Annotated in this window: 197 protein-coding genes, 4 tRNA genes and 8 pseudogenes (1 of these 209 cut by a window edge); 117 read left to right on the top strand and 92 right to left on the bottom strand. The window is 59.9% G+C overall.

Annotation, left to right across the window (positions count from 1 at the left end):
- Positions 1 to 133 precede the first annotated feature (133 nt).
- Positions 134 to 2,026 carry a penicillin-binding protein 2 gene (gene mrdA / locus ACZZZ4_RS26915; protein WP_415761928.1) on the top strand — a complete coding sequence of 631 codons (1,893 nt, stop codon included), beginning with the start codon at positions 134 to 136 and terminating at the stop codon, positions 2,024 to 2,026.
- Between the two features lie 46 nt (positions 2,027 to 2,072).
- Here the strand turns inward: mrdA and ACZZZ4_RS26910 are convergent, their stop codons facing one another.
- Together ACZZZ4_RS26910 and ACZZZ4_RS26905 are read right to left on the bottom strand one after the other, a co-directional pair.
- Entirely contained in the window at positions 2,073 to 2,477 is a 405-nt protein-coding gene (locus tag ACZZZ4_RS26910) for a lysozyme inhibitor LprI family protein (protein WP_129999696.1), read from the bottom strand.
- Positions 2,478 to 2,525: 48 nt separating this feature from the next.
- Positions 2,526 to 3,440, bottom strand: coding sequence for an ADP-ribosylglycohydrolase family protein (locus ACZZZ4_RS26905; protein ID WP_129999695.1), 915 nt, complete (start codon positions 3,438 to 3,440; stop codon positions 2,526 to 2,528).
- Positions 3,441 to 3,615: 175 nt separating this feature from the next.
- On the opposite strand from ACZZZ4_RS26905, the gene ACZZZ4_RS26900 reads away from it, so the two are divergent.
- Positions 3,616 to 4,104: an SRPBCC family protein gene (locus ACZZZ4_RS26900; protein WP_253503866.1), complete on the top strand. Its 489-nt coding sequence runs from the start codon at positions 3,616 to 3,618 to the stop codon at positions 4,102 to 4,104.
- Between the two features lie 314 nt (positions 4,105 to 4,418).
- On the opposite strand, the gene acnA is transcribed toward ACZZZ4_RS26900, so the two are convergent.
- Positions 4,419 to 7,160 (bottom strand): aconitate hydratase AcnA, encoded by a 2,742-nt coding sequence (acnA, locus tag ACZZZ4_RS26895; protein WP_463549233.1) that lies wholly within the window; start codon positions 7,158 to 7,160, stop codon positions 4,419 to 4,421.
- Positions 7,161 to 7,382: 222 nt separating this feature from the next.
- On the opposite strand from acnA, the gene rlmM reads away from it, so the two are divergent.
- Positions 7,383 to 8,456, top strand: a complete 1,074-nt coding sequence (gene rlmM / locus ACZZZ4_RS26890) for a 23S rRNA (cytidine(2498)-2'-O)-methyltransferase RlmM (RefSeq protein WP_129999692.1) — start codon at positions 7,383 to 7,385, stop codon at positions 8,454 to 8,456.
- Between the two features lie 164 nt (positions 8,457 to 8,620).
- Positions 8,621 to 8,869, top strand: coding sequence for a sulfurtransferase TusA (gene tusA, locus ACZZZ4_RS26885; RefSeq protein WP_415761933.1), 249 nt, complete (start codon positions 8,621 to 8,623; stop codon positions 8,867 to 8,869).
- Between the two features lie 45 nt (positions 8,870 to 8,914).
- Here tusA and ACZZZ4_RS26880 read toward each other — a convergent pair whose 3' ends face one another.
- Positions 8,915 to 10,324, bottom strand: a complete 1,410-nt coding sequence (locus tag ACZZZ4_RS26880) for an MATE family efflux transporter (RefSeq protein WP_463549232.1) — start codon at positions 10,322 to 10,324, stop codon at positions 8,915 to 8,917.
- Between the two features lie 160 nt (positions 10,325 to 10,484).
- On the opposite strand from ACZZZ4_RS26880, the gene pdxB reads away from it, so the two are divergent.
- On the top strand, positions 10,485 to 11,630 hold the full coding sequence (pdxB, locus tag ACZZZ4_RS26875) for a 4-phosphoerythronate dehydrogenase PdxB (RefSeq protein WP_463549231.1): 1,146 nt from the start codon (positions 10,485 to 10,487) through the stop codon (positions 11,628 to 11,630).
- Positions 11,631 to 11,784: 154 nt separating this feature from the next.
- Here the strand turns inward: pdxB and ACZZZ4_RS26870 are convergent, their stop codons facing one another.
- The gene (locus ACZZZ4_RS26870; RefSeq protein WP_129999689.1) at positions 11,785 to 11,964 is read right to left on the bottom strand and encodes a PA1571 family protein; all 180 of its coding nucleotides are present in this window, start codon (positions 11,962 to 11,964) and stop codon (positions 11,785 to 11,787) included.
- 258 nt (positions 11,965 to 12,222) lie between these two features.
- On the opposite strand from ACZZZ4_RS26870, the gene ACZZZ4_RS26865 reads away from it, so the two are divergent.
- Positions 12,223 to 13,995, top strand: a complete 1,773-nt coding sequence (locus ACZZZ4_RS26865; RefSeq protein WP_463549230.1) for an ABC transporter transmembrane domain-containing protein — start codon at positions 12,223 to 12,225, stop codon at positions 13,993 to 13,995.
- Positions 13,996 to 14,086: 91 nt separating this feature from the next.
- On the opposite strand, the gene ACZZZ4_RS26860 is transcribed toward ACZZZ4_RS26865, so the two are convergent.
- Positions 14,087 to 16,015 (bottom strand): transglycosylase SLT domain-containing protein, encoded by a 1,929-nt coding sequence (locus tag ACZZZ4_RS26860; RefSeq protein WP_039760801.1) that lies wholly within the window; start codon positions 16,013 to 16,015, stop codon positions 14,087 to 14,089.
- Between the two features lie 214 nt (positions 16,016 to 16,229).
- On the opposite strand from ACZZZ4_RS26860, the gene ACZZZ4_RS26855 reads away from it, so the two are divergent.
- On the top strand, positions 16,230 to 18,152 hold the full coding sequence (locus tag ACZZZ4_RS26855; RefSeq protein ID WP_463549229.1) for an ATP-binding cassette domain-containing protein: 1,923 nt from the start codon (positions 16,230 to 16,232) through the stop codon (positions 18,150 to 18,152).
- Positions 18,153 to 18,344: 192 nt separating this feature from the next.
- Here the strand turns inward: ACZZZ4_RS26855 and ACZZZ4_RS26850 are convergent, their stop codons facing one another.
- On the bottom strand, positions 18,345 to 18,782 hold the full coding sequence (locus tag ACZZZ4_RS26850) for a universal stress protein (protein ID WP_463549228.1): 438 nt from the start codon (positions 18,780 to 18,782) through the stop codon (positions 18,345 to 18,347).
- A gap of 103 nt (positions 18,783 to 18,885) precedes the next feature.
- Here ACZZZ4_RS26850 and ACZZZ4_RS26845 point away from each other — a divergent pair, with 103 nt between their 5' ends.
- The 7 genes from ACZZZ4_RS26845 to ACZZZ4_RS26815 all read left to right on the top strand — a co-directional run bounded on the left by ACZZZ4_RS26845 (position 18,886) and on the right by ACZZZ4_RS26815 (position 27,288).
- Entirely contained in the window at positions 18,886 to 19,323 is a 438-nt protein-coding gene (locus ACZZZ4_RS26845) for a hypothetical protein (protein ID WP_463549227.1), read from the top strand.
- Between the two features lie 525 nt (positions 19,324 to 19,848).
- A complete protein-coding gene (gene fadB / locus ACZZZ4_RS26840) occupies positions 19,849 to 21,996 on the top strand; it encodes a fatty acid oxidation complex subunit alpha FadB (RefSeq protein ID WP_463549226.1) in 2,148 nt (715 codons plus the stop codon).
- Between the two features lie 29 nt (positions 21,997 to 22,025).
- Complete coding sequence (fadA, locus tag ACZZZ4_RS26835) at positions 22,026 to 23,201, top strand: acetyl-CoA C-acyltransferase FadA (protein ID WP_016775495.1); 1,176 nt, start codon at positions 22,026 to 22,028, stop codon at positions 23,199 to 23,201.
- Between the two features lie 93 nt (positions 23,202 to 23,294).
- Positions 23,295 to 23,531: a DUF1653 domain-containing protein gene (locus tag ACZZZ4_RS26830; RefSeq protein WP_129999685.1), complete on the top strand. Its 237-nt coding sequence runs from the start codon at positions 23,295 to 23,297 to the stop codon at positions 23,529 to 23,531.
- A gap of 114 nt (positions 23,532 to 23,645) precedes the next feature.
- Positions 23,646 to 26,279, top strand: a complete 2,634-nt coding sequence (topA, locus tag ACZZZ4_RS26825) for a type I DNA topoisomerase (protein WP_129999684.1) — start codon at positions 23,646 to 23,648, stop codon at positions 26,277 to 26,279.
- Positions 26,280 to 26,423: 144 nt separating this feature from the next.
- The gene (locus ACZZZ4_RS26820) at positions 26,424 to 26,948 is read left to right on the top strand and encodes a DUF6586 family protein (RefSeq protein WP_129999683.1); all 525 of its coding nucleotides are present in this window, start codon (positions 26,424 to 26,426) and stop codon (positions 26,946 to 26,948) included.
- Between the two features lie 106 nt (positions 26,949 to 27,054).
- Positions 27,055 to 27,288 (top strand): hypothetical protein, encoded by a 234-nt coding sequence (locus ACZZZ4_RS26815; protein WP_007953047.1) that lies wholly within the window; start codon positions 27,055 to 27,057, stop codon positions 27,286 to 27,288.
- Positions 27,289 to 27,385: 97 nt separating this feature from the next.
- Here the strand turns inward: ACZZZ4_RS26815 and sulA are convergent, their stop codons facing one another.
- Positions 27,386 to 27,859 carry an SOS-induced cell division inhibitor SulA gene (sulA, locus tag ACZZZ4_RS26810; RefSeq protein WP_463549225.1) on the bottom strand — a complete coding sequence of 158 codons (474 nt, stop codon included), beginning with the start codon at positions 27,857 to 27,859 and terminating at the stop codon, positions 27,386 to 27,388.
- Positions 27,860 to 27,869: 10 nt separating this feature from the next.
- Positions 27,870 to 28,478, bottom strand: a complete 609-nt coding sequence (lexA, locus tag ACZZZ4_RS26805) for a transcriptional repressor LexA (protein WP_016775490.1) — start codon at positions 28,476 to 28,478, stop codon at positions 27,870 to 27,872.
- 229 nt (positions 28,479 to 28,707) lie between these two features.
- Between lexA and ACZZZ4_RS26800 the strand changes: the two genes are divergently transcribed.
- From ACZZZ4_RS26800 to ACZZZ4_RS26785, 4 genes are all read left to right on the top strand, one after another.
- Positions 28,708 to 29,415, top strand: a complete 708-nt coding sequence (locus tag ACZZZ4_RS26800; protein ID WP_039760784.1) for a TetR/AcrR family transcriptional regulator — start codon at positions 28,708 to 28,710, stop codon at positions 29,413 to 29,415.
- 158 nt (positions 29,416 to 29,573) lie between these two features.
- Positions 29,574 to 30,584, top strand: coding sequence for a beta-N-acetylhexosaminidase (nagZ, locus tag ACZZZ4_RS26795; RefSeq protein WP_129999682.1), 1,011 nt, complete (start codon positions 29,574 to 29,576; stop codon positions 30,582 to 30,584).
- Between the two features lie 12 nt (positions 30,585 to 30,596).
- Positions 30,597 to 31,334 carry an S-methyl-5'-thioinosine phosphorylase gene (locus ACZZZ4_RS26790; protein WP_071173058.1) on the top strand — a complete coding sequence of 246 codons (738 nt, stop codon included), beginning with the start codon at positions 30,597 to 30,599 and terminating at the stop codon, positions 31,332 to 31,334.
- Positions 31,335 to 31,343: 9 nt separating this feature from the next.
- Positions 31,344 to 34,637 (top strand): DEAD/DEAH box helicase, encoded by a 3,294-nt coding sequence (locus tag ACZZZ4_RS26785; protein ID WP_463549224.1) that lies wholly within the window; start codon positions 31,344 to 31,346, stop codon positions 34,635 to 34,637.
- Between the two features lie 122 nt (positions 34,638 to 34,759).
- On the opposite strand, the gene ACZZZ4_RS26780 is transcribed toward ACZZZ4_RS26785, so the two are convergent.
- The 3 genes from ACZZZ4_RS26780 to mfd are packed head-to-tail and all read right to left on the bottom strand — an operon-like array spanning position 34,760 to position 41,488.
- Positions 34,760 to 37,450, bottom strand: coding sequence for an SNF2-related protein (locus tag ACZZZ4_RS26780; RefSeq protein ID WP_463549223.1), 2,691 nt, complete (start codon positions 37,448 to 37,450; stop codon positions 34,760 to 34,762).
- A gap of 11 nt (positions 37,451 to 37,461) precedes the next feature.
- Positions 37,462 to 38,028: a CsiV family protein gene (locus ACZZZ4_RS26775; protein ID WP_039760776.1), complete on the bottom strand. Its 567-nt coding sequence runs from the start codon at positions 38,026 to 38,028 to the stop codon at positions 37,462 to 37,464.
- Between the two features lie 10 nt (positions 38,029 to 38,038).
- Positions 38,039 to 41,488: a transcription-repair coupling factor gene (gene mfd / locus ACZZZ4_RS26770; RefSeq protein WP_463549222.1), complete on the bottom strand. Its 3,450-nt coding sequence runs from the start codon at positions 41,486 to 41,488 to the stop codon at positions 38,039 to 38,041.
- 354 nt (positions 41,489 to 41,842) lie between these two features.
- Here mfd and ACZZZ4_RS26765 point away from each other — a divergent pair, with 354 nt between their 5' ends.
- Complete coding sequence (locus tag ACZZZ4_RS26765) at positions 41,843 to 43,306, top strand: glyceraldehyde-3-phosphate dehydrogenase (RefSeq protein ID WP_016775482.1); 1,464 nt, start codon at positions 41,843 to 41,845, stop codon at positions 43,304 to 43,306.
- A gap of 186 nt (positions 43,307 to 43,492) precedes the next feature.
- On the opposite strand, the gene tcuC is transcribed toward ACZZZ4_RS26765, so the two are convergent.
- A complete protein-coding gene (tcuC, locus tag ACZZZ4_RS26760) occupies positions 43,493 to 44,794 on the bottom strand; it encodes a tricarballylate/proton symporter TcuC (protein ID WP_463549221.1) in 1,302 nt (433 codons plus the stop codon).
- A 75-nt stretch (positions 44,795 to 44,869) separates the two neighbouring features.
- Between tcuC and ACZZZ4_RS26755 the strand changes: the two genes are divergently transcribed.
- Together ACZZZ4_RS26755 and sthA are read left to right on the top strand one after the other, a co-directional pair.
- Positions 44,870 to 46,009 (top strand): FAD:protein FMN transferase, encoded by a 1,140-nt coding sequence (locus ACZZZ4_RS26755; RefSeq protein ID WP_463549220.1) that lies wholly within the window; start codon positions 44,870 to 44,872, stop codon positions 46,007 to 46,009.
- Between the two features lie 107 nt (positions 46,010 to 46,116).
- Positions 46,117 to 47,532: a Si-specific NAD(P)(+) transhydrogenase gene (gene sthA / locus ACZZZ4_RS26750; protein ID WP_463549219.1), complete on the top strand. Its 1,416-nt coding sequence runs from the start codon at positions 46,117 to 46,119 to the stop codon at positions 47,530 to 47,532.
- A 20-nt stretch (positions 47,533 to 47,552) separates the two neighbouring features.
- Here sthA and ACZZZ4_RS26745 read toward each other — a convergent pair whose 3' ends face one another.
- Entirely contained in the window at positions 47,553 to 48,275 is a 723-nt protein-coding gene (locus ACZZZ4_RS26745) for a glycerophosphodiester phosphodiesterase (RefSeq protein ID WP_007910500.1), read from the bottom strand.
- A 14-nt stretch (positions 48,276 to 48,289) separates the two neighbouring features.
- Positions 48,290 to 48,871, bottom strand: coding sequence for a PilZ domain-containing protein (locus tag ACZZZ4_RS26740; protein WP_350570859.1), 582 nt, complete (start codon positions 48,869 to 48,871; stop codon positions 48,290 to 48,292).
- Positions 48,872 to 48,965: 94 nt separating this feature from the next.
- Between ACZZZ4_RS26740 and ACZZZ4_RS26735 the strand changes: the two genes are divergently transcribed.
- From ACZZZ4_RS26735 to ACZZZ4_RS26725, 3 genes are all read left to right on the top strand, one after another.
- Positions 48,966 to 50,216 carry a lipoprotein-releasing ABC transporter permease subunit gene (locus ACZZZ4_RS26735; protein ID WP_463549218.1) on the top strand — a complete coding sequence of 417 codons (1,251 nt, stop codon included), beginning with the start codon at positions 48,966 to 48,968 and terminating at the stop codon, positions 50,214 to 50,216.
- A complete protein-coding gene (lolD, locus tag ACZZZ4_RS26730) occupies positions 50,209 to 50,907 on the top strand; it encodes a lipoprotein-releasing ABC transporter ATP-binding protein LolD (protein WP_024013628.1) in 699 nt (232 codons plus the stop codon). The genes ACZZZ4_RS26735 and lolD overlap by 8 nt, the downstream gene beginning before the upstream one ends.
- A 63-nt stretch (positions 50,908 to 50,970) precedes the next feature.
- On the top strand, positions 50,971 to 52,215 hold the full coding sequence (locus ACZZZ4_RS26725; RefSeq protein WP_024013627.1) for a lipoprotein-releasing ABC transporter permease subunit: 1,245 nt from the start codon (positions 50,971 to 50,973) through the stop codon (positions 52,213 to 52,215).
- 119 nt (positions 52,216 to 52,334) lie between these two features.
- On the opposite strand, the gene ACZZZ4_RS26720 is transcribed toward ACZZZ4_RS26725, so the two are convergent.
- Positions 52,335 to 53,681, bottom strand: a complete 1,347-nt coding sequence (locus ACZZZ4_RS26720) for a heavy metal sensor histidine kinase (protein WP_463549217.1) — start codon at positions 53,679 to 53,681, stop codon at positions 52,335 to 52,337.
- Positions 53,681 to 54,361 (bottom strand): heavy metal response regulator transcription factor, encoded by a 681-nt coding sequence (locus ACZZZ4_RS26715; protein ID WP_039760759.1) that lies wholly within the window; start codon positions 54,359 to 54,361, stop codon positions 53,681 to 53,683. Before ACZZZ4_RS26715 ends, ACZZZ4_RS26720 begins: the two co-directional genes overlap by 1 nt.
- A 166-nt stretch (positions 54,362 to 54,527) precedes the next feature.
- On the opposite strand from ACZZZ4_RS26715, the gene copI reads away from it, so the two are divergent.
- Positions 54,528 to 55,061: a copper-resistant cuproprotein CopI gene (copI, locus tag ACZZZ4_RS26710; RefSeq protein WP_463549216.1), complete on the top strand. Its 534-nt coding sequence runs from the start codon at positions 54,528 to 54,530 to the stop codon at positions 55,059 to 55,061.
- 61 nt (positions 55,062 to 55,122) lie between these two features.
- Positions 55,123 to 55,953 (top strand): NADPH-dependent 7-cyano-7-deazaguanine reductase QueF, encoded by an 831-nt coding sequence (queF, locus tag ACZZZ4_RS26705; RefSeq protein ID WP_463549215.1) that lies wholly within the window; start codon positions 55,123 to 55,125, stop codon positions 55,951 to 55,953.
- A gap of 185 nt (positions 55,954 to 56,138) precedes the next feature.
- Here queF and ACZZZ4_RS26700 read toward each other — a convergent pair whose 3' ends face one another.
- Together ACZZZ4_RS26700 and ACZZZ4_RS26695 are read right to left on the bottom strand one after the other, a co-directional pair.
- Complete coding sequence (locus ACZZZ4_RS26700) at positions 56,139 to 56,402, bottom strand: DUF4404 family protein (protein WP_016775472.1); 264 nt, start codon at positions 56,400 to 56,402, stop codon at positions 56,139 to 56,141.
- Positions 56,403 to 56,510: 108 nt separating this feature from the next.
- Positions 56,511 to 57,130: pseudogene (locus tag ACZZZ4_RS26695) on the bottom strand (HAD family phosphatase).
- Positions 57,131 to 57,328: 198 nt separating this feature from the next.
- Here ACZZZ4_RS26695 and ACZZZ4_RS26690 point away from each other — a divergent pair.
- From ACZZZ4_RS26690 to rssC, 3 genes are all read left to right on the top strand, one after another.
- A complete protein-coding gene (locus ACZZZ4_RS26690) occupies positions 57,329 to 58,018 on the top strand; it encodes an MlaA family lipoprotein (protein ID WP_039760748.1) in 690 nt (229 codons plus the stop codon).
- 345 nt (positions 58,019 to 58,363) lie between these two features.
- Entirely contained in the window at positions 58,364 to 59,548 is a 1,185-nt protein-coding gene (gene rssB / locus ACZZZ4_RS26685; RefSeq protein ID WP_039760746.1) for a two-component system response regulator RssB, read from the top strand.
- Positions 59,545 to 60,027, top strand: coding sequence for an anti-sigma factor antagonist RssC (gene rssC, locus ACZZZ4_RS26680; RefSeq protein WP_003226553.1), 483 nt, complete (start codon positions 59,545 to 59,547; stop codon positions 60,025 to 60,027). Before rssB ends, rssC begins: the two co-directional genes overlap by 4 nt.
- Before the next feature lie 129 nt (positions 60,028 to 60,156).
- Here the strand turns inward: rssC and tal are convergent, their stop codons facing one another.
- Positions 60,157 to 61,083 (bottom strand): transaldolase, encoded by a 927-nt coding sequence (gene tal, locus ACZZZ4_RS26675; protein WP_415761953.1) that lies wholly within the window; start codon positions 61,081 to 61,083, stop codon positions 60,157 to 60,159.
- 202 nt (positions 61,084 to 61,285) lie between these two features.
- A complete protein-coding gene (locus ACZZZ4_RS26670) occupies positions 61,286 to 62,242 on the bottom strand; it encodes a glycosyl hydrolase family 5 (RefSeq protein WP_463549214.1) in 957 nt (318 codons plus the stop codon).
- Between the two features lie 289 nt (positions 62,243 to 62,531).
- On the opposite strand from ACZZZ4_RS26670, the gene ACZZZ4_RS26665 reads away from it, so the two are divergent.
- The 8 genes and pseudogenes from ACZZZ4_RS26665 (at position 62,532) to ACZZZ4_RS26630 (ending at position 72,219) form a co-directional block, all read left to right on the top strand.
- Positions 62,532 to 62,972, top strand: coding sequence for a low molecular weight protein-tyrosine-phosphatase (locus tag ACZZZ4_RS26665; protein ID WP_039760729.1), 441 nt, complete (start codon positions 62,532 to 62,534; stop codon positions 62,970 to 62,972).
- A 39-nt stretch (positions 62,973 to 63,011) separates the two neighbouring features.
- Positions 63,012 to 65,234: a polysaccharide biosynthesis tyrosine autokinase gene (locus ACZZZ4_RS26660; RefSeq protein WP_463549213.1), complete on the top strand. Its 2,223-nt coding sequence runs from the start codon at positions 63,012 to 63,014 to the stop codon at positions 65,232 to 65,234.
- Positions 65,235 to 65,274: 40 nt separating this feature from the next.
- Positions 65,275 to 66,356: pseudogene (locus ACZZZ4_RS26655) on the top strand (glycosyltransferase).
- Between the two features lie 15 nt (positions 66,357 to 66,371).
- Complete coding sequence (locus ACZZZ4_RS26650; RefSeq protein ID WP_463549212.1) at positions 66,372 to 67,484, top strand: polysaccharide pyruvyl transferase family protein; 1,113 nt, start codon at positions 66,372 to 66,374, stop codon at positions 67,482 to 67,484.
- Entirely contained in the window at positions 67,481 to 68,713 is a 1,233-nt protein-coding gene (locus tag ACZZZ4_RS26645; protein ID WP_463549211.1) for an MATE family efflux transporter, read from the top strand. The genes ACZZZ4_RS26650 and ACZZZ4_RS26645 overlap by 4 nt, the downstream gene beginning before the upstream one ends.
- Positions 68,704 to 69,807, top strand: coding sequence for a hypothetical protein (locus ACZZZ4_RS26640; protein WP_039760718.1), 1,104 nt, complete (start codon positions 68,704 to 68,706; stop codon positions 69,805 to 69,807). Before ACZZZ4_RS26645 ends, ACZZZ4_RS26640 begins: the two co-directional genes overlap by 10 nt.
- A gap of 12 nt (positions 69,808 to 69,819) precedes the next feature.
- Positions 69,820 to 70,865: pseudogene (locus tag ACZZZ4_RS26635) on the top strand (acyltransferase family protein).
- 223 nt (positions 70,866 to 71,088) lie between these two features.
- Positions 71,089 to 72,219: an SGNH/GDSL hydrolase family protein gene (locus ACZZZ4_RS26630; protein WP_463549210.1), complete on the top strand. Its 1,131-nt coding sequence runs from the start codon at positions 71,089 to 71,091 to the stop codon at positions 72,217 to 72,219.
- Between the two features lie 178 nt (positions 72,220 to 72,397).
- Here ACZZZ4_RS26630 and ACZZZ4_RS26625 read toward each other — a convergent pair whose 3' ends face one another.
- Entirely contained in the window at positions 72,398 to 72,811 is a 414-nt protein-coding gene (locus ACZZZ4_RS26625; RefSeq protein ID WP_463549209.1) for a mannose-1-phosphate guanylyltransferase, read from the bottom strand.
- Between the two features lie 31 nt (positions 72,812 to 72,842).
- Entirely contained in the window at positions 72,843 to 73,676 is an 834-nt protein-coding gene (gene galU / locus ACZZZ4_RS26620; RefSeq protein ID WP_024013613.1) for a UTP--glucose-1-phosphate uridylyltransferase GalU, read from the bottom strand.
- A 387-nt stretch (positions 73,677 to 74,063) separates the two neighbouring features.
- Here galU and galE point away from each other — a divergent pair, with 387 nt between their 5' ends.
- From galE to ACZZZ4_RS26590, 6 genes are all read left to right on the top strand, one after another.
- A complete protein-coding gene (gene galE / locus ACZZZ4_RS26615; protein ID WP_463549208.1) occupies positions 74,064 to 75,080 on the top strand; it encodes a UDP-glucose 4-epimerase GalE in 1,017 nt (338 codons plus the stop codon).
- Between the two features lie 230 nt (positions 75,081 to 75,310).
- Positions 75,311 to 75,547, top strand: coding sequence for a hypothetical protein (locus ACZZZ4_RS26610; protein ID WP_016775457.1), 237 nt, complete (start codon positions 75,311 to 75,313; stop codon positions 75,545 to 75,547).
- A 90-nt stretch (positions 75,548 to 75,637) separates the two neighbouring features.
- Positions 75,638 to 76,753 carry a polysaccharide biosynthesis/export family protein gene (locus tag ACZZZ4_RS26605; RefSeq protein WP_172667912.1) on the top strand — a complete coding sequence of 372 codons (1,116 nt, stop codon included), beginning with the start codon at positions 75,638 to 75,640 and terminating at the stop codon, positions 76,751 to 76,753.
- A gap of 12 nt (positions 76,754 to 76,765) precedes the next feature.
- A complete protein-coding gene (locus ACZZZ4_RS26600) occupies positions 76,766 to 77,431 on the top strand; it encodes a YjbF family lipoprotein (protein WP_463549207.1) in 666 nt (221 codons plus the stop codon).
- A complete protein-coding gene (locus ACZZZ4_RS26595; RefSeq protein WP_129999665.1) occupies positions 77,428 to 78,189 on the top strand; it encodes a capsule biosynthesis GfcC family protein in 762 nt (253 codons plus the stop codon). The genes ACZZZ4_RS26600 and ACZZZ4_RS26595 overlap by 4 nt, the downstream gene beginning before the upstream one ends.
- Positions 78,186 to 80,264 carry a YjbH domain-containing protein gene (locus tag ACZZZ4_RS26590; RefSeq protein ID WP_039760701.1) on the top strand — a complete coding sequence of 693 codons (2,079 nt, stop codon included), beginning with the start codon at positions 78,186 to 78,188 and terminating at the stop codon, positions 80,262 to 80,264. The genes ACZZZ4_RS26595 and ACZZZ4_RS26590 overlap by 4 nt, the downstream gene beginning before the upstream one ends.
- Before the next feature lie 1,066 nt (positions 80,265 to 81,330).
- Here ACZZZ4_RS26590 and ACZZZ4_RS26585 read toward each other — a convergent pair.
- The 3 genes from ACZZZ4_RS26585 to ACZZZ4_RS26575 form a co-directional block, all read right to left on the bottom strand.
- Positions 81,331 to 82,725 carry an undecaprenyl-phosphate glucose phosphotransferase gene (locus tag ACZZZ4_RS26585; protein ID WP_463538502.1) on the bottom strand — a complete coding sequence of 465 codons (1,395 nt, stop codon included), beginning with the start codon at positions 82,723 to 82,725 and terminating at the stop codon, positions 81,331 to 81,333.
- Positions 82,726 to 83,114: 389 nt separating this feature from the next.
- Positions 83,115 to 83,774 carry a winged helix-turn-helix domain-containing protein gene (locus tag ACZZZ4_RS26580; RefSeq protein WP_039760697.1) on the bottom strand — a complete coding sequence of 220 codons (660 nt, stop codon included), beginning with the start codon at positions 83,772 to 83,774 and terminating at the stop codon, positions 83,115 to 83,117.
- Between the two features lie 277 nt (positions 83,775 to 84,051).
- Positions 84,052 to 84,792 carry a winged helix-turn-helix domain-containing protein gene (locus ACZZZ4_RS26575; RefSeq protein WP_463549206.1) on the bottom strand — a complete coding sequence of 247 codons (741 nt, stop codon included), beginning with the start codon at positions 84,790 to 84,792 and terminating at the stop codon, positions 84,052 to 84,054.
- A 490-nt stretch (positions 84,793 to 85,282) separates the two neighbouring features.
- Here ACZZZ4_RS26575 and ACZZZ4_RS26570 point away from each other — a divergent pair, with 490 nt between their 5' ends.
- On the top strand, positions 85,283 to 86,116 hold the full coding sequence (locus tag ACZZZ4_RS26570; RefSeq protein WP_463549205.1) for an undecaprenyl-diphosphate phosphatase: 834 nt from the start codon (positions 85,283 to 85,285) through the stop codon (positions 86,114 to 86,116).
- A 49-nt stretch (positions 86,117 to 86,165) separates the two neighbouring features.
- On the opposite strand, the gene dusA is transcribed toward ACZZZ4_RS26570, so the two are convergent.
- Positions 86,166 to 87,152, bottom strand: a complete 987-nt coding sequence (gene dusA, locus ACZZZ4_RS26565) for a tRNA dihydrouridine(20/20a) synthase DusA (RefSeq protein WP_463549204.1) — start codon at positions 87,150 to 87,152, stop codon at positions 86,166 to 86,168.
- Between the two features lie 219 nt (positions 87,153 to 87,371).
- Here dusA and lepB point away from each other — a divergent pair, with 219 nt between their 5' ends.
- Complete coding sequence (lepB, locus tag ACZZZ4_RS26560) at positions 87,372 to 88,166, top strand: signal peptidase I (protein ID WP_463549203.1); 795 nt, start codon at positions 87,372 to 87,374, stop codon at positions 88,164 to 88,166.
- A 141-nt stretch (positions 88,167 to 88,307) separates the two neighbouring features.
- Here lepB and ACZZZ4_RS26555 read toward each other — a convergent pair whose 3' ends face one another.
- Entirely contained in the window at positions 88,308 to 89,096 is a 789-nt protein-coding gene (locus ACZZZ4_RS26555) for a transporter substrate-binding domain-containing protein (protein ID WP_463549202.1), read from the bottom strand.
- A gap of 100 nt (positions 89,097 to 89,196) precedes the next feature.
- A complete protein-coding gene (locus tag ACZZZ4_RS26550) occupies positions 89,197 to 89,679 on the bottom strand; it encodes a hypothetical protein (RefSeq protein ID WP_415761975.1) in 483 nt (160 codons plus the stop codon).
- Between the two features lie 164 nt (positions 89,680 to 89,843).
- On the opposite strand from ACZZZ4_RS26550, the gene ACZZZ4_RS26545 reads away from it, so the two are divergent.
- Together ACZZZ4_RS26545 and ACZZZ4_RS26540 are read left to right on the top strand one after the other, a co-directional pair.
- The gene (locus ACZZZ4_RS26545) at positions 89,844 to 90,533 is read left to right on the top strand and encodes a ribonuclease T2 (RefSeq protein ID WP_463549201.1); all 690 of its coding nucleotides are present in this window, start codon (positions 89,844 to 89,846) and stop codon (positions 90,531 to 90,533) included.
- A gap of 21 nt (positions 90,534 to 90,554) precedes the next feature.
- Entirely contained in the window at positions 90,555 to 91,814 is a 1,260-nt protein-coding gene (locus ACZZZ4_RS26540; protein WP_110603837.1) for an IS256-like element ISPsy17 family transposase, read from the top strand.
- Positions 91,815 to 91,990: 176 nt separating this feature from the next.
- On the opposite strand, the gene ACZZZ4_RS26535 is transcribed toward ACZZZ4_RS26540, so the two are convergent.
- Positions 91,991 to 92,923 carry a LysR family transcriptional regulator gene (locus tag ACZZZ4_RS26535; protein ID WP_463549200.1) on the bottom strand — a complete coding sequence of 311 codons (933 nt, stop codon included), beginning with the start codon at positions 92,921 to 92,923 and terminating at the stop codon, positions 91,991 to 91,993.
- A 108-nt stretch (positions 92,924 to 93,031) separates the two neighbouring features.
- Here ACZZZ4_RS26535 and ACZZZ4_RS26530 point away from each other — a divergent pair, with 108 nt between their 5' ends.
- The 3 genes from ACZZZ4_RS26530 to ACZZZ4_RS26520 all read left to right on the top strand — a co-directional run bounded on the left by ACZZZ4_RS26530 (position 93,032) and on the right by ACZZZ4_RS26520 (position 96,267).
- Positions 93,032 to 93,739: a haloacid dehalogenase type II gene (locus ACZZZ4_RS26530; protein WP_463549199.1), complete on the top strand. Its 708-nt coding sequence runs from the start codon at positions 93,032 to 93,034 to the stop codon at positions 93,737 to 93,739.
- Between the two features lie 11 nt (positions 93,740 to 93,750).
- Entirely contained in the window at positions 93,751 to 94,524 is a 774-nt protein-coding gene (locus tag ACZZZ4_RS26525; RefSeq protein ID WP_463549198.1) for an aldolase, read from the top strand.
- Positions 94,525 to 94,698: 174 nt separating this feature from the next.
- On the top strand, positions 94,699 to 96,267 hold the full coding sequence (locus ACZZZ4_RS26520; protein ID WP_463549197.1) for a sensor domain-containing diguanylate cyclase: 1,569 nt from the start codon (positions 94,699 to 94,701) through the stop codon (positions 96,265 to 96,267).
- Between the two features lie 153 nt (positions 96,268 to 96,420).
- On the opposite strand, the gene ACZZZ4_RS26515 is transcribed toward ACZZZ4_RS26520, so the two are convergent.
- The gene (locus ACZZZ4_RS26515) at positions 96,421 to 96,768 is read right to left on the bottom strand and encodes a hypothetical protein (protein WP_463549196.1); all 348 of its coding nucleotides are present in this window, start codon (positions 96,766 to 96,768) and stop codon (positions 96,421 to 96,423) included.
- A 189-nt stretch (positions 96,769 to 96,957) separates the two neighbouring features.
- Here ACZZZ4_RS26515 and ACZZZ4_RS26510 point away from each other — a divergent pair, with 189 nt between their 5' ends.
- A complete protein-coding gene (locus ACZZZ4_RS26510; RefSeq protein WP_310406561.1) occupies positions 96,958 to 97,398 on the top strand; it encodes a carboxymuconolactone decarboxylase family protein in 441 nt (146 codons plus the stop codon).
- A gap of 115 nt (positions 97,399 to 97,513) precedes the next feature.
- Here ACZZZ4_RS26510 and ACZZZ4_RS26505 read toward each other — a convergent pair.
- Positions 97,514 to 97,678, bottom strand: a pseudogene (locus ACZZZ4_RS26505) (DHA2 family efflux MFS transporter permease subunit); the annotation flags it as partial.
- A gap of 170 nt (positions 97,679 to 97,848) precedes the next feature.
- Here ACZZZ4_RS26505 and ACZZZ4_RS26500 point away from each other — a divergent pair.
- The 4 genes from ACZZZ4_RS26500 to ACZZZ4_RS26485 all read left to right on the top strand — a co-directional run bounded on the left by ACZZZ4_RS26500 (position 97,849) and on the right by ACZZZ4_RS26485 (position 102,828).
- Positions 97,849 to 98,637, top strand: a complete 789-nt coding sequence (locus ACZZZ4_RS26500; protein WP_463549195.1) for a hypothetical protein — start codon at positions 97,849 to 97,851, stop codon at positions 98,635 to 98,637.
- Between the two features lie 150 nt (positions 98,638 to 98,787).
- A complete protein-coding gene (locus tag ACZZZ4_RS26495; protein ID WP_463549317.1) occupies positions 98,788 to 99,279 on the top strand; it encodes a sigma-70 family RNA polymerase sigma factor in 492 nt (163 codons plus the stop codon).
- A 40-nt stretch (positions 99,280 to 99,319) separates the two neighbouring features.
- The gene (locus ACZZZ4_RS26490; RefSeq protein WP_463549194.1) at positions 99,320 to 100,303 is read left to right on the top strand and encodes a FecR family protein; all 984 of its coding nucleotides are present in this window, start codon (positions 99,320 to 99,322) and stop codon (positions 100,301 to 100,303) included.
- 98 nt (positions 100,304 to 100,401) lie between these two features.
- Complete coding sequence (locus tag ACZZZ4_RS26485; protein WP_463549193.1) at positions 100,402 to 102,828, top strand: TonB-dependent siderophore receptor; 2,427 nt, start codon at positions 100,402 to 100,404, stop codon at positions 102,826 to 102,828.
- 313 nt (positions 102,829 to 103,141) lie between these two features.
- Here ACZZZ4_RS26485 and ACZZZ4_RS26480 read toward each other — a convergent pair whose 3' ends face one another.
- Together ACZZZ4_RS26480 and ACZZZ4_RS26475 are read right to left on the bottom strand one after the other, a co-directional pair.
- Complete coding sequence (locus ACZZZ4_RS26480; protein ID WP_463549192.1) at positions 103,142 to 104,434, bottom strand: trypsin-like serine peptidase; 1,293 nt, start codon at positions 104,432 to 104,434, stop codon at positions 103,142 to 103,144.
- Positions 104,435 to 104,483: 49 nt separating this feature from the next.
- Positions 104,484 to 105,635 carry an MFS transporter gene (locus tag ACZZZ4_RS26475; protein ID WP_016775418.1) on the bottom strand — a complete coding sequence of 384 codons (1,152 nt, stop codon included), beginning with the start codon at positions 105,633 to 105,635 and terminating at the stop codon, positions 104,484 to 104,486.
- A 246-nt stretch (positions 105,636 to 105,881) separates the two neighbouring features.
- Between ACZZZ4_RS26475 and ACZZZ4_RS26470 the strand changes: the two genes are divergently transcribed.
- Positions 105,882 to 106,856, top strand: a complete 975-nt coding sequence (locus ACZZZ4_RS26470; RefSeq protein ID WP_463549191.1) for a diaminopimelate epimerase — start codon at positions 105,882 to 105,884, stop codon at positions 106,854 to 106,856.
- A gap of 128 nt (positions 106,857 to 106,984) precedes the next feature.
- Here ACZZZ4_RS26470 and codA read toward each other — a convergent pair whose 3' ends face one another.
- The 5 genes from codA to ACZZZ4_RS26445 form a co-directional block, all read right to left on the bottom strand.
- The gene (gene codA / locus ACZZZ4_RS26465; RefSeq protein ID WP_150634868.1) at positions 106,985 to 108,220 is read right to left on the bottom strand and encodes a cytosine deaminase; all 1,236 of its coding nucleotides are present in this window, start codon (positions 108,218 to 108,220) and stop codon (positions 106,985 to 106,987) included.
- Positions 108,221 to 108,234: 14 nt separating this feature from the next.
- Positions 108,235 to 109,506, bottom strand: a complete 1,272-nt coding sequence (gene codB, locus ACZZZ4_RS26460; RefSeq protein WP_129999636.1) for a cytosine permease — start codon at positions 109,504 to 109,506, stop codon at positions 108,235 to 108,237.
- Between the two features lie 303 nt (positions 109,507 to 109,809).
- Entirely contained in the window at positions 109,810 to 110,622 is an 813-nt protein-coding gene (locus tag ACZZZ4_RS26455; protein WP_463549190.1) for an alpha/beta fold hydrolase, read from the bottom strand.
- Between the two features lie 198 nt (positions 110,623 to 110,820).
- Positions 110,821 to 111,177, bottom strand: coding sequence for a 6-carboxytetrahydropterin synthase QueD (queD, locus tag ACZZZ4_RS26450; RefSeq protein ID WP_007915588.1), 357 nt, complete (start codon positions 111,175 to 111,177; stop codon positions 110,821 to 110,823).
- Positions 111,178 to 111,262: 85 nt separating this feature from the next.
- Positions 111,263 to 112,342, bottom strand: a complete 1,080-nt coding sequence (locus tag ACZZZ4_RS26445) for a patatin-like phospholipase family protein (RefSeq protein WP_463549189.1) — start codon at positions 112,340 to 112,342, stop codon at positions 111,263 to 111,265.
- Between the two features lie 259 nt (positions 112,343 to 112,601).
- Between ACZZZ4_RS26445 and ACZZZ4_RS26440 the strand changes: the two genes are divergently transcribed.
- The 4 genes from ACZZZ4_RS26440 to ACZZZ4_RS26425 are packed head-to-tail and all read left to right on the top strand — an operon-like array spanning position 112,602 to position 115,203.
- A complete protein-coding gene (locus tag ACZZZ4_RS26440; protein ID WP_016775414.1) occupies positions 112,602 to 112,910 on the top strand; it encodes a PepSY domain-containing protein in 309 nt (102 codons plus the stop codon).
- A complete protein-coding gene (locus ACZZZ4_RS26435) occupies positions 112,910 to 113,221 on the top strand; it encodes a PepSY domain-containing protein (RefSeq protein WP_129999634.1) in 312 nt (103 codons plus the stop codon). The genes ACZZZ4_RS26440 and ACZZZ4_RS26435 overlap by 1 nt, the downstream gene beginning before the upstream one ends.
- Before the next feature lie 3 nt (positions 113,222 to 113,224).
- Entirely contained in the window at positions 113,225 to 113,893 is a 669-nt protein-coding gene (locus ACZZZ4_RS26430) for a response regulator transcription factor (RefSeq protein ID WP_463549188.1), read from the top strand.
- Positions 113,890 to 115,203 (top strand): sensor histidine kinase, encoded by a 1,314-nt coding sequence (locus tag ACZZZ4_RS26425; RefSeq protein ID WP_415761998.1) that lies wholly within the window; start codon positions 113,890 to 113,892, stop codon positions 115,201 to 115,203. The genes ACZZZ4_RS26430 and ACZZZ4_RS26425 overlap by 4 nt, the downstream gene beginning before the upstream one ends.
- Before the next feature lie 131 nt (positions 115,204 to 115,334).
- Here ACZZZ4_RS26425 and ACZZZ4_RS26420 read toward each other — a convergent pair whose 3' ends face one another.
- Both ACZZZ4_RS26420 and ACZZZ4_RS26415 read right to left on the bottom strand, forming a co-directional pair.
- Positions 115,335 to 116,090, bottom strand: coding sequence for a methyl-accepting chemotaxis protein (locus tag ACZZZ4_RS26420; protein WP_371699990.1), 756 nt, complete (start codon positions 116,088 to 116,090; stop codon positions 115,335 to 115,337).
- Positions 116,091 to 116,192: 102 nt separating this feature from the next.
- A pseudogene (locus ACZZZ4_RS26415) lies at positions 116,193 to 116,339 on the bottom strand (HAMP domain-containing protein); the annotation flags it as partial.
- A 1,486-nt stretch (positions 116,340 to 117,825) separates the two neighbouring features.
- Here ACZZZ4_RS26415 and ACZZZ4_RS26410 point away from each other — a divergent pair.
- From ACZZZ4_RS26410 to ACZZZ4_RS26400, 3 genes and pseudogenes are all read left to right on the top strand, one after another.
- Positions 117,826 to 119,142, top strand: coding sequence for a Na+/H+ antiporter family protein (locus ACZZZ4_RS26410; RefSeq protein ID WP_024013513.1), 1,317 nt, complete (start codon positions 117,826 to 117,828; stop codon positions 119,140 to 119,142).
- A 196-nt stretch (positions 119,143 to 119,338) separates the two neighbouring features.
- Positions 119,339 to 120,163 (top strand): annotated as a pseudogene (locus tag ACZZZ4_RS26405) (cache domain-containing protein); the annotation flags it as partial.
- Positions 120,164 to 120,199: 36 nt separating this feature from the next.
- Positions 120,200 to 121,021, top strand: coding sequence for a methyl-accepting chemotaxis protein (locus tag ACZZZ4_RS26400; protein ID WP_370695145.1), 822 nt, complete (start codon positions 120,200 to 120,202; stop codon positions 121,019 to 121,021).
- A 126-nt stretch (positions 121,022 to 121,147) separates the two neighbouring features.
- Here ACZZZ4_RS26400 and ACZZZ4_RS26395 read toward each other — a convergent pair whose 3' ends face one another.
- Positions 121,148 to 122,083: a LysR family transcriptional regulator gene (locus ACZZZ4_RS26395; RefSeq protein WP_463549187.1), complete on the bottom strand. Its 936-nt coding sequence runs from the start codon at positions 122,081 to 122,083 to the stop codon at positions 121,148 to 121,150.
- A 113-nt stretch (positions 122,084 to 122,196) separates the two neighbouring features.
- Between ACZZZ4_RS26395 and ACZZZ4_RS26390 the strand changes: the two genes are divergently transcribed.
- The 3 genes from ACZZZ4_RS26390 (at position 122,197) to ACZZZ4_RS26380 (ending at position 123,567) form a co-directional block, all read left to right on the top strand.
- Positions 122,197 to 122,682: a DMT family transporter gene (locus ACZZZ4_RS26390; protein WP_129999629.1), complete on the top strand. Its 486-nt coding sequence runs from the start codon at positions 122,197 to 122,199 to the stop codon at positions 122,680 to 122,682.
- A 3-nt stretch (positions 122,683 to 122,685) separates the two neighbouring features.
- Positions 122,686 to 123,138, top strand: coding sequence for a DMT family transporter (locus ACZZZ4_RS26385; RefSeq protein ID WP_310406540.1), 453 nt, complete (start codon positions 122,686 to 122,688; stop codon positions 123,136 to 123,138).
- 261 nt (positions 123,139 to 123,399) lie between these two features.
- On the top strand, positions 123,400 to 123,567 hold the full coding sequence (locus ACZZZ4_RS26380) for a metallothionein (RefSeq protein WP_129999627.1): 168 nt from the start codon (positions 123,400 to 123,402) through the stop codon (positions 123,565 to 123,567).
- Between the two features lie 21 nt (positions 123,568 to 123,588).
- Here the strand turns inward: ACZZZ4_RS26380 and ACZZZ4_RS26375 are convergent, their stop codons facing one another.
- Entirely contained in the window at positions 123,589 to 123,861 is a 273-nt protein-coding gene (locus ACZZZ4_RS26375) for a hypothetical protein (protein WP_129999626.1), read from the bottom strand.
- A 49-nt stretch (positions 123,862 to 123,910) separates the two neighbouring features.
- Positions 123,911 to 124,138: a DUF6555 family protein gene (locus tag ACZZZ4_RS26370; protein WP_016775403.1), complete on the bottom strand. Its 228-nt coding sequence runs from the start codon at positions 124,136 to 124,138 to the stop codon at positions 123,911 to 123,913.
- A 146-nt stretch (positions 124,139 to 124,284) separates the two neighbouring features.
- On the opposite strand from ACZZZ4_RS26370, the gene ACZZZ4_RS26365 reads away from it, so the two are divergent.
- From ACZZZ4_RS26365 to mnmH, 6 genes and pseudogenes are all read left to right on the top strand, one after another.
- The gene (locus tag ACZZZ4_RS26365; RefSeq protein WP_463549186.1) at positions 124,285 to 125,049 is read left to right on the top strand and encodes an AraC family transcriptional regulator; all 765 of its coding nucleotides are present in this window, start codon (positions 124,285 to 124,287) and stop codon (positions 125,047 to 125,049) included.
- A 226-nt stretch (positions 125,050 to 125,275) separates the two neighbouring features.
- Positions 125,276 to 125,449, top strand: a complete 174-nt coding sequence (locus ACZZZ4_RS26360; protein ID WP_073471384.1) for a DUF1427 family protein — start codon at positions 125,276 to 125,278, stop codon at positions 125,447 to 125,449.
- A 31-nt stretch (positions 125,450 to 125,480) separates the two neighbouring features.
- Positions 125,481 to 126,437 carry a quinone oxidoreductase family protein gene (locus ACZZZ4_RS26355; protein ID WP_463549185.1) on the top strand — a complete coding sequence of 319 codons (957 nt, stop codon included), beginning with the start codon at positions 125,481 to 125,483 and terminating at the stop codon, positions 126,435 to 126,437.
- Between the two features lie 644 nt (positions 126,438 to 127,081).
- The gene (locus ACZZZ4_RS26350; RefSeq protein WP_463549184.1) at positions 127,082 to 127,711 is read left to right on the top strand and encodes a hypothetical protein; all 630 of its coding nucleotides are present in this window, start codon (positions 127,082 to 127,084) and stop codon (positions 127,709 to 127,711) included.
- Between the two features lie 173 nt (positions 127,712 to 127,884).
- Positions 127,885 to 128,918 (top strand): annotated as a pseudogene (gene selD, locus ACZZZ4_RS26345) (selenide, water dikinase SelD).
- Entirely contained in the window at positions 128,918 to 130,021 is a 1,104-nt protein-coding gene (gene mnmH, locus ACZZZ4_RS26340; RefSeq protein WP_415762007.1) for a tRNA 2-selenouridine(34) synthase MnmH, read from the top strand. The pseudogene selD and the gene mnmH overlap by 1 nt, the downstream one beginning before the upstream one ends.
- Positions 130,022 to 130,155: 134 nt before the next feature.
- Here mnmH and ACZZZ4_RS26335 read toward each other — a convergent pair whose 3' ends face one another.
- On the bottom strand, positions 130,156 to 130,830 hold the full coding sequence (locus tag ACZZZ4_RS26335) for a hypothetical protein (protein WP_039763430.1): 675 nt from the start codon (positions 130,828 to 130,830) through the stop codon (positions 130,156 to 130,158).
- 283 nt (positions 130,831 to 131,113) lie between these two features.
- Here ACZZZ4_RS26335 and ACZZZ4_RS26330 point away from each other — a divergent pair, with 283 nt between their 5' ends.
- Positions 131,114 to 131,812: a glutathione binding-like protein gene (locus ACZZZ4_RS26330; protein WP_463549183.1), complete on the top strand. Its 699-nt coding sequence runs from the start codon at positions 131,114 to 131,116 to the stop codon at positions 131,810 to 131,812.
- Positions 131,813 to 132,058: 246 nt separating this feature from the next.
- Positions 132,059 to 133,033, top strand: coding sequence for a porphobilinogen synthase (gene hemB, locus ACZZZ4_RS26325; RefSeq protein ID WP_463549182.1), 975 nt, complete (start codon positions 132,059 to 132,061; stop codon positions 133,031 to 133,033).
- Between the two features lie 124 nt (positions 133,034 to 133,157).
- On the opposite strand, the gene ACZZZ4_RS26320 is transcribed toward hemB, so the two are convergent.
- Together ACZZZ4_RS26320 and ACZZZ4_RS26315 are read right to left on the bottom strand one after the other, a co-directional pair.
- Positions 133,158 to 134,687 carry an FAD-dependent oxidoreductase gene (locus tag ACZZZ4_RS26320; protein WP_463549181.1) on the bottom strand — a complete coding sequence of 510 codons (1,530 nt, stop codon included), beginning with the start codon at positions 134,685 to 134,687 and terminating at the stop codon, positions 133,158 to 133,160.
- 201 nt (positions 134,688 to 134,888) lie between these two features.
- Positions 134,889 to 137,093, bottom strand: coding sequence for a TonB-dependent receptor (locus ACZZZ4_RS26315; RefSeq protein WP_463549180.1), 2,205 nt, complete (start codon positions 137,091 to 137,093; stop codon positions 134,889 to 134,891).
- Positions 137,094 to 137,361: 268 nt separating this feature from the next.
- On the opposite strand from ACZZZ4_RS26315, the gene ACZZZ4_RS26310 reads away from it, so the two are divergent.
- Entirely contained in the window at positions 137,362 to 138,444 is a 1,083-nt protein-coding gene (locus ACZZZ4_RS26310; protein WP_463549179.1) for a DUF1615 domain-containing protein, read from the top strand.
- A gap of 70 nt (positions 138,445 to 138,514) precedes the next feature.
- Here ACZZZ4_RS26310 and ACZZZ4_RS26305 read toward each other — a convergent pair whose 3' ends face one another.
- The 4 genes from ACZZZ4_RS26305 to ACZZZ4_RS26290 all read right to left on the bottom strand — a co-directional run bounded on the left by ACZZZ4_RS26305 (position 138,515) and on the right by ACZZZ4_RS26290 (position 140,909).
- Positions 138,515 to 138,877 carry a hypothetical protein gene (locus tag ACZZZ4_RS26305; RefSeq protein ID WP_463549178.1) on the bottom strand — a complete coding sequence of 121 codons (363 nt, stop codon included), beginning with the start codon at positions 138,875 to 138,877 and terminating at the stop codon, positions 138,515 to 138,517.
- Between the two features lie 132 nt (positions 138,878 to 139,009).
- Positions 139,010 to 139,702, bottom strand: a complete 693-nt coding sequence (locus ACZZZ4_RS26300) for an anti-sigma factor (RefSeq protein WP_415762013.1) — start codon at positions 139,700 to 139,702, stop codon at positions 139,010 to 139,012.
- Positions 139,699 to 140,226 carry a sigma-70 family RNA polymerase sigma factor gene (locus ACZZZ4_RS26295; protein ID WP_463549177.1) on the bottom strand — a complete coding sequence of 176 codons (528 nt, stop codon included), beginning with the start codon at positions 140,224 to 140,226 and terminating at the stop codon, positions 139,699 to 139,701. The genes ACZZZ4_RS26300 and ACZZZ4_RS26295 overlap by 4 nt, the downstream gene beginning before the upstream one ends.
- 161 nt (positions 140,227 to 140,387) lie before the next feature.
- Positions 140,388 to 140,909 carry a DUF3455 domain-containing protein gene (locus ACZZZ4_RS26290; RefSeq protein WP_016775383.1) on the bottom strand — a complete coding sequence of 174 codons (522 nt, stop codon included), beginning with the start codon at positions 140,907 to 140,909 and terminating at the stop codon, positions 140,388 to 140,390.
- A 313-nt stretch (positions 140,910 to 141,222) separates the two neighbouring features.
- On the opposite strand from ACZZZ4_RS26290, the gene ACZZZ4_RS26285 reads away from it, so the two are divergent.
- On the top strand, positions 141,223 to 141,852 hold the full coding sequence (locus ACZZZ4_RS26285; RefSeq protein WP_463549176.1) for a glutathione S-transferase N-terminal domain-containing protein: 630 nt from the start codon (positions 141,223 to 141,225) through the stop codon (positions 141,850 to 141,852).
- 129 nt (positions 141,853 to 141,981) lie between these two features.
- Here the strand turns inward: ACZZZ4_RS26285 and ACZZZ4_RS26280 are convergent, their stop codons facing one another.
- Positions 141,982 to 142,422: a CBS domain-containing protein gene (locus tag ACZZZ4_RS26280; protein ID WP_039763416.1), complete on the bottom strand. Its 441-nt coding sequence runs from the start codon at positions 142,420 to 142,422 to the stop codon at positions 141,982 to 141,984.
- Between the two features lie 301 nt (positions 142,423 to 142,723).
- Between ACZZZ4_RS26280 and ACZZZ4_RS26275 the strand changes: the two genes are divergently transcribed.
- Entirely contained in the window at positions 142,724 to 145,084 is a 2,361-nt protein-coding gene (locus ACZZZ4_RS26275) for a DNA polymerase II (RefSeq protein ID WP_463549175.1), read from the top strand.
- Here the strand turns inward: ACZZZ4_RS26275 and ACZZZ4_RS26270 are convergent.
- The 3 genes from ACZZZ4_RS26270 to ACZZZ4_RS26260 all read right to left on the bottom strand — a co-directional run bounded on the left by ACZZZ4_RS26270 (position 145,049) and on the right by ACZZZ4_RS26260 (position 147,777).
- On the bottom strand, positions 145,049 to 145,519 hold the full coding sequence (locus ACZZZ4_RS26270) for a DUF1810 domain-containing protein (RefSeq protein ID WP_463549174.1): 471 nt from the start codon (positions 145,517 to 145,519) through the stop codon (positions 145,049 to 145,051). The two genes, ACZZZ4_RS26275 and ACZZZ4_RS26270, sit on opposite strands and share 36 nt — an antisense overlap.
- Before the next feature lie 24 nt (positions 145,520 to 145,543).
- Complete coding sequence (locus tag ACZZZ4_RS26265) at positions 145,544 to 146,365, bottom strand: aldo/keto reductase (protein ID WP_463549173.1); 822 nt, start codon at positions 146,363 to 146,365, stop codon at positions 145,544 to 145,546.
- Between the two features lie 263 nt (positions 146,366 to 146,628).
- The gene (locus ACZZZ4_RS26260; RefSeq protein WP_463549172.1) at positions 146,629 to 147,777 is read right to left on the bottom strand and encodes an aldose epimerase family protein; all 1,149 of its coding nucleotides are present in this window, start codon (positions 147,775 to 147,777) and stop codon (positions 146,629 to 146,631) included.
- Between the two features lie 276 nt (positions 147,778 to 148,053).
- Here ACZZZ4_RS26260 and ACZZZ4_RS26255 point away from each other — a divergent pair, with 276 nt between their 5' ends.
- The 3 genes from ACZZZ4_RS26255 to ACZZZ4_RS26245 all read left to right on the top strand — a co-directional run bounded on the left by ACZZZ4_RS26255 (position 148,054) and on the right by ACZZZ4_RS26245 (position 150,482).
- Complete coding sequence (locus tag ACZZZ4_RS26255) at positions 148,054 to 148,803, top strand: hypothetical protein (protein ID WP_463549171.1); 750 nt, start codon at positions 148,054 to 148,056, stop codon at positions 148,801 to 148,803.
- A gap of 137 nt (positions 148,804 to 148,940) precedes the next feature.
- Complete coding sequence (locus ACZZZ4_RS26250; RefSeq protein WP_463549170.1) at positions 148,941 to 149,726, top strand: sulfite exporter TauE/SafE family protein; 786 nt, start codon at positions 148,941 to 148,943, stop codon at positions 149,724 to 149,726.
- Between the two features lie 186 nt (positions 149,727 to 149,912).
- Positions 149,913 to 150,482, top strand: a complete 570-nt coding sequence (locus tag ACZZZ4_RS26245; protein WP_415762020.1) for a DUF4174 domain-containing protein — start codon at positions 149,913 to 149,915, stop codon at positions 150,480 to 150,482.
- Between the two features lie 233 nt (positions 150,483 to 150,715).
- Here ACZZZ4_RS26245 and ACZZZ4_RS26240 read toward each other — a convergent pair whose 3' ends face one another.
- Complete coding sequence (locus tag ACZZZ4_RS26240; protein WP_463549169.1) at positions 150,716 to 151,837, bottom strand: AAA family ATPase; 1,122 nt, start codon at positions 151,835 to 151,837, stop codon at positions 150,716 to 150,718.
- Between the two features lie 486 nt (positions 151,838 to 152,323).
- Here ACZZZ4_RS26240 and ACZZZ4_RS26235 point away from each other — a divergent pair, with 486 nt between their 5' ends.
- Positions 152,324 to 152,617 (top strand): DUF6124 family protein, encoded by a 294-nt coding sequence (locus tag ACZZZ4_RS26235; RefSeq protein WP_336353623.1) that lies wholly within the window; start codon positions 152,324 to 152,326, stop codon positions 152,615 to 152,617.
- A gap of 16 nt (positions 152,618 to 152,633) precedes the next feature.
- Positions 152,634 to 152,900, top strand: a complete 267-nt coding sequence (locus ACZZZ4_RS26230; RefSeq protein ID WP_463549168.1) for a hypothetical protein — start codon at positions 152,634 to 152,636, stop codon at positions 152,898 to 152,900.
- Positions 152,901 to 152,999: 99 nt separating this feature from the next.
- Here ACZZZ4_RS26230 and ampC read toward each other — a convergent pair whose 3' ends face one another.
- Complete coding sequence (gene ampC, locus ACZZZ4_RS26225) at positions 153,000 to 154,166, bottom strand: class C beta-lactamase (protein WP_463549167.1); 1,167 nt, start codon at positions 154,164 to 154,166, stop codon at positions 153,000 to 153,002.
- 159 nt (positions 154,167 to 154,325) lie between these two features.
- Here ampC and ACZZZ4_RS26220 point away from each other — a divergent pair, with 159 nt between their 5' ends.
- The gene (locus tag ACZZZ4_RS26220; RefSeq protein WP_463549166.1) at positions 154,326 to 155,198 is read left to right on the top strand and encodes a LysR family transcriptional regulator; all 873 of its coding nucleotides are present in this window, start codon (positions 154,326 to 154,328) and stop codon (positions 155,196 to 155,198) included.
- 126 nt (positions 155,199 to 155,324) lie between these two features.
- Here ACZZZ4_RS26220 and gudD read toward each other — a convergent pair whose 3' ends face one another.
- A complete protein-coding gene (gene gudD, locus ACZZZ4_RS26215; protein ID WP_310406501.1) occupies positions 155,325 to 156,668 on the bottom strand; it encodes a glucarate dehydratase in 1,344 nt (447 codons plus the stop codon).
- A 25-nt stretch (positions 156,669 to 156,693) separates the two neighbouring features.
- The gene (locus tag ACZZZ4_RS26210; protein ID WP_463549165.1) at positions 156,694 to 158,040 is read right to left on the bottom strand and encodes an MFS transporter; all 1,347 of its coding nucleotides are present in this window, start codon (positions 158,038 to 158,040) and stop codon (positions 156,694 to 156,696) included.
- Positions 158,041 to 158,397: 357 nt separating this feature from the next.
- Here ACZZZ4_RS26210 and ACZZZ4_RS26205 point away from each other — a divergent pair, with 357 nt between their 5' ends.
- Together ACZZZ4_RS26205 and ACZZZ4_RS26200 are read left to right on the top strand one after the other, a co-directional pair.
- Entirely contained in the window at positions 158,398 to 159,111 is a 714-nt protein-coding gene (locus ACZZZ4_RS26205) for a FadR/GntR family transcriptional regulator (RefSeq protein WP_463549164.1), read from the top strand.
- Between the two features lie 91 nt (positions 159,112 to 159,202).
- Complete coding sequence (locus ACZZZ4_RS26200) at positions 159,203 to 159,433, top strand: hypothetical protein (protein ID WP_129999607.1); 231 nt, start codon at positions 159,203 to 159,205, stop codon at positions 159,431 to 159,433.
- Positions 159,434 to 159,531: 98 nt separating this feature from the next.
- Here ACZZZ4_RS26200 and ACZZZ4_RS26195 read toward each other — a convergent pair whose 3' ends face one another.
- Positions 159,532 to 160,434 (bottom strand): DMT family transporter, encoded by a 903-nt coding sequence (locus tag ACZZZ4_RS26195; RefSeq protein WP_463549163.1) that lies wholly within the window; start codon positions 160,432 to 160,434, stop codon positions 159,532 to 159,534.
- 101 nt (positions 160,435 to 160,535) lie between these two features.
- On the opposite strand from ACZZZ4_RS26195, the gene ACZZZ4_RS26190 reads away from it, so the two are divergent.
- Complete coding sequence (locus ACZZZ4_RS26190) at positions 160,536 to 161,417, top strand: LysR family transcriptional regulator (protein WP_463549162.1); 882 nt, start codon at positions 160,536 to 160,538, stop codon at positions 161,415 to 161,417.
- A 185-nt stretch (positions 161,418 to 161,602) separates the two neighbouring features.
- Here the strand turns inward: ACZZZ4_RS26190 and trhP are convergent, their stop codons facing one another.
- On the bottom strand, positions 161,603 to 162,931 hold the full coding sequence (gene trhP / locus ACZZZ4_RS26185) for a prephenate-dependent tRNA uridine(34) hydroxylase TrhP (protein WP_463549161.1): 1,329 nt from the start codon (positions 162,929 to 162,931) through the stop codon (positions 161,603 to 161,605).
- A 156-nt stretch (positions 162,932 to 163,087) separates the two neighbouring features.
- Here trhP and ACZZZ4_RS26180 point away from each other — a divergent pair, with 156 nt between their 5' ends.
- Positions 163,088 to 164,149: an AI-2E family transporter gene (locus tag ACZZZ4_RS26180; protein ID WP_039763392.1), complete on the top strand. Its 1,062-nt coding sequence runs from the start codon at positions 163,088 to 163,090 to the stop codon at positions 164,147 to 164,149.
- Here the strand turns inward: ACZZZ4_RS26180 and ACZZZ4_RS26175 are convergent.
- The 3 genes from ACZZZ4_RS26175 to ACZZZ4_RS26165 all read right to left on the bottom strand — a co-directional run bounded on the left by ACZZZ4_RS26175 (position 164,146) and on the right by ACZZZ4_RS26165 (position 165,238).
- Positions 164,146 to 164,328 (bottom strand): hypothetical protein, encoded by a 183-nt coding sequence (locus ACZZZ4_RS26175; RefSeq protein WP_016770690.1) that lies wholly within the window; start codon positions 164,326 to 164,328, stop codon positions 164,146 to 164,148. The two genes, ACZZZ4_RS26180 and ACZZZ4_RS26175, sit on opposite strands and share 4 nt — an antisense overlap.
- A gap of 104 nt (positions 164,329 to 164,432) precedes the next feature.
- Positions 164,433 to 164,627, bottom strand: a complete 195-nt coding sequence (locus ACZZZ4_RS26170) for a hypothetical protein (protein WP_016770691.1) — start codon at positions 164,625 to 164,627, stop codon at positions 164,433 to 164,435.
- A 230-nt stretch (positions 164,628 to 164,857) separates the two neighbouring features.
- Positions 164,858 to 165,238 carry a hypothetical protein gene (locus ACZZZ4_RS26165; RefSeq protein WP_024013471.1) on the bottom strand — a complete coding sequence of 127 codons (381 nt, stop codon included), beginning with the start codon at positions 165,236 to 165,238 and terminating at the stop codon, positions 164,858 to 164,860.
- Positions 165,239 to 165,481: 243 nt separating this feature from the next.
- Between ACZZZ4_RS26165 and ACZZZ4_RS26160 the strand changes: the two genes are divergently transcribed.
- Positions 165,482 to 166,300, top strand: a complete 819-nt coding sequence (locus ACZZZ4_RS26160; protein WP_039763390.1) for a shikimate 5-dehydrogenase — start codon at positions 165,482 to 165,484, stop codon at positions 166,298 to 166,300.
- Between the two features lie 187 nt (positions 166,301 to 166,487).
- Complete coding sequence (locus ACZZZ4_RS26155) at positions 166,488 to 167,006, top strand: cupin domain-containing protein (RefSeq protein WP_415762025.1); 519 nt, start codon at positions 166,488 to 166,490, stop codon at positions 167,004 to 167,006.
- 133 nt (positions 167,007 to 167,139) lie between these two features.
- Here the strand turns inward: ACZZZ4_RS26155 and ACZZZ4_RS26150 are convergent, their stop codons facing one another.
- A complete protein-coding gene (locus tag ACZZZ4_RS26150) occupies positions 167,140 to 167,784 on the bottom strand; it encodes a YceH family protein (protein WP_039763387.1) in 645 nt (214 codons plus the stop codon).
- A 125-nt stretch (positions 167,785 to 167,909) separates the two neighbouring features.
- Here ACZZZ4_RS26150 and ACZZZ4_RS26145 point away from each other — a divergent pair, with 125 nt between their 5' ends.
- Positions 167,910 to 168,419, top strand: a complete 510-nt coding sequence (locus ACZZZ4_RS26145; protein ID WP_463549160.1) for a DUF1993 domain-containing protein — start codon at positions 167,910 to 167,912, stop codon at positions 168,417 to 168,419.
- A gap of 158 nt (positions 168,420 to 168,577) precedes the next feature.
- Here ACZZZ4_RS26145 and sstT read toward each other — a convergent pair whose 3' ends face one another.
- A complete protein-coding gene (gene sstT, locus ACZZZ4_RS26140; RefSeq protein ID WP_463549159.1) occupies positions 168,578 to 169,810 on the bottom strand; it encodes a serine/threonine transporter SstT in 1,233 nt (410 codons plus the stop codon).
- Positions 169,811 to 170,117: 307 nt separating this feature from the next.
- Between sstT and ACZZZ4_RS26135 the strand changes: the two genes are divergently transcribed.
- Positions 170,118 to 171,275 (top strand): MFS transporter, encoded by a 1,158-nt coding sequence (locus tag ACZZZ4_RS26135; RefSeq protein ID WP_310406487.1) that lies wholly within the window; start codon positions 170,118 to 170,120, stop codon positions 171,273 to 171,275.
- Here the strand turns inward: ACZZZ4_RS26135 and nhaR are convergent.
- A complete protein-coding gene (gene nhaR / locus ACZZZ4_RS26130) occupies positions 171,270 to 172,169 on the bottom strand; it encodes a transcriptional activator NhaR (protein ID WP_039763383.1) in 900 nt (299 codons plus the stop codon). The genes ACZZZ4_RS26135 and nhaR overlap by 6 nt on opposite strands.
- Positions 172,170 to 172,302: 133 nt before the next feature.
- Between nhaR and ACZZZ4_RS26125 the strand changes: the two genes are divergently transcribed.
- Both ACZZZ4_RS26125 and ACZZZ4_RS26120 read left to right on the top strand, forming a co-directional pair.
- A complete protein-coding gene (locus ACZZZ4_RS26125) occupies positions 172,303 to 172,545 on the top strand; it encodes a hypothetical protein (protein ID WP_065615992.1) in 243 nt (80 codons plus the stop codon).
- A 29-nt stretch (positions 172,546 to 172,574) separates the two neighbouring features.
- Positions 172,575 to 173,324 (top strand): TerC family protein, encoded by a 750-nt coding sequence (locus tag ACZZZ4_RS26120; protein ID WP_039763382.1) that lies wholly within the window; start codon positions 172,575 to 172,577, stop codon positions 173,322 to 173,324.
- Positions 173,325 to 173,571: 247 nt separating this feature from the next.
- On the opposite strand, the gene ACZZZ4_RS26115 is transcribed toward ACZZZ4_RS26120, so the two are convergent.
- Positions 173,572 to 173,739: a hypothetical protein gene (locus tag ACZZZ4_RS26115; protein ID WP_310406486.1), complete on the bottom strand. Its 168-nt coding sequence runs from the start codon at positions 173,737 to 173,739 to the stop codon at positions 173,572 to 173,574.
- 234 nt (positions 173,740 to 173,973) lie between these two features.
- On the opposite strand from ACZZZ4_RS26115, the gene ACZZZ4_RS26110 reads away from it, so the two are divergent.
- The 3 genes from ACZZZ4_RS26110 to ACZZZ4_RS26100 all read left to right on the top strand — a co-directional run bounded on the left by ACZZZ4_RS26110 (position 173,974) and on the right by ACZZZ4_RS26100 (position 175,161).
- A complete protein-coding gene (locus ACZZZ4_RS26110; RefSeq protein ID WP_039763381.1) occupies positions 173,974 to 174,645 on the top strand; it encodes a peptidase C39 family protein in 672 nt (223 codons plus the stop codon).
- Positions 174,646 to 174,735: 90 nt separating this feature from the next.
- A complete protein-coding gene (locus ACZZZ4_RS26105) occupies positions 174,736 to 174,942 on the top strand; it encodes a DUF6021 family protein (protein WP_463549158.1) in 207 nt (68 codons plus the stop codon).
- A 12-nt stretch (positions 174,943 to 174,954) separates the two neighbouring features.
- A complete protein-coding gene (locus tag ACZZZ4_RS26100; protein WP_039763377.1) occupies positions 174,955 to 175,161 on the top strand; it encodes a hypothetical protein in 207 nt (68 codons plus the stop codon).
- Positions 175,162 to 175,215: 54 nt separating this feature from the next.
- Here the strand turns inward: ACZZZ4_RS26100 and pbpG are convergent, their stop codons facing one another.
- On the bottom strand, positions 175,216 to 176,154 hold the full coding sequence (gene pbpG / locus ACZZZ4_RS26095; RefSeq protein WP_039763376.1) for a D-alanyl-D-alanine endopeptidase: 939 nt from the start codon (positions 176,152 to 176,154) through the stop codon (positions 175,216 to 175,218).
- A 230-nt stretch (positions 176,155 to 176,384) separates the two neighbouring features.
- On the bottom strand, positions 176,385 to 177,239 hold the full coding sequence (gene folD / locus ACZZZ4_RS26090) for a bifunctional methylenetetrahydrofolate dehydrogenase/methenyltetrahydrofolate cyclohydrolase FolD (protein WP_463549157.1): 855 nt from the start codon (positions 177,237 to 177,239) through the stop codon (positions 176,385 to 176,387).
- 274 nt (positions 177,240 to 177,513) lie between these two features.
- Between folD and ACZZZ4_RS26085 the strand changes: the two genes are divergently transcribed.
- The 10 genes from ACZZZ4_RS26085 (at position 177,514) to ACZZZ4_RS26040 (ending at position 186,907) form a co-directional block, all read left to right on the top strand.
- A tRNA-Arg gene (locus tag ACZZZ4_RS26085) sits at positions 177,514 to 177,590 on the top strand.
- A 32-nt stretch (positions 177,591 to 177,622) separates the two neighbouring features.
- A tRNA-His gene (locus ACZZZ4_RS26080) sits at positions 177,623 to 177,698 on the top strand.
- A gap of 57 nt (positions 177,699 to 177,755) precedes the next feature.
- Positions 177,756 to 177,840, top strand: a tRNA-Leu gene (locus ACZZZ4_RS26075).
- A 77-nt stretch (positions 177,841 to 177,917) separates the two neighbouring features.
- A tRNA-His gene (locus ACZZZ4_RS26070) sits at positions 177,918 to 177,993 on the top strand.
- Positions 177,994 to 178,393: 400 nt separating this feature from the next.
- Positions 178,394 to 179,704 (top strand): trigger factor, encoded by a 1,311-nt coding sequence (tig, locus tag ACZZZ4_RS26065; protein WP_016775337.1) that lies wholly within the window; start codon positions 178,394 to 178,396, stop codon positions 179,702 to 179,704.
- A 92-nt stretch (positions 179,705 to 179,796) separates the two neighbouring features.
- A complete protein-coding gene (clpP, locus tag ACZZZ4_RS26060; RefSeq protein WP_016775336.1) occupies positions 179,797 to 180,432 on the top strand; it encodes an ATP-dependent Clp endopeptidase proteolytic subunit ClpP in 636 nt (211 codons plus the stop codon).
- 112 nt (positions 180,433 to 180,544) lie between these two features.
- Positions 180,545 to 181,828, top strand: coding sequence for an ATP-dependent Clp protease ATP-binding subunit ClpX (gene clpX / locus ACZZZ4_RS26055; RefSeq protein ID WP_016775335.1), 1,284 nt, complete (start codon positions 180,545 to 180,547; stop codon positions 181,826 to 181,828).
- Positions 181,829 to 181,989: 161 nt separating this feature from the next.
- On the top strand, positions 181,990 to 184,386 hold the full coding sequence (gene lon, locus ACZZZ4_RS26050; protein WP_039763374.1) for an endopeptidase La: 2,397 nt from the start codon (positions 181,990 to 181,992) through the stop codon (positions 184,384 to 184,386).
- A 149-nt stretch (positions 184,387 to 184,535) separates the two neighbouring features.
- Positions 184,536 to 184,808, top strand: coding sequence for an HU family DNA-binding protein (locus ACZZZ4_RS26045; RefSeq protein ID WP_003183171.1), 273 nt, complete (start codon positions 184,536 to 184,538; stop codon positions 184,806 to 184,808).
- Between the two features lie 227 nt (positions 184,809 to 185,035).
- Positions 185,036 to 186,907 (top strand): SurA N-terminal domain-containing protein, encoded by a 1,872-nt coding sequence (locus ACZZZ4_RS26040; protein WP_463549156.1) that lies wholly within the window; start codon positions 185,036 to 185,038, stop codon positions 186,905 to 186,907.
- Positions 186,908 to 187,126: 219 nt separating this feature from the next.
- On the opposite strand, the gene ACZZZ4_RS26035 is transcribed toward ACZZZ4_RS26040, so the two are convergent.
- Positions 187,127 to 188,646, bottom strand: a protein-coding gene (locus ACZZZ4_RS26035) for an IS3 family transposase (protein WP_374046330.1) whose coding sequence is annotated in 2 segments (ribosomal slippage) — positions 187,127 to 188,181 and positions 188,181 to 188,646 — 1,521 coding nt in all. Because the reading frame shifts where the segments join, the coding sequence is not laid out codon by codon here.
- Between the two features lie 642 nt (positions 188,647 to 189,288).
- On the opposite strand from ACZZZ4_RS26035, the gene ACZZZ4_RS26030 reads away from it, so the two are divergent.
- Positions 189,289 to 190,149 carry a DUF2242 domain-containing protein gene (locus tag ACZZZ4_RS26030; protein WP_415762033.1) on the top strand — a complete coding sequence of 287 codons (861 nt, stop codon included), beginning with the start codon at positions 189,289 to 189,291 and terminating at the stop codon, positions 190,147 to 190,149.
- 389 nt (positions 190,150 to 190,538) lie between these two features.
- On the opposite strand, the gene ACZZZ4_RS26025 is transcribed toward ACZZZ4_RS26030, so the two are convergent.
- On the bottom strand, positions 190,539 to 191,579 hold the full coding sequence (locus ACZZZ4_RS26025; RefSeq protein WP_463549155.1) for an AraC family transcriptional regulator: 1,041 nt from the start codon (positions 191,577 to 191,579) through the stop codon (positions 190,539 to 190,541).
- A gap of 3 nt (positions 191,580 to 191,582) precedes the next feature.
- The gene (locus ACZZZ4_RS26020) at positions 191,583 to 192,713 is read right to left on the bottom strand and encodes a carbon-nitrogen hydrolase family protein (RefSeq protein ID WP_129999597.1); all 1,131 of its coding nucleotides are present in this window, start codon (positions 192,711 to 192,713) and stop codon (positions 191,583 to 191,585) included.
- 207 nt (positions 192,714 to 192,920) lie between these two features.
- Here ACZZZ4_RS26020 and ACZZZ4_RS26015 point away from each other — a divergent pair, with 207 nt between their 5' ends.
- Positions 192,921 to 194,960 (top strand): 2,4-dienoyl-CoA reductase FMN-binding domain-containing protein, encoded by a 2,040-nt coding sequence (locus ACZZZ4_RS26015; RefSeq protein ID WP_463549154.1) that lies wholly within the window; start codon positions 192,921 to 192,923, stop codon positions 194,958 to 194,960.
- A gap of 125 nt (positions 194,961 to 195,085) precedes the next feature.
- Positions 195,086 to 196,011: pseudogene (locus tag ACZZZ4_RS26010) on the top strand (1-aminocyclopropane-1-carboxylate deaminase/D-cysteine desulfhydrase).
- Between the two features lie 3 nt (positions 196,012 to 196,014).
- Here ACZZZ4_RS26010 and ACZZZ4_RS26005 read toward each other — a convergent pair.
- Together ACZZZ4_RS26005 and ACZZZ4_RS26000 are read right to left on the bottom strand one after the other, a co-directional pair.
- A complete protein-coding gene (locus ACZZZ4_RS26005; protein ID WP_129999594.1) occupies positions 196,015 to 196,563 on the bottom strand; it encodes a cytochrome b in 549 nt (182 codons plus the stop codon).
- A 345-nt stretch (positions 196,564 to 196,908) separates the two neighbouring features.
- Positions 196,909 to 197,241, bottom strand: a complete 333-nt coding sequence (locus ACZZZ4_RS26000; RefSeq protein ID WP_463549153.1) for a hypothetical protein — start codon at positions 197,239 to 197,241, stop codon at positions 196,909 to 196,911.
- On the opposite strand from ACZZZ4_RS26000, the gene ACZZZ4_RS25995 reads away from it, so the two are divergent.
- A complete protein-coding gene (locus ACZZZ4_RS25995) occupies positions 197,235 to 197,531 on the top strand; it encodes a hypothetical protein (protein ID WP_165368426.1) in 297 nt (98 codons plus the stop codon). The genes ACZZZ4_RS26000 and ACZZZ4_RS25995 overlap by 7 nt on opposite strands.
- Positions 197,532 to 197,613: 82 nt before the next feature.
- On the opposite strand, the gene phnX is transcribed toward ACZZZ4_RS25995, so the two are convergent.
- The gene (phnX, locus tag ACZZZ4_RS25990) at positions 197,614 to 198,441 is read right to left on the bottom strand and encodes a phosphonoacetaldehyde hydrolase (RefSeq protein WP_463549152.1); all 828 of its coding nucleotides are present in this window, start codon (positions 198,439 to 198,441) and stop codon (positions 197,614 to 197,616) included.
- 150 nt (positions 198,442 to 198,591) lie between these two features.
- Entirely contained in the window at positions 198,592 to 199,701 is a 1,110-nt protein-coding gene (locus ACZZZ4_RS25985; protein ID WP_463549151.1) for a 2-aminoethylphosphonate--pyruvate transaminase, read from the bottom strand.
- A gap of 113 nt (positions 199,702 to 199,814) precedes the next feature.
- Here ACZZZ4_RS25985 and ACZZZ4_RS25980 point away from each other — a divergent pair, with 113 nt between their 5' ends.
- Entirely contained in the window at positions 199,815 to 200,675 is an 861-nt protein-coding gene (locus tag ACZZZ4_RS25980; RefSeq protein WP_463549150.1) for a LysR substrate-binding domain-containing protein, read from the top strand.
- Positions 200,676 to 200,779: 104 nt separating this feature from the next.
- Here the strand turns inward: ACZZZ4_RS25980 and ACZZZ4_RS25975 are convergent, their stop codons facing one another.
- Positions 200,780 to 202,174 carry a type VI secretion system Vgr family protein gene (locus ACZZZ4_RS25975; RefSeq protein WP_039763363.1) on the bottom strand — a complete coding sequence of 465 codons (1,395 nt, stop codon included), beginning with the start codon at positions 202,172 to 202,174 and terminating at the stop codon, positions 200,780 to 200,782.
- A gap of 220 nt (positions 202,175 to 202,394) precedes the next feature.
- Here ACZZZ4_RS25975 and ACZZZ4_RS25970 point away from each other — a divergent pair, with 220 nt between their 5' ends.
- Entirely contained in the window at positions 202,395 to 203,099 is a 705-nt protein-coding gene (locus tag ACZZZ4_RS25970; RefSeq protein ID WP_039763362.1) for a YebC/PmpR family DNA-binding transcriptional regulator, read from the top strand.
- A 96-nt stretch (positions 203,100 to 203,195) separates the two neighbouring features.
- On the opposite strand, the gene ACZZZ4_RS25965 is transcribed toward ACZZZ4_RS25970, so the two are convergent.
- The 4 genes from ACZZZ4_RS25965 to ACZZZ4_RS25950 all read right to left on the bottom strand — a co-directional run bounded on the left by ACZZZ4_RS25965 (position 203,196) and on the right by ACZZZ4_RS25950 (position 207,248).
- The gene (locus ACZZZ4_RS25965; RefSeq protein ID WP_463549149.1) at positions 203,196 to 204,509 is read right to left on the bottom strand and encodes a leucine-rich repeat-containing protein kinase family protein; all 1,314 of its coding nucleotides are present in this window, start codon (positions 204,507 to 204,509) and stop codon (positions 203,196 to 203,198) included.
- Positions 204,510 to 204,648: 139 nt separating this feature from the next.
- Positions 204,649 to 205,779 carry a cell division protein ZapE gene (gene zapE, locus ACZZZ4_RS25960; protein WP_463549148.1) on the bottom strand — a complete coding sequence of 377 codons (1,131 nt, stop codon included), beginning with the start codon at positions 205,777 to 205,779 and terminating at the stop codon, positions 204,649 to 204,651.
- A gap of 210 nt (positions 205,780 to 205,989) precedes the next feature.
- Positions 205,990 to 206,745, bottom strand: coding sequence for an anti-sigma factor family protein (locus ACZZZ4_RS25955; protein WP_133336860.1), 756 nt, complete (start codon positions 206,743 to 206,745; stop codon positions 205,990 to 205,992).
- Positions 206,742 to 207,248 (bottom strand): sigma-70 family RNA polymerase sigma factor, encoded by a 507-nt coding sequence (locus tag ACZZZ4_RS25950; protein WP_463549147.1) that lies wholly within the window; start codon positions 207,246 to 207,248, stop codon positions 206,742 to 206,744. Before ACZZZ4_RS25950 ends, ACZZZ4_RS25955 begins: the two co-directional genes overlap by 4 nt.
- Positions 207,249 to 207,404: 156 nt before the next feature.
- Here ACZZZ4_RS25950 and ACZZZ4_RS25945 point away from each other — a divergent pair, with 156 nt between their 5' ends.
- Entirely contained in the window at positions 207,405 to 208,511 is a 1,107-nt protein-coding gene (locus tag ACZZZ4_RS25945) for a catalase family peroxidase (protein WP_463549146.1), read from the top strand.
- Positions 208,508 to 209,053, top strand: coding sequence for a cytochrome b (locus tag ACZZZ4_RS25940; protein ID WP_039763357.1), 546 nt, complete (start codon positions 208,508 to 208,510; stop codon positions 209,051 to 209,053). The genes ACZZZ4_RS25945 and ACZZZ4_RS25940 overlap by 4 nt, the downstream gene beginning before the upstream one ends.
- Before the next feature lie 58 nt (positions 209,054 to 209,111).
- Here the strand turns inward: ACZZZ4_RS25940 and ACZZZ4_RS25935 are convergent, their stop codons facing one another.
- Together ACZZZ4_RS25935 and ACZZZ4_RS25930 are read right to left on the bottom strand one after the other, a co-directional pair.
- Positions 209,112 to 210,263, bottom strand: a complete 1,152-nt coding sequence (locus ACZZZ4_RS25935) for a M14 family metallopeptidase (RefSeq protein WP_463549145.1) — start codon at positions 210,261 to 210,263, stop codon at positions 209,112 to 209,114.
- Between the two features lie 418 nt (positions 210,264 to 210,681).
- A complete protein-coding gene (locus tag ACZZZ4_RS25930) occupies positions 210,682 to 211,080 on the bottom strand; it encodes a DUF6124 family protein (protein WP_129999697.1) in 399 nt (132 codons plus the stop codon).
- 130 nt (positions 211,081 to 211,210) lie between these two features.
- Between ACZZZ4_RS25930 and ACZZZ4_RS25925 the strand changes: the two genes are divergently transcribed.
- On the top strand, positions 211,211 to 211,870 hold the full coding sequence (locus ACZZZ4_RS25925; RefSeq protein WP_463549144.1) for a LexA family protein: 660 nt from the start codon (positions 211,211 to 211,213) through the stop codon (positions 211,868 to 211,870).
- Positions 211,871 to 211,912: 42 nt separating this feature from the next.
- On the opposite strand, the gene ACZZZ4_RS25920 is transcribed toward ACZZZ4_RS25925, so the two are convergent.
- The 4 genes from ACZZZ4_RS25920 to ACZZZ4_RS25905 all read right to left on the bottom strand — a co-directional run bounded on the left by ACZZZ4_RS25920 (position 211,913) and on the right by ACZZZ4_RS25905 (position 217,556).
- Entirely contained in the window at positions 211,913 to 213,862 is a 1,950-nt protein-coding gene (locus ACZZZ4_RS25920) for an acetyl/propionyl/methylcrotonyl-CoA carboxylase subunit alpha (protein WP_463549143.1), read from the bottom strand.
- Complete coding sequence (locus ACZZZ4_RS25915; protein WP_415762049.1) at positions 213,862 to 214,674, bottom strand: gamma-carboxygeranoyl-CoA hydratase; 813 nt, start codon at positions 214,672 to 214,674, stop codon at positions 213,862 to 213,864. The genes ACZZZ4_RS25920 and ACZZZ4_RS25915 overlap by 1 nt, the downstream gene beginning before the upstream one ends.
- A gap of 13 nt (positions 214,675 to 214,687) precedes the next feature.
- On the bottom strand, positions 214,688 to 216,292 hold the full coding sequence (locus tag ACZZZ4_RS25910) for a carboxyl transferase domain-containing protein (protein ID WP_415762050.1): 1,605 nt from the start codon (positions 216,290 to 216,292) through the stop codon (positions 214,688 to 214,690).
- Between the two features lie 100 nt (positions 216,293 to 216,392).
- On the bottom strand, positions 216,393 to 217,556 hold the full coding sequence (locus tag ACZZZ4_RS25905; protein WP_463549142.1) for an isovaleryl-CoA dehydrogenase: 1,164 nt from the start codon (positions 217,554 to 217,556) through the stop codon (positions 216,393 to 216,395).
- A 300-nt stretch (positions 217,557 to 217,856) separates the two neighbouring features.
- On the opposite strand from ACZZZ4_RS25905, the gene ACZZZ4_RS25900 reads away from it, so the two are divergent.
- Positions 217,857 to 219,554 (top strand): AMP-binding protein, encoded by a 1,698-nt coding sequence (locus tag ACZZZ4_RS25900; RefSeq protein ID WP_463549141.1) that lies wholly within the window; start codon positions 217,857 to 217,859, stop codon positions 219,552 to 219,554.
- Positions 219,555 to 220,206: 652 nt separating this feature from the next.
- On the opposite strand, the gene ACZZZ4_RS25895 is transcribed toward ACZZZ4_RS25900, so the two are convergent.
- The 3 genes from ACZZZ4_RS25895 to ACZZZ4_RS25885 form a co-directional block, all read right to left on the bottom strand.
- The gene (locus tag ACZZZ4_RS25895) at positions 220,207 to 221,106 is read right to left on the bottom strand and encodes a hydroxymethylglutaryl-CoA lyase (RefSeq protein ID WP_463549140.1); all 900 of its coding nucleotides are present in this window, start codon (positions 221,104 to 221,106) and stop codon (positions 220,207 to 220,209) included.
- A 146-nt stretch (positions 221,107 to 221,252) separates the two neighbouring features.
- On the bottom strand, positions 221,253 to 221,651 hold the full coding sequence (locus tag ACZZZ4_RS25890) for a MerR family transcriptional regulator (RefSeq protein ID WP_039763349.1): 399 nt from the start codon (positions 221,649 to 221,651) through the stop codon (positions 221,253 to 221,255).
- Positions 221,652 to 221,857: 206 nt separating this feature from the next.
- Positions 221,858 to 222,787, bottom strand: a complete 930-nt coding sequence (locus tag ACZZZ4_RS25885) for a LysR family transcriptional regulator (RefSeq protein ID WP_133336840.1) — start codon at positions 222,785 to 222,787, stop codon at positions 221,858 to 221,860.
- Positions 222,788 to 222,958: 171 nt separating this feature from the next.
- On the opposite strand from ACZZZ4_RS25885, the gene ACZZZ4_RS25880 reads away from it, so the two are divergent.
- Positions 222,959 to 224,188, top strand: a complete 1,230-nt coding sequence (locus ACZZZ4_RS25880; RefSeq protein WP_463549139.1) for an acyl-CoA dehydrogenase — start codon at positions 222,959 to 222,961, stop codon at positions 224,186 to 224,188.
- A 128-nt stretch (positions 224,189 to 224,316) separates the two neighbouring features.
- Here ACZZZ4_RS25880 and ACZZZ4_RS25875 read toward each other — a convergent pair whose 3' ends face one another.
- A protein-coding gene (locus tag ACZZZ4_RS25875; protein ID WP_463549138.1) for a substrate-binding domain-containing protein crosses the window boundary here: on the bottom strand, positions 224,317 to 224,626 show its end. The gene runs 1,025 nt beyond the window's last position; 310 of the gene's 1,335 nt are visible here — the last part of the coding sequence; its start codon lies off the right edge, out of view; it ends in the stop codon at positions 224,317 to 224,319.

Here is a 224,626-nt window from a genome sequence, read left to right as displayed (position 1 = left end):
GTTTTTCAGGCTGCCATCGGGTAAATTCATCCTGAAGTGGACGGCCGGTTTTGGTATGGTGCAGCTCGTTTTTTAACGGACTGAAGTTTGGCCACGGATCGGCACTCATTTATGCCAAAGAGTTGCTGTAGAAATGCCTGAACCAATCCCGATCAAGGATCATGAAAAAGAAACGCGCCTGGTCAATAAACGATTGATTGCCTGTGCTCTGTTCGTCTTCGCCATCAGCTGTGCTCTGGTGGTGCGCCTGTACATCCTTCAGGTCGTAGAGTTCGACTACCACTCGACCATCTCCGAAAACAACCGTGTCCATGTCCTGCCGATCCCGCCAACGCGCGGATTGATCTATGACCGCAACGGTGTGTTGCTCGCCGACAATCGCCCCAGCTACAACCTGACCATCACCCGTGAGCGCGCAACTGACGTCAATCAGGAGCTGGACGAAGTCATCAACTTGCTGCACCTGCCTGCCGAAGACCGCACGGTATTCGACAAGGCGATGAAGCAATCCCGGCATCCGTTCACACCGGTCACCTTATTTTATGAGCTGACGGAAGAGCAGATTGCCGTCCTGGCGGTTAACGAATTTCGCTTACCGGGACTTGATGTCGAACCGCAGTTTGTCCGGCACTATCCCCTCGGCGCACATTTCGCCCATTCGATCGGTTATGTCGGTCGGATCAATGAAAAAGAATCAAAAACTCTCGACTCCGTTGAATACCGTGGTACGCAGTCCATCGGTAAAACTGGTATCGAGCGCTTCTATGAAGCGCAGCTGCATGGCCATGTTGGTTACGAGGAGGTCGAAACCAATGCTCAAGGCCGAGTGCTGCGGGTGCTCAAGCACACCGATCCGGTGCCCGGCAAAAACATCGTTCTGAGCCTCGACGTGAAATTGCAGGAAGCCGCCGAAGCCGCGTTGGGTGATCGCCGTGGATCCGTGGTTGCTCTTGATCCATCCACCGGAGAAGTGCTGGCCATGGTCAGCAATCCCAGCTTCGATCCGAATCTGTTCGTCACGGGTATCAGCTCAAAGGAATACTCGGCGCTGCGGGATTCCATTGACCGGCCGCTGTTCAACCGAGTATTGCGCGGCCTGTACGCCCCAGGCTCGACGATCAAACCAGAAGTCGCTATCGCAGGCCTGGACGCCGGCGTCGTGACCCCACAAACCCGCGTCTTCGATCCCGGCTACTACCAACTGCCGGACTTCGACCACAAGTACCGCAACTGGAACCACAGCGGTGACGGCTGGGTGGACATGGACGCGGCGATCATGCGCTCCAACGACACTTACTTCTACGACTTGGCGCACAAGCTCGGCATCGATCGTCTGCATGATTACATGGCGATGTTTGGCCTCGGTGAAAAAGTCTCGCTGGACATGTTTGAAGAGTCTCCCGGTCTGATGCCGTCGCAAGCCTGGAAACGCGCAACGCGGCGACAGGCCTGGTATCCCGGTGAAACCGTTATTCTTGGCATCGGCCAAGGCTACATGCAGGTCACGCCGCTGCAATTGGCCCAAGCTACTGCACTGATTGCCAACAAAGGAATATGGAACCGGCCGCACCTGGCCAAATCGGTCGACGGCGTAGCGCCGGTCGACGAGCACCCGATGCCGAACATCCTGCTCAAGGACCCGCGCGATTGGGAGCAGGTCAACCACGGTATGCAGATGGTCATGCACGATGCTCGAGGCATTGCCCGTGCGGCCGCTGCGGGGGCGCAATACCGCATCGCCGGCAAGAGTGGTACGGCGCAAGTGGTGGCGATCAAGCAGGGGGAACGCTACAACCGCGAAAAAACCCTCGAGCGTCACCGTGACAACGCTTTGTTTGTTGGATTCGCACCGGCAGAGCATCCAAAGATCGCCATCTCGGTAATGATCGAGAATGGCGAGGCAGGGGGCCGAGTGGCAGGGCCAGTGGTCCGGCAGATCATGGATGCCTGGTTACTCGATCAGGATGGCCACCTGAAGCCCCAATATGCTGCGCCGAGTAAAGCACCGGGTGATCCGCACGTCTGACGCATGGTGGCTCCGCAGCGCAGGCTCACGCTAGCTGAGCCTGCGCTTACGCCCCAGGAACCGGGCAACTCATGTCACCTTCCTCACATTTTAAATATTGCTTGAGCGCCTCGACACGCGTCTTGGTCATGCTGGTCAGGCAATCGCTGTAAATCAATGGATAAACACTCCCGCCCGCCACTCCTGATGCCGAAAATTTACATTCCGAGTCCCGAAATCCAATCCATGCCCGCTGTGCGCCCACCAACAGCTTCTTGCCGTCTGGATTGTCTTTCAAGCGTCCGGTGATCTGCTGGTAAACCGCGTTCAATTCCTTGTCTGCCGCTTTGAACGCTTGCCCCGCGCATTGATTCATCGTCGCCTGATCGCTGGCGTTGGCACAATCATCGGCGGCATGGGCGAAAGGGAAAAACAAAAAGGGCGCGAAGGCCAGAAGCAGAGGCTTTGACATGAGGTTCTCGCTGTATCAAGGGAAAAGAGCAAATTAGTGTAGCGATGATCAGGTACGTGACCTGGAAGCTTCCAGCAAGCGATCCGCCATGGCTGCGATTTCCTCGCCTTCATGCAGCTGCTCCAGCCAGTGCTCAGGAATCGCGCGAACGCCATAGTAAGCGCCGGCCAACTGACCCACGATAGCCGCTGTAGTATCCGCATCATCTCCGAGATTGGCTGCTTTCAATACCGCGTCAGCGTAGGTCTGCGTTCGATGGAAACACCACAAGGCAGCTTCCAGTGATTGCACGCTATAGCCGCTGCCTTTGATTTCGTTTTCCGTTTTATCGAGGTAATCGCCCTGCGCGATAGCAACCACCTTTGGCTGGGAAAGCTCTAACAATGGCGACCGGCGAAGCTGTGTTTTCTCCGCACCCTCAAGCGCTCTAGTGATCAGATCAGCCAGCAATTGGCAGCACTCGATTGCCTCCGGCGCGGCATGTGTTGTGCGCGAGCAATCGGCAGCGGAGGTCTGGATCTGTCGGAAATCAGGAAAATAGAACAGCACGACGGGCGCCAATCGCATCAGCGATCCGTTGCCGGCAGTTAACGGGTCAGTCGAGCCTGCGAAAGGCTCCCCGGTTCGCTGATACTGTTCCAGCGCTTGGCTGACGGTCATGCCGATGTCGAAACATTCACCGGTGGAACTCAGGTATCCCCATTTCCACCAATTGAGGTAGCGGCCCATTTGATCGGCCGCGTCAAAACCGTTTTTGCGCAGCAGGCTCTCGGCTAGACAAAGTGCCATTGAAGTGTCATCGGTCCACTGCCCTGGCTTAAGCTGGAACGGGCCGCCGCCGACCATGTCGCTCAGCGGCTGGAATGATCCTCGCGGCTGGAACTCAACTGTTGTGCCGACCGCATCGCCGCAAGCCAGGCCGAGGAGGGCGCCGCGGTATCGATCGGCAAGTGAGGGCTGCATGATTCGTCCTTGTTTCTGCGGATTCGCTGGAAAGATAACAGGTCAGCTGGCGCCGATCACAGAGCGGAAACTGCCGCAGGATGTGTCCGCTCGAATCAATGTCTGCAGCGCTGGATACAACTTCGCATTGGACATGTGGTCATACAAGCCTAGTGTTCAGAACAGGAGGTGACGTATGAAACCAGTACCTAACAGTTTCGAACGCAAGATCACGCTCAAGGCGTCGCGTTCCCACGTCTGGCGCGCATTGGTCGATGCGGAGGCGTTTGGCCAGTGGTTTGGCGTGGCGCTCGAGGGCCGGCGTTTCATTGCCGGCGAGTGGACGCAGGGCCAGGTCACTTACCCCGGTTATGAACACGTATTGTGGAATGTGCTGATCGAGCGGGTCGAGCCGCAGCAGTTGTTTTCTTTTCGCTGGCACCCGTATGCGGTCAACCCGAAGATCGACTATTCACAAGAGCCGACCACACTGGTCAAGTTCGAATTGCAGGACTTCGAAGACGGCACTCTACTCAAGGTCTCGGAATCCGGCTTCGCGCACATCCCTGATATCCGTCAGAAAGAGGCGTATTACATGGACAGTCGCGGCTGGGAGGAGCAGCTGAGCAGGCTTGAACAGTTTCTCGCCGAAAGCGCCAAGGCCCGTGAAAGCGGAAGTGCCTGACCCATCTAAGGGTTTTCGGAAGTGTTTGTATGGCGAATGTCTTACACGAGTTGGTAGCTTTTACGACTATTGCTGATTGGATCCACTGGGTAATCTACACACATCAACTGGGACACAGGGAGTGTTTCAGGATCATGGACGATCGACCATTGCAGGGATCGCTGCCGACAGGGAGTCGATAATGGTCTTGGGAAAAACCCGCTTCGGCGGGTTTTTTTCGCCTGTAGGTAGGGGCTGCCGAAGGCTGCGATCTTTTGATCTTGCTCTTATAAACCCAAGTCAAAGAGATCGCAGCCTGCGCGAGTGTCACCCCGTTACGAAGCAATCAACTGCCGCAACACATAATGCAGGATCCCGCCGGATTTGAAGTACTCGACCTCATTCAGCGTATCAATGCGGCACAGAACTTCGATCTTTTCCTGACGCCCATCCTCGTGAGTAATCACCAACGGCAGGTTCATTCGCGGCGTCAGCTCAACGCCGGTCAATCCCAAAATCTCGAACGTCTCTTTGCCGGTCAGGTTGAGACTCTTGCGATTCTGATCAAGCTTGAACTGCAACGGCAGGACGCCCATCCCGACCAGATTGGAGCGGTGAATACGCTCGAAGCTTTCTGCGATCACCGCTTTGACGCCGAGCAGATTGGTACCCTTGGCCGCCCAGTCACGGCTTGATCCGGTGCCATATTCCTGGCCGGCAATCACCACCAGAGGCGTGCCCGACGCTTGATATTTCATGGCTGCATCGTAAATCGCCATTTTTTCCCCGGTGGGGATGTAAATTGTGTTGCCACCTTCCTCGCCCCCGAGCATTTCATTGCGAATTCGGATGTTGGCAAACGTTCCGCGCATCATCACTTCATGGTTGCCACGACGTGAACCGTAGGAGTTGAAGTCGCGCGGCTCGACACCTTTCTCCTGCAGATAACGCCCAGCGGGGCTGTCGACCTTGATATTGCCGGCGGGGGAGATGTGGTCTGTGGTTACCGAATCACCGAGCAAAGCCAATACCCGTGCGCCTTTGACGTCGTTCACCTCCGGCAGAGGACCGGAGATATTGTGGAAGAAAGGTGGATGCTGGATGTAGGTCGAATCGTCCTGCCACACGTAAGTCGCCGCTTGCGGCACCTCGATGGCTTGCCATTGCTCGTCGCCGGCAAACACTTCGGCGTATTCCTTGTGGAACATTGCTGTGTTGACCTGATTAACCGCTTCGGCGATCTCCCGGCTGCTCGGCCAGATATCGCGCAGATACACCGGATTGCCCTGTTGATCCTCGCCCAGCGGTTCGCTGCTGATATCGGTACGCACACTGCCGGCCAATGCGTAAGCGACAACCAGCGGTGGCGAGGCCAACCAGTTGGTTTTCACCAGCGGGTGCACGCGACCTTCGAAGTTGCGGTTGCCGGACAGTACCGATGCGACGGTCAGATCGGCTTTCTGAATGGCTTTCTCGATCGGCTCCGGCAGTGGCCCGGAGTTGCCGATGCAGGTGGTGCAGCCATAGCCGACCAGCGAAAAACCGAGTTGATCGAGGTACTGCGTCAGTCCGGCAGCCTTGTAGTAGTCGGTGACGACTTTCGAACCCGGCGCCAATGAACTCTTCACCCAAGGCTTGCGCGTCAGACCTTTCTCCACGGCTTTCTTCGCCAGCAACCCGGCCGCCATCATCACGCTCGGGTTGGAAGTGTTGGTGCAGGAAGTGATCGCGGCGATGACCACAGCACCGTTTTTCAGGCGATAGGTCTTGCCCTCGTATTCGTAGTCCGCTTCGCCGACCAGATCGGCGTTGCCCACGGCGACGCCGCCACCGCCCTCGCTTTCCAGGCGTCCTTCTTCCTTGCTGGTGGGTTTGAATTGCAGGTCGATGAAATCACTGAAGGCTTGCGCGACGTTCGGCAGCGAGACGCGATCCTGCGGACGTTTCGGCCCGGCCAGACTGGCTTCGACGCTGCCCATGTCCAGCGCCAGGCTGTCGGTGAACACTGGCTCCTGACCCGGCAGACGCCACAGGCCTTGAGCCTTGGTGTACGCCTCGACCAATTTCACTACTTCCGGCGGCCGGCCAGACAAGCGGAGGTATTCCAGCGTGACATCATCGACCGGGAAGAAACCGCATGTCGCTCCGTACTCTGGAGCCATGTTGGCGATGGTCGCGCGGTCGGCCAATGGCAGGTCGGCGAGACCGTCGCCATAGAATTCGACGAATTTGCCGACCACGCCTTTCTTGCGCAGCATCTGCGTCACGGTCAGCACCAGATCGGTAGCGGTGATGCCTTCCTTGAGCTTGCCAGTGAGTTTGAAGCCGATCACTTCGGGAATCAGCATCGACACCGGTTGCCCGAGCATCGCCGCTTCCGCTTCGATCCCGCCAACGCCCCAGCCGAGCACGCCGAGACCGTTGATCATGGTGGTGTGGGAGTCGGTGCCGACCAGCGTGTCGGGGAATGCGTAGGTGCGGCCATCCTCGTCTTTGGTCCACACGGTGCGGCCGAGGTATTCGAGATTGACCTGGTGGCAGATGCCGGTGCCCGGCGGTACCACGCTGAAGTTATCGAACGCACTCTGGCCCCAGCGCAGGAAGGCATAGCGCTCGCCGTTGCGTTGCATTTCGATGTCGACGTTCTGTTCAAACGCACTGGCGCTGCCAAACCTGTCGACCATTACCGAGTGGTCGATCACCAGATCCACCGGCGACAACGGGTTGATCCGCTGCGGATCGCCGCCGGCCTTGGCCATTGCCGCACGCATGGCGGCGAGATCGACCACGGCGGGAACGCCGGTAAAATCCTGCATCAACACACGGGCAGGGCGGTACTGGATTTCTCGATCGGAGCGGCGCTCCTTGAGCCAGGCGGCGATGGCTTTGAGGTCGGCGCCGGTGACGGTTTTTTCGTCTTCCCAGCGCAGCAGGTTTTCCAACAGCACCTTCAACGACATCGGCAGCTTGTCGAGGTCGCCCAGGCTCTTGGCGGCTTCCGGCAGGCTGAAATAGTGGTAGGTCGTGGCGTCGATTTGTAGGGTTTTCAGTGATTTCAGACTATCGAGGGACGGCATTACGATCACTCCTTTGAGTCCGCACGGCTACGGACTGAGGGGACGGGCAGAGCATTAAACCTAGCCCTGTTTTGAGTAGCTGGCTAATAACTGGACTCTATGGACGGAACCAAGGTTCCGACTTCGGCTATCATGCGCCGGTTTTCGTGACAGGCATTGCGGCAACGCAAGGCTTGAGCATCGCGCAGCGGTCGAATGATCGACCGCTGCCCAGGAGTAAGAATGAACACCCTATTCATGCATTGCCGGCCCGGCTTCGAAGGCGAAGTCTGTTCGGAGATTTCCGACCTTGCCGCCCGTCTCAATGTCGCCGGTTACGCCAAAGCCAAAACGGCTGCGGCCTGCGCCGAGTTTGTCTGCACCGAAGCAGACGGTGCCGAACGCCTGATGCGCGGGCAGCGTTTCGCCGAACTGATCTTCCCGCGGCAGTGGGCGCGCGGCTTTTTCATCGATCTGCCGGAAAACGACCGGATCAGCGTGATTCTCGCGCACATGGCCGATTTCCCGGTGTGCGGCAGTCTGTGGCTGGAAGTGGTCGATACCAATGACGGCAAGGAGCTGTCGAACTTCTGCAAGAAGTTCGAAGGCCCGCTGCGCAAGGCACTGATCGCCGCTGGCAAACTGGTGGAGGACGCCAGCAAGCCGCGTTTGTTGCTGACTTTCAAAAGCGGCCGCGAAGTTTTTCTCGGCCTGGCCGATGCCGGCAATTCGGCGATGTGGCCGATGGGCATTCCACGCCTGAAATTTCCCCGCGAAGCGCCAAGCCGTTCGACCCTGAAGCTGGAAGAGGCGTGGCACCACTTCATTCCGCGTGATCAGTGGGAAGATCGCCTGCACAGCGATATGACCGGTGTCGACCTCGGCGCCGCGCCGGGGGGCTGGACTTGGCAACTGGTCAACCGTGGCATGCTGGTGACGGCAATCGACAACGGCCCGATGGCTGAAAGCCTGATGGAAACCGGGCTGGTCCAGCATCTGATGGCGGACGGATTTACCTTCAAGCCCAAGCAGCCGGTGGACTGGATGGTTTGCGACATCGTCGAGAAACCGGCGCGCAACGCCGCGATGCTGGAAGAGTGGATTGGCGAGGGACATTGCCGCGAGGCGGTGGTCAACCTGAAGTTGCCGATGAAGCAGCGTTATGCCGAAGTGAAGCGGCTGCTCGAGCGCATTGCCGATGGATTCAAGGCACGGGGGATCAAGGTTGATATCGGCTGCAAGCAGCTGTATCACGATCGTGAGGAGGTGACTTGCCATCTGCGCCGGCACGACAGCAAAAAGCCCAAGTCCCGCTGAAGCAGAGCGAACTCTTGTGGGAGCGAGCCTGCTCGCGAAAGCGTCTTGTCAGCCGACATCAATGTTGGATGAAGCACCGCATTCGCGAGCAGGCTCGCTGCCACATGGGTTGGACGATATCCCAAGCAATGCGCGACAATGCCGGCCAGTTTCTGGAGTAAGCCATGAGTGAAATGATCAACACCCCGGTCGACGGCACCCTCGACGCCACCGGTCTCAATTGCCCGGAGCCGGTGATGATGTTGCACCAGCACATCCGCGATCTGGCGCCCGGCGGCCTGCTCAAGGTGATCGCCACGGATCCCTCGACCAAGCGCGATATCCCCAAGTTCTGCGTGTTTCTTGACCATGAACTGGTCAGCCAGCATGAAGAGGCCGGTACCTATCTTTACTGGATTCGCAAGAAGTCCTGAATCTGGGCAAAAAAGACCTGCAAATGCAGGTTTTTTTATGGGTGATCAACCCGCCGAACGACTGATCCGGATTCGCTTGCGCGCACTGCGTGTCAGCCGGATTGACAGCATCAGCGCCGCGCAGCTCAAACCGACAATCAGACCCTGCCACAACCCGCTCGGGCCCCGTGGCTCGCCGAGCCAATCGGTCAGGCCCAGCGCGTAACCGACCGGCAAACCAATGCCCCAGTAGGCGAACAGAGTCAGGATCATCGTCACCCGCGTGTCCTGATAACCACGCAGCGCGCCGGCTGCAGTCACCTGAATCGCATCGGAAAACTGGAACAGCGCCGAATAGACGATCAGCATGGCCGCAATGTGAATCACCGTCGGATCAGCGGTATAGATCGCCGCAATCGGCTCGCGCAGAGCCAGCATCAGGCTCGCCGACAGGCAGGCGTAGGCCAGTGCGGTGCCCATGCCGACACCTGCAGCGAAACGCGCCTCACGGGGTTTCTCGCGGCCCAGCGCCTGGCCGACGCGCACGGTGACCGCCATGCCCAGCGAATAGGGAATCATGAACACCAGCGAGCTGACGTTCAGCGCGATCTGATGCCCGGCCACCACCGTCGCCCCGAGGCTGCCGATCAGCAGTGCAATCACGGCGAAAATGCTCGACTCGGCAAACACCGCGATGCCGATCGGTAAACCAATCGACAGCAGACGCTTGATCACCGCCCACTGCGGCCAGTCGAAGCGGCTGAACAGTTCGCTTGAGCGATAGGCTGGCGCCCAGCGTTCGTAACCGGCCAGGCCCAGCGCCATCACCCACATCACGATCGCCGTGGCCCAGCCGCAGCCGACGCCGCCCATGGCGGGCACGCCGAAGTGGCCATAGATGAAGATGTAGTTCAGGGGAATGTTCAGCGCCAGACCGCACAGGCCCAGCACCATGGCCGGGCGGGTGCGGCCGATGCCGTCGCTGGTGCAGCGCAGCACGTGATAAAAGGCCACCGCCGGCAAGCCGCTGGCGATGCCGTGCAGGTATTGCATGCACGGGCCGATCAATTCGGGATCGACCTTCATCAGGTGCAGCACCGGCTCGGCGGCGACCAGCATCGAGGTAGCGATCAAGCCGACGACCAATGCCAGCCACAGCGCCTGCCGCACGATCGGGCCGATTTCGCTGTGCTTGCCAGCGCCGAAACGTTGAGCGACTTTTGGCGTGGTGGCCAATAGTGTGCCGGTCATCAATAGAAACACCGGGACCCAGATCGAGTTGCCCAGTGCCACTGCCGCCAGATCCTTGGGCCCGACGCGCCCGGCCATCACCGCATCGACGAAGCCCATGGCGGTGGTCGCCAGTTGCGCGATGATGATCGGCAACGCCAGGGCGAGCAGATTTTTCAGCTCCAGACGAATCCGCGCTGGGCGGGTCAGGGAGACGGCGACAGGTTGGTCAGTTACAGGGTTCACAGGCAAAGCGTCCGGATAGTGTTGATACGCAAAGCGACGCATTCTACGCCGCTGACGCCTCGGTCAGGAAAAATCCTCTGTTGCGTATTTGTAAGCGCAAACCCTGCTGGCCGATCGACGCGTCTGCACCTAAACTGCCGATCCGCCCAAGGAGCCCGCCATGCTGATTGTTGCCGACGAAAATATCCCGCTGCTCGATGCTTTTTTTGCCGGTTTCGGCGACATCCGCCGAGTCCCGGGTCGCTCCATCGACCGCACGACGGTCGAGCAGGCCGATGTGTTGCTGGTGCGCTCGGTGACCAACGTCAATCGTGCGCTGCTCGAGGGCAGCAAGGTGCGCTTTGTCGGCACCTGCACCATTGGCACCGATCATCTGGATCTGGATTACTTCAACGAGGCCGGGATCTGCTGGTCGAGCGCGCCGGGGTGCAATGCCCGGGGCGTGGTCGATTACGTACTGGGCAGTCTGATGACACTGGCCGAAATCGAAGGGGCTGATCTGAGTCAGCGCACTTACGGCGTTGTCGGCGCCGGTGAAGTGGGGAGGCGCTTGATCAAGGTCCTGAAGGGCTTGGGCTGGAACGTCAGGGTTTGCGATCCGCCGCGTCAGGCTGCCGAGGGCGGCGATTATGTCAGTCTCGAGCAGATCATCGAGCAGTGCGACGTGATCAGTCTGCATACGCCATTGACCCGCAGCGGCGACTCTGCAACCTGGCACCTGTTCGATCAACAGCGTCTGCAGCAACTCAAGCAGGGTGCATGGCTGATCAATGCGGCGCGCGGCCCTGTGGTGGATAACGTTGCGCTGCGTGAGGTGCTGCTGGAGCGCGAGGACCTGCAAGCGGTGCTCGACGTCTGGGAAAAAGAGCCGGAAGTTGACCCTGCGCTGGCGGAGCTCTGCGTATTGGCCACGCCACACATCGCCGGTTACAGCCTCGATGGCAAGCAACGCGGCACCGCGCAAATCTATCAGGCCTACTGCGCTTTCAGCGGTCAACCTGCGGCGATTCAGCTCAGCGATCTGCTGCCAGCAACCTGGTTGTCGGAAGTTTCCTTGCACGGTGACAGCGATCCTGCGTGGGCGCTGGCGATGTTGTGCCGGGGCGTGTACGACCCGCGCCGCGATGATGCGGATTTTCGCCGCAGCCTGGTGGGAAATGTCGCTGAACAGCGTGCGGCGTTTGACGTGCTGCGCAAGCAGTACCCGGTGCGACGCGAGATCGAAGGCCTGAAGGTGCGGATTGAAGGTGATGCGCCGGTGTTGCGGCAGATGGTTGAGGCGCTGGGGGCAACCCGTGTCCTGTAGGAGCTGTCGAGTGAAACGAGGCTGCGATCTCTTGATCTTGCTTTTTGAAGATCAAAAGATCGCAGCCTTCGGCAGCTCCGACACGATACACAGCTAAATTACAGATACAAAAAACCCGGCCACTCAGGACCGGGTCAGGAAGACGGTGGCTATATCACTCTTGTTCGGCAGGCTTGACCAATCGCTTTTCCAGTTCGCGGCAGGCGTTCTGGATCATGTCTTCAGTGATCGGTACCTCGCGGCCCTGCTCATCGATAATCGAGCAACCCAGAGACTGGTCGGGTTGGGTGCGGATCACTTCAATCTTGTCTTCGCTGCTGTGTTGCAAGGACATGGCCTGTCTCCTCATCAGGTTGTGTGCCTAAGGTAAAACCGCCACGTGACCAGGCTGTGACAACTCCCTGCGGTCTGTCGGCGGGCGGCATCTCTACTCAAACAGAAATGACGATTCGTCTCAACCGCAACCTTAGACCAATCGTTTCTAGCATCCGGACATCCCGGGCATATTTAACCTGACTCATTGTGATTTACAGAGTTCCACCCCATCTGAGTCTGTAGGCTGGCCCGATTCATCTGCGCAGACGTGAATTCCATGATCTCCATGCTTTCTTCCCGACACCGGCGCGCCCTGCGCCTGACCAGTCATTTTCTCCTGCCGTACCGCTGGCATGCTTTCGGCGCGCTGCTCGCGTTGATCGTCACAGCGGGCATTACGTTGTCGATGGGGCAGGGCATCAAGTTGCTGGTCGATCAGGGTTTCATGACCCGCTCGCCACATCTGCTCAATCAGTCCATCGGTATTTTCATGCTGCTGGTGCTCGGGTTGGCGCTGGGCACTTTTGCACGGTTCTATCTTGTTTCATGGATTGGCGAGCGCGTGGTCGCCGACATTCGCCGGCAAGTGTTCAATCACTTGGTGTATCTGCATCCGGGCTTCTATGAGGACAACCGCAGCTCGGAAATCCAGTCGCGCCTGACCGCCGACACCACGCTGCTGCAGTCGGTGATCGGCTCGTCGCTTTCGCTGTTCCTGCGCAATCTGCTGATGGTCATCGGCGGTGTGGTGTTGCTGTTCATCACCAATCCCAAACTCACCAGCATTGTTGTGATTGCGTTACCGCTGGTGATCGCGCCGATCCTGATCTTCGGCCGCCGCGTGCGCAATCTGTCGCGCCAGAGCCAGGACCGCATCGCCGATATCGGCAGCTACGTATCGGAAACCCTTGGTCAGATCAAAACCGTGCAGGCCTACAACCATCAGGTGCAGGACGAGCAGCGTTTCGCCTCGACCGTCGAGCAGGCGTTCGAAACTGCGCGTAAAAGGATCTTCCAGAGGGCGTGGTTGATCACTCTAGTGATCGTGCTCGTGCTGGGCGCGGTGGCGGTGATGTTGTGGGTCGGCGGCATGGATGTAATGGCGGGGCGGATATCGGCTGGGGAGCTGGCGGCATTCGTTTTCTATAGCCTGATTGTCGGCAGCGCGTTCGGCACGCTGAGCGAAGTGATCGGCGAACTGCAACGTGCTGCGGGCGCCGCCGAACGCATTGCAGAATTACTGCGCTCGGAAAATATCATCCAGCCCCCGGCGACCGGGCTGGTGACGTTGCCGGTGCGGGTCAAAGGTGAGCTTGAACTGCGTGACGTGCGCTTTTCCTACCCCTCGCGTCCGGAAAGCTACGCAGTCGATGGCTTGAATCTGGCGGTTAGAGCAGGCGAAACCCTGGCATTGGTGGGGCCGTCAGGCGCGGGCAAATCTACGGTCTACGACCTGTTGCTGCGCTTCTACGATCCGCGTGAGGGGCAGATTCTCCTCGATGGCGTGCCACTGACCAGTCTTGACCCGCTGGACCTGCGCCGCTGTTTCGCGCTGGTCTCGCAAACTCCTGCGTTGTTTTTCGGCAGTGTGGAAGAGAACATTCGCTACGGCTGCCCGACGGCCACGCTTGCGCAGGTCAAGGAAGCTGCGCGCATTGCCCACGCCCACGACTTCATCGAACAAATGCCGGACGGCTATCAGACTCATCTCGGCGACGGCGGCCTAGGATTGTCCGGCGGTCAGCGCCAACGTCTGGCCATCGCCCGCGCCTTGCTGGTGGACGCGCCGATCCTGCTGCTGGACGAAGCCACCAGTGCCCTCGACGCCCAGAGCGAGCATCTGATCCAGCAGGCCCTGCCAACGCTGATGGAAAACCGCACGACACTGGTGATTGCCCACAGGCTGGCCACGGTGAAGAACGCTGATCGAATTGCGGTGATGGATCAAGGCAAGCTGGTAGCGGTGGGGACACATCAGCAATTGATCGCCAGCAATCCGCTGTACGCGCGGCTGGCGGCGTTGCAGTTCAATGATGGTCAGCCTGATTAACCGATCCAGTAACCGACTGGTAATGATCCATAAAAAAATGCCCGTATCTCACGATGCGGGCATTTTTCATTCTCATGCGGTCACTGCCTGCTCATTGATCATCAAAATATCGCTCATGCCAATCCACCAGCGGTTGCGGCGAGTTGAGCTTCTGGCCGTAGATCACCGAGTACGACAACACGTTCTGCACATACTGGCGGGTTTCGTCGAACGGGATGCTTTCCACCCAGACGTCGAAACTGAGGTGATCGGCACCGCGCAGCCACTGACGCACGCGGCCGGGGCCGGCGTTGTAGGCGGCGGAGGCGAGGACGCGGTTACCGTTGAACTGGCTGTGCACCTGGCTGAGATAAGCGGCGCCGAGCTGGATGTTCTTGTCCGGATCGAGCACTTGCTGGGGTGAGGCCAGTGGAATGCTGAACTTGCGCGCGGTTTCCTTGGCGGTGCCGGGCATCAACTGCATCAGACCGCTGGCGCCGACGCCGGAGCGCGCGTCGTCCATGAAGGCACTTTCCTGCCGAGTGATGGCGAACACCCAGCTCGAATGCAGGCCGCGGACCTTGGCTTCACGCACGAGGGTATCGCGGTGCGCCATCGGGAAGCGGATATCCAGGTCGTCCCAGTATTGCGCCTGACTGATGGTGCGGATCGCCGGGAAGTACCATTTCAGGTCGTAGGCCAGTTTGGCCTGGGCGACCATTTCATCGCGGTTGAAATGACGGCTGACGTGATACCACTCGCGACGCCCGTCGACGATCTGCCCGCGTGCATGAAACTCCAGCGCGCGGCGCACGCCGGGGGTGTTACGGACCTTGTTGATCAGCGCCTGGCTGAGCACCAGCGGCTTGTTGTTCAGCGAGTAAGGCGATTGTGAACGGTCTGCGGCGAGGAAGCCGTAGAAGTCTCGTTCCCGCGCCAGATTCTTGTACAGGGTCAGCGCTTGCGGGTTTTGTGGCTGGGCCAGTTCCAGGCTGCGCGCCTGCCAGTAGCGCCAACGGTTGGTGGTGGCGAGGTCTTGCGGCAGGCGTTTGGTCAGCTCGTAGGCATCATTCCAGCGTGCCAGACGCAGCAGCAGGCGCAGGCGCCATTCCGAGACGGTGTTGTCGCGCAGTTCCGGATCGTATTTGGTCATTACGTCGAGCGCGCGGCTGTCGAAACGCCGGGCGAGGGTCAAGCCGATCTCGCGGGCGATCGCGACTTTTTCATCGCGAGAGAAATGCATGCTGCTGGCGTAACCGTCGAGCAGGGCCATGGCCTTGTCCGGGTCCTGCCGAGCGAGGCGGCGCAGGCCGAGGCTGACCACGTCGGACATCGGCTCGTCGGCCGGGGTGAAGCGCGACGGCTGGTTGAGCAGTTCGGGTTTCTGCGCCACGTCGACCAGCAAGCGACCGCGCGGGGCCAGGGTGGTCAGGCCGTTGATCAGGCTGTTGGCCAGCGGATAGTTGCGTGCCTGCGCGGCAAGTTTGGTGCGCTCCCAGCGTTTCTGCTCGGTCAGTTGGCCGTCGGCAGCCCAGATGCCGAACAGGGCGTCACACGCAGCCGGTTGCGATTTGCCGGTCAGCCAGAGTTTTTCCGCACTGGCATAGCCTTCAGCCTTCTTGTCGTGGCTGATCTGATACTGCGCGTTGAGGCAATCGAGCTCAGTGAAATTCAGTTTCGGGTCGTAATACTTGACGAAGGTCGCCCAGTCGCCACGGTCGGCGAGCCAGCGTAACCAGCGCAGTTTCATCCAGTTGGCTTGCGGCAGGTCACCGTGTTCGGCGAGGAATTTCTCGATTTCCGCGTTGCTCGCGGTCTTCAGGCGCGCGGTCAGTTCGTCGTAAGCCAGATAGGGTTCCAGCGGATAATCGGCAAGCGCCTGGCTGTAGCGCAAATATGGGCCGGTATCACCTTTGGCCAAGGCGCGCTTGGCTTCATCGTAATACTGGCGTTGGGTGGAAAGGTCCACCGCCTGGACGGATTGAGCGGCAGTGGCGGTAAGAAACAAGCAGGACAAAACACTGAAAAGGCGACTGCGCATGAGACATCCGGGCAGAGAAATCATGACAAGTGCCGATCGGGATCCGCACTGAATTGCCTGTAGCTTAGCCTTTTGCCAGCAAGCGGCGAAAGCTTTGCGCGCCTCGCTGCACAAGTTCGCAACAAATGTTGTGCAGAGTGCTTCGACAGACAAATTGCCGGCCTGCTGAAGCCTCAAGTCAGGTAGAATGCGCGCCCGGTTTTTGGAGAAGCTCATGACCCTGCTCAAATTCAGCGATGTGTCCCTTGCGTTCGGCGCTATGCCGTTGTTGGACAAGGTGTCCTGGCAGATCGCCCGTGGTGAGCGGGTGTGCATCATCGGCCGCAACGGCACTGGCAAGTCCAGCATGATGAAACTGGTCAAGGGCGACCAGAAGCCCGATGACGGTTCGGTGTGGCGTGCCCCCGGTCTGAAAATCGGCGAATTGCCGCAAGAATTGCCAGTGGCCGACGACCGGACGGTGTTCGACGTGGTGGCTGAGGGCCTCGACGGTGTTGGCGCCTTGCTCGCCGAATACCATCACCTGAGCCAGAACATCGTCACCGACGCTGATCTGGACAAGTTGATGCACGTTCAGCACGACCTCGAAGCCCGTGACGGCTGGCGCTTGCAGACGTTGGTCGACAGCACCCTGAGCCGCCTGCAATTGCCGGCCGACAAGACCCTCGCCGAGTTGTCCGGCGGCTGGCGTCGTCGCGTGCTGCTGGCGCAGGCGCTGGTGTCCGAACCGGATCTGCTGCTGCTCGACGAACCGACCAACCACCTGGACATCGGCGCGATTGCCTGGCTCGAAGAAGCGCTGAAGGATTTCCAGGGGGCCGTGTTGTTCATCACGCACGACCGTTCCTTCCTGCAAAACCTCGCCACGCGCATCCTCGAACTGGATCGCGGCGGCCTGATCGACTGGAACGGCGATTACGCCAGTTTCCTCGTGCACAAAGAAGCTGCGCTGGCCGCTGAAGAAACCGCCAACGCGCTGTTCGACAAGCGTCTTGCTCAGGAAGAAGTGTGGATCCGTCAGGGCATCAAGGCACGGCGCACCCGTAACGAAGGTCGCGTGCGCGCCCTGAAAGCCCTGCGCGTTGAGCGCAGTGAGCGTCGCGAGCGTACCGGCAAAGCGAACATCCAGCTGGAAACCGCGGACAAGTCCGGCAAACAGGTGATGGTGCTGGAGAACGTCAGCTTCGCGCATCCGGGCGGGCCTTTCCTGATCAAGGATTTCTCCATGGTCCTGCAGCGCGGCGACCGTATCGGCCTACTCGGCGCCAACGGTACCGGCAAGACCACACTGTTGAAGCTAATGCTCAGCGGTCTGCAACCGACCAGCGGCAAAGTGGAAGAGGGCACGCGCATCGACGTCGCCTACTTCGACCAATTGCGCCATCAGCTGGATCTGGAAAAAACCGTGATCGACAACGTCGCCGAAGGTCGCGATTTTATCGATATCGACGGTCAGAGCCGCCATGTGCTGAGTTATCTCGGTGACTTCCTGTTCAGCCCGCAGCGTGCGCGTACGCCGGTCAAGGCATTGTCCGGTGGTGAGCGTGCGCGTCTGTTGCTGGCGAAGCTGTTCAGCAAACCGGCGAACCTGCTGGTACTCGACGAACCGACCAACGACCTCGACGTGGAAACCCTGGAGCTGCTCGAAGAGGTGCTGCTGACCTTCAACGGCACCGTGCTGATGGTCAGCCACGACCGGGCATTCCTCGATAACGTTGTGACCAGCACCCTGGTCTTCGAAGGTGAAGGCAAGGTTCGTGAATACGTCGGCGGTTATCAGGACTGGATCCGTCAGGGCGGCTCGCCGCGTCTGTTGGGCGTGACTGAAAGCAAGTCGGGCAAGGCTGATCTGAATTCAGCGGTGGTTACCGCGGAGCCGGCTCCAGTGGCTGCGCCTGCCGCTGCCGCACCGGCTGCAAAGAAGAAGCTGAGCTACAAGCTGCAGCGCGAACTGGAAGCTTTGCCGGGCGACATCGACGCCAAGGAACAGCAGATCGCCGCGGTTGAAGCGGAAATGGCTGAGGCCGGCTTCTATCAGCGTCCGCCGGCGGAAACGGCCAAAGTGATTGCTTCGCTGGAGCAATTGCAGGCCGAGCTGGATGCGTTGGTGGAGCGTTGGGCCGAGCTGGATGCCTGATTGCTGCTGAGGTGAAAAAGCCCGGCGCTCAGTAATGAGCGCCGGGCTTTTCATATGTAATGCGATCTACAGGCGGGAGCACGTCACCTGTGGGAGCAAGCCTGCTCGCGAAAGCGGTGTGTCAGGCAGCACTCATATTGAATGTGCCGACGTATTCGCGAGCAGGCTCGCTTCCACAAAGTGCAAGACAGATCAGCGTTTGACCAGGTGCACCGCCAGTACATCGCAAGGCGCGCCGTGCAGCACGTCATTTGCAGTCGAGCCGAGGAGCAATGCCAGGCCATGACGGCCATGGCTACCGACGACGATCAGATCGCATTGCTGTTCCTTGGCGAAATGATGGATTTCCTGGCGGGGCTGGCCGTAGGTCAGATGGCAATCGGCGTCTTTGAGCTCGGGGTATTTCAATTTGAGTTTTTCAAGGCGTTCCTTGGCCTGATCGAACTGCTGTTGTTGCAGTTGTGACAGGTCCATTGGCACGTCGCCACCGAAGGCCATGGCCATTGGTTCAACGATATGCACCAGCGACAACTTGGCAGCGTTGCTCACCGACAGCTCACGCGCGCGGTGGATCACAGGGTCGCACTCTTCGGTCAGATCTACGGCGACCAGTATGTGGTGGTAGGGCATGAGGTGCTCCTCCTGAGGGTTCGATATTGGTAAGTATGGCTGGTTTCAAGCGCATTGGTTCGCTAGTGAGACAATGGGCTCATCAAAAATCGGGAGTACAGATATGACGGTCTGGCTGGTGGTGTCAATCCTGCTGGTAGTTTTAAGTCCACTGGCATGGTTGCGCCCATCGCGCACGCAGAGCGGACGCATGGCCTTGCGCATGGAGGCGCGACGCATCGGCCTGGCGATGCAGCTGGCGCCGCAGGAGTGGCCACACTGGCTGCTGCCGGAGCCGCCGAATCCCTGCGCCCAGTACCACCGACCCCGGCGTGGCAGTCAACCGGCGTGCTGGACCTATTGGCAGAAAACCCCGGGCGTGTGGGTCAATCAATGGCAAGAAGTCTGCGATGACCGGGCGCTCCTTGATTATTTCGAAAAATTGCCGGGCAATGTTTTCAAGATCGAAGCGGAGAAGCAGATGATCGCGTTGTACTGGGGCGAGAAGGGCGAGGCGACGGTTCTGCAGGATATCGACGCGACGCTGAAAGCGCTGGCGTGAGACGGCGATTTTTCTCACTGCAACGGTGTAGAACGTCCGGCAGACGCCCAATAAAAAGCCCGACATGATTCGTCGGGCGGGTTGGCCAGGCAGGCCGGTAATCTTTTTTGCGGCAGGCGCTTTGATCGCCCCGGCAAATTTCCTCGCAGTCCACCCAGCGTAGCCTTCTGAACAGGGCTCGGCGGAAATTAGGGCGACTTTTCTAACTATTGATTCTATGAATGGCTCAACATCGAGACGGGTGTTGCTGCTCATCCTGGTGCAGAAATGACTGCAAAGTCGCATTTCAGCCCGAATTTAGGGCGATTGACAATTGTCAGAAATTCCGTGAAGGTGACGTACCCGAATCAAACGGGCGTATGAATTGAGCGTTTGTCTTACAGACTGCTCCTACAGAATCCCGACTATCGCGTTGGCGGGTGTGCCAGGCGGACGGTGTCAGCATCGACGAACAAAGCGTCCTTCTGAGCCATATGCCTGCGTCCGACGTGTACTGTTCAGCTTCCATATCGTGGAGATCAGTTGATGATTTACGAAGGTAAAGCCATCACGGTTAAAGCTCTTGAAAGTGGCATCGTCGAATTGAAATTCGACCTCAAGGGTGAGTCCGTCAACAAGTTCAACCGTCTAACCCTGAACGAATTGCGTCAGGCCGTAGACACCATCAAGGCAGATGCTTCGATCAAGGGCGTGATCGTCAGCAGCGGCAAGGACGTATTCATCGTCGGCGCCGACATCACCGAATTTGTCGACAACTTCAAGCTGCCGGATGCCGAGCTGGTTGCTGGCAATCTCGAAGCCAACAAGATCTTCAGCGATTTCGAAGACCTCAACGTGCCAACCGTCGCGGCCATCAACGGCATCGCCCTCGGTGGCGGTCTGGAAATGTGCCTGGCGGCCGACTATCGCGTCATGTCCACTAAGGCCAAGATCGGTCTGCCGGAAGTCAAACTGGGCATCTACCCAGGCTTCGGCGGCACCGTACGTCTGCCACGCTTGATCGGTGTTGATAATGCCATCGAGTGGATTGCCGCCGGTAAGGAAAACCGCCCTGAAGACGCGCTGAAAGTCAGCGCCGTCGACGCAGTGGTTGCTCCCGAGAAACTGCAGGAAGCTGCCCTCGAGTTGATCAAGCGCGCCATCTCCGGCGAGTTCGATTACAAGGCCAAGCGTCAGCCGAAACTTGAAAAACTCAAGTTGAACGCCATTGAGCAGATGATGGCTTTCGAAACTGCCAAGGGTTTCGTAGCCGGCCAGGCTGGGCCGAACTACCCGGCGCCGGTTGAAGCGATCAAGACCATCCAGAAAGCCGCGAACTTCGGTCGCGACAAAGCTCTGGAAGTGGAAGCTGCAGGCTTCGTCAAACTGGCCAAGACCTCTGCTGCGCAGAGCCTGATCGGCCTGTTCCTGAACGATCAGGAACTGAAGAAAAAGGCCAAGGCCTACGACGAAATCGCCAAAGACGTGAAGCAGGCTGCCGTACTGGGCGCCGGCATCATGGGCGGCGGTATCGCCTATCAGTCGGCTTCCAAAGGTACGCCGATCCTGATGAAGGACATCAACGAACACGGTATCGAGCAGGGTCTGGCCGAAGCCGCCAAGCTGCTGGTTGGCCGCGTTGATAAAGGCCGCATGACCGCAGCGAAAATGGCGGAAGTGCTCAACGGCATTCGTCCGACCCTGTCCTACGGCGACTTCGGTCACGTCGATCTGGTGGTCGAAGCTGTCGTCGAGAACCCGAAGGTCAAGCAAGGCGTACTGGCTGAAGTTGAAGGCCAGGTCAAAGAGGACACTATCCTCGCGTCCAACACCTCGACTATTTCCATCAGCCTGCTGGCCAAGGCCCTCAAGCGTCCGGAGAACTTTGTCGGCATGCACTTCTTCAACCCGGTGCACATGATGCCGCTGGTGGAAGTGATCCGTGGCGAGAAGTCCAGTGAACTGGCCATCGCCACCACCGTTGCCTACGCGAAGAAAATGGGCAAGAACCCGATTGTCGTCAATGACTGCCCGGGCTTCCTGGTCAACCGCGTGCTGTTCCCGTACTTCGGCGGTTTCGCCAAACTGGTCAGCGCCGGTGTCGACTTCGTCCGCATCGACAAAGTCATGGAAAAATTCGGCTGGCCGATGGGGCCTGCGTACCTGATGGACGTGGTCGGCATCGACACCGGTCACCACGGTCGTGACGTGATGGCTGAAGGTTTCCCGGACCGCATGAAGGATGATCGTCGCTCGGCCATCGACGTGCTGTACGAAGCCAAGCGCCTGGGCCAGAAGAACGGCAAAGGCTTCTACGCCTACGAGGCCGACAAGAAAGGCAAGCAGAAGAAAGTCGCCGATCCGTCGGTGCTGGAAGTGCTCAAACCGATCGTTTACGAGCAGCGCGAAGTCACCGACGAAGACATCATCAACTGGATGATGATCCCGCTGTGCCTGGAAACCGTGCGTTGCCTGGAAGACGGCATCGTTGAAACCGCCGCCGAAGCTGACATGGGTCTGGTTTACGGTATCGGTTTCCCTCCATTCCGTGGCGGTGCGCTGCGCTACATCGATTCCATCGGTGTCGCCGAGTTCGTTGCCCTGGCTGACCAGTACGCTGATTTGGGCGCGCTGTACCACCCGACCGCGAAGCTGCGCGAAATGGCCAAAAACGGCCAGAGCTTCTTCGGTTAAGCGCCCCCAACTAGAGTGAGAGTGAACTTATGAGCTTGAATCCTAGAGACGTCGTGATTGTCGACTTCGGTCGTACTCCGATGGGCCGCTCCAAGGGCGGCATGCACCGCAACACCCGCGCTGAAGACATGTCGGCGCACCTGATAAGCAAACTGCTGGAACGCAACAGCAAGGTCGACCCGGCGGAAGTCGAGGACGTGATCTGGGGCTGCGTCAACCAGACCCTGGAGCAGGGCTGGAACATCGCGCGCATGGCGTCGCTGATGACCCAGATCCCGCACACTTCTGCTGGCCAGACCGTCAGCCGCCTGTGTGGCTCGTCGATGAGCGCGCTGCACACCGCTGCGCAAGCAATCATGACCGGCAACGGTGACGTGTTCGTGGTCGGCGGCGTCGAGCACATGGGCCACGTGAGCATGATGCACGGTGTCGATCCGAACCCGCACATGTCGCTGTACGCGGCGAAAGCCTCGGGCATGATGGGCCTGACCGCTGAAATGCTCGGCAAGATGCACGGCATCACCCGCGAGCAACAGGATGCCTTTGGCGTGCGTTCCCACCAGTTGGCTCACAAGGCAACCGTGGAAGGCAAGTTCAAAGACGAAATCATCCCGATGCAGGGTTACGACGAGAACGGTTTCCTGAAACTGTACGACTACGACGAAACCATTCGTCCGGAAACCACCCTGGAAAGTCTGGCGGCGCTCAAGCCGGCATTCAATCCGAAGGGCGGTACCGTGACTGCCGGTACTTCGTCGCAGATCACTGACGGTGCTTCGTGCATGATCGTGATGTCGGCGCAGCGTGCACAGGACCTGGGTATCCAGCCTATGGCAGTGATCCGTTCGATGGCAGTGGCGGGTGTGGACCCGGCGATCATGGGCTATGGTCCAGTGCCGGCGACACAAAAAGCCCTGAAGCGTGCGGGCCTTGGCATCAACGATATCGACTTCTTCGAGCTCAACGAAGCTTTCGCCGCACAGGCCTTGCCAGTGCTGAAAGATCTGAAAGTGCTCGACAAGATGAACGAGAAGGTTAACCTGCACGGCGGTGCGATCGCCCTGGGTCACCCGTTCGGTTGCTCCGGTGCACGTATTTCCGGCACCCTGTTGAACGTGATGAAGCAGAATAGCGGCACCTTCGGGGTGGCCACTATGTGCATTGGTCTCGGCCAAGGCATCTCCACCGTCTTCGAACGCGTTTAAGCGTCTCGTCGATGGAAGCCGGGGCCCAGTGCCCCGGTTTTTGTTTTTGGGTTTTTTATTTATTTTTGAAAAGATTTCAGTGAGGGCCGAAGCATGCCGATACAACCTGGGCTCTACCAACATTACAAAGGTCCGCAATACCGTGTATTCAGTGTTGCGCGGCATTCCGAAACCGAAGAAGAAGTGGTCTTTTACCAAGCCCTGTATGGCGATTACGGCTTTTGGGTGCGCCCGTTGAGCATGTTCGTCGAGTCGGTTGAGGTTGACGGCGAGCAGGTGCCGCGCTTTGCTTTGGTGCAAGCCGAACCGAGCCTTTTTGCCAAGGTTTGAGGCAACTGCGCAAAGAACCCTGCGCTTGACCTCACCTTGTATCAACTATATATAGCGGTGCCGCGTCAGGCGCCAACCGCCTTTCACTTCTAGAATTCAGGAATTTTCTGATCCATGGGCAAATCGCTGGTCATTGTGGAATCCCCGGCTAAGGCCAAGACCATCAACAAGTATCTGGGTAACCAATACGTGGTGAAGTCGAGTATCGGCCATATCCGAGACCTGCCCACCAGCGGTTCGGCTAGCGCCAGCAAAGAGCCAGCCGCCAAGCGCGGCAAGGCAGCTGCGGGCGAAGGTCCGGTGCTCTCGCCGAAAGACAAAGCGCGCAAGCAGCTGGTCTCGCGTATGGGCGTCGATCCCGAACACGGCTGGAAGGCCAAGTACGAGATTCTTCCCGGCAAAGAGAAAGTCATTGAAGAGCTACGCCGGCTCGCCAAGGATGCTGACACCATCTATCTCGCAACCGACTTGGATCGCGAGGGGGAAGCCATTGCCTGGCACCTGCGCGAAGCCATCGGTGGTGACGACAGCCGCTACAAGCGCGTGGTGTTCAACGAAATCACCAAGAAGGCGATTCAGGAAGCCTTCTCCGAGCCGGGCGAGCTGGACATTGATCGTGTCAACGCCCAGCAGGCGCGTCGCTTCCTCGATCGCGTGGTTGGCTACATGGTGTCGCCGTTGCTGTGGGCCAAAATCGCCCGCGGCCTGTCTGCCGGTCGCGTGCAATCGGTTGCCGTGAAGCTGGTGGTCGAGCGTGAGCGAGAAATCCGTGCGTTCATTCCGGAAGAATACTGGGAAGTGCACGCTGATCTCGGCACTGCCAAAGGCTCGACCGTGCGTTTCGAAGTGGCTCGCGAAAAAGGCGAAGCCTTCAAACCGCTGAACGAAGCCCAGGCCATGGCCGCGCTGGAGAAGCTCAAGTCTTCCAGCTACAGCATCGTCAAGCGCGAAGACAAGCCGACCAGCAGCAAGCCGTCGGCGCCGTTCATTACGTCGACCTTGCAGCAGGCTGCGAGCAACCGCCTCGGTTTCGGCGTGAAGAAAACCATGATGATGGCCCAGCGTCTGTACGAAGCCGGCTACATCACTTACATGCGTACCGACTCGACCAATCTCTCGGCCGACGCCGTGGCGATGGCGCGCACTTACATAGAAGACGAATTCGGCAAGAAGTACCTGCCGGAAACGCCGAACGTCTACAGCAGCAAGGAAGGCGCGCAAGAGGCTCACGAAGCGATTCGTCCGTCCGACGCCAATACCACGCCGAGCAAGCTGGCGGGCATGGAGCGTGATGCCGAGCGTCTGTACGAGCTGATCTGGCGCCAGTTCCTCGCCTGCCAGATGCTGCCGGCGCAATACCTGTCGACCACCGTCAGCGTCGGCGCTGGCGACTTCGAGCTGCGCGCCAAGGGCCGTATCCTCAAGTTCGACGGTTACACCCGCGTGATGCCGCAGATTGCCAAGCCTGGCGACGATGACGTGCTGCCGGACATGGCCCAGGGCGACGTGATGAAGCTGATCAAGCTCGATCCGTCGCAACACTTCACCAAGCCACCGGCGCGTTACTCCGAGGCCAGCCTGGTCAAGGAAATGGAAAAACGTGGCATCGGTCGTCCCTCGACTTACGCAGCGATCATTTCGACCATTCAGGATCGCGGTTATGTGACCCTGCACAACCGTCGTTTCTACTCGGAAAAGATGGGCGACATCGTCACCGAGCGTTTGTCCGAGAGCTTCTCCAATCTCATGGACTACGGTTTCACCGCCGGCATGGAAGAGAACCTCGATGACGTGGCGCAGGGCGAGCGCGACTGGAAAAACGTGCTGGACGAATTCTACGGCGACTTCAAGAAGAAGCTCGAAGTAGCGGAAAACCCGGACAGCGGCATGCGCGCCAACCAGCCGGTCATGACCGACATTCCGTGCACCACCTGCGGTCGTCCGATGCAGATTCGTACCGCCTCGACTGGCGTGTTCCTCGGCTGCTCGGGCTACAGCCTGCCGCCGAAAGAGCGCTGCAAGGCTACCGTCAACCTGGTGCCGGGCGATGAAATCGCAGCGGACGACGAGGGCGAATCGGAATCGTTGGTACTGCGTGGCAAGCATCGCTGCCCGATCTGCAGCACGGCGATGGACGCCTACCTGCTGGACGAAAAGCGCAAGTTGCACATCTGCGGCAACAACCCGGACTGTGCCGGCTACGAAATTGAAGAGGGCAGCTATCGCATCAAGGGCTATGAAGGTCCGAGTCTGGAATGCGACAAGTGCGGCAGCGAAATGCAGCTCAAGACCGGCCGTTTCGGCAAGTTCTTCGGTTGCACCAACCCGGAGTGCAAAAACACCCGTAAGCTGCTGAAGAGCGGTGACGCGGCGCCGCCGAAGATGGACCCGGTGAAGATGCCCGAGCTGAAATGCGAAAAGGTCAACGACACCTACATCCTGCGTGACGGTGCCTCCGGTCTGTTTCTCGCGGCCAGCCAATTCCCGAAAAACCGCGAGACCCGTGCCCCGCTGGTGATCGAGATTCTGCCGCACAAGGACGAGATCGATCCGAAGTACCACTTCTTGTGCGAGGCTCCGCAGAAGGATCCCGACGGTCTGCCAGCGGTTATCCGCTACAGCCGCAAGACCAAGGAGCAATACGTGCAGACCGAAGTCGACGGCAAGCCTACGGGTTGGAAGGCGTATTACGACGGTGGCAAGTGGACAGTTGAAGACAAGCGCAGCGCAAAGGCCAAGGCTGAGTAAGCGTTAGTCTGAACAGCGAAAAGGCCGCATGAAACCTTCGGGATTTCATGCGGCCTTTTTGTTTTGTGCTTGCGCTGGCATCGGCTGATCCATGACACTGCCGGGCCTGTGTGAAGCAATTATTTCGTTGTGGAGGCTGCCGTCATGGCCCACGAACTCTATACCCGCACCAACCAGAAGATCTATTTCGCCGGTCTGTCACTCGAAGCTCTGGCGCGTGCTGAAGAAGGGCGGGCGATGAATTCTCTGGCGCTGATCCAGGCCGGGCGTGAATCGGCGTTGTTCCACCTCTACGGCGCACTGCTGGGTTTGTGCCATGAGATTGCTGGCTTCTATCGTCTACCGCAGGCCAATTCGCCGCGGGCAGAGGAGTTGTTGAATCGAGAAGTGCTGGAATCGATAGCGATCCCGGAGCTGGCCGAAATGGTCGAGCTCGCCGGTAATCCGGAAACCTGGCTGGCGAAACTGCTGGCGGCGCACGCAGCACTGTTTCAGCCGCCGAGGGTGCCACACAAGCCGAAAGGCGACGTGACACAACCGCTGATTCAAGCGGTTAACCTTGATGAAGAACAAGCGCCAGAAGAATTGAATCGAGAAGAGCTGGAGAGCTGGCGGCAGAACCTCAAGGGCTTGGCCATCCGTTTCCGAGAAGGCTTGAACGAGTGCTGAGGCAGTTTGGCGCAGTGGCAATCTGAAACATGCTGCTGGTCAAGATCCTGAGCGAAGCTCGAATGATGTCTATATAATCGCTGCCTTTCGTGGAGAACAGACCTTTATGCCAACGTCCTTTCTAGAAATTGTCGAGTTACCAGACGGCCGAATCGAACTGCGCAGGGCTGAGGACGAAGGTTCTCTGGTGACGCTGGATTTCTCCGAGGATGCCAAAGCGTTCCTGCAAGGCCAGCACGTTGAAATCGCCAAAGCAATGTTGAGCGTCGGCGTGCAGATGGCAGGTCGTATGGTTGAAGGTGAGTTTGATAAGGATGAGGGGCCGCGGGTTCTTCATTAATCCTTGCCTTGACCTTTTCTCGGTCGCTTGCACTACAGATCGGCTTCTCTGTCCTTGGAGAAGCCCTGCGCTTCGCACAGCGCGCATTATCCAGCAATCAACCCAAACGAATATTCAGACTCTGAGCTTCGCCCGTACGCGCGGCGCTGATCAGTTGTTGCCGAGAATTTGCATTCAGCGGAATGAGCCAGGTCACCACGGTGTGGCTGCGACCCAGGCGCAACGCTTCACACGCGAGCTGCTGGGCACTTTGAGCGCCGCGCGGTTGCAGTAGCAGAATGCGCTCGCGGTTCAGGCCAGCATCGCGTAGCCATGATTGCGTCAGGCTGGCGGGCGGTGCGATCAGCGTCAGCCAGCGAGCATCCTGATCCTCGCTGAGTTCACGCAGGATCGGCGCGAGCAGGTTCAGGCAGTTCCCGGCTGCACCGCGCAGTGACAGCTCACTGAAAGCGTCAGGTTTGGCATTCCAGTCACGCTCGACCACGTCTTTGAGGATCGGCGCTATCGGCTGCGCCAGAAACGCTTCAAACAAAGGCAGTTGTGTTTGCTGAGGTGTGTGTGGGAACTGCATGGAGCCTCCTTTAGCGGCGAATGACGCCGACACTCAAGCCTTCGATCACCAGTTCCTGATCTTTCAGGTCGACTTCGATAGGGGCGAACTCGGGGTTTTCGGCGATGAGCCAGACTTTGCTGCCTTCACGCTTGAAGCGTTTGACCGTCACCTCGTCGCCGATACGTGCAACCACAACCTGGCCGTTACGGGCTTCGCGAGTAGTGTGAACTGCCAGCAAGTCGCCGTCGAAGATGCCAATGTCCTTCATGCTCATGCCGTGCACACGCAACAGATAGTCGGCGCGGGGATGGAAGAAGGTCGGGTTGATGTTGCAGGATTCTTCGATGTGCTGCTGGGCAAGGATTGGCGCGCCGGCAGCCACTCGGCCAATGATCGGCAGTGTTGAATCGTCGGCCTTGGCTTCGAAGCCGGGAATACGGATGCCGCGGGAAGCGCCGGGCGTCATCTCGATCGCGCCTTTGCGGGCCAGGGCCTTGAGGTGTTCTTCCGCCGCGTTGGGCGACTTGAAACCCAGTTCCTGAGCGATTTCCGCACGGGTGGGCGGATAGCCGTTGTCTTCGAGGCAACGTTTGATAAAGGCCAGAATCTCGGCTTGGCGTGGCGTCAGCTTTAGCATATTGATCGCTCTGTCTTTTTATACAGTGACTGGGATTATATACAGTGAAGCGATCTTGGCAATGGACGTTTTTTTGCTGCCCGCCGAGCGGTCGCGAAGGGTGTTTATTAATGCTGGCGCCTTATGTGGTTAAATATCTGACCGACCATTCCCAAAACGAACCGGCAGGCTTGACAAGGCACAGGGTGAAACGTATGTTTCAAACAAGTGTTTGTCAGGCGGAGTAGCCATGGCCCAGTCGGAAACCGTTGAACGCATTCTTGATGCTGCCGAGCAGTTGTTCGCGGAGAAAGGATTCGCTGAAACCTCATTGCGTTTGATCACCAGCAAGGCTGGCGTCAATCTGGCTGCAGTGAATTATCACTTCGGCTCGAAGAAGGCGCTGATCCAGGCGGTGTTTTCGCGTTTCCTCGGACCGTTCTGCGCCAGCCTCGACAAGGAGCTGGAGCGCCGTCAGGCCAAGCCGGAAAACAAGCCGACCCTCGAAGAGCTGCTGGAAATCCTCGTTGAGCAAGCGCTCGTCGTGCAGCCTCGCAGCGGTAACGATTTGTCGATCTTCATGCGCTTGCTCGGCCTCGCGTTCAGCCAGAGCCAAGGCCACTTGCGGCGTTATCTGGAAGACATGTACGGCAAGGTCTTCCGCCGCTACATGCTGCTGGTCAATGAAGCGGCTCCACGCATTCCGCCGATCGAGTTGTTCTGGCGCGTGCACTTCATGCTTGGCGCCGCTGCGTTCAGCATGTCCGGGATCAAGGCCTTGCGTGCGATTGCCGAGACCGATTTCGGCGTCAATACCTCCATCGAACAAGTGATGCGCCTGATGGTGCCGTTCCTCGCTGCCGGCATGCGCGCCGAAACCGGCGTCACCGATACAGCCATGGCCAGTGCGCAATTGCGTCCGCGCAGCAAATCCATGCCGGTCGCCGCCAAGGTTTGACCGCGCACGGGTGGGCGCGGCAGCTGGTATCCGCTAAGCTAGCCGGCCATGCCGACTCTCGTACTGAACCCGATCTGCATGAATTCTGCTGACCGTCCGGGCATTGCCCACGGTAGCGAATGCAAGCAGATCGGGTTTTTCGTTTTCAAGGAATCTCTATGACTGCTGGCCTGCAAGGCTCGTTGATGGTGGACGTCGCCGGTACCTGGCTGACGGCCGAAGATCGCCAATTGTTGCGTCAGCCCGAAGTGGGCGGCCTGATCATTTTCGCCCGCAATATCGAGCATCCACGCCAGGTGCGCGAACTCAGCGCCGCGATCCGCGCGATTCGCCCGGATCTTTTGCTGGCGGTAGATCAGGAGGGCGGGCGCGTGCAGCGCTTGCGTCAGGGTTTCGTCCGTCTGCCGGCCATGCGCGCCATCGCCGATAACCCGAATGCAGAGTATCTCGCCGAGCAATGCGGCTGGATCATGGCCACCGAAGTGCTGGCAGTCGGGCTCGACCTGAGTTTCGCCCCGGTGCTGGACCTGGACTATCAGCGCAGCGCTGTGGTCGGTACCCGTTCATTCGAAGGCGATCCCGAACGCGCAGCCTTGCTCGCCGGTGCATTCATTCGCGGCATGAACAGCGCCGGCATGGCCGCCACCGGCAAACATTTCCCAGGCCACGGCTGGGCGGAAGCCGACTCCCACGTGGCGATCCCGAACGACGAGCGCAGTCTCGACGAGATCCGCGCCAACGACCTGGTGCCCTTCGCCAAACTCAGCAAACAACTGGCCGCCGTCATGCCGGCCCACGTCATCTATCCGCAAGTCGACTCGCAGCCCGCCGGTTTCTCCCGACGCTGGCTGCAAGACATCCTGCGCGGCGAATTGCAGTTTGAGGGCGTGATCTTCAGCGATGATCTGTCGATGGCCGGCGCCCACGTGGTCGGCGACGCCGCCAGCCGCATCGAAGCCGCGCTGAGTGCCGGTTGCGACATGGGTCTGGTGTGCAACGACCGCGCGGCAGCCGAGCTGGCGTTGAGTGCCGCCCAGCGTATGAAGATCAAGCCTTCCGCGCGCATCGCGAAGATGCGCGGTCAGGCCTTCGCCAGCACCGACTATCGTCAGGACCCGCGTTGGCTCACCGCCCTCGGCGCGCTCAAAGACGCTCAACTGATCGATTAAGGATTTTTCGTTATGACCGTTTACGCAATCATCGGTGGCACTGGCCTGACTCAGCTCGAAGGCCTGAGCATTCGCCAGTCGCTGGCAGTCGACACTCCTTACGGCGCGCCCTCGGCCGAGGTGCAGATTGGTGAGTACGCCGGCAAGGAAGTGCTGTTCCTCGCCCGTCACGGTCACCCGCATCGGTTCCCGCCGCACAAGGTCAACTACCGCGCCAACCTGTGGGCGCTGAAGCAGGCCGGTGCCGAAGCGATCATCGCCGTGAATGCGGTGGGCGGGATTCATCCAGCCATGGGCACCGGGCATTTCTGCGTGCCGCACCAGATCGTCGACTACACCAGCGGGCGCGAGCACACCTACTTTGCCGATGATCTGGAACACGTCACTCATATCGATTTCAGCTTTCCCTACAGCGAGCCGTTGCGTCAGCAACTGATTGCCGCAGTGGCCGCCGAAGGCTGCGAATTCAGCGATCAAGGCGTCTACGCCTGCACCCAGGGGCCGCGGCTGGAAACGGTGGCCGAGATCGTGCGACTGGAACGTGACGGCTGCGACATCGTCGGCATGACCGGCATGCCGGAAGCCGCGCTGGCCCGTGAGCTGGATCTGGATTACGCCTGTCTCGCCTTGGTAGTCAATCCTGCAGCAGGCAAGACCACAGAAGTCATCACCATGGCCGAAATCGAGCAGGCCCTGCACGACGGCATGGGCAAGGTGAAATCAACGTTGGCCCGGGTGCTGGCCAGCTAAGGACTGTCCATGAGCATTTTCATCGAGCGGCTCAAAGGGCTGACATGGACCCACGCATTCAGTAGCAAGGCGTTGGTCAAGGCCCGGGCTTATGCCGCCGATGATCGGGTCGAGATCCTCGAGATCGATGACAGGAAGATCGAGGCATTCTGCGTCGGTTCGCAACTTCAGGCGTATGAGCAAAGCATTTATCTGTCCGAAGATCGGCTGGGATCGATAAACCTGCGTTGCCTGTGCAGCTGTCCTGTTGCAATCGACTGCAAGCACAGCGCAGCGGTGCTCTATCACCTGCTGGGCACTGGCGAGGATGCGTCTGGAAGTGACGCACAGACCCCGTTGGGACGAGCGCTCGAGCATTGGCTTTCGACAATTCCCGTGCCGGCCAAGCCCGCTGAAGAAAGTGCGCAAACCGCAGGCACGCGTCTTTTTTACAAGCTCAAACCGACGTCTGCGAACGGCAAGTGGCTGCTGGATATTTTCAAGGTCTACCAGCTCAAGAGCGGCGAGTTACGCGAAGTCAAACCGATGTACTCGCTCGCGGAAATGCTCATGCGCCAGCCCGGCTACCTGTCCGAGCTGGATCTGCGCATCGCCCGGCTGTTGGTCGCCATGCATTCCCATCACGCCTATTACAGCGGCTATCCGCTGGAAGGCAGCAGTGGCGCCGAATTGCTGGACATGCTCCTGCGCACCTCGCGGCTGTTCCTCGACTTCGAAGACCTGCGAGCGCTGACACCGGGGGCGAAACGCGTGGGTCAGTTCTCTTGGGCCGAGCAGGCTGACGGCGGATTCCGCGCGCAATGGAGCAGTGCCGAAGCCGCGCAGGAAACCGTGCTGGCGCTGGAGCCGCTTTATTATCTTGATCGCCAGCAGCGCCAGGTTGGCCCGCTGTTCACTGAGCTGGAAGAAAAGCTCGCCTGCCATTTGACCCTGGCGCCAGACATTCCGGCGCGTCAGGCTATGCAGTTCAGCCATCGCATGAGCGCGGCTACCAATATTGCGCCACCACACAAGCTCACCGAACGGATCATCGATGACGTGCTGCCGCAGCCGCAACTGACCCTGGTCAGTGGTCGAGAGCGCTCACGCTGGGAATACGTGCTGGAGCACCGTGCCGCTCTGCTGTTTACCTACAACGGTCATCCGGTGGTGGATCGCAACCCGGAAGTGATGATCCTCAACGGCAGCGAAACCCAGCGCATTCAGCGTCAACCGGCGCTGGAAAAGAAGCTGCGCCAGAACCTGCAAAAACATGGCTTCAAGAAAGCCACGCGCAAGAGTGCAATGGATCGTCCCGGCGAGATGTTTACCTTGCCGGATGATTCCGCCTGGCTCGGGTTCATGCACGAAGGGCTGGCCACGCTGCGCGCCGCAGATTGGAAAATCGAGATCAGTCCCGGTTTCCATTTCGATGTACAACCGGTTGAGCAGTGGTACGCCGAGGTTGAGGAAGAGGCCACGCATCAGTGGTTTGATCTGCAGTTGGGCATCGTCGTCAATGGCGAGCGCTACAGCTTGCTGCCGATCCTTCTGCACCTGTTGCGCACTCAGTCGCGCTTGCTCGACCCGGTCAATCTGGCGCAGCGCAGCGATGACGAAAAGCTCCTGATCGAGCTCAAGCCCAGCGGTTTTGGCGAACCGGCGGGCGCCAAAGTCGCGTTGCCGCTCAGTCGGGTCAAACCGTTGATGGCGACGCTGGGTGAGTTGTATCTCGGCGGTCATCAGGGCGATGCGCTGCGCTTGACCGCTCCCGATGCCGCGCGTCTGAGCATGCTCGATGGTGTGCCGCTGGATTGGCAGGGCGGCGAACGCCTGCGCACTTTTGCCAAGCGTCTGCAGAATTCCAGTCACGCCCAGGTTGCTGCGCCGGCCGGCCTCAATGCGCAGCTGCGCCCGTATCAGCTCGAAGGCCTGAACTGGATGCAGACGCTGCGCGAGCTGGAGGTCGGCGGCATTCTGGGCGATGACATGGGCCTGGGTAAAACCCTGCAGACCCTGGCGCATCTGCTCACGGAAAAACACGCCGGGCGTCTGGACTGTCCGGCACTGGCGGTGATGCCGACCAGCCTGATTCCCAACTGGCTCGACGAGGCCGAGCGCTTCACGCCGCAGTTGAAAGTCCTGGCGCTGCACGGCACCGGGCGGCAAAAAGACTTCGCCAATCTCGCCGAATACGACCTGGTGCTGACCACTTACGCATTGCTGCCCAGGGACCTGGAGACGTTGCAGCCGCAGTCGTGGAGCGTGCTGATTCTCGACGAAGCGCAGAACATCAAGAACCCGCTGAGCAAAGCCGCCCAAGCCGCCCGTGACTTGCAGGCCCGTCAGCGCTTGTGTCTGAGCGGTACGCCGCTGGAAAACCACCTCGGTGAGCTGTGGTCGCAGTTCCATTTCCTCATGCCCGGCTGGCTCGGCGACAGCAAATCCTTTAACCGCGATTACCGCACGCCGATCGAGAAGCACGGCAATGTCCAGCGCATGCAGCACCTGACTGCGCGGATCAAGCCGTTTTTGCTGCGGCGCAAGAAGGATCAGGTCGCCACCGAGTTGCCGCCGAAAACCGAAATCATCCACTGGGTCGAACTCAGCGATGGTCAGCGCGACGTCTATGAGACGGTGCGTGTGGCGATGGACAAAAAGGTCCGCGACGAAATCGCCCGCAGTGGCGTGGCGCGCAGTCAGATCATCATCCTCGATGCGCTGCTCAAGCTACGTCAGGTCTGCTGCGATCTGCGCCTGGTCAACATGCCGCTCACGGCGAAGGCGTTGCGCTCGGGCAGCGGCAAGCTGATCAGCCTGATGGAGATGCTCGAAGAACTGCTCGGCGAAGGTCGGCGCATTCTGCTGTTTTCCCAGTTCACCTCGATGCTGGCGCTGATCGAGCAGGAGTTGCAGCAACGCGGGCTTGGCTACTCGTTGCTGACCGGCGACACCACCGATCGGCGCACGCCGGTGAAGGATTTCCAGGGCGGCAAGGTGCCGTTGTTCCTGATCAGCCTCAAGGCCGGCGGTACCGGTCTGAACCTGACGGCGGCGGACACGGTGATTCACTTCGACCCTTGGTGGAACCCGGCAGTGGAGAATCAGGCGACCGATCGGGCGTATCGCATCGGGCAGAACAATCCGGTGTTCGTCTACAAGTTGATTGCCAAAGGCACCGTGGAGGAAAAGATCCAGGCGTTGCAGCAGGAGAAAGCGGCGCTGGCCGGGGCGGTGCTTGAGGGTGGCACGACGGGCGGATTCAAACTGGAACAGAGTGATATCGAGGCGCTGTTTGCGCCGTTGCCGGTTTCCAGAGGTTGAAGGGTTTGAATCGCGGTGTGGCCATTCGCGAGCAGGCTCGCTCCCACATTTGATCTTCAGTGAATCTGGATCGTGTGGGAGCGAGCCTGCTCGCGATAGCTACCTAACCAGCGACGCCGATTTCAGCGCTTGTCGATCTTGTCCGGCAACGGCGCAAACAGCGCTTCAATATCATCGCTCTGTAACTTCCAGTCCCCGGCCTTGCGGCCATCCAGCACGCCCGCTGCCAGGTCAGACTTTTCCTTTTGCAGGTGCTGAATTTTCTCTTCCACCGTGCCCCGGGCAATCATTTTGTAGACGAACACCGGTTTTTCCTGACCGATGCGATAGGCGCGGTCGGTGGCCTGATTCTCGGTTGCCGGGTTCCACCACGGGTCGTAGTGAATCACCGTATCGGCTTCGGTCAGGTTCAAACCGACACCGCCGGCCTTCAGGCTGATCAGGAAAATCTGACGCGTACCGCTCTGGAATTCCTTCACCGGTGTGCGCCGGTCACGGGTCTGGCCAGTGAGGAGGGCGTAAGCGATCTTGCGTTTTTTCAATTCCTCTTCGATCAATGTCAGCATCGAGGTGAACTGCGAAAACAGCAGAATCCGCCGGCCTTCCTCGAACAGTTCCTCAAGCATTTCCATCAGGCTGTCGAGCTTGCCCGATGTGCTGCCGCGCGCAGGCAGGGTGGCGTCGTTGACCAAGCGCAGGTCGCAGCAGACCTGGCGCAGCTTGAGCAACGCTTCGAGAATAATGATCTGGCTGCGTGCCACGCCTTTGCGAGTGATCTCATCACGGACTTTCTTGTCCATCGCCAGACGCATGGTCTCGTACACGTCGCGCTGCGCTTCGTTGAGTTCGACCCAATGGATGATTTCGGTTTTCGGCGGCAGCTCCGTGGCGACCTGCTCTTTGGTGCGGCGCAGCAGAAACGGTTTTATCCGACCGTTGAGGTGCTGCAGTCTGACTTCGCTACCGCGCTTTTCGATCGGCACGCGGTAATCGGCATTGAAACTTTTCACGTCGCCGAGCCAGCCCGGCAACAGGAAGTGGAACAGCGACCATAGCTCGCCCAAGTGGTTTTCCAGCGGCGTGCCGCTGAGGCACAGGCGCTGGCGCGCATTCAGCTCGCGCGCGGCCTGGGCGGCTTTGCTGTTGGGATTCTTGATGTACTGCGCTTCGTCGAGCACTAAAACGTGCAGCGGCTGTTTGGCCAAGCGTTCGACGTCTTTTGGCAGCAGGGCGTAGGTGGTGAGGATCAGGTCGAAATCGGCCAGATTGTCGAAGTGTTTCTTGCGCGCGGCGCCATATAGCGCGAGCACTTTCAACTGCGGGGTGAAGTGCGCCGCCTCGTCGAGCCAGTTCGGAATCAGGCTGGTCGGCATCACTACCATGCACGGACGATCGAGGCGTCCGGCGTTCTTCTCGCTGAGAATATGCGCCAGGGTCTGTAGGGTTTTACCCAGGCCCATGTCGTCCGCGAGAATGCCGCCGACCTCCAGTTGCCGCAGCGATTGCATCCAGCTCAAGCCTTCAAGCTGATACGGGCGCAGCGTCGCGTTCAAGCCTTGCGGCGCTTCGGCGCTGAAATCGCGGATGTCGCGCAGGCGCTGGGCGAAGGTGCGCATCTGCTCGCCGCCTTCCCACAACAGCGGCAGGCCTTCCAGCGAATTGAGCCGGGTGGCGTCAGCCTTGCTCAGACGCAAGGTGGTTTCGCCCGGCTCCTGCAAATAGAACTCGCCCAGCGTCATCAATACCAGCTTCAAGCGACCGAGCGGCAAAGCAACCTGCAACGGCCCGTGCTCACTGGTGCGTTGCGGAATGTTGACCAGAATCAGCTCGTCATCGCGACGGCGGGCGAGGCGCTCCGGGTTGAGAATCTCGGTGTGCGAGCGCATCAGATTGAGCAGGATCGGCAGCAGGCTCAGGCGCTCGCCGTTGACGATGATGCCCAGTTCCAGATCGAACCAGTCGCGCTCCGGCGCCTGCTCGACCGTGGCGTACCAGTCATCGACGGCAGTCAGGTCGAAGCCGAATTCTTCATCGATCTGTAACTCCCAGCCCTGGCTGCGCAACTTCGGCAAGTCATTCAGAGTGAAGGTCAGCCAGGCGCTATCGTTGACCATCTCGTACAGTTCGCCGGCGCTTTCCGGCAGGGCTTTGCTCTGCCGCGTGGCGATGCGGAAACCGAGGATTCTTAACTGTTCGCGGTAGGACTGTTCGACATCCGGATGCCGTTTTATGCGTAGGGTCTGGGCTTCCTGACGGATCAGGATGTCGCTGTGCTTTTGCCCGCTGACGTATTCGTCCAGATAGCTGAACGACAGCGCAGCGCGGTGTTGAATGTAGCGTTGCATCTTGCCGTTGCGCGGCTCGAAGGCGCTGAACTCGACGCTCGCCAGCCATAGGCGCGGCACCGGCTGCACATTGTCCACCAGCACTTGCGGTGGCGCTTTCGGGCTGCGGTTTTCCAGCACGGCCTGGAGTTTTTCCAGCAGCTCGGCATCTTTCGCGGCGGCGGGGTAGTCGAGGGTTTCCTGGATTTTCAGCAGCACCGCCGCGCAGTGTTTGCAGTTGCTGCGCACCGGGCAGGTACAGGTGGCGTCGACCAGCAGCAGGGTGGCTTTGGCTGATTCGCGCAAATGGATGGTTTGCCGGTAAACGCTACCGCCAGAGCCTTCGCAACTGGCGGTGATGGTCGCATCGCCGACCTGGGCGATGCGCACCCGATTCTCCAGAGCGTAGCGGCGGCCGCGCTCCAGACTCTGTTCTTTGAATCGGCTGACCCACGACGGGGCCAGCGGTTTGCTCAGGGGCGGCGGCATAAGGACTTCGATCAGTCCGGCACGACTTCAGGCGCTTCACGCGGCGCTGGTGCGGTGAGGGAAGTGATCTTGATCAGCAGCGCCAGGTGGCCGTTGTCGAGGTAGTTGAGCTGGCCGTTCTTGGTGTGGCTGTCCTGGCGCAGGCGCTCACTGGCGGTGACCAGGCCATTGGCGTCGATCTGATTGACCCAGAAATCGGCAGTCACGTCGGTGAAGCGGCCGAGTTTCATTTCCAGCGTGCCCTCGATAGGGAACTGGCCGAACTGCTCCTGACCCTCACTGACCGCGACTTTCGCCGGCGCTTCGCCGAGGCTCTGCTGCCAGGCTTTGTGCATCAGCACGGTGTACTCGCCGCTGGCGGTGAGTTTGCTCACTACATCATTCAGCGCAGGCGTGCGCTGGCTGTCGTCGCCCAAACGCTGGGCACCAGCGGCCCAGTCTTCCGGGGCGGCGCGGCTGGCGATGGCCGGGACGGCATTCTGGCGCACCAGAATCATTTCGACCTGATAGGTGTCATCGGCAAACGCCGTCGGTGCCGCAAGTGCGAGCAACAAAGTCAGGGAGCGGAACAGGCGCATCGGGCGTCCTTCAAGCGGATTTCGGGATGAGGCGCTCAAACAGCGCCTCGACAGTATTGAAACGTTCTTCCGGGCGCTCCATCGGCACCTGGAATTTGAACATCGTCGCGCCTTCGAACTTGTAGCGCTTGGGCTGCGTCTGGATCAGCTTGATCAGGGTCATCGGGTCAACCGGTGTCTGCGCTTCGAACTCGATACGCCCGCCTTGCGGCCCGCCGTCGACTTTCTTGATGCCAAGCTTTTCCGCCTGCAGTTTCAACGCGGTGATCCGCACCAGGTTTTTGGTCGGTTCCGGCAACAGACCGAAACGGTCGATCATCTCGACCTGCAGATCCTTGAGGCCTTCCTCGTCGGTGGCCGAGGCGATGCGTTTATACAGAATCAGCCGTGCATGCACATCCGGCAGATAATCTTCCGGAATCAGCGCCGGCACCCGCAGGTTGACCTCCGGGCCGCCGCCAAGCGGTTGATCGAGGTTCGGCTGCTCGCCCTTGCGGATCGACTTCACCGCGCGCTCGAGCATTTCCATGTACAGGGTGAAACCGACAGCCTGAATCTGCCCGCTCTGACCATCGCCCAGCAGTTCGCCGGCGCCACGGATTTCCAGGTCGTTGGTGGCCAGCACGAAACCGGCGCCGAGGTCCTGGGTATTGGCGATCGCTTCCAGACGCTTTTCCGCGTCCGAGGTGATCTGCTGGCGCGGCGGCGTCAGCAGGTAGGCGTAAGCCTGGTGGTGACTGCGGCCGACACGACCGCGCAACTGGTGCAGTTGGGCCAGGCCGAACTTGTCGGCGCGCTCGATGATGATGGTGTTGGCGCTCGGCACGTCGATGCCGGTCTCGATGATGGTCGAGGCGATCAGCACGTTGAAGCGCTTGTGGTAGAAGTCGCTCATCACCTGTTCGAGTTCGCGTTCGCGCATCTGCCCGTGGCCGATACCGATGCGCGCTTCCGGCACCAGTTCGGCAAGGTCGGCGGCGCATTTTTCGATGGTCTTCACATCGTTGTGCAGGTAGTAAACCTGACCACCACGCAGCAGTTCACGCAGCAGGGCTTCCTTGACCGTGCTCTTGTTCTGCTCCATGACGAAAGTGCGCACCGACAGGCGTCGCGCTGGCGGCGTGGCGATGATCGACAGATCGCGCATGCCCGACACCGCCATGTTCAGCGTGCGCGGAATCGGCGTCGCGGTCAGGGTCAGAATGTCGACTTCGCTGCGCAAGGCCTTGAGCTGCTCTTTCTGGCGTACGCCAAAGCGGTGTTCTTCATCGATGATCACCAGCCCGAGGTTTTTGATCTTCACGTCGTCGGACAGCAGCTTGTGCGTGCCGATGACGATGTCGATCTTGCCTTCCGCCAGATCGGCGATCGCCGCGTTGACTTCCTTGGCCGACTTGAAGCGACTCATCACTTCGACGGTGACTGGCCAGTCGGCGAAGCGGTCGCGGAAACTGTTGTAGTGCTGCTGGGCGAGCAGGGTGGTCGGCACCAGAATCGCCACCTGACGACCGCCGTGCACCGCGATGAACGCCGCGCGCATGGCCACTTCGGTCTTGCCGAAGCCAACGTCGCCGCAGACCAGACGATCCATCGGTTTCGGCGCAAGCATGTCTTCGCGCACGGCCTCGATGGTCGCTTGCTGATCGGGTGTTTCTTCGAACGGGAAACCGGCGCTGAAGGTGGCGTAATCGGCCTTCGGATCGGCGAAGGCATAACCTTCGCGGGCGGCGCGACGGGCATAAATGTCGAGCAATTCGGCGGCGACGTCACGCACCTGTTCGGCGGCTTTGCGCTTGGCTTTCTGCCAGGTTTCCGAACCGAGGCGATGCAGCGGCGCGAGCGAATCGTCGCTGCCGGTGTAACGTGCGATCAGGTGCAGGTTGGCGACCGGCACGTAGAGCTTGGCGTTCTCGGCGTATTCGAGGGTGAGGAATTCGGCGGCCTGATTATCGATTTCCAGAATCGTCAGGCCCAGATAGCGGCCGACACCGTGGTCGATATGCACCACCGGCGCGCCTTCGCGCAGCTCGGTGAGGTTCTTGATCACCGCATCGTTGCTGACGTCGCTGCGCTTCTCGCGGCGGCGACGTTGCATCACTCGTTGGCCGAACAGCGGACTTTCCGCCACCAGCGCCAGCGCCGGATCGTCGAGTACCAGACCCTCGTCGAGCGGGGCGATGGTGATCGCCAGACGATCCTTGCTGGCAACGAAGTCCGGCCAGCTGTCGACGGTTTTTGGCCGCAGCTTCAGGCGTTCCAGAAGTTCCAGCAGGACTTCGCGACGACCCGCCGATTCAGCGGTGAACAGCACGCGACCGGGGAATTCTTCGAGGAAGCCGGCCAGCGCCGCCAGCGGTTGCGTGGCCTTGGCCTCGATGGCCAGATCCGGCAGCGCATGGGCCGGGAAGCGCTCGCGGCCGACGCCACTTTCAACGTCCTGTTGACTGGCAACAACCCGTGGCCAGTTCTTCAGGCGCGCAAAGCAGTCTTCCACCGGCAGGAACAGTTCCGCCGGTGGCAATAAAGGACGCGAAGGATCGACGCGGCGTTCTTCGTAACGATTGCGCACGTCGTTCCAGAAGTTTTCCGCCGCCTGCTCGATGCCCGGCAGCGAGAACACCTGAGTGTCCTGGGGCAGGTAATCGAACAGGGTCGAAGTTTCGTCGAAGAACAGCGGCAGGTAATACTCGATACCGGCCGGGGTGATACCACTGCTCAGGTCCTGAAAGATCGGGCAGCGGCGGAAGTCGACGTCGAAGCGCTCACGGAAACGCGCCTTGAACCGGGTCACCGCGTCTTTCTGTAACGGAAACTCGCGCGCCGGCAGCAGCTTGACCGACTCGACCTTGTCAATCGAACGCTGGGTTTCCGGATCGAAGGTGCGCAGGGTTTCGATTTCGTCATCGAACAGGTCGATGCGATAGGGCAGCTTGCTGCCCATCGGGAACAGGTCGATCAGCGCGCCGCGCACAGTGAACTCACCGTGTTCATACACCGTGTCGACATAGCGATAGCCGCTGGCTTCGAGCCGTGCGCGCATCAGTTCAACGTCGAGCTTCTGGCCGATATCCAGCACCAGGCTGCTGCCGAGGAGGAATTTGGTCGGCGCCAGGCGATGCAGGGCGGTGGTGATCGGTACCACCAGCACGCCGTGGGCCAGTTCCGGCAGGCGATACAGGCTGGCGATGCGCTGGGAGATGATGTCCTGGTGCGGCGAGAACAGGTCGTAGGGCAGGGTTTCCCAGTCGGGGAAATGCAGTACGGGCAAATCCGGGGCGAAGAAACCCAGCTCCTGTTCCAGCCGTTCGGCACTTTGGCTGTCGGCGGTCAGCAGCAGGGTAAAGCGCTTGGCAGCGCTGGCAGCCTCGGCAATCGCCAGGCTGAGGGCGGCACCGGGCAGATTGCCCCAGTGCTGTTTACCTGCTTCGGCAGGGAGTAGCGGTAGACGCAGAACAGGCACGGAAGGTTGAGCTCCAGGCGTTGCGACAAAGTCGGTAATTGTAGCGGCCTCCGGTGCCGCCTGTCAGTTGCAGACTGCGTCTATCTTCAGGGTTTGGACGAAATGTAGTGGTAACCATAAAAACGAGCACTTTTTTCGTGGTTATGTAGTGCCGAAACCGGGCGGTGTTACGGAGGGTTACAGACATCGTCTAACACTCGTCGAAAAATTGACTGCGCTGAAAGCCCCGGTTTTACTGGGCTGGAGAAGGGCGTAAATTTTTTGAACGGGATTTTGTTACCGATTGCGCGACAAGCGCGCATTGCTGAAAGGGCTTGTCGGCGGCATAATGTAGCCCCTTTTTTCTGCCCCTACATGTGGAAGGTTACCGTGACTCAGAAGCCCGACCAGTGTCTTGGTGAATGGATCGACCGTGAAGCACTCGCAGAAGCGATGATCCCGCTTATCGGTCAGCTCTACCGCAATAACAACGTGGTTAGCTCGATCTATGGCCGCAGCCTGATCAACCAGTCTGTCATCGCGATTCTCAAAGCTCACCGCTTTGCTCGCCACCGTTCTTCCGACGACAGCGAACTCTCCGTCCACGAAACATTCCCACTGCTCAAGGCCATGAGCGAGCTCAAGCTCGGCGCGGCGTCGGTGGATCTGGGCAAGCTGGCGTTCAAATTCCGCAATGAAGGCAACGGCCGCAGCGCCGAGCAGTTCGTGCGTGAAGAGATGGCTGACGTGGTTGGCCAGCAGAACGCCTCGGCCCGCAAAGGCACTGACGTTGTTCTGTACGGCTTCGGTCGTATCGGCCGTCTGCTGGCGCGCATCCTGATCGAGAAAACCGGTGGTGGCGACGGCCTGCGTCTGCGTGCCATCGTCGTGCGCAAAGGCGCCGAGAACGACCTGACCAAGCGCGCCAGCCTGCTGCGTCGCGATTCGGTACACGGTTCGTTCAACGGCACCATTACCATCGACGAAGAAAACAACACCATCACCGCCAACGGTAACCTGATCCAGGTGATCTACGCGAAGAACCCGACCGAGGTGGATTACACCCAGTACGGCATCAAAGACGCGCTGCTGGTGGACAACACCGGTGTATGGCGTGACGCCGATGGCCTCGGTCAGCACCTGGCCTGCCCGGGCATCGACCGCGTTGTTCTGACCGCGCCTGGCAAGGGCAAGCTGAAGAACATCGTTCACGGCATCAACCACGGTGAAATCACCGCTGACGACAAGATCGTCTCGGCAGCTTCCTGCACCACCAACGCCATCGTGCCGGTGCTCAAAGCGGTCAACGACAAGTTCGGCATCATCAACGGTCACGTTGAAACCGTTCACTCGTACACCAACGACCAGAACCTGATCGACAACTTCCACAAGGGCGATCGCCGTGGCCGCAGCGCCGCGCTGAACATGGTGATCACCGAGACCGGCGCCGCCACCGCTGCTGCAAAGGCTCTGCCTGAGCTGGCCGGCAAGCTGACCGGTAACGCGATCCGCGTTCCGACGCCAAACGTGTCGATGGCCATTCTCAACCTCAACCTTGAGAAAGCCGCCACCCGCGAAGAGATGAACGAGTACCTGCGCTACATGGCGCTGCACTCCGAACTGCACAAGCAGATCGACTTCGTCAATTCGCAGGAAGTGGTGTCGACCGACTTCGTTGGCTCGCGTCACGCCGGTGTGGTCGATGCTGAAGCGACCATCGTGCAGGACAACCGCGTCGTTCTGTACGTCTGGTACGACAACGAGTTCGGCTACAGCTGCCAGGTGGTTCGCGTGATGGAAGACATGGCTGATGTGAATCCGCCAGCGTTCCCGCGCTAAGCACTCGTTGCAAATGAAAACGCCCCGACTTAGGTCGGGGCGTTTTTGTTTGTGTGGCTGGATCAATCTCTATTGCCTGTGCCGGCCTCATCGCTGGCAAGCCAGCTCCCACAGATTTTTGGGAGGTTGCATAATTGTGTTCACACCCGAAGTCCCTGTGGGAGCTGGCTTGCCAGCGATAGCGTCTTATCTGGCGCCGCCGATGATCGAGGCCTGCGCAGTACGCAGCTCATGCCGATTGCCACGGAACAACACCAGTGTCGCAATCAACCCCAGTACCGCCGCGCCACTGAGCCAGATCCCCGGCGCTGCCTTGTTGTCCAGCACATGAATCAGATAGGTACACGCCGCCGGCGTAAAGCCGCCGAACGTCGCCGTCGCCAGGCTGTAGGCCAGCGAGAAACCGGTCGTGCGCACTTCCACCGGCATGATCTCGGTCAGCGCCACCACCATCGCGCCGTTGTACGAGCCATAGAGGAACGACAGCCACAATTCGACAATCAGCAAATGGCTGAAGCTCGGATTCGCCACCAGCCACGACAGTGCCGGATACGCCGTGAGGATCGCCAGAATCGTCGCTGCCAGCAGCAGGGGTTTTCGGCCGATCTTGTCGGAAACAGCGCCCATCACCGGCAGCCAGAAGAAGTTCGACAAGCCGATGCATACGGTCACCAGCAGCGCATCGAGGTCAGACAGGTGCAGCTCGGCCTTGCCGAACGTCGGTGTGTAGGCGGTGATCAGGTAGAACGACACCGTGGTCATCACCACCAGCGCCATGCCGGCAATGACGATGCCGAAATTCTGGCCGATCGAGCGGACGATTTCGCCGAGGGTAGGGCGGTGGGTGCGCGCCTGGAATTCCGGAGTTTCTTCCAGCGAGCGACGGATGAAGAAAATCACCGGCACGATCATGCAGCCGATCAGGAATGGCACGCGCCAGCCCCATTCGCCCATCTGCTCCGGACTCAGCCAGTGGTTGAGGCCAACGCCGAGCAGACCGGCGAACACCACGGCTGCCTGTTGGCTGGCGGACTGCCAACTGACGAAGAAGCCTTTACGCCCCGGCGTTGAAATTTCCGCCAAATACACCGACACACCGCCCAATTCCACGCCAGCTGAGAAGCCTTGCAACAAACGGCCGAACAACACCAGTAGCGGCGCGGCGACACCGAGCGTCGCGTAGCCGGGCACGCAGGCAATCAGCACCGTACCGGCGGCCATCATCGCCAACGTGATGATCAGGCCTTTACGCCGTCCGTGACGGTCGATATAGGCACCGAGGAAAATCGCCCCTAGCGGGCGCATCAGGAAACCGGCGCCGAAGGTCGCCAGCGACAGCATCAGCGAAGCAAACGCGCTGTCGGTGGGAAAGAAGGTTTTGGCGATGGCCGTGGCATAGAAGCCGTAGACCATGAAGTCGAACATTTCGAGGAAGTTGCCGCTGACAACGCGAAAGATCGCTTTGCCTTTGCCCGTGGTGGAGGACATGGGAGGTACTCACTGTTCAATTTTGTATAAAGGCGTTGCAGCCATGGGGAAGCGAGCGGGCGCTTGTAGTTCATAATGGCCGCCGTGGTTTTGCGGGGAGATGAAGAATTGTTAACTGGACGCTGGTGGGGGCTTGTGGTTTTTGCGGTGGCCATCGGCGGCTGCGGCAACGGCGATTCTCTTGAACAGGTCGGCGGCTCGACCATGGGCAGCACCTGGTCGGTCAAGTACGTGCGCCACGCCGATGTTGCCGATCCTGCGCAAGTGCGCGGTGAAGTGGAGCGCATCCTCGGCGACGTCGATCAACAGATGTCGACTTACCGCAGTGACTCCGCCATCCAGCGTTTCAACGCCTTGCCCGCCGATAGCTGCCAAGCCATGCCGGCAGCGGTGCTCGAATTGGTCCGCATCGGCGAACAGCTTTCAACGCAAAGCGAAGGCTCCTACGACCTGACCGTGGAACCACTGCTGGACCTCTGGGGATTCGGCCCGCAAGGACGCGAAGAAAAGATCCCCGGTGCGGCCGCTGTGGCCGAGGTCATGCAGCGGGTCGGCCATCAGCACCTGCGCATCGATGGCGAGCGGTTGTGCAAGGACGCCGCCGTCGAAGTCGACTTCAACAGCATTGCCGCCGGCTACGCCGTGGATGCCATCGCCGCCAGATTGCAGGGCATGGGCATCGACAATTATCTGGTTGAAGCCACGGGCGAACTCAAAGCCCGTGGCAAAAAGCCGGATGGCTCAGCGTGGCGCATCGCTCTCGAAGAGCCTCGCGATGACCAGCAAGTGGCCGAGCGCGTCATTGCTGTCGATGGCTACGGCGTATCCACCTCCGGTGACTATCGCCACTATTTTCTGCAGAACGGGCGGCGTTATTCCCACACTTTCGATGCACGCAGCGGGCGACCTGTCCCACACGACCTGGCGTCAGTCACAGTGATTCATCCTTCAGCGTTGATGGCCGATGGACTATCGACGCTGTTGCTGATTCTTGGGCCGGAAAGGGCGCGGGACTATGCTCAAGAGCATGACATTGCTGCATTCTTTGTCTTGCGTGCCGATACAGGTTTCGTCACCCGCAGCAGTCAGGCATTTACGCAGCTTGTCGGTGAAAAAACTGACCGAAGACAAGACGAAAGCTGGCGTTGTAGTGCAGGCAAAAGTAGCCTACGACGCGACCAAGGGTTAATGTGCGCGGCGTTGACGCTTCTATAGACTGTGTCCGGGTTCTCTACTGGCCCCCAATTGTTCCTTCGCGCCGCCGTTCGGCGTGATTTAGCCGCCGGTGCTGCTGGCACCGCGGCCTGTTCTGAGGAGTACGCATGGCTGTCTACAACTACGACGTGGTGGTACTGGGTTCCGGCCCGGCGGGAGAAGGCGCGGCAATGAACGCCGCCAAAGCGGGGCGCAAGGTCGCGATGGTCGACAGCCGTCGTCAGGTCGGCGGCAACTGCACCCACCTCGGCACCATCCCGTCCAAGGCACTGCGTCACTCGGTGCGGCAGATCATGCAGTTCAACACCAACCCGATGTTCCGCGCGATCGGCGAGCCACGCTGGTTCTCCTTTCCGGACGTGTTGAAAAGCGCCGAAAAAGTCATTTCCAAACAAGTCGCATCGCGCACCGGCTACTACGCCCGTAACCGCGTCGACGTGTTCTTCGGCACCGGCAGCTTCGCCGACGAGCAAACCATCGAAGTGGTCTGCGGCAACGGTGTGGTCGAGAAGCTGGTGGCCAAGCACATCATCATCGCCACCGGTTCGCGTCCGTATCGCCCGGCGGACATCGATTTCCACCACCCGCGTATCTACGATAGCGACACCATCCTCAGCCTCGGCCACACCCCGCGCAAACTGATCGTTTACGGCGCCGGCGTGATCGGTTGCGAATACGCATCGATCTTCAGTGGTCTGGGTGTGCTGGTCGAACTGGTCGACAACCGTGGCCAGTTGCTGAGCTTCCTCGACTCGGAAATTTCCCAGGCGTTGAGCTACCACTTCAGCAACAACAACATCACCGTGCGTCATAACGAAGAGTACGACCGCGTCGAAGGCGTGGACAACGGCGTGATCCTGCACCTGAAATCCGGCAAGAAGATCAAGGCCGACGCCTTGCTCTGGTGCAACGGCCGTACCGGCAACACCGACACGCTGGGTCTGGAAAACATTGGGGTCAAGGTCAACAGCCGCGGCCAGATCGAAGTCGACCAGAACTACCGCACCTGCATAGAGAACATCTACGGCGCCGGTGACGTGATCGGCTGGCCAAGCCTGGCCAGTGCCGCTCACGACCAGGGTCGTTCCGCCGCCGGCAGTATCGTCGACAATGGCAGTTGGCGCTTCGTCAATGACGTGCCGACCGGCATCTACACCATTCCGGAGATCAGCTCGATCGGCAAGAACGAGCAGGAGTTGACTCAGGCCAAGGTGCCGTACGAAGTCGGCAAGGCATTCTTCAAGAGCATGGCGCGGGCGCAGATTGCCGGTGAGCCGCAGGGCATGCTGAAGATTCTCTTCCACCGCGAAACGCTGGAAGTGCTCGGCGTGCACTGCTTCGGTTATCAGGCGTCGGAGATCGTTCACATCGGTCAGGCGATCATGAACCAGCCGGGCGAGCTGAACACCCTGAAGTATTTCGTCAACACGACGTTCAACTACCCGACCATGGCCGAAGCCTATCGGGTAGCGGCGTACGACGGCCTCAACCGGCTTTTTGACGGGCTCCGGCCGGTGGCCTGAGCCGGCCGGGGAGACCGATTTCAGCAATTCTCAAGGGTGGCAGTGGCCAAACCGGGAAAGTCTGTAATCAGGCTGTCAACGCCGAAGTCGGCGAGTCTGCGCATCAGTGCAGGCTCGTTGACGGTCCACACCGACACATGCAGGCCCTGCCGCTGCGCCTTCTGCAGGCGTTCCGGCGTACACAGCGTCCAGTTCAACGCGAGAATCTCGCAACCGTAACTGGCTGCAACCTTTAATGGGTCGAGCCAGGCATATTCGGCCACCAGTCCACGCGACACGTCCGGCACCAGGTCCAGCGCTGCCTTCAAGACTTCCCGCGAACTCGAAGTGATCGTCACCTTGTCGAGCAGGCCGTGGCGCTGAGCCATTTCGCGAATCGCCAGCACGGTAGTCGCCGCGCGGGTGCGTGAAGCGCTTTTGACTTCCAGTTGCCAATGCTCGAAATCACATTTCTCGAACAACTCTTCCAGCGTCGGAATCGGGCACGGCTTGATCCAGCCCGGGCCACCCTTGCGCGCGTCGTAGGTGACCAGTTCGGCGGCGGTGTGCTCGACGACTTTGCCGCGACGCTCGGTGGTGCGCTTGAGCGTCGGGTCATGAATGACCATCAGCTCGCCGTCCTTGGACAGGTGCAGATCCAGTTCGCAGCGGCGCACGCCGTGCTTGAGGCATTCCTGAAAGCTGCTCAGGGTGTTTTCCGGTGCTTCGCCCTTGGCGCCGCGGTGGCCGTAGATGAGGGTCACGGTGCTTCCTTAAGTTAAATGCCAGATTCGTTCTGTTCGCGGGCCAGACGGCGTTCCTGAGCCTGCTTCTGCAAGATGTAGCGCGCGAGCAATTGGCGCTGGGCATCGGTCGGGCGCTCGAACTCGGTGCCGACGTCATAGCCATCGCCCTTGGGATCGCAATGGGTGACCCGGGCACGCAGCAGCAGGCCAAGCGCCTGCGGCATCAGTACCAGTTTCACCGACAGGTGTGCGCCGGTGGCAATCGGGGTCGGGTACTGAAAGTCGATCCCGCCCTCGGAGATGATCACCGGCTGCGGCTCGCCGATTTGGCCGAGCACGGTCAGGGCGATCACCTGGCTGAGCAGGTCGATGCGTTTGTTCTGCGATTTGAGGAACGCCGCGATCGCGCGGTCGCGCTCGCTGATCTGCCGCAACAGGTGCTGCGACTCGAATTCGCTCAGGTGCAGTTCGCTGAGCAGGTTGAAGAGTGGGGAAGCATCCTGCAACACTTCCTGGCCTGCGGCTTCGGGAGCGGACAGGGGCCGAATTTCCAGTGCGATCGTGTCCTCGATACGGTAGTATTCGCGGCGATCTTCTTCATCTAATGTCGACATGGCGAACCCATGGTAGCGGCGGTGGTCTGAGTGTAAAGCTGGTTTTCGACCCCCGCCACAAGGACGTTCCTTTTCCCTCCGAACAAGCCCCGACATGTTCAGACCTCTCTTCGTATTTATCGGCACGCGTTATACCCGTGCAAAGCGTCGCAATCATTTTGTGTCATTCATTTCCCTGACTTCGATGATCGGGCTCGCCCTTGGCGTGGTCGTGATGATCGTCGTGCTGTCGGTGATGAACGGCTTCGATCATGAGATGCGCACCCGCGTGCTGGGCATGGTGCCCCACGCTACTCTCGAGACCGGCGAGCCGATCAATGACTGGCAGAGCCTGGCCGACAGGGTCAAGCAGAACCGGCAGGTGACGGCGGTGGCGCCGTTCACCCAGATGCAGGGCCTGCTGACCAACAACGGTCAGGTTTCCAAGGTGTTGCTCAATGCCATTGATCCTGCGCTCGAGCGCAATGTGTCGATCATCGACAACTTCATGAAGCAGGGCAAACTCGACGACCTGACACCGGGCAGCTTCGGCATCGTCATCGGCGATAAGGCGGCGACCAAGCTCGGCGTCGGCATCGGTGACAAGGTCACCTTCGTCGCGCCGGAGGTCAGCGTGACCCCGGCCGGGATGTTCCCGCGCATGAAGCGCTTCACCGTGGTCGGGATTTTCCATGTCGGCGCCGGTGAGCTCGACGGCTACCTCGGCGTGACCAATCTGCAGGATCTGGCGAAAATGCACCGCTGGAAAGCCGATCAGGTGCAGGGCCTGCGGCTGAAGTTCGACGATCTATTCCAAGCCCCGCGCGAGGCGTGGAACATTGCCAAGCAGCTCGGCGAAGATCATTACTACGCCCGCGACTGGACCCGCACCCACGGCAACCTGTATCAGGCGATCCGCATGGAAAAAGCCATGATCGGGCTGCTGTTGCTGCTGATCGTCGCCGTCGCCGCGTTCAACATCATTTCCACGCTGGTGATGGTGGTGAACGACAAGAAGGGCGACATCGCCATTCTGCGTACTCTTGGCGCCACTCCGGGCACGATCATGCGCACGTTCATGGTGCAGGGCACGGTGATCGGGGTGGTAGGCACGGCCATTGGCGCGGTAGTCGGGATTCTCGCGGCGCTGAATGTCAGTGCGGCCATTTCGGCGCTTGAAGGGCTGATCGGCCACAAGTTCCTTAATGCTGACGTGTATTTCATTGATTATCTTCCTTCGCAGGTACAGAGCCAGGACGTCGTCATGGTCTGCACCGCTGCGTTGGTCCTGAGTTTCCTCGCCACCCTGTATCCCGCCTGGCGTGCCGCGCGCACCCAGCCGGCGGAGGCGTTACGTTATGAGTGAGTCGGGCATGAGTGAACAAGCAATTCTGAGCTGCCGTAACCTGGGCAAATCCTACGAGGAAGGTCCTGAGTCGGTACAAGTGCTGGCCGGCCTGCAACTGGAGTTGCACCCGGGCGAGCGTGTGGCGATCGTGGGTAAATCCGGTTCCGGCAAAAGTACCTTGCTCAACCTGCTCGGCGGTCTCGATACGCCGAGCAAGGGCAGCGTCTGGCTCGACGGTGAAGAACTGTCGGCATTGAGCGAGAAGAAGCGTGGCCTGCTGCGCAACCGCGCCCTCGGTTTCGTGTACCAGTTTCACCACTTGCTGCCGGAATTCACCGCACTGGAAAACGTCTGCATGCCGTTGTTGATCGGCAAGACCGCCATCCCGGAGGCGCGTCAGCGAGCCACGGCATTGCTGGAGCGTGTCGGGCTGGGTCATCGTCTGGAACACAAACCGGCCGAGCTGTCCGGTGGTGAACGTCAGCGCGTGGCCATCGCCCGTGCCCTGGTCAACAACCCGGGGCTGGTGATGCTCGATGAGCCGACCGGCAACCTCGACCTGCACACCGCCGAAGGCATTCAGGACCTGATGCTGGAGCTGAGCACTTCGATGCGCACGGCGTTCCTGGTGGTGACGCACGACATGAACCTGGCTCGCCAGATGGACCGCGTCCTGCAATTGCAGGAAGGTTGCCTCACTCCCATCTGACTGGCTGAAACCCGGCGCCCGTAACGGTGCCGGGTCTTTTATTTCTATACGGTGCCCCAGCGAATGTTCAGACCGTTATCGATCTTTATCGGCACGCGCTATACCCGCGCCAAGCGCCGCAATCGCTTTGTTTCGTTCATTTCGATGACCTCGATGATCGGCCTCGCCCTCGGCGTGCTGGCGATGATCGTGGTGCTGTCGGTGATGAACGGCTTTCAGCGCGAAATGAGCTCGCGCATCCTCGGCATGGTGCCCCATGCGACCATCGTTGGCGTCAAGCCGATCGACGACTGGCAGCCGGTGGCCGCTGCCGCGATGAAAAATCCCGAAGTGACCGCCGCCGTGCCGTTCACCGAGATGGAAGGCATGCTGTCCTACAAGGGTTCGATGCAGCCGATCCAGATCAGCGGCGTTGATCCGGCGCAGGAAGGCAAGGTGTCGATCGTTGCCCAGCATATCGTCCAGGGTCGTCTCGATGCCTTGAAGCCGGGCGAATTCGGTGTGGTGATCGGTGAGATCACCGCACGGCGTTTCCGCCTCAATGTCGGCGACAAGATCACCCTGATCGTCCCGGAAGTCAGCACCGCGCCGGGCGGTATCACCCCGCGCATGCAGCGCCTGAATGTGGTGGGCGTGTTCAAGGTCGGCGCCGAGCTGGACGGCTCGATGGGCCTGATCCACGTCGCCGACGCCGCGACCATGCAGCACTGGCAGCCGAATCAGGTGCAGAGCGTGCGCCTGGCGGTCAAGGATCTGTATGCGGCGCCAAAGGTGTCCGCAGACATTGCCGGTGGCCTCGGTGCCGACTTCAAGGCTGACGACTGGACCCACACCCAAGGCAGCCTGTTCAGCGCGATGAAGATGGAAAAAACCATGATCGGCCTGCTGTTGCTGATGATCGTCGCGGTGGCGGCGTTCAACATCATCGCGACGCTGATCATGGTGGTGAACGATAAGGGCGCCGACATCGCGATCCTGCGCACGATCGGCGCCACGCCACGCCAGATCATGGCGATCTTCATGGTGCAGGGCACGGTGATCGGTATTGTCGGCACCATCATTGGCGGCGTGCTGGGCGTGATTGCCGCGCTGAATGTCAGCGAACTGGTCGGCTGGGTCGAGCGCGTGACCGGCCAGCATATCTTCAGTTCGGACGTGTATTTCGTCAGCAATCTGCCCTCGGAACTGCAGGGTGGGGATGTGCTGTTGATCTGCTCGGCGGGGTTCATTCTGAGCTTTCTGGCGACGGTGTATCCGGCGTGGCGGGCGGCGAAGATCGAACCGGCGCATGCGTTGAGATATTCGTAAGCGACTCCATGCTCGTTCCCACGCTCTGCGTGGGAATGCCTCAACGGACGCTCTGCGTTCGGCTCTTGAAGGGACGCGGAGCGTCCCGGGCTGCATTCCCACGCAGAGCGTGGGAACGATCAGGTCCGAGGCAACTCGATTACAAACCGCGTCCAACCCGCCTCAGATTCGCAATGAATCGTCCCGCCATGTGCCCGCACGATCGACTGAGTAATCGCCAGCCCTAACCCCGCATGCTCACTGCTGCCTTCCTGCCGCGCCGGATCCGCCCGATAGAAGCGGTCGAACAAACGTGGCAGCACCTGCGCTGAAATCCCCTCACCACTGTTCTCGACGCAGACGCGTACGGTTTCCCCCTCGTCGACGATGCTCAAGCGAACGTATCCCTCAGCCGGGGCGAACCGCAGCGCGTTATCCAGCAGATTCGACAAGGCCCGGCGCAACATGCCGCGATCACCTTCGATACGCGCTGCCCCCTCACGGCTAAGGCTAACGCCAGCGTCTTCCGCCAATGGCGCAAAAAACTCCAGCAGCATGTCGGCCTCATCCGCCAGCTCCAGTGGTTCGCGCTTGGGCATCAGCAAGCCGTGGTCAGCCTTGGCCAGGTAGAGCATGTCGTTGACCAGTTGCGCCATCCATTGCAGTTCTTCGAGGTTGCTGTGCAGCGCTTCGCGGTAGTCCTCCAGTGCCCGTGGGCGGGTGAGGGTGACCTGGGTGTGGGTCAGCAGATTCGACAACGGTGTGCGCAGCTCATGGGCAATGTCGGCGGAGAACGCCGAGAGGCGCTGAAACGAGTCGTCGAGGCGTGCGAGCATGGCGTTGAAGCTGTAGGCCATTTCGGCAAGTTCTGGCGGCATCTTCTCTTCAGGCAGTCGGGCATTCAGCGATTGCGCGGAAATCCCACGAGCCACGGCGCTCATTCGGCGCAACGGGCGCAGACCACTGCGCGCGGCCCAGGCACCGAGCAGGGCGGTAGCCAGCGCTGACAGGCCGACGGTCAGCCAGATCAGATGCTGCATGCGCGCAAGGAAATGCTGGTGATGGGTGATGTCCAGCAGCAGCGTCAGTTGCGGCGAATCCGCTGTGTCCGGATAGAGTGGGGCGCGCAGTACGCGGTAATCGGTGCCGTCATGGCTGATCGTCGACAGGCCGGTTTGCAGCGGCAGATTCTTCGGAATCTGCACCGAGCTGTCATACCAGTGCTGACCATCGCCACTGGTGATGCGCAACGACAGATCGGCCTGACGGCTGAGTTCATCGGCCAGCCGCGCCTCGCGCTGGGCAGGTTGGAGATCCTGTAAGGCGCGGCGCAGGCCGATCAGTTTCGTCTCCAGTTGTTGCTGATCAAGCTCGATGAAGTGCGCCTCGCTGGCGCGGTCGAACAGCACCCCGGCGAACAGCGAGACCACCGCAGTGCAGGCGGCAAACAACAGGGCCAGGCGCGTGCTCAAGGACAAACCACGCATCACAGCGAACGCTCTTCGAGCACGTAGCCCATGCCGCGCACGGTGTGGATCAACTTGTTGGGAAAGTCATCGTCGATCTTCAGGCGCAAGCGGCGGATCGCCACTTCGATGACATTGGTGTCGCTGTCAAAATTCATGTCCCAAACCTGCGAGGCGATCAGCGATTTGGGCAGAACCTCACCCTGACGGCGCAGGAGCATTTCCAGCAGGGCGAATTCCTTGGCGGTCAGGTCGATGCGCTGGCCGTTGCGTTCGACGCGGCGGCGGATCAGGTCCAGGCGCAGATCGGCCAGTTGCAGGCTGGTTTCCTGGGCGACTGCGCTGCCGCGCCGCAACAGGCTGCGCACCCGCGCGAGCAATTCGGAGAAGGCGAATGGCTTGACCAGATAATCGTCGGCGCCCAATTCGAGGCCGTGAACCCTGTCCTCCACGGCGTCTTTGGCAGTAAGAAAAAGTACCGGCGTGGCGAGGCCGGCGCTGCGCACCGCTTGCAGAATCTGCCAGCCACTGCGCCCGGGCAGCATCACATCGAGGATCAACAGCGCGTACTCGCCGCTCAACGCCAATTGCTGGCCACTGATGCCGTCAGCCACCAGCTCGGTATTGAACCCGGCCTCGGTCAAACCCTGGCGCAGGTATTGGCCGGTTTTCGCTTGGTCTTCGACGATCAACAGTTTCATGGGCGACTCGGGCGGGGATGGTATGTAGAAGGGCGAGGGCGTTATACCGTGAGATCCGGCGATAAGCACCAAGCTGACAAAGTTGTAATCTGCCTGTCAGGTCGATGCCAGCGCGGGGTGGTTAGAGTTTCCCACAGGCTGAACCTTCTCTTGTTGGAGCGTGACCATGTTTTTTCGTACATCCCTGACGTTAGCTGCCTGTCTGCTGGCATTGAGTTCGCCTGTTTCGGCGACCCCGGCGCACGCCTTCGCGTTCGGCAAGCCGGCAGCCGCGAGCCTAGCCACGCGGACTATCGAAATCGTCATGGGCGACATGAACTTCGACCCGAAAGCCATACAGGTCAAGGCCGGTGAGACCATTCGCTTTGTGCTGGTGAATAAAGGCCAGTTGCTGCACGAATTCAACCTCGGTGATGCGGCGATGCATGCCAGCCACCAGCAGGAAATGTTGCAGATGCAGCAGAGCGGCATGCTCACGCCTACCGGCATGAAAGAAATGTCCCACGACATGGCGGGCAGGGATCACGCAGCGATGGGCCATGGGATGAAGCACGACGATCCCAACAGCGTGCTGGTCGAGCCGGGCAAAACCGCCGAGTTGACCTGGACCTTCAGCAACGCCACGGTGCTTGAGTTTGCCTGCAATATCCCCGGGCATTATCAGGCCGGCATGGTCGGCAAACTGACTGTCAGTCAGTAAGCACTCAAAGGCGCAGGCAAAGGCTGGTAGAATCCGCTGATTCTTCAGTCAGGTTTCCGCCATGCATCCCGCAGCCGAACATTCGCCGCTGGGCAAATCCAGCGAATACATCGCCACTTACACGCCGTCCCTGCTGTTCCCGATTCCGCGCACCGCGAAATGGGCCGAGCTGGGCCTGACCGCCGACACCCTGCCGTACAAAGGCGTGGATTTCTGGAACTGCTTCGAGCTGTCGTGGCTGCTGCCCTCGGGCAAGCCGGTGGTGGCGATCGCTGAATTCAGCATTCCGGCGGATTCGCCGAACATCATCGAATCGAAGTCGTTCAAGCTCTACCTCAACTCGCTGAACCAGACGCCGTTTACCGACGTCAGCACACTGGAAGCGACGCTGGTCAAGGATCTGTCCGCCGCTGCCGGCAAACCGGTGGGCGTGCGGGTGCGCAGTTTGAAAGACGTGGAAGCTGAAGGCGTTGTGGCGTTGCCGGGCGTGTGCATCGATGATCTGGATATCAGCGTCAGCAATTACGAACACCCGCGCCCGGAGCTGCTGCGTTGCGACGATTCGCGAATCGTTGAGGAGAGCGTGCACAGTCATCTGCTCAAATCCAACTGCCCGGTGACCAGCCAGCCGGACTGGGGCAGCGTCGTGGTGGAATACCGCGGCGCGGCACTGGATCACGCCAGCCTGCTGGAATACATCGTCAGCTTCCGCCAGCACTCGGATTTCCACGAGCAATGCGTTGAGCGGATTTTTCTTGATCTTCAGCGGTTGCTGAAGCCGGAGAAACTGACAGTATTTGCGCGCTATGTGCGACGGGGAGGGCTGGATATCAACCCGTATCGCAGTACCGAAAGCGTACAGCTGCCGAATCATCGCCTCGTACGTCAATAAGATCCGGAATGTGCGATATCCAATGTGGGAGCAAGCCTGCTCGCGAATGCGGTGTGTCATTCAACGATGATGTCGACTGACACGACGCCTTCGCGAGCAGGCTCGCTCCCACAAGGGCTTGCATGCACATTTTGCAAATGAAAAAGCCCTGCCATCGCTGGCAGGGCTTTTTTGTGCGGCGGGCGTCAGATGCCCATGCTGCCCAGCGTATTCATGATGTTGCGCAGGGTGCCGGCGATTGCCGGGTGTTCGACTTCGAAGCGCTCGACCGCCAGGTTCACGCCGTCGGCGATGCTCGCGTCCTGCGTGGCAGTTTCCAGCTGGATTTCCGATTCGATCTGCGCCATCAGCGCATGCAGATCCTCACGCTCGGCTTCCGACAGCGGTGGATTGTGTTCCAGCTGCTCGCGCAGGGTATCGAGCTGTTTTTGCAGTTCTTGGGCGGGCATGGTGGTTTCCTTTTATCAATAGGCACTGGCATTGACCGCAGCCGCGCGCCAAAGGTCTATGGCTGACCTTTAGATTAATCCACTCTGGGTAAACCTGCATGACGTCGATCAGGGCTTTTCGCCTTTGGCGCGGCGCAGGCTGATATCGGCGAGACAGGCGTCGAGTTCACCGAGATGATCGATCACCGAATGCACGCCCAGGCTGAACAGCTGCACGGTTGCCTTGCCGCGCAACTGTTCGCGCTCCTTTTGCGACAGAGCCTGCCACTCGCTCGGGCTCAGGCCGCACAGCGAGCCACAGGATGCCAGCCCAATCGTCCACAACCCGGCATTCAGGCCAGCCTGCAACAGGCGCGGCTCACCGCTGACCAGCACGCAGCCATCGAGTCGGTCGATGTTCAGATCCATCAAGGCTTGCCAGCACGCATTGGGCGCCGGCCACGGATTCATTGTTGCTGAATGTTGCGTCGGCTTGATCCAGTCCGGCAGCGAGGCGGCCAGTGACTGAGCGAGGGCAGGGGGTAACTCATCCAGCCATGCGCAGGGAATCTGCTGACGCTGCAAGCTTTTCAGGCTATCGAGTGCGCCAGGGTGGCTTCGGTGTGTTGCGTCTGGGCGAGGGTCTGCTGCGCGGCCCGTGCACCGAAATCCACCAGGCAGCCGCTGAGGCCGAACAGTACGGCCGTCAGGCGGGGCGCGGCGACGGGCAAGGTTTCGGCGTGTGTCATGGCAACGTCCCTGAAATAACGCTCAAGGCTAGGGCGCGCGGGTGACAGTTGCATGACAGCCCTGTGAAAGTCGGCGTAGGAAACTTCCTGCATATCCTTGCTGCGGCGCACTGCCCAAATCGCCGTTTACGCTTATACTAGCGGCCTCAACGCACGGGCCGAGCGTCCGCGCCAGTATCAAATCCAAGGAGTTTTTCTATGCGCTGGAGCCCTTCGCTCACTCAGCTAAGTGTTTGTGCCAGCCTGTTGCTGGCGCCGTTCGCCACCCAGGCGGCCACCGAAGAAGACCCTTGGGAAAGCGTCAACCGGCCGATTTTCCAGTTCAACGACTTCGTTGACACCTACGCGCTGAAGCCATTGGCGCAGGGTTATGAGTTCATCACTCCGCAATTCGTTGAAGACGGCATCCACAATATGTTCCGCAACGTCGGCGACGTCACCAACCTGGCGAACAACGTTCTCCAGGCCAAACCCGCTGCCGCTGGCGTTGATACCGCCCGACTGATTTTCAACACCACCTTTGGTCTGCTCGGCTTCTTCGACGTCGGCACCAAGATGGGCTTGAACCGCAGCGACGAAGACTTCGGTCAGACGTTGGGCTACTGGGGCGTAGGCAGCGGCCCATACGTGATGCTGCCGCTGATGGGGCCGAGCACCCTGCGTGATGCACCGTCGAAATACGTCGACAGCTTCACCGGCGCGTACCGCTACATCGATCACGTGCCGACGCGTAACTCGATCTTCGGCCTGAACATCGTCGACACCCGCGCCAGCCTGCTGTCGAGCGAGAAGCTGATCAGTGGCGACAAATACACCTTCATCCGCAATGCTTACCTGCAGAACCGCGAGTTCAAGGTGAAGGACGGTCAGGTCGAAGACGACTTCTGATTTCGACCGGTGACAGAAAGGCGACCCCTCGGGTCGCCTTTTTTGTGCGCGGCAGGGCATCGCCAGTGACCGTCGCTACCTTCCATCGGGTTACGCTTGGAGCGGTTCTTATAACTCCCGGTGATTTGACAAACAAAGTCGTCAAGCGACAATCGGCGCATGCTTGAAACGCTCTGCGGATGGGAGTACCGTCTGCGCCTTAGAAGGGCACCTCTGTTTAAAACCGCGCGCCAGGCGAATGCTTGAAAGTGCTGCAGCAGAGAGGCTAGAAAGCGAATCCAGTAGTCTGCGCAGGGCCGTTGCCCCGCTCACTACGCCAACCTAATTCTGGCGCCGTTTGCCCACATGCCAAAAACCAGTGCCACGCTGCTGATAATCGATGATGACGAGGTAGTGCGCGCGAGCCTCGCGGCCTATCTGGAAGACAGTGGTTTCAGCGTCCTGCAGGCCGGCAACGGTCAACAGGGTCTTCAGGTATTCGAGCAAGACGAGCCCGATCTGGTCATCTGCGATCTGCGCATGCCGCAGATGGGCGGTCTCGAACTGATCCGTCAGGTCACCGAGCGCTCGCCAGAGACGCCAGTTATCGTCGTCTCGGGTGCCGGGGTGATGAACGACGCGGTCGAGGCCCTGCGCCTAGGCGCGGCGGATTACCTGATCAAGCCTCTCGAAGATCTGGCTGTGCTCGAGCATTCTGTGCGTCGGGCCCTGGATCGAGCGCGGCTGCTGCTGGAAAACCAGCGTTACCGCGAGAAGCTGGAGAAGGCCAATCGCGAGCTCGAAGCCAGCCTGAACCTGCTCCAGGAGGACCAGAACGCCGGTCGCCAGGTGCAGATGAACATGCTGCCGGAAAGCCCGTGGAGCATCGACGAATTCCACTTTGCCCACCAGATCATCCCGTCGTTGTACCTGTCGGGTGATTTTGTCGACTATTTCCGCGTCGACGAGCGCCGGGTCGCGTTTTACCTGGCGGATGTTTCCGGGCATGGCGCGTCATCAGCGTTCGTCACCGTGCTGTTGAAGTTCATGACCACGCGTTTGCTCTTCGAATCGAAACGCAGCGGTACCTTGCCGGAGTTCAAGCCTTCGGAAGTGCTCGGTCATATCAACCGGGGGCTGATCAGTTGTAAGCTGGGTAAACACGTCACAATGGTCGGTGGAGTCATTGACGAGGAGACCGGTTTGTTGACCTATAGCATTGGCGGCCATCTGCCTTTGCCTGTGTTGTACACGCCTGACAGTGTTCGTTATCTCGAAGGTCGTGGCCTGCCGGTGGGGCTGTTCAATGAAGCCACTTACGAAGACCACGTGCTTGAGCTGCCGCCGACGTTCAGCCTGACGCTGATGTCTGATGGCATTCTGGACCTTTTGCCAGAAGCAACGCTCAAAGAAAAAGAGGCTGCTTTGCCTGAACGGGTGAAGTCAGCGGGCGGCAGCCTGGATGGTCTGCGGCAAGTGTTTGGTTTGGCCACGCTAGGGGAGATGCCGGATGATATCGCCCTGTTGGTGTTGAGCAGGAATCTTCAATGAGTACCGGTAGAATCCAGTTCGCCGAGCAGGACGGCACCTTTGTCCTGAAGTTCGTCGGTGAAGTTCGCCTGACCCTGTGTTCGGCGTTGGATGCGACTATTGAGAAAATCTTCACCGCGTTGAATTTCAACGCGATCGTGATCGATTTGACCGAAACCCGCAGCATCGACAGCACGACGTTGGGCCTGTTGGCCAAACTGTCGATCCTGTCGCGGCAGAAGGTCGGCCTGTTGCCGACGGTTGTCACCACCCACGAAGACATCACCCGTCTGCTGCAATCGATGGGCTTTGAGCAGGTGTTCAACATCGTCAATCATCCGGTGCCGTGCCCGGAGTGCCTGGACGATCTGCCGGATCAGGATCAGTCGGAAGAAGTAGTGCGAATCAAGGTGCTGGAAGCGCACAAGATTCTCATGGGCCTGAACGATTCCAATCGGGAAGCGTTTCATGATCTGGTGAATGCGCTGGAGCGGCATTGATCCAGTGAGTTGAGGAAGCACGGGCCGGCCTCTTCGCGAGCAGGCTCGCTCCCACATTTTGATCAGCACTTACCATAAAAAAGGGCGAACCCTCACAGGTTCGCCCTTTTTGCGTTCTACAAACTCAAATCACAGCTTGGCCTGCAGCAACGCCTCCAGTTTCTCCTGGTCGCGGGCGAACTGACGGATGCCTTCAGCCAGTTTCTCGGTGGCCATCGCGTCTTCGTTGGACAACCAGCGGAATTGCGCTTCGTTGAGACTCAGACGCGCTTCACCGGCATTGCCCGGCGCCAGTTTGCGTTCCAGCTTGCCGGTGTCGGCGGCCAGCTTCTCCAGCAGTTCCGGACTGATGGTCAGGCGATCGCAGCCGGCCAGTTGTTCGATCTGGTTGATGTTGCGGAAGCTCGCGCCCATGACCACGGTCTTGTAGTCATTGGCCTTGTAGTAGTTGTAGATGCGCGTCACCGACTGCACGCCAGGATCATCGGCGCCGGTGTAGTCGTTGCCGTTGGCCTTCTTGTACCAGTCGTAGATGCGGCCCACGAACGGCGAGATCAGGAACACCCCGGCATCGGCGCAGGCGGCGGCCTGAGCGAAAGAGAACAGCAGGGTCAGGTTGGTCTGGATGCCTTCCTTCTCGAGGATCTCGGCAGCGCGAATGCCTTCCCAGGTCGAGGCGATCTTGATCAACACGCGGTCGCGGCTGACGCCAGCCTTGTCGTACAGCTCGATCAGACGATGCGCACGCTTGAGGATCGCATCCTGGTCGAAGGACAGACGCGCATCCACTTCGGTGGAGATGCGGCCCGGAACCACGTTGAGGATCTCTTTACCCACTGCGACGCCGAAACGGTCGCTGGCCAGGCCGACATCGCCCTTGCAGTCGCGAACGCAATCGTTCAGCAGTTCGGCGTAGCCGTGAATGGCCGAAGCCTTGAGCAGCAGGGAAGGGTTGGTGGTGGCATCGGTCGGTTTGACTCGGGCGATCGCTTCGAAGTCGCCGGTGTCGGCAACCACGGTGGTGAACTGTTTGAGTTGTTCCAGCTTGGAAGTCATGGGCGTGCTCTATCCTATGGGTCTGAAGACATTACCCGAGCGCTGACGGGCACTCAAGGGTGCATTCGTGGATCGATGGCCCCTGCGGCAACAACCTGAAAACGATTGTTTGAAAGGTGGGGCGCGGTGTCGCTGAATACGATGCCAAAACAGCCCACAGGTTCAAAGCAACCGACCTGTGAACAGACCGGTTGCCCACGACCTACTCGGCGTTCAACAAACCTTCCACGGACAAGCGTGCCGGTTTTGGCTGGCCGTCGGAGGTGAGAAAGCCGAAGTTCTTCTCACGATCATTGCTGCCGGTATCACTGTTCCTCCATTCATAGATAGAAGTCAGCGGGATATTCAGACGTTTAACGTCAGCGATAAACGCGTTGATCTTGGTCGCTTGTCCCTCAGGCCCGCCGTTTGAGGCGAGGGCCGAAATCCCCCATTCACTGATGACCCCCGGCAGATTGAAGTTCTGCTGGATGAACGTCTGCGCGTTGCTGATCTGCGTGGCGGTCATGCCATAAGGATGATAGGAAACGGCGTTCAGGCATTTGGGGTAATCGCTGACGATACTTTTCATCGCCACCGTCGAAGCCGAGCCTGCGCTTGGCGGCCGAGCGAAGCCGAAGCCGACCCGTGGTGTCGTCTGCGGCTGGCCTTCGAAGGCCTTGCACATGCCAGCCATGAACGGCACGAAAGTGGTGTCGAAATTGCGCGTCGGCCAATAGGTTTCCAGGTCGGGTTCGTTCCAGATTTCGATCGCCACCAATTGCGAACTCCAGGATTTTTCCAGCCCGGTCACGGCGTTGGCGAACTTACCGCCGGCGGCGTTCAGCTCCTCGGGCGACGTGGCCGGCAGTGCCTTGATTGCGCGCACTGTCAGCAGCACCGGAAGCCCGGCGGAAGCGGCGGCGGCGAAGGCGTCGCTGACCTGTTTTTGATAAGTCTTGGCGGTGAGGCTGTCGCTCCACACTCCGAAGCGCACAAAGCTGAAGCCTGCTGCCTTGATTTGCGCGGCATCGGCAGCGGTGAAGCTCTGGATCTTCACCTGAACGCCGATGGTTTTCGCTGGAAGGTTGGGGAACAGCTCGCTGGCGTGAACCTGGCTGGTAGCACCGAGCGCCATCAGGGCGAGGGCGGCGAGTTTATTGCGCTGTGCTGTTTTCATGTCTGCTCTCCTGAAGAGAATGACAACTACGAATAGGTATCCCGTTACTCAATTTCCGATAACGGTGATGGCACTAAGTGCGTGAATGTTATTTTTTGTCAGGAAAACAGCAACTGAAAATCACAGTTATTTTTAGTCCGCTAATTGTGGTTGGGGCGGCTTAAAACGCTGTGGTACTTAATGTTCCTGTACTAACAGGGCGAAGCTATTTCTGAGTGCAGGAAAGTCGTGAGGGTTCATTAACTTTCACGGCATGTTGGCTGTTTGATATTACACAGGAATGCAAGACTTGTTCAAAAAGATCCTCGTTGTCTGCGTGGGCAATATATGCCGAAGTCCGACGGCTGAACTGCTGCTGCGCAACGCGCTGGCCCCTGCCGCCATCACCGTGTCCTCCGCTGGCCTGTCCGCGCGCGTGGGCGAGGGGGTCGAGGCCTCAGCGCGGCAGGTTCTCGAAGAACACGGGCATTGTGCCGAGGCCTTCAAGGCGCGGCAGTTGACGTCGGATATCGTCAATGACTCGGACCTGATCCTCGTCATGGAAAAGGCCCACATTAATCAAGTGCTGAAGATTGCCTCACACGCCAGAGGCAAAGTGTTTCTGCTCGGTAAATGGCAGAGCGAGCGCGAAATACATGATCCGTATCGTCAAGGCAAAGCCGCGTTTATTCATGCCCACGCATTGATTGAAGATGCGGTTAGTTCATGGGCGAAGCGTCTCGGGCATTGATGAATCTTCTTCAGAACAGTAAATGGTAAGAACAGACTTATGCAGTTACCGTCCGTAATCGGCACCCGCGACAATGATCAAGACAGTATTGATCTGCTCGGCATCTTCGGCAGCCTGATCGACCAGAAGTGGCTGATCGGTGCGCTGACCGGTGCCTTCATGGTCACCGGCGTCGCCTATGCGGTGCTGGCAACGCCGGTGTACCTGGCGAACGCGCTGGTGCAGGTCGAACCGAAAAAGAACGACATGCTCGGTTTCTCCGACCTCAACAGCATGCTCGGCGGGCAATCGCCGTCGGTGACCGAAATCGGCATCATCAAATCCCGCGCAGTGATCGGCAAAACCGTTGACGACCTGCGCCTGGATATCGACGTCACCCCCAACACTTTCCCAGTGATCGGCGGCTTCCTTTCGCGGCGCTATCGCGGTGACAGCGAGACCAGCGTCGCGCCGCCGCGTTTCGGTTTTAACAGTTATGCCTGGGGCGGTGAGCGCTTGGAGTTCTCTCGGCTGGAGTTGCCGAAAGATCTGCTCGGCAAGAAACTCACGCTGATTGCCGGCGAGCAGCAGCGCTTTGAGCTGTTTGATGAAAACGACAATCTGCTCGCCGAAGGTGTGGCTGGCGAAGCGTTTGCCAACGACGGCGTAGAAGGGCAGATCGCGCAACTGGCAGCCAACCCCGGCACGCGTTTTCAAGTGGTGCGCAATCCACGCATCGTGACCATTCAGGGCTATCAGGACGCGCTGGATATCTCCGAACAGGGCAAGGAGTCGGGGATCATTCGTCTGGCGCTGGCCAGCTCCGACGCGGCCGAGGCGGTGAAGATCCTCAACAAGATCGCCTCGCTCTACGTCGAACAAAACGTACGCCGCACTTCGGCGGAAGCCGCGCAGAGCCTGGCCTTCCTGCAAAGCCAGTTGCCGCAGGTCAAGCGTGATCTGGCCAAGGCCAGCGACGCTCTGAATGCCTACCAGACCCACGGCAAGACCGTGAATATCTCGCTGGAAACCCAGTCGGTGCTGGGCCAGTCGGTAGCGCTGGAAACGCGCATCTCCGAACTGAAAATGCAGCAGGCCGAGCTTGATCGCAAGTTCACCAAACAGCACCCGGCCTATCGCGCCTTGATGACGCAGATCGGCGAGCTGACCCAACAGCAGAAATCCCTCGAAGGCAAGGTTCAGGACTTGCCGGCTACTCAGCAGGAACTGCTCAACCTGACCCGCGACGTCGAGGTGGCTTCGCAGATCTACACGCAGTTGCTGAACAAATCCCAGGAACTCGACATCGTCCGCGCCGGGGCCGTTGGCAATGTGCGTTTGATCGATACCGCTGATGTCGACCTGACCAGCCCGATCAAACCGAAGAAAGCGCTGATTGTGCTGATCGCGACATTACTCGGCGCGTTTGTCGGCGTGGCGCTGGTGCTGCTGCGCAAATCCCTCAGCCGAGGCCTTGAAGGTCCAGAAGGCATCGAGCAGTTGGGTCTGCCGGTGTATGCGTCGATTCCCTACAGCGCCTTGCAGGAGGAAGAGGACAACAAAAAGGGCCGCGCCCGCGATGGCGTCGACAAACCAGCGTATCTGTTGGCGCTGCGCAACCCGACCGATCTGTCGATCGAATCGATCCGCAGCCTGCGCACCTGCCTGCACTTTGCCGGGCTCGACTCGACCAACAACCGCATCATGATTTCCGGCCCGAGCCCGCAGGTCGGCAAGACCTTCGTTTCGTCCAACCTTGCGGCGGTCATGGCCCTGAGCGGCCAGCGCGTGGTGCTGATCGATGCCGACATGCGCAAAGGGCATCTGCACAAAACCCTCAACACGCCGATCAGCAATGGTTTGTCCGACCTGCTGGTCAAGCGCTGCACCCTTGAGCAGGCGATCAACAAAGTCGAAGTCGACAACCTGCATTTCATCAGCCGGGGGCAAGTGCCGCCCAATCCTTCCGAATTGCTGATGCACGCCAACTTCCGTGAGCTGCTTGCGCAACTCAGCGAGCGCTACGACCTGGTGATCATCGACACGCCGCCGCTGCTGGCGGTGACCGATGCCGCCATCGTCGGTCGCGAGGCTGGGATCAGCCTGATTGTCACCCGCTTCGGGGTGAACCCGGCCAAAGAGATCGAACTGACCATTCGCCGCTTCGCCCAGAACGGCATCGAGTTGAAAGGCGCGGTGTTCAACGGCGTCGAGAAGCGTGCGGCCAGCTATTACGGCGGCACTGGCTATTACAACTACGAATACGCGTCCGACAAATCCTGATGGTTGCCGATTGTTCTTTCCTGTTTGAAGTGGGTGAGTTGTGAAAAAAATACTGCACGTGGCAGAGACGATCAAAGGTGGCGTGGCGACGGTGATCCGCACGATCTCGGCATCCCCGAAGATGACGCGGCGAATTATCAACTGGTCTATCTGGTGCCCGAGGATCAGGCCAAAGAGCTGCACGGTATCGCCCCCCAACAGGTGCGCACCTTCCCGCGCAGCGGCCGCAACGTGCCGTCGCTGCTGCGTTTCGCCTGGCGTCTGAGCCAGGTGCTGCTCAAGGAAAAACCCGACGTCGTGCATTTGCACAGCACCTTTTCCGGCGTGATCGGCCGTGTTGTGTGCGTGCTGTTGCGACCATGGCGCAAGCCGAAAATCGTCTACTGCCCCCATGCGTTTTCATTCCTGATGGAAAGCTCGCCGACCAAGCAGAAGGTCTATGCGTGGATCGAGCGGGTGCTGCAGAAAGTCACCGACGTGATCATCTGCGTCAGCCAGTACGAGCTGGATAAAGCCGCGCGTTTCGGTATCGAGCGCAAGCGCATGAAGCTGATCTACAACGGCATTCATCACAAGGATGACGCGCCGAAAAGCGCTGGCGCCGAGCCGATTCATCTGCTGTTCGTCGGGCGTCTGGATTACCAGAAAGGCTTCGACGTGCTGCTCAAGGCCTACGCCAAGGTCAATCGCAACGACCTCAAACTGACGGTGGTTGGCAGTGCGGTCAACGAAGACTCTGTCGAGTGCCCGCCGATGGATTCGGTCGAGTACCTGCCCTGGGTGACCCCGAGTGAAGTGCAGGCGCTGTATCAGAAAGCCGATGCGCTGATCGTACCGAGTCGCTGGGAAGGCTTTGCCATGGTGCCGCTGGAAGGCATGGCCATGGGGCTGCCGGTGATTGCCAGCAACTGCACCTCGCTGCCGGAACTGGTCACCAACGAAGTGTCTGGCTACGTATTTCCGTCCGGCGATCACCAGGCGCTGGCCGACGTCTTGACGATCATCCAGAAGCCGCGCCTGCTCGACCTTGGCAATGAAGGCCGGAGCATTGTCCGCGAACGCTTCAGCGCCGCGTTGATGATCCGCCAGACCTACGACCTGTATCACGCTCCCACTTATTAAGTAGAACTCAAGCTTATGAACGTAACGATTTTGCATGGCTACAGTGCGTCCAACTCCGGTGACGGTCTGCTCGTCGATCTGGCCATTGCTCTGGTGCAGCGTAACTTCGGTGAGGACACCGCGATCAGTGTCGTGGCGTCCGACCCTGAGTCGTTCAACTATCTGCCGCACCCGCGTTTCGATGCGCCGGTGATGGCGGCTAAGGGTCTGGGGCGGGTCAAGCAAGCGGTGTTTCTCAATCAGTCCTACGCCGGGCTCGCCGATCTGCTGAAGAAAACCGATCTGATCGTCGGTGTCGGCGGCGGTTACATGCGCTCGAAAAGCGCCTTCGAGCACATCAAGCTTAAGCTTGGCCACGCCAAGCAACTGGAAACCGCGATCCTCAGCCAAGTGCCGTCGGTGTACCTGCCGCAGAGCATCGGCCCGTTCCACGGCGAGAGCAGCAAGATTGTCGAGCACTACGCCAGCGCCGATGCGGTGTTCGTGCGTGACAACCGTTCCTCGGCCATTTTTGATGCTTGCGAAAACGTCTACCGCGCGCCGGATCTGGCCGTGCAGTCGCTGGCGAGCAAGATTCTGCAGCAACCGAAATTCACCCGCTGCGCCGCCTCGCCGGCGACGGTCTGCGTGGTGCTGCGCAAGCCGCCGGAGTGGAGCAAAGAGAAGAAGGTCGCTTACGTGGCCAATCTGAAACTGCTGCTGCAGCGTCTGAAGAACAAAAGTAAAGTGGTCTGCGCCGTGCAAAGCGCCGTACGTGGCAACGATGACGGCGCGTTCTACCGCGAGCTGGGCATCAACGACGACCTGCTGTCGCTGAAGGCAACCATTGCCAAGTACCAACCGGACCTGGTGATCTCGGTGCGTCTGCACGGCGCCATCGAATCGCTGCTCTCCGGCGTGCCGGCGTATCACATCAGCTACGAGCGCAAAGGCTTTGGCGCCTATCAGGACATGGGCGTCGAGGACTGGGTGATCAACGGCGGCGACATCGATGTCGACACCATCATCAACACCGTTTACGCACCCAATGCGCTGACGGACTTCGGCAAGCGCCTGACCGACACCTGCCGCGAGATCGAGGCGAAAACCGTGGCCATGGACGAAATCATCAAGGGTGTCGTTCGATGATATTTCGGCTGTTGCTTCGCGGCGGAGCTTTGGGCGCGAAGTTCTTGCTGGTGTTGGCCATCACCCATTACCTCGGTTACGAGGCGCTGGGCTTTTATGGTGTGGTGGTCGCGGCGTCGTTGATCGCGTCGAAGTTCTACAGCGTCGGCTTCAGTTCCGAAATCAACCGACTGATCAGCGTCGGCGGCAGTTCGCGGCGGGTGGTCGACAAGGTTCTGCTGCTGTATCTGGCGGTGGGGCTGTTGCTGTCGGTACTGACGGTGCTGGTCTATTCGCTGTTCCAATCGGTGGAAGCGACCGTCACGCTGATCCTTTGCGTGACCCTGGTGCTGCTCACCGAGCACCTGTCGTTCGAAATCAATTCCTTCGTGTTTTCCGCGCAGAAAGCCACCGCCGGTGCTCTGCTGTTCTTCATCAAGACCGGCCTGTGGGCGGTGTTGGCGGTGGGCGGCATGGTGCTCGGCTGGGTCGCGGGCATCGCCAGCGTGTTGTGGCTGTGGGTCGCCGCCAACGTGCTGGTGATCATCGCCGGTTATTTGATCGTGGTGAACGTGCACAAGGGCCGCGAAGCCGCGCCGCTGGACACCGCGACGGTGTGGAAGGCCGGCTTGCCGTTCTATCTCGGCACCGGTCTGATCGCGCTGAGTCAGTACGCCGAGCGCTTTCTGATCATCGACCTCGAGCCTTACGCCAGCCTCGGCAAATACGTGTACGCGTGGTCGGCGGCCAACACTTTGCAGGCGTTGTCCTATGCGGTGGTGGCAGTGGTCGGCATTCCGGTGCTGGCCAAGCGTTTCCAGGCCGATCAACAGGCGTTCACGGTCAGGCAACTGTTCGTCAACAAATGGGTGATGCGCTCGCTGGTGGTTTCCGCCGTTGTGGCCGTGGCGATCTATGTGTTTTTCAATGTGCTGCTCGATTACGTCGCCGCCAGCGTGCCGCGTCCGGATAACGCGCTCCTCGCGGTGCTGATTTTTTCCTTCGCCTTGCGGGCGATCGGCGACATCGTCTGGGGCGGTTTGATTGCTTCGAAAAACAGCCGGGTGTCGCTGGCCAGCGCGGCGCTCTGCCTGCTGATTTCAGTGCCGGTCAGCTATGTGCTGATCAAGCATTACTCGATCTATGGCGCGGCGTGGGGCAACGTCTTCGCCATTGTCGTGCAGCTTGGCGTGATCGCGTTGTTGACCCGTGTCAGCGGCGCGAAAAAGGCTGCGCTGTCATGGGCCTGAAACTGCCGCGCATCGAGTTTCGTGGGCGCAAATTCGATTCGTCGATTTCCTTCCTGATCCTGTTCACCGGGCTGTTTCTGTCAGTGGCGATGCCGTTGCTGGTGCCGCGTGATCCGGGTCCGGATGCGATGACCTTGTGGTCGTCGTATGCGCGCGCCGACAACTGCAATTTCTGGAACCCGTTCTCGCCGGATCGCTCGTCCTACGAATGTTCGGCGTTCCTGCTGCGGCCCACCGGGATCAACCTGACCAATGCCTGGGCCTACGGCATGTTCTGCAATTTCTTTCTCACGGCGATTCCGGTGGTGGTGTTTCGGCGCATGCCGCTGACCATCTTCGGCACCCTGTGCCTGTGGGGCATCGTGCGCTCGTTCTTCCTCGAGAACCTGACCAAGGAAATCATCGTGTCGGTGGCGGTGTTGAGCATTCTGCTCAGCTCGTTGACGCGCAAATATCGCGGCGGCTTTTTTCTTTCGGCGGTGATTTACGGCGTACTGATCCGGCCGTACTGGATTCTGTTTTCGCTGTCGTGGGTCGGCGTCTGCGTGATGAAAAAGTACGTCTCGCGCTTCACCTTCTTTCTGATGCTGTTCCTGTTCTATCTGGCGGTGGCCATGGCCATTCAGCTGGCGCTGGGCTTTCCGGTGTCGTCAATCCGGGCGAGCAACAACGAGCTGCGCACGGCGGGCGAGGAGGGCTCGAAATCGCTGATCGTCTCCTGGCTCAGCGGCAGTGACTTCGTCTCCCAGGCACTGGATTCGATGATCATTTTCTTCCGCCTGTCGTTCCCGGTTGAGCTGATTCTGCTGTCCGGGCCGGGACAGGTGATCTTCGTTGCGCTGATGATCATGACTGCACTGCTGCTGTTCAAAGTCATCACTTCGACCGACTACAAGGGCGCGCCGATCCAGACCAAACCCAAGGAACTGATCGCGATTCCGCTGGCGTTTCTGTTGGTGCAAGGCTTGTTCGAGCCGGACTTCGGCTCCTTCGCCCGGCACTTCTCGATGGTGGTGCCGGTGTTGTTCGTCGGCTTGGGCTTGATGCTTCGCGCGAACAAACCGGTGCAGGTCGAATCAAGAATTCTCACTTAAGGCAGGTGCTCTATGTCGAGCAAGAACAAATCCTGGAAATCGAAACCCTGCGCGGCCTGGCGTGCCTGCTGCTGGTGCTCTATCACGTCATCGGCCCGCTGGGCGGCGGCTTGAAGATCGACATCGGCTCGCCGTTCCGGGTCATCGCCGACTCGATGGTGTATGTGCGCATGCCGCTGTTCACGTTCATCTCCGGCTACATCTATTCGATCTACAAGATTCGCGGCAATGACTTTTCCGCCTTCTTCGCCGGCAAGGTGCGCCGGTTGCTCGTGCCACTGTTCTGCGTCGGCGTGCCGTTTTCAGTGTTGCAAGCGGTAGGGCCGGGAGTGAACAAGGACGTCGGCGTGATCGATGCGTTGTTGTCGTTCTGGGTGCCGATCAACCACTTTTGGTTTCTGCAGGCGGTGTTCAGCATTTTCATCTTCGTCGGCCTGCTGGAATGGCGCGGCCTGCTGCGTTCGGCGACGCGGCTGTATGGCTTGTTTGCGTTTGCCGCGGTGTTGTTCCTGCTGCCGCCGTTGCCGCTGGATGCGTTCGGTATCAACGGCGCGATCTACCTGCTGCCGTTTTTCGTCGCGGGGATGATCGGTCAGGAAAATGTCGATGTTTTGAAGCAGCGTTTCAAAGTGATCGGGCCACTGTTGTTTGTGTTGATCTCGCTGACGCTGTTGTACGTCGCTGCGATTGATCGTGAGCTGATTGTCGATCGCCGCAGCCTGATTGGTTTGGCCGTGGGGTGCGTGTCTTGCATCGCGTTGCTTTCGAGTGACATGCGCTCGAAAGCGCTGACCTGGCTGGGCGGATATTCCTATGCGATTTTTCTGTTTCATGTGCTGTTCGCAGCGACCTCGCGCTTTGTCCTTGGGCGCCTCGGCGTGAAGGATGAGAGCTTGCTGGTGCTTGGTGGTCTGAGTTGTGGATTGCTCGGGCCGGTGCTGTTGGCGATGGTGTTCAGCCGGTTCGATTTCACCTCGGTGCTGTTCCTGGGCGAGCGCGCGGCGAAGAAGAAAGCGCCGGTGATTGTGGCTCCGGTGGTGCAGACGCAGAACAGCTGAAAGCTTCGCGAGCAGGCTCGCTGCAAAATCACACAATCCCTGTGGGAGCTGGCTTGCCAGCGATTGGGGCAGGTCAGACGCAGTCATATTGACTGACCCACAGCCATCGCTGGCAAGCCAGCTCCCACAGGTGTTTCGATGTGCAGAGATTTGGCGGAGGACCATAAACCCCGTGGGACCGAGCCTGCTCGGGAAGGGTTATTACAGATGAAGGAAATTTTGCATGCTGGCAGTGGATGACGCTCAACCCGTAGCAGCGTCGGTGGTTCAGGTAGACGATGCCCGCCAGCGCTTTGCGCAGTGGCGCGAGGGCAAGGCCGGCAAGGTGCTGGCGGTTTCGGTGATTGGCGACAGCTACACCGCCGGGCAGGATTTCTACCTGAACAAACTGGTGCAGCGAGTGGCCGCCGAGGTGGGTTTCGCCGGCCCCGGTTACGTTGGTTTCAACCACGGCGCGGCGCTGGGCGGCACGCATTTCAAATACACCCGCAGCAGCGACAAATACTTCGGCGGCGGCTGGAAGGTTTCCGAGCTGGGCCAGGCCAGCCCGGACAGTCGTACGATCAGCGGCAAACCGGGCGCGTGGTTGCAAGTGGATGCCAGTCCTTCGCCGCGCATCGATACCACGGTCACTCAGGCGAAACTGTTGTATCTGGGCAATGGCGAATCCGATGAGTTGCGCTATCGCTGGTCGCCCGCGCAAGCCTGGCAACCGTTGAAACTCGCAGGCTCAGGCGTTCAGGAAGTCGCGCTACCCAGCGCTCCATCAGCCGCAGACTGGTCATTCAAACTAGAGGTGGTGAAGGGCGCGCCGACACTGTTCGGCCTGTGGCTGGGCAACGCTCAGCAAGGCGTGCGAGTGTCGAAACTGGCGGCTTCCGGCGCGGCATCGGCGGATTTCTATCACGCCGATCGACAGTGGCAGACGCAATGGAAAACCGTGGTGTCGAAGATTCCGGCCGACGTTTACCTGATCATGCTCGGCGGCAACGATCAGGGCTTCGGCGTCAAACCTGCGCAGTACCTGCAAAACGTTCAGGGCCTGGTGAGCATGCTGCGCGAGATCCAGCCAGCGGCGAGCATCAACCTGATCATGCGTCAGGACACCACGCGTTCCAGCGCTTATCCGATGTCGGCCTACGCGCAGGTGCTCGAACCGTGGGCGCGTGAACAGCAGCTCGGTTTCGCCAACCTGCAATGCGCATTCGGCCCCGACGTCAAACGCTACGCCAGCGCGATGATCGGCCCGGACAAGATTCATCCGTTACCGGCCACGGGCGGGAAGGTGATTGCCGATTATTTTTATGGCTGGATAACGGGTACGAGTACCGGTTGCGACGACTCGCCACCATGATCGTTCCCACGCTCCGCGTGGGAATGCCGCCCGGGACGCTCCGCGTCCCTCCGCAGCGTGACGCAGAGCGTCACTGGATGCATTCCCACGCGGAGCGTGGGAACGATCAATGCTGACTGTGCCGCCGCTTCCGCGAGCAGGCTCGCTCCCACAATGGATTGGCGTGAAGTTCGGGTGATCAGACGTCGTGCTTGAAGGCGTCGATGAGCCCCAGCAGTTCGTCAAGCTTGCGCGGCATCAACCGCGCATCACAGCGCGTCTCGACGTTGATGATGATCGCCGGGTCGTTGCAGCAGATGCGCACGCGAAAACGCCAGTCGCTGAAGATCACCTTCAGGCCATCGCGGTCATCCATTTCCAGCGCCTGTTCGCCATACAACGCTTTCAGGTGCGCGAGCAGCGGATAGGGATCGCGCAGCGGCCGGCGAATATCGCCGGACGCAGGGAACACGCCGATCCGCTCCACCAGCAGAATCGTGCCCAGCCAGGTCTCGTTGGCGCTGGGCAGCGGTTGATGGCGCGACAACCAGCTCATCACCCCGAGGTTGCCCACCTCACGTTCAATCTCTGTCGAATGTTGTGCAATGTTCATGGTTGCCTGCCTCTGGTGGTGGGGAGTCGTCTCAGCGGCCCTTGAGGTACACGTTGTCGTAGCAGAAATTCGTCGCTTGCAAGTAACCCTCGGCATCGCCGCAATCAAAGCGCAGGCCTTTGAATTTGTAGGCCAGCACGCAGCCGTTCTGCGCTTGTTTCATCAGTGCGTCGGTGATCTGGATTTCGCCGCCCTTGCCCGGTTCGGTGTCGGCGATCAGGTCGAAGATGTCCGGGGTGAGGATGTAGCGCCCGATGATCGCCAGGTTCGACGGCGCGTCCTGCGGCGCCGGTTTCTCCACCATGTTGTTGACCCGGTAGATGCCCTCGGAAATCAGCTCACCGGCAATCACCCCGTACTTGTGAGTCTGGTCCGCGGGGACTTCCTGGATAGCGACGATCGAGCAGCGAAACTTCTTGTACAGCTGGATCATCTGCGACAGCACACCGTCGCCTTCGAGGTTCAGACACAGGTCGTCGGCCAGCACCACGGCAAACGGCTCATCGCCGATCAACGGGCGGCCACTGAGAATGGCGTGGCCCAGACCTTTCATTTCCACCTGACGGGTGTAGGAAAAAGTGCAGGTGTCGATCAGCTCGCGGGTGCCGGCGAGGAATTTCTCTTTCTCGGTGCCACGGATCTGGTGCTCGAGTTCGTAGCTGATGTCGAAGTGGTCTTCCAGCGCGCGCTTGCCCCGGCCGGTGACGATGGCCATGTGTTGCAGGCCGGCGTCCCGGGCTTCTTCAACGGCGTATTCGATCAACGGCTTGTTGACGATCGGCAGCATCTCTTTCGGCATGGCTTTGGTGGCCGGCAAGAAACGCGTGCCGTAGCCGGCAGCAGGGAACAAACATTTACGAATCATAAAAGTATCCTGGACAGTCATGGAACACAGGCGACGGTTGCGCACCACAAAGTGGCGGCAAGTTTCAATGATTATTGAAGGCTTACTTTAATACCCGAGTCAGGTTGTTGCTGGCAATTAGTTGTGCTGTTAAAAAGCACTAATGTTATGAGATGTCGACTACTTGGTTAGAAGTTATTTTTAGTCGGTATCTGTCGATAGTGATAAGTATCCAGGGAGTGCTAATAAGTACCCGTCAAACAGTTTGACCGGCAAAAATAATTATTGCCAGTGGTTGAACTAAATTTGTTTGAGGTTGTTGTCGCCCTGTTTGTGTGAATTGCTCCGCATCTCCACCAGGCATGGCTTGACACGCTACCGGGTATTTATTCAATGACGGACCGCGCTATGAAGATTCTGGTAACGGGTGGCGCCGGCTATATCGGCTCGCATACCACACTTGCATTGCTTGAAGCAGGTTATGAAGTTGTCGTTCTGGATAATCTTTGTAACAGCAGCGACGCAGCACTCCACGCCGTTGAAGCCATTTGCGGCAAAAGTGCATGGATGATTCGCGGCGACGTCTGCGATCGGCCGTTGCTCGACCGGATTTTCCGCGAGCATCAGATCGACGCCGTGCTGCATTTCGCCGGGCTCAAAGCCGTGGGCGAGAGTGTGCGCAAGCCGCTCGAATACTACGAAACCAACGTCGGCGGCAGCATCACCCTGTGTCAGGCGATGGCAGCGGCGGGGGTGTTCCGGCTGGTGTTCAGTTCCTCGGCGACGGTGTACGGCGAGCCTGAAGAAATGCCGATTCGCGAGGATTTTCCGACGGGCAATCCAACCAATCCCTACGGCCAGTCCAAGCTGATCGTCGAGAACGTGCTGCGCGACCTGAGCCTCGCCGAGCCGCGCTGGAGCATCGCGCTGCTGCGCTACTTCAACCCGATCGGCGCCCACGCCAGCGGGCATATGGGCGAAGACCCCAACGGCATCCCGAACAATCTGGTGCCTTATATCAGCCAGGTTGCGGTCGGCAGCCTGCGCGAGTTGTCGATCTTCGGTAACGATTACCCGACCGCCGATGGCACCGGCGTGCGCGATTACATCCATGTCGTTGACCTGGCGGATGGGCATTTGAAAGCGTTGGAGTCGATCAGCGAATGCACCGGCATCCACACCTGGAACCTCGGCACCGGCGATGGCTACAGCGTGCTGCAAGTGCTGCATGCCTTCGAACAGGTGTGCGGGCGGCCGGTGCCGTACCGGATGATGCCGCGCCGTGCCGGTGATATCGCCGAAAGTTTCGCCGATGCTTCGAAAGCGGCGAAAGAACTCGGCTGGAAAGCCACGCGCAACTTGCAGGACATGGTCGCCGATACTTGGCGCTGGCAATCGAATCATCCCAATGGTTATTCGCGATGATGGCCATTTAGTCCGATGTTAGTTTCAGTCAGGTTGTTAGATAACGTCGGGAAATTACACTGGCAATGCCATTTGCAAATCCGTAGATATAAACCTGCCGTTCGACTTTAGCAGTTGCGTAGCGCTGTGAAAGAACAACGGATCTTGTTCGCGCTCTTTGCGGACTTGAAAGCTACCAGCTCTGACACAGACCTGTTTTTTAACAGTTCGAATGTTAGAAAGGAGTTGTTATGAAAAAAGTGATGGCAGTTGCCCTGTTGACGATGTTGAGCAACTGGGCTGCCGCCGCTGAAGCGCCGTTGACAGCGGTAACCAATGTAGGTGGCAGTGTGGCGGCTTCGCAAGCGCCCGCGGCCAGTACTGCAATGGTTGCCAGTGCTGTAGCGGCGTCCAACAGCGGTGGCAGTGCCAACGGTGGTACCACCGGTACGACGGGTACCACCGGTACAACCGGCACGCATAACTAACAGGAACATTTGTTAGTGCAGTACAGAGTCGCCCGACGCAAGTCGGGTGACTTTGTTTTTGGATTCGCCCTTGAATAGCGTAGTGCCATTATGACTCGTAGTGTTTATCTTTTAATGTTGGCAAGTCTCGCTTTGCAAGGTTGCATGTTTTCCCCCGGCCAGTACCTGAGCACCAGCGATATCACCCGCCAGGGTGCCAGCGAAAGCAGTCGGGTCGAGCTGATCCCGATCACCCCGAAGCTGATCGCCATGAACCGCGCCACGCAGAAGCGTGAGTCGCTGCCGGCGGAGCTGCTGGTGACGCCGGCGGAATATCGCATCGGCAACAACGACGTGCTGTACATCACCGTCTGGGATCACCCGGAGCTGACTGCCCCCTCCGGCGCGCAACAACAGATCGATGCCAATGGCCGTCTGGTGCGCTCCGATGGCACGCTGTATTACCCGTTCATCAAGGAAGTCCAGGCCGCCGGCCGGACTATCCAGCAACTGCGCGCGGACATCGAACAGCGCTTATCGGCATTCATCGCCGAGCCGCAGGTCGATGTCGCGGTGCTGCGCTTCGCCAGCCAGAAAGTTGTGGTCACCGGCGCCGTTACGAAAGCCGGTCCGCAAGCGATTTCGACCAATCCGCTGAGCGTGGTCGAAGCCCTCGGTTCCGCTGGCATCGACACCAACAATGCTGACTTGTCCGGGCTGTTGCTGACGCGCAACGGGCGGGTCTATCCGCTCAATCTCGATTCGCTCAATCAGCAGGATTCCGAACTGCAGAACGTCTACCTCAAGGGCGGCGATCAGCTGTATCTGCCGTACAACGACAACAAGCGCATCTACGTCATGGGCGAGGTCAACCAGCCGCGCGCGCTGAGCTTCAAGACCGCGACCATGAATCTGTCCGACGTACTCGGTTCGGTCGGTGGCCTGAGTCAGACCAGTTCCAACGGCAACGCGGTGTACGTGATTCGCGGCGTGGAAAACCTCGACGTCGAGCCAGCCAAGATTTATCAGCTCGAAGCCGAATCGCCGACCGCCATGGCGCTGGCCTCGCACTTCCAGGTGCGGCCGCAGGATGTCGTCTACGTCGGCCCGGCCAACGTTACTCGCTGGAACCGTTTCATCAGCCAGTTGGTGCCGTCGGCGTCGATTGTCGGCACCGGAGCTTCGGCAGCGAAGAACTGGAGCGAATACAGCAACAACAGCAAATAAGGCCGCCCGACTGTGAACCTATTGAAAGTGGGCGTCTGCCTGATGGCGGCCTCGTTGCTGTGCGGCTGCAATCCGCTAATGAGTGCTTCGCTGAACAACCTCAAGGCCGCCGTCGTCGGCCCCGACGAGGTTGACGTTTCGGCGGCCGAAGTCGCCGGGGTCAATTACCCGCAACTCAAACTGACCACGCCGTCCGGCTCAGGCGTGCTGGCGCTGGTGCGCGAGCGCGAAGATCTGCAGTTCTGGGTAGCCTCCGGCAAGCAGGTCTTGCTACTGCGCGATGGCATCGCCGTGCGCAGCATCGGCCTCGGCCTGCAAGGTGATCTGGATGGCACGCGGCTGGCCGATGATTCGCCGTTCAAGCAAGGCCTGCATCACGTCGCCGACGGTTTCACCACACGGCGCTGGATTGATCTGTACAAGGGCCAGGAAGTCGGCGTGATCGTCAACAGCCGCTTTTCGCGCCGTTCCACCGAGACCCTGGAGATTCTCGACAAGGCTTACTCGGTGCTGCGCGTCGATGAACAGATCGACGCCCCAGCCATCGGCCTCAGCGCAACCAATCGTTACTGGGTCGACCCGCGGGACGGTTTCATTCTGCAGAGCGAGCAACAACTGACCTCGCAATTGCGCGTCAAGCTGGTGCAATTGACTCCTGACCGCAGGCATCTGCCGTGAAGCGCCTGGGCCTTATCGCGGCGGGTCTTTTGCTGATCTCTGGGGCGTGTCAGGCCGCCGTCACCGTGTCCGGCGACGTCGCCAATCCCGGTCCGATCGCATTGCCGCCGGGCGGGCGCCTGCTCGATGTGATCAGCGAAGCCGTGCCGAATGCCGAAGGCTACTGGCTGGCAGGCGGCTTGTTGCGCCAGTCGCTGGTCGCGGAACAGACGCGGCTCAAGGTCGGCGTGCTGTTCGATCTCGAGGTGCTGCAACGCATGGCGACGCTGTTTGATCGGCCTAGTCGCGCGGCACTGGCACAGCGCGTTGCTGAAGAAGTCCGACAAATGCCAGTGACCGGACGGCAGATCGCTGACCTCGATCCGGTAGCGGTGGAAGTCGGCTTCGCGCGCAACATTCGTCTGGATGACGGCGATCGGCTGATCTATCCGAAACGGGTTGATGAAGTGCAGGTGTTGGGCGCAGTCACCGAGCCGTGCCACTTGCCGTACCAGCCATTGCAGGAGGCCCGCGAATACCTCGAAGGCTGCTCGATTCTCGACGATGCCGAGGCCGATTACCTGTGGTTGATCCAGCCCAACGGCGTGTCGCGGCGCGTCGGCATCGCGCACTGGAATCGCGAGTCCGGGCAGTTTCCGGTGGCCGGCAGCCGGATTCTGGTGCCGATAAAAAATGATGATCTTGATCCGCCTCTTCCTGAATTGAATCAGCAGTTGGCCGAATTCATTGCCACGCAGCTGGCCGAGGTGGTTCGTTGAAGTTACGTTTTGCAGCTGTGTTGTTGTTGCCCTGCGGCCTGGCTCACGCCGAGCCGCGCATCACCCAGAATGACTTCGGTGGCGCCGGTCTTTTGCAGACGCCGACGGCACGGATGGCCCCGGCCGGCGAGCTGAGCGTCAACGCCAACCGCACCGACCCGTACAGCCGCTACAGCGTGTCGTTGCAACCGCTGGACTGGCTCGAAGGTTCGTTCCGCTACACCGCGATCACCAACCGGCCGTACGGCTCGGAGGCCCTCAGCGGCAGTCAAAGCTACAAGGACAAGGCGGTCGACGCCAAAGTGCGCCTGTGGCAGGAAAGCCATTGGGCGCCGGAAGTGGCGCTGGGCTTCCGAGATATCGGTGGTACCGGTTTGTTCTCCAGCGAATTCTTCGTCGCCAACAAGCGCTTCGACAATTTCGATTTCAGTGCCGGCATCGCCTGGGGTTACATCGGTAATCGCGGCGACTTCGACAACCCTCTGGGGTATGCCAGCAGCCGCTTCGATACCCGACCGGCACTGGAAGGCACCGGTGACGTCAACTCCGGCGCGTACTTTCGCGGCAAACCTTCGCTGTTCGGCGGCGTGAGCTACCAGACGCCGTGGGATCGGCTGAGTCTGAAGCTTGAATTCGAAGGCAACGACTACAAGAACGAGCCGAAGGACAACGAGATCAAACAGGACTCGCCGATCAACCTCGGCGCGGTATTCAAGGTGACCGATTCGATCGACCTGAGCGCCGCGTGGGAACGCGGCAATACGGCGATGTTCGGCGTGACCTTTCACACCAATTTCGTCAGCCGCAAGGCGCCGGCCAAGACCTACGATCCGACCCCCGAACCGCTGCCGGCGAAGGCGCCGACGACCTCGATGGAACAGGTCAACTGGGCCGATGTGTCGCGGCGTTTGCAGCAGAATGCCGGGTACAAGGTCGAGCGCATCAGCCAGCGCGATTCCGAACTGATCGTCTATGGCGAGCAGCAGCGTTATTTCCATTCGTCCAAAGCCGTTGGCCGCGCGAGCCGGATTCTCGACAACAGCGTCAACGACGACATCGACTGGTTCACCGTGGTCAACAAGCGTTATGACTTGCCGCTGGAAGAAACCAGCCTGCCGCGCCAGACCTTCCGCGAAGTGATCAACAACGAAGAACCCTTGGAGGCGCTGCACCGCACCACCGAAATCAACCCGGCTATGCCGCACAACGAGAAAACCCTCTACAGCGAAGCGCCGCAGCATTTCAGTTACGGCGTAGGATTGGGCTTCAAGCAGAACGTCGGCGGCCCGGATGGTTTGCTCTATCAGTTCAGTGCTGACGCCGACGCGGAATACCGCTTCAACCGCAACACCTGGTGGAGCGGTTTGCTCAGCGCCAACCTGGTCAACAACTTCGACAAATTCGTCTACGACGCGCCAAGCGGATTGCCCCGCGTGCGCACGGATTTGCGCCAGTACCTGACGACGTCAAACACGACCATGCCGTTGTTCCAGCTCAGCCATGCCGAGCAGTTGGACAAGGATCTGTACGGCATGGTGTACGGCGGCTATCTGGAATCGATGTTTGCCGGCGTCGGCGCGGAAGTGTTGTTCCGCCCGACCGGCGAGCGCTGGTCGCTGGGCGCGGATCTGAACTGGGTGCGCCAGCGTGATTTCGATCAGGGCTTTGCCTTGCGCGATTACTCGGTAGTGACCGGGCATATCACCGGCTATACCGACCTGCCGTTCGACACGCTGGCGGCGGTCAGTGTCGGTCGCTATCTGGCCGGAGACTGGGGCACCACCGTGGACATCTCGCGCGAGTTTTTCAACGGTGTGCGCGTCGGTGCCTGGGCGACTATCACCACGGCCAGCAGCGCGGAATATGGCGAAGGTAGTTTCGACAAGGGCCTGTACCTGTCGATCCCGTTCGACGAAATGATGAGCATGTCGACCATGCGCCGTGCCAACCTGGTCTGGGCACCACTGACCCGAGATGGCGGCGCCAGACTGAGCCGCAGCTATCAACTGCACTCGATGACCGATAGCCGGGAAGGGGACATGTTCTATCGCAATTTCGAAAAGATTACCGAGTAAGCGCTGGTCTCCCGAGCCGAAACAAATCCTGTGTAGGCGTGAGCCTGCGTCACGCCACACATCCCGGCCATAACCCAACCCCTGTGGGAGCGGGCTTGCCCGCGAAGGCGCCGGCACATCCAACATCTTCATCGCCTGACTCAGCGCTTTCGTGAGCAAGCCCACTCCCACAGTAAATCGGCACCACGCCAAACATTCCGGCCATAACCCGAATCCCTGTGGGAGCGAGCCTGCTCGCGAAGGCGCCAGCACCTCCAGCATCGCCATCGCCTGACTCAGCGCTTTCGTGAGCAAGCCCACTCCCACAGTAAATCGGCACCACGCCAAACATTCCGGCCATAACCCGAATCCCTGTGGGAGCGAGCCTGCTCGCGAAGGCGCCAGCACCTCCAGCATCGCCATCGCCTGACTCAGCGCTTTCGTCAGCAAGCCCACTCCCACAGTAAATCGGCACCACGCCAAACATTCCGGCCATAACCCGAATCCCTGTGGGAGCGAGCCTGCTCGCGAAGGCGCCAGCACCTCCAGCATCGCCATCGCCTGACTCAGCGCTTTCGTGAGCAGGCTCACTCCCACAGTAAATCGGCACCACGCCACACATCCCGGCCATAACCCGAATCCCTGTGGGAGCGGGCTTGCCCGCGAAGGCGCCGGCACATCCAACATATTCATCGCCTGACCTACCGCTTTCGTGAGCAAGCCCACTCCCACCGGGGGTTGTGTTACACCACAATTTTCGACCCAAACCCTAATTCCCGTTGGAGCGAGCCTGCTCGCGAATGGTCCGGCACATCCAACATCTCCAGTGCCTGACACAACGCTTTCGCGAGCAGGCTCGCTCCCACAGGGGTTGTGTTACAGCACAGTTTTCGACCCTAACCCTGATCCCTGTGGGAGCGAGCCTGCTCGCGAAGGCGCCGACACATCCAACATCTCATCGCCTGACACACCGCTTTCGGGAGCAGGCTCGCTCCCACGGGGGCGCACCTGTAGTCGATACTGATTACCCAAATCCCACCCACAAAAAAGGGGACTCTCGTCCCCTTGTGATCTGAAGCGCTGAACCTCAGTAGATATCCTTCGACAACAACGTAAACGGCGTCTTCACCAGGATCTTCAGATCCAGCCACAACGACCAGCTGTTGATGTACTGCAGGTCAATCTCGACACGCTTCTGCATCTTGTCGATGGTATCGGTCTCACCGCGGCAGCCGCTGATCTGTGCCAGGCCAGTGATGCCCGGTTTGATTCGGTGACGCGCCATGTAAGCGAGGATCTTGCCCGAGTAGTAATTGTTGTGCGCCACCGCATGCGGCCGTGGCCCCACCAGCGCCATGTGCCCCTGCAATACGTTGAACAACTGCGGCAGTTCGTCCAGCGAAGTACGGCGGATAAAACGACCTACTGCGGTGATACGCGAGTCATTGCGGCTGGCCTGTTTCACCTCGCGGTCATCGTGGACACGCATCGAACGGAATTTCCAGACCTTGATCACCTTGCCGTTCCAGCCATGGCGGTCCTGCTTGAAAAACACCGGGCCGGGCGAGTTGAGTTTTACCGCCAGAGCGATGATCAACAGCAGCGGACTGAGGGCGATGATCGCCAGGAATGCCACGGTTTTCTCAACCAGACTCTTGCTCAGGGCAGCGGTCGGGCGGCTGGTCAGCGGGCTTTCGTTCAAGTAGATCGCCGGCAGACCATCCACGACTTTCACCGAATGGTTGAGCAGGGTCAGGCTGTTCAAGTCCGGCACCCACACCACATCGACGTTGGCACCGAGCAAATCGACATACATCGCTTCGATTTTCGCGGCTTCGCACAGCGGCAGGGTGATGTACAAGCGGCGGATGTCGTGGGCTTCGATCAGCTCAAGCAACTCGTCCTGAGCGCCAACGACACGCGGTGCGTCGGAAGCGAGGACCGGTTTGTCACCGTTGCTGACCAGGCCAATCAGCGGCAGGTTTTCCAGTTGGCTGAGTTTCTTCGCCAGGCCCAACGCCAGTTCGCCAGTGCCGACAATCAGCGTCCGGTGTTCGCTTTTACGCGAGCGCTGGTAGTACTTGGAAAACGCGTGCAACGGCGCGTAGAGGAATGCCTGACCGAGGAAGCCGTATACCGCCCAACTCAAGATCACCTGACGGGAAAACAGCTCATCGGCCTGACAGACAAACGCAATGCACGCCAGCGCGGCCATGGTCATCGACCAGCCCATGAACAGGCGGCCGAGGCCAGTCAGGTAGTTGTCGCGTTTGCGATAAACACCCGTGAATGTGTAAGCGGGCACCGAGGCCAGGACGGCGAGGGTGGCGCACATTCGGTAGTAGAACGCGACGGTGCCGGTGTGCTGTTCAGCAAGAATGAACAGCAGCGTCACAACGAAAGTCTGTGCCAGCGCCCATTGGCCCCAAAAGGTCAGTCCCTTGAGGCCCGTGCTTCGATTAATACTGAGAGAAAGATCCATACGATATCCCCAAAAGACGTCCATTCAGGTTTCAACAGTTGAAAGCCGAGTTGTTATGCAGACTTATTGTTTTTGTTTTAGCGAGTGTCTTGAGGTAACAACATCGAGAGCCGAACTGTCGTCAGCCAATAGACTAAGTTATTGCCGGAAATGGTGTCTGACGAGTTCTAACAAGATGGCACAGTGCCAACTTTTTAATAATTAAATAGATAGCTGTTAGAAAAGGTCGTAGAGAGGGGGATGAAAAAGCGAGGGCGTATTTGTTACTGTTGAAGGGTGGAGGCAGGGAGTTTTTATCGAATCAGGGAGGGTAAACCAAACAGAGTGCTCTTCTTGTTGTTGTAGTCGCACTTTATATCTGTTTGTCTCGGTTTGTGTGTCGCTTGTGATTAAGCGACGACTTCCTGGATCAGGCAATATCCGCGATTTCTTACGGCTCGGAACAATCGCTCGCCATTACTCGCACTCTTGAACTTGTCCTGCAATCGGCTCAGGCACATTTCCAGGCCACGGTATTGCTCGGGTTCCCGACCAATGCTGATGATCAGGTCATCGCGACTGACCACACGCTCATCATGGCTCAGCATTTTTCTGACCAGAGCGGTTTCCAGACCAGTCAGGCTGATCGCAACATTGTCCTTGAGCAGCACGCCTTGTTCATCGTCAAGATGCCAGGTGTCGCTGCAAGGCTCAGTGCTCTCGGTGACATTGGAGATATGAGCGCGTTCTGCACTGCGGGTCGGGAAGCTTTGAAACGGATTGTCTGTTTGCGCGGCTCGCCATTCATTTTCAAGAGTGGCCAGTATGCGTTGGGTATCATGTTCGATACTGCGCGCAACATTCTTTCGGCTGAGGCTTGGGTAACTGAACTCCATGACCATCGGGGCGGAAGAGGGCGAAGCAACACCTTCAACAAACATTTGTGCCTGCGACGTGCCAAACGAATTGAAACGCTCACTGGACAAGATGCTTTCCAGTTCACGTTGCGACGTTGTGCTGTGCGTCACAACAACAAAATATTTTCTGGGGAGGGTTGTACTCGTTTCCATGTCTCTCTCCTAAATACACACCAAAATTGGCTAAAAGATAAATCGGCAGGCGAGCAATGACTTCCTCGGAAGTAATCGTAGGCAGGGTTCTGGCCGAAAATGGCCATCGATAAATTCCACTCGATCTGCTGCTATGTTATGGAGTTTTATTGTTATGTGGCGTGATGCCGTGCTCATTCAAGTGCTTGAGTTTTAATAAGTATGAGGCGCTATTCAAACGATATGGCTGCATCAGACGATCCTTCGTACGTATGCAAAAGGGAAGACTGCCCGAGACTCAGGCAGTCGATATCAGGCCCCGCATCAGGCGATAGCCGTAGCCGCGGATGCTCTGAATCGCGTTTGTACCATACATGTCCTTGATTTTTCCACGCAAGCGACTGATTGATTTTTCCAGTGCCCGAGGGTCGTAGAAATTGGCGTTGAGGCCCATGATGCCGGCGATTTCATCATGACTCAAAATGTGATTGCCTGTGTGCGCAAAGGCCTCGAGGATCTTCATTTCGGCGAAAGAGATATCCAGTTTGCGCCGACTGTCCATCAGGCAGATCCGCGTCGGATCAAGCGTGAGGTTGATATCTCGTTGCCAGTCTTCGCTGTTGAAGAATTCCGCCAGCAAGTCTTCGCTGTCATCGCTCAATGTGTTGAGCTTGATACAGGCATCCGCCCCGGCGAGGAAATATTTGATCTTGTTGACGGCACCGCGGCCGGTAACGACAGCGCAAATAAGTGGCTTCAAGTTGTCATCGCGCAGGGTCTGCACCAGGGCCAGATTTTCTTCGATAGCTTGTGGATTATCGATGATGACGAAAATGGCGCGGTAGGAACCTATGTAGCCGCGCTGTTTATATGAACTAGTGAAAGCACCTGTTTCCAGGGTCATATCGGGCTGCACGTGCTTTGCGATCAGCGATCTGAAATGATCAGCCACACCCATTGTACGACCCAGAGCAAGAACACCGGATTCATCATTTGTCGGGCGCGGACTTCTAGTCGCCAAGTTCCCTGAGAGCATCATGCGTTGACTCGAATTAGGTGCTGACATCGGGATGTTAAAGCACCGGTTCTCATCTGTGACTGACAATTGGTAACATTTGCGCGGATTTTAGACGTGTCTCCCGAGTTTTCTAACAATAACTAAGCTTTTCAGGCTTTTAGTTGATTTTCTCGGGCTTGTGAACTAATGCGTAAGTGATGGCTATATGCAATGGTGCCACTATTTTGAGCTTGTGGCGATGGCTTTGTCTGTGTCCTTTTGCCACTGATTGGCCATGTCAACAATGTGTGAGGTTGATCACACTTCATATCTGAACTGAAATATTTGTTGTAATAGATGTAAATTTTTTCCGTTTAGTTCGTCGGCCGACGATTACTAACAGCCCTTGAGTCTAACTCTGCATAAACCCTATTCTTCCGGATCGGCGAATCGCTGTATGCATACTTCAGATACTCAACCCCTGAGTGTTATTGAACCGGTCGCTCACCCTGAGTGCTCTGACGGAGGATTAATGGATTTCTGGACCGTTTTCCAGGTGTTGATATTAGGCGCGGTAGAAGGCTTGACCGAGTTCTTGCCCATTTCAAGTACCGGCCACCAGATTATTGTCGCCGACCTGCTCGAGTTTGGCGGCGAACGCGCGATGGCGTTCAACATCATTATTCAACTGGGGGCCATTCTTGCTGTGGTCTGGGAATTTCGTCCGAAGATCTTCGAAATCGTCAAAGGCCTGCCCACCGAGCGCAACGCGCAACGTTTCACCCTTAATCTGCTGATCGCGTTTTTCCCGGCCGTTATCCTCGGCGTGTTATTCGCCGACGCGATTCATGAATACCTGTTCAACCCGATCACCGTTGCGGTGGCCCTGGTTGTCGGCGGCATCGTCATGTTGTGGGCCGAACAGCGCAGCCATGTAGTCAGCGTCGAACATGTCGACGACATGCGCTGGTCTCACGCGTTGAAGGTCGGTTTCGTACAATGCCTGGCGATGATTCCCGGCACCTCGCGTTCCGGCTCGACCATCATCGGCGGTCTGCTCTTTGGCCTTTCGCGCAAAGCCGCCACCGAGTTCTCGTTTTTCCTCGCCATGCCGACCATGGTCGGCGCCGCCGTTTATTCCGGCTACAAATACCGCGACCTGTTCCAACCCAACGACCTGCCAGTCTTCGCCCTCGGCTTCGTCACCGCATTCATCTTCGCCATGATCGCCGTGCGTGGTCTGCTGAAATTTATCGCCAACCACAGCTATGCCGCGTTCGCGTGGTACCGGATCGGTTTTGGTTTGTTGATTCTGGCGACGTGGGTGTTTGGCTGGGTGAACTGGACGGCGGCTGCGGCCGCTTGAGGCGTCAAGCCAGGCGAATCAAACCGCCTGGCTGAATGAGGGGAGGGCATCAACGCCCTTCAAGCAGTTCCGCCGCCTGATCCAGCAACGCCAGCGGATCTTTGGCCTTGTGAATATCCACCGACAACAACTGACGGAATTTCCGCGCGCCCGGGAACCCCGTGCCCAGGCCCAGCACATGCCGCGTGATGTGATGCATCGCACCACCGGCCAGCAAATGCTCGGCTATATAAGGACGCAACTGCGCCAACGCCTCAGCCCGACTGATCACCGGCGCCGAACTGCCAAACAACTGCTGATCCACCTCGGCCAGCAAATACGGATTGTGATAAGCCTCACGCCCCAACATCACGCCATCGAACGTCTGCAGATGCTCATGGCAGGCCTCCATGGTCTTGATCCCGCCGTTCAGCACAATCTCCAGCTCCGGAAAATCCGCCTTCAACTGCGCCGCGACGTCATAGCGCAACGGCGGAATGTCGCGATTCTCCTTCGGCGACAACCCCTCGAGAATTGCAATCCGCGCATGCACGGTAAAACTCGTGCAGCCGGCATCCCGCACCGTACCGACGAAATCGCACAGCTCGGCATAACTGTCGCGCCCGTTGATGCCGATCCGATGCTTCACCGTTACCGGAATCGACACCGCATCACGCATCGCCTTCACACAATCAGCCACCAACTGCGGATGCCCCATCAGGCACGCACCGATCATGTTGTTCTGGACACGATCGCTTGGGCAGCCGACGTTGAGGTTCACCTCGTCGTAGCCGTGCTCCTGAGCCATGCGCGCGCAGGCGGCGAGATCGAGCGGAACACTACCGCCGAGCTGCAACGCCAGCGGGTGCTCGGCTTCGTTGTGACGCAGGAAACGTTCGTGATCACCGTTGAGCAACGCGCCAGTGGTGACCATTTCGGTGTAGAGCAGGGCGTGCTTGGACAGGAGGCGCAGGAAGTACCGGCAATGGCGGTCCGTCCAATCCATCATGGGCGCGACGGAAAAACGGCGGGAGAGTGGGGCGGGGTGTAGGGACATGTGAGGAATCTGGATCAAGAAGGCGAAGGCGCAAGAGTTTATCAGGATTACGGAACGGCAAAGATCCGTACAGCGGCGTTATGTGCTCAGGCCGGACGCGAACGCTCCGGCTGATTGGCGGATCTTGTTTAACGCTGCACCGACGCCTATGCCCGTTGGACAACTGGACTGAGTAATGGCAATTCAGTAGCATCCGTTTTTTTTCAGGATCAGTCCGTCATGGAAGCCACCTCGCCAAAGCGCCCACTGCAAGCGTTCGTCATGTCCTGTCTGGTGGCCGGCTGGGGGCTGGTCTACGTCGGTCAGGTCAAATGGGCGGTGCGCATTGCCGCTCTGCTTTATATCGGCGTTGTCCTGATGGGGGTTTGCGGATTAACGGCTACTCCGATAGGGCTATATGCTGGCGTCGTGTTCGCCGTACTAGTGAAACTGGGTTCTGCGACTGTGGCGGCGATGCTGGCGCGCAGAAACGACACTTCGGTGACTAGCCCTGGCATTCGATTCCATGTGCTTTATGTGGCAACTCTTATCGTGATCACGCTGGTATTGCTGGGGCCGTTGAGAACTGCAACGTTGGGATTCAAAACTTACTTCATTCCCTCCGGCTCGATGGTTCCGACTCTGTCTATCGGCGATTACATCGTCACAAACCTGCGCATCGGCTCGCCGCAGGTGGGAGATATCGTGGTCTATCGCTACAACGGTACCGAAGCGGTCAAACGCGTTGCGGCTGTGGGGGGCGATACCTTGTCGATAGTCGACGGGGAGGTCATTCTCAATGGTAAAAACCTTGGACTGTTCTTTGCTCCGCGAGAGCGGGTGAAGAACCGTCGTTATATGCAAACTGCGCCAACGCTGGTCGAAAAGAATCATGTCTATCTGCTCGGCGATAACCGCGATAGCAGCAATGACAGTCGATTCATGGGGCAGGTGAAAGTTGATGACATCACCGGCATAGTCACCGGGATTTGGTGGTCAGAAGACCGGTCAAGGATCGGTACGGTTTTCCCTTGAGGGGGCTCTTGCAGGCACTTGCTTCTCCGGCGATTGCGCATCGCCGGAAAGCCATAACACCAACACACTGAAGTACGGCGGCAACAGCATCGGCAGCAGCCTCAATCATCAAAGCTCCGGCGTACTGCACGACGAAAACCATTACTGCCCCGGCACCGCAATCCACTCGCTCAACGTCTGCTGATACTTGCCAGTGACCTTGCTCAAATGCAGCCACTGATCGACATACAGTTTCCAACTCATGTCATCACGCGGCAGCAGGTAAGCCTTCTCGCCGTATTGCATGTACTTATGCGGATTCACAGCGCACAACCCCGGTTTGAGTTTCTGCTGATACAGCGCTTCCGAGGCGTCGGTGATCATCACGTCGGCTTTGTTGTCGAGCAGTTGCTGGAAGATCGTCACGTTGTCGTGCAGGGCCAGTTGCGCTTTGGGCAGGAAGGCGTGGACGAAGGCTTCGTTGGTGCCGCCGGCCGGTTCCACCAGGCGCACGTTGGGCTGGTTGATCTGGTCGATGGTCTGGTATTTCGACTGGTCGGCGCAGCGCACCAGCGGGATTTTGCCGTCGGTGTCGAGGGTGTTGCTGAAGTAGGCCTTTTTCTGCCGTTCGAGGGTGACCGAGATGCCGCCCATGCCGATGTCGCATTTGCCGGCCTGCATGTCGGGCATCAAGGTTTTCCAAGTGGTCTGCACCCATTGCACCTTGACGCCGAGGCTGTCGGCCAGTGAGCGGGCCATGCTGATGTCGATGCCTTCGAAGTCGCCGTCGCTGCGCTTGAAGGTGTAGGGCTTGTAGTCGCCGGTGGTGCAGACGCGTAACTGGCCTTGTTGCTGGATGCTGTCGAGGTGGGTGGTCGGCTCGGCGGCCTGAACGGTGAAAGGCAACGCGAGCAATGCACCGAGCAGGATTGTGGTTTTTGTCGTTGGCATCTGTCGGACTTTTCTCTGGGGTGGACGGAAAGGACGTGCTTGAAGTTAACCACGTTCTCACCGTTGATCCAGTCCGACGTCGCGCGTCAGGGCTGATCCGTTACAGACCCAGCCCTTGCTGCACCACTTGCAGCAGATTGTTTTCGGTCAGCGCAATCGCATCCAGCTCCTGGCCGGTTTCGATGGTCTGCAACCACCAGTGACTCTCGCCATGCTCGTCAACCGTGCGCAGCAAGGACTGATCGCGTCCCGGCACCTTGATCTCGACACGTCCGCAACCGTCCTCGGTAAACCGCGCAATCGGATCGAACGTCAGGCTGTGATGGTTGGCCTCGATCACCAATTGGTCGATGGCGTAGTCGTGGCTTTCGCCGTCGGGCGAACTTTCGCAAACGTGCGTAGGATTTCGCCGAATCTTCAGTCCTACTTCGGTGACCGGTTGCAGCCAGGCCTCGATACGGTGGTACAAGTCGTACACCTGAGCAGGCCAGCAATCGATCTCAAGCGCAGCGCAGGTGATGTCGTCAGCCTGGGTGTGCCGGGTCTGCTTGAGTCTGGCGGCGAGTTCGTCTGCTTTACTCATGTCGGTTCCCTTGTTGGATGTCTGCCTGTTTAGCGTAGACCTTTGCACGGCGCAGGGCCTTGCCTTGCGTCATGCGCTTGCAATACAAGCGTGTCGAAATCAGCACTGGCCAAGCCTGGCCAACAACGAAAACCACGGACGCAGGCGTCCCAAGGAACGGGTTAATGAAAAAGCTGTTTACAATTCTGGCAATGATCGCGCTGACAGCCGGTAGCATTGGCATGAGTTCGGCGCGTCAGTCGTCATCGAACAAAGCCCAGGCGGAATCGGTGGCGGGGGTGTTCGACTACTACCTGCTGGCGCTGTCCTGGTCGCCGACTTTTTGTCTGACGCACAAGGACGACGCGCAGTGCACCGGCAAGGGTTATGGTTTTGTCCTGCACGGTTTGTGGCCGCAATACGCCAAGGGCGGTTGGCCGCAATCCTGCCCGCCGCTGACCAGACTGTCGGCGGCAGAAACCAGCAAGGGCCTCACGATGTACCCGACGAAAAAACTCCTTGATCACGAATGGTCCAAGCACGGTACCTGCAGCGGTCTCGGCGCAATGGGCTATCTCGACAAGTCAGATCAGGCTCTCGGCGCAGTGAAGATTCCGCAGGCGTTACAGCCGTTCGGCTCGACCTCGTACTACTTCGAAGCTCAGGAGATTGTCGATATGTTTCGCAAGGCCAATCCGGGTATTCCCGAGGACGGAATTGCGGTGGTTTGCAGTGGTCCGCAGCTGTCGGAAGTGCGGGTGTGCATGAACAAGGATTTGCAGTTCAGCGCGTGTGGCAAAGGGGTGAAAACGCAGTGTCGGGCGGGGGATATTCGGGTGCCGCGAGACTGTCAGAAATTTTGTGTTCGGGCATAACATGTAGCTAGAGGTACATGTATGCCGACCAAAAAGAAGTCCGCCAATGCAACAGCGAGGGAGTTGCCCTCGATTCCCCAAGAGCTGATCGAGCAGTTTGTTAAAGGCCCGATGAGCGCCGAAGCCATTCAAGACGCGTCCATGGCGTTCAAGAAGGCTCTGATCGAGCGTGCTCTAGGTGCCGAGCTGGGTCACCACCTTGGTTATCCTCAGGGCGCGGAGCGCCCTGAGGAGTCGACCAATCAGCGCAATGGCAAGAGTGGCAAAACTGTCCTGACTGACGACGGCCCTCTTCGTCTGGATATCCCCAGAGACCGCGATGGTAGCTTCGCCCCGATCCTGATTCCCAAGCACGAACGCCGTTTTACAGGCTTCGACGACAAGATAATTGCCATGTACGCCCGGGGCATGACGGTGCGTGAGATCCGCGCTTTTCTGTCTGAGCAGTATGGAACTGACGTGTCCCATGACTTCATCAGCTCAGTCACCGATGCGGTCATGGAAGAGGTCGGTGCCTGGCAACAACGACCCTTGGAACCGATGTATCCGGTGATCTTCTTCGATGCGCTACGGGTCAAAATCCGGGACGAGGGGTTAGTACGCAACAAGGCTATTTATCTGGCGCTGGGGGTATTACCTGATGGCACGCGCGACATTCTGGGTATCTGGATCGAGAGCACCGAGGGCGCCAAGTTTTGGATGAAGGTGTTCAACGACCTCAAGACTCGTGGCGTTGAAGATGTTCTGATCGCCGTCACGGATGGCCTCAAAGGAATACCGGAGGCGTTGGGGGCGGTTTTTCCTGCCACGACGCTGCAAACCTGCATCGTGCATCTGATCCGCAACAGCCTGGATTATGCTGCTTGGGATAAACGTCGGGCACTGGCCAAAGCACTCAAGCCGATCTACCAGGCGATCAATGCCGATGTGGCTGAGCAAGAGCTTAACGCCTTTGAAGCGGGGCCTTGGGGCAAGCAGTATCCGACTGTGGTTGCTGCATGGCGTCGCGCCTGGGATCGGGTTATACCGTTTTTTGTTTTCCCGGCGGGCATCCGCAAAGTGGTTTACACGACCAATGCCATCGAGAGCATCAATGCCCAGTTACGCAAGATCATCAAAACTCGAGGACACTTCCCGACCGATGAGGCCGCGACAAAACTGATATGGCTTGGGTTGCGCAACATCACCGCCAACTGGGGTCATGCGGCACACGACTGGAAAGTGGCGATGAATCAATTTGCGATCCTGTACGGAGACCGATTTACCAGACCGAGCTGGTAAAACAACGGCCTGCCTGACGGCAGGCCCTAACCAGCCCGAACACAAAAAAACTGATACTCCCGGTGCCGCCGGTACGGTAAGCCATCCGTAATGAGCCAAAAAAAACAGGCGCTCCCGTGAGCGCCTGTTTTTTTGGCCTGAGGATTTGGAAATATGAATACGACCCACGCTACTACTCAAACACCATGAACATCCCCACCGCCGACCTGCTCCGCGAAGTCAACAAACCCGAATAAACAACCCCGGGGGGATTCAGGCAAATCCCCCGCATCCGCGCCCAATTCCCCACGCAAAAACTCCACCAGCCCCCGCTGCAACACGCTCAACGCTCCTTCACGACTAACCAACGCCAGTTCCGTCGGCGCCAACTCCGGCAAATCCCTACACACTTCATGTTCTGGCAATACCGCCGAAACCGGCAACACCGAAACCCCTAACCCAGACGCCACCGCCGCTTGTATCCCGGTCAGGCTGTGACTGCCGAACGCCACCCGCCACGGTCGTTGCGCCACATCGAGCAAGCGAATCGCCCGTTGCCGGTACAGGCAGCCCTGCGGAAACAGCGCCAGCGGCAGCACACCGTCGCGGGTGTCGACCTCTGCGCCTTTGACCCACACCAGCCGCTCCGGCCAAGTGGCCCATGCCGGGCCGCTGTCGGGTTCGCGTTTGATCAGGGCAATGTCGATGTCGCCGGCGTCGAGGCGCTGGCGCAGGTCGAGGCTCATGCCGCTGATGGTTTCCAGGCGCGCCTGCGGATGGCTGCGGTTGAAGCCGGCGAGGATCAGCGCCATGCGCCGGGCGTCGAAGTCTTCCGGCATGCCGATGCGCAGCACTTCCAGATCGATGTCGCTGGCCAGCGCTTGCGTGGCTTCGGCGGACAGCGCCAGCAACCGGCGCGCGTAGTGCATCAGCAGTTCGCCGTGTTCGGTGACCGCGACGTGCACTCCGGTGCGGTCGCGCAGGAGTAGCGGGTGGCCGACCAGATCTTCGAGTTTGCGCACCTGCTGGCTGACCGTCGATTGCGTGCGGTGCACACGTTCGGCAGCGCGGGTGAAGCTGCCTTCGTCGACCACGCAGACGAAGGTTTTCAGCAATTCCAGATCCAGCATGGCGGTATTCCTGATAGTTGTTTTGCGAATGACGATCGCGTGTTTATTTAATTTCACACTATCACCGCACGCTCATAAGCTGAAGTCCTGGCACTGGAGGATCGACCGATGACCTTAAACAACACGCCGCACCCGCACTGGCTGACCTTCGATTGCTACGGCACCCTCATTCAGTGGGATGAAGGACTGAAAGCCGTGGTCAAGAAAATGCTCAGCGACAAGCGCCAGCACGCAGTGGACGCCGATAAGTTGATCGAAGTCTACGACCGTCACGAGCATCGTCTCGAGCAAACGCCGCCGCACCGTTCCTTTCGTGAACTGAGCACGCTCGGCCTGCAACTGGCGCTGGAAGAAATGGGCTTGCCGAGCCAGCCCGAGGACAGTCAACGCCTGGCGACAGCCATCCCGAACATGCCGCCCTTTGCCGAAGTGGTCGACACCCTCGCGCAGCTCAAAGCCATGGGCTTCAAGCTGTGCATCGTCTCGAACACCGACGACGACATCATTGCCGGCAACGTCGCGCAACTCGGTGGCCATATCGACCGTGTAATCACCGCGCAACAGGCCGGTGCCTACAAACCGGCGCCACGGCTGTTCGACTACGCTCATGAGCAATTGGGCGTCACCCGCGATGAGGTGGTGCACATCTGCGCCAGCCCGATGCTCGATCACACAGCGGCGCGCGACATGGGCTTTCGTTGCGTGTGGATCGATCGCGGCACGGGTCGTCAGTTGTTGCCGGACTATCGCCCCGACGCGATCCTGTCCAGCCTCGATCAAGTGCTGCCGCTGTTCAAATCCCTCGGCTGGACCTAAGGAGAATTGCCATGGCTCATATCTTGAGCGGCACTGGCAAAGCCAGACCCAGCGCAACGCTGCACCTGGAAACCGAGGCGATCATCACCGCCCGCAACGAACTTGCTGCGTGCTTTCAACTGGCCGCATTGCATGGTCTGGAGGAGGGCATCTGCAATCACTTTTCGGCGATGCTGCCGGGGCATGACGACCTGTTTCTGGTCAATCCCTACGGCTACGCTTTTGCAGAGGTAACGGCGCAGAATCTGCTGGTCTGCGACTTCGCCGGCAATGTGGTCGATGGCGAAGGCGAGCCCGAGGCGACGGCGTTTTACATCCACGCGCGACTGCACAAACAACTGCCACGGGTAAAAGTCGCGTTCCACACGCACATGCCGCACGCTACGGCGTTGTGCCTGTTGCAAGGCCCGCCGCTGCTATGGCTGGGGCAGACCGCGCTGAAGTTTTACGGGCGCACGGCGGTGGACGAGGATTACAACGGCCTCGCACTGGACGCATCCGAAGGCGACCGCATCGCCAGCGTCATGGGCGATGCCGACATTCTCTTTCTGAAAAACCACGGTGTGATTGTCGCCGCGCCGACCATTGCCGAAGCCTGGGACGATCTGTATTACCTGGAACGCGCCGCGCAGGTGCAGCTGCTGGCGATGGCAACCCAACGTGAATTGAAACCGGTGCCCCATGCGATTGCGCAGCGCGCCTATGAACAAATGCGTGAAGGCGATGCGCAAAGTGCCCGTGCGCATCTCACCAGCGCGATGCGGCGCCTGGCCCTGCATAACTGATTAACCGTAAAGAAGCAGTCGTAAATAAATCGACGAAAAGCGATCATCCAAACTCGCGACGCGCCGATAACTGGGCGGGAGGCGGGCGTTTGCCCCGTGCATCCCGGTGGGCTACGCTCACGAACACAAGGGTTTCGGGCTCGCGCCCCTGCCGTACCTGCCCAGGACATGCTTTTGCCAATCTCCATTCACGATCCGCATCAGGCCCCCGGCACGCTCAAGCGCCTGCCCCTGCGCAAAGCGGCGGTGCTGTTTATCGTTGCGGTGAGCCTCTGCCTGTGCGGTCTTCTGTACCTGCAATTGGAGCAGTCACGGCGTCAGGATCTGGCGGTGGCGAAGATGGCTTCGGGCAACCTGACCCGGGCCATGGCGCAGCAGGCCGAAGACACTGTGCGGGCAGCGGATCTGGTGATGACCAGCCTCGTCGACTGGATTCAGGACGATGGTTACGGGACGGCGCAGCGACCTCGGTTGCAGCGGATCTTTGCCCGCCGCGCGCAGCAACTGGATCAGTTGCACGGCATCTTTCTTTTCGATCGCGAAGGGCAGTGGGTCATTACGTCGTTCCCCAATCTACCCCGTGGCAATGGCGTGGCCGATCGCGAATATTTCAAGTTCCATCAGCAGAATGCTTCGACGGTTGCGCACATCGGCCAGGCGATTCGCAGCCGCGAAAACGGCGAGTGGATCATTCCGATTTCCAGACGCGTCAACGACCAGCTCGGCAACTTTCAGGGCGTGCTGATGGCCGGCATCCGCATGTCGTACTTCGATCAGTTCTTCAAAAGCTTCAGCCTCGATGACAGCGGCATCATGTTTCTGGCATTGACCGACGGCACCTTGTTGGCCCGACGGCCCTTTGACGAGGCGTTGATCAATACCTCGGTGGCCCACGGCGAGATCTATCAAACCCTGCTGCCCAACGCTAACGCCGGCACGGCGATGCTCAATTCCGTGGTCGATGGCGTGACACGATTGTATGGCTATCGGCAGCTTGCCTCATATCCGCTGGTGGTCTCTGCCGCGACTTCGCAAGACACGATTTTGCGGGGCTGGCACGAGCGCGCATTTCAGTCCAGCGTGATCGTCGCGCTGGTTGTTTTGGGCATTGGTCTGTTCGGCTGGGTATTCATTCATCAGGTGCGCGACGGCGAGCGTATCGAGAAAAATCTACGCAGGGCTCAGCTGGCGCTGGAACAGATCGCCACCCACGACAGCCTCACCGGGCTGGCCAATCGACGCTTGTTCGAGCGTTCGCTGGATATCGAATTTGCCCGTGGCGCGCGCCAGGTCAGCCCGGTCAGCCTGATCATGCTCGATATCGATTTCTTCAAGCGCTACAACGACGCGTATGGTCATGTCGCCGGCGATCAGTGTCTCGCACAAGTGGCGCAAGTGGTGAAGACCTGCTGCCAGCGCAAGTCGGATCTGGCGGTGCGTTACGGCGGCGAGGAATTCGCCGTGCTGTTGCCGGACACCGACATCAACGGTGCGCTGGCGATTGCCGGGCAGATTCGCCGCAGCGTGATCGACAAGCACATCATCCACAGTGGCTCGCCGACCGGCTATCTCACTGTGAGCCTGGGCTGTTATGCGTTTATACCGCACGGCAACGACAGCCCGCAGGTGTTTATCCAGCGCGCGGACGCCGCGTTGTATCAGGCGAAAAATGCCGGGCGCAATCGCGCGGCGGTGTATGCGTCGGAAGAAGGTTTTGCCGAACTGATGCGGTCGGATCGCTGATCTCAGTCACACTATTGAGCAAATGTGGGAGCGAGCTTGCTCGCGAAGGCGGCGCACCAGTGACCAAATCAGTCGACTGACACAATGCCTTCGCGAGCAAGCTCGCTCCCACAGTTACTCAGCGTTGCTTTATCTGGGATGGCTCTTGTTCGTTCAGCCGCCCGTGCCACCGCCCGCGCCACCTGTACCGCCGCCGGCCGAACCGGTGCCGCCACCCGCGCCGGAACCCGAGCCGCTGGCCCCGCCATTGGTGCCCGTGCCCGTGCCCGTGCCCGTGCCGGTGCCTATGCCCGAACCAGTGCCGGTGCCGTTATTGGTTCCGCCAGAACCGCTGCCACCCGATGGCGAGCCCGGGGTGTTGTCTGGCGGCATGGTCGAGCTGCTGGCGCCGCCGGACTTGGTGCCCGTCGCATCTGTGCTGTCATTGGCAGCGAAGCTGGCGGCGGATGCCGTAGCGAGCAGACCGGCCAACAATAACGAAGTGAATTTGCGCGTCATCATGGTACGTCTCCTGATAAAGGGGATTACCTGATATTGGTCTCGCACGCCCAAGCCTTGGTGCCAGTCGAGTGACGAGCGGTCAATCGCTGCGCCAAGTGGCCTACCGTTCTTCTGCAATATTGGCTATTTGCCGAACCACCCCCGGGGACTAACGTAGCCACACATTCAATCGCTACCCCGGAGTCCACCATGCAACCTCGTGCCGATTTCTACACCGCTTCCCCTGATGCCATGAAGGCGATGATGGCGCTGGAAAATGCCGTCTCGAAACTGCCGCTGGAAAAGAGCCTGATCGAACTGGTCAAGCTGCGCTCTTCACAGATCAACGGCTGCGCATTCTGCATCGACATGCACACCGCCGACGCGATCAAGGACGGCGAAACCCCGCGTCGCCTGTTCGCCGTGACAGCATGGCGGGAAGCGCCGTTCTTCAGCGAGCGCGAACGTGCGGCACTACTGTGGACCGAGTCGCTGACGCAACTGAGCCTGACCCACGCGCCCGACGAAGATTACGAGGTAGTCGCTGCGCAGTTTTCGCCCAAGGAACTGGTTGACCTGACCGTGGCGATCAACACCATCAACGGCTGGAATCGCCTGGCGGTGGGCTTCCGCAAACTGCCGCAGGCTTAAGTCCCACGCACATCCCTGTAGGAGTGAGCCTGCTCGCGATAGCGGTAGGTCAGTCACCATGTTTGCTATCTGACAGACCGCTATCGCGAGCAGGCTCACTCCTACAAGGGAATCTTCAATGTGCTTGTGAACTCGGCGCCGCCGGTGGCTGCACCTTGCGCATCAAGGGCACCATCGCCGTGGCGATGATGAAGCAGACCATGATCATCAAAAACGTATCGCCATAAGTCTGCGTCTGCGCCTCGCGATACGTCACCAGCCACAGCTGCCGCAGGCTGGCACCCCGGTGGAAAAAACTGCCATACCAACGTCCAGCGCGCTGTGGCCGCGCACGCGGCCGAGGAACAGCGGCGTCAGGTAAATCGTCGCGAACCGTTTCGCTGATCCTTCAGGACTGAGCGTTCAGGCCGTTAAAGAGGCTCAAGCGTAAATATTTCAAAGGAGTTACACATGAACTCAGGGACTGACCTGCAGCGGGAACTAATAGCTATTGCTAAACAACTCATCAACTGGATCATCGGAAAACCGAGTAGCAAGTTTGTGATGTTGGGAATGCTGCTGTGGACGCCTGGAGCACTCGACTTGCTGGCGATGCTGGCCCAGACGGCTCAGGCATTCCGTGGCTTGGCACCCGTGCCATCTGTGCCGGACGACTTTGGTTATTCTCGCGCCTTGGGCATTGTTCTGATCGCGGTTGGCGTTGGTATGACGCTGTTTGAATGGTGGCAACCCCATTCGACCAAGGCTGGTCGTATGAGGGTGGCGAAAGCCAGAGGGCAGGTTCAGTTGCAACGCAACTTGCGCTCGAATTTCGAGAAACTCAACGACGCGGACCTGCAACTCGAGTTTCAAAATGCATGGGGGCCGGTAAACGCTGATCCTCGACAGATTCGCAACGTGTTGGGTACCAAGAAGGACAATCCGGGGCTGGCTATGGATCGCTTCATCAGAGGTATGGCGTTAGTCGATACCGACGGCGACTGGTTTATGTTGCGTTCCCGGGTTATCCCGGCAGCGTTCTGGAGTTACTTTTTCCTGACCATTGTCTCCGTGTGCGTGGGAGCGCTTTGCCTCATTGTCTTCTGCGCATCGCTGGTTCTTCCTGGTTGGATGAGTATTCCTGTCGAAACGAAAGGTACTCTGGCGGTACTGGCACTGCTGATTGGTTATTCAGCGTTCGCGTTCAAGGACTTGATGCTCGAGTTCGGCAGTGCAGTCAATCTGGCGCGTATGCCATAGAAAGCGTTTCGCTGCTGCCGATAAGTCTGGCTGCGGCTCTCGCTCTTGGCCAAGTGGAAGAAGAGGTCAAGGGGGACGATGAATAAATTGCACTCGATTAATACGAAGCATTACTATTCACGCCCTTTCCTCACCACGCCGCCCATCTCCATGCGCTCCCGCAGATCCGGCTTTTTCGAGCATTACGAAGAGTTGATCGGTACCTGGACTCGGCGCCTGCGCAATCGCGCGCAGGCCGAGGATCTGGCGCACGACACCTTTGTGCGGGTGCTCGAGGCGGATTCGGCGGCGGTGCAGCAGCCGCGCGCTTATCTGCACCAGACGGCGCGCAATATCGCGGTTGATGGGTATCGGCGTGAGGACCGGCGCGGCACCATGGAGTGGGAAGCGGTCGATGACAGTGCGTCGTCGGCGGGCGATCCGGAGCATTACATGCATGCGATCCAGCTGGCCGATTCCATCGAACGCGCGCTCACCGAACTGCCGTTCAACTGTCGCAAGATCTTCGTCTGGCAGAAGATCGAAGGCCTGACGCAGGCAGAAATCGCCGAACGCCTGGGGCTGTCCAAGAATATGGTCGAAAAGTATATGATCCGCACCCTGCGCCATCTGCGTGAGCGGCTGGATGGCTTGCAATCATGAGCGCTCGCACCTTTTCATTCTTAGGCGGACAGGACATTCCATGATGGAAACGGGTGATTGCGCCTGTGGGAAAACGGCGGTGCGTGACGAGGCGGCGGCCTGGTTCGTGCGTTTGCAGGAACCGAATGTCAGCGTCGAGCAACGGCGGCGCTTCGACGCCTGGCTGAACGAGCATCCGCAACACCGCGAAGAATTCCAGTTGCTGCAAGGCCTGTGGACGGCGGCCGATCTGCTGCCGACTTCGCGCCTCAAAGCGCTTGCTGAAACACCGCCAAGTCGCCGCGAACGCCGGCCGTTGCTGCGTTATGCCGTGGCCGCGAGTGTTCTGGCCGTGGCGCTGGGGCTTGGCCTGTTCAGTGGGCTGTATCATCCGAGTGGCTACCGCGCCGAGTTCGTTACGGCGCTGGGCGAGCGCAGACATGTGGCGTTACCCGATGGCTCGGTGATCGATCTGAACAGTCGCAGCCGCTTGCAGGTGCGCTACGAGCAGGATCGACGTGTCATCGAATTGAGCGCCGGCGAGGCGATGTTCAGCGTTGCACACGACGCCTCGCGTCCGTTTATTGTCGAGGCCGGCAGCGGCAAGGTCACGGTCACCGGCACGCGTTTCGATGTGCGTCGCGATGCCACGCACACCCGCGTGGCGGTGGAGCAGGGCACGGTGAGAGTGCAGGCAAGTGCTGCGCCGGACAACGAATTCATCAACCTCACCGCAGGCCTCGGCACGTCGGTCGATGCGCAAGGCAAAGTCCTGCCGGCCTACGCGGTCAACCCGGCGCAGCTGACTGCGTGGCGCAACGGCAAACTGGTGTTCAACAACGCCAGCCTCGGCGAAGTGGCGGCTGAAGTGTCGCGTTATCGGGATAAGCCGTTGATCGTTTCGCAACCGGGCGTGGTCAGCCTGCGCCTGACCAGCGTGTTCAAATCCGATGACACCGACGCCTTGCTCAAAGCCTTGCCGAACATCCTGCCGGTGGCCGTGCGCACCCTTGCCGACGGCAGTCAGGAAATAATTTCCAGATAGCATTCAGGTTTTTTCCCCGTTCATCGTCTTCGTGTTCAACTGCAACTGGTTTGCATTAACAGCCGCACACTCTTGCGATCCACAGGACTCCGTACGACGTGAACATCACCACCCACCACAATAAAAAATCCCCTTGGCTGCCATTGGCGCTCGCGCTGGCCGTCAGCGCAGCGATGCCGTCGGCGTTCGCCGCTGAAGCCATTCATATCCGCGCGCAACCGCTGGGCCAGGCCTTGAGCGAACTGGGCCAGCAAACCTCGCTGCAGGTGTTTTTCAGCCCCGAGCTGGTGGCCGGCAAACAGGCGCCTGCGGTCGATGGCGACCTCTCGCCGGAACAGGCCTTGCGTCAGCTGTTGCAGGGCAGCGGACTCGATTATCAGATCAACGAGGGCTCGGTGACGCTCGCCCCAGCAGCCACCTCCGCAGCCAGCAACGGCCCGCTGGAGCTCGGCGTGACCGACATCAAAGTGGTCGGCGACTGGCTCGGTGACGCTGACGCGGCGGTGGTGCAAAACCACCCGGGCGCGCGCACGGTGATTCGCCGCGAAGCGATGGTCGAGCAGGGCGCGATGAACGTCAGCGACGTGCTCAAGCGCGTGCCGGGCGTGCAGGTACAGGACTCCAACGGCACCGGCGGCAGTGATATTTCCCTCAACGTCGGCGTACGCGGTCTGACTTCGCGCCTGTCGCCACGCTCGACCGTACTGATCGATGGCGTGCCAGCGGCGTTCGCGCCATACGGCCAGCCGCAGTTGTCGATGGCGCCGATCTCCTCGGGCAACCTCGACAGCATCGACGTCGTGCGCGGCGCCGGTTCCGTGCGTTACGGGCCACAGAACGTCGGCGGCGTGATCAACTTCGTGACCCGCGCGATCCCGGAGAAAACCACCGGCGAAATCGGCACCACTCTGGAAACCACGCAGTACGGCGGCTGGAAACACATCGACACCGCGTTTCTTGGTGGCACCGCCGACAACGGCATGGGCGTCGCGCTGCTGTACTCCGGCGTCAACGGCCACGGCTATCGCGAGCGCAACAACGGCAACGACATCGACGACGTGCTGCTCAAAACGCACTGGGCGCCGACTGATCAGGACGATTTCAGCCTCAACTTCCACTACTACGACGCCAGTGCCGACATGCCGGGCGGCCTGACCCAGCGTCAGTACGACGACAAACCGTACGAATCGGTGCGTGACTACGACCAGTTCACAGGCCGGCGCAAGGACGTTTCGTTCAAGTGGATTCGCCAGATCGACGAGCGCACTCAGGCGGAAATCCTCACCTACTACACCGACAGCTTTCGCGGCAGTACCATCGCTGCGCGCGATCAGCGCACCCTCAGCTCGTACCCGCGTTCCTACTACACCCTCGGCATCGAGCCGCGCGTGTCGCGGGTGTTCGATGTCGGCCCGACCACTCAGGAAGTCAGCGTCGGTTATCGCTATCTGAAAGAGGCGATGCACGAAGAGTCGAGTCGTCTGGCGCTGGTCAACAACCAGCCAGTAGTCACGCCGACCTCTGACGGCCACGTATTCCAGGATCGCACCGGCGGCACCGAGGCCAATTCGGTGTATGTCGACAACAAGATCGACGTCGGCAACTGGACCATCACCCCAGGCATTCGCTTCGAACACATCAGCACCGATTGGCACGACCGCGCCGTGCTCGACACCGCTGGCCGGCCGGTCCAGGAGAAAAACCGCAGCATCGAAAGCAATGAGCCGCTGCCGGCGCTGAGCGTGATGTATCACCTGTCCGATGCCTGGAAGCTGTTCGCCAACTACGAAACTTCGTTCGGCAGCCTGCAATATTTCCAGCTCGGCCAGGGCGGTTCGGGTGACAGCACCGCCAACGGTCTGGAGCCGGAAAAGGCCAAGACCTACGAGATCGGCACGCGTTACAACGATGATGTCTGGGGCGGCGAGGTGACGCTGTTCTACATCGACTTCGATGACGAACTGCAATACATCAGCAACGATGTTGGCTGGACCAACCTCGGCGCGACCAAGCACCAGGGCATCGAAGCCTCGGCGCACTACGACATGGCGGCCCTCGACCCGCGCCTCGATGGCCTGACCGCCAACGCCGGTTTCACCTACACCCGCGCCACTTATGAAGGCGAGATCCCCAGCTTCAAGGGCCGCGATCTGCCGTTCTATTCTCGGCAGGTGGCCACGGTCGGTTTGCGTTACGACATCAATCGCTGGACATACAACATCGACGGCTTCGCCCAATCGAAACAGCGCTCGCCGGGCACCGGTGTGAATGCGGATGGCAGCTTCAATGGCAATTACATCACCGAAGGCACGGCGGACGGGCAGTACGGCGACATCCCGGGTTACGTGACCTGGAACGTGCGCGGCGGCTATGACTTCGGCCCGCAGGTGTCGAACCTCAAGCTCGGTGCCGGGGTGAAGAACGTCTTCGACAAGCAGTACTTCACCCGCTCCAGCGACAACAACTCGGGGATGTATGTCGGCGCGCCGCGCACGTTCTTCGTGCAGGCCAGCGTCGGTTTCTAAGCCTTCGGCTATTGCTGGACTGGTGCGCAGGGGTTCAGCAATAGCCGTTCTCGGCTATTGAGGTATCAGGAAATTGATAACCGGGCCGGGATTGCCCACCAGATCTGCACCTTTGAGGCAGATGCTCTGCCGGCCATTTGCGAGGGAGACATGGAAAACGCCTGTGGAGCCAGACACACGTTGGAATCCACGCTCGTCATGGCAATCGATATGCTCCGGCTGACCAGACTTGTACTGAAACCGAAAAGGATCCAGATCCGGTAGAGCCGGAAAAACCCTGATATCGTAGTCATCGCCATTCACCCACTCAACTTTATAGGTCGGCGCCAATGGCGCTGGCGCTTCCAGCAACCACCGCCAATAGACGCTGGCGGTCTTCCCTTCCGACTGTTTTGGCGCGTCCGTAGGCCGCTGTTGACCGATCAGGCAAAAAATACAGTCCCGCACCTTCTTTGAGTTCATGACTCAACTCATTTTCCGAATCAGGTCGAGCGGTTTGTATTTGGCTGTACCCTGCAAGTGACTGACATTCATCCAGACTGCGCGTATAGCGATAGCGATAGAACGGGGCGCTCACTGAGAAGTTTTGCACCCACTGCCATGGCAATATCTGTCCGTGCTCGTCACGCTCGACCTTGATGTAATCGCTATCTTGCGATGCTCTTGGAAAAGACCATGCCGCTCCCAGGGGGCACTCACCCGGGCGCGGGTCAAATTGTCCTTTGGTGAAACAAGCGCCCAGGCCCTGGGTCGTCGAGGCATAGTTGGTATCTATACGCTTGTCGACCTGTCCGGCAACGACTTCGCAGGGAGCGCCTTCTTTACAACGATTGCGCCCACTTCCGCGGGTTGTAGTGCCCAGCACACCCACGATTTCATTGGTATAGCGCGCAAGCACCGGCGAGCCGGATAACCCACTGACGACACCCAGGCAGCGGTTGCTCGATTGGCCGATCCATCGCCATGGACCTTCGATGATAGACGCCGGGTGTTCTTGTCTGCATGCCATTCGCTGAATGAAACCGTCGATGGGCGCGCCCGTGATGAGAATGTTTTCTTCGGTGGCCAGTGGCTCATCTGCCAGTTTCAAAGGCTCGATACCGTCTCTGACCAGTTGTTCCAGAGACGGAGCAAGTTCAATGATAGAGATGTCTTGACCCCGCAGCGTGCTCCAGGCAATCCGATTCACAGCATAAGAGCGATTTTGCGGTTGAGTGTCGAAAAAATAATTGAATGTCACCCGGCCCTTCGCAGGTTCATTGACGACGATCTCGTTGTTGCCGACCTCCGGGTGTGTGCAGTGCCCAGAGGTCAGTACATAGGCCGGGTGCGACAGCGTACCCGATCCGCGGGTATCAATGAGTGTGCCGGAGCAGGTCATGCCGCCTTCAACTTCGACGCGGCCAATGGCTTGCCAATGCGCATATTGCCCGTTTGCATTGGCCAGTCGCTGAGCGGGAGCAAAGTTGACTGTGCCTTCGCCCCAGTCGTATCGACTGACAGAGAGACATCCCTGGAGAAGAGCAATGACTGCAACGGCACATCCCATTCTCATATTCACGGTGGATTTCCTTTCCGGTGGAGGGGAGAAATCAACATGATTCATGAGGCTCAGGCTTGTCTACTGTCAAACCTGACAGGTGTCGCACTGATGTTCAGACCTTCAATGTCTTCCCACCGATCGCCACAGCCACCAGCAAAACCGCCATCAATCCAAAGGCAAAGCTCAGACTGCTGGCATGCGCGACAAAACCGATCACCGCTGGCCCGGCGAGAATACCGGCATAACCGAGGGTGGTAATCGCCGGCACCGCGATGCTTTCCGGCATCACCGTTTGCTTGCCCACCGCCGTGTACAGCACCGGCACGATGTTCGAGCAACCGGCGCCGACCAGCGCATACCCGAGCAGCGCCGCTTGCCAGCTCGGTGCGAAGGTGGCGAGAAACAACCCCGCCGCCGCTAACAGCCCACCGAACAGAATGATTCGCGTCGCACCCAGCTTGCGCACGATGCGGTCACCGAGCAGGCGGCCCACGGTCATGGTCAGGGCAAACGCTGCGTAGCCCAGGCCTGCGTAGGCCGTGTCGATCCCGCGTTCCTGAGCGAGGAACACTGCGCTCCAGTCCAGCGCCGCGCCTTCGGTGAGGAACACGATGAAGCACATGCCGCCGATAAACAGCACGATGCCATGGGGAATGGCGAACGCCGGGCCGGAGCTTTCGCTGCCGTAGGGCAACATGTGCGGCACGCATTTGAGTAACGCGCCGATCAGCAACACGACGACGACCAGCATCGCCGCCAGCGGCGTCAGGCCGAGGCCGAGCAGGGCGCTGACGCCCGCCGCGCCGACGATGCCGCCGAGACTGAACAAACCGTGGAACCCCGACATCATGTGCTTGCCGCTGGCGCGCTCGACGATCACTGCTTGCAGGTTCACCGTCGAATCCACCGTGCCGAGGCCGGCGCCGAACATGAACAACGTGGCGATCAGCGCCGGGATCGACGACACCGTCGCCAGCAACGGCAGCGCCGCGCAGATCAGCAACGTGCCGCCGGTGGCTACGCGTCGGCAACCAAAACGCGTGGCGAGAATCCCCGCCAGCGGCATCGCCAGAATCGAACCGACGCCCAGGCACAACAGCAATAATCCCAGCGTGCCCTCATCCAGCCCGGCCCGGGCCTTGGCATAAGGGACCAGCGGCGCCCACGCGGCAATGCCGAGGCCGGCGATGAAAAAAGCGACGCGGGTGGACATCTGTTGCAGACGTCCGGGGACGAAGGTGTCTTGGGGGTTGAGGCTGGTCATATCGATCCTTGGCAAAAAAACAACTGCATCCCGAGTGACATTCTGACGGCGTTGAGGTTCGATCTCAGGCCTTTCGGGGCATAACGGTGGACATCCTACCCTGTGGGAGCGGGCTTGCTCGCGAAGGCGGTATGTCAGGCCAGGAATTTTTGACTGGCACACCGCCTTCGCGAGCAAGCCCGCTCCCACAGGGTGTGTATTAATCATTAGAGTGGCGTTCATCCATACGAAGGTAAACGGTCGGCAATGACGAGCTTCTACGACGCACGCGGCAATATCTACGCCGTGGTCTCACCCCAAGCCTTGCGCGAGGCCGGAATCGCTTTGCCGACAAGCGCCACCGACTGCGCTGCCTCTGGGCAGCAATGGAGCGAGGCCGCCATCGCTTTGTGCTGCCACTGGCCCGAAGGCCAACGCCCGGCCAACAGCAAACCTCACCGCAGCGATGGCCTGCTGATCGGCCCGTTTCAGAGGTCCGCACCGTTCGATGTGCTGATCGTCAACACCGACGGCAGCCTCGCCGAACGCAGTGGCAACGGCCTGACGATTTTTTCTCAGGCATTGACCGAGCAAGGCTTGCTGCCGGAGCAGGGCGCCATGCTGTGCGTGCATCATGACAAGGGCGAAGCGCTGGAAACCTCGGTAAAACCGGCCGAAGTCGAGGGCGTGCGCGGTTTCTGGCTCGACCTCGGCCAGCCCACATTTGGCCCGGAGGCTGTGGGGGCGCAGGCCGTTCAGCAGTTCAACAATCGCGACGTCAGCCATGTCCAGCCCCTGGCACAGCTCGATCCCGCTTGGACCCACAGCCAATTCGTCCGTATCGGCAATCCGCACTGTGTAACGCTGCTCAGCGATGCAAGCGCTTTGCCGAGCAACGAACAGATGGGTGAATCGCCCCTGAACGAACGGCTGACGGCAATTGCCTATGCCATGCCCACCGGTGCCGGCAATCCGTGCCCGGCGGGCGTCAATCTGCAATGGGCCGCGCTGGCGTCGCCGCAGAAAATCGCTGCGCGGGTATTCGAGCGTGGCGAAGGTCCAACCGCGTCTTCCGGCACCAGCGCCAGTGCGGTCGCGTGTGCAGCGTGGCGGGTGGGTTGGGTCGAGGCGGGGGAAGTGCGGGTGGTCATGCCCGGCGGCACCGCACCGGTTTTGCTTGAGGTTTCGGAAGGGGAGTTGCTGCGCGTCAGATTGTTTGGCACGGCGCGGTTGGCGGGTTGATTCGGCCGACGCCATCGCTGGCAAGCCAGGCTCCCACAGGTTTTGCGTGAGGGCCCAATCATGTGCTCAACACAAAACCTGTGGGAGCCTGGCTTGCCAGCGATGAGGCCATCAGCCCCAGTGCAATCTCAATTGAACTCCACCACCGGCATCTGCCGCTTCATCAGCACCTTGCCGCCGCGAATCGAATACAGCGGCAGGCCCTGGCTGCGGATCACTTCGTAATCGCTGTCCGCTGAGAGAATCAGCAGGTTCGCCGGGCGGCCCTGTTCCAGTCCGTAACGTTCGCCCAGGTGCATGGCCTTGGCGCTGTTGTCGGTGACCAGGTCCAGCGCGCTTTGCAGGTTGCGATAGCCGAGCATGTGGCAGATGTGCAGGCCGGCCTCGAGCACGCGCAGGATGTTGCCGTTGCCCAGCGGGTACCACGGGTCGACGATCGAGTCCTGACCGAAACAAACATTCATGCCGGCTTCGAGCAGTTCATTGACGCGGGTCACGCCCCGGCGCTTCGGGAAGTTGTCGAAGCGCCCTTGCAAATGAATGCTTTCGGTCGGGCAGGAAACGAAACTGATTCCGGAATGGCCGAGCAGGCGGAACAGTTTGGCGCAGTAGGCGTTGTCGTATGAACCCATCGCCGTGGTGTGGCTGGCGGTGACGCGGGCGCCCATGTCGCGGCTGCGCGCTTCTTCGGCGAGCACTTCAAGGAAGCGTGAATGCGGATCGTCGGTCTCGTCGCAGTGCACATCGACCAGGCAGCCGGTGCGCTCCGCCAGGTCCATCAGAAACTTCACCGAGCTGACGCCCTGATCGCGGGTGTATTCGAAATGCGGAATGCCGCCGACCACATCGGCGCCCATGCGGATCGCTTCTTCCATCAGCTCGCGCCCGTTGCGGAACGACTCGATGCCTTCCTGCGGGAACGCGACGATTTGCAGGTCGATCAAGTGACGGCTTTCCTCGCGCACTTCGAGCATCGCTTTGAGCGCGGTGAGTTGCGGGTCGGTGACGTCGACGTGAGTGCGCACGTGCTGAATGCCGTGGGCGGCCAGGGCCTGAATGGTCTTCTTGGCGCGGGTCTTGGTGTCTTCTTCGGTGATGGTGACTTTGCGCTCGCCCCAGCATTCGATGCCCTCGAACAGCGTGCCGCTCATGTTCCAGCGCGGCTCGCCGGCGGTGAGGGTAGCGTCGAGGTGGATGTGCGGCTCGACGAAGGGCGGCACCACCAGATTGCCGCCGGCATCGAGGTCATCCGCGCCGAGGGTCGGCGCTTCGGTCTGACGGGCGATGCTGTGGATCAGGCCGTCTTCGAGGTGCAATTCGTGCAGGCCTTCCTGATTGCGCAGGCGGGCGTTGATGATGTGCATCAGGCGAATCCTTTTTATAGGTCTTGTAGTGGTGCGCTGACGCGACGGGCGCCGAGCACACCGGTGACGATGACATACGTTAGCGCGGCAGCGGCAATGCCTACCAGCGGCGCGACCCAGGGCGAGCTGAACGCGGCGATGGTGCCGATGCCGTAGGCCCCGAGCCCCGGCCAGTTGAACGCCGGCAACCGTGCGTCGGCCAGACGCGGATAGTGGCCGCGCCAGCGATAGAAAAAGTCAGCCATGATCACCCCGCCTATCGGCGGAATCACCGTGCCGAGCAGAATCAGATACGGCACCAGCATGTCGTACATGCCGAGCAGGGCGAGCAGGGTGCCGATCACCGCGCCACCGAGGGTCACGGTTCTGCGCCGACCGGTCCGCAGCAGGTTGCAGCCGGCGACGGCGAAGTTGTAGATGGTGTTGTCCTGGGTGCTCCAGATGTTCAGCAGCAGCATGGCCATCGCGGCCATGGCGAAGCCCTGCAACAGCAGCACTTCGACCACATCCGGTTGCTGATAGACGATCGCGCCATACGCGCCGATCAGTACCATCAGGCCGTTGCCGATGAAAAAACCGATCAGGCTGGCCAGCACCGCCACCTTTGCCGAGCGCGAAAATCGCGTCCAGTTGGTGGCTTGCGTTGCGCCGCTGACGAAGGTGCCGAACACCAAAGTGATCGCTGTCGACCAGTCCAGAGAACCGCTCGGCACTACGCTGAGCAAACCTTCGAAGCCGCCGACTTTCACGGTCGCTGCCCACATCGACAGCATCAGCAGCAACAGCATCGCCGGCACCGCGATGTACGAGAGAATCTCCAGTCCGCGATAACCGATGTACGCCGTGGCGCAAAAGCCCAGACCGAACAGCACCATCAGGACCAGCACGGTGGTTTCATCGAGATTGAAATACTTGCCGATCACCACCGCCGCTGTCGCCGTGCCCCAGGCGTACCAGCCGATCTGGGTGAAGCCGAGAATCAGGTCGCTGAGCTTGCTGCCGACTTCGCCAAAACAGAAACGGCCCATCAGGACCGAATTAAGACCGCTCTTGAAGGCGATGTAACCCAGCCCTGCCGCGTACAGGCCGAGCAGCAGGTTGCCGACGATAATCACCGCCATCATCTCGGCAAAACCGAACGCGACCCCCAGCTTGCCGCCGGCAAACATGGTCGCGGTGAAAAACGTGAAGCCGAGTAACACCATCGCCGTCGAGGCCAGGCCTTTGCGCGCGTGCATGGGGACTTCACTGAGCGGGTAATCGTTGCCGGAGGCGTTCTGCGTCATGGGGCAGTCCTTGCTGGAAGGGGGAAGACACAGAAGGGTTGCAGCGGTCGTGCCAAGCGGCGCCGCGCCGGGTATGTATAGACGACACGGCGAAGTCAGGCGCGAAAACGGTGCACCCGAACACACCATGGCCCAGTCAGGGAGCGAGCCTGTTATGTGCATTGCAGATAATTCAGACTTGGCGCCGGACTCCTGTGGGAGCGAGCCTGCTCGCGAATGCGGGGTGTCAGTCACCGAAAGATGGATTGATACGACGCCTTCGCGAGCAGGCTCGCTCCCACAAGGAAAAGGCATGCTGTTGGCTTAGAGAAAACGCAGCAGGGCGGCGACGATGGCTTCGGGTGCGTCTTCCTGGACGAGGTGGCCGGCATTGGCGATGGCGTGAAATTGCGCTCCGGGAATCATCTGCTGTAAGGCGCGGCCACGTTCGATGGGAATCCACTGATCCTCTTCGCCCCAGAGAATCTGCACCGGACAGCGAATCGTCGGGTACAGGCTTTCGGCTTCACGAGTAAAGCGCTCGTCCATCTGCGCGATCTGCCGGTAGAACGCCGCTTGCCCCGGATCGCCCAGCCAAGGCCGCACATACGGCGCCAGTTCATCATCGGCAATGTCACGGTGAATCGCGCCGCGAATATAGGTCGGCACGATGGCGCGCTGGATGTAATCGGGCAAGCCGCTGAACGCGGCTTCGTGTTGACGCACATGCTGCACGAATGCCGAGCCCCACGGCGTCAAGGCGACCGGGTCGATCAGGGTCAGGCTGCGGTAATCCTTGCCATTGAGCAGGTGCGCGCGCAACACCGTGGCGCCGCCGAAATCATGAGCGACCACGTCCGGAGTTTGCAGATTCCAGTGATCAAGCAGTTGCGCCAGGAGTTCGTTCTGCACGCCGAGCGAGACGTCGGCGTCTGGCTGCGCGGACTGTCCGTAACCGAGCAGATCGAAAAAGTGCACTCGGTGTGTGGCGAAAAAGTGCGGGGCGATGCGGTGCCACACGTAAGACGAAAACGGCGTGCCATGCACGAACACCAGCGGCGGACCGTCACCGCGCACGGCATAACGCACTTGATGCCCGTTGAAATCAAACACCTGATCCAGCAGCCAGTCCGTCATGGGCCTGTCCTCTTGGCGGGAGAACGGAAAGCATAGGCATAAAAAAACAGCCGTAAAGGCTGTTTCTGTGGACCAACGCTGTCCCACTGTAGGAGCGAGCCTGCTCGCGAAGAGGGCGTGTCAGTCGATATCAATGTCGGCTGACCCACCGCTTTCGCGAGCAGGCTCGCTCCCACAGGGCGGGGAGATGTGTGTTGCTTATTCCCCGCGATAGATGCAGCCGCTGGTGCACGTCTCATGAATGCGGATCGCGCTGAGTTCCGGCAGCAATGGCTTCATTTCATTCCAGATGAATTTGGCCAGCACTTCGCTGGTCGGGTTTTCCAGGCCGGGAATGTCGTTCAGGTAGTTGTGGTCGAGACGCTCATACAGCGGCTTGAAAATCGCTTTGATCTCGGAGAAATCGCGAATCCAGCCAGTGTGCGGATCGAGGTCGCCGCTCAGGTGCAGCGCGACCTTGAACGAGTGACCGTGCAGGCGTCCGCACTTGTGGCCGTCCGGGACGTGCGGCAGGCGGTGGGCGGATTCGAAAGTAAACTCTTTGAAGATTTCCACGGTATTTTCGGCTCTGTTCAGATGGCGTTCGCCGCAGCGATTCGGGCAGGCGGCGAGTTTATCAGCTTGTCTTTGGCCGTGCTGACTAAAGGGTCAGCAAGCGCTCGGCGAGGCGACCGCTGGCCGTCAGTTCGAGGAATTCGTCGCCCAGTCGGCGGCTCTCGTCCATCGCCGCGTGCCAGTATTTCTGCCGGCTCGGCGCATCGCCCATGAAGCGTTTGAAGTCGTTCCGGTCGGGCAGTTTGCCGTAGGGCAGGCGGGCCAGATATTCCTTCGACGGCGCGACCAGCAGCACATCTTGCAGGCGCTGCACCGAAGCGCGGCGCCAGGGCAGGGTCTTGTCGAACCAGCCGGGAATCACTCGATCGGTGAAGTGCGGATAGAGCACGATGCCGTCGCCGCTGTAGGGCAGGTCGAGGTGGTAGTCGAGCAAACCGCCGTCGCGGAACGTACCTGCGCCGGCGCCGGGCAAGTCGCGCACGCCTTCCATGACCATTGGGATCGATCCTGAAGCGAGCAGCGCCTGGCGCAGGTTGCCGGTATTGAGCGCAACGAAACGCGAGGGGAAATCGGTCAAGGCATCAAGCGGCGGCGCCAGGCGCGGATCGTGGATGATCAGCCGCTCAAAGTGTCGCGACAGCCGTGCACGGCCGCGCAGGTTGTCGGCGATTACCGAGCCCAACGCGAGACCGAGGCGCCCGCGATGGTCTTCGGCGAGACGGCCCCGGCTTTTCACCACCATGATGTTCAGACGGTAGTCGGCGTTTTCAAGAATGCTCGCGTCGCGGCCGTCGAGCAGGTCATTGAGCATGCGCTGCGAGCTCTGGCTGATCTCGGCCATGGTCACGCCTTTGTTGAAGTTCTGCTCGGCGTACAGCTGGCCGAGGCGGCGAATGCCCTCGGCTGCGTCTGGCAGGCAGGCGCTGGCGAAGCGCCAGGAACCCACCGAGGCGCCGATCAGCGAACGCTCACGCGGCGCACTCGGCAGCCACTCGCCGAACAACGCCAGATCAAGCCCCTGAATCCCCAACGCCTTTGGCCCACCGGCCGCACCGGGCAGGGTGCCGACGTCTGCGGCGTGCAATCCCTGCGCACGAATCCGCGCCATGGCCCGCGGGCCGGCCTTGAGGGTGAGGGCGGGGAACTTGATGTGGATGGCGGTCATACCGGTCTCGATCGTTAGCAAGCTGGCGATTATAAGCACACCGCATAACCCTGTGGGAGCGGGCTTGCCCGCGATAGCGTCCTTTCAGTCACAGCGATGCAAGCTGTGCCGCCGCCTTCGCGGGCAAGCCCGCTCCCACAGAGTTATCCATCAGTCTGTGGTCCAGCGGAAAGGGCACAATGATGGCCATTCAGTTTCAGTTAAGTTGACCCCGCTATGGTGCCCACCGTAAGCAACACATAAGAATTTGGAGACATCCATGAAAACCTTGACTGCCCTGACCACTGCCTCGATCCTCGGCCTTGGCGCCAATACCGCGCTGGCGCGCGATCTCGGACCTGACGAAGCGCTTCGTTTGCGCGACGCTGGTACTATCGTCTCCTTCGAGAAGCTCAACGCCATCGCCCTGGAAAAACACCCCGGTTCGGAGATCACCGAAACCGAGCTGGAGGAAGAGTACGGCAAGTTCATTTACCAGATCGAACTGCGCGACCCGAAAGGGCTGAAGTGGGATCTGGAGTTGAACGCGGTCGATGGTGAAGTGCTCAGGGATCATCAGGATACGTAATGAAGCTGAATAGTCGCGCCACCCGCCTCACGGCACTGGCGCTGGTGTTGTTGTGCAGTACGGCCATGGCCCGCGACCTCGATCAGGACGAGGCCCTGACCCTGCGTCGCGAGGGTGTGATCCTGCCGCTGGAGCAAGTGCTGCAGCAGGCCATGGATCGCTATCCCGGCGCCAAGCTGCTGGAAGTCGAGCTGGAAGAAAAACACGACGTGTACATTTACGAAGTCGAATTGCTGACGGTCGAAGGCGTGGCGCGCGAGCTGCACCTGAAGGCCGATACCGGCGAGTTAGTCAAAGACAAGGAAGATTGATCGATGCGTTTGCTTCTGGTGGAAGACCACGTACCGCTGGCCGACGAATTGCTCGCCGGCCTGCAACGCCAAGGCTACGCGGTGGATTGGCTGGCCGATGGTCGAGACGCGGTATATCAGGGCAGCAGCGAGCCCTATGACCTGATCATCCTCGACCTCGGCCTGCCCGGCGTACCGGGGCTGGAGGTGTTGGCGCAGTGGCGCGCCGCCGGTCTGGCGATTCCGGTGCTGATTCTTACCGCGCGTGATTCCTGGGCCGAGCGCATTGAAGGGCTGAAGGCGGGCGCTGACGATTACCTGACCAAACCGTTTCACCCGGAAGAGCTGTATCTGCGCATTCAGTCGCTGTTGCGCCGCTCCAAGGGCCAGGCCAACCAGCCGACCCTGCAAGCCGCCGGCCTGCATCTGGACGAAGGTCGCCAGTGCGTGGTTCGCGACGGCGCCGATATCCAGCTGACTGCCGCTGAATTCCGTCTGCTGCGCTATTTCATGCTGCACCCCGAACAGATCCTCTCGAAAAGCCACCTCGCCGAACACCTCTACGACGGTGAAACCGAGCGTGACTCCAATGTCCTCGAAGTTCACGTCAATCACCTGCGGCGCAAGCTCGGCAAAAGCGTGATCGAAACCCGTCGCGGCCAGGGTTACCTGTTCGGCGGGCAAGGTTCATGAGGTCAATCCAGCGCCGTTTGAGCCTGGGTTTGATCAGTGTGATGGTGGTCGTCGGTCTGGTACTGGCGCAAACCAGCCTGTGGTTGTTCGAAGTCGGTTTGCAGCGCTACCTCGAAGCCGGCCTGCGCAACGACAGCGAAAGCCTGCTGGTGGCGCTGGTGCGCGGCCCGCAAGGTTTGCAGCTGGATGAGCGGCATCTGTCGCCGGCCTATCAGCGGCCGTTTTCCGGGCACTACTTTCGTATCGACTTCTCCGACAGCCACTGGCGTTCGCGCTCGCTGTGGGATCAGGAACTGCCGCTGCTGCCCCACCCGGGGCTGCACAGCAACCTGCAACTGGGCCCGGGCGGGCAACGCTTGCTGATATTGCGCTCGGACTATCGACGCCTGGGTCAGTCGATCTCGATCAGCGTCGCCCAGGATTACACGCCGGTCAGCGACAGTTTTCAGCGCATGCGTCAGATTGGCCTTGGTCTTGGGCTGGCGGCGTTGCTGTTGATCCTGTTCCTGCAACGCCTGACTGTGCGCCGCGCGCTGAAACCGCTGGAACGCGCGCGCGAACAGATCGCCCAGTTGCAACAGGGCCAGCGCTCGCAACTCGACGATCAGGTGCCGGTAGAGCTGGAGCCGCTGGTGGCGCAGATCAACCATTTGCTCGCCCACACCGAAGACAGCCTCAAGCGCTCACGCAATGCCCTTGGCAACCTCGGCCACGCGCTGAAAACCCCGCTGGCGGTGCTGCTGAGTCTGGCCTCCAGCGACAAGCTCGATGACCATCCCGAGCTGCGCAGGATTCTCAAGGATCAACTCGAGCAGGTGCAGCAGCGCCTCAATCGTGAACTCAATCGGGCGCGGTTATCCGGGGATGCGCTGCCCGGCGCGTTGTTCGATTGTGATGCCGAGCTGCCGGGTTTGCTGGCGACCTTGAACATGATTCACGGCGAACATTTGGCCTTGAGCTACGTCGCACCGCCCGGGCTGCAGCTGCCGTGGGACCGTGAGGACTTGCTCGAACTGCTCGGCAACCTGCTCGACAACGCCTGCAAATGGGCCGATGCCGAAGTGCGCTTGAGTGTCATCGAACGGTCTGACGGCTTTGCCCTGAGCGTGGAAGATGACGGCCCGGGGATTCCCGAAGAGCAGCGCACTCAGGTGTTCAGCCGTGGCACGCGGCTGGATGAGCAGACCCATGGGCATGGGCTGGGGTTGGGGATCGTGCGCGATATTGTCGATACGTGGGGTGGCTTGCTGGTGCTGGGGGAAAGCGAGTGGGGCGGGTTGAAAGTGGTGATTGAACTGCCTAAGCGCTAATTGCCAAAACACCCTACATCCCCTGTGGGAGCGAGCCTGCTCGCGAATGCAATCTGTCAGATAAATGTTCGCTGACTGATACGACGCTTTCGCGAGCAGGCTCGCTCCCACATCGGGTTTTGCGGTGGATTCTAGACCCGAAACTGATCCATCAACCGCTGCTGCTGATTCGCCAGGCTGTTGAGCGACTGGCTCACCCGCGCCGATTCATTCGCCTGTCCGGACAGCGACTCGGTCACATCGCGTATTGTCGCCACGTTGTTGTTGATCTCCTCGGCCACCGCGCTCTGCTCTTCGGCAGCGCTGGCGATTTGCAGGTTCATGTCGCTGATCACGGTCACTGCATCGCCGATCTGCCGCAGCGCGGTCACGGCCTGGCCAACCTGCTCGACACTGCCCTGAGCCTGACGATGGCTGTTGCCCATCGAGCCCACCACTTCCTGCGTGCCGTTCTGCAATTGCTCGATGACCTGGCGGGTTTCCTCCACCGACTCCTGAGTGCGGCGCGCAAGGTTGCGCACTTCGTCGGCAACCACGGCAAAGCCGCGTCCGGCTTCACCGGCGCGGGCGGCTTCGATGGCGGCGTTGAGTGCGAGCAGGTTGGTCTGCTCGGCGATGGCGCGGATGGTTTCCAGCACCGTGCCGATCTTCTCGCTGTTCGCAGCCAGCCCTTCGACCTGAACCATCGCGGCGCTCATATCGGCGGCGAGGGTGTCGATGCTTGCGGTGGTGCGGTCGATCACGGTCAGGCCCTGACGGGTGGCGCGGTCGGCGTCCTTGGCGGCCTCGGCGGCTTGCGCGGCACTGCGCGCCACGTCTTGGGCGGTGGCGCTCATTTCGTGGGACGCGGTGGCGACCTGATCGACCTGGCGGTATTGCTGCTCCATGCCGGCGCTGGTCTGGGTGGCGATGGCCGAAGACTGGTCAGCGGTGTTGCGCGCATCCTGCACCGAGCGTTTCACCTCGGCGATGACCGGTTGCAGCTTGTCGAGGAACTTGTTGAACCAACCGGCCAACTGGCCGAGCTCGTCCTGTTTGTCATAGGCCAGACGCCGGGTCAGGTCGCCTTCGCCGCTGGCGATGTCTTCAAGCATGTGCGCCACGCCGAGAATCGGTCTGGTCACGCTGCGCGCCATCAGCCACACCAGCAGCAAACCGATCAGCGCGGCGAGCAGGCCGAGGCTCAGTTCAATCAGCGTGCCCGAAGTGTTGCTCGCATCCAGTTGCTGCTTGAGCGCTTCGGCGCGGCTGACCAGGACCTTCTCCGGCACATCAAGCAGCACGCCCCACGCCGGTCCACCGGGAATTGGCTGGAACGGCGACAGCACCTTCAACTGGCCATTGCTGTGCAGGCTGCTTACGCCAGGGCTCGCGGCGAGCAGGCGCAGCAACTCGCTGCCGCTGGCCTGATCCACCGCATCCAGGCGCTGGCTGAGTTTGCCGGCATCCGGGCTGTAGCCGGCGAGCAGGCCGGCGGGGCTGACGATACTGACGGCGGTCTGGCCGTCATACAGCTTGCGGCTGGCGTTCTGGCTGATCGCTTGCAGGCTGTTGAGGTTGATGTCGACCGACAGCGAGGCGATGACTTTGCCGTTGACCTGCAGCGGGAAGACGATGCTGGTCATCAGCACTTTCTGGCCGTCGATGACGTAGAAGTACGGCTCGATCACGCACGGTTTGAGCGTGGTGCGCGGGCAGGTGAACCAGGCGTTGGCGGCCTGACCGCTGGGGCCGGTGCTGGCGTCGCTCATGTCGCTTTCCGGCAGCGCCATCGAGGTGACTTTGCCCGGGGTCGGCTGCGACCAGTACAGGGCGAAACGGCCCTTGTCGTTGCTGCCCAGCTCAGCCTGGTCGGCGAACAGTTCGTCCTTGCCGTCCAGTGCATTGGCTTCGAACACCAGCGACAGGCCAAGCAGGTCCGGGTTGGCTTGCAGCGCGGATTTGACCTGACGGGTCATGTCCTCGCGCAGGTCGAAAGCATCGAGGAAGCGCTTCTCGGCCTGCTCACGCAAAAACAGCACCTGCCGCGAGAAACCGTGGCCGTATTGATAGGCGTCCATGAATTGCTGGCGAATGCCGGCGGCCTGCACTTCACCTTGCGATTCAATCCGCGCCTGCGCCGACTCGGTGAGCATCTCCATGCTCGAGGCCTTGACCAGCGCCGAGCTGTGTTCCATGCGATACAGCGAAAGACCGACCAACAGGGTCACGATACCGGCCAGGCAGAGGCCGGCGAGCAGGGTGATTTTCCATTGGATGGAAAGTTGTCTGAGCGACATGGAAATATCCTTATCCGATAAATATCTGAGACTTTGCACTGTAGCGGCAGAAAAGCAGCTTTCTTGAGCTGCAAGCTGCAAGCTGCAAGCTGCAAGCTCCAAGCTCCAAGCTCCAAGCCACAGCGTCACCGTCACCGTCTTCGCTTTTCGCTTTCGCTTTTCGCTTTCGCTTGCCGCTCGAAACTTGCCGCTTGTAGCTTGCCCCCTTGAAGCTTGCCGCTGCTTCCTTCAAAGTGCGCCCCCTTCTAATAAGACCCTCTGTACACATCCGCCGGCCAATCCCGCGCGGACTCATCCTGTCTGGCGGTGTGTTTTCACCCGCAGTGTTTTTTGAGGTAGTGAAATGAATGCAGTCATAGCAGCCGTCGGCGTCATGCTGATCCTCAGCCTGTCGCGCGTGCATGTGGTGATCGCGCTGATCGTCGGGGCGCTGGTCGGTGGCCTGACCGGTGGTCTGGGCATCGACGCAACACTCAAGGCGTTCAACAGCGGCCTGGGCGGCGGCGCGACAGTGGCGTTGTCCTACGCCTTGCTCGGCGCTTTCGCCGTAGCGATTGCCAAATCCGGCCTGGCTCATGCGCTGGCCGACAAGGCCCTGGCTATGGTGGATCGGCAGCATGCAACCGGCGGCGGTAACGTCAAATGGCTGCTGATCGGCCTGCTGTGGGTGGTGGCGATTGCCTCGCAGAACATCCTGCCGATCCACATCGCCTTCATTCCGCTGCTGGTGCCGCCACTTCTATATGTACTGACCAAGCTGCAACTCGATCGCCGTTTGATCGCCTGTGTCATGACCTTCGGCCTGATCACCCCTTACATGTTCCTGCCGGTGGGCTTCGGCAACATTTTCCTCAACGAAATCCTGCTGGCCAACGTCGCCCGCAGCGGCGTCGACATCAGCGGCATCAATGTCACCCACGCCATGGGTATCCCGGCACTGGGCATGGTTTTCGGCCTGGCGATGGCGTTCATCAGCTATCGCAAGAAGCGCGTGTATGACCTGGCGAAGATCGAACAGGTCGAGCAGACGGCGGTGCACTACAACCCGCTGAGCCTGATGATCGCCGGTGTGGCCATTGCTTCGGCATTCGTGGTGCAGTTGCTGCTGGACTCGATGATTATCGGCGCTCTGGTCGGGTTCCTGATTTTCTCGGTGTCGGGCATCGTCAAATGGCGCGAGACCGATGATCTGTTCACCGAAGGCATGAAGATGATGGCGATGATCGGCTTCATCATGATCGCCGCCTCAGGCTTTGCCGAGGTGATGAAGGCCACCGGGCAGGTGCAGACGCTGGTCGAATCGTCGGCGGCCTGGATCAATCACAGCAAAGGCGTCGGGGCTTTGTTGATGCTGCTGGTGGGCTTGCTGGTGACCATGGGCATCGGCTCGTCGTTCTCCACCGTGCCGATTCTGGCGGCTATTTTCGTGCCGTTGTGCGTGCAACTGGGCTTCAGCCCGATCGCCATTGTCTGCATCGTCGGCACTGCCGGCGCGCTGGGCGATGCCGGTTCGCCGGCCTCGGACTCGACCCTCGGCCCGACCTCGGGCCTGAACATCGACGGCCAGCATCACCACATCTGGGACACCGTCGTACCGACCTTCCTGCACTACAACCTGCCGCTGCTGGTGTTTGGCTGGGTTGCAGCGATGGTTCTCTAAACGCCCCACCAACCCCTGTGGGAGCGAGCTTGCTCGCGAAAGCGGTGGATCAGTCGCAGTTGCAGCGACTGACACGACGCCTTCGCGAGCAAGCTCGCTCCCACAGGGGCTGCGATGTTTCAAGACTCAACTTTTGCCCCGGCGTGCCGTTAAAGCCTTTAACCACGCCAACAAAATCAAAAGAGTGAGTCCCCCGATGCGCCTGAGTCTCAAGGCTAAAGTCCTGTCCCTTGCCGTTCTGCCGGTGCTGCTCTTTGCGCTGGTCATCAGCGTGACCACGCTGTTCATCCTCCAGGAACAGGCGCGCAAGGAGGTCGAACAGACCCGCGAGCGGCTGCTCAGCGACGCCAAGGCCACCCTGCAAAGTTACGTTGCCGTGGCCATGACCACGATCAAACCGCTGTACGACGCCGCCGCACCGGGCGACGACGCGGCGCGCGCCCAGGCGATCAAACTGCTCTCGGGCATCCGCTACGGCAAGGACGGTTACTTCTTCGGCTACGACTCAGAGACCGTACGCCTGTTCAAGGCCAACGACCCCGACGGCGTGGGCAAAAGTTTCAAGGACAACCGCGACCCGAACGGCGTCTACGTCAACCTCGGCCTGGTCAAAGTGGCCAAGGACGGCACCCACTATCTGCAATACAGCTCGCCGCTGCCGGGTAACGCCAAGGTGCTGGTGCCGAAACTCGGCTACACCGAATACCTGCCGAAGTGGGACATGGCGGTGGGTACTTCGGTCAACCTCGACGGCATCGAAGCGCAAGTGGCGCAGGTCGAGGCGCAAGTGCAGGAGCGCGTGCAAGGCGTGGTGCTGAGCATTGTCGGCGTCGCGGTGCTGGTGCTGCTGGTGATCGCGGCGGCGGGCATGTTGCTGGCCAACACCATTCTGCGTCCGCTGACGCAAATGAAAGCCAGCCTCGACGACATCGCCGCTGGCGAGGGCGACCTGACCCGACGCCTGAACATCACCAGCCAGGACGAACTCGGTGAGTTGGCCGGCTCGTTCAACCGCTTCGTCGACAAGATCCACGGTCTGGTGCGGCAGATCACCGAGATGACCACGCAACTGACCGGGCTGGTTACTCAGGTCTCGGAACAGGCGCAGCGTTCCGATCAGGCGATGGAGCGTCAACGCCACGAAACCGATCAGGTCGCCACGGCGATCAACGAAATGTCCGCCGCCGCCCAGGAAGTGGCGAAGAGCGCGCAAAACGCCGCCGTCGCCGCGCAGCAGACCGACGAAGAAGGCCAGAGCGCCAAGCGCGTGGTGGCGGGCAGCATCAAGCAGATTCATGCGCTGGTCGACGATATCCGCAACAGCGGCGTGTCGCTGGACAGCTTGCAGCAGGACGTCAGTTCGATTGTCGGCGTGCTTGGGGTGATCCGTTCGATTGCCGAGCAGACCAACCTGCTGGCGCTCAACGCCGCGATCGAAGCGGCACGTGCCGGTGAGGCCGGTCGTGGCTTTGCGGTGGTCGCCGACGAAGTACGCGCACTGGCCAGCCGCACGCAGATCAGCACCCAGGAAATCCAGGGCATGATCGACCGCTTGCAGGCCGGCACGCAGCAGGCAGTTGAGGCCATGCGCCGTTCCAGCGAGGCTGGCGATGGTACTTCGCAGCAAGCCAATCAGGCCGGTGCATCGCTGGATGCCATGGCGCAGTTGATCGCCACGATCAACTCGATGAACGCGCAGATCGCCAGCGCAGCGGAAGAGCAGACGGCCGTGGCCGAAGAAATCAACCGCAGCGTGCATCAGATTGCGGTGGCGGTGGACAGCGTCGCCGATGAAACGCAACTGGGCGCGCAGACCTCGCGCAGTCTGGCGGAGCTGGGGCAGCGGTTGGGCAAGCTGGTGGGACAGTTCCGTATCTGAAGATTCACGATAATCCATTGTGGGAGCGGGCTTGCTCGCGAATGCGTTGTGTCAGACCCCCAATGGGTTGCATGGCACACCGCATTCGCGAGCAAGCCCGCTCCCACATTTGAGTTTCTGTAGCTTTCAAGTCTGGTCCCAATACGGGATTTCACCGAAGCATTCGATGAAGAAATCGATCACCGTCCTTACCTTCACCGACAGCCGCCGGCTCCCGGGCCACAGCACCGCGATCTGCTGCGGTTCCAGGCTGTTCGACACCTGATATTCCCCCAGCACCGGCACCAGTGTGCCCTCGCGCACCGCTTCGCCAATCAGCCACGACGGAAACATCACCAGCCCCAGCCCTTGCTGAGCGGCCTGGGTCAGGGTGTCGGCGTGGTTGCCGGTGATCGGGCCTCTGACGGTGTATGGCGTCCAGTCCTCGCCATCACGGCGGAAAAACCAGCGCTGCTGACCGGCCGCGCCTTTGTAGGCCAGGCACTGATGTTGCGCGAGTTGGTCGGGATGCTGCGGCGTGCCATGGCGTTTGAGATAGGCCGGGCTGGCGGCGACCTGAAAGCGGTGCGGCGCGAGAATGCGTGCCTGCATGCTCGAATCGTGCAGCGCGCCGATGCGAAACAGCAGGTCGGCACCTTCCTGTAGCGGGTCGATGTAATGGTCGGTTTGCTGGATATCCAATTGCAGCTTCGGATAGCGCGCGCAGAGCTCGCCCAGCCAGGGCGTCAGATGGCGTTGGCCGAACACCACCGGGGCATTGATGCGCACCAGTCCGGTGGGTTCGCTTTGCTGTTCCTGCAACGCCTGCTCGGCCTCTTCCAATTGCACCAGCAGTAACCGCGCATGGTGGCCGAGCGTGCGCCCGGCTTCGGTCGGGGTGACGGCGCGGGTGTGGCGGTAGAGCAATTGCTGGTTCAGCGCCTGTTCCATCAACTGGATCTGCCGCGAAATCGAGGAGGGCGCGACGCCTTCGCGGCGGGCGACTTCGGAAAAACTGCCGTGGTCGAGGACCGCCACAAACAGCCGTAGCGCTTTGAATCCGAGTTCGTTGAGCCCGTGCATGCCGTGTCTCTCTGTGCGTGTTGCGCAAAAGTGTTGTCCGGATGCTCCCATTTATCGCACAGCGGCGCCAGCCGATAATCCGCGCCATTGTTTTTGAGCGTGGAAGGTCAGGTATGCAGTCGTTGGATGAGGGATTGGTCGCCGCACCGGTGAAAAAATCGATGTTGCGTCTGCTGTTGCTGCCGCTGGTGATCCTTGCCGGCATGGGCTTGTCGGTCGAGGCCGGGTTGCTCGGGCCGCTGGGTGAGCAGGTCGGGCATTTGTGGGCGACGTTGAGCATCTTCGGCGTGGGTTCGGCGATTCTGTTTTTACTTTTGTTGTTCGCCGGCCCACAGAAAGGTCCGGCGCTGACCGAGTTGCCGCGCTGGCAGTTGATCGGCGGTTTTCTAGGGCCGATCTACGTGGTGGTGCTGACGCTGGCGACGCCGCACATCGGCATTGCCATGACGATGATTGCGATTTTGTCCGGGCAGGTCGGCAAGAGTGTGCTGATCGACCATTTCGGCTGGTTCGGCGCGACGCGCAAGAAGGTCAACGGCGAGCGCTGGCTGGCGTTGGGCTTGATTGTGGTGGCTTTGGTTCTGATTGCGCGGGGGTGAGTGATGGGTCTGGTGATTTTGTTGGCGGTGGTGGTATTGGCCGGTGCGGTGTTGAGTGTGCAGGCCGCGATCAATGGGCGTTTGGGTGAGACGGTGGGTGTGCTGCGCTCCAGTTTGCTGACCTTTGCGGTGGGCACGGTGGTGACCGGGTTGTTGATTCTGTTTTTCGAACCGGCGCAGGCGGTGAGTCTGCTTGAGGTGCCGAAGTGGCAGTTGACCGGGGCGCTGTTCGGCGTGGTGTACATGATGGTGATGGTGGGCGCGGTGCCGGTGGTCGGGACGGCTGTGGCGACGGTGGCGGTGATTGTCGGGCAGTTGGGGATGGGGATGTTGATCGACAATTTTGGCTGGTTGGGGAATCCGGCGATCGGCTTGTCTTCGAGCCGGATGCTGGCGATGGTGTGTCTGGCGGTGGCGTTGGTATTCATGTATCGGAGTTCGCGGCAGGCGCAGTGATTTTTGAGTACATATCCGGTGCTGCGGGTGTTGCCCTCCGCTCAGCCTGCCGACGGGCTCTGAGATCAAGATCAAAAGCTACTTGAGCTAACGCTCATTGCTTTGTGCGGTGAACCCCTGTGGGAGCGAGCCTGCTCGCGAAAGCCATTTCTGCGTCGCCCAATCTCTCAACAGTTGGCCAGCCTGCAACACCACCTTCTACACTGTCCCTTATGGCTTGCTCGCAAGCTTCAGACAACCACCACGCAAGGAGTCTGTCCCATGTCCGACAAAAAATGCGACTGCCCGGGCTGCAACTGCACGATCAAAGAAGGCGATCATTCTTACGCTGTACACGGTAAACACTATTGCTGCGAGGCTTGCGCTCATCACCACAAGGGCGGTGAAGAGTGTGCGATGAAGGGTTGCGGTTGCGCCCATCCGAAATAATCACGGCAAAAAAAGTGGAGCCTAATCAGGCTCCACTTCCATTTTCAGACTTTCGTCATCCCTTCGCTCAAAGTGCTTCACCGTACCTTGCAATGTTCGCCCTTCGACTTTGACCACCACAATCTTCGCCTGGTCGAGGTCTTCCGGTACCGGTGCCTGGACGCACAAGGTGAAGCGATAAGGGTCATCCGCGACCGTTTCCAGTGCGACTGCGCAATTCACCGTTTTGGTGATCTGGCCGAAGAAGGTGGTCAGGCCGTAGTCCAGTCGGGCCGGGTGATATGTGTCGGTCATCGGTCGATTCCCCCTGTCGATTGCCAAGCCTGCGGTAAAGGCGGTGGGGTCAGTTGGTCTGGCGCCAGGTGACGTTTTCCAGGCCGAATTTTTCTGCCATCGGTTTGCTGGTCTTTTGCACTTTCTCGCGGCCGAAGCGCGGGATGCGACCCACGCCCGCGTCGCAGCTTGCCCAGTGCCAGGCTTCGGCGTTGTCCATTTTGTCCGAGCGGATAATGAACGACTTGGGGGTGCCATGCAGTGTGTAGTCGATGACGTAAAGTTTTGCGTTGTTCATAAAGCCCGTATTCCTCCCTGTGGTAATAAACGGATCGCGCTGTGCCGAGAAAATTCAGTTGGATTGTCCGACGGTATCTATCGTTGGCGAGGGCCGGGCGTGCTGGTTACCATGGCGGCTTCGCCAACCCCCTGTGAACGCTCGCCATGGCCCTCGCCGCGCCTCCTGATCTGACCGACACCGATGTGCCCGTGCAACCGCTGGCGCGGACCTACCCGCGTGGCTTGTTCATTGAGCCGCACGAGCACGTCTGGGGGCAGTTGCTCTATGCGATGAGCGGGGTGATGTGGGTGGAAACCCCGCACGAAGCGCTGGTGGTGCCGCCGCAACGCGCGGTGTGGTTGCCGCCGGGGGTGCCGCACGGGATCCGGGTAGTGTCGGACTTGCAGATGCGCAATATCTACCTGCGCCCGGCGCTGGCGGCGACGCTTGATGCGACGGTGCAGGTGATCGAAGTCGGTGGTCTGCTGCGCGAGTTGATCGTCGGGCTGGTGGCGCAGGGCGATAATGGCGAGGCTGAATATTACGAGGCGCTGGTCGGGCTGGCGTTGCTGGAACTGCGCCGGGCCAGGCGTTCGCAGTTGAAGATTCCGCTGCCGGATGAGTCCGACCGGCGTCTGATGAATCTGTGTCAGGCCGTGATGGCGGCGCCGTCGCTGGAGATCCCGTTCGAGCAGCATGCGGAGCACGCCGGGGCCAGCGTGCGGACGTTGGCGCGGTTGTTCAAGGACAGCCTCGGCATGGGCTTCGCTGAATGGCGACGGCAGGTGCAGTTGGCCACAGCGGTGGCAGCGTTGATTCAGGGCGTGGCGGTGAGCGTCATTGCTCGCGATCTGGGTTATTCACCGAGCAGCTTCAGCGACATGTTTCGCCGGGAGCTTGGGGTGGCGCCTTCGCAATTTGCCGTGTAGGACTAATGTCTGATTTGTGAGATCCCTGTGGGAGCTGGCTTGCCAGCGATGGCGGCTTGGCATTCAACGGATATGTTGACTGACCCACCGCTATCGCTGGCAAGCCAGCTCCCACAAGGTTCTTTGTGAATTGGGGTTTTTGTCCGAAATTCAGAAGTCCTTGGCCGATACCGCTCCGCCCGTTTCCCTAGACTCTGCCCATCACTTATCGCGGCGGAGTTCCCCCATGAACTACCTCATTTCTCTGGCCATCGGCCTGGGCGTCGGCCTGCTGTATGGCGCGCTCGATTTCCGTTCTCCCGCACCACCGGCCATCGCGCTGGTCGGTCTGCTCGGCATGTTGGCCGGTGAGCAGTTGTGGCCGTTGGGCCGGCAACTGGTTGCTGGCTGGTTGTCCTGAATTTCCCTTTTTCCTTTCGGTGGATGTGCCCATGAAAGCGTTGCAATTCGATCAGACCGGCGACCTGTCTTCCCTGCGTTTCGTCGACGTTCCAACCCCGGTGCCCGGCGCCGATGAAGTGCTGGTGCAGATCAAGGCTGCCGGCCTCAATCCCAGCGATGTGAAAAACGTCCTCGGGCGTTTCCCTTACACCACGCTGCCACGGGTTCCGGGGCGGGATTTTGCCGGGGTGGTGGTCGAGGGGCCGCAAGCAATGATCGGTCAGGAAGTCTGGGGCACCGGGCGCGAGCTGGGCTTTTTCACCGACGGCGCCCATGCGCAGTTCGTCAAACTGCCGGCCAGCGGCGTGGCGCACAAACCGGCGCATCTGAGTTTCGCTCAGGCGGCCAGCCTTGGCGTGCCGTACACCACGGCGTGGGATGCGCTGGAGCGCAGCCTGGTCAGCGCCGACACGCGTTTACTGGTGATCGGCGGCGGGGCGGTGGCCACGGCGGCTTTGGCCCTGGCAAAAGTGCGCGGCGCGCAATTGCTGGCGGCGGCGCGCCGGCCCGAGCAGGTCGCCGATCTGCAGAAGCAAAGCTATCAGACGATTCAACTGGATAAGCCAGAAGACCTCGGTGCCCAGGTCAACGCGGTGTATCGCGGCGGCGCCGATGTGATCTTCGACACCACCGGTTTCTGGCTGCCGGCCTCGGTCGCCGCACTGGCCACCTTCGGCCGCATCGCCATCATCGCCGCGCCGGTCGACGGCCACGTGCAATTGCCGGCGCTGGCGCTGTATCGCAAGGGCGGCTCGGTGGTCGGCATCAACTCCTTGTTGTATGGCGTTGAAGCGTGCGCGGCGATGCTCGAGCAGTTCGGGCGGTTCTTCGATGAGGATCGCTTGCCGCTGCCGCAGGGCTTGGTGGAGGTGCCGCTGGCTGAAGGGCTGGCGCGCTATGAAGAGGTCAATCAGGGCGGTGGCGACAAGATCATCTTACTGCCCTGACTCACGCAAACCCCTGTGGGAGCGCGCTGGATGCGGATGTTTCGGTTGATCTTGGCCGAGGTGGGAGACCCTCGGGGTGGTGGCCATTTTTCAGTTGTTGCTACCGGGTCGGTCAAGGAAAACCCTCCGGTACTGCTGGTAGAAACTCAATACCTCGAATGGGCCGACCATGCTGAATAATCACAATGAGCCTCTTGTTGATGCGCAAAGTGAGGTGATTAAAAGACCGGGCGATGTAGAGCCGTTCCCAAGCGGAAGAATTACCTATCTCGCACCGTTGCCATTACCTACAGCAATGCCGCCTTATGGGCCTCATATCGGAGAGTTAAACGACGGATACATGGACTTCGGGATTGCCAGAGGTATTTACGTGGCAGCTAATTTTCGGTGGGCCAACCGCAGGCGCCTTTATGATTATCGTTTTATTTCCTTTAGTTACAGGGTTACTAGGCATTATTTTTGGCTATGGAAACGGGGCCATTTGGGAATCAATGGTTGGTGTGTTCGAAGCGGGTTACGAGAACCAATCAATTTGCGGCCCCTTGATCCTTCTTATTGGCCTCGGCGTCTGGCACCACGCTCACAAAAAACGCCTCTCCCTCATCCCAACCCGCTTCAACCGCCAACGCCGCGAAGTCTGCTTCATGCCCGAAGGCGCCACCGAACCAGTCTTCATCCCATGGGAATCGCTTTCCGCGTGGATCATCGAAGCCAAGGGCGCCACCCAGTTCGGCATCCACCGCCAATACGGCATGGGCATCGGTTTCTACCAAGGTGAAACCCTCATAAGCCAGGAATTCCAATGCGCCGGCCTGGAGCTCGCGATCAGCCATTGGGAGGCGATTCGTGGCTACATGGAGTACGAGGTCAACGACCTCAAATCGATCCAGGACCTGCAAGACCTGCAAGGCCCGGGCGACCCGCCTCACGAAGGCCTGCACACTTTCCGTAACGCCCGCGCGCGGATGCATCAGCAGATCCGTGAAGGCCGGCGCTCGCGGCTGTCGGGGTTCTTTTGGTACCTGTATCACGTCATGACTTTATGGACGATTCCCAATCGCTTGGTCGAATGGGAAGTGCGGCGTCTGGAAAGAATCGGCAAGCAGGCGTTGCCGGAAGTCATGCGTGCCTGGTCCGAGCCATTGCCGAAAGAGCAATGGGCCAAGCCCAGTGAAGAGCTGTTGCGACTGAGTGAACAAGTGCGGCGGATGCACAAGCGCCAGCCGCATCGGCCGATTACGCAGATTTTCGCTGAGGTTGGCAGGCGGGGCTGACTGGACGGTGCAGGCAGGTTCGATTGCTTTCGCGAGCGGGCTCGCTCCCACAGGAGGCCACGCTGCAAATGTGGGAGCGAGCCTGCTAGCGAAGGGGGCCGCTCGGTCAGCACAAAAATCTGCGCGCTCGCGCTCTGCTAGAATCCGCCCCATTCATTGCCAGAGACTCTCCCATGAGCGAGCCGATTCGTCTGACCCAATACAGCCATGGCGCCGGTTGTGGCTGCAAGATTTCCCCACAGGTGCTGGAAGTGATCCTCGCCGGCAGCGGTGCACAGAACCTCGATCCGAAACTCTGGGTCGGCAATGCCTCGCGCGATGACGCGGCGGTGTATGAGATAGATGCCGAGCGCGGGGTGGTGTCGACCACCGATTTTTTCATGCCGATTGTCGATGACCCGTTCGACTTCGGCCGCATCGCCGCGACCAATGCGATCAGCGACATCTACGCGATGGGTGGCGATCCGTTGATGGCGATCGCGATCCTCGGCTGGCCGGTGAATGTGCTGGCGCCGGAAGTGGCCCGGGAAGTGATTCGTGGCGGTCGCTCGGTGTGCGACGCGGCGGGCATTCCGCTGGCGGGGGGCATTCGATCGATGCGCCGGAGCCGATCTTCGGCCTCGCCGTCACCGGGCTTGTGGAAAAGCGCCACATGAAGCGCAACGACACCGCTACCGCCGGTTGCCTGTTGTACCTGACCAAACCGTTGGGCATCGGCATCCTCACCACCGCGGAAAAGAAGGGCAAGTTGCGCGCCGCCGACGTCGGTGTCGCCCGTGACTGGATGTGCACCCTGAACAAGCCCGGCAGCCGTTTCGGCAAACTCGCCGGCGTCACCGCGATGACCGATGTCACCGGTTTCGGCCTGCTCGGGCATCTGGTGGAAATGGCCGATGGCAGCCAGTTGACCGCGCGTATCGCCTACGACCGCGTGCCGCGTCTGGACAGCGTCGAGTACTACCTCGATCAGGGCTGCGTGCCGGGCGGTACGCTGCGCAACTTCGACAGCTATTCGAGCAAGGTCGGCCGCGTGCAGGAGTTGCACAAACGTGTGCTGTGCGATCCGCAGACCAGCGGCGGTCTGCTGATTGCGGTCACGCCTGAAGGCAATGACGAGTTCCTCGGCGTCGCCGCCGAACTGGGTCTGAACCTTGCGCCGATCGGCGAACTGGTTGAGCGACAGACGAACGCGGTCGAGGTGATTTGATGCTCCGCGACTGCACCGACTACCGCGATATTTTCCTCAACGACCGGCCAATGATGGATGCCCGCGCGCCGGTCGAGTTTCACAAAGGCGCGTTCCCCGGCGTGGTCAATCTGCCGCTGATGAACGATCTGGAGCGGCAGAAGATCGGCACCTGCTACAAGCAGCATGGCCAGCAGGCGGCAATCGAGCTGGGCCATCAACTGGTGTCTGGCGCAGTCAAGGCCGAGCGCATCCAGGCCTGGGCCGATTTTGCCCGGGCCCATCCCGATGGCTACCTGTATTGTTTTCGCGGTGGTTTGCGCTCGCAGATCACCCAGCAGTGGCTGCGCGACGAGGCGGGCATCGACTATCCGCGTGTCGGCGGCGGCTACAAGGCGATGCGCAGTTTTTTGATCGATGCCCTTGAGCAAGCCATCGCGCAGTGTGATTTCGTTTTGCTCGGCGGCATGACCGGCACCGGCAAGACCGAAGTGCTGGTGCAATTGCGCAACGGTGTCGATCTGGAAGGCCACGCCAACCATCGCGGCTCCAGTTTCGGCAAACGTGCCACCGGGCAGCCGTCGAACATCGATTTCGAGAATCGCCTGGCCATCGACTTTCTGAAGAAACGCGATGCCGGGATCGAGCAGTTTGTGCTCGAAGACGAGAGCCGTGTGGTCGGCAGTTGCGCCTTGCCGTTGCCGCTGTATCAGGGCATGCAACAGTACCCGATGGTCTGGCTGGAAGATCGTTTCGAGGATCGTGTCGAACGGATCCTGCGTGATTACGTCATCGATCTATCGGCGGAGTTCGCCTCGCTGCACGGCGAAAACGGTTTTGCCTTGTTTTCCGAACGTCTGCTGGAAAGCCTCAACAACGTACAGAAACGCCTCGGCGGTGAGCGCCATTCGCGGATGCTGGTGTTGATGGAGCAGGCGCTGGCCGAGCAGGGCCGCAGCGGTGCGGTGGAGCTGCATCGCGGCTGGATCGAGGGTTTGCTGCGCGAGTATTACGACCCGATGTATGTGTTCCAGCGCGAGAAGAAGGGCGGGCGGATCGAGTTTGCCGGGGAGCGGGGGGCGGTGATCGAGTATTTACGTGCGAGGGTGAGCCAGAGGGTTTGAAGGCATTATCGCTGGCCCCATCGCGGGCAAGCCCGCTCCCACAGGTATTGTGGGTGTACAGGTAATTCATACACACCCTCATACCTGTGGGAGCTGGTTTGCCAGCGATAGGGCCGGGTCAGGCAATACAGAACTCAGGTCGGGCAAGTGTCCTTGCCGTTATCCAGCCCCTGTTTGTAGCTATGACTCTGCAGACTGGCCTTGCCGTTGTGCCACTTCAGGGTCAGCACATACAGCGAGTCGAAGTCATCGCCGGCCCAGTCATCGGTGATCTTCTGCCGCTCGCCCACCGCATTGCCGGCGACCTTGTTGATCAGCTCCGGCAGATAACCGTGAGACCAGGCGGTGTAGATCGTCGAGTTGTGGTACTTCTCGTCCAGCAGCTCGCGGGCCAGATCGCTGGTGTCGTTGGCGGAGAATTCGATGTTCACCGGCAGGCCGAGCTTGATCGCGGCCGGGCTGATGGTCATCAGCGGACGAATATAGCTGTAGGAGTTGTCCAGTTCGCCTTCCTCGACATTGCGCGTCGGGTTGGCGGCGAACACGTAATCAGCCTTGCCGAATTTTTCCGGCAGCAGGGTCGACAGGTCGATGGCGCGGTTCAGGCCTTGGCAGTTGAGCTGGCCGAGGCCGCCTTCGGGCTTTTCCGCGTGGCGCAGGAACACCAGCGTCTGCGTGCCGTCCGCCGGTTGTGCGCGGCTTTCACTGGACTCAAGCGAGAGAAAAAGCGCGCTGACTGCCAGCAGGGAGGGCAGAGCCACGTACGCGCGATGTTTGAAGCGTTTGGCGAAACTCATCAGGTTCGTCATCAATTCGAGGGTTCTTCAGCAAAATCGGTTAAGGCTGACAAACCTTGGCACCGCGGGCTCCCAGCACCGGGTGTTTCCCTGTCGTGAACAGCTTCCTCTGCGAGAAAGGCATAGCTCAGAGTCCTGTAATGCCCGTTTGGTTCGATCCGGGCCAGTGCGCAGCACTCTAACGGCAACCTTTGCGGGCATGCGGGCAGGTTAGCGACAGGATGTTACGGTTCGTGTAGGCGCGGCGGCAGGCCTACTTTATGATCGGTTTTCAATTTGTGACTGGATGCTTCCAATGACCGATCTGTCTGCATTCCCGATTACTCAGAAATGGCCGGCGCAGTACCCTGACTGGATTCAGCTCTACTCCCTGCCGACCCCGAATGGCGTCAAAGTGTCGATCATGCTCGAAGAGATCGGCCTGCCGTACGAGCCGCACCGCGTCGGTTTCGACACCAACGACCAGACCTCGGCAGAGTTTCTCTCGCTCAATCCGAACAACAAGATTCCGGCGATCCTCGATCCGCATGGCCCGGAAGACCAGCCGCTGCCGCTGTTCGAATCCGGCGCGATCCTGATTTATCTCGCCGACAAGAGCGTCCAGTTGCTCGCTCAGGAAGGCGCGCTGCGCTACGAGACCATCCAATGGCTGATGTGGCAGATGGGCGGCATCGGCCCGATGTTCGGCCAGCTCGGTTTCTTCAACAAATTCGCCGGCAAGGATTACGAGGACAAGCGCCCGCGTGATCGTTATGTCGAGGAGAGCAAACGTCTGTTGAACGTACTCAACACCCGCCTCGAAGGCCGCGACTGGATCATGGGCGAGCGCTACACCATCGCCGACATCGCCACGTTCCCGTGGGTGCGTAACTTGATCGGGTTTTATGAAGCCGGAGATCTGGTGGGCATTGAGAACTTCCCGAATGTCACGCGCGTGCTGGAGAAATTCCTCGCCCGCCCAGCCGTAATCCGCGGCCTGACCATCCCCTCCTGACAACACACATCCCCCTGCGGGAGCGGGCTTGCTCGCGAAAGCATCCCGTCAGTTGACGCATCTGTTGCTGACCCACTGCTTTCGCGAGCAAGCCCGCTCCCATAGGGATGTGTGTTGCTGCAAAGAGATTATTGCGTACCCGGTAACGCTCTCTTGATTGATCCAGGTTTGTCCCGCACCCGCCGCAAGGCATAAGCTTCGCCCCCTACGACTTTCGTCTCACCCGCTGTTTTCAGGAAAGGCCCCATGTCCAGTCAGTTCCCCGAAGCACGTCCCCGCCGTCTGCGCCGCAATGCGAGCCTGCGCAGTCTGTTCCAGGAAACCGAGTTCAGCCTCAACGATCTGGTCCTGCCGATTTTCGTCGAGGAAGACATCGACGACTTCGTGCCGATCACCAGCATGCCAGGCGTGCAGCGCATTCCCGAGCGCAAACTGGCCAGCGAAATCGAGCGCTATGCCCGTGCCGGCATCAAGTCGGTGATGACCTTTGGCGTGTCCCATCATCTGGATGCCAACGGCAGCGACACCTGGCGCGAAGACGGGCTGGTGTCGCGCATGTCGCGCATTGCCAAGGACGCCGTGCCGGACATGATCGTGATGTCCGACACCTGCTTCTGCGAGTACACCGATCATGGCCATTGCGGCGTGATGCACAACCACGAAGTCGACAACGACCAGACTCTGATCAACCTCGGCAAGCAAGCCGTGGCCGCCGCCCGCGCCGGGGCTGACGTGATCGCACCGTCGGCAGCAATGGACGGCCAGGTGCGCGCGATTCGCCAGGCGCTGGACGCCGCTGGCTTCACGCAGATTCCGATCATGGCCTATTCGACCAAATTCGCCTCGGCGCTGTATGGCCCGTTCCGCGAGGCCGGCGGCAGCGCGCTCAAGGGCGATCGCAAAAGCTATCAGATGAACCCGATGAATCGCCGCGAAGCCTTGCGCGAATCGCTGCTCGATGAGCAGGAAGGCGCCGATGCGCTGATGGTCAAGCCGGCTGGCGCCTACCTCGATATCATCCGCGACATTCGCCAGGCTTCGAACCTGCCATTGGCGGCATATCAGGTCAGCGGCGAGTACGCGATGATCAAGTTCGGCGCCCAGGCCGGGGCGATCGATGAAGATCGCGTGGTGCGCGAAAGCCTTGGCGCAATCAAGCGTGCCGGGGCGGATCTGATCTTCACTTACTTTGCGATGGATCTGGCGTTGGCGGGAATTTAATCAACGCTGCAAATGCAACTGTGGGAGCGGGCTTGCTCGCGAATGCGGACTGTCAGGCAGCGCATCTGGCACTGACACACCGCCTTCGCGAGCAAGCCCGCTCCCACAGTTGAAGGGTGGTTTGTCAGTTGAAGAACGGGCGGATGCCGTGATCGCGGAAGTAGCGTTCGATCACCCTTGGATCGGCACTGTTATCCGCCACCGCCACATAAGTATCCGGCCGCAACAGATAAAACCCGTTGCGCCCCAATCCCGCCGTTTCAAACGCCGGTCGCCAGTCGAACACATGCAGCGGCAAGTGATGTTCGTTGCACCAGGCGATCATTTCGTCGCTGGTGTCGCCGTAGACATGCACCTGCCAGCACGGCTGCCGTAGCGGCTCGAAGTTATCTCCCTCGCCATCATGCGCCCACGGCAAGCGGTCACCGCCGTGCACGTGGCCCGCTTCGCCCTGGCTCAGCGGCATGCCGCGATAGTTTAGGGTGACCTGCGAGACCGTGCGAAACAGGAACTCGCGGCTGGCTTCGAACGAGGCCATTTTCGGTATCAGAAACGGCGCCACACGCATCCGTAGCAGGTCGGCCATGCGCCCCTCGGCGGTGACGAAACTGAACACCTTGTCGGTGGTGGACACCAGGCGGCGAGCGAAGGCGATGCGCTCGGTTTCGTAGGTGTCGAGCAGCCTCGGTTCGGCGCTACCACTGAGCACGGCGGCAAGTTTCCACGCCAGATTGATCGCATCGCCGATGCCGGTGTTCATACCCTGGCCACCGGCCGGACTGTGTACGTGGGCGGCATCGCCTAGCAGAAACGCCCGACCGCTGCGAAAGTGCTCCGCCACCCGGTGATGCACGCGGTAGGTGGAGAACCAGTGGACGTCTTCGATATGCACTTTCAGGTGTTCAATGGCGCGGCTGCTGACGTCGGAAAATTGCAGGGTGTCGGCGCGCTCGGCGCGTTCATCACGCACCGTGCCGATCAACCGCGCACGGCCTGCGCCGGCCAGCGGGAACACCGCGAGAAAATCCGCTTCGTCGAGGTCCAGATGCAGCTCGCCATTCAGCGCCGGGCCGCTGGCCGTGACGTCGGCGACGTAGAAAATCTGCTGATAGGTACCGCCGGGAAAGTCGGTGTCGAGGGTTTTTCGCACCACCGAACGCGCACCGTCGCAACCGGCCAGATAACAGGCCTGACAGACTTCCTGGCGGCCATCGGGCAGGCGCAGATGGGCGGTGAGGGTGTCGCCGGTTTCTTCGAAGCTGTCCAGTGCGGTATTGCGCTCGACGCTGACGCCGTAGTCTTCCAGACGCTCGAGCAGCAGCCGTTCGTGCTCGTCCTGCGGGAAAATTTCGACGAAGGCGTAGGGCGTCAAGCCTTCGCCGATGAGCTTGAGCGGCAACTGCGCGACCGCTTTGCCGTTGACCCAGAAATTCGCCGCCGCAACCTGATGGCCGCGACGCACGATGGTGTCGGTGAGGTCGAGTTGGCGGTAGAGCTCGAGGGTGCGTGCCTGCACCGCCAGCGCGCGGGAAGTGGTGCCGGGTGCCGAGGTCTTGTCGATGATGCGCACGCGCACGCCGAGTTTGCTCAGCCACAGGGCCAGGACCAGACCGGTCGGGCCGGCGCCGATGATCAGCACGTCGCTGCGGTTCATGGGGCTGTCCTCTTGTGGCTGTGCAGCAAGTATGGATCAGGTCGCCAGTTCCGGCCTCTTCGCGAGCAGGCTCGCTCCCACAGGGAGCGCATTCCGGTGTGGGAGCGAGCCTGCTCGCGAAGAAGCCGGATCAAGCACCACAAAAACCAGAAAGGCCCCGCAACTGTGAAGCTGCGGGGCCTTTTTACGACGCGATGACGCTTAGAAGTCGATCGTCCCCGACAACTTCGCCACTCGCGGTTCGCCCTGGGTCAGGTAGCCGCCCTGGGCCGACTCCCAGTATTTCTTGTTCGCCACGTTTTCAACGCCGAACCGCACGGTCACGTCCTTCTCCGACACCTTGAATGCATAACGCGCGCCGGCGTCGAAGCGGTTCCACGTCGGCAGGCTGAGGTTGTTCGCGGCATCGGCGTATTGCCCGCCGGTGCGCAGCATCCGCGCATTCAGCGCAACGCCTTGCAGGCCCGGCACGTCCCAATCCACGCCAGCGTTGAACTGGAAGGTCGGCACGCCGATGGCGTGGTTGCCGTCGTTGGCGCCGTTGAGGGTGTTTTTCAGTTCGGTGTCCATCAGGGTCAGGCCGCTGATCAGGCGCAGGCCGTCGATCGGCTCGCCGAACACGTTCATTTCCACACCTTTGTTGATCTGCTCGCCTTCACGCACGTAGGTACAAGTGGTGGCGCTGTTGATTTCGCAGTAGCCGTCGCTTGGTTGTTCGATGCGGTAAACACCCAGACTCGCGCCGTAGGTGCCCATGTCGACTTTCACGCCCAGCTCGGTCTGCTTGGAGCGCTTCGGTGCGTAAACCTCGTTGCCATTGGTCACGCGGAAACCGCCGGAGCTGGTCGGCGAGGTCGGCCCTTGGGCCAGACCTTCGATGTGGTTGGCGTAGAACGAAACATGCTCCCACGGCTTGAACACGATGCCGTACACCGGCGTGGTGATCGACTCGTCGTAGCTCGACGAGCGCGGGCCGCTACCGTAGCTGGCGTAGCTGTAACCCTGCACCACCAGTTGCTGACGACGCAGGCCAGCGGTGACCAGCAGGCGATCGTCGAAGAACCCGAGGGTGTCAGAGATTGCGACGCTGCGGTTGAATGTCTTGCCGATGATGCCCGGATCGTTGAGATCGCCACCGGCGAAGTTACCGACCGGTGCGGGAGTGGTGATCGGATGGTAGATGTTGTTGGAGTAGCGGGTCAGGTCGAAGTCATAGGCACTGCGCTGCTCAGCCCAGATCCCGGTCAGGCCGAAATTCAGCTTGTGGCTGACCGGGCCGGTGTTGAACTTGCCGTTGAGACCGGCCATGACGCTGGTGTTGTCCTCATCATGCGGGACGAACGAGCCAGTGGTGAACGAGGCGCCGCTGTTGCCGACCAGCGTGGTCGAGTTGTAGCGGCCGACTTCACGGGTGTGCTTGGCGCCACCGGCGGCGTAGGCGGTCCAGTTGTCGTTGAGGTCGTACTCGGCGCGGAGCATGCCGAAGGTGTCTTCGATATCGGTGTAACCCCATTTCGGCGCGTAGTTGGTGTCGGCCGATGGCGTGTCCGGGATGTGCGTGGCGGTGCCGAGGTTGACCGAGCTGCGGCCACCGTTGACGCGCTCCTTCTGATAGGCAAAGTCCCCGGAAACCCGCAGCGCATCGCCGCGGTAATCCAGGCCGATGGCGAACAGTTTCGAGCGCTGGTTTTCGTGATCGATGCCGGTGTCGCCTTCGCGCTGCGACAGGTTGACCCGCGCGCCGAAGCGGTTGTCTTCGCCGAAACGCTGGCCGATGTCGAAGTGATGACCGATGCGGCCTTCGCTGTTGATGTCGGTGGTGTAACGGCGCAGCGGCACGTCGCCGGCACGCTTGGGTTGCAGGTTGACGCCGCCGCCGATGCCGGAACCGGTCGGGGTTACACCGTTGATGAAAGCGTTCGGGCCCTTGAACACTTCCACGCGCTCCAGCGCATCGGTGGAAATGATCTGCCGGGGCAACACGCCGTACAGGCCGTTATAGGAAATGTCGTCGCCGTTGAGCGGCAGGCCGCGAATCATGAAGACCTGCGCCTGGTTGGAGAAACCCGAGGCCTGACGCACCGAGGAATCGTTAAGCAGCACATCGGCGACGTTTTCCGCCTGCTGGTCCTGGATCAGCTGCTCGGTGTAGGACGCTGCGCTGAACGGTACGTCCATCATGTCTTGATTGCCGAGCACGCCCAGCTGACCGCCGCGCGCGACCTGACCGCCAGCGTAGACCGGGGGCAGGGCGTTGGGCGCAGGGGCCTGGGCATTGACGTTGACGTCTTCGAGCACCAGCGCTTTGCTGTTGTCTTCAGCGGCGTGGGCGGTGACGGTCAGGGAGCACAGCAGGGCAAGCAAAGTCGGGCGGAACGGAGCGCCGAGTCGAGCTGAAGCGGGCATGTCGGATACCTGGAGGCGAACGGCCAATGAAAAAATAAGGGCGGCGCGGAACTCCTTGCGCTAATGCGACTCCAGGCGCAAATGATAGGGTTTCGCAGTAACGTTTTGCAATCAGTTTGTCATTCCGTAGGAGCTGCCGAAGGCTGCGATCTTTTGATCCTGCTTTTTGCAGATCAAGGTCAATCTCAAGATCAAAAGATCGCAGCCTGCGGCAGCTCCTACGCGGGTTGTGTATGGTGGTCTGGCTAATTTGACTGGATGGAGCAACATGCGATTACTCATTACTCTCGGCGCCTTGCTGCTGCTCGCCGGTTGCGCCAGCCAGCGCAGCAACGAACCGGCGCCGCGCCCGCCGGCTGAAGTGAAGGCGGAAATCGTCCGCCTGCTACCGGCGAAAACCGCTGACCGCGAAGGCTGGGCCACGGACATTTACGCCGCGTTCGCCGCGCAAGGCATCAACACCACCACGCAGAATCTGTGTTCGGTACTCGCCGTGGCCGAGCAGGAGTCGACTTTCCAGGCCGACCCGACGGTGCCCGGTCTGGGCAAGATCGCTCGTGACGAAATCGATCGCCGAGCCGCCAAGGTGCACATCCCCAGCCTGTTGGTCAGCGGCGCTCTGCAAGTGCGCTCGCCCAACGGCAAGAGCTACAGCGAACGCCTGAATGCGGCGCGCAGTGAAAAGGAGCTGAGCGCAGTTTTCGATGACTTTATCGGCATGGTGCCGATGGGCCGCACGCTGTTCGGTGGCTTCAACCCGGTGCACACCGGCGGGCCGATGCAGGTCAGCATCGAATTTGCCGAGGAGCACGCCAAGGATTACCCGTACCCGGTGGACGGCACGATCCGCCGTGAAGTGTTCAGTCGGCGCGGCGGCATGTATTTCGGCATCGCCCACTTACTCGGCTACCCGGTGAATTACCGCGAGCCGCTGTATCGCTTCGCCGATTTCAACGCCGGCTGGTACGCCAGTCGCAATGCCGCGTTTCAGAATGCGGTCAGCCGCGCTTCCGGCATCCCGCTGACCCTGGACGGCGACCTGATTCGCTACGACTCGATCATGCCCGGCAGTACCGAACTGGCGGTGCGCACCCTCGGCAAGTCGCTGGGCATGCGCAACCCGACGATTCGCGATCAACTGGAGAAGGGCAAAACCCTGGAATTCGAAGAGAGCAAACTCTATCAGCGCGTGTTCGAACTGGCGGAGCAAGCCGAAGGCAAGGCGTTACCGCGCGCGGTATTGCCGGGGATTGTGCTGCAGAGTCCGAAGATCACCCGCAAACTCACTACAGCCTGGTTCGCCAAGCGCGTGGACGAGCGCTACAAGCGCTGCATGGCCAAGGCCGGATAAAACACGCAGACATAAAAAACCCGGCTGCGGGAGCCGGGTTTCTCTGCGGTGTTGCGCTTGCAGTCATGCATCAGGCAACACGGCGTTCGATCAGACGATCCGAACCGCCTTCTGCAACGCGACGTTCGATCAGACGATCCGAGCCACCTTCGGCAACACGGCGTTCGATCAGGCGATCAGCGCCACCCTCGGCAACGCGACGTTCGATCAGACGATCGGAACCACCTTCGGCAACGCGACGTTCGATCAGGCGATCAGCGCCACCTTCGGCTACACGGCGTTCGATCAGGCGATCCGAACCACCTTCAGCCAGACGGCTTTCGATCAGTTTGTCCGAGCCGCCTTCGGCGATCATGGTGTGCGCCGGGGTGGCGGCGAAAGCGTTAACTGCGAAAACCGAGAAAGCAATGCTGAGGAGAGTCTGGCGTTTCATGATGGTGTGCTCCGGGGTGTTGTTGGTTGGTATGGAGCTGATGTTACGCCCGGAATTTTTTATGAGAACTTCATTGCCGTGATGGTGAACATCGACGTCGATGATGGTTGCGGACAACCGCGTAGCAGAGCCTCAGAGCACCTTCACCGCACGCCCGATCGCCTGAATCGGCCCGGTCGGTTTGCCGATCGGCGAGCCGTTGGCGCCTTCCAGCGTCAGCTCAAACAGCTGGTTCGGTTGCAACGGCGGCAGTTTATCCAGCGGTACCGACAAAGCCTGTCCCGGCTTGACCAAGCCCAATGACACCGGCCCCGACCAGCCGTCAGCCTTGGTCCAGAACTCCAGCGCCTTGTCCGCCGGTACCTCGACTACGCCCAGCGGAATCAACTGGATCTCCCGCGCATTGCTGGCCTGAATCACCCAGCCCGGGGCCTTGTCCTGCGGCGCCACCAGCACCACCAGATAACTCGGTTTCGGTGCTGTCTGGGTCAGCAGCATGGTGCCGAGGATCAACGTCGCCGCCAGCCCGGCCGCACTCAAACCGCGCCACAGCGGCAGCAGGTTCCACCACGAGGTCAGCGGTTTCTTCACCGTCAGCCGTTCGAGACTGCGTTCGATGCGAGGCCATAGCTGCGCCGACGGTTGCTGAGGTTCGGCCAGATCGGTCAGCTCCAGCAGGCGCCGCTCCCAGGCATCCACCGCCGCGCGCAATTCGGGATCGTTTGCCAGGCGCCGTTGCACCTCGCTGCGCTGCTCGAACGACAAGGTACCGAGCACATATTCGCCGGCCAGTTCATCCCGTTCCTGCGCTGATTCGCCGGTCATCCCATGCACTCCCGCAAAGCATTGAGGCTGCGCTTGATCCACGCCTTGACCGTGCCCAGCGGCGTGTCGAGGCGCGCGGAAATCTGCGCGTGGCTGTAACCGTCGACGTAAGCGTGGAGGATGCAGCTGCGCCGCTGCGGTTCCAGTTGCTCGAGGCAGCGATGAATGCGTGCCGAGTGAATATCGGCCAGCTCATCAGGCGCCGCTGACTCATGTTCTTCGCTGAACGGCGTTTCCCGACTTTGCTTGCGCAACTGATTCAAGGCTAGATGCCGGGTCACGCTGAACATCCAGCCCCGCGCCGAACCGCGTGCCGGGTCGAACCCGGCGGCGCCGTTCCAGATCTTGATGAACGCCTCATGCACAATGTCCTCCGCCAGCGCCGTATCGCGCACCAGCCGCTTGGCCACACCGAGCAGGCGCGGGCCTTCCTGCACATACAAATCGCGCAAAGCCACGCGCTCGCCCCGGGCGCAGGCAGCGAGGCGGGCTTCGTAATCGAAAACGGATTCGGCTAAAGGCATGGGGTGCAATCTAGCTCACATTTCCCAAACATCCAGACGCATTGTTCCCTGTGGGAGCGAGCCTGCTCGCGAAGGTGGTGGGTCAGAAAGTAATAAGGCGACTGACACTCCGTCTTCGCGAGCAGGCTCGCTCCCACAGGATTGTGCACTGCTTCCGGATATCAGTTCGCCGCCCAGAAAATATAATCCGCCTGGTACTTCACCACTTCCTGCTTGCCCTTGTTCGCCATGGTGCATTCACTGCCCGGCGCCACGCCGCCCTTGAGCGCGACACGCTGGATGTAGCTGACCCCGGTCATCGCGCCTTTGCCCTCGGCCGGATTGGCCTTGACCAGTTGATAGGGCAGGTTGCCCGGGCTCGATGGGGCCACGGCCAATTGTGTGCCGGTGACTTTCGAACCGTCCTTGGCTTGCCAGGTCGCTGGCGGGCCGAAATAGGTGCCGACCTGTTTGCCGCTGCGATCATTGAGCACCGCTTTCGGGCCGACAAAGGTCCACTCGGTCTGCCCGGCCATATTGGGCTTGTCGCGGCATTCGTAGGTGATCTCGCCGACCCCGGTGGTTTCCAGGGCAATCTTGTGCCCGTCCGGCACCTTGATCGCGTCGGGGTAACTGCTCTGGGCGAAGGTGGTCGCGGTGAAGGCGAGCAAACCGGTGAAGCCAATCAGCTGGGTGATGTTCATCCGATGATTCTCCGAAAAGGGTAGAGCGCTGACAGCACCAGAGTGGGCTGTTACAGGGACTACCCCTGGCGGAGGCGATTGGATGCAGTGCCGGAAAAATAAATTTCAAACACAAAGATCAAACCTGTGGGAGCGAGCCTGCTCGCGAAAGCGTCGGGTCAGTCAGCACTTATGTGACTGATGTACCGCATTCGCGAGCAGGCTCGCTTCCACAAGGTTTTGCATCTGGCGTGAACGATTATTTGACAGAATTTTCTACAGCAAACAAGCCAGCCATCTACCCTGTGCAGAGGCCTTATCGGGGGAATCGGACATGTACCAGCTCTACGGGCACAAGAATTCCGGCGCGGCTGCCATCGAGGCAGCGCTGGAGTTGTGCCAGATCGCTTACCGCTTCATTGATACCGAAGCCAGCGCCGAAGCCGACGAGGCGTTGGGCAAACTCAATCCGCTGAAACAGATACCGACCTTGCAACTGCCGGACGGCAGTGCCATGACCGAAAGTGCGGCGATCCTGATTCACCTGGGCCTGACGTTTCCCAAGTCCGGCCTGTTGCCGAGCAAGGCTGCCGATCGTGATCAGGCGATTCGCGGCCTCGCCTATATCATCAGCAATTGCTACGCAGCAGTCGGCATCATCGATTACCCCGAGCGCTGGCTGAGCACGCCTGACGAAACCGCACGGCAAAACCTGATCGCCGGCACGCGCCAGCGCCTGCACTTCAGTTGGGAGGTGTTTGCCGATCAGTTTGCCGGCGAGCTGTATCTGGATGACGAAACGCCCGGCGCGCTGGATGTGCTGGCGGCCGTGGTGAGCCGCTGGGCCGGCAGCCGCGAACACCTGCGCCAGACCCGCCCGGGCTTTTATGCTTGGCTGCAAAGGATCGACCGGCACCCGGTGCTGGCACCGGTGTTTGAGCGGCATTGGCCGTCTCAGGGCTGACAATGGATCCCCTGTGGGAGCGGGCTTGCTCGCGAAAGCAGTTTGTCAGCCAATGATGTATTGACTGACCCACCGCATTCGCGAGCAAGCCCGCTCCCACAGGGTCAAGTATGAGCGGAAGACCGGAATTTACTCCCCGCGAATATACTGCTCCAGCTGTTTGATCAGCTCGGCCTGTTCAGCAATCGCTTCCTTCACCAGGTCGCCGATCGACAGCAGGCCAATCAACTGGCCGTCTTCGACCACCGGCAAGTGGCGCAGGCGTCTGTCCGACATGATCCCAAGGCAAGTATCGACGGTTTGCCGAGTGTCCACGGTAATCACGTCCTTGACCATGATGTCGCGCACTGGCGTACCGACCGAAGAGCGCCCGTGCAGCACCAGTTTGCGTGCATAGTCGCGCTCGCTGATGATGCCGACCACTTTGTCGTCTTCGACCACCAGCAAGGCGCCGACGTTTTTCTCGGCCATCTTCATCAGCGCTTCGAGCACCATGTGATCGGGTTTGATCTGGTGCACTTCCTGATTTTTCTGATCTTTGAGCTTGAGCAGTTGGGCGACGGTCTTCATGGCGGTTACTCAGGTGTTGTCGTTGTTCATCAAGCATCGTAGACGTAGCCGCGCAGGGCAAGGTGGCAAAGCGGCAGTTAGCGTGCAAAAAACGCCATTTGCCGGAAAAAACATCTTTTTATCGGTAAATGAAGCGTCTGTGGTTAGGGGATTCATCCCCGTTGGCCTGCGCAGCAGGCCCTTTCATTAAAAGCGGGGCCGCTTCGCGGCCAGCGGGGATAAATCCCCTCGCCACAGATAAATCCCTCGCCACAAATGCTGCGTAGAATGGCGTTCTGATTGAAACGTTGAGGTCGCAGTGGTGGATTTACAGCAGGGCTTCGTCCTGACCCGGCATTGGCGCGATACGCCGGCCGGCACCGAAGTCGAGTTCTGGCTGGCGACGGACGCCGGGCCGCGCCGCGTACGGCTGGCGCATCAGCCGTCGGTCGCGTTTATTCCCGCCGCACAGCGAGATGCGGCCGAGCGGCTGTTGCACGACGAAAACAATGTCGAGCTGCGACCGTTGGCGCTGCAGGATTTCCAGCATCGTCCGGTGCTCGGCCTGTATTGCCAGCAGCACGGCCAGTTGATGCGCCTCGAAACCGCGCTCAACCGCGCCGGAGTCGACGTCTTTGAAGCCGACGTGCGCCCGCCGGAACGCTATCTGATGGAGCGCTTCATCACCGCGCCCGTGCTGTTCGGCGGTACGCCGGGTGCTGACGGCGTATTGGTCAACGCCCAGTTGAAACCTGATCCCGGCTACCGGCCGAAACTGCGTCTGGTCTCGCTCGACATCGAGACCACCGAAAACGGCGAGCTGTATTCGATTGCGCTGGAAGGCTGCGGCGAGCGCCAGGTGTACATGCTCGGCGCGCCGAACGGCGACGCCAGCATTGTCGATTTCGACCTCGAATACTGCGATTCGCGCACGCTCATTCTGAAGAAACTCAACGACTGGTTCGCCCGCCACGACCCCGACGCGATCATTGGCTGGAACGTCGTCCAGTTCGATTTGCGCATCCTTCACGAACACGCGCGACGCCTCGGCGTGCCGCTGAAAATCGGCCGTGGCGGCGAAGAAATGCAATGGCGCGAGCACGGCAGCCGTAATCACTATTTCGCCTCGGCAGCGGGGCGGCTGATCATCGATGGCATCGAGTCGTTGCGTTCGGCGACCTGGAGTTTCCCCTCGTTCAGCCTGGAAAACGTCGCGCAGACCCTGCTCGGCGAAGGCAAGGCGATCAACAACCCGTACCAGCGCATGGACGAGATCAATCGCATGTTCGCCGAGGACAAACTGGCGCTGGCCAAATACAACCTCAAAGACTGCGAGCTGGTTACGCGGATTTTCGCCAAGACCGAACTGCTGACGTTTTTGCTCGAACGCGCCAGCGTTACCGGTTTGCCGGCCGACCGCAGCGGCGGTTCGGTCGCCGCGTTCACCCATTTGTACATGCCGTTGATGCATCGCCAAGGCTTTGTTGCGCCGAATCTGGGCACCAATCCACCGCAGGCCAGCCCCGGCGGGTTTGTCATGGATTCACGACCGGGGCTTTACGAATCGGTGTTGGTCCTCGATTACAAGAGCCTCTACCCGTCGATCATTCGCACCTTTCTGATCGACCCGGTGGGCTTGATCGAGGGCCTGCAACACCCGGACGACGCTGACTCGGTAGCGGGTTTTCGTGGCGCACGCTTCTCGCGCACCCGCCATTGTCTGCCGTCCATCGTGGCGCGAGTGGCCGAAGGGCGCGAGACCGCCAAACGCGAGCACAACGCGCCGCTGTCTCAGGCGCTGAAAATCATCATGAACGCCTTCTATGGCGTGCTCGGCTCCAGCGGTTGCCGGTTTTTCGATACCCGGCTGGCCTCGTCGATCACCTTGCGCGGCCACGAAATCATGCTGCGCACTCGCCAGTTGATCGAAGAGCAGGGCCACGCGGTGATTTACGGCGACACCGATTCAACCTTTGTCTGGCTGCGCAGTCTGCACGGTCAGGAAGAAGCAGCGCAGATCGGCCATGCGCTGGTCAAGCACGTCAACGATTGGTGGCGCGCGCATGTGCGCGAGGAATACGGGCTGCACAGCGCGTTGGAATTGCAGTTCGAGATTCACTACAAGCGCTTCCTGATGCCAACCATTCGCGGCGCGGAGGAGGGCAGCAAGAAGCGCTACGCCGGACTCGTCACCCGCGCCGATGGCAGCGAGGAGATGGTCTACAAAGGCCTGGAAACCGTGCGCACCGACTGGTCGCTGCTGGCCCGCCAGTTTCAGCAAGAGCTGTATGAGCGGATTTTTCAGCGCAAGCCGTATCAGGAATACGTCCGCGACTACGTGCGCAAGACCCTCGCTGGCGAGTTCGATGATCGGCTGATCTATCGCAAGCGCCTGCGCCGTACCCTCGACGATTACGAACGCAACGTGCCGCCGCACGTCCGCGCGGCGCGGCTGGCCGATGACTACAACGCCGAGCAGGGTCGGCCCCGGCAGTATCAGAACGGCGGCTGGATCAGCTACGTCATCACCCTGGCCGGCCCGGAGCCGCTGGAGGTACGCCGCGCCGCCATCGACTACGACCACTACATCACCCGCCAGCTGCAACCGGTGGCGGATGCGATTCTGCCGTTTGTCGACGACGACTTCTCAACCCTGATCGGTGGGCAATTGGGCCTGTTTTGAGTCGAGCAATTGCAGCGTCCACTCATCGAGAATGCCGTGGAAGTAACGCTCCAGCGCCTGATGGAACAGACTGTCCTCGGCGCTGAACTGGGCGAACAGGGTCATTGAAGAATGAAATTTAAGGTCATCGGGATGGCCGAAAATTTCTGCTATCGAACGCTGCGACACATTCAGGACCAGTTGCGTGCAGGTGCGCAGCCGCGCCCCGAGCAGTTCGTCGGCCAGGTAGGCCTGGGCTTCCTCGGCTGAACCAATCGCAAAGTGGCGGGCCATTTCACTGCCGCCCAATCCGGCGAATTGCGGAAAGACGAACCACATCCAGTGGCTGCGCTTGTGGCCCGTTTCGAGTTCACGCTGGACCCGTTCGAACACCGGGTCCTGTGCCTGGACAAAACGTTGCAGGTTGTACGGGTCGTGCAGATCTGTGCTTCTCATGGCGAAGCCCTCGCAGTCGGCAGCTCAGACCATCGCCAGCCGCTGCTTGCGTTGTGGCGCCGGGAACACCTTGTCCAGCGCCGCCAGATCCCCGGCGTCCAGTTGCAGCTGCGCCGCCTCGGCATTGAGTTGCACATGCTCCGGGCGCACAGCCTTGGGAATCGCAATCACGCCGTCCTGACGCAGGAGCCACGCCAGTGAAATCTGCGCCGGGGTAGCGTTGTAGCGCCTGGCAATGTCCTGCAGAACCGGCTCGGCGAGCATCGCGCCGCCCTGGCCGATCGGACAATAAGCCATCAGCGGCAGGCGCTGATGCTGGCACCACGGCAGCAAATCGAATTCGATGCCGCGCTCCTCGAGGTTGTACAGCACCTGATTGGTGGCGCAGGCCGAGCTGGACAGTTCTTCGAGATCGTCGACATCGAAATTCGACACGCCCCAACGGCCGATTTTGCCGTCCTCGCGCAGGCGTTCGAAGGCTTCGACGGTTTCCTCCAGCGGATACTGACCGCGCCAGTGCAGCAGATACAGATCGATGTAGTCAGTGCCGAGCCGACGCAAACTGCGCTCGCAGGCTTGCGGGATGCCCTGGCGGCTGGCGTTGTGCGGGTAGACCTTGCTGACCAGAAAGACCTTGTCGCGCTGACCGGCGATGGCTTCGCCGACCACCGTTTCGGCACCGCCCTCGGCATACATCTCTGCGGTGTCGATCAGGCTCATGCCCAGCTCGATGCCGGTGCGCAGTGCCGCCACTTCACGGCTGTGCGCCGAGCGATCCTCGCCCATGCGCCAGGTGCCCTGGCCAATTACGGGAACCCGCACGCCGGCCAACTCAAGGGTACGCATTCAAACCTCCAGGCTTAAAGAGTCGATATCTTTAGTGGGCAGCAGGATAGAGCAAGGGTTCCCATAAGGAAGGGGGAGTCAAGGATGAAACCGGATCAATTGTGGCGAGGGGATTGTGTGGTGAGGGGATTTATCCCCGCTGGGCTGCGAAGCAGCCCCAAAAACCTGCAATAGAACGCTTTCTGTTACAACGCGTGTTGCAGGATCGGGGCTGCTTCGCAGCCCAACGGGGATGAATCCCCTCGCCAGGGGGGCATGGCAGGTTACTTGGTGGAGAACTTGAGGACCACGCTGTGGGCATAAGTCTGCCCCGGATCAAGCCGCGTGCTCGGGAAGTCCGGCTGGTTCGGCGAATCCGGATAGTGCTGGGTCTCCAGGGTGAACGCGCCCCAGTGTGGATAGACCTTGCCGCCCTTGCCCTTGACCGTGCCGTCGAGGAAGTTGCTGGTGTAGAACTGCACGCCCGGCTCGGTGGTGAACAGTTGCAGGACACGCCCGGATTGCGGGTCGCTGACTTCGGTGGCGAGCTTGCTGACATCGCCCTTGGTGTCCAGCGCCCAGTTGAAATCGAAGCCGCCCTGTTTCGGCTCGGCGAATTTCAGCTGCGGATGATCAGCCTTGATGTGCGTGCCGATCGCCGTCGGTTTGCTGAAGTCTATCGGCGTGCCGGCCACAGGCGCCAGCTCCCCGGTCGGGATCAGTTTCGCGGTGACCGGCGTGTAATGGCTGGAGTTGATCATGGCGACTTGCTTGAGAATATCGCCATTGCCGGCGCCGGCCAGGTTGAAGTAGCTGTGATTCGTCAGGTTAAGCACGGTCGGCTTGTCGGTGCTGGCCTTGTAGTCGATGCGCAGTTCGTTGTTGTCGGTCAGGCGATAGGTGACCTCGGTGGTCAGATTGCCCGGGAAGCCCATCTCGCCGTCGGCCGACAGGTAGGTCAGGGTTACGCCCACCGAATCCTTGTCCTTGGTTTCCTTGGCCTTCCAGACTTTCTTGTCGAAACCTTCGGGGCCGCCGTGCAAGGCGTTGGATTTGTCGTTCTGCGGCACTTGATAGCGCTTGCCATCAAGTTCGAAAGCGCCTTCGGCCAGGCGATTGCCGAAGCGGCCGATGGTCGCGCCGAAGTACGCGGTGCCTTTCTGGTAGCCCTGCACATCATCGAAACCCAGCACCACGTCGTCGAACTTGCCGTGCTTGTCGGCAACTTTCAGCGCTTGCAGGGTCGCGCCGTAGGTGATGACAGTGGCTTGCATGCCGTGGCTGTTGCGCAGGATGTACTGTTCAACGGGCGTGCCGTCATTGGTCTTGCCGAAGGCTTTGTGTTCGGCGGTCAGGCCCGCCGCGTTGGCGGAAAGGGTAGCGATCATCAGGGACAGTCCGAGGCCGGAGAGCAGGTGACGGGATTGAAGCATGGTTGACCTTCCTTTTTGTTGTTGTTTTCGTATTGACCGTAGGAGCTGCCGAAGGCAGCGCCTACCTGTCACTAGTCATGCTATTTGAGTAGAGAGAGAAGATTTATAGCGGATTTACCGGTGTTGGCAAGTATAAAGTCCGACTAATTGCCGGGCCGGAAATCACCGAAGGTCGGTAAACGTCCCAGGCACTGCACTTTTTCGCAATCGGTGGCTCTATGCATGGCCAGGATGCGGTGACTCCCGCCGCACAGGAATGTGCCTGTCCGAGATTACATGTCGAGTGTTTTTGCCCTGATCACCGCCGCTCACCGCCGCCCGTGCCTGCTGCTGGCCTGCCTGTTGTCGCTGTTGCTCGGCGGCTGCAGCCACCAGAACGGCAATGGATTTTTCAATCAGATACGTGAAGGGCAGCCGCAGGAATTTCTGCAGACCAGCGTCGACCGCATGGCCACCCTGGCGATGCGCGACAACCTCGACAGCCTTTACCGGCTGATGGGCAAGCTCTATTTGCGCAACCCGGAAGAGCTGCGCAAATCCGGCTTCCTCACCGTCAACGCCGCCGTGAAACAGGTGCGTCTCGCCGTCGAGCAGCAGCAACCGTTGCCCGTGCTGGGCGGGCGCAAGGACCTGGCGGCGCTGAGCTATGCGATGAGCCCGGAGTTCCTCGGCGACCGCGTCGGCGCCTTCATCTACGCGATCGGCAGCATGCTGGTTACCGCCCACGGCAATCGCACCGAGTTCTACATGACCGACGCGATCAACCCGACGTTCGTGCACAACGCCGCGCGCAACATCGAAAAAGCCATGTGGATTTTGTCGCAACGGCAGAACAAGGAAGGCCAGCCATTGCTGTTCTCCAACGAAATCTCGGAGGAGGGCAGCAACCTCAGCTTCGCCACCGAATTCAGCAAAATCGTCGCGCGCCTGGATCTGCTCACGCAGATGCTCGATGAGCGCTATCGCAGGATCGGCCTGAATTACGCGCAGAGTCTGCTGTTCCTGAATTTCTTGCCGGTGCAGTGAGCTGTAGCGCAAAGCTCCCACAGGGATCTACGGTGAGTTCGATATGGCATAACGATAGACCGCATCGATATATGTGGTTATAAGAAAAATCGCTATGCTGCGGGCCAGATTTTTCCTGTCGTTTTTTGGACGCTTGAATGGAATTGGCAAATTTCGGCCTGGTGATTGCCGGGCTGGTAGTAGGGTTCATCGTCGGCATGACCGGTGTCGGCGGCGGTTCGTTGATGACGCCGATCCTGCTGTGGTTCGGTATCAACCCGGCGACGGCAGTGGGTACTGACCTGTTGTACGCCGCGATCACCAAATCCAGCGGCGTCCTCGTTCACAGGAAGAACAAGAATATCGATTGGGCCATCACCGGCTGGCTGACCCTTGGCAGCGTACCGGCCGTGGTCATGACCCTGTGGTTCCTCAGCACCCTGCACACCGCGCCGGACGCGATGAACGCCATCATCAAACAGGCGCTCGGCTTCGTCCTCTTCGCCACGGCCCTGGCAATCTTCTTCAAGAAACGCTTGCTCGAATTCGCCCACAAACGCGCGGGTGGCAACTACAACCCGAGCGGTTCGCGCCTGAATATCATGACGGTGATCACCGGTCTGATCCTCGGCACCATGGTCGCGCTGACCTCGATCGGCGCCGGCGCACTCGGCACCGTCGCCTTGTTCATCCTCTACCCGCTACTGCCAACCCGCCGCCTGGTCGGCACCGAAATCGCCCACGCCGTACCGCTGACCCTCGTCGCTGGCCTCGGCCACGCAAGCATGGGCAACATGGATTGGGGCGTGCTGGGTTTCCTGCTGATGGGCTCGCTGCCCGGCATCTGGCTCGGCAGCCACCTGACCGGTCGCATCTCCGACGAAGTCCTGCGCCCGTGCCTGGCGACGATGCTGGTGTTGATTGGTTACAAGTTGGCGTTCTGAGTCGGCCTGGAGAAAACACTTCCAATGCAGCGGCTGTAGGGATGTGCCGATGATCGCTCGCGCCATGTTGCGCAAAGTTCTCCCTGACCTAAGCTTCTGACAGGGCAATGCCTTTTTGCCAGACGCCGCCGGAACAATCGCCACGATGCGCAATCAGTAGTGCGTGGATATCAAAAGGAGATGCGCATGCTCATCAGGTCCCTGACCCTGACCCTCTTGCTGGCAATCGCCGGCCCCCTGTTCGCCGCCGACAGCGATTCACCCCTGGCCGGGGACGTGGGCCGCGCCCGCCCGCTGATCGTGATTGCGCAAAGCACCGTCGACCCGGTGTGGCTGAGCCTGAAAAAGGCACTGGAAGACCCGGCCAACAAAAAGGGCGTCACCGACCGCAACATCAAGGTCTACACCATTCTCAGCATGTCCGGCCAGCTCGACGGCAAGGACATGGGCCAGCAGGACACCATGGCCCTGCTGCGCTCGCTGAAGCTCGGCGCGGGGGCTTATCCGAAAGTGTTCCTGGTGGGCAAGGACGGCGAAACCAAGCTCTCCGCCTCGGGTGATGAAGCCAAGGCATTGAGCCTGGCGAAAATCTTCGAAACCATCGACGCCATGCCCATGGCCGAAAAAGAAGCCGCCGCTGCGGCCGCCGCACAAACGCCTGCCACCACCGAACCGGAACCGGCGAAAGGCGCGAAGGGCAGCAAGCCGAGCAAACCGGCGAAACCGAGCAAGCCGCCGCAGATGCCGGATGATTGATTGCGCGTTGACTGAATGACGCAAAATCCCTGTGGGAGCTGGCAAAACAGCTCCCACATTTGTTTTGTCAGAACACAACCCGAGGCCGCCAAAAATCCCTTGTAGGAGTGAGCCTGCTCGCGATGGCGGCGGATCAGCCCGCGAATATGTTGCCTGACAAACCGCGATCGCGGGCAGGCTCACTCCTGCAGTTTGACCGGCGCTGCCTGCAAAAAAATGTGCAGGTCGGCATATCACTGGTCATCAAGCATGTACACCAATGCACCTTGTACACGCTCAATGATCATAGGTGAGCGGGTGGTCAATACGAATTGGCAGTTGGGAAAGGTTGCGCTCAATTGCTCGATCAGACCGAGTTGCCTGCGTTGATCGAGGTGCAAGTCGACATCGTCGATCAGCACGATGCCGTCGCCTTGCAACGGATCAGCCAGTGATGGATTAAGCAGTGCCAGACGTCTGGCGATATCGCCAGCCAGCGCGATCATTGATTTTTCGCCTTGAGAGAGTCGGCTCACATCCAGCGATGTGCCCTGCCGGTCGATGGCCATAAACAGGCGCGCTCGGCGCTGCACGCGCAGATTCGTAAACTCCGGCATGAATGCCGCGATAGCCGAGCGAACAGCAGTCAACTGGCTGTCGCGAGCCAAGGCCTTTATTGTGGCAAATTCTTTCCAGACGTCGCTGTCGGTACCGAATCTTTCCGAGATTGCTGTCAGTGCCGAAGCAGATAACCCATCCTCGTTTTCGCTGTCCTCGCGCTCACGAAACCATGCGAAAAAACCGCGAAAATCGGCGCCATCGCTAAAACTGCTGTCGTACGCATCGAGCTGATCGAAGGCCTGTCTGCCGCTGGGTTTCAGCGAGATATCGTTCACACATCGTTCGGCTGGGTAGTAGGCAATCAAGGGGAGTGAGGCGCTGGCATCGGCTGTGAGTCGCGTACGGTAGTGATCGGCAAGCTCTCTGACGTCCCTCAGAAAGCCACGTCCAGAGACCGGGCCGGCTCCTCGCGTGCAAGCGCTACCCCATACGAATAAATGGTTTTCATCATTGGCATTGCCGACAGCAGCCCGTGGGTGAGAGCGATCCGCGACACCAATCGAAATGACGGCTGCCGGGGCGTCGTTCCTGATCTCTTCGTCGGCAAGCTGTCTGCCCTTGCCTTTATCGGAGCGGATTCGCGCAATTAACCAGGTGAGGCACGTGTTCACGGATTTCAGGACAGTGGTTTTGCCCGTGCCGTTGTTGCCCACCAATACCGTGATATTCGATGAATGTGTCTGGGTCGGTGCAAACTCGATATTCAGATCGCCAAAATGTCCGACGTTCGAGAGTTTGAAGCTTTGGATTTCCATGGACTGCGCCTTTTGAGCGGTACTCGGATTGCGGGAAAGATGTGAAGTTTAGACACAACGATTTCATCCGCTAATCAAAACTCGTTGCAGCATGTGCCTGCCGAAACGTCTGACGCCAACCCCTTCAAATCCGGTGGACTTTTCCTGCAAGACGCGGCGGCAGTCGTGAACTGGTGCGTTGTGACGCAGAGGAATAACCTCTTTTGGCCGCTGAAAAACACAGTGGTCGGATGTGGAAGTCCGGTGATTCCCGAGCGCGCATTGCGCCTGTAAACACATGTTGGTGGTTTTTATGCCAACATTGTTTGCTTATGGCAGCTATGCGCAGGAGCACTCTTGAGTGCACCGGGTTCCTCGGGTTTCCCCGGACTTCCACACCTGCGCAAAGCTGCCACCCTCTCGTGGAAGTGAGTTCGGCAGTTTTTTCTTTAAATGTCCCGAGGGTTTATTTATGAAAAAACACACTCCAAATCCCCCGAATCGCCCATGGATTCAAGCTCCTTCGACTCCAATAATCCGCGTCTGCGCCACCCCGGCCAACCCGATCCCATTAGCCACGTCTTCACCATTCTCCCCGACATCGACACGGCGACACTGCTGAGCCATGCCTGCGAAACCCTTGCCTCACTGAACGTACTGACCACCGATCTGGCCTGCGAGTTGAGCGGTGCGCAGCGCAGCCTGACGTTGTCGATCCAGCAATTGGCGGTAGTCGGAGAACTGTTGGTCAACCGCGCGCTGGACAATCTCGATTCACCCGCAACGGCGACTCAGCATTGAACAGGGAGGTTCTACCATGGCGCGCTACATACCCATCACCGGGATTGACTGCAAGATCCCCTGTCTGCTGATCGACAGCGAAGCTCCACTGGATGTTCTACACGGCACTGCGGCGTATCGCTTGCGCTGCGTAACGCAATTACTGGAAACCCTGGCGCTGGGTGACGGCAAGGGCCACGACGCCTTGTTGCTGCAGGATCTGGCCCGGGTCTCGGCGACCGTGCTGCGTGACAGTTGCGACCTGATGGATGTCATCGGCTGGAAGTTGCGGGCGCAGCTTTAAGCGCTGAAACAAAAAGATCGCAGCCTGCGGCAGCTCCACTATTAACCGAGTAAAAACCCGATCCTGTAGAAGCTGCCGCAGGCTGCGATCTTTTGCTTTTTAATCCGCCAACGCCGCAAAAACCGTGTGCGCAATCTTCACCCGTTCGACGTTCGGGTAGTTTTTGTTGGCAAGAATCACGATGCCCATGTCCCGCGACGGCACAAACGCTACATACGCGCCAAAGCCTCGTGTAGAACCGGTTTTGTTGAACAGCACATTGGCCGGTTCAGTTTGCGGTGGAGTCAGCCACTCGACTTTGTGCGGTTCCATGGCCATTGGGGTCGAGTTGCCGTTCTGCAGTTTTTCCAGACTGATCGGGTAGGTGTAGCGCTCCCAGCCCAGGCCTTGGGTCATGTCGCCGACGCGGTAATAACCGATGTGGGTGTTGGCGATGGCTTGGTGCAGATCCGGCGCGAGGCTGGCCGGTTTCAGCTGTGCCTGAACGTAACGCAGCAGGTCGGCGGCGCTGGTTTTGATGCCGTAGGCTTCGGCGTCGAGGGCGCCGGGGCTGACGCGTACCGGTTGGTCGGCGCTGTCGTAGCCTTGGGCGTAAAGCTTCGACTGCGCTGCCGGCACGCTGAGGAAGGTGTGCTGCAAGCCGAGTTTCGGCAGCAGGGTTTGCGTCATGGCCTGCTCGAAGGGCTGGCCGAGGCTTTTCGCCGTCAGGTAGCCGAACAGGCCCAGGCTCGGGTTGGAATACAGGCGATGGCTGCCGGCGGGAAACTGCGGTTTCCATTGTTGGTAATAGCCGAGCATCTTGTCGGAAGAATCTGCCTCAGCGGGGAATTGCAACGGCAGACCCCCAGCACTGTAGGTGCCCAGTTGCAGTACGCTGATATTGTCGAAAGCGCTGCCCTTGAGCTCAGGCCAGAGCTGGCTGGCCTTGCTCGACAGGTCGAGTTTGCCTGTGGCCTGGGCGTAACCAGCGAGGGTGGCGGTGAAGGTTTTACTCACCGAGCCGACTTCGAACAGGGTGTTTTCGCTGACCTTTTTTCCGGTGTCTTTCGCGGCGACTCCGTAGTTAAAGTAATGCGCCTGGCCGTTCAGCGTGATCGCCACGGTCAGCCCCGGGATGTTGTTTTGCTGCATCACCGGGGTCACGGCTTGGCTGACCAGTGCCTGCAATTGCGCATCGCTCGGCGTGACGGCATGACTGGCAGCGCTGACGAAGAACAGGGTGAAAGCACTATAGAAAAAGGCCTTGCTCGGTTTTAAGAAACGCATGAGTGAATCACTCTCCATGAGTGTCGATTGTTGTATCCCGCTACACTGCGGGTGATTTTTCATCGGATGGCCGATCAGCGCGGCCAATTTAGGCACTTCGCCGGCCCTCGACAAACGATGAAAACTCGCACGAGCCATTAGAAAAATTTGAGGCAACGCATGATTCGACCGCAACTGCCGCTCAACGCTCTGCGCGCGTTTGAAGCCTCGGCGCGCCACCTGAGCTTCACCCGTGCTGCCGTCGAGCTTTGTGTGACGCAAGCGGCGGTGAGCCATCAGGTCAAAAGCCTGGAAGCGCAACTCAACCTGACCCTGTTCAAACGCCTGCCCCGTGGGCTGATGCTGACTAGTGAAGGCGAAACCTTGCTGCCGGTACTCAGCACATCATTCGATCATATTGCGCAGATGCTCGAGCGTCTGGCCGGTGGGCAGTATCGCGACATGTTGACGGTCGGCGCGGTGGGCACGTTTGCCGTGGGTTGGCTGTTGCCGAGGCTGGCGGACTTTCGCGGGAAACATCCGCTGATCGATTTACGTCTGTCGACGAATAACAACCGGGTCGATGTGGCGGCAGAAGGACTGGATTATGCGATTCGTTTCGGCGCTGGCGCCTGGCATGGCATCGAGGCGACACGCTTGCTCGATGCGCCGTTGTCGGTCTTGTGCGTGCCGGAGATTGCCCGGCAACTGCGCTCGCCGGCTGACTTGTTGCAGCAGACCTTGCTGCGTTCCTATCGCACCGATGAATGGCCAGAGTGGTTTCACGCGGCAGGTTTGGCGACGCAAGCCGCGCCACCGCAAAGCATCGTGTTCGATTCGTCGCTGGCAATGATGGAAGCCGCACTGCAGGGCGGCGGGGTGGCGTTGGCGCCGCCGCTGATGTTCGCCCGGCAACTGGCAGCAGATGCGATTTGCCAGCCGTTTGCGATCGAGATCACCACCGGCAGTTACTGGCTGACGCGGTTGCAATCGCGAGCGGAAACGGTGGCGATGAAAGCGTTCAAGGCGTGGTTGCTGCAAATTTCTGCCTGACACAAAACCCCTTGTGGGAGCGAGCCTGCTCGCGAAAGCGGTGTATCAACGACAGCACTATCGACTGACCTGACGCCTTCGCGAGCAGGCTCGCTCCCACAATTGCAATCAGCGACGCCTGCTAGATCACCGCACCAGACACGGCCGCTTGTTATCGAATTTCCACCCCGGAATCAGGAACTGCATTGCCACGCTGTCATCCCGCGCGCCGAGGCCCATGCCTTTGTACAGTTCGTGGGCCTTGGCCACTTGATCCATGTCCAGCTCCACGCCCAGCCCGGGTTTTTTCGGCACCTGCACGAGACCATCGACAATCTGCAGCGGTGCCTTGGTCAGGCGCTGGCCGTCCTGCCAGATCCAGTGGGTGTCGATGGCGGTGATCTCGCCGGGTGCGGCGGCGGCGACGTGGGTGAACATGGCCAGGGAAATATCGAAGTGGTTGTTGGAATGCGAGCCCCAGGTCAGGCCCCACTCGTGGCACATCTGCGCGACGCGTACCGAACCCTGCATGGTCCAGAAGTGCGGGTCGGCCAGCGGGATGTCCACTGACTGCAACTGAATCGCGTGGCCCATTTCACGCCAGTCGGTGGCGATCATGTTGGTCGCGGTTTTCAGCCCGGTGGCGCGGCGGAATTCAGCCATGACTTCGCGCCCGGAATAACCGTTTTCGGCACCGCACGGGTCTTCGGCGTAGGCGAGTACGTGGTGCTGATCGCGGCACAGACGAATCGCCTCTTTCAGCGACCAGGCGCCGTTCGGGTCGAGGGTAATCCGCGCGTCTGGGAAGCGCTCGGCCAGTGCCGTCACCGCTTCGATTTCGGCATCGCCACTGAGCACGCCGCCCTTGAGTTTGAAATCCTTGAAACCGTACTTGGCGTGCGCGGCCTCGGCCAGGCGCACCACTGCTTCGGCGGTCATGGCTCTCTCGTGGCGCACACGGAACCAGTCGTTGTCGGCATCCGGTTCGCTGCGATAGGCCAGATCGGTTTCGTGTTGATCGCCAACGTAAAACAGATAACCGAGCATCTTCACTTCGTCGCGTTGCTGGCCTTCACCGAGCAGCGCCGCCACCGGAACATCGAGGTGCTGGCCGAGCAGATCGAGGAGAGCGGCTTCCAGGCCGGTGACCGCGTGAATAGTGATGCGCAGGTCGAACGTCTGCAGGCCACGGCCGCCGGCATCGCGGTCGGCGAAGGTCTGGCGCACCTGGTTGAGAATCTTCTGGTAGGTGCCGATGGGGCTGCCGACCACCAGATTGCGCGCGTCTTCCAGGGTCTGGCGAATGCGCTCGCCACCGGGCACTTCGCCGACGCCGGTGTGGCCGGCGTTGTCCTTGAGGATGACGATGTTGCGGGTGAAAAACGGCCCGTGGGCGCCGCTCAGGTTGAGCAGCATGCCGTCGTGACCGGCCACCGGAATGACCTGCATGTCGGTGATGATCGGAGCTTTGGCGGTATCGTGAACAGTCATTATTGTTTTCCTTGTCGAGACGAAGTCAGGCGTGTTTCGGCGCGGCGTCGGCCACGGCTTTTTCAGCAGCGGGTTTTGGTGTGGTGCGCGCGGCGAAGACGATGATTGCGGCGATGATCGAGGTCGCGGCCAGACCATAGAGGCCGCCCTGAATTGAGCCGGTGTGTTGCTCCAGCAGGCCGAAGGTGGTCGGCGCGACGAAGCCGCCGAGGTTGCCCACCGAGTTGATCAGCGCGATCACTGCCGCCGCGATACGCGCATCCAGATAAGCCTGGGGAATCGGCCAGAACAGCGACGAGGCGGATTTGAAACCCAGTGCCGCAAAGCAGATCGCGACGAAGGCAAAGATCGGCCCGCCCGTGGTGGACATGAACATGCCGGCTGCGGCGATCAGCAGCGCCGTGGCGACCCACGCTTGCTGATGCTTCCACTTCGCCGACAGCGAGGCGAAGGCGTACATGCCGACGATCGACAGCAACCATGGAATCGAATTGAACAGGCCGACCTGCACGTCGCTGAGTTCGCCCATCTTCTTGATGATGCTCGGCAGCCAGAAGGTCGCGGCGTAGATAGTCAGCTGAATGAAGAAGTAGATCAGGCAGAACAGAATGATCTGCCGGTCCTTGAGCAGTTTGCCCAGCGACGGTCGGATCGGCGTCGCGGCTTCGCGGGCCTTTTGCTCGTCGTCGATGGCGCTGACCAGCGCATCCTGTTCGGCGCGGCTCAGCCATTTTGCGTCGTGGGGTTTTGCATCCAGCCAGAACCAGACAAAGACGCACAGGCACACCGAGAACATCCCCTCGATGAAGTACATCCACTGCCAGCCGTGCATGCCCAGGCCATTGATCTGCAGTAGCAGGCCGGACAGCGGACCGGAGATCAGCGAGGCCACGGCCGAGCCGCTGAGAAAGATCGCGATCGCCTTGCCACGCTCGACGCCTGGCAGCCAGCGGGTGAAGTAATAGATTACCCCGGGAAAGAATCCGGCCTCGGCGACACCGAGCAGGAAACGCAAAATGTAGAAGTGGGTTTCGTTCTGGATGAACGCCATGCAGGCGGCGACTATGCCCCAGGTGAACATGATGCGGGTCAGCCAGATGCGTGCGCCGACTTTTTGCAAGAGCATGTTGGACGGCACTTCAAACAACGCGTAACCGATAAAGAACAGCCCGGCGCCGAAGCCGTAGGCGGCAGCACCAATGCCCAGATCGGTTTCCATGTGCGTGCGGACGAAACCGATGTTCACCCGGTCAATGTAATTGACGACGAACATGATCACGAAGAGCGGCAGGACGTGGCGTTTGACTTTGGAGATGGCTGAGGCGAGCGTCGGATCGACGCTTTCCTGCATCCCCGAGATGGAGGTTTTCACTGATGTTTCTCCCACTGATTATTTTTATGCGGGTAGGTCTGGGTGCTGCGTTGTTGATAGACATCATACAACCGCGCTTTTTTGTCCTACAAGTGGGCGGAGGTGATTAAATTCTTATGAGTGTTCTGATTTTTATACGAAAATTCGGTTATACGCCTTATTTATTGGGCGATTGGCAAGCATGATGGGGCGCCACTTTGGACTTATGGCTGGGGGTGGGCGTAGGCAGGCCGCTCAACAGACCTGAGTTAATTGAGTGTTGTCATACAAGTTGTGGGGGCTCTCAACCGCTAAAATCAATCTCAACCGTCATCCCGCAGTGCTACGATCGGCAAGCCCCGATCTCCGGAACCGACCATGCAAGAAGACCTCGACGCCCCCGCGCGCAAACGCACACACAACCTCGCTCATGACCTGGTGGAAAAACTCACCCAGAGCATCCTGCTCGGACACATGTCGCCCGGTGACAAGCTACCTTCGGAGAACTCGATCGTGCAGGAGCACGGGGTCAGCCGCACGGTGGTGCGCGAGGCGATTTCCAAGTTGCAGGCCTCCGGGCTGGTCGAGACGCGCCACGGCATCGGTACCTTCGTGATCGAGCGCGCAGCGGAGCAGGGCCTGCGCCTGAATGTCGACACGGCGCTCGGTGTGCGCAGCATCCTCGAATTGCGCATGGGTCTGGAGACGCAAGCGGCGGCGTTGGCCGCGCAGCGACGCAGTGAGCAGCAGTTGCAGCAAATGCGTCAGGCACTGGATGACTATCAGCGGCTGCTGGCCAACAACGACAGTTGCGTGGAGGCCGATCGGCGTTTTCATCTGTTGATCGCCGAGGCCACCGGCAACGCTTGTTTCAGCGAGATCATGCAACACTTGGGCAACGCGATGATCCCGCGCAATCGGCTGAATGCCGCCGAACGCGGCGCGGCGGATCTGAGCAAGCTCGGACACTTGGCGAATCTGGAACACGAGGCGATTCTGAATGCGATCAAGCGTCAGGACGCCGATGCCGCCCGCGCCGCCATGTGGCTGCACCTGACCAACAGTCGCGATCGCTTTATCGCCCAGGGCTGATGCCGCTGGTCTGATCTACCGCACGCCCTCGACATCCGCGCTTCCAAGTAATACGTCCTGGATAATCCGGGCCTGTATTGTGAGGTGCAGCATGGCTGATGACGCACTTGTTCCCGGTGGCATGGCGCCCACCGACCAGACCCGCCCCGTATCCGGCACCGACGAGCCGACGCTGAGCGATCACGATGCGCCGCCGGGGATGGACCCGGGGCGCGATCCACTGAGCGATGCCGACCGTCCGGACGACTGGAAGGATCCGCCGGATGACGACGATGTACCGCCGGCGGATGAGCCGACACCGTTGTCGGATGATATGCGCTGAGGTCTGGATTTTTCGCGAGCAGGCTCCCACAGGGAATTTGCGTCATCCACTGTGGGAGCGAGCCTGCTCGCGAAGACGGCATCGGATTCACAGCAGATTCACGCCTTGCTCTCAGCTGCCCGAACGACCCCAGGCCCACGCTCCAGATTCAACGCCAACACACTGATCAACACCACCACCGCCCCCATAAGTACCATCAACGTCGGCCGTTCCCCCAATCCCCACGACGCGATTCCCATGGCCGTCGGCGGTATCAGATACAAAGTCATCGTCGCCCGACTCAAATCCACATGCTTGAGCACGAAGCCCCAGGCCAGATACGCCAGAGCGCTGGGAAACATCCCCAACATCAGCACCGCCCACTGCGCACGCGCCGGCGCCTGCATCACGGCGTCAGCCAGCCCCGGCAGATAAATCAGCAACAGCAACGTCCCCGACCACACCGCGTAGCAGCCCAGGCTGAAACCGTCATACCGCCGCGCATGATGCTTTTGCAGGGCGAAATAGATGCTCCAGGAAAGCGCCGCCAACAAAATCAGCAAGCCATGGGCATCGATAGCGCCCAGGCCTCTATCGCCACTGACCACGATCACCACGCCGACAAATCCAAGCAACACGCAACCCCAGCGCCAGATGCTGACGCAGTCCTTGAAGACGAATCGCGCCAGCAGCGTGCTGAACAACGGGCTCGATTGCGCCAGCACGCTGGAAGCCCCGGCACTGATGTTTTGCTGGCCGATGTTCAGGGCGACGTGATGCAGGCTGACGGCAAAGAAGCCCAAGGCAAACAGCAACGGCACATCGCGCCACTGCGGCAGGCGAATGCCCTTGACGATGGCGATCAGCGCCATCAACAGCGAGGCCAGCAGAAAACGCAGCAAGGCCAGATGTCCGGGCTCATACCCTTGCAAGCCGATGTGAATGCCAGTAGGCGAATAGCCCCAGCAGCCGATGACAAACGCCATGGCCAGGATAATTTTGCAGTTAGAAGTTGAAGTCATGATCGAGGCACCAAGGCAGTGGATGCGCCGAGTATCCGGGCGCCCGATCATTCGTCACAACTGACTTATACTGCGCTGACTGTTCACTCAGAGTGATGATTATGGAGCTGGCGCAAATCCGCATGTTCAAGACCGTGGCCGAGGTCGGCAGCATTGCCCGGGCCGCCGAAAAGCTGTTCTGCGTGCCATCGAATATTACTGCGCGGATCAAAGCGCTGGAGGCCGAGTTGGGCGTGGCGCTGTTCTTGCGCGAGGGGCGCGGGTTGCGCATCAGCCCGGCGGGGCAGACCTTTCTGGTTTATGCGGAAAAGATTCTGGCGCTGACCGTCGAAGCCAAACGCGCGCTCGACCCGGCCGCCGAGCCGTCCGGACCGCTGCGTATTGGCGCGATCGAGTCCTCGGCGACCGGGCGCTTGCCGCGCCTGCTGGCGAAATTCCACAAGCGCTACCCGCAAGTCGCACTGGAACTGACCACCGGAACCTGGAGCCAGTTGCTCGACGACACTGTCAACCATCGTCTCGATGGCGCGATCGTGGCGGTGGATGTCGAACGTGCGCAGCTCAAACGTACGCCGATGTATCGCGAGGAGTTATTGCTGATCGCTTCGACGTCATTCGCACCGGTGCGTGACATCGCGGATCTGCAAGACAAAACCGTATTCATGTGGCCGCAGGGGTGCCCGTACCGCGCGGCACTTGAGCATTGGTTGCTGCGTCAGGGGCAGGCGCTGCCGATTGTCAGTCTGGCCAGTTACGGAGCGATTGTCGGCTGCGTCAGCGCCGGTGCCGGGGTGGCGCTGGTGCCCAAGGGCGTGTTCGAGCAGTACGCCAAAGGCGCGGGCTGCGTGGGTCATGAATTTGCCGAACTGACGGCGATCGAGAATTTGTTTTACTGGCATGAGAATGCAGGCGTGCACCCGGCGCGCGAGGCGTTTGTGGCGATGTTGCGGGAGGAGTTTGCCGAAGCAAGGTTGCGACAGTGATCGTTGTCGGATGATAGGTGCTGAGGTCTGGTGTTTTTTGCTGAGTTCGCCGGCCTCTTCGCGAGCAGGCTCGCTCCCACAGGGAGTTTGTGTCATCCACTGTGGGAGCGAGCCTGCTCGCGAAGACGGCATCGGCTTCACCAGCAAATCACGGCCATGCTGCGATTGCCAGACAGGATCGCCAGTCAACCAACTCGCAAATCCCGCATCAACAACCCAAAGCGCAAGTCCACCGCGTCCGGTATCGGCACGTACACCGTATGCCCGTCCCCCGGCGCCACTTTGATCGCTTGGCCGCTGACACTCTGCAACTCATGCAGATCAAAATGGAAATTGCCCTTGGGCGTCATCAGTTCCAGATGATCGCCTACGGCAAAACGATTCTTCACTTTCACCTCGGCCAGGCGATCCCGGCGCTCGCCGGTCAGCTCGCCAACGAACTGCTGACGCTCCGACACGGAACTGCCGTGCTGGTAGTTCTGATATTCGTCATGCACATGGCGGCGCAGAAAACCTTCGGTGTAGCCGCGCTGGGCCAGCGACTCCAGATCCAGCATCAGGCTGCGATCAAACGCGCGCCCGGCCACCGCATCATCTATCGCCCGGCGATACACCTGCGTGGTGCGTGCGCAGTAGAAGTGCGATTTGGTCCGGCCCTCGATCTTCAGCGAATGCACGCCCATGCGCGTCAGCCGCTCGACATGCTGCACGGCGCGCAGGTCCTTGGCGTTCATGATGTAGGTGCCGTGTTCGTCTTCGAAGGCTGGCATCAATGCCTCGGGCTGGTTGGTTTCCTGCAACAGAAAGACCTGGTCGGTCGGTGCGCCGAGGCCTAGCGTGGGCTCGGGTTGAAAGGTCTGGACGATCTCGCCGAGCTGGTTTTGCGTGGCTTCCTGCGCCGTGTATTTCCAGCGGCAGGCGTTGGTGCAGGTGCCCTGATTGGCATCGCGTTTGTTCATGTAACCGGACAGCAGGCAGCGCCCGGAATAGGCCATGCACAGCGCGCCATGCACGAATACTTCCAGCTCCATGCCTGGCACCTGCTCGCGGATTTCACCGATTTCTTCCAGGGACAGTTCGCGCGACAGAATGATCCGGCTCAGCCCCTGTTGCTGCCAGAACTCGACGCTCGCCCAATTCACCGTATTGGCCTGCACCGACAGGTGAATCGGCATCTGCGGATAATGCCGGCGCACCAGCATGATCAGGCCCGGATCGGACATGATCAGCGCATCCGGGGCCATCTCGATCACCGGCGCCAGGTCCTTGAGGAACGTCTTCAGTTTGGCGTTGTGCGGGGCGATGTTGACCACCACGTAGAAGCGCTTGCCCTGCGCCTGCGCCTCTCGAATGCCCAGCGCCAGGTTGGCGTGGTCGAATTCGTTGTTGCGCACCCGCAGGCTGTAGCGCGGCTGGCCGGCGTAGACCGCATCGGCGCCGTAGGCGAAGGCGTAACGCATGTTTTTCAGGGTGCCGGCGGGGGCGAGAAGCTCGGGGGCAATGAGAGTCTGCATTTGGCTGTCGGTCGCAAAAGCCGCGCAGGGTAGGGCAGCTGTTGCGAGGGTTTATTGATCTGGATCTATGCTCCATGAATAAACATGGCACTCGCGCGCGCGGCGGCTGACTAAGTGGGGCGGGCGTGCGTGACGCCTGACTGACATGGACCGGATATGAACGAAAAGAGTCTGCAATTCAAATCCCTGACAGTGCTGCTGGTGCTGGTCACGGTGGCCTTTATCTGGATTCTGCTGCCGTTTTACGGCGCGGTGTTCTGGGCTGTGATCCTCGGCATTCTGTTTGCGCCGGTGCAGCGCAAGGTGCAGCTGAAATTCGGCTGGCCACGCAACGTGACCTCGCTGTGCACCTTGAGCCTGTGCCTGGTGATCGCGATTCTGCCAGTGATCATCGTCAGCATCCTGCTGGTGCAGGAAGGCGCGACGGTTTACAAGAACATCGAAAGCGGTGAGTTGGACATCGCCGCCTATCTGGCGCAGTTCAAGCACAGCCTGCCGCCGTACTTTCAGCACTTGCTCGACCGCTTCGGCATGGGCGAACTCGACAGCCTGCGCGAGAAAATCGTCAAAACGGCGATGCAGGGCAGCCAGGTGCTGGCGACTCAGGCGTTCAGTTTCGGCCAGGGCACGTTTGAATTCGTGGTGAGCTTTTTCATCATGCTGTATCTGCTGTTTTTCTTTCTGCGAGACGGCCCCGAGCTGGCGCGCAAGATGCGCACCGCCGTGCCACTGGAGGAAAATCACAAGCGTCGCCTGCAACTGAAGTTCAACCGCGTGGTGCGCGCGACGGTCAAGGGCAACGTGGTAGTGGCCGTGACCCAGGGTGCGCTGGGCGGGCTGATCTTCTGGTTTCTCGACATTCCCAGCGCGTTGCTCTGGGCGGTGCTGATGGCGTTTCTGTCGCTGTTGCCAGCAGTGGGCGCGGGGATTGTCTGGGCGCCGGTGGCGGTGTACTTCCTGCTCAGCGGGATGATCTGGCAGGGTGTGGTGCTGGGCTTGTTCGGCGTATTCGTGATCGGCCTGGTCGACAACGTGCTGCGCCCGATCCTGGTGGGCAAGGACACGAAAATGCCCGATTACCTGATTCTGGTGTCGACCCTGGGCGGCCTCGCGGTCTTCGGCCTCAACGGCTTTGTCATCGGGCCGCTGATTGCCGCATTGTTCCTGTCGAGCTGGGCGCTGTTCGTCGAGACCAAGCCCAAGGTGCAGCTGCCTTAGGCATGAAACGTGTTGCTGGCGACTTGTTGCGACAAGGCCTGTGCTGCTGGCAAGGAGGTGAGCGGGCCGCTGATCGGCTCGCCATCGCGCACCAGATACCAGCAAGCGAGCAAACCGGATGCACGCAGCGAAGCGGGAACTGCGCTGCCGATCACCGACATGATTTGAACCTGTGCCATGGGAAAACCCTCCATCAAACTGATGGGGCTACCTTAGGGATTTGCCGGCACGACGGACAATCAACGCTTTCGATAGTGGTCATTGATGCCAGTGAGGTCTGGCCTCATTCCACCACTTGATCGAGCATGTGCATGACTTCGCGTTCATTGAGCAGGCCCTTGTGCACAAGGTTTTCGGCGAGCAGGGACAGCAGCTTGGCGCAGCGATGGCCTTCCAGGTGCTTGAGCTCGGTGAGCGCGCTGTAGACCTTGCTCGAGGTGCACAGACCAACGATGCGGTGCGGGTTTTGGGTGGGCATACAGTCGTCCTTGTTGTTATCGATCTGTTGTTTACGGACGGATTCAGATTGCGGTTCCGTCATGACAAAGTGGTGACCGTTTGATGAAAAAAAGCGCAACGGTCGATTCCATCATGCCGACTTTAGCTGCTCACACTGTCCTCACAGCGACCTCGGCGCGATTTTTTCAGACCTTCGCCGACCAGCGGTCATAGAAAAGCCCCGCTCGAAAGCAGGGCTCTGTGTTGCGCTTACCAGCGTGGACCACCGTAGTAACCGTGTGGGCCGCCGTAATAGCCGTGGGGCCGACCGTAATAACCGCGAGGCGGGCCGTAATAGACCGGGGCCGGCTGTACGTAAACCGGTTGCTGCACATACACCGGCGCCGGTTGGTAATAGACCGGTGGTGGCGGTTGCTGCACGTAGACCGGTTGCGGCTGAACATAAACCGGCTGCTGCTGCACGTACACCGGCCGATCCTGGTTGATCAGTGCCGAGCCGATGATGGCCGAGCCGACGATCGCGCCAAACACTGCAGGGCCCTGCCAGCCATGGCCACCACCCGCTTCAGCCTGGCCGGTGACGGCAAGTGCGCCAATCAACAAAGCCATGATGGGAAGTTTACGAATCATGATAAGTCCTCGGTTCTTCGACCCGGCGGCTGGGCCTGAACCAGGCCCACAGTTGTCGCGGGGATACAGCTAAGACAGCAAATTTGCGAAATTCAGCACAGCCGCTGGGTAAATTTTGTGTAAGGTCTGTAGCGGCTTCTTTACCCGGCTGCGCGGCGCCACAAACAAGCCTGAATGATGATCCAGAACCCGGTGGGCTGGCCAATCCCGTCCATCCGAAAGTGCGTTTGAAGGAGAAGTTTCATGCAGATGAACCCGAACAAAGACACCCAACTGTGCATGTCCCTGTCGGGGCGGCCGGGGAATTTCGGTCTGCGTTTTCACAACCATTTGTATGAACAGCTGGGCCTGAATTTCTATTACAAGGCATTCAGCAGCCAGGACCTGACCGGCGCGGTCGGCGGCATCCGGGCACTGGGCATTCGCGGCTGCGGCGTGTCGATGCCGTTCAAGGAGGCCTGCATTGCGCTGGTCGATGAGCTGGATGCGTCGGCGGCGGCGATCCAGTCGATCAACACCATCGTCAACACTGGCGGCCACCTCAAGGCCTACAACACCGATTACATCGCCGTCGCGCAATTGCTGGAAAGCCACGCGGTGCCGAAAGATTCGACCTTCGCCCTGCGTGGCAGCGGCGGCATGGCCAAAGCGGTGGCCAGCGCCCTGCGCGATGGTGGGTACAAGAACGGTTTGATTGTCGCCCGTAACGAACGCGCCGGCCGCGCCCTGGCGGATTCGCTGGGTTATCGCTGGCAGGCCGAGCTGGGTGACGAGCGCCCGCAGATGCTGATCAATGTCACCCCGGTAGGCATGGACGGCGGGCCGGAGGCGGGGCAACTGGCGTTCGAGCCTGAAGTGATCAAAGCGGCTGAGACTGTATTCGACGTGGTGGCGATTCCGTCGGAAACACCGCTGATCGTGCGTGCGCGGGCCGAGGGCAAGCGAGTGATCACCGGGCTTGAGGTGATCGCGATTCAGGCGCTCGAGCAGTTTGTGCTGTACACCGGGGTGCGGCCGAATGAGGCGCAGTTTGCGGCGGCGGTGGCGTTTGCGCGTAGCTGATCGGGTTTGAAGTGGCGTGGCGGGCCTCTTCGCGAGCAGGCTCGCTCCCACAGGTTGAGCTGGAATGCGATTGAATGTGGGAGCGAGCCTGCTCGCGAAGGCCGCGCTGCGGTTCTGGATCACTATCTATAATCCTCGCCGGCACGCACAGACCAGCCCACCACAAAAACCTTAAACGAGGCCGCCCATGCATCCGCCCATCCTCAACCTCAACGAGGTCGAACTCGAAGCCCTACCCGAAGCCCTCGCGCCGCAAGGCGATACCGCCGGGCGTTATCAGCAGCGTATCGCGCGGATCGGTCAGCAACTGGGTGCGCAGAAACTCGGTTATCGCCTCTATGCGCTGCCGCCGGGCATGCGCGGCAGTCCATTCCACAGCCATCGGGTCAACGAGGAAATGTTCTACGTGGTGGCCGGGGAGGGCGAGGTGCGGTTGGGAGACGAGCGCTTTCCGATCCGCGCCGGTGATGTGATCGCCTGCCCACCCGGCGGACCGGAGAAGGCACATCAGATCATCAATACCAGCGCGGATGAGCTGCGTTATCTGGCGGTGAGCACTCAGCAGCAGCCGGAGATCTGCGAGTATCCGGATTCGAACAAGTATGCGGTGATGGATCATTTCACGGTGGATGCCGAGGGCAATGCCTCGGGTTTTGTCGCTGTCGCGCGGCAGGTGGATGGCGTGGATTATTGGGATGGGGAATAGAGCGGGCAGCTGAATATGGCGCAGACCCTGTGGGAGCGAGCCTGCTCGCGAAGGCGGTGGGTCAGTCGCCATGTTCGTTGACTGATTCGACGCTTTCGCGAGCAGGCTCGCTCCCACATTGGCTCTGTGGTAATTATTCGAGGCGGGCCAGGCGTTCTTCCAGTGCTGCGATCCGTGCTTCCAGCTCTTCGATACGCTCCAGTGAAACGCCACCGCTCGATCGCTCCCCAGGATTTTGCCGCGCCGTCAGGATCGCTTCGATATCCGCCGGATCGCCGAGGGCATGGGTATAACGGTCCTCACGCTGCCCGGCCTGACGCGGAATCAAAACCGCCAGACCGCGGGCGATCAGGCGTTCAAGCTGATGCACGACCTGCTCGGCATCCTCGAACTCGTGCATGCGCCCGCTGCGGGTCAGCAGTTCGTTAACGGTCTGCGGGCCGCGCAGAAACATCAAACCCGTCAGAATCACCTGTGCCGGCACCAGTTCCAGCGCCTTGTCGACCTTGTGCTCCCAGCGGTCGGCACGGCTGCCCATCACCAGCCGGGTAAAGCCACGACCCTCCAGCGCCCGCAGGCTCTGCCCGACCTGGCCCTGATTGAGGTTCATCACCGGTTCGCGACTGGTTTTCTGATTGCAGGCCAGCACCAGTGCGTTGAGGGTCAGCGGGTAGGTTTCCGGGCTGGTGGCCTGTTTTTCGATCAGCGCACCGAGAATGCGGATTTCCGTGGCATTGAGCCGAGGCTGTTCGGAGGTGGATTCTTGTTCGTTGCTCATCGCGCGTTCCCTCTGCAGTCGAAGCCGCCTAGCCTAATCCTTGCCAAACAAAAGGCAAGCCGTGTGCTCATCAAGCATGGCTATAATCGCCACCACGTATTACCCAGCCATCACATGAGACTGCCATGACCATTTCACTGTACGCCGCATCCGTCCCGGTTTTTCAACAAATGCTCAACGCTCTGAGCGATGTGCTGAAAAAGGCTGAAGCCCACGCCAGCGCGAAAAACGTCGACCAGAGCGTCTTCCTGCAAGCGCGCCTGTACCCGGACATGTTCCCGCTGGTGCGTCAGGTGCAGATCGCCGTGGACTTCGCCAAAGGCGTGTCGGCACGTCTGGCCGAAGTCGAACTGCCGAAGTACGACGACACTGAAACCACCTTCGCCGAACTGCAAGCGCTGATCACCAAGGTTCTGGCCTTCATCGGCGAGATCAAGCCAGAGCAGATCGATGGCAAGGAAGGCATCGAAATCGTCACCCGTCCGGGCACGCCGAAAGAGAAGCGCTTCAGTGGTCAGGCGTATCTGCTGACTTACGGCTTGCCGCAGTTCTTCTTCCACGTCACCACCACCTACGCGCTGCTGCGTCATAACGGTGTTGAAGTGGGCAAGCGCGATTACATGGGCGCGTTCTAAACACCCCGATACGAAAAAGCCCGCCAAGGTTCGCGCCTTGGCGGGCTTTTGTTTTTCTGTGGGAGCGAGCCTGCTCGCGAATGCGGCGTATCAGGCGCTATTTATGCTGAAGGTCTCGCCCCTTTCGCGAGCAGGCTCGCTCCCACAAGGTAAGGCGGTTACGCCGTACGCTGAGCCTTCTCTTCCTCCCCCAGGCAAGCCGCCGCGGTAAACAGCACGTCTGTCGACGAGTTCAGCGCGGTCTCCGCCGAATCCTGCAGCACGCCAATAATGAAGCCCACCGCCACGACCTGCATGGCGATCTCGCTCGGGATGCCGAACAGGCTGCACGCCAGCGGAATCAGCAGCAGCGAACCACCGGCCACACCCGAAGCGCCACAGGCGCAAATCGCGGCGACGACGCTGAGCAGGATAGCGGTCGGGATGTCCACGGCGATGCCCATAGTGTGCACCGCCGCCAAGGCCAGTACGGTAATGGTGATCGCCGCACCGGCCATGTTGATGGTCGCGCCGAGCGGGATCGATACCGAGTAGGTGTCTTCGTGCAGGCCCAGGCGTTTGCTCAATTCCAGGTTGACCGGAATGTTCGCCGCCGAACTGCGGGTGAAGAACGCGGTGATGCCACTTTCGCGCAGGCACATCAGCGTCAATGGATACGGGTTGCGGCGCAGCTTCCAGAACACGATCAGCGGGTTCATCACCAGCGCAACGAACAGCATGCAGCCCAGCAGCACCGCCAGCAGATGCGCGTAGCCAAGCAGCGCGCCGAAACCGGAGGTGGCCAGTGTCGACGCGACCAGGCCGAAGATGCCCAGCGGCGCGAAGCGAATCACCACACGGACGATCACGGTAACGCCGTTGGACAAGTCACCGAGCACTTCGCGAGTGGTATCGCCGGCGTGGCGAATGGCGATGCCCATGCCGATTGCCCAGGCCAGAATGCCGATGAAATTGGCATTCATCAGCGCGCTGACCGGGTTGTCGACGACGCTCAGCAACAGGCTTTGCAGCACTTCGCCGATGCCGCCGGGCGCAGTCACGGCCACGTTCTCGGTGGACAACACCAAATTCGACGGGAAGGCCATGCTGGCGACCACGGCCACCACCGCAGCGCTGAATGTGCCCAGCAAATAAAGGAACAGGATCGGGCGGATGTGGGTTTCCTGACCGTGCTTGTGGTTGGCGATCGAGGCCATCACCAGCACGAACACCAGAATCGGCGCCACGGCTTTCAACGCCGAGACAAACACCTTGCCGATGAACGCAGTGGACTTCGCCAGCTCAGGTGCAATCAGGGCCAGGGCAATACCAGCGATCAGACCAATGACGATCTGGGTCACCAGACTCAGGCGTTTCAGGCGTTGCAGTAACGAAGGGGATGAAGCGGTCATAGCGGCATCTCTGTTTTTTATAGGGTGCGAAGCGTCGTGGGCAGTCACGAAACGCCTGTCGAAGTGACATCAACGCCGCCAAACGGCACGTTGAACAGCTGTACGATTTTCAGGGCGCGGACTTTATCACAGCGTAGGCGTGAACCTTCAGGCCTGTGACGATCTGCCACCGGATCGGCCCGGCAGATCGGCAGTTTTGGGCAACTCAGTGCGGACGCAGTCTGTTAAGCTTCGCCATCCTCATTTTCAAGTTCTGCCAGCGGGCCTCCGGGTCATCGCTGGTGTCGTCGTTTTGCTGGAGTTGCGCATGCTGTTGCCTATTCTTCTGTTGTCCGCCGCCGGGTTCACGGTGCTGACCACGGAATTCGTCATTGTCGGCCTGTTGCCGGCGATTGCCCGAGACCTCGAAGTCAGCATCCCGCAAGCCGGGCTGCTGGTGACCTTGTTCGCCTTTACCGTGGCGCTGTTCGGCCCGTTCCTGACCGCTTATTTCGCCCGTTTCGAGCGGCGCAAATTGTTTATCAGCATCCTGATCATGTTCGGTCTGGCCAATACCGTGGCGGCGTTGGCGCCGAACATTTGGGTGATGGCCATTGCGCGGTTGATTCCGGCGTTGGGTTTGCCGGTGTTCTGGGCCTTGGCCAGTGAAACCGCCGTCGACATCGTCGGCCCGGATTTCGCCGGCCGCGCCATCGCCAAGATCGGCTTCGGTATCGTCTGCGCCACGGTGTTTGGCATTCCGGTCGGCACGCTGATTTCCGACGCATTCGGCTGGCGCAGCGCATTCGGCATTCTCGCGCTGATCGCGTTTGCCAAAGCCTTGCTGCTGTTTGTCTACCTGCCGAAAACCAGTCTGCACCAGCATCAGGTCAGCTTCCGTTCGCAGTTCAAGATCCTGCGCAGCCCGCTGATGCTCGGCCATATCTTGTTGTCGATTCTGGTGTTCAGCGGCATGTTCACCGCTTACACCTACCTTGCGGACATCCTCGAACGACTTGCCGGTTTCAACGGCACCGTGGTCGGCTGGTGCCTGATGGCGTTTGGCGCCGTCGGGCTGATCGGCAACTCGCTCGGCGGGCGAGCGGTGGATCGGCATCCGCTGGGGGCGTCGGTGTTGTTCTGTGCGTTCATGATCGCCGGCATGGTCTCGCTGGTGCCAAACATTCATTCGCCAGTAGGCCTGGCGGTGGCGATGGGCATCTGGGGTGTAACCCAGGCGGCGTTGTTCCTGGTCAGCCATGTGCGCCTGATGAAGGCTGCGCCGCAAGCGCCTGCGTTTGCCGCGTCGCTGAACATCGCCGGAGCCAATCTCGGTATCGGCCTGGGCGCGATAGTCGGCGGCCGGGTGATCGACAGTGCCGGGCTGGGCTTTCTGGGCTTTGCCGCTGCCGGCTTCATTTTGCTGTCGGTGTTCCTCGCCATGGTGCTGATGACGCTGAAGCCGCGTGAAGTCTGCGCTTCATAACCCGGTAAACAACTCGCGTCGGGCACCCTCGGTAATCGCTACGATGCCAGGGTGCTTGACTTTGCGCTCCACCGAAATCGCATAGAACGACTCGCTCACCGCGTCGGTCTGGCCGATCAACTCGACGCCGTACTGGCGCTTCACTTCCTCGGCAATCACGCTCGGGCCGATAAAGATCCCGCTGCCGGATTGGCCGAAGGCCTGCATCAAAGCACTGTCATCGAATTCGCCGACAATCTGCGGCTGGATCTGCTGTTCGGCGAACCAGCGCTGCAAACGGCTGCGCACCACGGTTTCCGCGCCGGGAATCAGCAGCGGTGCGCCGTGCAGGCTGCGCGGGAAGTCCTGGCCATACTGCGCGGCGAGTTCGGCGGTGGCGAAAAAACTGATGCCGCATTCACCGAGTTTCTGGCTGTAGCCTTTGATGTCCAGATGCGAAGGCATCGGGCTGTCGGAAATCACCAGATCCAGACGCTGAATGGCCAGATCGGCGAGCAGGCGCTCGAGCTTGTCTTCGCGGCAGGTGATGCGCAGCGGCTCGCTCAACTCCATGGTCGGCGCGATCAGGCGATAAACAATCGATTTGGGCACCACGTCGGCGACGCCGACGCGAAAGAGTATCTGCTGCTCGTTGGGCTGCGCACGCAGCATCAGCTCCAGCTCGCCGCCCAGTTGAAACATCTGCTCGGCGTAGGGCAGGGCCTGGCGCCCGGCTTCGGTGAGCTCCAGCTGGCGGCCGACACGACGAAACAGTTCCACGTTAAAGGTTTGTTCGAGCAGGGAGATCTGCCCGCTGATGGTCTGCGGTGTCAGGTTCAGTTGCTCGCAGGCGCGGACGATACTGCCGGTCTTGGCCACGACCCAGAAGTAATGCAGTTGGCGGTAGTTGAGCATGTCGATCGTCGCTTCGTGAAAACCGAAGTATAGCCGCTAAAAATACGAATTTTCCTGAACTGTTCATCTCCCTAGAATGCCCAACCATCGACGGCCGGTGTGCGCGCCTGTCTGTTCATTCGAAGGAAACCTTATGAAATACACATTTCCCGCAGTGATGTTTGCGTCTTTACTGGTTCTGGCCGGTTGCGATCAGGCAGAAAAAAGCGCCCAGCAATTGATGGGCGCGGCGGCTGAAACCGCCAAGCAAGCGATCGACGACACCCACAAGGCCGCCGAGCAAGCGCTCAGCGATGCCACCGGTGGCTTGATCCAGAAGAAAGAAACACCGGAAAAACAGGCGGAAGAATCCGAATCTTCCTCCAAGACCATCTGAACCGTCTTACACAGAGTCAGGACTGACCCATGGAATATCTGTTAGAACTCGCCGCCAGCCCCACCGCTTGGGTTGCTTTGGCCACATTGGTGGTGATGGAAATCGTGCTCGGCATCGATAACCTGATCTTTATCTCGATCCTGACCAACAAACTGCCCGAACAGCATCGGCAGAAGGCGCGCCGTATCGGTATCGGCATGGCCCTGATTCTGCGTCTGGCGTTGTTGAGCACCATCGCGTTCATCGTGCAGTTGACCGAGCCTGTGGTCGAAATCCTTGGCCAGGCGTTCTCCTGGAAGGACATGATCCTCATTGCCGGTGGTCTGTTCCTGGTGTGGAAAGCCACGACCGAGATCCATCACAGCATGGACCCGTCGCCAGAAGATCCGAAGACTGCGGCTTCTACCGTAACGCTGGGTTTTGCTGCGGCTATCGGTCAGATCCTGATGCTCGACATGGTGTTCTCGATCGACAGCATCATTACGGCTGTCGGCATGACCGAACACTTGCCGATCATGATCATCGCGGTAGTAGTGTCGGTGCTGGTGATGCTGCTCGCGGCTGATCCGCTGGCCAAGTTCATCAACGACAACCCGACCGTGGTCATGCTGGCGCTGGGCTTCCTGATCATGATCGGCATGACGCTGATCGCCGAAGGCTTCGGCGCCCACGTACCGAAAGGCTATGTGTACGCGGCCATGGCATTCTCGGCGGGTATCGAAGTGTTGAACATGATGTCGCGCCGGGCGAAGCAGAAGAAGGTAGCTCAGCAGGCGTAATTGCTGAGAACACAAAAAACCGTCTGGGCTGGTTGAGTCCAGGCGGTTTTTTCTCACTTTGATATTGGCGTTGTGTTTAAGAACCAGCTCCTCACCCCAGTCCTCTCCCGAGGAAGAGGGAGCCGATTTTTGGGCTTTTCAAATGCTGAGTTCGGCTGGATATTTCAGGTCTGCGTAACTCAAAAGAACAACCCCGGTCAGTTCCCTCTCCCTCCGGGAGAGGGCTAGGTGAGGGCGCTTTTGATCTTCAATGCGCAGTAACGTGTCGCACGGCATGCTTTTCTGTCTTCTCAACCGGCATCGTCTGCACCGGATGATGATGCCGCCGCGAAATCCGCAGCACACCCCACAACATGGCAGTCGCCACGGCCAGCCAGCCGGCTATCAACATCACGATGGTCATGGTCAGGCTCATTGGTGCCTCCTCTTCGCCCTGCATCGGGCGCCCGCTTTTCGCAATTCGCTCTATTTGAGTGACAGTCTAGTCAATGGGGTGTTTCAAGCTATTGACCAAAGGTCGTTAGCGACCAATCAGTTTGCTCTATGCAATCGCAGAGTCTGCGGTTTAAGGCTATACCGCGGGCGGGTACGGCTCTATGATCGCTGGCGTTGCCGGAACACGATGACCGGCGTCTGGATGAGAGTGGCGATGGTGCGGGTATTTTCTCGAGTGAGTGGGGCGCTGCTGGTCGCCGTTTGTGTGGCGGCGCTGAGCGGATGTGCAGGCAATGTGGCGCCGCAAGTCAAACGCTTGCCGGAGCGGGTTGAGCTCAGCGGCACTTTCTATCGCGGCGAAGCCAACCAGAGTGGGCCACAGGTGCTGGCCAGCCTGCTGTCGCAACAAGGCATCGTGATCACCCCGGGCCTTCTGGAAAAACCGCTGCACTTGCCGGGCGCTGAGGACAAGCTGCAGCAGAATATGCAGAACCTTGCCCGCGAATATGGCCTGGTCGTCTATCCGCTCGACAGCAACCTGCCAGCGTTGCTGACCCAGGTTGCGGCCGGCTATCCAGTCATGGTGCGTTTCAGTGAGGGTTCGGCATTCTGGGCCGAGCCGCGTTACGCGATCCTGTCCGGCTACGACCGCAATAAACAGAAGGTCCTGCTGCGCGCCGGCATGAATCGTCGGCAGTTGATGGATTTTGGCAGCTTCGAGTCGGCGTTCGACAAGGCCGGTGGCTGGGCGATCCTGATTCAGAAACCGTCGCAGATCCCGGCAGACGTCGATCGCTCCCGTTGGCTGAAAGCCGCCGATGACCTGGCGCAGGCCGGTGAAGAAAACGCTGCGGCGCAGGCGCGAAAGGCCCTTGCGGCGCAATAGACCTCCGTTCGTCATCTGCCGGGCACGACTGCGCCCGGCGAGCCTCTGAAGATTAATGCCCGTGCTTCGCGGGTGAATCAAGGAGGCAACATGGCAGATTCCCCAACCCCGAAAGGTCCGCATTCGTCCGAACATTCCTCCGGCGATGATCTGGGATTCGACCCGGATTCGCCCGACCTTGACGATCCGCAAGTCGATCCGGTCGGGCCGGCGAAGGCGCCACTGGATGTCGAGCGCGGTGAAGATCCTAAGAAGCCGGCCAAGCCCTACGACCCGTTGGGCGATCTGAAACCTTGATGTGAGGTGCGTATGAGTACCGATTCCAGTTTTGATGACCACAAACCTGAGAGCGTACCGACTACGCCGGAGCCGGAAGTTGATCCGGTGCTGGATCCGGACAGCCCGATGCGCGATCCGCTGGCCCGGCCAAATGTGCTGACGCCGGACGTTTCGCCAGAGCCTAGCTCGGGCGATGGCATCCCCGATGACGACAAGATGCCGCTGCCCAACGACTGATGCGCAGACGAAAAAAAGCCCCGAAGATTCGGGGCTTTTTCATGACCGCTGGACCTACTTGGCCGCTTCGACCACGCCGCTCTGACGGCTCTTGAGGTTCTTGTCGGCTTTATATTGCTGCGCCACCGCGGGAACAGTGGCGCTGCGTCCGGTTTCCACCCAACTGCGGATACGGCTGGCATCGGCAAAATGCGTGTACTTGCCAAAGGCGTCGAGAATCACCAGCGCGACCGGACGGTTGCCCATCTTCGTCACCAACACCAGGCAATGGCCGGCCGGGTTGGTGAAACCGGTCTTGGTGATCTTGATATCCCAATCAGCCTTGTTGACCAAATGATCGGTATTGCGAAAGCCCAAGGTGTAGTTGGGCTTGCGGAACGCCACGGTCTTTTCCTTGGTGGTGGTCAGTTGCACCAGAAGCGGTTGCTTGTGCGCGGCCACCAGTAATTTGCTCAGATCGCGGGCGGTGGAAACGTTGCGCTCGGACAAACCGGTAGGCTCGACGAAGTGCGTGCTGGTCATGCCCAGCGCCTTGGCCTTGGCGTTCATCGCCGCGATAAAAGCCGCATAGCCGCCCGGATAGTGGTGGGCGAGGCTGGCGGCAGCGCGGTTTTCCGAGGACATCAAGGCGATCAGCAGCATCTCGCGGCGCGGCAGCTCACTCTTGAGTTTGACCCGGGAGAACACACCCTTCATTTCCGGGGTGTTCCTGATGTCGACATCGATCCATTCGTCCATGTTCTGTCGAGCTTCCACCACCACCAGGCCAGTCATCAGCTTGCTGACGGAAGCGATCGGCACGATCACGTCAGGGTTGCTGGAATAGATGACTTTGTTGGTCTGCATATCCATGAGCAGGGCGCTGCCGGACGCGATCTTCAAAGTCGAAGCGTCACGCGGGACAGCGGTGGTTTCCGCAGCGTTGATCGTTGGCGTGATGAATGTGCCTGTAACAGCAAACAACAGGCTCAGAATCGAGAGACGAATTTTCACGCGGGCGAACTCTGAAAGGTTGGATATACCGTTAGTTTGTAACGGGTTATTTCTTAAAACCGGCGCATTTTAGGAGTATGGCTGAAGAACTGTCGATGGTTGTTTGTAAGACCTGAAAATCCCGTGAAAAGGCCTGTAAAAAGAGCGGTTTCCGGCGAACGGTTGAAGTTTTTTCTCAGACATGAAAAACCCCGCACGGGGCGGGGTTCTGGTGCAGCGGAAAAAACCACTCAGGCGTGCAGGGTTTCTGCGGCGTAGAGCGTGTTTTCCAGCAGGCAGGCGCGGGTCATCGGGCCAACGCCGCCTGGTACTGGCGTAATCCATCCGGCGCGGGGCAGGGCGGTTTCGTAGACGACGTCACCGACCAGTTTGCCGTCGTCCTGACGGTTGATGCCGACGTCGATCACGATCGCGCCTTCCTTGATCCACTCGCCCTTGACCAGGCCCGGCTTGCCGGCGGCGACGACCACCAGATCAGCACGGCCGACGTGGCCCGCCAGATCCTTGGTGAAGCGGTGAGTGACAGTGACGGTGCAGCCGGCCAGCAACAACTCCATGGCCATCGGGCGACCGACGATATTCGAGGCACCAACGACCACCGCGTCCATGCCGTAAAGATCAGCGCCAGTGCTTTCCAGCAAGGTCATGATGCCTTTCGGGGTGCACGGACGCAGCAGCGGGATGCGCTGGGCCAGGCGGCCGACGTTGTACGGGTGGAAGCCGTCGACGTCTTTGTCCGGGCGAATGCGTTCCAGCAATTTGGACGCGTCGAGATGTTCTGGCAGAGGCAGCTGCAGGAGAACGCCGTCGATGACCGGATCGTCATTGAGGCGATCGATCAGGTCGGTCAGGGCGTCCTGAGTGGTGTCGGAGGGCAGGTCGTAGGCTTGAGAGAGGAAGCCTACCTCTTCACAGTCTTTACGCTTGTGCGAGACATAAACCTGAGAGGCAGGATCGCTGCCGACCAGGATCACCGCGAGGCCGGGGGTGCGCAGGCCTTGCTGGCGACGCTCGGCAACTCGTTGGGCGATCTGCTGGCGCAGGCTGGCGGCGATCGATTTGCCGTCGATTAGTTGTGCAGTCATTGCGCGTGATTAACCATCGAGAGGGAAAAAATGAGAACGCATTCTCGCATGCCGAGCGGTGAGGGCAAAGGCGCTTGGTCAGCAAATTCCTCTAACTCCTTTAATTAAATGAATTTTTTTCAAAAAGGATTTGACGACCTTTGGAGCCCTCTATACTATTCGTCGCACTTGTCGGGCACAGCCTAGCACTGGTTAAGAAGGTGAAGCGGAATCAAGGTTCTGCGACACTGGAAAGCACTTAGTTTGTAGTCCTTTAAGAGTACAGATTAACAAGGCGCCCGTAGCTCAGCTGGATAGAGCATCCGCCTTCTAAGCGGATGGTCGCAGGTTCGAGTCCTGCCGGGTGCGCCATTAGGCAGCTTTGGCACAAGTAGCGCGATATGGTGGGCGTAGCTCAGTTGGTAGAGCACGGGATTGTGACTCCCGTTGTCGTGGGTTCGATCCCCATCGTCCACCCCATATTTCGAAAGGCGCCAGATTTAACAGTCTGGCGCCTTTGCTTTAAAAGCTTCATCCGCGGATGTGGTGGAATTGGTAGACACACTGGATTTAGGTTCCAGCGCCGCGAGGCGTAAGAGTTCGAGTCTCTTCATCCGCACCAAATAAAGCTTTATCTGTGCCTCGGGCCTGATGAGGTTTTGACAAAGAAGTTTTTTGGCTTTTTTGTTACGCAATATGGTGGGCGTAGCTCAGTTGGTAGAGCACGGGATTGTGACTCCCGTTGTCGTGGGTTCGATCCCCATCGTCCACCCCATATTTCGAAAGGCGCCAGATTTAACAGTCTGGCGCCTTTTTTGTTTTAGCGGTTTTCAAAATCGACCTGGTCGGTTTCAGGTCGCAGGGGAGGGCACTTCATCGCATTTAAACGATCCGATGACGCTGAACTGCTCGTCGTTCCGGTTTTGCTGGAATGGCAGTCAGGGCGGATTTGATAGTTGCTTCTATATATAGAGGCGTTGAAACAGAGCCCTGACCTGATCGCTTGTATTCGCCAGTGGAGTGCGCGGCATTCGTGCGGCGCTCCCTATAAATTGCCTGCTGTTTTTTTACCCGTTTCCAGTAGGGTGACTTCTTGAGTTTGACCCACTAGAATGCATGCCCTTGATTCTGGGGTCGGAAACGGCCGGCTAACGTCTGTGCAACGAGGAATATCCATGCAAGTTTCTGTTGAAAATACTACTGCTCTCGAGCGCCGCATGAGCGTCACCGTGCCGGCAGAGCGCATCGAGACTCAGGTCAACAAGCGTCTGCAGCAGACTGCCCAAAAGGCCAAAATTGCTGGCTTCCGTCCAGGCAAAGTGCCAATGAGCGAAATCAAGCGCCGTTTCGGTGCTGATGCGCGTCAGGAAGCGGTAGGCGACGTCATCCAGTCTTCCTTCTACGAAGCTGTGGTCGAGCAGAAGCTCAACCCTGCCGGTTCGCCTTCGATCGAGCCAAAGTCGCTCGAAGCGGGCAAGGATCTGGAATACGTTGCTGTGTTCGAAGTCTTCCCTGAGTTCACCGTTGCTGGCTTCGAAGGCATCACCGTTGAGCGTCTGAGCGCTGAAGTGGCTGACGCTGACCTGGACAAGATGCTCGACATCCTGCGCAAGCAGAACACCCGTTTCGAAGTGGCCGACCGTGCTGCCCAGAACGAAGACCAACTGAACATCGATTTCGTTGGCAAGGTTGACGGCGAAGTATTCGCTGGCGGTTCCGCCAAGGGCACTCAGTTGGTACTGGGTTCCGGCCGCATGATCCCGGGCTTCGAAGAAGGCCTGGTTGGTGCTAAAGCTGGCGAAGAACGCGTTCTGAACCTGACCTTCCCTGAGGACTATCAGAACCTGGACCTGGCTGGCAAAACCGCTGAGTTCACCGTGACCGTCAACACTGTGTCCGAGCCTAAGCTGCCTGAGCTGAACGAAGAGTTCTTCGCTCAATTCGGCATCAAGGAAAGCGGCATCGACGGTTTCCGCACCGAGGTTCGCAAGAACATGGAGCGTGAACTGCGTCAGGCAATCAAATCCAAGGTCAAGAATCAGGTAATGGACGGTCTGCTGGCCACCAACCCGATCGAAGTGCCAAAGGCTCTGCTGTCCAACGAAGTTGACCGTCTGCGCGTGCAGGCTGTTCAGCAGTTCGGCGGCAACATCAAGCCAGACCAACTGCCAGCCGAGCTGTTCGAAGAGCAAGCCAAGCGCCGCGTCGTGCTGGGTCTGATCGTTGCCGAAGTGGTCAAGCAGTTCGATCTGAAGCCTGACGAAGCTCGCGTTCGCGAAATGATTCAGGAAATGGCTTCCGCTTACCAGGAGCCAGAGCAGGTCGTGTCGTGGTACTACAAAAACGAGCAGCAACTGAACGAAGTGCGTTCGGTTGTGCTGGAAGAACAAGTTGTGGATACTGTTCTGCAGAAAGCTAGTGTGACCGACAAATCGGTCTCCTACGAAGAAGCAGTCAAGCCGGTAGAAGCTCCAGCAGCCGACTGATTGATTTTGCGTTAGAAGTGCACACCATAAGCCAGCTCTCGAGCTGGCTTATGCGTATTCAAGACATAACTATTTGGGAGCGACTGCAGAGCATGTTCCGTAATTCTTATATTCAGCAGAACTCTGATATCCAGGCCGCCGGCGGCCTGGTCCCGATGGTTGTCGAGCAGTCCGCTCGTGGCGAACGCGCCTACGACATCTACTCGCGCCTGCTCAAGGAGCGAGTGATCTTTCTGGTGGGTCCGGTAGAGGACTACATGGCCAACCTGATCTGTGCGCAACTGCTGTTCCTTGAAGCGGAAAACCCGGACAAGGACATCCATCTGTACATCAACTCGCCGGGCGGTTCGGTGACTGCAGGCATGTCGATCTACGACACCATGCAGTTCATCAAGCCGAACGTGTCGACCACCTGCATCGGTCAGGCCTGCAGCATGGGTGCATTCCTGCTCACCGCAGGTGCACCGGGCAAGCGTTTCTGCCTGCCGAACTCGCGTGTGATGATTCACCAGCCACTGGGTGGTTTCCAGGGCCAGGCGTCGGATATCGAAATCCATGCCAAGGAAATCCTCTTCATCCGCGAGCGTCTGAACATGCTGATGGCCAAGCACAGCGGCCGTACTCTGGAAGAAATCGAGCGCGATACCAATCGCGACAACTTCATGAGTGCCGAAGCTGCGAAGGAATACGGCCTGATCGACGAAGTGATCAACCAGCGTCCAGCTTAATATAAGCAGCGCAAAACAGGCCTGATCGGCATGTCCGATCAGCGGCGGGCTTGAAAAAGCCCGCAATAGCCTTCATCTTGTGTTGCAAGCCTATCGGATTTGGATCGAACGAATGACTGACACCCGCAACGGCGAGGACAACGGCAAGCTGCTCTATTGCTCCTTCTGTGGCAAAAGCCAGCATGAAGTGCGCAAATTGATTGCCGGCCCCTCGGTCTTTATCTGCGACGAGTGCGTCGACCTGTGCAATGACATCATCCGCGAGGAGGTGCAGGAAGCACAGGCCGAAAGCAGCGCGCATAAATTGCCTTCGCCTAAAGAAATCAGCGGCATCCTTGACCAGTACGTCATTGGTCAGGAGCGTGCGAAAAAGGTTCTGGCCGTAGCGGTGTACAACCACTACAAGCGTCTGAACCAGCGTGACAAGAAGGCTGACGACGTCGAACTCGGCAAGAGCAACATCCTGCTGATCGGCCCGACAGGCTCCGGTAAAACCCTGCTGGCCGAAACACTGGCCCGCTTGTTGAACGTTCCGTTCACCATTGCCGACGCAACCACCCTCACCGAGGCCGGTTACGTGGGTGAGGATGTCGAGAACATCATTCAGAAGCTGCTGCAGAAGTGCGATTACGACGTAGAGAAAGCCCAGATGGGTATTGTCTACATCGACGAAATCGACAAGATTTCCCGCAAGTCCGACAACCCGTCGATCACCCGCGATGTTTCCGGTGAGGGCGTGCAGCAGGCCTTGCTCAAGTTGATCGAAGGCACGGTCGCTTCGGTACCGCCGCAAGGTGGCCGCAAGCATCCGCAGCAGGAATTCCTGCAGGTCGACACTCGTAACATCCTGTTCATCTGCGGTGGTGCGTTCTCCGGCCTGGAAAAGGTCATTCAGAACCGTTCCACCAAAGGCGGCATCGGCTTCAACGCCGAAGTGCGCAGCAAGGAAGAGGGCAAGAAAGTCGGTGAATCCCTGCGTGAAGTCGAGCCTGACGATCTGGTCAAGTTCGGTCTGATCCCGGAATTCGTCGGTCGTCTGCCGGTCCTGGCGACACTGGACGAGCTCGACGAGGCTGCGCTGATGCAAATCCTCACTGAGCCAAAAAATGCTCTGACCAAACAGTATGCCAAGCTGTTCGAAATGGAAGGCGTGGATCTGGAATTCCGTTCCGACGCGCTGAAATCGGTCGCCAAGCGTGCACTGGAACGTAAAACCGGTGCCCGTGGCCTGCGCTCGATTCTCGAAGGTGTGCTGCTCGACACGATGTATGAAATCCCCTCGCAATCCGAGGTGAGCAAAGTCGTGATCGATGAAAGCGTCATCGAAGGCAAGTCCAAGCCACTGTATATCTACGAAAACAGTGAGCCGACGGCCAAGGCAGCGCCGGACGCTTAAGCGTCCACCGCGCCGCAACAAAGAAGGGGCCTTCGGGCCTCTTTTTTTAAGTCGTTTTTTGCCTGCGCTTTGCGCTTGTTTTTTTTCGAGGCAGCCCCCATCTTGGTTTCAAGCTTAATTCCATCTGATTACGGCCATACGGCCGCCGTAGAGGCGAAATCATGAAGACAACCATCGAATTGCCTCTCCTGCCATTGCGTGATGTCGTGGTTTATCCGCACATGGTTATCCCGCTGTTCGTGGGGCGCGAGAAATCCATCGAAGCCCTCGAGGCAGCGATGACGGGTGACAAGCAGATCTTGCTGCTGGCCCAGAGAAACCCGGCTGACGATGATCCCGGTGAAGACGCTCTCTATCGCGTAGGTACGATTGCCACGGTTCTGCAGCTGCTGAAGCTGCCTGATGGCACCGTCAAGGTTCTGGTCGAAGGCGAGCAGCGTGGCACCGTCGAACGTTTCAGCGAAATCGATGGCCACTGCCGCGCCGAAGTTTCTCTGATCGAAGAAGTCGACGCCGCCGAGCGCGAGTCGGAAGTCTTCGTGCGCACGCTGCTGTCGCAGTTCGAGCAATACGTTCAGCTGGGCAAGAAGGTTCCGGCTGAAGTCCTGTCGTCGCTCAACAGCATCGATGAGCCCGGTCGTCTGGTCGACACCATGGCCGCGCACATGGCGCTGAAAATCGAGCAGAAGCAGGAAATCCTCGAAATCGTCGATCTGTCGGCCCGTGTCGAGCACGTGCTGGCACTGCTGGATGCCGAGATTGACTTGCTGCAGGTCGAGAAACGCATTCGCGGTCGCGTGAAAAAGCAAATGGAGCGCAGCCAGCGCGAGTACTACCTGAATGAACAGATGAAGGCCATTCAGAAAGAGCTCGGCGACGGTGACGAAGGTCACAATGAAATCGAAGAGCTGAAAAAGCGCATCGATGCTGCCGGCCTGCCAAAGGATGCACTGGCCAAAGCCACTGCGGAGCTGAACAAGCTCAAGCAGATGTCGCCGATGTCCGCTGAAGCCACCGTAGTGCGCTCGTACATCGACTGGCTGGTGCAGGTGCCGTGGAAGGCGCAAAGCAAAGTCCGCCTCGATCTGGCCCGTGCAGAAGATATTCTCGACGCCGATCACTATGGTCTCGAAGAGGTCAAGGAGCGCATCCTTGAATACCTCGCCGTGCAGAAGCGCGTGAAGAAAATTCGTGGCCCGGTGTTGTGCCTGGTCGGTCCTCCTGGCGTGGGTAAAACCTCGCTGGCGGAATCGATTGCCCACGCAACCAACCGTAAATTCGTGCGTATGGCCTTGGGCGGCGTGCGTGATGAAGCGGAAATCCGTGGTCACCGCCGGACCTACATCGGTTCGATGCCGGGAAGATTGATTCAAAAGATGACAAAAGTGGGCGTACGCAACCCGCTGTTTCTGCTCGATGAAATCGACAAGATGGGCAGCGACATGCGTGGCGATCCGGCGTCGGCGTTGCTGGAAGTGCTCGACCCTGAGCAAAACCACAACTTCAATGATCACTATCTCGAAGTCGATTACGACCTCTCCGATGTGATGTTCCTGTGCACGTCGAACTCGATGAACATTCCGCCAGCGCTGCTGGACCGGATGGAAGTCATCCGTCTGCCGGGTTACACCGAAGACGAGAAGATCAACATCGCCGTGAAATATCTGTCGCCTAAACAGATCGCCGCCAATGGTCTGAAGAAGGGCGAGCTGGAGTTCGACGAGGAAGCGATCCGCGACATCATCCGTTACTACACCCGTGAAGCGGGCGTGCGTGGCCTCGAGCGGCAGATTGCCAAGGTCTGCCGCAAGGCGGTCAAAGAGCATGCCCTCGAAAAACGCTTCTCGGTGAAAGTGACAGCTGATCTGCTCGAGCATTTCCTCGGCGTGCGCAAGTTCCGCTACGGCCTGGCCGAGCAGCAGGATCAAGTGGGTCAGGTGACGGGCTTGGCGTGGACTCAGGTCGGCGGTGAATTGCTGACCATCGAAGCTGCAGTGATTCCGGGTAAAGGACAGCTGATCAAGACCGGTTCGCTCGGTGATGTAATGGTCGAATCGATCACTGCCGCACAAACCGTGGTGCGCAGCCGCGCCAAGAGTCTGGGCATTCCGCTGGACTTCCACGAGAAGCGCGACACCCACATTCACATGCCGGAAGGGGCGACCCCGAAAGACGGCCCTAGCGCTGGCGTAGGCATGTGCACGGCGCTGGTCTCGGCGTTGACCGGCATTCCGGTACGCGCCGATGTCGCCATGACCGGTGAGATCACGCTGCGTGGGCAAGTGCTGGCAATCGGCGGTTTGAAAGAAAAACTGCTGGCGGCACATCGCGGCGGAATCAAGATTGTGATTATTCCGGAAGAAAACGTCCGCGATCTGAAGGAGATTCCTGACAATATCAAGCAGGATCTGCAGATCAAACCGGTTAAATGGATTGACGAGGTCCTGCAAATTGCGCTGCAATACGCGCCGGAGCCCTTGCCGGATGTGGCTCCGGAGATAGTTGCCAAGGACGAAAAACGCGAGTCTGATGCCAAGGAAAGAATTAGCACGCATTAATACGTTTTAGCCTAGGGGGCTTTCCTTGACAGCATTTTAGAGCCCTTGTTATAAAGCGGCTCTTAAGTGTCTGTAGGCCATTCAGCACTCGTTTTTGCTTTCACCAAAAAACTTAGAAACATCTCAAAATAGATATAAGGGGACTTAGAGTGAACAAGTCGGAACTGATTGATGCTATCGCTGCATCCGCTGATATCCCGAAAGCTGCTGCTGGCCGTGCGCTGGACGCTGTAATCGAATCCGTCACTGGCGCTCTGAAGGCTGGCGACTCCGTTGTTCTGGTTGGTTTCGGTACTTTCTCCGTGACTGATCGTCCGGCTCGTACCGGTCGTAACCCTCAAACCGGCAAGACTCTGGAAATCCCGGCTGCCAAGAAGCCAGGTTTCAAAGCCGGTAAAGCACTGAAAGAAGCTGTTAACTGAGTTTTCAGGTTTTTACCCATCCGGGTCGGGGTCAAGCCTGACTTGGCAGCGGAGCGGTAGAGCAGGTGGCTGGAACAGGCACCTGTAACGCCGGGATCGAGGGTTCGAGCCCTGTCCGCTCCGCCAGTTACGAGAAGGCGCATCCTCGGATGCGCCTTTCTTCTATCCGGATTCTACCCACGCTCCACGGTTGCCTAAATTGAAGTTCAACCGTTTCTGGGGGACGCATGCTGCAGAATATCAGGGACAATTCACAAGGCTGGATTGCCAAGACAATTATCGGAGTCATCGTTGCACTGATGGCTCTGACCGGTTTCGATGCCATTTTCCAGGCCACGACTCACAAGAACGAGGCGGCCAAGGTCAACGGTGACGAAATCAGCCAGAACGAGCTGAGCCAGGCCGTTGACATGCAACGCCGTCAGCTGATGCAACAGCTGGGCAAGGACTTCGATGCTTCCTTGCTCGACGAAAAAATGCTGCGCGAATCGGCTCTCAAAGGCCTGATCGACCGCAAGTTGCTGCTGCAAGGCGCCGAACAGGCGAAATTCTCTTTCTCCGAAGCCGCGCTGGATCAGGTGATTCTGCAAACGCCTGAATTCCAGGTTGACGGCAAGTTCAGCTCCGAGCGTTTCGACCAGGTGATCCGTCAACTGGGTTACAGCCGCATGCAGTTCCGCCAGATGCTGGCTCAGGAAATGCTGATCGGCCAGTTGCGCGCCGGTGTTGCAGGCAGCGGTTTCGTCACCGACGCCGAAGTGCTGGCATTCGCCCGTCTGGAAAAACAGACCCGTGATTTCGCCACTCTGAACGTCAAGGCCGACCCGGCTGCGGTCAAGCTGACCGATGACGAGGTCAAGGCTTACTACGACGAGCACGCCAAGGAATTCATGACGCCGGATCAGGTGATCATCGATTACGTCGAGCTCAAGAAATCGTCGTTCTTCGATCAGGTCGCGGTCAAGGATGAAGACCTGCAGGCGGCGTATCAGAAAGAGATCGCCAACCTGTCGGAACAGCGTCGTGCCGCGCACATCCTCATCGAAGTGAACGACAAGACCAGCGAAGCGCAGGCCAAGGCGAAGATCGAAGAAGTCCAGGCGCGTCTGGCCAAGGGCGAGAAATTCGAAGCGCTGGCCAAAGATTTCTCGCAGGATCCGGGTTCCGCCAACAATGGTGGTGACCTGGGTTATGCCGGTCCTGGCGTTTACGACCCGGCTTTCGAAAAAGCGCTGTACGCCTTGTCGAAAGAGCAGGTGTCCGAGCCGATTCGTACCGACTTCGGTTATCACCTGATCAAGCTGTTGGGCGTGGAAGCGCCTGAAGTACCGACCCTGGCCAGCCTGAAAGACAAGCTGACCCGCGAGCTGAAAGCCGCTCAGGTCGAGCAGCGTTTTGTTGAGGCGACCAAGCAGTTGGAAGACTCGGCGTTCGAAGCCTCTGACCTGGCACAGCCAGCAGCGGACCTGAAATTGACCGTGCACACGTCCAAGCCGTTCGGCCGTGAGGGTGGCGAAGGTGTTGCCGCCAACCGTGCCGTGGTCACTGCTGCATTCAGCCCGGAAGTCATTGATGAGGGTGCCAACAGCACCGCCATCGAGCTGGATCCGGAAACCGTGATCGTGCTGCGTTCCAAGGAGCACCTGAAGCCTGCGCAACTGCCGCTGGAAAGCGTGAATGCGGCGATCCGTACTCAGCTGACCAAGGAACATGCCAGTGCCGAGGCCAAGACCCGTGCCGAGAAGCTGATCGTCGATCTGCGTGACGGCAAGGCGCCGCTGGACAAGGCGGTTGATGGTCAGAACTGGAAAACCACCGAAGCGGCTACTCGTGGTCAGGAAGGGGTTGATCCGGCTGTGCTGCAGGCGTTGTTCCGTATGCCGAAACCTGCTGCCAAAGACAAACCGACGTTTTCCAGCGTTACGTTGCCGGATGGCAGTCTGATGATCGTGCGTCTGAATGGCGTCAATGAAGCGGCTGCACCGACGGATGAAGAGAAGGCGCAATATCGTCGTTTCCTCGCCTCCCGTGAAGGGCAGCAGGACTTTGCGGCGTATCGCAAGCAGTTGGAAGCTGAGGCGAAGATCGAGCGGTTCTGATCTTTTGACTGGCGTTTGAAGGAGCCCCGGCCTGATGGTCGGGGCTTTTTTGTTTTTGGGCGTGGCGGCCTTTGGGCCGGCCAGGCTCTTGTGGGGTTGGGTGAATATCCGTTGCTTCGGTAGCGGCTGCTGGCGGTTTCGCCCTTACGGCGACTTACTTTTTTACAAGCGCGGTGCGTGTCAACGTATCTGTCGCTTCACGGCTGTTTTAGGAGTCTATTACGCCCTTGTTTCAGGGCGCTCTGGATTCAGGTAAACAGCGTTTGCGAGTTTCCAATTACGTACTTCGCCGCTCCAACGGCTAGGGTTAGTTGCTTTGGCTGCCTTGTAAAGATTCTCCCGTGCCTGCAGTAACGCAGGTGCCTTGCCTTCGTGACGCTCATTGGGCGTCACGTATTTCAAGGCGCTATGACGATGCTCGTCGTTGTACCACTCAACGAATTTCTGCACCCAGAGTCGTGCTTCCGTGAGGTTGTCGAAGGGCCGCTCGGGCCACAGCGGGCAATACTTAGCCGTACGAAAAAGCGCTTCGGCATAGGCGTTGTCATTGCTTACTCGGGGTCGGCTGAACGACGGTTCGACGCCCAATGCAATCATGCTTTCTCGAAGAAGCGAGCCTCTCATTACGTGACCGTTGTCCGAGTGCAGTACCAGCGGACGACCCGCCGTACGCTCTCGTAAGCATCCTTTTTCAAGCAGTACGCATGCATGTTCTGCGCGTTCGGATTCGTGTACTTCGTTGGTCACTAATTTGCGGCTATAGATGTCTTTGACCATGTACCAGTAGTAAAAGCGACCTTTAACGGTGGTGGGTAACCACGTGATATCCCAACACCAAACTCGATTTGGGGCATCAGCACAATGTGTGGTCAAAGCTCGGCGCTTCGGAGCTTTGGCTCGGCCTCGACGGCTATTCTGATTTGCCTCTTTCAGCACCCGATAGAATGTTGATTCCGATGCCAGATAGATACCTTCGTCAGCTAACTTCGGGACAATCTGGTGCGGTGTCAGACTCGCGTAGCCAGGTTGATTAGCAGCATCCAAAACAGCCTGACGCTCTGCGACGCTGAGTTTGTTGGACGGTGCTTCGCGCTTGATGATCTGGCGCTTGTCGGCTTCGCAGTGTCGCCAACGCTGAACCGTCCGCAAACACAGCCCGATCTCTTTGCATGCACGAAACCGACGAGCACCACTTGCTACTGCCTCAGCGATCAGGCCCAAAGCCTGCACACGATCAGGGGCGCTGATCAGCCTTCCTTGTCCTTGCCCCAGATCGCATTGGCTTTTTTTCTGAGTTCCAGTAAAGCGACCGCCTCCTTGCAATCAGCATCGGATCGAAGCAGTTGTCGCTCCAGCTCCTTTATCCGTATTTGCTCGGTGGTCGGTTTTTTGTTGGGCTGAGGCTCCATCGCAGTGTTGGCATTCTGGCAAGCTTGGCGCCATTGCTGAATCTGCTCAGGATAAATGCCCTTGATTCGGCAATATTGTGAAAGCTCTACCTCGCTCAACGGCGCGGTTTCCAGAACGGCGTTGAATTTGTCGGCGCTGGACCACTGATTGCTGGTTTTATTATTCCCAGGAACAATCAATCCTTTATCTCTAGCCATTTGCCTCCAGTTTCGCAGTGACTGTGGGGTGACGCCGATTGCAACGGCGAGCTCTGCTACGGAACGGTTTAAGGGCGGCATCATTTGAAGAACAGCCCAGTCTCTGAAGTCATCGTCATAACGCTTCGGCATTGCTAGACACCTTCGCCCCCATGAATGGGTGAGTCAATCAACAGAGGTGACAGGTAGGCTGACACGGGGGAGCGCCTAAAAAAGTAAGCAAAAAACGCTAGCTTCTGCGTTCGGCCCTCGCAGGCTCGGGTTCCTTCGCTCCGGGACTGATCCGGGCGCAGCGGCTACGGTTTGCTTCGCTGCACCTCCTTCCGCTGTGTCTGGCTGCGCCAGACGGTCGCTGCGCTCCCACGCCCGGATCAATCCCTCCACTCAGCCTTCCGACGTCGCCGGTGGATCAAGATCAAGAGCACTCGAGCTTGCGCTCATTGTTGAGTGGGGCGGCTTCGCCGCGGGCAGCTGCGCTGCTTTGCTTTTGTGGGAGCGAGCCTGCTCGCGAAGGCGGCCTGACAGCCGACCTGATTCTTGGATGGACTACGTCCCTTGGCGGTTTAGAACAGGTCGGGCGGTTAGGGTGTTGTGGCCGTCGAGTCGACAGGCGACGGGGAAATTGCGCGTGCCAATCGATCATTTGTCGGCGCGGCTTTTTCCATCCGGCGAGGACCGGTAAAGTTGTAACCGATTCTTGACACTATTCCATGCGCCATGGGGCGGCGATCTGTTGCACAATACGCCCCGGACTGTTTTCCCTCAGGATGTTCAATGTTGATTTCCACTCCCATGCGTGTTGTCGGGCTGGCGCTTTTGTTGACTGCGGTGGCCGGTTGTTCGAAGGACAAGCCGATCTATGAGCATGAGAACTTCGATGACTCCGGCACCTTTTCGCGCAATTACCCGGTGACTGATACCGCCAGCTGCGAAGCGGCCCGTCGCGCGTTGCTCAGTCAGGGCTACATCATTACCAGCAGTGATCCGAAACTGGTCAGCGGTCACAAGAGCTTCCAGCAGACCGGCGAGACCCATCTCGAGATCAGCTTCAACGTGGTCTGTGCCGAAGATGGCAGCGCCGGGCATCACGCGACGGTGTTCGCCAACGCCCTCCAGGACCGTTATGCGCTGAAGAAGACCAACAATTCGGCCAGCCTCGGGGTTGGTGTACTGGGCTCGGTGTCGATGCCGATCGGCTCCTCGGATGATTCGATGGTCAAGGTCGCCAGTGAGACCGTCACTGCGCAGAAGTTCTACGAGCGGTTCTTCACACTGGTGGAGCAGTTCCTGCCCGCCGATGCGAAGAAGGCTGCACACATCGAAGAAAAACCGAAAACCGACCTCGGTGTGCCTGAGCCGAAGGTGACGCCTGCTCCGGCTGCTGCGCCACTGGTGCCGACACCTGCGGCGGAACCGGCTCCTGCGCCAGCTGCCGAGCCTGCACCGGCGCCTGTCGACACCGCGCCAGTGAGTTCCGAGCCGGTCGTGCCACCCGCGGAGTCGGCGCCGATCACGCCAGCGCCTGCGCCCGCAGAAGAGCCAGCGCCGGCCAGCGAAACCATCACGCCACCGACCAACCCGGATATTCCGCCACCGTCCGAGCCGATTCCGGCGATGCCTGCGTCGGGCCAATAAAAAACTCAGCGAAACCCTGTGGGAGCGAGCCTGCTCGCGAATGCGAAGTGTCAGTCGACAGATGATCAGACTGACACACCGCCTTCGCGAGCAGGCTCGCTCCCACAGTGGTTTTCGGGTGGGCATAAGATCTGGTTACATACCTGCGACATCAGCGCCGCGATAAATCCCCAACCACCTGCTACGTTTTATTCATGAAGGCGGCGTTTCACTTTTCCTTCACACGGGCACTTTATGCTCGGGGCACAGGTCGATTGATCAGGCCATTTTCATAGCGAGCGGTTTGGGGGATTTATACGATGGATGAGTATCAGGAAGAACTGCTCGAATACCAGGCTTATGAGCTGGATCAGCCAGAGCCGGCTGACGACGCCACGGAGCTCTGAGCGTCAGGCTCCCGAGCGGTAATTTCGTCGAGATTCGCCGGGCGTCTGCCCGCTCCAGCGCTTGAAAGCGCGCTGGAAGGCTTCTGCTGAGGCAAAGCCCAGTAGATAGGCGATCTCACCGAACGCCAATTCGGTGTCGCGGATGTAAGTCATCGCCAGGTCCCGGCGAGTGTCATTGAGGATTGCGCGGAACTGCGTGCCTTCCTCGGCGAGTTTGCGTCGCAAGGTCCATGTCGGCAGTTTCAGGCGTGCCGCGACTTCTTCAAGATCCGGTTCGCGGCCTCCATTGAGCAGCGGGCCGAGCAGTTGAGTGATGCGCTCGCGCAGGCTGCGGGTGCGGGTCATTTGTTCCAGCTCTCGCTCACAGAGTTGCAGCAGATGCCGCCAAGTGCCCGGACAATGTTCAGGGTTGCGCAGGGCGAGACTGCTCAGGCTCAGGCGCAGTTGGTTGTGCTCGGCGCGGAACTGGATCGGGCAGTCGCCGAGCGCGGCGTAGGCGTCGCGATAATCCGGCGCTTCGAATTCGATTTCGATCCGCTCGGCGCGCAACGTTTCGCCGCACAGGCTCGACAACTGATGCAGCCAGCCGGCGAGGATCGAGTCGACCACGAAGCGGTTATAAGCGTTGTACGGGCTGATCGAGTAGAAGCGCAGCCAGGCGCCGCTGGCGTCTTCATGGAAAGTGGATTGCCCTCGGTAGTTCGAGCCGTAGAGCGGTTCGAAACGCGTCAGGCAACGGGCCGCTTCGCGCACGGTGGGTGCTTGCGCGGCGGTGATGCCGGCCAGCCCAGCCTGATTCAAGCGGATCATGCGGCCCATGCGCAGGCCCAGAGCGGGATCGCCGGTGAGTTGAATCGCCGCATGGCCCAAGCGCATGTAACGCGGGATCGATAAGCGTGCCCCGGCCTCGGCCAGCCGCGCGGTATCGAGGCCGTATTGCTCAAGCAGAGGCAGCGGATCGACGTCGTGGCTGCGCACGGCATCGGCCAGACTGTGGACGAAACCCACCGACAGATCCCCGAGGCGCATCGGCTGCGGCTTCATGGATTACAGCCAGACGTTCAGCAAGCGCGCACCACGGGCCTCGCCATCGGCGAACTGCTGACCGTTGCTGCTGAGGAAGCTTCTGCCGGTGCTCGGCTTGTCCCAGAATTGCCCGCGCATGAACACACTGACGCCGGCAACCGCGCGGCTGCTCGGTGGTTGTGCGGTAAGGGTCAGTCGATGCCAGGCCTGTCCTTCACTGAGGTCGCCGGGCTTGAGGCTGACTGACCCCGGCGTGCTCGAACCTTTGTAACCGCGCCATGGCTTGTCCCACGCGCCTTGGCCAATAACCTGCGCCGGTACGGCCACCAGTTGCGCGCCTTGGTCATCGAGTGTGCGGTAGTTGGAGGGATACCAGCTGTCACTGCCGATCAGGATGCCGAGGCGTCCGGCCGGGGTGTCGACGACCTGAATGGCGTGCTTGTTTTCGGCCTCAATCACACCCTGCTGATCAAAGATCGGGTGCATCTGGCGTTGCGGCTGCCCCAGCGGCAAACCGTCGCGGCCGAATACCACGCTGCTGTTGAACAGCGCGCCGCTGCCAGGCTTGAGCTGGCCATCACGGATACTTGGCTCTGGCAGCACAATGGAGCCGGCGACCAGGGTGACCTGAAACTCCTTGGCCAGACCGCCGAACAGCGCCTGATAATCCTTGGCCATGGCTTTCGATTTCATCCGCAGATAAGCATCGTCCAGGCGTTGCTCGCCCTTGGCCCGCAGCCACGCGCGGGCGAACAGCAGCGGATTGCTCGCCGCCAGCCAGTTCATCGCCTCAGCCAGCGTCGGTGCCTGATAGAGCTCGTCTTTCTCGCCGCTGATCATCAGCCACGTACCGACGTGCTCGGGCAAAACCACCACGGTTTTTTCGTTGAGCAAGCCTTGATCGCGGGCCTGCTGCAGGTATGCCGCGAGTTTGCGGTGCAGGCGTGCGGAGCTTTGGTAATCGGTGGGGAACAGTTCGGGCTGAATGCCGAGCAGGTTGCCACGGTCGCCGGGCGTGCCGTGATCGACGGCGAGCTTGATGCGCAGGTCCGACAGGTAATGCCCCGCCGGACGGTCTGCCGCCCACATGGCGTAGGTGGTCAGGGCGGCAACGAGGGCCATGGAGAAAAACAGATACAGAAGTTTGCGCATGAAAACCAACAACAGCCGGGTACAGAGTGTGGCGCCTAGGGTAGGGCCCATGGCCCGGATTGCCAAGGGGCGCTGCGCATTTGGATCAATAACTTGTCAGTTACGGTCATTGAGTGACAGCGGTACGACTCTTAGTCTGTCGAACATGACTGACGGGGGACGCAGAGCTCCCGCAATTTTCCGTGATCGCTCGTTGTGGAGTTACCGATGACCGCCGCTCATTACCCGCATTTGCTGGCCCCGCTGGACCTGGGATTCACCACGCTGCGCAACCGCACCCTGATGGGCTCAATGCACACGGGCCTGGAAGAAAAGCCGGGTGGCTTCGAACGCATGGCGGCGTACTTCGCCGAACGTGCCCGTGGCGGTGTCGGCCTGATGGTGACCGGCGGTATTGGCCCGAATGACGAGGGCGGCGTGTATTCCGGTGCGGCCAAGCTCACCACTGAAGAAGAGGCGCTCAAGCACCGCATCGTCACGCGCGCGGTGCATGAGGCGGGCGGCAAGATCTGCATGCAGATTCTCCACGCCGGGCGTTACGCCTACAGCCCGAAACAGGTAGCACCGAGCGCGATTCAGGCGCCGATCAACCCGTTCAAGCCCAAAGAGCTGGATGAAGAGGGCATTGAAAAGCAGATCAGTGATTTCGTCACCTGCTCGGTGCTGGCGCAGTCCGCCGAATACGACGGCGTCGAGATCATGGGTTCGGAAGGTTATTTCATTAACCAGTTCCTCGCCGCCCACACCAACCACCGCACCGACCGCTGGGGCGGCAGTTACGAAAACCGCATGCGCCTGCCGGTGGAAATCGTTCGCCGCGTCCGCGAAGCGGTCGGGCCGAATTTCATCATCATCTTCCGCCTGTCGATGCTCGACCTGGTCGAAGGTGGCAGCACCTGGGACGAAATCGTCACGCTGGCCAAGGCCATCGAACAGGCTGGCGCGACCATCATCAACACCGGTATCGGCTGGCACGAAGCGCGGATCCCGACCATCGCCACCAAGGTTCCGCGTGCAGCGTTCAGTAAGGTCACGGCCAAGTTGCGTGGTTCGGTGAGTATTCCGCTGATCACCACCAACCGCATCAATACCCCGGAAATTGCCGAGCAGATTCTTGCCGAAGGCGATGCCGACATGGTCTCCATGGCCCGACCATTCCTCGCCGATCCGGACTTCGTCAACAAGGCCGCCGCAGGCCGTGCCGACGAAATCAACACCTGCATCGGCTGCAACCAGGCGTGCCTCGACCACACCTTTGGCGGCAAGCTGACCAGTTGCCTGGTCAACCCGCGTGCCTGCCACGAAACCGAACTCAATTACCTGCCGGTGCAGCAGATCAAGAAAATCGCCGTGGTCGGTGCCGGCCCTGCCGGGTTGTCCGCCGCCACCGTGGCCGCCGAGCGCGGTCATCAGGTGACGCTGTTCGATTCGGCCAGCGAGATCGGCGGCCAGTTCAACATTGCCAAGCGCGTGCCGGGCAAGGAAGAGTTTTTCGAAACCCTGCGCTACTTCAACCGCAAGCTGCAAACGACGAATGTCGAGGTATGCCTGAACACCCGCGTCGATGTGGCGAAACTGGTTGAGGGCGGCTACGACGAAATCATCCTCGCCACTGGTATCGCCCCGCGCGTGCCGGCGATTCCCGGCGTCGAGAATGCCAAGGTGCTGAGTTATCTGGACGTGATTCTCGAGCGCAAACCGGTCGGCAAGCGCGTCGCGGTGATCGGTGCAGGCGGGATCGGTTTCGATGTCTCGGAATTCCTCGTTCATCAAGGTGTAGCCACCAGTCTGGATCGCGCAGCGTTCTGGAAAGAGTGGGGCATCGACACGCAGCTGGAAGCGCGGGGTGGTGTGGCCGGTATCCAGGCGGCACCGCATGCACCGGCCCGTGAGGTGTTTCTGCTGCAGCGCAAGAAAACCAAGGTCGGCGACGGTCTGGGCAAAACCACCGGCTGGATTCACCGCACCGGTCTGAAGAACAAGCAGGTGCAGATGCTGAATAGCGTCGAATACCTGAGCATCGATGACCAGGGCTTGCATATCCGCATCGGCGAAACTGGCGAGCCGCAGCTGCTGGCGGTGGACAACATCGTGATTTGCGCCGGGCAGGATCCGCTGCGTGAGTTGCACGATGGCTTGGTCGAAGCCGGGCAGAACGTGCACTTGATCGGCGGCGCGGATGTTGCGGCGGAGCTCGATGCCAAGCGCGCGATCAACCAGGGGTCGCGCCTGGCAGCTGAGTTGTAAGCACATTCTGCAGGAGCTGCCGCAGGCTGCGATCTGTTGATCCTGATTTCAACAGCAAGATCAAAAGATCGCAGCCTGCGGCAGCTCCTACTAGTATGTGGTCTTTTCCAGATTGCACAGTGCCCATGCTTTTGCCTCCCGCCAACTGGCTACCCCAGGCCCCCTCCAACCGCTCCGTCTTGATTGGCTGGAAAGTGCCGGCGTCGAAGTCGCGATCCTGCGCCTGGACCAGATCGACCCGCTGATCAGCGGCAACAAGTGGTTCAAACTCGTCGAACATCTCAAAACCGCCGAGCGCGCCGGCGCCGAAGGCATCATCAGTCTCGGCGGTGCACATTCCAATCACCTGCACGCGCTGGCGGCGGCAGGCAAGCGGCTGGGGTTCAAAACCGTGGGGCTGCTGCGCGGGCATCCGCAGGACACGTCGACGGTGGAGGATCTGCACGCGTTCGGCATGCAGTTGCACTGGCTGGGTTATGCCGGCTATCGCGCGCGGCACGAGGCGGGATTCTGGACGCCGTGGCAGGAGCGATATCCGACGTTGCATGCGGTGCCAGAGGGCGGTGGTGGATTGGCCGGCGCGCTGGGTTGCGCTGCGATCATGCAGCAGGTCGACGAACAATTGGCCAAGCTGGGCTGGGATGATTTTGACGCCTGGTGGCTGGCCTGTGGCACCGGCACGACACTGGCCGGGCTGGCGCTGGCTGACAGTGGCAAGCGCTCACTGTATGGCGCACTGGCGGTGCCGGATGATCACGGCGTGGGGCCGAACATCGAGTCGATCCTTGGACATGCCACCGCGCCCGTGGCGAGCTATCGACTGATCGACGCCAGCCGAGGTGGCTTCGCCAAGGTTGACCAGGCGTTGCTGACGTTCATCGAACAGACCGAGCAGGTCAGTGGCGTCCCTTTGGAACCGTTGTACACCGGCAAGGCCTTGCTGGCGCTCAAGCAGCTTGTCGAGTCAGGCGGATTCGCTGCTGGCACTCGAGTGGTTTTCGTTCACACGGGCGGCCTGCAAGGGCGGCGCGGATTTGCCGCAACGCCCTGACGCTCAGCCGCGCTTGGGCATCATCCGCAACAGCGTGTTATCGCGCACCACGTAATGGTGATAAATACCCGCCAGCGCATGCAAGCCGATCAGCCAATAGCCAATCGTGGCGATCAGCACATGCCAGCCTTCGACTTGTTTGGCGAAGGCCTTGTCTTCACCTACCAACAGCGGCAAATCGAAGCCATAGAACATGACCTGATGGCCCTCGGCGCTGGTGATCAGCCAGCCCAATATCGGCATGCACAGCATGAACAGGTACAACGCCCAATGCATCAGCCGCGCCGCCAAGGTCTGCCAGGCGGGGGATGCGGGGAAGATTTTCGGCGCAGGGCCGAGGCTGCGCGCGAGCAAGCGAAACCACACCAGTACGAACACAGTAAGGCCGAGCAGATAGTGCATTTCGCGGATCAACGCGCGGCCGCCGCTGCCTTTGGGGAAGAAACCGCGCAGTTCCATGCTGGCGTAAACCAGCACCAACAGCACCAGCATCAGCCAGTGCAGCAGAACCGAAACAGTGCTGTAACGCGATTCTGAGCTTGTCCACGGCATGAGATTTTTCCTCTGGATCGGAATGCAATGGCCGTCATCACGGCACTGCTTTCACTGTAAACCTGTCGAGATGTTTTTGCCCGCAGCGCTCGCTGTTTTTTTTGCAATGAAAAAAGTGCAAAGAGTGCGGAGTGAATTGACTGATTACTTTAAAGTCATTCTTCTGTTTATTTTGCTGTAGCGTAACTTCATGTTGTTTATATCTTGTGCTTTATTTTGGTTTGAGTGTGTTGTTGTTCGCGATTACTGTTGGTCCGGGTCTTTAGCTTGTTATTAAAGATGAATGCTAATTTGTTAATCAGAGTATTAATATGAAAAGTCCGATCCCCAAACCTCGTCCGTCTATCACCCAGCCGAAGCCGGTAGTTCCTGCCAAACCGGTTGCGCCAACAAAGCCGGTTGCACCGACCAAGCCAGTTGTGCCGACCAGGCCAGTGGCACCGACCAAGCCAGTTGTGCCGACCAGGCCAGTGGCACCGACCAAGCCGGTTGTGCCGACCAGGCCAGTGGCACCGACCAAACCGGTTGTCCCGACCAGGCCAGTGGCACCCACCAAACCGGTTGTGCCGCCGAGGCCAGAGGCACCGACCAAGCCGGTTGTGCCGCCCAAACCAGTAGCACCGACCGCCCCGGTTGCACCGACGGCGCCAACCGAATCGAAGCGACCGCCTGTGCCATGGCCGACAATCAACATCAATATCGACCCGGTGGCGTTGATCGCATTGATCCAGGCCGCCAGAGCAACCGCCGATACTGACGGTTCGACTTCGCTACCCGAAGGAATCATCCAGCATGAAGATGGCCGGGTTGAACACCCAAGCGGGCTGATTATTTGGGCGGACAATACAATCGAATATCCGGATGGGCGTATTGTCTGGGAAGACGGTACCGAACGGTTGCCTGATGGCCGCGTTAAAACCCCAGAGGGTCTGGTTTATGATGCGGAAGGTAACCTTGTTACGGAGTAACTTTCAAAACCTTAGTTTGTATTTGTAATATGTAAAAACACCGCTGGCAATTTCGAGCAGCGGTGTTTTCTTTTAAACAGGCTCAGGCGTTCTGCGGCATCTGCCCGTTGGCCAGACGCTTGTTGATGTCGGCGATCACTTGCGGCAAATCGCTGATAGTGTCGATCATGTAATGCGGGCGCGAACTTTCAAACAGCGCGTGGATGCGCTGGCGTTCGCTGGCCAGTTCGTCGCTGCCCAACGCGCGGAAACCTTCATAGTCCAGACCCAACGCGTTGCCCGAGCAAATCAGCGCAACCGTCCACATGCCGGCCCGGCGACCTTCGAGAATGCCCGGCACGGTGTCGTCGATCTTCACGCACGCTGCAACATCGTCGATACCCAGAGCGATCACGTTGGCCAACGCTTGCGCCGGCCATGGACGACCGTTTGGCACTTCGTCGGTGGCGACCACGTGGTCGGCGACGTAGCCGTTGCTGGCGGCGAGTTCGACGACTTTGTCCATCACCGCTTTCGGGTACCCGGAGCAGGAACCGATCTTGATCCCTTGCTCGCGCAGTTGGGCGATGGCGTCCAGCGCGCCGGGAATCAGTGCCGAGTGCTCGGCGATTTTTTCGATCTGCAACGGCATGAAACGGTTGTAAATCGCGGTGACGTCGTCATCGGTCGGCGTGCGACCGAACACCTGGCGATAACGCTCGGCCACCTGCGGCTGATCACAGAGGGTGCGGATGTGGTCCCACTTGCCCATGCCCATCGGCCCCCGGGCTTCTTCGATCGATACCCGTACGTCGAATTCGGCGAAGGCTTCTACAAAAATCTGCGTCGGCGCAAACGAGCCGAAATCGACCACGGTACCGGCCCAGTCGAGGATCGCGGCTTGCAGCTTGTTTGGGTTGGTGTAGTTCATGGCAATCAATTCCTGTGAAAAAGAACTATTCGAATTTGGCGATCCTGTGGGAGCGGGCTTGCCCGCGATGAGGCCCTTTCAGTCGACATCCATGCTGAATGTCAGACCGCTATCGCGGGCAAGCCCGCTCCCACAGGAACCGTGGGGCGCTCAGATGTCTAGCACTTCCATCTCGCGCAGCACTTCACCCACCGCTGCCACGGCCTGGCGCATTTGGTCCGGGGTGACGTGGCCAATGCAGCCGACGCGGAAGGTTTCGACCTGGGTCAGTTTGCCGGGGTAGAGGATGTAACCCTTGGCTTTGACCCGCTCGTAGAAGTCCTTGAACTGGTAACGCGGATCCTGCGGCGCATGGAAAGTGGCGATGATCGGCGCCTGGATCGCCGCTGGCAGAAAGCTGCGCAAACCGATTTTGTTCATCTCTTCCATCAGCGCCTGACAGTTCGCCGCATACCGCGCATGCCGCGCCGGCAGACCGCCTTCTTCGCTGTATTGCAGTAATGCTTCGTGCAGTGCCGCGACCACATGGGTGGGCGGGGTGAAGCGCCATTGCCCGGTCTTCTGCATGTAGGCGTGCTGGTCATACAGGTCCATCGCCAGCGAGTGCGAATTGCCGGCAGCGGCGGCCAGGGATTCCTTGTGGGCGAAGACGAACCCCATCCCCGGTACGCCTTCCAGGCATTTACCGGAGGCGGCGATCAGCGCCTCGAACGGTACTTTTTGCGCGTCTACGGGCAATGCGCCGAAAGAGCTCATGGCATCAATGATCAGGCGTTTGCCGTGTTGCGCCACGACCTCGGCGATTTGTGCCAGCGGATTGAGGATGCCGGTACTGGTTTCGCAGTGAATCAGCGCCACGTGGGTGAGGTCAGCATCGGCGCGCAGCAAGCGCTCGACGTCGGCGGCGCTGGTCGGTTCGTCTTCGGCGGTTTCGAACGTGCTGAACGAACGCCCGAGGACTTCGCAGATCTTCGCCAGCCGCTTGCCGTAAGCGCCGTTGATCAGCACGAGAATTTTGCCATCACGCGGCACCAGCGTGCCGATCGCCGCCTCGACGGCAAAAGTGCCGCTGCCTTGTAACGGTACGCAGTGGTGGCTGGCGGCGCCGTTGAGGATGGCCAGCAATTGCTCGCAAACGCTGGCGGTCAACTGGTTGAAGCGGTCATCCCACGAGCCCCAATCGAGCATCATTGCCTGACGGGTGCGGGCCGAGGTGGTCAACGGGCCGGGAGTGAGCAGAATCGGTGCGGCGGTACTCATTCGTGTGTCCTTGCGAAAACGCTGGGGGATGAAGCTACGGGCCCTACGTTGCAATTCGCCGTTGCATCAATCAAATTGTTTATTGTTATGCCAGCCATCAGTGAGAGTTATCCATGAACCTGTTTCAGCTGCGCGCTTTCGATGCCGTGGCCCGCGAAGGCAGCTTCACCCGCGCGGCTGCGCGGTTGTTCATCAGCCAGCCGGCAGTCACCGGACACATCAAGGCGCTGGAGGAGCACTACCAGATCACCTTGTTGCGGCGCACCGCGCGACGGGTGGAACTGACCGAGGAGGGCACTAAACTGGCGGCGATCACCCGCGCCATGTTCGGCCTGGCCGAAGAAGCGCAGACCTTGCTCGAAGCAAATCGGCAGTTATTGACCGGGCGTCTGGAGGTGGCGGCGGATGGGCCGCACATGGTCATGCCGATGCTGGCGAGCCTGCGCGCACGCTATCCGGGCATCACCGTCAACCTGCGTCTGGGCAACGCGCAGGAAACCCTGGCGGCGCTGTTGTCGGAACACGCCGATGTCGCGGTGCTGACCGAGGTCGAGCCGCGCAAGGGCCTGTATCTGCAAGCACTGAGCGAGTCGCGGATCTGTGCGTTGGTGCCAGTGGGGCATCGTTGGGCGAATCGTTCCGGTGAAGTGAAACTCAAGGAGCTGGACCAAGTGATCATGGTTCTGCGCGAGCCGAGTTCGATTACCCGGCGCACTTTTGATCAAGCGTGTGCGCAGGCCTCGATTCAGCCACGGGTGTTGCTGGAGCTGGACAGTCGCGAGGCCGTGACCGAAGCGGTCGCGGCCGAGTTGGGGGTGGGTGTGGTGTCATCGGTGGAGGTCAGTCATGACCCGCGCGTGGTGGCGATCCCGATTGCCGGGGAAGGGCTGGTGAACCGGCACATGATTGGCTGCATGGAGCGCCGACGCGAGTTGCGCTTGATTCAGGCGTTTTTTGATTTGGCGCCAGCCTGAATACCGAGGTGCCCTCTTCGCGAGCAGGCTCGCTCCCACATGGATTCTGCGCCTGGCGCGATGAATGCGGGAGCTGCCGAAGGCTGCGATCTTTTGTCTGTGCTCTAGTGTTCGGCGCGGTTGATCAGCCAGTCGAGCAGCAGGCTGTCGCGCGCGGGCTCTGCCTCGCGGGCCGGTGGCTGGCGTGGGTGGCCGAGGCACAAGATCGGTCGGTCCGGATCGCTGTCGAGAAAGCTGACCCACACTTCGCTGCCGGCACTGGGTAAATCGTCGACGGCGACGGGGCCGTTCAACCGGCTCAGGGCGATTGGCAGCCAGAGGGCGTCACTGTCGTTGCCGTACTGATTGTCAGCGGGCCACAGGATCACGGCGAGGCAGCCGTTTTCATCTACTTGCGCTGGCTGCCCCGGCGCACCCGCTACCCGCGCCAGGTGGTAACCGGCCACATTCGGACGCGGCTGTTTGAGTGCTGGGCGAAAGTCACTCGACCAGGGCTGTGCAGTGAAATCGTTGTGATAGCGATGAACCGTTGCGCCCGGGTCAAGAATCGAAGGGTGCTGTCCGTGGTGGCGTACGGCGCTGATCAGCCATTGTTCGTTGAAGTGATGAATTGGGTGCTCGGTCACCAACAGCAATCGGCCACTGAGCAAGTCGCTGCAATCGCTGCGCCCGTGAATCGAGCGCAGCTGGCAGCGTTGGCGTTGCAAATGGCGCCGGCTGCGTTGTTCGGCATACAGGCGTTCAATTGATCGCGCCGGCGTTTGCAACCCTGCCGAGGCTTCGTTGGCGGCTTCATCAATGCAGGCAGGCTGGCCGCGATTGCGTACCGCATGGAGCATCGGCACCGGCGCTGCGCGGTGCTGTTGATAGAGCGCGCTGACGCAGGGCGTGGGCGGGTGCTCATCCGCGTTGAAAGGGATTTCGACCGGTTCCTGTGGCAGGCTCAGGCTGTCGTCGGCGAACACCACAACATGGCCGTCAGGCCCATGTTCGAAGTGATAGTGGATGCCTTCTTCTTCACAGAGCCGCTGCAGCAGCGCCAGATCGCTTTCGTCGTATTGAATGCAAAACGCCCGCGGCGGGTAATGGCCGACGCTCATGTCAATGCGGTAGCTGTGCGCCGGCAAGGCATGCTCTTCAAGCAATTGCTGAATGATTTGCGGCGCATTGAGGCGAGTAAACACACGTCGTTCAGGCGCTTGCGCCAGTTGTTGCAGATGCGGCACCAGAATCAGCCGATAGCCCACCCGATGCGTGCCGCGATGTTCGCAACTGGCGCTGGCAATGACGCCGTGGAAACCGTGCTGTTCACTCAGCCGCAGAAAGGCCGGCCTGTGCAAAAAGGAGCCAGGGGCGATGGCGGGGGCGAGGCCGAGCAGTTCGATGTCGAAACGGTAGGGCTGGTTCAACGCCTCCTCGCCGCGAAAACGCACGACCGGCAGGCGCAATTCGCTGTCGGTCAGCGTAAGGGTGAACGGACTTTCCTTGTCATTGAGCATTCGAGCAGGCCCTGTCAGGCGATACGGGGTTTCAAGGGTACGAAACCGTCAGGCTGAATGGTCATGTCAAAGGCGCTTTTCAGAATCCCCTACATGCTTTGGTGAAGATGTCGATTCCGCTGGCTGTTTTTTTGGGTGATTGCCGACTTTAGGCCGTATAAACTTGCCGCCACGCGTCGGCCAATAGATGTCTCGGCGCCACAGATCAAGAGAGTGAGTAATGGGCGCACAGTGGAAGGTTAAACACAAAGAAGCGGCAGCCAACGCCAAAGGGAAGATCTTCGGCAAACTGGTGAAGGAAATCACCATTGCTGCGCGCAACGGTGCCGATACCGCCACCAACGCACACCTGCGTCTGGTGGTCGAACAGGCGAAGAAAGCCTCGATGCCAAAAGAAACCCTCGATCGCGCGATCAAGAAAGGCGCCGGTCTGCTGGGTGAAACCGTGCAATACCATCGCGTGACCTACGAAGGTTTTGCCCCGCATCAGGTGCCGCTGATCGTTGAATGCGTCACCGACAACATCAACCGCACCGTCGCGGAAATCCGTGTGGCGTTCCGCAAGGGCCAGTTGGGCGCTTCCGGTTCGGTGGCGTGGATGTTCAACCACGTCGGCATGATCGAAGCTTCGCCGGACACCCCGGACGCCGATCCGGAGATGGCGGCGATCGAAGCCGGTGCCCAGGATTTCGAACCGGGTGAAGAGGGCGCGACGCTGTTCCTCACCGATCCGACTGACCTCGACGCCGTGCAGAAAGCGCTGCCGGAACAAGGCTTCACCGTGCTTTCGGCCAAGCTTGGCTACCAGCCGAAAAATCCGGTCAGCGGCCTGAGCGACGAGCAAATGGCTGAAGTCGAAGCGTTCCTCGAAGGCCTCGACAACCATGATGACGTGCAGGACATGTTTGTCGGTCTGGCTGGCTGATCTGTCGCGCCGGTAAGCCTTTTCGCGAGCAGGCTCGCTCCCACATTGGAATGCATGATGTGGGAGCGAGCCTGCTCGCGAATGACCGCGCAGCGGTCAAAGGTTTTGCAGAATTTCACTGACTTCGCTGAATGCCGGGCGTCCCAAGACATCCGCCTGACAGCAGCGCTGCTCCAGCGCTTCCAATGCCAGGCGCCGCTCTGCACTCAACCCCGAGTCGACACGCGCCAACACTTCCCCAAGCAACACACCGAACGCACGTACCTCCAAGCGCTGCAATGCGCGTGTTTGCACATCATCGCGGGTGGCGTGAAACGAGGCCGCGCCGAAATCCCCCAGCAGACAATCGCCGCGATCGTTCAACAGGATGTTGTGGCCATAGAGGTCGCCGTGGGTGATGCCTTGGCGGTGCAGGTGCTCGGCCGCTGAGGCGATGCCTTGGGCGACGCGCAGGGCAACCTCGGCGGAGAACCGGCGATCTTCGGCATAAACATCCCGCGAGCACGAGTCCAGGCTCGGCAAGCCGGCGAGATTGCCGAAGCTCGGATCAATCAGTTGCATCACCAGCCCCTGCTGTTGATCGGGATGGCCGCTGATGCGCCCTTCGACGCGGATCAGGTTCGGGTGCAGGCCTGCGGTGATGCAAGCGTTCATCTCATGCAACGGCGAGCCGTCGCTGGTCATTTCGCCTTTGTACAACTTCACCGCAACCGCCTGCGCCGAGCCATCGTCACGCTGCCAGACCGCCCGGGAAATCACCCCGGAAGCGCCTTCGCCCAGTTGTTGTTCAAGGCGCAGCGCCGACCAGTCGATCAGTGGTGTGGCCTCCAGTGCGGCGGCATCGGCTTCGGTTTCCAGCGGATTGCCGGCGTAGGCCAGCCAGGTCAGGCTCGGCAAGGTCAGCAGCCACTGTGGCAGCTCGTTGAGCTGGTTGGCGGCGATACGGAGCAATTCCAGTCGATGACAATCGCGCATAGATTCTGGCAGCGAGCGCAGGCGATTACCGGCGAGCATGAGCTTCTGCAAAGCGGGGCGTTCACCCAGCTCCCTCGGCAGGTTCTCGATGCGGTTATCGGTGAGGATCAGCCAGCGCAGCTGCGGCGGCAGGGCGGCACCGGGCACCGTGACGATGCGATTGGCCTTGAAGCCGACCATGGTCAGCGCGGTGCACTGGCCGAGGCAGGCCGGCAGCTCGGTGAACTGGTTGTCGGAGCAGAACAGCACGCGCAGGCGGGTCAGGCGATGCAGGTCGTCGGGCAGGTTGTTCAGCGCATTGCCGCTGAGGTTGAGCACTTCCAGCGTGTCGGCGAGTTGGAAAATTTCGTTGGGGAATTCGGTCAGGCCGCAAGACAGGTCGAGGCGGGTAATGCCCGACAGCTCGCCGGCGCGCAGTTGAGCAAGGGTGTGCATGTCTGGTTTCGCTATTATCGGTGGAGCGACGCGGGGGCGCTGAGGATGGGCGACATGATAGCGGTAAAGCAATGTCTGGTTTATCTGGTATTGAAGTTGGCTCGCTCCCACAGGGTTCGCTTCCACAAGGTGCGGCATATCAGGCGGGGGCGTGGATTTCCTGCAATTGCCCCAACCGGCTGCGCGTGCGTGCCAGGTCGATGGCGTTTCCTTCAAGACTTTGGCCCAGCGGTAGTTGGCCCAGCAGCGTCAGGTGTTTGTCCTGGTCGTAAAGCACGTCGATCAGATTGATGAAGCGCTGCTGCACGGCGATCGGACACTCCCCGAGCTGCGGCAGGTCATCGATGATCCACTGGTCGAAACGCTGGCACAGCTGCAGATAATCCATCACCGCCGTTGGTTGTTCACACAAGTCGTTGAAGGTGAACGCGACTCTTCGGCCCTCGCACAAGCGTGCTCGAAGCTGGCGCTTGCCAACCTCGAGGGCAAGAGCAGGCGCGTCGGCTGCCGGCAGATTCAGGGCCAAGCGCTGAGCTGATGTCGCCGGCCAAACGTAATGACCTTGGGTGAACACTTGATGCGTGTGTTGACGGTTGAGCGTGCGGTAGTCGTGGGCGCCGCCGACTTCCATCACCTGCATGCGCGTGTTGATCAGCTCGATCACCGGCTTGAAGCGCGCGTGATACAGCGGATTGGGCAGCAGGCCTTCAGGCGCGTAGTTGGAGGTCACCAGCAGCATGATCCGCCGTTTGAACAGGGCCTTGAACAGCCGCGTGATGAGCATCGCGTCGCCGATGTCGTGCACATGAAACTCGTCGAAACACAGTACCTGACAATCTTCCAGCAACTCGTCCAGGGTGATTTCCAGTGCGTCTTCCAGCTGGCGATGACGGAACATGCCGTCGTGCAACCGAGCGAAGAATTGATGGAAATGCAGGCGGCGTTTACGCGTGATCGGCAGCGCCTGGAAGAAACCGTCGAGCAACCAGCTCTTGCCGCGTCCGACGGCGCCATACAGGTACAGACTCGGCGGCGTGTGGACGCCGTCGCCCAGCAGCACGCTGGCCTGCTGCGCCATGCAATCGATGACTTGCTGCTGGCTGCGGCTGAGGGTGTAGCCTTGGCTTTTGGCCTTGTCGCGGAAGTAATCGCGGATGGCTGCGGCATGCGCATCGTGCCCGGCGCTGGCGGGCAGGCTTTTGCCGAACAGGCGACGCAAGATCGGCCAGCGTTGGCTCAGACGTGATCGTTTCGGCGTTCGGGCGGACACGCGGGACAGGCTCCTGGTTGAGTGGACCGGCTCCAGCGGGAGCGCGGTGGCCCAAGTGTAACCAGAGCTCGGGCGTTGGCTACATGAAATATCACGGCGTACACGGTCCACTGTAGGAGTGAGCCTGCTCGCGATAGCGGCTAATCAGTCACATCATCAGTGTCTGAAAAAACGCTATCGCGAGCAGGCTCACCCCTACAGGAGATCGTCTCAGAACGGTGGCGATTGCTTGAGCAACTGCGCCGCTGGCGAGTCGGTCGGGCTGACCACCGCATAGTTGTACCCCGGCCCTGACCAGTAATCGGCTTGCAGATCGCCATCGCTGCGCGAACCGCGCGGCAGCAGGGTGTTTTTCGGTCCTGGCGGACGCAGGTAGAAACTGACCTTGTGACCGCTGCCATCCTCATACATCACCATCGCCGCCGGGCCTTCATCGGTGCTGAGCAAGCGCCCGCTGACCGGCTCGAATCCCGCTGCCTTGAGATCGGGCAAGCGCCTGGCGTCGCTGAAGTAACGGTCGAGCCAACGCTGCATGTCGCCGTCGCTGTCGACCTTGTAATCGGCGGGCAGCACGCCTTGCTGGGCGATCAGTCGATAGGCTTGCAAGGCGTCAGTCATCGGCAATTGCGCAGGGCGCACCAGGGTCATTTCCCGCGCCTGCCAGCCACTGAAACCGCCGATGCTGACGGCGATCAGCAACACCGCCGCGCTGGCCAGATGCCGACGTGACTGCTGGCGGCGACGCTGGCGAATCATCATTGGGTCGAGCGCCGGATTGGCCGGTTGCTGCAAGGCGCCACTCAACGCTGCGCGCAATTGCTGGGCGTCCCGCTGCCAGGCGCGCACCTGCGCCGCTTCTTCAGGATGGCTGGCCAGCCAGGTCTCGAGCACGCGCCGATCGGCGTCGCTGAGCTGGTGGTCGACGTAGGCGTGCAAATCGCGTTCGCTGGGAGGCAGGCTGATCATTTGAGTATCCGCAAGGAAGGGCTGCTGATTTCGCCGTCGCTGAGTTGGCGCAAGGCCTGGCGGGCGCGGGACAGGCGCGACATCACGGTGCCGATCGGGGCGCCGAGGATCTCGGCGACCTCTTTATAGGACAGGCCTTCCACCGAGACCATCAGCAGCAAAGCGCGCTGTTCTGTAGGCAGGCGTTCGAAGGCTTGCAGGGTCGACTGGGCAATCACGGTGCGTTCCACCGAGGGTTCGGCATCGTCACGACCGGTGAAAAATTCCAGCATGAGCGCATAGCGCCGCGAGCGACGGTGCGCATCGAGAAATTGCCGATAGAGGATCGCGAACAGCCAGGCGCGCAAGTCGCCTTCGGCACGTTTTTCACCCCACGCCGAGAGTGCCCGTTCGAGGCTGGCCTGAACCAGATCGTCGGCGCTGCTGCTGTTGCGCGTCAAGGACACGGCGAAGCGGCGCAATCTGGGAATGATTTCTCTCAACTGTTCGTCGAATTCGCTCATGAATTTCTGCTGGTCGCTACGCTGTGGACTAGGAAGACGCCCGTCAGTGCAGGTTATTCCCCGTGCGCAAAAATAAATACCGCGCCGTGGAATAAACCCGGACGGGGTGCGTCTTGCTGACTCTTTCCACTTGTGGCCGATGGCCTGGAGATATTCATGGTTGATCGCTCGTCCCCTAACGCGGCACCGCCGGGCAGGCCTGCGCGCCCGCCACTGAGCGCCGCGAGCCTGATCTTGCGTCTGGGCGCCATTGGCGTAATCGTCGCCGCTGTGGCCGGGGCGTTTGCCTACGTGCATGGCAACCTTGACCCACAACGACTGACGCCAAAAGCGTTGGTCGATGTGCTGCAAAAGAACAACGGCGTGCATCCCGGTTTCCGCCGCAATCACGCCAAGGGTGTCTGCGTGATCGGCCATTTCGAAAGCAGCGGCGAGGCACGCGCGTTCTCCACGGCACAAGTGTTCAACCTGCCGCAGACGCCGGTGGTGGGGCGTTTTGCCTTGCCGGCCGGCAATCCCTATGCGCCGGACAGCGCCGTGCCGATCCGCAGTCTGGCTCTGCGTTTCACTCAGGCTGACGGGCAGCAATGGCGCACCGGGATGAACAGCATGCCGGTGTTCCCGGTCGGCACGCCCGAGGCGTTCTATCAATTGCAGCAGGCGCAGTCGCCTGATCCGGCCACCGGCAAGCCCGATCCAACGAAGGTGCCGGCGTTTTTCGCCGCACACCCGGAAGCCGTGCCGTTTCTGACGTGGGTGAAGACCGCCAAGCCTTCGGCCAGTTACGCCACGGAGACCTATAACAGCATCAACGCGTTCTATCTGGTCGATGGCAACGGCAAGAAACAGGCGGTGCGCTGGAGCATGACGCCATTGGCGCAGGACGCGGCGGGTGCCACCGCCCCTGAAGGCGCGGACTTTCTCGAGAAGGATCTGGTGCAACGCCTGGCCGCCGCACCTTTGCGCTTCCAGTTGAACATCACCCTGGCCAACGCCGACGACGCGGTCAACGATGCCAGCAAGACTTGGCCCGCAAATCGAAAAGTGCTGAACGCCGGGACTCTGGTGCTGGAGAAAACCCAGCCGCAGCTCAGTGGTGAATGCCGTGATATCAACTACGACCCGCTGGTATTGCCGGCGGGGATTCAAGGCTCGGAAGATCCACTGCTGGCCGCGCGTTCCGCCGGTTACGCCGATTCCTACCTGCGTCGCACCAGCGAAGTCAGCCAGTTGCCCGCCGCCAAACAGGAGGCTCGTCCATGAACAAGCAACCGACGCATTTCGTTTTGCTGGCGCGCCTGCTGCACTGGCTGATGGCGCTGATGATCATCGCCATGCTGTTTATCGGCGCGGGCATGGTCACTTCGGTGTCGTCTCGCCACGAATGGTTGATTCATCTGCACAAGCCGCTGGGCATCGCGATTCTGGCGCTGGTGATTGTGCGTCTGCTGGTACGGTTCACTACGCGTCAGCCACCGTTGCCGGATGATCTGCCGGGCTGGCAGGTGTTGGCAGCCAAGGCTTCCCATGTCTTGTTGTATGCGTTGATGCTGGTGTTGCCACTGCTCGGCTGGGCGATGATCAGTGCGTCGGGCGAGCCGGTGATGCTCTCGGCGTCGCTGCATCTGCCGCCAATTGTTCCGGCCGACGCGCAACTGTTTGCGTTGCTGCGCAAGGCGCATGGCTATCTGGCGTATCTGCTGTTTCTGACAGTGCTGCTGCACTTGGCGGCGGCGCTGTTTCATGGCTGGGTGCGTCGTGACGAAGTCCTCGACAGCATGTTGCGCGGGCGCGATCGCGGCTGACCGGTTAAAGCAAAAGATCGCAGGCCGGCTGCGATCTTTTGTCGTTACAGGGAGGGGATCAGCGCAGGGTGTCGACCATGTCGGCGAGCGTGGTCAGCACGTCTTTACCCAATTGCTTCGAACGTTTGCCCGACCAGCCGGTGAGCTTGTCCGGGTGGTCGTCGTGGTCCTTGAACGGCATCTCCAGGGTCAGCGACAGGCAGTCGTATTTCTGTCCGACGCTGTTGCAGGCCAGCGTCATGTTGGCCTGACCCGGTTCGTCGCGGGTGTAGCCGTAGGTGGTCTGGAAATCTTTGGTGGTGTGCTTGAGGTGGCTGCGGAAATGCTCTTCAAGCTTTTCGATGCGCGGTGTGAAGCCGGGATTGCCTTCACAGCCGGCGGTGAAGACGTGGGGGATTTCCTCGTCGCCGTGTACGTCGATAAACGCATCGACGCCATACTTTTCCATCTGCTGCTGGACGAACAGCACTTCTGGGCTGATGTCCTGACTGGCGTTCTGCCAGGCGCGATTCAAGTCCTGGCCCATGGCGTTGGTGCGCAGGTGGCCGTGGAAGGCACCGTCCGGGTTCATGTTCGGTACCAGATACAGATCGGCGCTGGCCAGCAGTTTGTTCAGAATCGGGTCGTCATGGCGTTCCAGACGCTCGATCACGCCTTCCATGAACCATTCCGCCATGTGCTCGCCCGGGTGCTGCTGGGCAATGATCCAGATCTTGCGCTGGCCTTCGGCGCCACTGCCTTTGCGCAGCAATTGAATGTCACGGCCTTCGACACTTTTGCCGGTCGCCAGCAATTCGGTGCCAGCCTTGCTCAGCGCCTGCTCGATGAGCCAGTCGTGACGGCCGCGGCTGTAGGGTTCGAAGTAGGCGAACCAGGCGTGAGTCTGTTCGGCTTCGAGGCAGAAGCGCAGGCTGTCGCCTTCGAAGCTGGTAGGGATACGGAACCAGTTGACGTGGTCGTAGGAAGCGACTGCCTGATAACCGGTCCAGGCTTTGTTGTAGGAGGACTGGCTGGCATTGACCAGGCGAAACCAGTGCTCCTGATGCACATGCAGGCCGCTGGCTTTGAAGTGGAACCACTGAAAATGAGCGCTGCGGGTGTCCGGACGGATGGCCAGAACCGGATTGAGCGGGTTGCTGATGTCGATGACTTGGATGTTGCCGCTGTCGAAATTGGCGCTGATGTCGAACGAAGATTTGGCCACGGTCATAATCGCTTCCTGAGCAGGATTTTTATGACCGGTACTTTACACGCAGGCTGGGGTGAAACCGAGGGGAATTGCGGGTGGAGCGGGGGGCGTCTTCCGTGACGCGCCAGCAGCTTAGAGGCTGTGCGATTGATTCTCAAGTGCTGATCGCCATTAGTTAGGCCCGATGGAGCCTGGTCTGGCTTGCCAATCGATATTCATTTGATATTATCCGCGCCATCGAATTTGCAGCACCCCAAGACTTCATTAGCCTGAAGACACAAGCCCGAAAAACGGGCAAAAAAAGACCCGGCAAAAAGCCGGGTCAAAAACCGTGATTAGCCTGATGAGGAGATAGTCCAGAAGACCGACCTAAGGTCTCTGGTCCATCGACTGATCTCGCGACCAGCTGCTTGCAATAATAATCATTATCATTTGCAAGTCAAACGTTTTTATCTGCGCGATGGGAAAATTCTTTCCTGTCCGCCCGTACCTTGTCCGCCGTGACTTCGTCGTTGTCGATCGAATGGTCGACCATCGCCCGCGCCATATCCACCATGTGTACCACCGAGAAGGCCAGGTCGCGATTCGTGCCTTGCAGGTTTTCTGCCGCCTTGAACGCTGTGGCGGCTGCACATCGCAACAAGTCCGAGGCGTGCACCAGTGCTTCCTCGCCACTGAGATGGTTTTTGACATCGAAAAAACGTTCGTCCGTCTCGGATTTCGAAACAGTCGGTTTCAAGTAGTAGTCCAGCGCTCGCTGTGCCGCGGCGTTACCTTGAGGCGAGGTGAAGCTGGTGTCGATTTGCAGATCGGGCAGGTCTTTGCTGCTGATGTTCATCATGAGAAGGCACTCCATGTTCATTTGAAAGTCCGTTTCCCTAGAATAGTACCACCTGTATTTGTGACGAGAATTTAAATACTACAATATGTGTTTTGCTGGTCGAAGACGTCCGCGTAAGGTGCGGCACATGGATAAATGGATTGAGTTGGTCAAGGCCAAGATGAGTGAACTCAAAGTCACTCAAACAGAGCTCGGAGAGCGCGTCGGCATGTCCCAGGGCGGGATCGGTCATTGGCTGAACAAGCGTCGCGAACCCGGTGTTACCGAAATGAATCGCGTGCTCAAGGCGCTGGGAATGGACTTCCTCGAAGTCGTGCTGGTGATTCGCGAACCGCAGCCCGCCGCGGATGACGAGATGCCGCTGGCGCAGAAGTACAACCCGTACTTCCGTTACCCGGTTTGCGATTGGCGTGCACCGTGCGAAGTGCGCGACGCTGCGGCGAGCTATCCCGGAGCATCAGCGAAGCAGCGCTTCGAACTCACGGATTACCACGCTCGCGGCGGTGCGGCGTTCTGGCTGACGGTGACGGGGGATTCGATGACTGCGCCCAGCGGCCAGAGCATTGCCGAGGGCATGCTGATTCTGGTCGACCCGGAGCTGGAGGCGGTGCCTGGCAAACTGGTGATCGCCCAGTGGCCGGACAGCGAAGAAGCGATTTTCCGCAAACTCGACGAGCAGGCCGGCCAGCGTTACCTGGTGCCGCTCAATCCAACCTGGCCGAAAACCCTGCTCACCGATGAATGCCGGATTATCGGCGTGGTGGTTCAGGCAACCGCGCGTTACTGAGTGGATCGATCCTCGCTCAAGGCCAGGATCGATCCTTTCATTTCACTGTTCTTCCAGCTCCACCAAAGCGCTGCCTTCGCTGACCATATCGCCTTCCCGGCAGTACAGCGCTTTGACCACCCCGGCGTGCGGAGCGCGGATGCTGTGTTCCATCTTCATGGCTTCGAGCACCACCAGTTGCGCCCCGGCCTCGACCGATTGGCCCACTTCGACCAACACACGCACGATGCTGCCGTTCATTGGTGCGGTCAGACCGCCCTGATGGCTGTGGCTGGCTTCAACGGCACTGATCGGATCGAACGCTTCGATGCGCCGCAACTCGCCTTCCCATTCCAGGTACAACGCGCCACCCTGATGAATCGCCCGCAATGTGCGGCGCACGCCGTCATGCTCGACGACCAGCGCTTCGCCCAGCAGTCTGGCGTGGGCCGCCGCTCCCAATGTCAGTGCGCGATCCTGCCCCTCGCAACTCAGATGTAAAGTGATTTCTGCCGGCAAGCCTGCCCGCAGACCACCGCCGCAAGACCATGGTGAGGCGGGATCATCTGCCCGCGCACGCTTGGGCAAACTCTGCGCAAACGCCTGCGCCGCCGCCCGCCAGAACTCATCGCTCAATGTGCCTGGTGCAGGCAGCAATTGCTCCTGATAGCGCGGGATAAACCCGGTATCCAGCTCTGCCGCCGCAAATGCCGGATGCGCGATGATCCGGCGCAGGAAATTGATGTTGGTCTTCAGCCCGCCAATAGCAAACTCGCCGAGCATGCTCAACAGACGCAAGCGTGCCTGTTCGCGATCTTCGCCCCAGGCAATCAGTTTGCCGAGCATCGGGTCGTAGAACGGCGATATCTCGTCACCTTCCTCAACGCCGCTGTCGACCCGCCGCCCTGGCCCTTGCGCCGATTCGCGGTACAAGTGCAGACGCCCGGTGGCCGGGAGGAAATCATTCGCCGGATCTTCGGCATACAAGCGCACTTCAATCGCATGACCGTTGAGCGGCACCTGCGCCTGGGTAATCGGCAGCGCTTCCCCACGGGCGACGCGGATCTGCCAGGCGACCAGATCGAGCCCGGTGATTGCTTCTGTTACCGGGTGCTCGACTTGCAGCCGCGTGTTCATCTCCATGAAGAAAAACTCGCCGCGCGCATCCAGCAAAAACTCCACGGTGCCGGCGCCGACATAACCGATCGCCTGCGCCGAACGCACAGCCGCTTCGCCCATTGCCCGGCGCAACTCGGGCGTCAGGCCCGGCGCCGGGGCTTCTTCGACGACTTTCTGGTGCCGACGCTGGATCGAGCAGTCGCGCTCGTTGAGGTACAGGCAGTTGCCGTGCTGATCGGCGAACACCTGAATCTCCACATGACGTGGCTTGAGCAAATACTTTTCCACCAGCATCCGCGAGTCGCCAAATGACGATTGCGCTTCGCGCTGCGCCGAGGCGAGGGCTTCGGCCAATTGGCTGACATCCTCGACCACTTTCATGCCTTTACCACCGCCGCCGGCCGTGGCCTTGAGCAGCACCGGATAACCGATGCGTTCGCAGGCTTCGCGGAAGGTGTCGAGGTCCTGCGCTTCGCCGTGATAACCCGGCACCAGTGGCACGCCAGCCTTTTCCATCAGCGCCTTGGCGGCGGATTTGCTGCCCATCGCATCGATGGCCGAGGCGGGCGGGCCGAGGAAGATCAGTCCGGCGGCTTCGATGGCGCGGGCGAATCCAGCGTTTTCCGAGAGAAAGCCGTAGCCGGGATGAATCGCCTGGGCACCGCTGGCCTTGGCGGCGGCGATCAACTTGTCGATTTGCAGATAACTCTCAGCGGCCTTGCTGCCGCCCAGATCAACACGGATATCGGCTTCACGGCTGTGCCGCGCATCGCGGTCAGTGGCGCTGTGCACGGCGACGGTAGTCAGGCCCAAGGCCTTGGCGGTGCGCATCACCCGGCAAGCGATTTCGCCGCGGTTGGCCACCAGCACAGTGGTAATCACAGGTGCGCTCATCAACGCGACTCCTTGGTGGATGCGGCTTGCCAGTTCGGTGGGCGTTTTTGCAGAAAGGCGCGCAAGCCTTCCTGGCCTTCAGGGCTGACGCGAATCCGCGCGATGGCATTTTCGGTGTAACGGCGCAGGGCCGGGGTCAGCGCGCCGTTGCCGACTTCGCGCAGCAGATCTTTGCTGGCGCGCATGGCGGCGGGGCTGTTGAGCAACAGGTTGTCGATCCACTGTTCGACCTGTTGCTCCAGTTCAGTGGCGGGATAGCTTTCCGACAATAAGCCGATCTCCCGCGCCCGCTGGCCGCCGAAGCGCTCGGCCGTCAGTGCATAACGCCGCGCCGCCCTTTCACCGATTGCCTGCACCACGAACGGGCTGATCACCGCCGGCGCCAGGCCGATGCGCACTTCCGACAGGCAGAACTGCGCGTCATCGGCGCCGATCGCCATGTCACAGCAACTGATCAAGCCCAGCGCACCACCGAACGCCGCGCCCTGAACCACGGCCAGCGTGGGGATTTTCAGTTTGGCGAGGTTGTACATCAGCTCGGCGAGTTCGCGGGCGTCATCGAGGTTGGTGTGGTAATCGAGCTCCGCCGATTGCTGCATCCACGCCAGGTCTGCGCCGGCGCTGAAATGCTTGCCACGCCCGCGCAGGAGCAGGAAACGCAGGCTCGAGTCGCTCGCGACCTTGTCGATGGCCAAGATCAGCTCGCGGATCATCTCGGCATTGAAGGCGTTGTTTTTCTCGGCGCGGTTGAGCCACAGCGTCGCGAAACCGCGTGGATCGGTTAGCAGTTCGAGGGTATTGAAGTCGTTCATCAGATTCTCCCCATCACATCCGGAACACGCCGAAGCGGCTCGGTTCGATTGGCGCGTTCAACGACGCGGACAAGGCCAGGGCCAGCACATCGCGGGTCTGCGCCGGGTCGATGACGCCGTCGTCCCACAACCGCGCGCTGGAGTAGTAGGGGTGACCCTGTTCTTCGTACTGATCGAGAATCGGCTGCTTGATCTCGCTTTCCTGCTCGGCGCTGAACGCCTGACCGCTGCGTTCGGCCTGTTCGCGTTTGACCTGCACCAGCACACCGGCGGCCTGTTCGGCACCCATCACGCCAATTCGCGCGTTCGGCCACATCCACAGAAAACGCGGATCGTAAGCACGACCACACATGCCGTAGTTGCCGGCACCGAAACTGCCGCCAATGATCACGGTGAATTTCGGCACCTTGGCGCAGGCCACCGCGGTCACCAGTTTGGCGCCGTGCTTGGCGATGCCGCCGGCTTCGTACTTCTGGCCGACCATGAAACCGGTGATGTTCTGCAGAAACAGCAGCGGGATGCCGCGTTGGCAGGCCAGTTCGATGAAGTGCGCGCCTTTCTGCGCGGCTTCGGCGAAAAGGATGCCGTTATTCGCCAGGATCGCGATCGGGTAGCCGTGCAGATGCGCGAAACCGCAGACCAGGGTGGTGCCGAACAGCGCTTTGAATTCATCGAACACCGAGCCGTCGACCAGTCGCGCAATCACTTCGCGCACATCGAATGGCTGCTTGGCGTCAGCCGGAACCACGCCGTACAACTCGTCGCTGGCGTACAGCGGCGCGATCGGCGTGCGTTGCTGCACCTCGCCGAGCTTGCGCCAGTTGAGGTTGGCGACGCTGCGGCGGGCAAGGGCGAGGGCGTGTTCATCGTTCTCGGCGTAATGGTCGGCCACGCCAGAAGTCTTGCAATGCACATCGGCACCGCCGAGGTCTTCGGCGCTGACCACTTCACCGGTCGCGGCTTTCACCAGCGGCGGGCCGGCGAGGAAAATCGTCGCCTGGTTGCGCACCATGATCGCTTCGTCCGCCATCGCCGGCACGTACGCGCCGCCGGCGGTGCACGAGCCCATGACCACGGCGATCTGCGGGATGCCCATGGCGCTCATGTTGGCCTGATTGAAAAAGATCCGCCCGAAGTGCTCGCGATCCGGAAACACTTCGTCCTGACGCGGCAGGTTGGCACCACCGGAATCCACCAGATAAATGCACGGCAGGCGATTCTGCTGGGCGATGGTCTGCGCGCGCAGGTGTTTTTTCACGGTGAGCGGGTAATACGAGCCACCTTTCACCGTCGCATCGTTGGCGACGATCATGCATTCAACGCCTTCGACGCGACCGATCCCGGCAATCACCCCGGCGGCCGGGACGTCTTCGCCGTAAACCGCATGGGCGGCGAGTTGGCTGATTTCGAGAAACGGCGAGCCCGGATCAAGCAAGCGGTTGATACGCTCGCGCGGCAGCAATTTGCCGCGCGAAGTGTGACGCTCCTGGGCTTTGGCACCGCCACCCTGCGCCACTTGGGCGAGGAGGGTGTGCAGCGCGTCGACCTGTTTGAGCATCGCCGCGCTGTTGGCGGCGAACTCCGCTGAACGCGGGTTGAGCTGAGTGTGCAGAATCATGGGGCTTACTCCGTAAGCAGCTTCTAGCTACAAGCGGCAAGTCGGGGCAAGAGCGCGGTTCTCTTGCAGCTTGAAGCTCGCGGCTTGCAGCTGCCGAAATTCATTTCGTCTCGTTGAACAGTTCACGGCCGATCAGCATGCGCCGGATCTCGCTGGTGCCGGCACCGATTTCGTAGAGCTTGGCGTCGCGCAGCAGGCGGCCGGCGGGGAATTCGTTGATGTAGCCATTGCCGCCGAGAATCTGGATCGCGTCGAGGGCCATTTGCGTGGCGCGCTCGGCGGTGTAGAGAATCACCCCGGCCGCGTCCTTGCGCGTGGTTTCGCCGCGTTCGCAGGCCTGGGCCACCGCGTACAGATAAGCGCGGCTGGCGTTGAGCTGGGTATACATGTCGGCGACTTTGCCCTGGATCAGCTGGAACTCGCCGATGCTCTGGCCGAACTGCTTGCGGTCGTGGATGTACGGCACGATCAGGTCCATGCACGACTGCATGATCCCGGTCGGCCCGCCCGAGAGCACCACGCGTTCGTAATCGAGGCCGCTCATCAGCACTTTCACGCCACCGTTGAGCACACCAAGGATGTTCTCTTCCGGCACTTCGACGTCATCGAAAAACAGCTCGCAGGTGTTGGAGCCGCGCATGCCGAGCTTGTCGAACTTGTTGCTGCGGCTGAAGCCTTTCCAGTCGCGCTCGACGATGAATGCAGTGATGCCGTGCGGGCCTTTTTCCAGATCGGTCTTGGCGTAGATCACGTAGGTGTTGGCGTCGGGGCCGTTGGTGATCCAGGTTTTGCTGCCGTTGAGGACGAAGCGGTCGCCGCGTTTGTCGGCGCGCAGTTTCATCGAAACCACGTCGGAACCGGCGTTAGGCTCGCTCATCGCCAAGGCGCCAACGTGCTCGCCGCTGATCAGTTTCGGCAGGTATTTGCTTTTCTGTTCGTGATTGCCGTTGCGGTTGATCTGGTTGACGCAAAGGTTGGAGTGCGCGCCATAGGACAACGCCACCGACGCCGAGCCACGGCTGATTTCTTCCATCGCCACCACATGCGCCAGATAACCCAGACCGGCGCCGCCGTACTCTTCCGGCACGGTGATGCCGAGCAGGCCCATGTCACCGAATTTGCGCCACATGTCGGCGGGGAACAGGTTGTCGTGGTCGATCTGCGCGGCACGCGGGGCGATCTGATCGACGACGAAGGACTGCACCTGATCGCGCAGCATGTCGATGGTTTCACCGAGGGCGAAATTCAGGGATGGATAGCTCATGGGTCACCTTTTGGCTTTTTTATCGGGTGCAGCGCACGACGAGTCGGCGCTCAGCTTTACGTTAACGTAAAGCTTCCACAGTTCGACTGTCAATCGGCTTTACGTAAGCGTCAACTTGGGCGAGAGTAAGGGCAGTTCAGGATCAGATATCGGTTTGTTTCTGGTGGGAGCGAGCCTGCTCGCGAAAGCGCTTTATCAGTCGCCATCAAGGGTGAATGACGCAGCGTATTCGCGAGCAGGCTCGCTCCCACACGGATTCAAAACCGGGAAAACCCACTAATAAAGACAATAGGGGTCATCATGGATCAACCCAGCGCAAACCGGCAGCGTAGCTACAGCCGTGGTTCTCAGGACAAGGCTTTGCTGGCGATGACCATCGGTCAGCGTTTCGATCAGACTGTCGCACAACACCCGGACGGCGAGGCGCTGGTGGTGCGCCATCAGCAGTTGCGTTACTCCTGGCGGCAACTGGCCGAAGCGGTGGATGAGCAGGCCAGAGCGTTGCTCGCACTGGGTTTGCAGACCGGCGATCGCCTCGGCATCTGGGCGCCGAACTGCGCGCAGTGGTGCATCACCCAGTTCGCCACGGCGAAGATCGGCGTGATCCTGGTCAACATCAATCCCGCCTATCGCAGCTCCGAACTCGAGTACGTGCTCAAGCAATCCGGCTGTCAGTGGCTGGTCTGCGCCGGAGCGTTCAAGACCTCGAATTACCACGCAATGCTCCAGAGCCTGGCGCCAGAATTGGCCGAGCACGCCATCGGTCACCTGCGCAGCGAACGCCTGCCGGAGCTGCGCGGCGTGATCAGCCTCGATGCCAATCCGCCGCCCGGTTTTCTGCCGTGGTCGCAGCTCAGCGATCTGGCGGTCAGCGTCTCGCCCGATCAAATGCGTGAACGCAGTGCCAGCCTGCATTTCGATCAACCGGTGAACATCCAGTACACCTCCGGCACCACCGGTTTTCCCAAGGGCGCGACCCTCAGTCACTACAATATTCTCAACAACGGTTACATGGTCGGCGAAAGCCTCGGCCTGAAGGCTGCCGATCGTCTGGTGATTCCGGTGCCGCTGTATCACTGCTTCGGCATGGTCATGGGCAACCTCGGTTGTGTCACCCACGCCAGCACGATGATTTACCCCAATGACGCCTTCGATCCGGCGCTGACCCTGCAAGCGGTAGCCGAAGAACAGGCCACGGCGCTGTACGGTGTGCCGACCATGTTCATCGCCATGCTCGATCAGCCGCAGCGGCAGACCTTTGACCTGTCGAGCCTGCGCACCGGAATCATGGCCGGCGCCACCTGTCCGATTGAGGTCATGCGCCGTGTGATCAATGAAATGCACATGAGCGAAGTGCAGATCGCCTACGGCATGACCGAAACCAGCCCGGTGTCGCTGCAGACCGGGCCAGCGGATGAGCTGGAGCTGCGCGTCACCACGGTCGGGCGCACCCAGCCGCAACTGGAAAGCAAGATCATCGACTCTGCTGGCCACCTCGTGCCGCGCGGCACCATCGGCGAATTGTGCACGCGCGGTTACAGCGTGATGCTCGGTTACTGGAACAATCCGCAGGCCACCGCCGAAGCCATCGACGATGCGGGATGGATGCACACCGGCGATCTAGCGAGCATGAACGAGGAGGGTTACGTCAACATCGCCGGGCGTAACAAAGACATGATCATTCGTGGCGGCGAGAACGTTTACCCCCGTGAGCTGGAGGAGTTCTTCTTCACCCATCCGGCGGTGGCCGACGTGCAGGTGATCGGCATTCCGTGCTCGCGCTACGGTGAGGAAATCGTCGCCTGGATCAAATTCCACCCCGGTCATAGTGCCTCGGAGCTGGAGTTGCAAACCTGGTGCAAGGAACGCATCGCCCATTTCAAGACACCGCGTTACTTCAAGTTCGTTGAGGCGTTTCCGATGACGGTGACGGGCAAGATCCAGAAATTCAGGATGCGGGAGATCAGTATCGAGGAGCTGAAAACAATCGAGGGATAACCACATCTTCTGTGGGAGCGAGCCTGCTCGCGAATGCGTTGTGTCATTCAGCGCAAATGTGTCTGGCACACCGTTTTTGCGAGCAGGCTCACTCCTACAGGGGATCGGGGTGTTTTCAGGAATCACAGAAAGCACAAAGGGGAGCCGAAGCTCCCCTTTAATTTGTCGTTGCGTGCTCTTTTTATTATTGAGGGTCGGTCTGTTGTTGTTTTTGGCAACCGTGGCCCTGTACAGCTTTTTGGCGACCCCCATCCGGGGTCAAGAGCAAACGTATTTTTTTGAGCGCTGATCTGCTTTCTCGTTTAACGATCCAACCGATTCGGGAGCTACCTGAAGGTAGTTTTATTGTTCTCTGCCCGGTTGCGGGTCACTCCTGAGAGCACCCTGAAAAGCACACCTTCTCCAAAAAATCTGTTAGCTGCGTCTCTGCCGTGTTGTTCTTGTTATGTCAGAGTCGTTTCGTCTTGTTTTTATTGGTTTGCGGCTTTTTATTCTTGTTATGCGATAGAGATAGCAGGTGTCGTGCCAACTTTTAAAAACCTTTATAAATCAACAGCTTATTTTTTTCAGGCTTTTTCGACTCCAGGCAAAGCCAGACAATTTGTTTCCGTGTTACTCGCATTTGCCCACATCGCTGACGCAGCGGTAACACTCACTGCGCGCTGCGCGCCTGGGCCACCCGCGAACCGCTCGGGCGGCCGAGCACTGCGCTGATCTGCTGGCCCGCGGCAATCAAGGCGTCCAGGTCGATACCGGTCTCGATGCCCAGGCCATCGAGCAGGTACACCACGTCCTCGGTGGCAACGTTACCGCTCGCGCCTTTGGCGTACGGGCAGCCGCCGAGGCCGGCGATAGAGCTGTCGAACACCGCAATGCCTTCGAGCAGGCTGGCGTAGATGTTAGCCATGGCCTGGCCGTAGGTGTCGTGAAAATGCCCGGCGAGTCTGTCCCGTGGCACCTGCGCCGAGACCACCTCGAACAGACGTCGGGTCGCGCCCGCCGTGCCGGTGCCGATTGTGTCGCCCAGCGACACTTCGTAGCAGCCCATCGCGTACAGCTCGCGCGCGACCATCGCCACTTGCTCCGGCGCAACGGTGCCTTCATACGGGCAGCCCAGCACACAGGACACGTAACCGCGCACGGTAACGCCGTGTTGTTTCGCCGCTTCCATGATCGGCGCAAAGCGCGCCAGGCTTTCGCTGATCGAGCAGTTGATGTTGCGCTGCGAGAACGCCTCGGACGCCGCAGCGAACACCGCGACTTCCTTGACCCCGGCGGCGAGCGCGTCTTCAAAGCCGCGCAGGTTCGGTGCCAGCGCGCCATAGATGACGCCGGGCTTGCGCTGAATCTGCGCGAACACCTCGGCGGAACCGGCCATTTGCGGTACCCATTTCGGTGAGACGAAACTGCCGACTTCGATATAGCCCAGACCTGCAGCGCTCAGGGCATCGACCAGTTGCACCTTGTCAGCGACGCTGATCGGCTGGGCTTCGTTCTGCAGGCCATCGCGCGGGCCGACTTCGATCAGGCGTACTTGGGAGGGGAGGGACATGGGCGGGATCTGCCTGTTTTTTTTGAATTCACGAAGAACCCTGTGGGAGCGAGCCTGCTCGCGAAAGCGGTGGATCAGTCACCGTTAATGTTGGATGACAGAATGCATTCGCGAGCAGGCTCGCTCCCACAGGGCACCAATATTTGCTAGACCGCCTGCTGGCTCTTGAGCGTCTGCTCCAGCGCCTGCACGCAGCGCTCTTCGGCCGTATCCAGCTCGAGCTTCATCTGTTCGATATCCAGCAATTGCTGCTCGAGCTGTTCGCGGCGTTCGCTGATTTTCGCCAGCATGCTGTTGAGCTGCTTGGTGTTGCCGCCGGACGGGTCGTAGAGTTCGATCAGCTCGCGGCATTCGGCCAGGGAAAAGCCGATGCGCTTGCCGCGCAGGATCAGCTTGAGGGTGACCTTGTCGCGCGGCGAATAGATGCGTTCCTGGCCACGACGCTCGGGGCTGAGCAGGCCTTGCTCTTCATAAAAGCGGATCGCCCGGGTGGTGATGTCCAGCTCGCGGGCGAGGTCGGAAATGCTGTAGGTCTGACTGCTCATGAAAGCGCTCGGAAAAGGGGCATGGCGCTAAGCTAATCGGTGGTTTACGTTTACGTCAAGAAGGATGGTTGTGGGGTGTCTGTACAGGCCTCTTCGCGAGCAAGCTCGCTCCCACAGTGGATGTGTGTGAACACAGGATTTGTGTTCGACAGAAAACCCTGTGGGAGCGAGCTTGCTCGCGAAGAACGGTGACACGGTGTCGTGTCTTACACCTTCTCCAGCCTCTTCTCCTGCGCCGTCACCTGCTGGCATAACTCGATCATCTGCTCGCGCATCCAGCGGTTGGCCGGGTCCTGGTCGGTGCTTTCGTGCCAGTACAAATGCGTTTCCACCGACGGCACATCATTCACCGGCAAATTGAACGATTGCAGGTCATGACGGCGGGCGAAGCGTTCCGGCACGGTCATGACCATGTCGGTCTGCTGCATCACTTGCGAGGCCATCAGATAGTGTTGCGAGCGCAGGGCGATCTTGCGCTGGATGCCCATTTTGCCCAGCGCCAGATCGACATAGCCCAACCCGCTGCGGCGGCTGGAAATATGGATGTGGGTCAGCGACAGGTAGTCATCGAGGCTGAGTTTTTCCTTGCCCGCCATTGGATGGCCCTTGCGCATGGCGCAGACGTAACGGTCGTCCATCAGCTTGACGTGGCGTACCTGCGGGTCGGTGTTGAGCGGCGCATCCACGGCGAAATCCAGACGCCCGGCCGCCAGTTCCTTGGTGGTTTCCCGGCGCTTGGACAGAAAGCTTTCGATGATCACCGTTGGCGCCAGGCGGCGCAGGCGCTGGAACAGTGGCGGCAGAATGATTGCTTCGGTCAGGTCGGTCATGCTGATGCGGTAAGTCTTCACCGCCTGCGCCGGGTTGAAGATGCGACTTTCCTGCACCGACACGCGCAGCAGCGACAGGGCGTTGCGCACCGGGCCGATGATGTTCTGCGCCATCGGTGTGGGCACCATGCCTTGCGCGGTGCGCACGAAAAGCGGGTCGTTGAAGGTCTCGCGCAACCGCGCCAGGGCGTTGGACACCGCCGGCTGGGTGATGCCGACAATCTGCCCGGCGCGGGTCAGGTTGGCTTCGGTGTAGATCGCGTCGAAGACGATGAAAAGGTTGAGGTCGACCTTGCTCAGGTTCATAACGCGGCTTCTCTTGTTATTAAGTGCAAGTGTTTTGGGGCTGACAATCAGCCGATCATATATCGGTGATGAATGTTTATACACGCCGAGAATAGGCTAGGTAAATTATGAGTGCTGTTCTAGCATCGATTGCATGACTTGAACAACCTCTGCCCGAGAAGGTAACTACCCATGGATTTCGCTTATTCGCCCAAGGTGCAAGAACTGCGTGAGCGCGTGACTGCGTTCATGGACACTTACGTTTACCCGGCCGAGGCGGTGTTCGAACGCCAGGTCGCCGAGGGCGACCGCTGGCAGCCGACCGCGATCATGGAAGAGCTCAAGGCCAAGGCCAAGGCTGAAGGCCTGTGGAATTTGTTTCTGCCTGAGTCCGAGCTGGGCGCTGGCCTGACTAACCTTGAATACGCGCCGCTGGCGGAAATCATGGGCCGTTCCCTGCTGGGGCCGGAGCCGTTCAACTGCTCGGCGCCGGACACCGGCAACATGGAAGTGCTGGTGCGCTACGCCAACGAAGAACAAAAACAGCGTTGGCTGGAACCGCTGCTGCGCGGCGAGATCCGTTCGGCGTTCGCCATGACCGAGCCCGACGTGGCGTCTTCCGATGCGACCAACATGGCCGCCCGTGCCGTGCGCGATGGCGATCAGTGGGTGATCAACGGCAAGAAATGGTGGACCTCCGGCGCCTGCGATCCGCGCTGCAAAATCCTGATCTTCATGGGCCTGAGCAACCCCGACGCACCGCGTCACGCTCAGCACTCGATGATCCTCGTGCCGGTCGATACCCCCGGCGTGAAGATTGTCCGTCCGCTGCCGGTGTTCGGTTACGACGACGCACCGCACGGTCACGCCGAAGTGCTGTTCGACAACGTGCGCGTGCCGTACGAAAACGTCCTGCTGGGTGAAGGACGCGGCTTCGAAATCGCCCAGGGTCGCCTTGGCCCAGGGCGGATTCACCACTGCATGCGTTCGATCGGCATGGCCGAACGTGCGCTGGAACTGATGTGCAAACGCTCGGTGAGCCGCACCGCGTTCGGCAAACCGCTGGCGCGTCTGGGTGGCAACATCGACAAGATCGCCGACTCGCGGATGGAGATCGACATGGCGCGTCTGCTGACGTTGAAAGCGGCGTACATGATGGACACCGTCGGCAACAAAGTGGCGAAGAGCGAGATCGCGCAGATCAAGGTTGTGGCGCCAAACGTCGCCCTGCGGGTGATCGACCGGGCGATCCAGATGCATGGCGGGGCAGGGGTGTCGAACGATTTCCCGCTGGCCTATATGTATGCGATGCAGCGCACCCTGCGTCTGGCCGACGGCCCGGACGAAGTGCACCGCGCGGCGATTGGCAAGTTTGAGATCGGCAAGTATGTGCCGAAGGAGATGATGCGCAGCGAGCGCTGATCCGTGATACCAGCCTGATCGTTCCCACGCTCTGCGTGGGAACGCATCCCGTGACGCTCTGCGTCACAGTGGACGCGGAGCGTCCATGGCGGCGTTACCACGCAGAGCGTGGGAACGATCAGTGCTGATCAATACACCCAAACCTCAACCCGCCGATTCTTGATCCGTCCCTCATCCGCGCTGTTGGTGGCCACCGGCATCAGCGCACCAAAGCCGCGTACTTCGCGCATGACCACACCGTTTTTGACCAGCTCGCGACGCACCGCCATTGCCCGCAGCTTGGACAGCAGATCAGCCCGCGCCGGGTCATCCTTCAAATCGCCAAACCCCACCAGCGTCACCGCCCGCTCGGTCTTGCCATTGCGCTTTATATAGTCGAGCACCCGCGCCAGATCCTGCCGCGCCTTGTTGTCCAGGCTGGCACTGCCCTCGGCAAAA

This window comes from Pseudomonas sp. AC252, from assembly GCF_979258105.1.
This window is presented reverse-complemented; position numbering and strand designations above follow the sequence as displayed.

Bases quoted from the DNA above. Each gene is read 5' to 3' on its own strand.
- mrdA (WP_415761928.1), top strand. From the start codon at position 134: ATGCCTGAACCAATCCCGATCAAGGATCATGAAAAAGAAACGCGCCTG.
- ACZZZ4_RS26910 (WP_129999696.1), bottom strand. From the start codon at position 2,477: ATGTCAAAGCCTCTGCTTCTGGCCTTCGCGCCCTTTTTGTTTTTCCCT.
- ACZZZ4_RS26905 (WP_129999695.1), bottom strand. From the start codon at position 3,440: ATGCAGCCCTCACTTGCCGATCGATACCGCGGCGCCCTCCTCGGCCTG.
- ACZZZ4_RS26900 (WP_253503866.1), top strand. From the start codon at position 3,616: ATGAAACCAGTACCTAACAGTTTCGAACGCAAGATCACGCTCAAGGCG.
- acnA (WP_463549233.1), bottom strand. From the start codon at position 7,160: ATGCCGTCCCTCGATAGTCTGAAATCACTGAAAACCCTACAAATCGAC.
- rlmM (WP_129999692.1), top strand. From the start codon at position 7,383: ATGAACACCCTATTCATGCATTGCCGGCCCGGCTTCGAAGGCGAAGTC.
- tusA (WP_415761933.1), top strand. From the start codon at position 8,621: ATGAGTGAAATGATCAACACCCCGGTCGACGGCACCCTCGACGCCACC.
- pdxB (WP_463549231.1), top strand. From the start codon at position 10,485: ATGCTGATTGTTGCCGACGAAAATATCCCGCTGCTCGATGCTTTTTTT.
- ACZZZ4_RS26870 (WP_129999689.1), bottom strand. From the start codon at position 11,964: ATGTCCTTGCAACACAGCAGCGAAGACAAGATTGAAGTGATCCGCACC.
- ACZZZ4_RS26865 (WP_463549230.1), top strand. From the start codon at position 12,223: ATGATCTCCATGCTTTCTTCCCGACACCGGCGCGCCCTGCGCCTGACC.
- ACZZZ4_RS26860 (WP_039760801.1), bottom strand. From the start codon at position 16,015: ATGCGCAGTCGCCTTTTCAGTGTTTTGTCCTGCTTGTTTCTTACCGCC.
- ACZZZ4_RS26855 (WP_463549229.1), top strand. From the start codon at position 16,230: ATGACCCTGCTCAAATTCAGCGATGTGTCCCTTGCGTTCGGCGCTATG.
- ACZZZ4_RS26850 (WP_463549228.1), bottom strand. From the start codon at position 18,782: ATGCCCTACCACCACATACTGGTCGCCGTAGATCTGACCGAAGAGTGC.
- ACZZZ4_RS26845 (WP_463549227.1), top strand. From the start codon at position 18,886: ATGACGGTCTGGCTGGTGGTGTCAATCCTGCTGGTAGTTTTAAGTCCA.
- fadB (WP_463549226.1), top strand. From the start codon at position 19,849: ATGATTTACGAAGGTAAAGCCATCACGGTTAAAGCTCTTGAAAGTGGC.
- fadA (WP_016775495.1), top strand. From the start codon at position 22,026: ATGAGCTTGAATCCTAGAGACGTCGTGATTGTCGACTTCGGTCGTACT.
- ACZZZ4_RS26830 (WP_129999685.1), top strand. From the start codon at position 23,295: ATGCCGATACAACCTGGGCTCTACCAACATTACAAAGGTCCGCAATAC.
- topA (WP_129999684.1), top strand. From the start codon at position 23,646: ATGGGCAAATCGCTGGTCATTGTGGAATCCCCGGCTAAGGCCAAGACC.
- ACZZZ4_RS26820 (WP_129999683.1), top strand. From the start codon at position 26,424: ATGGCCCACGAACTCTATACCCGCACCAACCAGAAGATCTATTTCGCC.
- ACZZZ4_RS26815 (WP_007953047.1), top strand. From the start codon at position 27,055: ATGCCAACGTCCTTTCTAGAAATTGTCGAGTTACCAGACGGCCGAATC.
- sulA (WP_463549225.1), bottom strand. From the start codon at position 27,859: ATGCAGTTCCCACACACACCTCAGCAAACACAACTGCCTTTGTTTGAA.
- lexA (WP_016775490.1), bottom strand. From the start codon at position 28,478: ATGCTAAAGCTGACGCCACGCCAAGCCGAGATTCTGGCCTTTATCAAA.
- ACZZZ4_RS26800 (WP_039760784.1), top strand. From the start codon at position 28,708: ATGGCCCAGTCGGAAACCGTTGAACGCATTCTTGATGCTGCCGAGCAG.
- nagZ (WP_129999682.1), top strand. From the start codon at position 29,574: ATGACTGCTGGCCTGCAAGGCTCGTTGATGGTGGACGTCGCCGGTACC.
- ACZZZ4_RS26790 (WP_071173058.1), top strand. From the start codon at position 30,597: ATGACCGTTTACGCAATCATCGGTGGCACTGGCCTGACTCAGCTCGAA.
- ACZZZ4_RS26785 (WP_463549224.1), top strand. From the start codon at position 31,344: ATGAGCATTTTCATCGAGCGGCTCAAAGGGCTGACATGGACCCACGCA.
- ACZZZ4_RS26780 (WP_463549223.1), bottom strand. From the start codon at position 37,450: ATGCCGCCGCCCCTGAGCAAACCGCTGGCCCCGTCGTGGGTCAGCCGA.
- ACZZZ4_RS26775 (WP_039760776.1), bottom strand. From the start codon at position 38,028: ATGCGCCTGTTCCGCTCCCTGACTTTGTTGCTCGCACTTGCGGCACCG.
- ACZZZ4_RS26765 (WP_016775482.1), top strand. From the start codon at position 41,843: ATGTGGAAGGTTACCGTGACTCAGAAGCCCGACCAGTGTCTTGGTGAA.
- tcuC (WP_463549221.1), bottom strand. From the start codon at position 44,794: ATGTCCTCCACCACGGGCAAAGGCAAAGCGATCTTTCGCGTTGTCAGC.
- ACZZZ4_RS26755 (WP_463549220.1), top strand. From the start codon at position 44,870: ATGGCCGCCGTGGTTTTGCGGGGAGATGAAGAATTGTTAACTGGACGC.
- sthA (WP_463549219.1), top strand. From the start codon at position 46,117: ATGGCTGTCTACAACTACGACGTGGTGGTACTGGGTTCCGGCCCGGCG.
- ACZZZ4_RS26740 (WP_350570859.1), bottom strand. From the start codon at position 48,871: ATGTCGACATTAGATGAAGAAGATCGCCGCGAATACTACCGTATCGAG.
- ACZZZ4_RS26735 (WP_463549218.1), top strand. From the start codon at position 48,966: ATGTTCAGACCTCTCTTCGTATTTATCGGCACGCGTTATACCCGTGCA.
- lolD (WP_024013628.1), top strand. From the start codon at position 50,209: ATGAGTGAGTCGGGCATGAGTGAACAAGCAATTCTGAGCTGCCGTAAC.
- ACZZZ4_RS26725 (WP_024013627.1), top strand. From the start codon at position 50,971: ATGTTCAGACCGTTATCGATCTTTATCGGCACGCGCTATACCCGCGCC.
- ACZZZ4_RS26720 (WP_463549217.1), bottom strand. From the start codon at position 53,681: ATGCGTGGTTTGTCCTTGAGCACGCGCCTGGCCCTGTTGTTTGCCGCC.
- ACZZZ4_RS26715 (WP_039760759.1), bottom strand. From the start codon at position 54,361: ATGAAACTGTTGATCGTCGAAGACCAAGCGAAAACCGGCCAATACCTG.
- copI (WP_463549216.1), top strand. From the start codon at position 54,528: ATGTTTTTTCGTACATCCCTGACGTTAGCTGCCTGTCTGCTGGCATTG.
- queF (WP_463549215.1), top strand. From the start codon at position 55,123: ATGCATCCCGCAGCCGAACATTCGCCGCTGGGCAAATCCAGCGAATAC.
- ACZZZ4_RS26700 (WP_016775472.1), bottom strand. From the start codon at position 56,402: ATGCCCGCCCAAGAACTGCAAAAACAGCTCGATACCCTGCGCGAGCAG.
- ACZZZ4_RS26690 (WP_039760748.1), top strand. From the start codon at position 57,329: ATGCGCTGGAGCCCTTCGCTCACTCAGCTAAGTGTTTGTGCCAGCCTG.
- rssB (WP_039760746.1), top strand. From the start codon at position 58,364: ATGCCAAAAACCAGTGCCACGCTGCTGATAATCGATGATGACGAGGTA.
- rssC (WP_003226553.1), top strand. From the start codon at position 59,545: ATGAGTACCGGTAGAATCCAGTTCGCCGAGCAGGACGGCACCTTTGTC.
- tal (WP_415761953.1), bottom strand. From the start codon at position 61,083: ATGACTTCCAAGCTGGAACAACTCAAACAGTTCACCACCGTGGTTGCC.
- ACZZZ4_RS26670 (WP_463549214.1), bottom strand. From the start codon at position 62,242: ATGAAAACAGCACAGCGCAATAAACTCGCCGCCCTCGCCCTGATGGCG.
- ACZZZ4_RS26660 (WP_463549213.1), top strand. From the start codon at position 63,012: ATGCAGTTACCGTCCGTAATCGGCACCCGCGACAATGATCAAGACAGT.
- ACZZZ4_RS26650 (WP_463549212.1), top strand. From the start codon at position 66,372: ATGAACGTAACGATTTTGCATGGCTACAGTGCGTCCAACTCCGGTGAC.
- ACZZZ4_RS26645 (WP_463549211.1), top strand. From the start codon at position 67,481: ATGATATTTCGGCTGTTGCTTCGCGGCGGAGCTTTGGGCGCGAAGTTC.
- ACZZZ4_RS26640 (WP_039760718.1), top strand. From the start codon at position 68,704: ATGGGCCTGAAACTGCCGCGCATCGAGTTTCGTGGGCGCAAATTCGAT.
- ACZZZ4_RS26630 (WP_463549210.1), top strand. From the start codon at position 71,089: ATGCTGGCAGTGGATGACGCTCAACCCGTAGCAGCGTCGGTGGTTCAG.
- ACZZZ4_RS26625 (WP_463549209.1), bottom strand. From the start codon at position 72,811: ATGAACATTGCACAACATTCGACAGAGATTGAACGTGAGGTGGGCAAC.
- galU (WP_024013613.1), bottom strand. From the start codon at position 73,676: ATGATTCGTAAATGTTTGTTCCCTGCTGCCGGCTACGGCACGCGTTTC.
- galE (WP_463549208.1), top strand. From the start codon at position 74,064: ATGAAGATTCTGGTAACGGGTGGCGCCGGCTATATCGGCTCGCATACC.
- ACZZZ4_RS26610 (WP_016775457.1), top strand. From the start codon at position 75,311: ATGAAAAAAGTGATGGCAGTTGCCCTGTTGACGATGTTGAGCAACTGG.
- ACZZZ4_RS26605 (WP_172667912.1), top strand. From the start codon at position 75,638: ATGACTCGTAGTGTTTATCTTTTAATGTTGGCAAGTCTCGCTTTGCAA.
- ACZZZ4_RS26585 (WP_463538502.1), bottom strand. From the start codon at position 82,725: ATGGATCTTTCTCTCAGTATTAATCGAAGCACGGGCCTCAAGGGACTG.
- ACZZZ4_RS26580 (WP_039760697.1), bottom strand. From the start codon at position 83,774: ATGGAAACGAGTACAACCCTCCCCAGAAAATATTTTGTTGTTGTGACG.
- ACZZZ4_RS26575 (WP_463549206.1), bottom strand. From the start codon at position 84,792: ATGATGCTCTCAGGGAACTTGGCGACTAGAAGTCCGCGCCCGACAAAT.
- ACZZZ4_RS26570 (WP_463549205.1), top strand. From the start codon at position 85,283: ATGGATTTCTGGACCGTTTTCCAGGTGTTGATATTAGGCGCGGTAGAA.
- dusA (WP_463549204.1), bottom strand. From the start codon at position 87,152: ATGTCCCTACACCCCGCCCCACTCTCCCGCCGTTTTTCCGTCGCGCCC.
- lepB (WP_463549203.1), top strand. From the start codon at position 87,372: ATGGAAGCCACCTCGCCAAAGCGCCCACTGCAAGCGTTCGTCATGTCC.
- ACZZZ4_RS26555 (WP_463549202.1), bottom strand. From the start codon at position 89,096: ATGCCAACGACAAAAACCACAATCCTGCTCGGTGCATTGCTCGCGTTG.
- ACZZZ4_RS26550 (WP_415761975.1), bottom strand. From the start codon at position 89,679: ATGAGTAAAGCAGACGAACTCGCCGCCAGACTCAAGCAGACCCGGCAC.
- ACZZZ4_RS26545 (WP_463549201.1), top strand. From the start codon at position 89,844: ATGAAAAAGCTGTTTACAATTCTGGCAATGATCGCGCTGACAGCCGGT.
- ACZZZ4_RS26540 (WP_110603837.1), top strand. From the start codon at position 90,555: ATGCCGACCAAAAAGAAGTCCGCCAATGCAACAGCGAGGGAGTTGCCC.
- ACZZZ4_RS26535 (WP_463549200.1), bottom strand. From the start codon at position 92,923: ATGCTGGATCTGGAATTGCTGAAAACCTTCGTCTGCGTGGTCGACGAA.
- ACZZZ4_RS26530 (WP_463549199.1), top strand. From the start codon at position 93,032: ATGACCTTAAACAACACGCCGCACCCGCACTGGCTGACCTTCGATTGC.
- ACZZZ4_RS26525 (WP_463549198.1), top strand. From the start codon at position 93,751: ATGGCTCATATCTTGAGCGGCACTGGCAAAGCCAGACCCAGCGCAACG.
- ACZZZ4_RS26515 (WP_463549196.1), bottom strand. From the start codon at position 96,768: ATGATGACGCGCAAATTCACTTCGTTATTGTTGGCCGGTCTGCTCGCT.
- ACZZZ4_RS26510 (WP_310406561.1), top strand. From the start codon at position 96,958: ATGCAACCTCGTGCCGATTTCTACACCGCTTCCCCTGATGCCATGAAG.
- ACZZZ4_RS26500 (WP_463549195.1), top strand. From the start codon at position 97,849: ATGAACTCAGGGACTGACCTGCAGCGGGAACTAATAGCTATTGCTAAA.
- ACZZZ4_RS26495 (WP_463549317.1), top strand. From the start codon at position 98,788: ATGCGCTCCCGCAGATCCGGCTTTTTCGAGCATTACGAAGAGTTGATC.
- ACZZZ4_RS26490 (WP_463549194.1), top strand. From the start codon at position 99,320: ATGATGGAAACGGGTGATTGCGCCTGTGGGAAAACGGCGGTGCGTGAC.
- ACZZZ4_RS26480 (WP_463549192.1), bottom strand. From the start codon at position 104,434: ATGAATCATGTTGATTTCTCCCCTCCACCGGAAAGGAAATCCACCGTG.
- ACZZZ4_RS26475 (WP_016775418.1), bottom strand. From the start codon at position 105,635: ATGACCAGCCTCAACCCCCAAGACACCTTCGTCCCCGGACGTCTGCAA.
- ACZZZ4_RS26470 (WP_463549191.1), top strand. From the start codon at position 105,882: ATGACGAGCTTCTACGACGCACGCGGCAATATCTACGCCGTGGTCTCA.
- codA (WP_150634868.1), bottom strand. From the start codon at position 108,220: ATGCACATCATCAACGCCCGCCTGCGCAATCAGGAAGGCCTGCACGAA.
- codB (WP_129999636.1), bottom strand. From the start codon at position 109,506: ATGACGCAGAACGCCTCCGGCAACGATTACCCGCTCAGTGAAGTCCCC.
- ACZZZ4_RS26455 (WP_463549190.1), bottom strand. From the start codon at position 110,622: ATGACGGACTGGCTGCTGGATCAGGTGTTTGATTTCAACGGGCATCAA.
- ACZZZ4_RS26445 (WP_463549189.1), bottom strand. From the start codon at position 112,342: ATGACCGCCATCCACATCAAGTTCCCCGCCCTCACCCTCAAGGCCGGC.
- ACZZZ4_RS26440 (WP_016775414.1), top strand. From the start codon at position 112,602: ATGAAAACCTTGACTGCCCTGACCACTGCCTCGATCCTCGGCCTTGGC.
- ACZZZ4_RS26435 (WP_129999634.1), top strand. From the start codon at position 112,910: ATGAAGCTGAATAGTCGCGCCACCCGCCTCACGGCACTGGCGCTGGTG.
- ACZZZ4_RS26430 (WP_463549188.1), top strand. From the start codon at position 113,225: ATGCGTTTGCTTCTGGTGGAAGACCACGTACCGCTGGCCGACGAATTG.
- ACZZZ4_RS26425 (WP_415761998.1), top strand. From the start codon at position 113,890: ATGAGGTCAATCCAGCGCCGTTTGAGCCTGGGTTTGATCAGTGTGATG.
- ACZZZ4_RS26420 (WP_371699990.1), bottom strand. From the start codon at position 116,090: ATGGAGCAGCAATACCGCCAGGTCGATCAGGTCGCCACCGCGTCCCAC.
- ACZZZ4_RS26410 (WP_024013513.1), top strand. From the start codon at position 117,826: ATGAATGCAGTCATAGCAGCCGTCGGCGTCATGCTGATCCTCAGCCTG.
- ACZZZ4_RS26400 (WP_370695145.1), top strand. From the start codon at position 120,200: ATGACCACGCAACTGACCGGGCTGGTTACTCAGGTCTCGGAACAGGCG.
- ACZZZ4_RS26395 (WP_463549187.1), bottom strand. From the start codon at position 122,083: ATGCACGGGCTCAACGAACTCGGATTCAAAGCGCTACGGCTGTTTGTG.
- ACZZZ4_RS26390 (WP_129999629.1), top strand. From the start codon at position 122,197: ATGCAGTCGTTGGATGAGGGATTGGTCGCCGCACCGGTGAAAAAATCG.
- ACZZZ4_RS26385 (WP_310406540.1), top strand. From the start codon at position 122,686: ATGGGTCTGGTGATTTTGTTGGCGGTGGTGGTATTGGCCGGTGCGGTG.
- ACZZZ4_RS26380 (WP_129999627.1), top strand. From the start codon at position 123,400: ATGTCCGACAAAAAATGCGACTGCCCGGGCTGCAACTGCACGATCAAA.
- ACZZZ4_RS26375 (WP_129999626.1), bottom strand. From the start codon at position 123,861: ATGACCGACACATATCACCCGGCCCGACTGGACTACGGCCTGACCACC.
- ACZZZ4_RS26370 (WP_016775403.1), bottom strand. From the start codon at position 124,138: ATGAACAACGCAAAACTTTACGTCATCGACTACACACTGCATGGCACC.
- ACZZZ4_RS26365 (WP_463549186.1), top strand. From the start codon at position 124,285: ATGGCCCTCGCCGCGCCTCCTGATCTGACCGACACCGATGTGCCCGTG.
- ACZZZ4_RS26360 (WP_073471384.1), top strand. From the start codon at position 125,276: ATGAACTACCTCATTTCTCTGGCCATCGGCCTGGGCGTCGGCCTGCTG.
- ACZZZ4_RS26355 (WP_463549185.1), top strand. From the start codon at position 125,481: ATGAAAGCGTTGCAATTCGATCAGACCGGCGACCTGTCTTCCCTGCGT.
- ACZZZ4_RS26350 (WP_463549184.1), top strand. From the start codon at position 127,082: ATGCCCGAAGGCGCCACCGAACCAGTCTTCATCCCATGGGAATCGCTT.
- mnmH (WP_415762007.1), top strand. From the start codon at position 128,918: ATGCTCCGCGACTGCACCGACTACCGCGATATTTTCCTCAACGACCGG.
- ACZZZ4_RS26335 (WP_039763430.1), bottom strand. From the start codon at position 130,830: ATGACGAACCTGATGAGTTTCGCCAAACGCTTCAAACATCGCGCGTAC.
- ACZZZ4_RS26330 (WP_463549183.1), top strand. From the start codon at position 131,114: ATGACCGATCTGTCTGCATTCCCGATTACTCAGAAATGGCCGGCGCAG.
- hemB (WP_463549182.1), top strand. From the start codon at position 132,059: ATGTCCAGTCAGTTCCCCGAAGCACGTCCCCGCCGTCTGCGCCGCAAT.
- ACZZZ4_RS26320 (WP_463549181.1), bottom strand. From the start codon at position 134,687: ATGAACCGCAGCGACGTGCTGATCATCGGCGCCGGCCCGACCGGTCTG.
- ACZZZ4_RS26315 (WP_463549180.1), bottom strand. From the start codon at position 137,093: ATGCCCGCTTCAGCTCGACTCGGCGCTCCGTTCCGCCCGACTTTGCTT.
- ACZZZ4_RS26310 (WP_463549179.1), top strand. From the start codon at position 137,362: ATGCGATTACTCATTACTCTCGGCGCCTTGCTGCTGCTCGCCGGTTGC.
- ACZZZ4_RS26305 (WP_463549178.1), bottom strand. From the start codon at position 138,877: ATGAAACGCCAGACTCTCCTCAGCATTGCTTTCTCGGTTTTCGCAGTT.
- ACZZZ4_RS26300 (WP_415762013.1), bottom strand. From the start codon at position 139,702: ATGACCGGCGAATCAGCGCAGGAACGGGATGAACTGGCCGGCGAATAT.
- ACZZZ4_RS26295 (WP_463549177.1), bottom strand. From the start codon at position 140,226: ATGCCTTTAGCCGAATCCGTTTTCGATTACGAAGCCCGCCTCGCTGCC.
- ACZZZ4_RS26290 (WP_016775383.1), bottom strand. From the start codon at position 140,909: ATGAACATCACCCAGCTGATTGGCTTCACCGGTTTGCTCGCCTTCACC.
- ACZZZ4_RS26285 (WP_463549176.1), top strand. From the start codon at position 141,223: ATGTACCAGCTCTACGGGCACAAGAATTCCGGCGCGGCTGCCATCGAG.
- ACZZZ4_RS26280 (WP_039763416.1), bottom strand. From the start codon at position 142,422: ATGAAGACCGTCGCCCAACTGCTCAAGCTCAAAGATCAGAAAAATCAG.
- ACZZZ4_RS26270 (WP_463549174.1), bottom strand. From the start codon at position 145,519: ATGAGAAGCACAGATCTGCACGACCCGTACAACCTGCAACGTTTTGTC.
- ACZZZ4_RS26265 (WP_463549173.1), bottom strand. From the start codon at position 146,365: ATGCGTACCCTTGAGTTGGCCGGCGTGCGGGTTCCCGTAATTGGCCAG.
- ACZZZ4_RS26260 (WP_463549172.1), bottom strand. From the start codon at position 147,777: ATGCTTCAATCCCGTCACCTGCTCTCCGGCCTCGGACTGTCCCTGATG.
- ACZZZ4_RS26255 (WP_463549171.1), top strand. From the start codon at position 148,054: ATGTCGAGTGTTTTTGCCCTGATCACCGCCGCTCACCGCCGCCCGTGC.
- ACZZZ4_RS26250 (WP_463549170.1), top strand. From the start codon at position 148,941: ATGGAATTGGCAAATTTCGGCCTGGTGATTGCCGGGCTGGTAGTAGGG.
- ACZZZ4_RS26245 (WP_415762020.1), top strand. From the start codon at position 149,913: ATGCTCATCAGGTCCCTGACCCTGACCCTCTTGCTGGCAATCGCCGGC.
- ACZZZ4_RS26240 (WP_463549169.1), bottom strand. From the start codon at position 151,837: ATGGAAATCCAAAGCTTCAAACTCTCGAACGTCGGACATTTTGGCGAT.
- ACZZZ4_RS26235 (WP_336353623.1), top strand. From the start codon at position 152,324: ATGGATTCAAGCTCCTTCGACTCCAATAATCCGCGTCTGCGCCACCCC.
- ACZZZ4_RS26230 (WP_463549168.1), top strand. From the start codon at position 152,634: ATGGCGCGCTACATACCCATCACCGGGATTGACTGCAAGATCCCCTGT.
- ampC (WP_463549167.1), bottom strand. From the start codon at position 154,166: ATGCGTTTCTTAAAACCGAGCAAGGCCTTTTTCTATAGTGCTTTCACC.
- ACZZZ4_RS26220 (WP_463549166.1), top strand. From the start codon at position 154,326: ATGATTCGACCGCAACTGCCGCTCAACGCTCTGCGCGCGTTTGAAGCC.
- gudD (WP_310406501.1), bottom strand. From the start codon at position 156,668: ATGACTGTTCACGATACCGCCAAAGCTCCGATCATCACCGACATGCAG.
- ACZZZ4_RS26205 (WP_463549164.1), top strand. From the start codon at position 158,398: ATGCAAGAAGACCTCGACGCCCCCGCGCGCAAACGCACACACAACCTC.
- ACZZZ4_RS26200 (WP_129999607.1), top strand. From the start codon at position 159,203: ATGGCTGATGACGCACTTGTTCCCGGTGGCATGGCGCCCACCGACCAG.
- ACZZZ4_RS26195 (WP_463549163.1), bottom strand. From the start codon at position 160,434: ATGACTTCAACTTCTAACTGCAAAATTATCCTGGCCATGGCGTTTGTC.
- ACZZZ4_RS26190 (WP_463549162.1), top strand. From the start codon at position 160,536: ATGGAGCTGGCGCAAATCCGCATGTTCAAGACCGTGGCCGAGGTCGGC.
- trhP (WP_463549161.1), bottom strand. From the start codon at position 162,931: ATGCAGACTCTCATTGCCCCCGAGCTTCTCGCCCCCGCCGGCACCCTG.
- ACZZZ4_RS26180 (WP_039763392.1), top strand. From the start codon at position 163,088: ATGAACGAAAAGAGTCTGCAATTCAAATCCCTGACAGTGCTGCTGGTG.
- ACZZZ4_RS26175 (WP_016770690.1), bottom strand. From the start codon at position 164,328: ATGGCACAGGTTCAAATCATGTCGGTGATCGGCAGCGCAGTTCCCGCT.
- ACZZZ4_RS26170 (WP_016770691.1), bottom strand. From the start codon at position 164,627: ATGCCCACCCAAAACCCGCACCGCATCGTTGGTCTGTGCACCTCGAGC.
- ACZZZ4_RS26165 (WP_024013471.1), bottom strand. From the start codon at position 165,238: ATGATTCGTAAACTTCCCATCATGGCTTTGTTGATTGGCGCACTTGCC.
- ACZZZ4_RS26160 (WP_039763390.1), top strand. From the start codon at position 165,482: ATGCAGATGAACCCGAACAAAGACACCCAACTGTGCATGTCCCTGTCG.
- ACZZZ4_RS26155 (WP_415762025.1), top strand. From the start codon at position 166,488: ATGCATCCGCCCATCCTCAACCTCAACGAGGTCGAACTCGAAGCCCTA.
- ACZZZ4_RS26150 (WP_039763387.1), bottom strand. From the start codon at position 167,784: ATGAGCAACGAACAAGAATCCACCTCCGAACAGCCTCGGCTCAATGCC.
- ACZZZ4_RS26145 (WP_463549160.1), top strand. From the start codon at position 167,910: ATGACCATTTCACTGTACGCCGCATCCGTCCCGGTTTTTCAACAAATG.
- sstT (WP_463549159.1), bottom strand. From the start codon at position 169,810: ATGACCGCTTCATCCCCTTCGTTACTGCAACGCCTGAAACGCCTGAGT.
- ACZZZ4_RS26135 (WP_310406487.1), top strand. From the start codon at position 170,118: ATGCTGTTGCCTATTCTTCTGTTGTCCGCCGCCGGGTTCACGGTGCTG.
- nhaR (WP_039763383.1), bottom strand. From the start codon at position 172,169: ATGCTCAACTACCGCCAACTGCATTACTTCTGGGTCGTGGCCAAGACC.
- ACZZZ4_RS26125 (WP_065615992.1), top strand. From the start codon at position 172,303: ATGAAATACACATTTCCCGCAGTGATGTTTGCGTCTTTACTGGTTCTG.
- ACZZZ4_RS26120 (WP_039763382.1), top strand. From the start codon at position 172,575: ATGGAATATCTGTTAGAACTCGCCGCCAGCCCCACCGCTTGGGTTGCT.
- ACZZZ4_RS26115 (WP_310406486.1), bottom strand. From the start codon at position 173,739: ATGAGCCTGACCATGACCATCGTGATGTTGATAGCCGGCTGGCTGGCC.
- ACZZZ4_RS26110 (WP_039763381.1), top strand. From the start codon at position 173,974: ATGGTGCGGGTATTTTCTCGAGTGAGTGGGGCGCTGCTGGTCGCCGTT.
- ACZZZ4_RS26105 (WP_463549158.1), top strand. From the start codon at position 174,736: ATGGCAGATTCCCCAACCCCGAAAGGTCCGCATTCGTCCGAACATTCC.
- ACZZZ4_RS26100 (WP_039763377.1), top strand. From the start codon at position 174,955: ATGAGTACCGATTCCAGTTTTGATGACCACAAACCTGAGAGCGTACCG.
- folD (WP_463549157.1), bottom strand. From the start codon at position 177,239: ATGACTGCACAACTAATCGACGGCAAATCGATCGCCGCCAGCCTGCGC.
- tig (WP_016775337.1), top strand. From the start codon at position 178,394: ATGCAAGTTTCTGTTGAAAATACTACTGCTCTCGAGCGCCGCATGAGC.
- clpP (WP_016775336.1), top strand. From the start codon at position 179,797: ATGTTCCGTAATTCTTATATTCAGCAGAACTCTGATATCCAGGCCGCC.
- clpX (WP_016775335.1), top strand. From the start codon at position 180,545: ATGACTGACACCCGCAACGGCGAGGACAACGGCAAGCTGCTCTATTGC.
- lon (WP_039763374.1), top strand. From the start codon at position 181,990: ATGAAGACAACCATCGAATTGCCTCTCCTGCCATTGCGTGATGTCGTG.
- ACZZZ4_RS26040 (WP_463549156.1), top strand. From the start codon at position 185,036: ATGCTGCAGAATATCAGGGACAATTCACAAGGCTGGATTGCCAAGACA.
- ACZZZ4_RS26030 (WP_415762033.1), top strand. From the start codon at position 189,289: ATGTTGATTTCCACTCCCATGCGTGTTGTCGGGCTGGCGCTTTTGTTG.
- ACZZZ4_RS26025 (WP_463549155.1), bottom strand. From the start codon at position 191,579: ATGAAGCCGCAGCCGATGCGCCTCGGGGATCTGTCGGTGGGTTTCGTC.
- ACZZZ4_RS26020 (WP_129999597.1), bottom strand. From the start codon at position 192,713: ATGCGCAAACTTCTGTATCTGTTTTTCTCCATGGCCCTCGTTGCCGCC.
- ACZZZ4_RS26015 (WP_463549154.1), top strand. From the start codon at position 192,921: ATGACCGCCGCTCATTACCCGCATTTGCTGGCCCCGCTGGACCTGGGA.
- ACZZZ4_RS26005 (WP_129999594.1), bottom strand. From the start codon at position 196,563: ATGCCGTGGACAAGCTCAGAATCGCGTTACAGCACTGTTTCGGTTCTG.
- ACZZZ4_RS26000 (WP_463549153.1), bottom strand. From the start codon at position 197,241: ATGGCACAGGCGGTCGCTTCGATTCGGTTGGCGCCGTCGGTGCAACCG.
- phnX (WP_463549152.1), bottom strand. From the start codon at position 198,441: ATGAACTACACCAACCCAAACAAGCTGCAAGCCGCGATCCTCGACTGG.
- ACZZZ4_RS25985 (WP_463549151.1), bottom strand. From the start codon at position 199,701: ATGAGTACCGCCGCACCGATTCTGCTCACTCCCGGCCCGTTGACCACC.
- ACZZZ4_RS25980 (WP_463549150.1), top strand. From the start codon at position 199,815: ATGAACCTGTTTCAGCTGCGCGCTTTCGATGCCGTGGCCCGCGAAGGC.
- ACZZZ4_RS25975 (WP_039763363.1), bottom strand. From the start codon at position 202,174: ATGCTCAATGACAAGGAAAGTCCGTTCACCCTTACGCTGACCGACAGC.
- ACZZZ4_RS25970 (WP_039763362.1), top strand. From the start codon at position 202,395: ATGGGCGCACAGTGGAAGGTTAAACACAAAGAAGCGGCAGCCAACGCC.
- ACZZZ4_RS25965 (WP_463549149.1), bottom strand. From the start codon at position 204,509: ATGCACACCCTTGCTCAACTGCGCGCCGGCGAGCTGTCGGGCATTACC.
- ACZZZ4_RS25955 (WP_133336860.1), bottom strand. From the start codon at position 206,745: ATGATCAGCCTGCCTCCCAGCGAACGCGATTTGCACGCCTACGTCGAC.
- ACZZZ4_RS25950 (WP_463549147.1), bottom strand. From the start codon at position 207,248: ATGAGCGAATTCGACGAACAGTTGAGAGAAATCATTCCCAGATTGCGC.
- ACZZZ4_RS25945 (WP_463549146.1), top strand. From the start codon at position 207,405: ATGGTTGATCGCTCGTCCCCTAACGCGGCACCGCCGGGCAGGCCTGCG.
- ACZZZ4_RS25940 (WP_039763357.1), top strand. From the start codon at position 208,508: ATGAACAAGCAACCGACGCATTTCGTTTTGCTGGCGCGCCTGCTGCAC.
- ACZZZ4_RS25935 (WP_463549145.1), bottom strand. From the start codon at position 210,263: ATGACCGTGGCCAAATCTTCGTTCGACATCAGCGCCAATTTCGACAGC.
- ACZZZ4_RS25930 (WP_129999697.1), bottom strand. From the start codon at position 211,080: ATGAACATCAGCAGCAAAGACCTGCCCGATCTGCAAATCGACACCAGC.
- ACZZZ4_RS25925 (WP_463549144.1), top strand. From the start codon at position 211,211: ATGGATAAATGGATTGAGTTGGTCAAGGCCAAGATGAGTGAACTCAAA.
- ACZZZ4_RS25920 (WP_463549143.1), bottom strand. From the start codon at position 213,862: ATGAGCGCACCTGTGATTACCACTGTGCTGGTGGCCAACCGCGGCGAA.
- ACZZZ4_RS25915 (WP_415762049.1), bottom strand. From the start codon at position 214,674: ATGAACGACTTCAATACCCTCGAACTGCTAACCGATCCACGCGGTTTC.
- ACZZZ4_RS25910 (WP_415762050.1), bottom strand. From the start codon at position 216,292: ATGATTCTGCACACTCAGCTCAACCCGCGTTCAGCGGAGTTCGCCGCC.
- ACZZZ4_RS25905 (WP_463549142.1), bottom strand. From the start codon at position 217,556: ATGAGCTATCCATCCCTGAATTTCGCCCTCGGTGAAACCATCGACATG.
- ACZZZ4_RS25900 (WP_463549141.1), top strand. From the start codon at position 217,857: ATGGATCAACCCAGCGCAAACCGGCAGCGTAGCTACAGCCGTGGTTCT.
- ACZZZ4_RS25895 (WP_463549140.1), bottom strand. From the start codon at position 221,106: ATGTCCCTCCCCTCCCAAGTACGCCTGATCGAAGTCGGCCCGCGCGAT.
- ACZZZ4_RS25890 (WP_039763349.1), bottom strand. From the start codon at position 221,651: ATGAGCAGTCAGACCTACAGCATTTCCGACCTCGCCCGCGAGCTGGAC.
- ACZZZ4_RS25885 (WP_133336840.1), bottom strand. From the start codon at position 222,787: ATGAACCTGAGCAAGGTCGACCTCAACCTTTTCATCGTCTTCGACGCG.
- ACZZZ4_RS25880 (WP_463549139.1), top strand. From the start codon at position 222,959: ATGGATTTCGCTTATTCGCCCAAGGTGCAAGAACTGCGTGAGCGCGTG.